This is a genomic window from Paenibacillus sp. AD87, from assembly GCF_001659845.1.
GTDB classification, from domain to species: domain Bacteria; phylum Bacillota; class Bacilli; order Paenibacillales; family Paenibacillaceae; genus Paenibacillus; species Paenibacillus marchantiae.
Genome location: NZ_LXQN01000007.1, coordinates 2,725,348 through 2,956,033 on the forward strand (window position 1 = coordinate 2,725,348; position 230,686 = coordinate 2,956,033).

177 protein-coding genes, 1 pseudogene and 2 riboswitches (2 of these 180 running past the window's edge) are annotated in these 230,686 nt (G+C 45.1%); of the genes and pseudogenes, 32 read left to right on the forward strand and 146 right to left on the reverse strand.

Annotation, left to right across the window (positions count from 1 at the left end; translation table 11 throughout):
• From gpAD87_RS11910 to gpAD87_RS11935, 6 genes are all read right to left on the reverse strand, one after another.
• Window positions 1–781 carry the 5' portion of a DEAD/DEAH box helicase gene (locus gpAD87_RS11910; protein WP_064638567.1) on the reverse strand. Its footprint begins 599 nt before the window's first position, so the window shows 781 of its 1,380 coding nt (coding positions 1–781); its start codon is at window positions 779–781; the stop codon falls past the left edge of the window.
• 177 nt (window positions 782–958) lie between these two features.
• Window positions 959–1,273 (reverse strand): DMT family transporter, encoded by a 315-nt coding sequence (locus gpAD87_RS11915; RefSeq protein ID WP_064638568.1) that lies wholly within the window; start codon window positions 1,271–1,273, stop codon window positions 959–961.
• On the reverse strand, window positions 1,270–1,611 hold the full coding sequence (locus gpAD87_RS11920; protein WP_063565132.1) for a DMT family transporter: 342 nt from the start codon (window positions 1,609–1,611) through the stop codon (window positions 1,270–1,272). The genes gpAD87_RS11915 and gpAD87_RS11920 overlap by 4 nt, the downstream gene beginning before the upstream one ends.
• 95 nt (window positions 1,612–1,706) lie before the next feature.
• A riboswitch (guanidine-I (ykkC/yxkD leader) is annotated at window positions 1,707–1,807 on the reverse strand.
• Window positions 1,808–1,883: 76 nt separating this feature from the next.
• Window positions 1,884–2,861, reverse strand: a complete 978-nt coding sequence (locus tag gpAD87_RS11925; protein ID WP_064638570.1) for an aldo/keto reductase — start codon at window positions 2,859–2,861, stop codon at window positions 1,884–1,886.
• A gap of 178 nt (window positions 2,862–3,039) precedes the next feature.
• Window positions 3,040–4,026: an aldo/keto reductase gene (locus gpAD87_RS11930; RefSeq protein ID WP_064638572.1), complete on the reverse strand. Its 987-nt coding sequence runs from the start codon at window positions 4,024–4,026 to the stop codon at window positions 3,040–3,042.
• A gap of 85 nt (window positions 4,027–4,111) precedes the next feature.
• Window positions 4,112–4,699: an NAD(P)H-binding protein gene (locus gpAD87_RS11935; protein WP_064638573.1), complete on the reverse strand. Its 588-nt coding sequence runs from the start codon at window positions 4,697–4,699 to the stop codon at window positions 4,112–4,114.
• A gap of 244 nt (window positions 4,700–4,943) precedes the next feature.
• Between gpAD87_RS11935 and gpAD87_RS11940 the strand changes: the two genes are divergently transcribed.
• Both gpAD87_RS11940 and gpAD87_RS11945 read left to right on the forward strand, forming a co-directional pair.
• Window positions 4,944–5,861 (forward strand): AraC family transcriptional regulator, encoded by a 918-nt coding sequence (locus gpAD87_RS11940; protein ID WP_064638575.1) that lies wholly within the window; start codon window positions 4,944–4,946, stop codon window positions 5,859–5,861.
• A 182-nt stretch (window positions 5,862–6,043) separates the two neighbouring features.
• A complete protein-coding gene (locus tag gpAD87_RS11945; RefSeq protein ID WP_063565136.1) occupies window positions 6,044–6,502 on the forward strand; it encodes an OsmC family protein in 459 nt (152 codons plus the stop codon).
• A gap of 120 nt (window positions 6,503–6,622) precedes the next feature.
• On the opposite strand, the gene gpAD87_RS11950 is transcribed toward gpAD87_RS11945, so the two are convergent.
• On the reverse strand, window positions 6,623–10,690 hold the full coding sequence (locus tag gpAD87_RS11950; protein ID WP_064638577.1) for an S-layer homology domain-containing protein: 4,068 nt from the start codon (window positions 10,688–10,690) through the stop codon (window positions 6,623–6,625).
• A 229-nt stretch (window positions 10,691–10,919) separates the two neighbouring features.
• Complete coding sequence (locus gpAD87_RS11955) at window positions 10,920–12,431, reverse strand: glycoside hydrolase family 30 protein (RefSeq protein ID WP_064638578.1); 1,512 nt, start codon at window positions 12,429–12,431, stop codon at window positions 10,920–10,922.
• Window positions 12,432–12,785: 354 nt separating this feature from the next.
• Here gpAD87_RS11955 and shc point away from each other — a divergent pair, with 354 nt between their 5' ends.
• Window positions 12,786–14,681: a squalene--hopene cyclase gene (shc, locus tag gpAD87_RS11960; RefSeq protein ID WP_064638580.1), complete on the forward strand. Its 1,896-nt coding sequence runs from the start codon at window positions 12,786–12,788 to the stop codon at window positions 14,679–14,681.
• Window positions 14,682–14,806: 125 nt separating this feature from the next.
• Here shc and gpAD87_RS11965 read toward each other — a convergent pair whose 3' ends face one another.
• Both gpAD87_RS11965 and gpAD87_RS11970 read right to left on the reverse strand, forming a co-directional pair.
• On the reverse strand, window positions 14,807–18,151 hold the full coding sequence (locus gpAD87_RS11965) for a discoidin domain-containing protein (protein WP_442950735.1): 3,345 nt from the start codon (window positions 18,149–18,151) through the stop codon (window positions 14,807–14,809).
• A gap of 616 nt (window positions 18,152–18,767) precedes the next feature.
• The gene (locus tag gpAD87_RS11970) at window positions 18,768–19,823 is read right to left on the reverse strand and encodes a YeiH family protein (protein WP_064638584.1); all 1,056 of its coding nucleotides are present in this window, start codon (window positions 19,821–19,823) and stop codon (window positions 18,768–18,770) included.
• Window positions 19,824–20,005: 182 nt separating this feature from the next.
• Here gpAD87_RS11970 and gpAD87_RS11975 point away from each other — a divergent pair, with 182 nt between their 5' ends.
• Window positions 20,006–20,899 carry a LysR substrate-binding domain-containing protein gene (locus gpAD87_RS11975; protein WP_064638585.1) on the forward strand — a complete coding sequence of 298 codons (894 nt, stop codon included), beginning with the start codon at window positions 20,006–20,008 and terminating at the stop codon, window positions 20,897–20,899.
• 30 nt (window positions 20,900–20,929) lie between these two features.
• On the opposite strand, the gene gpAD87_RS11980 is transcribed toward gpAD87_RS11975, so the two are convergent.
• The 13 genes from gpAD87_RS11980 to gpAD87_RS12035 all read right to left on the reverse strand — a co-directional run bounded on the left by gpAD87_RS11980 (window position 20,930) and on the right by gpAD87_RS12035 (window position 37,502).
• Entirely contained in the window at window positions 20,930–22,552 is a 1,623-nt protein-coding gene (locus gpAD87_RS11980; protein ID WP_064638587.1) for a glycoside hydrolase family 13 protein, read from the reverse strand.
• A gap of 59 nt (window positions 22,553–22,611) precedes the next feature.
• The gene (locus gpAD87_RS11985; protein WP_082935096.1) at window positions 22,612–23,505 is read right to left on the reverse strand and encodes a carbohydrate ABC transporter permease; all 894 of its coding nucleotides are present in this window, start codon (window positions 23,503–23,505) and stop codon (window positions 22,612–22,614) included.
• Window positions 23,506–23,518: 13 nt separating this feature from the next.
• On the reverse strand, window positions 23,519–24,433 hold the full coding sequence (locus tag gpAD87_RS11990; protein ID WP_063565144.1) for an ABC transporter permease: 915 nt from the start codon (window positions 24,431–24,433) through the stop codon (window positions 23,519–23,521).
• A 61-nt stretch (window positions 24,434–24,494) separates the two neighbouring features.
• The gene (locus tag gpAD87_RS11995) at window positions 24,495–26,231 is read right to left on the reverse strand and encodes an extracellular solute-binding protein (RefSeq protein WP_064638589.1); all 1,737 of its coding nucleotides are present in this window, start codon (window positions 26,229–26,231) and stop codon (window positions 24,495–24,497) included.
• Window positions 26,232–26,568: 337 nt separating this feature from the next.
• On the reverse strand, window positions 26,569–28,227 hold the full coding sequence (locus gpAD87_RS12000; RefSeq protein ID WP_231952522.1) for an extracellular solute-binding protein: 1,659 nt from the start codon (window positions 28,225–28,227) through the stop codon (window positions 26,569–26,571).
• 49 nt (window positions 28,228–28,276) lie between these two features.
• A complete protein-coding gene (locus tag gpAD87_RS12005; protein WP_064638590.1) occupies window positions 28,277–29,683 on the reverse strand; it encodes a response regulator transcription factor in 1,407 nt (468 codons plus the stop codon).
• A complete protein-coding gene (locus gpAD87_RS12010) occupies window positions 29,680–31,392 on the reverse strand; it encodes a sensor histidine kinase (RefSeq protein ID WP_063565147.1) in 1,713 nt (570 codons plus the stop codon). The genes gpAD87_RS12005 and gpAD87_RS12010 overlap by 4 nt, the downstream gene beginning before the upstream one ends.
• 158 nt (window positions 31,393–31,550) lie before the next feature.
• Complete coding sequence (locus tag gpAD87_RS31490) at window positions 31,551–31,673, reverse strand: sporulation protein YjcZ (protein ID WP_079697598.1); 123 nt, start codon at window positions 31,671–31,673, stop codon at window positions 31,551–31,553.
• Between the two features lie 170 nt (window positions 31,674–31,843).
• Window positions 31,844–33,232 carry an MGH1-like glycoside hydrolase domain-containing protein gene (locus gpAD87_RS12015; protein WP_064638592.1) on the reverse strand — a complete coding sequence of 463 codons (1,389 nt, stop codon included), beginning with the start codon at window positions 33,230–33,232 and terminating at the stop codon, window positions 31,844–31,846.
• A gap of 28 nt (window positions 33,233–33,260) precedes the next feature.
• Window positions 33,261–34,112, reverse strand: coding sequence for a carbohydrate ABC transporter permease (locus tag gpAD87_RS12020; RefSeq protein ID WP_064638593.1), 852 nt, complete (start codon window positions 34,110–34,112; stop codon window positions 33,261–33,263).
• Entirely contained in the window at window positions 34,090–35,148 is a 1,059-nt protein-coding gene (locus gpAD87_RS12025; protein ID WP_082935097.1) for a carbohydrate ABC transporter permease, read from the reverse strand. The genes gpAD87_RS12020 and gpAD87_RS12025 overlap by 23 nt, the downstream gene beginning before the upstream one ends.
• A gap of 12 nt (window positions 35,149–35,160) precedes the next feature.
• Window positions 35,161–36,408: a sugar ABC transporter substrate-binding protein gene (locus gpAD87_RS12030; protein ID WP_064638595.1), complete on the reverse strand. Its 1,248-nt coding sequence runs from the start codon at window positions 36,406–36,408 to the stop codon at window positions 35,161–35,163.
• A gap of 38 nt (window positions 36,409–36,446) precedes the next feature.
• Window positions 36,447–37,502: a LacI family DNA-binding transcriptional regulator gene (locus gpAD87_RS12035; RefSeq protein ID WP_064638597.1), complete on the reverse strand. Its 1,056-nt coding sequence runs from the start codon at window positions 37,500–37,502 to the stop codon at window positions 36,447–36,449.
• A 317-nt stretch (window positions 37,503–37,819) separates the two neighbouring features.
• On the opposite strand from gpAD87_RS12035, the gene gpAD87_RS12040 reads away from it, so the two are divergent.
• The 3 genes from gpAD87_RS12040 (at window position 37,820) to gpAD87_RS12050 (ending at window position 41,733) form a co-directional block, all read left to right on the forward strand.
• A complete protein-coding gene (locus gpAD87_RS12040; RefSeq protein ID WP_082935099.1) occupies window positions 37,820–39,607 on the forward strand; it encodes a glycoside hydrolase family 36 protein in 1,788 nt (595 codons plus the stop codon).
• A 234-nt stretch (window positions 39,608–39,841) separates the two neighbouring features.
• Window positions 39,842–40,327 carry a CcdC protein domain-containing protein gene (locus tag gpAD87_RS12045; RefSeq protein WP_063565158.1) on the forward strand — a complete coding sequence of 162 codons (486 nt, stop codon included), beginning with the start codon at window positions 39,842–39,844 and terminating at the stop codon, window positions 40,325–40,327.
• Between the two features lie 224 nt (window positions 40,328–40,551).
• Window positions 40,552–41,733 carry a multidrug effflux MFS transporter gene (locus gpAD87_RS12050; RefSeq protein ID WP_064638598.1) on the forward strand — a complete coding sequence of 394 codons (1,182 nt, stop codon included), beginning with the start codon at window positions 40,552–40,554 and terminating at the stop codon, window positions 41,731–41,733.
• Window positions 41,734–41,896: 163 nt separating this feature from the next.
• Here the strand turns inward: gpAD87_RS12050 and gpAD87_RS12055 are convergent, their stop codons facing one another.
• Both gpAD87_RS12055 and gpAD87_RS12060 read right to left on the reverse strand, forming a co-directional pair.
• Entirely contained in the window at window positions 41,897–43,066 is a 1,170-nt protein-coding gene (locus tag gpAD87_RS12055) for an MFS transporter (protein WP_064638600.1), read from the reverse strand.
• 91 nt (window positions 43,067–43,157) lie between these two features.
• On the reverse strand, window positions 43,158–43,748 hold the full coding sequence (locus gpAD87_RS12060) for a TetR/AcrR family transcriptional regulator (protein ID WP_064638602.1): 591 nt from the start codon (window positions 43,746–43,748) through the stop codon (window positions 43,158–43,160).
• A gap of 145 nt (window positions 43,749–43,893) precedes the next feature.
• Between gpAD87_RS12060 and gpAD87_RS12065 the strand changes: the two genes are divergently transcribed.
• Window positions 43,894–44,550, forward strand: coding sequence for an NADPH-dependent F420 reductase (locus gpAD87_RS12065; RefSeq protein ID WP_064638603.1), 657 nt, complete (start codon window positions 43,894–43,896; stop codon window positions 44,548–44,550).
• Between the two features lie 73 nt (window positions 44,551–44,623).
• Here the strand turns inward: gpAD87_RS12065 and gpAD87_RS12070 are convergent, their stop codons facing one another.
• Complete coding sequence (locus gpAD87_RS12070; protein WP_064638605.1) at window positions 44,624–45,502, reverse strand: helix-turn-helix transcriptional regulator; 879 nt, start codon at window positions 45,500–45,502, stop codon at window positions 44,624–44,626.
• A gap of 135 nt (window positions 45,503–45,637) precedes the next feature.
• Here gpAD87_RS12070 and gpAD87_RS12075 point away from each other — a divergent pair, with 135 nt between their 5' ends.
• Window positions 45,638–47,614, forward strand: a complete 1,977-nt coding sequence (locus tag gpAD87_RS12075; protein ID WP_064638607.1) for an alpha-amylase family protein — start codon at window positions 45,638–45,640, stop codon at window positions 47,612–47,614.
• A 113-nt stretch (window positions 47,615–47,727) separates the two neighbouring features.
• Here gpAD87_RS12075 and gpAD87_RS12080 read toward each other — a convergent pair whose 3' ends face one another.
• The 4 genes from gpAD87_RS12080 to gpAD87_RS12095 all read right to left on the reverse strand — a co-directional run bounded on the left by gpAD87_RS12080 (window position 47,728) and on the right by gpAD87_RS12095 (window position 51,507).
• On the reverse strand, window positions 47,728–48,786 hold the full coding sequence (locus tag gpAD87_RS12080) for a threonine aldolase family protein (RefSeq protein ID WP_064638608.1): 1,059 nt from the start codon (window positions 48,784–48,786) through the stop codon (window positions 47,728–47,730).
• Entirely contained in the window at window positions 48,783–49,217 is a 435-nt protein-coding gene (locus gpAD87_RS12085; protein ID WP_231952523.1) for a MarR family winged helix-turn-helix transcriptional regulator, read from the reverse strand. The genes gpAD87_RS12080 and gpAD87_RS12085 overlap by 4 nt, the downstream gene beginning before the upstream one ends.
• A 200-nt stretch (window positions 49,218–49,417) precedes the next feature.
• Window positions 49,418–51,136: an ABC transporter ATP-binding protein gene (locus gpAD87_RS12090; RefSeq protein ID WP_064638610.1), complete on the reverse strand. Its 1,719-nt coding sequence runs from the start codon at window positions 51,134–51,136 to the stop codon at window positions 49,418–49,420.
• A gap of 2 nt (window positions 51,137–51,138) precedes the next feature.
• On the reverse strand, window positions 51,139–51,507 hold the full coding sequence (locus gpAD87_RS12095; protein ID WP_090806120.1) for a hypothetical protein: 369 nt from the start codon (window positions 51,505–51,507) through the stop codon (window positions 51,139–51,141).
• A gap of 197 nt (window positions 51,508–51,704) precedes the next feature.
• Between gpAD87_RS12095 and gpAD87_RS12100 the strand changes: the two genes are divergently transcribed.
• A complete protein-coding gene (locus gpAD87_RS12100; protein ID WP_064638612.1) occupies window positions 51,705–53,801 on the forward strand; it encodes a serine hydrolase domain-containing protein in 2,097 nt (698 codons plus the stop codon).
• A 105-nt stretch (window positions 53,802–53,906) separates the two neighbouring features.
• Here gpAD87_RS12100 and gpAD87_RS12105 read toward each other — a convergent pair whose 3' ends face one another.
• From gpAD87_RS12105 to gpAD87_RS12190, 19 genes and pseudogenes are all read right to left on the reverse strand, one after another.
• Window positions 53,907–54,848 carry an alpha/beta hydrolase gene (locus tag gpAD87_RS12105; RefSeq protein ID WP_064638614.1) on the reverse strand — a complete coding sequence of 314 codons (942 nt, stop codon included), beginning with the start codon at window positions 54,846–54,848 and terminating at the stop codon, window positions 53,907–53,909.
• A gap of 56 nt (window positions 54,849–54,904) precedes the next feature.
• Window positions 54,905–57,025 (reverse strand): serine hydrolase domain-containing protein, encoded by a 2,121-nt coding sequence (locus tag gpAD87_RS12110; protein WP_064638615.1) that lies wholly within the window; start codon window positions 57,023–57,025, stop codon window positions 54,905–54,907.
• A gap of 221 nt (window positions 57,026–57,246) precedes the next feature.
• Window positions 57,247–59,337: a serine hydrolase domain-containing protein gene (locus gpAD87_RS12115; protein ID WP_064638617.1), complete on the reverse strand. Its 2,091-nt coding sequence runs from the start codon at window positions 59,335–59,337 to the stop codon at window positions 57,247–57,249.
• A gap of 34 nt (window positions 59,338–59,371) precedes the next feature.
• A complete protein-coding gene (locus gpAD87_RS12120; protein WP_064638619.1) occupies window positions 59,372–60,826 on the reverse strand; it encodes an alpha/beta hydrolase family protein in 1,455 nt (484 codons plus the stop codon).
• A 130-nt stretch (window positions 60,827–60,956) separates the two neighbouring features.
• Window positions 60,957–61,937 carry an alpha/beta hydrolase gene (locus gpAD87_RS12125; RefSeq protein WP_064638620.1) on the reverse strand — a complete coding sequence of 327 codons (981 nt, stop codon included), beginning with the start codon at window positions 61,935–61,937 and terminating at the stop codon, window positions 60,957–60,959.
• A 130-nt stretch (window positions 61,938–62,067) separates the two neighbouring features.
• Entirely contained in the window at window positions 62,068–63,054 is a 987-nt protein-coding gene (locus gpAD87_RS12130; RefSeq protein ID WP_064638622.1) for an alpha/beta hydrolase, read from the reverse strand.
• 215 nt (window positions 63,055–63,269) lie between these two features.
• Window positions 63,270–64,637: a sensor histidine kinase gene (locus gpAD87_RS12135; protein ID WP_064638624.1), complete on the reverse strand. Its 1,368-nt coding sequence runs from the start codon at window positions 64,635–64,637 to the stop codon at window positions 63,270–63,272.
• On the reverse strand, window positions 64,634–65,308 hold the full coding sequence (locus gpAD87_RS12140) for a response regulator transcription factor (protein WP_064638626.1): 675 nt from the start codon (window positions 65,306–65,308) through the stop codon (window positions 64,634–64,636). The genes gpAD87_RS12135 and gpAD87_RS12140 overlap by 4 nt, the downstream gene beginning before the upstream one ends.
• 82 nt (window positions 65,309–65,390) lie before the next feature.
• Entirely contained in the window at window positions 65,391–66,143 is a 753-nt protein-coding gene (locus gpAD87_RS12145; protein WP_231952524.1) for a hypothetical protein, read from the reverse strand.
• A gap of 134 nt (window positions 66,144–66,277) precedes the next feature.
• A complete protein-coding gene (locus gpAD87_RS12150; RefSeq protein WP_064638627.1) occupies window positions 66,278–67,351 on the reverse strand; it encodes a sensor histidine kinase in 1,074 nt (357 codons plus the stop codon).
• The gene (locus gpAD87_RS12155; protein ID WP_099854353.1) at window positions 67,348–68,022 is read right to left on the reverse strand and encodes a response regulator transcription factor; all 675 of its coding nucleotides are present in this window, start codon (window positions 68,020–68,022) and stop codon (window positions 67,348–67,350) included. The genes gpAD87_RS12150 and gpAD87_RS12155 overlap by 4 nt, the downstream gene beginning before the upstream one ends.
• Before the next feature lie 132 nt (window positions 68,023–68,154).
• Window positions 68,155–68,970, reverse strand: coding sequence for an ABC transporter permease (locus tag gpAD87_RS12160; RefSeq protein ID WP_064638631.1), 816 nt, complete (start codon window positions 68,968–68,970; stop codon window positions 68,155–68,157).
• Window positions 68,967–69,998 (reverse strand): ATP-binding cassette domain-containing protein, encoded by a 1,032-nt coding sequence (locus tag gpAD87_RS12165; RefSeq protein WP_064638632.1) that lies wholly within the window; start codon window positions 69,996–69,998, stop codon window positions 68,967–68,969. Before gpAD87_RS12165 ends, gpAD87_RS12160 begins: the two co-directional genes overlap by 4 nt.
• Before the next feature lie 151 nt (window positions 69,999–70,149).
• A complete protein-coding gene (locus tag gpAD87_RS12170) occupies window positions 70,150–71,550 on the reverse strand; it encodes a family 43 glycosylhydrolase (RefSeq protein WP_064638634.1) in 1,401 nt (466 codons plus the stop codon).
• A gap of 56 nt (window positions 71,551–71,606) precedes the next feature.
• Window positions 71,607–73,361, reverse strand: coding sequence for a glycoside hydrolase family 2 protein (locus tag gpAD87_RS12175; protein ID WP_064638636.1), 1,755 nt, complete (start codon window positions 73,359–73,361; stop codon window positions 71,607–71,609).
• A gap of 16 nt (window positions 73,362–73,377) precedes the next feature.
• A pseudogene (locus tag gpAD87_RS32560) lies at window positions 73,378–73,482 on the reverse strand (carbohydrate ABC transporter permease); the annotation flags it as partial.
• Between the two features lie 317 nt (window positions 73,483–73,799).
• Window positions 73,800–74,000 carry a hypothetical protein gene (locus gpAD87_RS32565; RefSeq protein WP_064638638.1) on the reverse strand — a complete coding sequence of 67 codons (201 nt, stop codon included), beginning with the start codon at window positions 73,998–74,000 and terminating at the stop codon, window positions 73,800–73,802.
• Between the two features lie 163 nt (window positions 74,001–74,163).
• Complete coding sequence (locus tag gpAD87_RS12185; protein WP_064638639.1) at window positions 74,164–74,655, reverse strand: helix-turn-helix transcriptional regulator; 492 nt, start codon at window positions 74,653–74,655, stop codon at window positions 74,164–74,166.
• A complete protein-coding gene (locus gpAD87_RS12190; protein WP_064638641.1) occupies window positions 74,645–75,604 on the reverse strand; it encodes an ArsR/SmtB family transcription factor in 960 nt (319 codons plus the stop codon). Before gpAD87_RS12190 ends, gpAD87_RS12185 begins: the two co-directional genes overlap by 11 nt.
• Before the next feature lie 188 nt (window positions 75,605–75,792).
• Between gpAD87_RS12190 and gpAD87_RS12195 the strand changes: the two genes are divergently transcribed.
• Entirely contained in the window at window positions 75,793–76,068 is a 276-nt protein-coding gene (locus gpAD87_RS12195) for a hypothetical protein (protein WP_063565183.1), read from the forward strand.
• A 226-nt stretch (window positions 76,069–76,294) separates the two neighbouring features.
• Here the strand turns inward: gpAD87_RS12195 and gpAD87_RS12200 are convergent, their stop codons facing one another.
• A complete protein-coding gene (locus tag gpAD87_RS12200) occupies window positions 76,295–77,527 on the reverse strand; it encodes a cytochrome P450 (RefSeq protein WP_064638642.1) in 1,233 nt (410 codons plus the stop codon).
• Between the two features lie 450 nt (window positions 77,528–77,977).
• On the opposite strand from gpAD87_RS12200, the gene gpAD87_RS12205 reads away from it, so the two are divergent.
• Window positions 77,978–78,637: a hypothetical protein gene (locus tag gpAD87_RS12205; protein ID WP_063565185.1), complete on the forward strand. Its 660-nt coding sequence runs from the start codon at window positions 77,978–77,980 to the stop codon at window positions 78,635–78,637.
• Window positions 78,638–78,706: 69 nt separating this feature from the next.
• On the opposite strand, the gene gpAD87_RS12210 is transcribed toward gpAD87_RS12205, so the two are convergent.
• Window positions 78,707–79,312, reverse strand: coding sequence for a TetR/AcrR family transcriptional regulator (locus gpAD87_RS12210; protein WP_064638644.1), 606 nt, complete (start codon window positions 79,310–79,312; stop codon window positions 78,707–78,709).
• Between the two features lie 281 nt (window positions 79,313–79,593).
• Between gpAD87_RS12210 and gpAD87_RS12215 the strand changes: the two genes are divergently transcribed.
• A complete protein-coding gene (locus tag gpAD87_RS12215) occupies window positions 79,594–81,033 on the forward strand; it encodes a DHA2 family efflux MFS transporter permease subunit (RefSeq protein WP_064640880.1) in 1,440 nt (479 codons plus the stop codon).
• A 163-nt stretch (window positions 81,034–81,196) separates the two neighbouring features.
• Here gpAD87_RS12215 and gpAD87_RS12220 read toward each other — a convergent pair whose 3' ends face one another.
• From gpAD87_RS12220 to gpAD87_RS12240, 5 genes are all read right to left on the reverse strand, one after another.
• Window positions 81,197–82,096, reverse strand: coding sequence for a TetR/AcrR family transcriptional regulator (locus tag gpAD87_RS12220; protein ID WP_064638646.1), 900 nt, complete (start codon window positions 82,094–82,096; stop codon window positions 81,197–81,199).
• Window positions 82,097–82,145: 49 nt separating this feature from the next.
• A complete protein-coding gene (locus gpAD87_RS12225; RefSeq protein WP_064638647.1) occupies window positions 82,146–82,679 on the reverse strand; it encodes a GNAT family N-acetyltransferase in 534 nt (177 codons plus the stop codon).
• A 43-nt stretch (window positions 82,680–82,722) separates the two neighbouring features.
• Window positions 82,723–83,394 carry a thiaminase II gene (tenA, locus tag gpAD87_RS12230; protein ID WP_064638649.1) on the reverse strand — a complete coding sequence of 224 codons (672 nt, stop codon included), beginning with the start codon at window positions 83,392–83,394 and terminating at the stop codon, window positions 82,723–82,725.
• 120 nt (window positions 83,395–83,514) lie between these two features.
• Window positions 83,515–83,613, reverse strand: a riboswitch (TPP riboswitch).
• A 46-nt stretch (window positions 83,614–83,659) separates the two neighbouring features.
• Complete coding sequence (locus gpAD87_RS12235) at window positions 83,660–83,950, reverse strand: hypothetical protein (protein ID WP_064638650.1); 291 nt, start codon at window positions 83,948–83,950, stop codon at window positions 83,660–83,662.
• An 8-nt stretch (window positions 83,951–83,958) separates the two neighbouring features.
• The gene (locus tag gpAD87_RS12240) at window positions 83,959–85,089 is read right to left on the reverse strand and encodes an NAD(P)/FAD-dependent oxidoreductase (protein WP_064638651.1); all 1,131 of its coding nucleotides are present in this window, start codon (window positions 85,087–85,089) and stop codon (window positions 83,959–83,961) included.
• 242 nt (window positions 85,090–85,331) lie between these two features.
• Between gpAD87_RS12240 and gpAD87_RS12245 the strand changes: the two genes are divergently transcribed.
• Entirely contained in the window at window positions 85,332–86,147 is an 816-nt protein-coding gene (locus gpAD87_RS12245) for an AraC family transcriptional regulator (RefSeq protein WP_064638652.1), read from the forward strand.
• On the opposite strand, the gene gpAD87_RS12250 is transcribed toward gpAD87_RS12245, so the two are convergent.
• From gpAD87_RS12250 to gpAD87_RS12340, 19 genes are all read right to left on the reverse strand, one after another.
• Entirely contained in the window at window positions 86,144–86,785 is a 642-nt protein-coding gene (locus gpAD87_RS12250) for an HAD family hydrolase (protein ID WP_063565193.1), read from the reverse strand. The genes gpAD87_RS12245 and gpAD87_RS12250 overlap by 4 nt on opposite strands.
• A gap of 47 nt (window positions 86,786–86,832) precedes the next feature.
• A complete protein-coding gene (locus tag gpAD87_RS12255) occupies window positions 86,833–87,426 on the reverse strand; it encodes a DUF1349 domain-containing protein (RefSeq protein WP_064638653.1) in 594 nt (197 codons plus the stop codon).
• A gap of 65 nt (window positions 87,427–87,491) precedes the next feature.
• The gene (locus gpAD87_RS12260) at window positions 87,492–88,736 is read right to left on the reverse strand and encodes an MFS transporter (protein WP_082935103.1); all 1,245 of its coding nucleotides are present in this window, start codon (window positions 88,734–88,736) and stop codon (window positions 87,492–87,494) included.
• A gap of 83 nt (window positions 88,737–88,819) precedes the next feature.
• Window positions 88,820–89,851: a zinc-dependent alcohol dehydrogenase gene (locus tag gpAD87_RS12265; RefSeq protein ID WP_063565196.1), complete on the reverse strand. Its 1,032-nt coding sequence runs from the start codon at window positions 89,849–89,851 to the stop codon at window positions 88,820–88,822.
• A gap of 60 nt (window positions 89,852–89,911) precedes the next feature.
• Window positions 89,912–91,192, reverse strand: a complete 1,281-nt coding sequence (locus gpAD87_RS12270) for an aminotransferase class III-fold pyridoxal phosphate-dependent enzyme (protein WP_064638654.1) — start codon at window positions 91,190–91,192, stop codon at window positions 89,912–89,914.
• Between the two features lie 33 nt (window positions 91,193–91,225).
• Entirely contained in the window at window positions 91,226–92,380 is a 1,155-nt protein-coding gene (locus tag gpAD87_RS12275; RefSeq protein WP_064638655.1) for a glycosyltransferase family 2 protein, read from the reverse strand.
• Between the two features lie 353 nt (window positions 92,381–92,733).
• A complete protein-coding gene (locus gpAD87_RS12280) occupies window positions 92,734–93,300 on the reverse strand; it encodes a TetR/AcrR family transcriptional regulator (RefSeq protein WP_063565199.1) in 567 nt (188 codons plus the stop codon).
• Window positions 93,301–93,524: 224 nt separating this feature from the next.
• Window positions 93,525–95,003, reverse strand: a complete 1,479-nt coding sequence (locus gpAD87_RS12285; RefSeq protein ID WP_064638656.1) for an Lsa family ABC-F type ribosomal protection protein — start codon at window positions 95,001–95,003, stop codon at window positions 93,525–93,527.
• Between the two features lie 542 nt (window positions 95,004–95,545).
• The gene (locus tag gpAD87_RS12290) at window positions 95,546–97,246 is read right to left on the reverse strand and encodes an NAD-dependent malic enzyme (protein ID WP_064638657.1); all 1,701 of its coding nucleotides are present in this window, start codon (window positions 97,244–97,246) and stop codon (window positions 95,546–95,548) included.
• Between the two features lie 283 nt (window positions 97,247–97,529).
• The gene (locus tag gpAD87_RS12295; protein WP_063565201.1) at window positions 97,530–97,925 is read right to left on the reverse strand and encodes a VOC family protein; all 396 of its coding nucleotides are present in this window, start codon (window positions 97,923–97,925) and stop codon (window positions 97,530–97,532) included.
• A gap of 156 nt (window positions 97,926–98,081) precedes the next feature.
• On the reverse strand, window positions 98,082–98,465 hold the full coding sequence (locus gpAD87_RS12300) for a hypothetical protein (RefSeq protein ID WP_064638658.1): 384 nt from the start codon (window positions 98,463–98,465) through the stop codon (window positions 98,082–98,084).
• A 186-nt stretch (window positions 98,466–98,651) separates the two neighbouring features.
• Window positions 98,652–99,257: a pentapeptide repeat-containing protein gene (locus gpAD87_RS12305; RefSeq protein WP_064638659.1), complete on the reverse strand. Its 606-nt coding sequence runs from the start codon at window positions 99,255–99,257 to the stop codon at window positions 98,652–98,654.
• A 212-nt stretch (window positions 99,258–99,469) separates the two neighbouring features.
• Entirely contained in the window at window positions 99,470–100,183 is a 714-nt protein-coding gene (locus gpAD87_RS12310; protein ID WP_064638660.1) for a glycosyltransferase, read from the reverse strand.
• A gap of 140 nt (window positions 100,184–100,323) precedes the next feature.
• Window positions 100,324–101,421 carry a Gfo/Idh/MocA family protein gene (locus gpAD87_RS12315; RefSeq protein WP_064638661.1) on the reverse strand — a complete coding sequence of 366 codons (1,098 nt, stop codon included), beginning with the start codon at window positions 101,419–101,421 and terminating at the stop codon, window positions 100,324–100,326.
• Between the two features lie 12 nt (window positions 101,422–101,433).
• Window positions 101,434–102,357, reverse strand: coding sequence for an AraC family transcriptional regulator (locus gpAD87_RS12320; RefSeq protein ID WP_024634223.1), 924 nt, complete (start codon window positions 102,355–102,357; stop codon window positions 101,434–101,436).
• 18 nt (window positions 102,358–102,375) lie between these two features.
• The gene (locus gpAD87_RS12325; protein ID WP_231952525.1) at window positions 102,376–103,380 is read right to left on the reverse strand and encodes a Gfo/Idh/MocA family protein; all 1,005 of its coding nucleotides are present in this window, start codon (window positions 103,378–103,380) and stop codon (window positions 102,376–102,378) included.
• Window positions 103,381–103,618: 238 nt separating this feature from the next.
• Window positions 103,619–104,377: a YheC/YheD family protein gene (locus tag gpAD87_RS12330; protein ID WP_231952526.1), complete on the reverse strand. Its 759-nt coding sequence runs from the start codon at window positions 104,375–104,377 to the stop codon at window positions 103,619–103,621.
• A gap of 227 nt (window positions 104,378–104,604) precedes the next feature.
• A complete protein-coding gene (locus tag gpAD87_RS12335) occupies window positions 104,605–109,803 on the reverse strand; it encodes a S8 family serine peptidase (RefSeq protein ID WP_082935104.1) in 5,199 nt (1,732 codons plus the stop codon).
• 653 nt (window positions 109,804–110,456) lie between these two features.
• Window positions 110,457–111,116: a DUF1232 domain-containing protein gene (locus gpAD87_RS12340; RefSeq protein ID WP_064638664.1), complete on the reverse strand. Its 660-nt coding sequence runs from the start codon at window positions 111,114–111,116 to the stop codon at window positions 110,457–110,459.
• 165 nt (window positions 111,117–111,281) lie between these two features.
• On the opposite strand from gpAD87_RS12340, the gene ytaF reads away from it, so the two are divergent.
• On the forward strand, window positions 111,282–111,905 hold the full coding sequence (ytaF, locus tag gpAD87_RS12345; RefSeq protein ID WP_064638665.1) for a sporulation membrane protein YtaF: 624 nt from the start codon (window positions 111,282–111,284) through the stop codon (window positions 111,903–111,905).
• 120 nt (window positions 111,906–112,025) lie between these two features.
• On the opposite strand, the gene gpAD87_RS12350 is transcribed toward ytaF, so the two are convergent.
• From gpAD87_RS12350 to gpAD87_RS12370, 5 genes are all read right to left on the reverse strand, one after another.
• Complete coding sequence (locus gpAD87_RS12350) at window positions 112,026–112,619, reverse strand: hydrolase (RefSeq protein ID WP_064638666.1); 594 nt, start codon at window positions 112,617–112,619, stop codon at window positions 112,026–112,028.
• Complete coding sequence (locus tag gpAD87_RS12355) at window positions 112,591–113,820, reverse strand: multidrug efflux MFS transporter (protein WP_064638667.1); 1,230 nt, start codon at window positions 113,818–113,820, stop codon at window positions 112,591–112,593. Before gpAD87_RS12355 ends, gpAD87_RS12350 begins: the two co-directional genes overlap by 29 nt.
• Window positions 113,821–113,896: 76 nt before the next feature.
• Window positions 113,897–114,643: a helix-turn-helix transcriptional regulator gene (locus gpAD87_RS12360; protein WP_231952528.1), complete on the reverse strand. Its 747-nt coding sequence runs from the start codon at window positions 114,641–114,643 to the stop codon at window positions 113,897–113,899.
• Window positions 114,644–114,972: 329 nt separating this feature from the next.
• Window positions 114,973–116,688 carry an exosporium glycoprotein BclB-related protein gene (locus gpAD87_RS31495; RefSeq protein ID WP_082935106.1) on the reverse strand — a complete coding sequence of 572 codons (1,716 nt, stop codon included), beginning with the start codon at window positions 116,686–116,688 and terminating at the stop codon, window positions 114,973–114,975.
• 130 nt (window positions 116,689–116,818) lie between these two features.
• On the reverse strand, window positions 116,819–118,057 hold the full coding sequence (locus gpAD87_RS12370) for an RICIN domain-containing protein (RefSeq protein WP_063563599.1): 1,239 nt from the start codon (window positions 118,055–118,057) through the stop codon (window positions 116,819–116,821).
• A 258-nt stretch (window positions 118,058–118,315) separates the two neighbouring features.
• Here gpAD87_RS12370 and gpAD87_RS12375 point away from each other — a divergent pair, with 258 nt between their 5' ends.
• Entirely contained in the window at window positions 118,316–119,248 is a 933-nt protein-coding gene (locus gpAD87_RS12375) for a carbohydrate deacetylase (RefSeq protein ID WP_064638669.1), read from the forward strand.
• Between the two features lie 78 nt (window positions 119,249–119,326).
• On the opposite strand, the gene gpAD87_RS12380 is transcribed toward gpAD87_RS12375, so the two are convergent.
• Window positions 119,327–120,784 (reverse strand): alpha-L-fucosidase, encoded by a 1,458-nt coding sequence (locus gpAD87_RS12380; protein WP_064640883.1) that lies wholly within the window; start codon window positions 120,782–120,784, stop codon window positions 119,327–119,329.
• Between the two features lie 122 nt (window positions 120,785–120,906).
• Here gpAD87_RS12380 and gpAD87_RS12385 point away from each other — a divergent pair, with 122 nt between their 5' ends.
• A complete protein-coding gene (locus tag gpAD87_RS12385; protein WP_064638670.1) occupies window positions 120,907–121,731 on the forward strand; it encodes an AraC family transcriptional regulator in 825 nt (274 codons plus the stop codon).
• A 163-nt stretch (window positions 121,732–121,894) separates the two neighbouring features.
• Here the strand turns inward: gpAD87_RS12385 and gpAD87_RS12390 are convergent, their stop codons facing one another.
• From gpAD87_RS12390 to gpAD87_RS12410, 5 genes are all read right to left on the reverse strand, one after another.
• A complete protein-coding gene (locus gpAD87_RS12390) occupies window positions 121,895–123,244 on the reverse strand; it encodes a glycoside hydrolase family 30 protein (RefSeq protein ID WP_064638671.1) in 1,350 nt (449 codons plus the stop codon).
• 22 nt (window positions 123,245–123,266) lie between these two features.
• Window positions 123,267–124,910 (reverse strand): hypothetical protein, encoded by a 1,644-nt coding sequence (locus gpAD87_RS12395; RefSeq protein ID WP_064638672.1) that lies wholly within the window; start codon window positions 124,908–124,910, stop codon window positions 123,267–123,269.
• A 69-nt stretch (window positions 124,911–124,979) separates the two neighbouring features.
• A complete protein-coding gene (locus gpAD87_RS12400) occupies window positions 124,980–125,867 on the reverse strand; it encodes a carbohydrate ABC transporter permease (RefSeq protein WP_064638673.1) in 888 nt (295 codons plus the stop codon).
• Window positions 125,868–125,882: 15 nt separating this feature from the next.
• A complete protein-coding gene (locus gpAD87_RS12405; RefSeq protein ID WP_197521411.1) occupies window positions 125,883–126,875 on the reverse strand; it encodes an ABC transporter permease in 993 nt (330 codons plus the stop codon).
• A gap of 118 nt (window positions 126,876–126,993) precedes the next feature.
• Window positions 126,994–128,016, reverse strand: coding sequence for a LacI family DNA-binding transcriptional regulator (locus gpAD87_RS12410; protein ID WP_063563590.1), 1,023 nt, complete (start codon window positions 128,014–128,016; stop codon window positions 126,994–126,996).
• A 181-nt stretch (window positions 128,017–128,197) separates the two neighbouring features.
• Between gpAD87_RS12410 and gpAD87_RS12415 the strand changes: the two genes are divergently transcribed.
• Window positions 128,198–133,300: a DUF7507 domain-containing protein gene (locus gpAD87_RS12415; protein ID WP_064638674.1), complete on the forward strand. Its 5,103-nt coding sequence runs from the start codon at window positions 128,198–128,200 to the stop codon at window positions 133,298–133,300.
• Between the two features lie 3 nt (window positions 133,301–133,303).
• Here gpAD87_RS12415 and gpAD87_RS12420 read toward each other — a convergent pair whose 3' ends face one another.
• Complete coding sequence (locus tag gpAD87_RS12420) at window positions 133,304–134,149, reverse strand: methyltransferase domain-containing protein (RefSeq protein WP_269453507.1); 846 nt, start codon at window positions 134,147–134,149, stop codon at window positions 133,304–133,306.
• A 120-nt stretch (window positions 134,150–134,269) separates the two neighbouring features.
• Entirely contained in the window at window positions 134,270–134,623 is a 354-nt protein-coding gene (locus gpAD87_RS12425) for a thioredoxin family protein (RefSeq protein WP_064638676.1), read from the reverse strand.
• Between the two features lie 166 nt (window positions 134,624–134,789).
• Between gpAD87_RS12425 and gpAD87_RS31800 the strand changes: the two genes are divergently transcribed.
• On the forward strand, window positions 134,790–134,927 hold the full coding sequence (locus gpAD87_RS31800; RefSeq protein ID WP_157258455.1) for a hypothetical protein: 138 nt from the start codon (window positions 134,790–134,792) through the stop codon (window positions 134,925–134,927).
• 113 nt (window positions 134,928–135,040) lie between these two features.
• Here the strand turns inward: gpAD87_RS31800 and gpAD87_RS12430 are convergent, their stop codons facing one another.
• The 3 genes from gpAD87_RS12430 to gpAD87_RS12440 form a co-directional block, all read right to left on the reverse strand.
• Window positions 135,041–135,334, reverse strand: coding sequence for a DUF3817 domain-containing protein (locus gpAD87_RS12430; RefSeq protein WP_064638677.1), 294 nt, complete (start codon window positions 135,332–135,334; stop codon window positions 135,041–135,043).
• 176 nt (window positions 135,335–135,510) lie between these two features.
• Entirely contained in the window at window positions 135,511–136,719 is a 1,209-nt protein-coding gene (locus gpAD87_RS12435; RefSeq protein WP_064638678.1) for a macrolide family glycosyltransferase, read from the reverse strand.
• A gap of 81 nt (window positions 136,720–136,800) precedes the next feature.
• The gene (locus gpAD87_RS12440; RefSeq protein ID WP_064638679.1) at window positions 136,801–137,769 is read right to left on the reverse strand and encodes a LacI family DNA-binding transcriptional regulator; all 969 of its coding nucleotides are present in this window, start codon (window positions 137,767–137,769) and stop codon (window positions 136,801–136,803) included.
• 165 nt (window positions 137,770–137,934) lie between these two features.
• Between gpAD87_RS12440 and gpAD87_RS12445 the strand changes: the two genes are divergently transcribed.
• On the forward strand, window positions 137,935–139,368 hold the full coding sequence (locus tag gpAD87_RS12445; RefSeq protein WP_064638680.1) for a glycoside hydrolase family 1 protein: 1,434 nt from the start codon (window positions 137,935–137,937) through the stop codon (window positions 139,366–139,368).
• A gap of 128 nt (window positions 139,369–139,496) precedes the next feature.
• On the opposite strand, the gene gpAD87_RS12450 is transcribed toward gpAD87_RS12445, so the two are convergent.
• The 5 genes from gpAD87_RS12450 to gpAD87_RS12470 form a co-directional block, all read right to left on the reverse strand.
• Window positions 139,497–140,501, reverse strand: coding sequence for an ROK family protein (locus tag gpAD87_RS12450; protein ID WP_064638681.1), 1,005 nt, complete (start codon window positions 140,499–140,501; stop codon window positions 139,497–139,499).
• Window positions 140,502–140,618: 117 nt separating this feature from the next.
• A complete protein-coding gene (locus gpAD87_RS12455; RefSeq protein ID WP_064638682.1) occupies window positions 140,619–141,206 on the reverse strand; it encodes a sugar O-acetyltransferase in 588 nt (195 codons plus the stop codon).
• Window positions 141,207–141,247: 41 nt separating this feature from the next.
• A complete protein-coding gene (locus gpAD87_RS12460) occupies window positions 141,248–141,823 on the reverse strand; it encodes a sugar O-acetyltransferase (RefSeq protein WP_180287047.1) in 576 nt (191 codons plus the stop codon).
• 241 nt (window positions 141,824–142,064) lie between these two features.
• Window positions 142,065–143,228 (reverse strand): MFS transporter, encoded by a 1,164-nt coding sequence (locus gpAD87_RS12465; RefSeq protein ID WP_064638683.1) that lies wholly within the window; start codon window positions 143,226–143,228, stop codon window positions 142,065–142,067.
• 105 nt (window positions 143,229–143,333) lie between these two features.
• Window positions 143,334–144,092 (reverse strand): TrmB family transcriptional regulator, encoded by a 759-nt coding sequence (locus tag gpAD87_RS12470; RefSeq protein ID WP_064638684.1) that lies wholly within the window; start codon window positions 144,090–144,092, stop codon window positions 143,334–143,336.
• 213 nt (window positions 144,093–144,305) lie between these two features.
• Between gpAD87_RS12470 and gpAD87_RS31500 the strand changes: the two genes are divergently transcribed.
• The gene (locus gpAD87_RS31500; RefSeq protein WP_082935108.1) at window positions 144,306–144,434 is read left to right on the forward strand and encodes a DUF4023 family protein; all 129 of its coding nucleotides are present in this window, start codon (window positions 144,306–144,308) and stop codon (window positions 144,432–144,434) included.
• 133 nt (window positions 144,435–144,567) lie between these two features.
• Here the strand turns inward: gpAD87_RS31500 and gpAD87_RS12475 are convergent, their stop codons facing one another.
• Entirely contained in the window at window positions 144,568–146,604 is a 2,037-nt protein-coding gene (locus gpAD87_RS12475; RefSeq protein WP_442950720.1) for a catalase, read from the reverse strand.
• A 233-nt stretch (window positions 146,605–146,837) separates the two neighbouring features.
• On the opposite strand from gpAD87_RS12475, the gene gpAD87_RS12480 reads away from it, so the two are divergent.
• Window positions 146,838–147,101 carry a hypothetical protein gene (locus gpAD87_RS12480; protein ID WP_063563578.1) on the forward strand — a complete coding sequence of 88 codons (264 nt, stop codon included), beginning with the start codon at window positions 146,838–146,840 and terminating at the stop codon, window positions 147,099–147,101.
• 78 nt (window positions 147,102–147,179) lie between these two features.
• Here the strand turns inward: gpAD87_RS12480 and gpAD87_RS12485 are convergent, their stop codons facing one another.
• The 3 genes from gpAD87_RS12485 to gpAD87_RS12495 are packed head-to-tail and all read right to left on the reverse strand — an operon-like array spanning window position 147,180 to window position 150,692.
• Entirely contained in the window at window positions 147,180–148,793 is a 1,614-nt protein-coding gene (locus gpAD87_RS12485; RefSeq protein ID WP_064638685.1) for an extracellular solute-binding protein, read from the reverse strand.
• A 38-nt stretch (window positions 148,794–148,831) separates the two neighbouring features.
• On the reverse strand, window positions 148,832–149,728 hold the full coding sequence (locus tag gpAD87_RS12490) for a carbohydrate ABC transporter permease (protein ID WP_231952759.1): 897 nt from the start codon (window positions 149,726–149,728) through the stop codon (window positions 148,832–148,834).
• Window positions 149,729–149,768: 40 nt separating this feature from the next.
• Window positions 149,769–150,692, reverse strand: a complete 924-nt coding sequence (locus gpAD87_RS12495; protein ID WP_064638687.1) for an ABC transporter permease — start codon at window positions 150,690–150,692, stop codon at window positions 149,769–149,771.
• 335 nt (window positions 150,693–151,027) lie between these two features.
• Here gpAD87_RS12495 and gpAD87_RS12500 point away from each other — a divergent pair, with 335 nt between their 5' ends.
• Both gpAD87_RS12500 and gpAD87_RS12505 read left to right on the forward strand, forming a co-directional pair.
• Window positions 151,028–152,779, forward strand: coding sequence for a sensor histidine kinase (locus gpAD87_RS12500; protein WP_064638688.1), 1,752 nt, complete (start codon window positions 151,028–151,030; stop codon window positions 152,777–152,779).
• On the forward strand, window positions 152,760–154,370 hold the full coding sequence (locus tag gpAD87_RS12505; protein ID WP_064638689.1) for a response regulator: 1,611 nt from the start codon (window positions 152,760–152,762) through the stop codon (window positions 154,368–154,370). The genes gpAD87_RS12500 and gpAD87_RS12505 overlap by 20 nt, the downstream gene beginning before the upstream one ends.
• Before the next feature lie 134 nt (window positions 154,371–154,504).
• Here the strand turns inward: gpAD87_RS12505 and gpAD87_RS12510 are convergent, their stop codons facing one another.
• The 6 genes from gpAD87_RS12510 to gpAD87_RS12535 all read right to left on the reverse strand — a co-directional run bounded on the left by gpAD87_RS12510 (window position 154,505) and on the right by gpAD87_RS12535 (window position 165,588).
• Window positions 154,505–156,148 carry an extracellular solute-binding protein gene (locus gpAD87_RS12510; RefSeq protein WP_064638690.1) on the reverse strand — a complete coding sequence of 548 codons (1,644 nt, stop codon included), beginning with the start codon at window positions 156,146–156,148 and terminating at the stop codon, window positions 154,505–154,507.
• A gap of 119 nt (window positions 156,149–156,267) precedes the next feature.
• Complete coding sequence (locus tag gpAD87_RS12515; protein WP_064638691.1) at window positions 156,268–157,926, reverse strand: response regulator transcription factor; 1,659 nt, start codon at window positions 157,924–157,926, stop codon at window positions 156,268–156,270.
• 4 nt (window positions 157,927–157,930) lie between these two features.
• Complete coding sequence (locus gpAD87_RS12520; protein ID WP_064638692.1) at window positions 157,931–159,682, reverse strand: sensor histidine kinase; 1,752 nt, start codon at window positions 159,680–159,682, stop codon at window positions 157,931–157,933.
• Between the two features lie 75 nt (window positions 159,683–159,757).
• Entirely contained in the window at window positions 159,758–160,648 is an 891-nt protein-coding gene (locus gpAD87_RS12525) for a carbohydrate ABC transporter permease (protein WP_064638693.1), read from the reverse strand.
• Between the two features lie 15 nt (window positions 160,649–160,663).
• Window positions 160,664–161,569 (reverse strand): ABC transporter permease, encoded by a 906-nt coding sequence (locus tag gpAD87_RS12530; protein ID WP_064638694.1) that lies wholly within the window; start codon window positions 161,567–161,569, stop codon window positions 160,664–160,666.
• Between the two features lie 167 nt (window positions 161,570–161,736).
• Window positions 161,737–165,588 carry an alpha-L-arabinofuranosidase C-terminal domain-containing protein gene (locus gpAD87_RS12535; RefSeq protein ID WP_064638695.1) on the reverse strand — a complete coding sequence of 1,284 codons (3,852 nt, stop codon included), beginning with the start codon at window positions 165,586–165,588 and terminating at the stop codon, window positions 161,737–161,739.
• Between the two features lie 388 nt (window positions 165,589–165,976).
• Here gpAD87_RS12535 and gpAD87_RS12540 point away from each other — a divergent pair, with 388 nt between their 5' ends.
• Window positions 165,977–168,391, forward strand: coding sequence for a family 43 glycosylhydrolase (locus gpAD87_RS12540; protein ID WP_064638696.1), 2,415 nt, complete (start codon window positions 165,977–165,979; stop codon window positions 168,389–168,391).
• 100 nt (window positions 168,392–168,491) lie between these two features.
• Here gpAD87_RS12540 and gpAD87_RS12545 read toward each other — a convergent pair whose 3' ends face one another.
• The 5 genes from gpAD87_RS12545 to gpAD87_RS12565 all read right to left on the reverse strand — a co-directional run bounded on the left by gpAD87_RS12545 (window position 168,492) and on the right by gpAD87_RS12565 (window position 173,016).
• Window positions 168,492–169,202 carry an MBL fold metallo-hydrolase gene (locus gpAD87_RS12545; protein WP_064638697.1) on the reverse strand — a complete coding sequence of 237 codons (711 nt, stop codon included), beginning with the start codon at window positions 169,200–169,202 and terminating at the stop codon, window positions 168,492–168,494.
• Between the two features lie 15 nt (window positions 169,203–169,217).
• Complete coding sequence (locus tag gpAD87_RS12550) at window positions 169,218–170,375, reverse strand: FAD-dependent oxidoreductase (protein WP_064638698.1); 1,158 nt, start codon at window positions 170,373–170,375, stop codon at window positions 169,218–169,220.
• Between the two features lie 230 nt (window positions 170,376–170,605).
• Window positions 170,606–171,697, reverse strand: coding sequence for a sensor histidine kinase (locus gpAD87_RS12555; RefSeq protein WP_197521412.1), 1,092 nt, complete (start codon window positions 171,695–171,697; stop codon window positions 170,606–170,608).
• Window positions 171,694–172,371 (reverse strand): response regulator transcription factor, encoded by a 678-nt coding sequence (locus gpAD87_RS12560; protein ID WP_064638699.1) that lies wholly within the window; start codon window positions 172,369–172,371, stop codon window positions 171,694–171,696. The genes gpAD87_RS12555 and gpAD87_RS12560 overlap by 4 nt, the downstream gene beginning before the upstream one ends.
• A 90-nt stretch (window positions 172,372–172,461) precedes the next feature.
• Window positions 172,462–173,016: a helix-turn-helix domain-containing protein gene (locus gpAD87_RS12565; protein ID WP_064638700.1), complete on the reverse strand. Its 555-nt coding sequence runs from the start codon at window positions 173,014–173,016 to the stop codon at window positions 172,462–172,464.
• Window positions 173,017–173,150: 134 nt separating this feature from the next.
• On the opposite strand from gpAD87_RS12565, the gene gpAD87_RS12570 reads away from it, so the two are divergent.
• A complete protein-coding gene (locus tag gpAD87_RS12570; protein WP_063563562.1) occupies window positions 173,151–173,732 on the forward strand; it encodes a LysE family transporter in 582 nt (193 codons plus the stop codon).
• 64 nt (window positions 173,733–173,796) lie between these two features.
• Here gpAD87_RS12570 and gpAD87_RS12575 read toward each other — a convergent pair whose 3' ends face one another.
• The gene (locus tag gpAD87_RS12575; protein WP_064638701.1) at window positions 173,797–174,768 is read right to left on the reverse strand and encodes an MBL fold metallo-hydrolase; all 972 of its coding nucleotides are present in this window, start codon (window positions 174,766–174,768) and stop codon (window positions 173,797–173,799) included.
• 167 nt (window positions 174,769–174,935) lie between these two features.
• Here gpAD87_RS12575 and gpAD87_RS12580 point away from each other — a divergent pair, with 167 nt between their 5' ends.
• Window positions 174,936–175,148 carry a hypothetical protein gene (locus tag gpAD87_RS12580; RefSeq protein WP_064638702.1) on the forward strand — a complete coding sequence of 71 codons (213 nt, stop codon included), beginning with the start codon at window positions 174,936–174,938 and terminating at the stop codon, window positions 175,146–175,148.
• A gap of 260 nt (window positions 175,149–175,408) precedes the next feature.
• On the opposite strand, the gene gpAD87_RS12585 is transcribed toward gpAD87_RS12580, so the two are convergent.
• The 8 genes from gpAD87_RS12585 to gpAD87_RS12620 form a co-directional block, all read right to left on the reverse strand.
• A complete protein-coding gene (locus tag gpAD87_RS12585) occupies window positions 175,409–176,575 on the reverse strand; it encodes a discoidin domain-containing protein (protein ID WP_064638703.1) in 1,167 nt (388 codons plus the stop codon).
• A complete protein-coding gene (locus gpAD87_RS12590; RefSeq protein WP_064638704.1) occupies window positions 176,544–179,717 on the reverse strand; it encodes a putative Ig domain-containing protein in 3,174 nt (1,057 codons plus the stop codon). Before gpAD87_RS12590 ends, gpAD87_RS12585 begins: the two co-directional genes overlap by 32 nt.
• Before the next feature lie 121 nt (window positions 179,718–179,838).
• Entirely contained in the window at window positions 179,839–181,254 is a 1,416-nt protein-coding gene (locus gpAD87_RS12595) for a glycosyl hydrolase family 28 protein (protein WP_064638705.1), read from the reverse strand.
• Between the two features lie 115 nt (window positions 181,255–181,369).
• Window positions 181,370–182,926 (reverse strand): ABC transporter substrate-binding protein, encoded by a 1,557-nt coding sequence (locus tag gpAD87_RS12600; RefSeq protein WP_064638706.1) that lies wholly within the window; start codon window positions 182,924–182,926, stop codon window positions 181,370–181,372.
• A 91-nt stretch (window positions 182,927–183,017) separates the two neighbouring features.
• A complete protein-coding gene (locus gpAD87_RS12605; RefSeq protein WP_064638707.1) occupies window positions 183,018–183,932 on the reverse strand; it encodes a carbohydrate ABC transporter permease in 915 nt (304 codons plus the stop codon).
• A 26-nt stretch (window positions 183,933–183,958) separates the two neighbouring features.
• Entirely contained in the window at window positions 183,959–184,900 is a 942-nt protein-coding gene (locus gpAD87_RS12610) for an ABC transporter permease (RefSeq protein ID WP_064640888.1), read from the reverse strand.
• Between the two features lie 240 nt (window positions 184,901–185,140).
• Complete coding sequence (locus gpAD87_RS12615) at window positions 185,141–186,907, reverse strand: sensor histidine kinase (RefSeq protein WP_064638708.1); 1,767 nt, start codon at window positions 186,905–186,907, stop codon at window positions 185,141–185,143.
• Complete coding sequence (locus tag gpAD87_RS12620; RefSeq protein WP_064638709.1) at window positions 186,904–188,412, reverse strand: response regulator; 1,509 nt, start codon at window positions 188,410–188,412, stop codon at window positions 186,904–186,906. Before gpAD87_RS12620 ends, gpAD87_RS12615 begins: the two co-directional genes overlap by 4 nt.
• Before the next feature lie 271 nt (window positions 188,413–188,683).
• Between gpAD87_RS12620 and gpAD87_RS12625 the strand changes: the two genes are divergently transcribed.
• The gene (locus gpAD87_RS12625) at window positions 188,684–189,664 is read left to right on the forward strand and encodes an alpha/beta fold hydrolase (protein ID WP_231952533.1); all 981 of its coding nucleotides are present in this window, start codon (window positions 188,684–188,686) and stop codon (window positions 189,662–189,664) included.
• A 97-nt stretch (window positions 189,665–189,761) separates the two neighbouring features.
• On the opposite strand, the gene gpAD87_RS12630 is transcribed toward gpAD87_RS12625, so the two are convergent.
• The 3 genes from gpAD87_RS12630 to gpAD87_RS12640 all read right to left on the reverse strand — a co-directional run bounded on the left by gpAD87_RS12630 (window position 189,762) and on the right by gpAD87_RS12640 (window position 192,825).
• The gene (locus gpAD87_RS12630; protein WP_064638710.1) at window positions 189,762–190,415 is read right to left on the reverse strand and encodes a hypothetical protein; all 654 of its coding nucleotides are present in this window, start codon (window positions 190,413–190,415) and stop codon (window positions 189,762–189,764) included.
• Between the two features lie 277 nt (window positions 190,416–190,692).
• On the reverse strand, window positions 190,693–192,174 hold the full coding sequence (locus gpAD87_RS12635) for a DHA2 family efflux MFS transporter permease subunit (RefSeq protein WP_064640890.1): 1,482 nt from the start codon (window positions 192,172–192,174) through the stop codon (window positions 190,693–190,695).
• Window positions 192,175–192,237: 63 nt separating this feature from the next.
• Complete coding sequence (locus tag gpAD87_RS12640; protein WP_063563558.1) at window positions 192,238–192,825, reverse strand: TetR/AcrR family transcriptional regulator; 588 nt, start codon at window positions 192,823–192,825, stop codon at window positions 192,238–192,240.
• Between the two features lie 219 nt (window positions 192,826–193,044).
• On the opposite strand from gpAD87_RS12640, the gene gpAD87_RS12645 reads away from it, so the two are divergent.
• Entirely contained in the window at window positions 193,045–193,995 is a 951-nt protein-coding gene (locus gpAD87_RS12645; protein WP_082935111.1) for a LysR family transcriptional regulator, read from the forward strand.
• Between the two features lie 49 nt (window positions 193,996–194,044).
• Here gpAD87_RS12645 and gpAD87_RS12650 read toward each other — a convergent pair whose 3' ends face one another.
• From gpAD87_RS12650 to gpAD87_RS12685, 8 genes are all read right to left on the reverse strand, one after another.
• The gene (locus gpAD87_RS12650) at window positions 194,045–194,809 is read right to left on the reverse strand and encodes an SDR family NAD(P)-dependent oxidoreductase (protein ID WP_064638712.1); all 765 of its coding nucleotides are present in this window, start codon (window positions 194,807–194,809) and stop codon (window positions 194,045–194,047) included.
• A gap of 58 nt (window positions 194,810–194,867) precedes the next feature.
• Window positions 194,868–196,634 carry a M28 family peptidase gene (locus tag gpAD87_RS12655; RefSeq protein ID WP_231952535.1) on the reverse strand — a complete coding sequence of 589 codons (1,767 nt, stop codon included), beginning with the start codon at window positions 196,632–196,634 and terminating at the stop codon, window positions 194,868–194,870.
• Window positions 196,567–197,820: a M20 metallopeptidase family protein gene (locus gpAD87_RS12660; RefSeq protein WP_064638714.1), complete on the reverse strand. Its 1,254-nt coding sequence runs from the start codon at window positions 197,818–197,820 to the stop codon at window positions 196,567–196,569. The genes gpAD87_RS12655 and gpAD87_RS12660 overlap by 68 nt, the downstream gene beginning before the upstream one ends.
• A 35-nt stretch (window positions 197,821–197,855) precedes the next feature.
• Complete coding sequence (locus gpAD87_RS12665) at window positions 197,856–198,845, reverse strand: ABC transporter ATP-binding protein (protein ID WP_064638715.1); 990 nt, start codon at window positions 198,843–198,845, stop codon at window positions 197,856–197,858.
• Window positions 198,823–199,839, reverse strand: coding sequence for an ABC transporter ATP-binding protein (locus gpAD87_RS12670; protein WP_064638716.1), 1,017 nt, complete (start codon window positions 199,837–199,839; stop codon window positions 198,823–198,825). The genes gpAD87_RS12665 and gpAD87_RS12670 overlap by 23 nt, the downstream gene beginning before the upstream one ends.
• Window positions 199,817–200,740: an ABC transporter permease gene (locus tag gpAD87_RS12675; RefSeq protein ID WP_442950721.1), complete on the reverse strand. Its 924-nt coding sequence runs from the start codon at window positions 200,738–200,740 to the stop codon at window positions 199,817–199,819. The genes gpAD87_RS12670 and gpAD87_RS12675 overlap by 23 nt, the downstream gene beginning before the upstream one ends.
• A 16-nt stretch (window positions 200,741–200,756) precedes the next feature.
• Complete coding sequence (locus gpAD87_RS12680) at window positions 200,757–201,707, reverse strand: ABC transporter permease (RefSeq protein WP_064638717.1); 951 nt, start codon at window positions 201,705–201,707, stop codon at window positions 200,757–200,759.
• Between the two features lie 91 nt (window positions 201,708–201,798).
• Window positions 201,799–203,406: an ABC transporter substrate-binding protein gene (locus gpAD87_RS12685; RefSeq protein ID WP_064638718.1), complete on the reverse strand. Its 1,608-nt coding sequence runs from the start codon at window positions 203,404–203,406 to the stop codon at window positions 201,799–201,801.
• A 255-nt stretch (window positions 203,407–203,661) separates the two neighbouring features.
• Here gpAD87_RS12685 and gpAD87_RS12690 point away from each other — a divergent pair, with 255 nt between their 5' ends.
• Entirely contained in the window at window positions 203,662–205,164 is a 1,503-nt protein-coding gene (locus tag gpAD87_RS12690) for a carboxypeptidase M32 (protein ID WP_064638719.1), read from the forward strand.
• 106 nt (window positions 205,165–205,270) lie between these two features.
• Here gpAD87_RS12690 and gpAD87_RS12695 read toward each other — a convergent pair whose 3' ends face one another.
• The 4 genes from gpAD87_RS12695 to gpAD87_RS12710 all read right to left on the reverse strand — a co-directional run bounded on the left by gpAD87_RS12695 (window position 205,271) and on the right by gpAD87_RS12710 (window position 211,702).
• A complete protein-coding gene (locus gpAD87_RS12695) occupies window positions 205,271–206,488 on the reverse strand; it encodes an MFS transporter (protein WP_064638720.1) in 1,218 nt (405 codons plus the stop codon).
• A 227-nt stretch (window positions 206,489–206,715) separates the two neighbouring features.
• A complete protein-coding gene (locus tag gpAD87_RS12700; RefSeq protein ID WP_064638721.1) occupies window positions 206,716–207,030 on the reverse strand; it encodes a hypothetical protein in 315 nt (104 codons plus the stop codon).
• 230 nt (window positions 207,031–207,260) lie between these two features.
• The gene (locus tag gpAD87_RS12705) at window positions 207,261–210,509 is read right to left on the reverse strand and encodes a bifunctional cytochrome P450/NADPH--P450 reductase (RefSeq protein WP_064638722.1); all 3,249 of its coding nucleotides are present in this window, start codon (window positions 210,507–210,509) and stop codon (window positions 207,261–207,263) included.
• A 263-nt stretch (window positions 210,510–210,772) separates the two neighbouring features.
• The gene (locus tag gpAD87_RS12710; RefSeq protein WP_064638723.1) at window positions 210,773–211,702 is read right to left on the reverse strand and encodes an NAD(P)/FAD-dependent oxidoreductase; all 930 of its coding nucleotides are present in this window, start codon (window positions 211,700–211,702) and stop codon (window positions 210,773–210,775) included.
• A 398-nt stretch (window positions 211,703–212,100) separates the two neighbouring features.
• On the opposite strand from gpAD87_RS12710, the gene cyoE reads away from it, so the two are divergent.
• The gene (gene cyoE, locus gpAD87_RS12715; RefSeq protein WP_442950736.1) at window positions 212,101–213,024 is read left to right on the forward strand and encodes a heme o synthase; all 924 of its coding nucleotides are present in this window, start codon (window positions 212,101–212,103) and stop codon (window positions 213,022–213,024) included.
• A 106-nt stretch (window positions 213,025–213,130) separates the two neighbouring features.
• Here the strand turns inward: cyoE and gpAD87_RS12720 are convergent, their stop codons facing one another.
• From gpAD87_RS12720 to gpAD87_RS12735, 4 genes are all read right to left on the reverse strand, one after another.
• Complete coding sequence (locus gpAD87_RS12720; RefSeq protein WP_064638725.1) at window positions 213,131–214,900, reverse strand: ABC transporter ATP-binding protein; 1,770 nt, start codon at window positions 214,898–214,900, stop codon at window positions 213,131–213,133.
• Window positions 214,897–216,642 (reverse strand): ABC transporter ATP-binding protein, encoded by a 1,746-nt coding sequence (locus gpAD87_RS12725; RefSeq protein WP_064638726.1) that lies wholly within the window; start codon window positions 216,640–216,642, stop codon window positions 214,897–214,899. The genes gpAD87_RS12720 and gpAD87_RS12725 overlap by 4 nt, the downstream gene beginning before the upstream one ends.
• A gap of 136 nt (window positions 216,643–216,778) precedes the next feature.
• Window positions 216,779–217,510, reverse strand: coding sequence for a Stf0 family sulfotransferase (locus tag gpAD87_RS12730; RefSeq protein ID WP_064638727.1), 732 nt, complete (start codon window positions 217,508–217,510; stop codon window positions 216,779–216,781).
• Between the two features lie 484 nt (window positions 217,511–217,994).
• Entirely contained in the window at window positions 217,995–219,215 is a 1,221-nt protein-coding gene (locus gpAD87_RS12735; protein WP_064638728.1) for an MDR family MFS transporter, read from the reverse strand.
• A gap of 147 nt (window positions 219,216–219,362) precedes the next feature.
• Here gpAD87_RS12735 and gpAD87_RS12740 point away from each other — a divergent pair, with 147 nt between their 5' ends.
• Window positions 219,363–221,129: an ABC transporter substrate-binding protein gene (locus gpAD87_RS12740; protein ID WP_064638729.1), complete on the forward strand. Its 1,767-nt coding sequence runs from the start codon at window positions 219,363–219,365 to the stop codon at window positions 221,127–221,129.
• Between the two features lie 72 nt (window positions 221,130–221,201).
• Here the strand turns inward: gpAD87_RS12740 and gpAD87_RS12745 are convergent, their stop codons facing one another.
• From gpAD87_RS12745 to gpAD87_RS12775, 7 genes are all read right to left on the reverse strand, one after another.
• Window positions 221,202–222,077 carry an SDR family oxidoreductase gene (locus gpAD87_RS12745; RefSeq protein WP_064638730.1) on the reverse strand — a complete coding sequence of 292 codons (876 nt, stop codon included), beginning with the start codon at window positions 222,075–222,077 and terminating at the stop codon, window positions 221,202–221,204.
• A 31-nt stretch (window positions 222,078–222,108) separates the two neighbouring features.
• Complete coding sequence (locus gpAD87_RS12750) at window positions 222,109–222,588, reverse strand: hypothetical protein (protein WP_064638731.1); 480 nt, start codon at window positions 222,586–222,588, stop codon at window positions 222,109–222,111.
• A 120-nt stretch (window positions 222,589–222,708) separates the two neighbouring features.
• Window positions 222,709–223,266, reverse strand: a complete 558-nt coding sequence (locus gpAD87_RS12755) for a MarR family winged helix-turn-helix transcriptional regulator (RefSeq protein ID WP_064638732.1) — start codon at window positions 223,264–223,266, stop codon at window positions 222,709–222,711.
• A 229-nt stretch (window positions 223,267–223,495) separates the two neighbouring features.
• Entirely contained in the window at window positions 223,496–226,129 is a 2,634-nt protein-coding gene (locus tag gpAD87_RS12760; protein ID WP_064638733.1) for a PAS domain S-box protein, read from the reverse strand.
• 200 nt (window positions 226,130–226,329) lie between these two features.
• On the reverse strand, window positions 226,330–228,714 hold the full coding sequence (locus tag gpAD87_RS12765; RefSeq protein ID WP_064638734.1) for a polyprenyl synthetase family protein: 2,385 nt from the start codon (window positions 228,712–228,714) through the stop codon (window positions 226,330–226,332).
• A 189-nt stretch (window positions 228,715–228,903) separates the two neighbouring features.
• Window positions 228,904–229,701 carry a sulfite exporter TauE/SafE family protein gene (locus tag gpAD87_RS12770; RefSeq protein ID WP_064638735.1) on the reverse strand — a complete coding sequence of 266 codons (798 nt, stop codon included), beginning with the start codon at window positions 229,699–229,701 and terminating at the stop codon, window positions 228,904–228,906.
• A gap of 475 nt (window positions 229,702–230,176) precedes the next feature.
• On the reverse strand, window positions 230,177–230,686 hold the 3' portion of the coding sequence (locus gpAD87_RS12775) for an SDR family NAD(P)-dependent oxidoreductase (RefSeq protein ID WP_063563536.1). It continues 246 nt past the right edge of the window; 510 of the gene's 756 nt are visible here — the last part of the coding sequence; the start codon falls outside the window, past its right edge; its stop codon occupies window positions 230,177–230,179.

Sequence of the window (230,686 nt, forward strand, 5' to 3'; positions counted from 1 at the left end):
CACGGTCAGCTCCACGCTTTGTACGAGTGAACACCAGTGCCGAGACAATAGATTTATCCTGCAAAATATGATTCAACAGACTCTGTTTCTTGCCATTTTCCAATAAATACACAGACTGTTCAATTCGATCCACTGTGGAGGAGACGGGTGTAATTTCTACTTTTACGGGATCAACGAGCAGTGTTTTTACCATTTTTGTGATTTCAGGAGGCATTGTAGCTGAGAAGAACAATGTCTGTTTCTTGCTCGGCATCTTCGCGATGATTCGTTTCACATCATGAATGAAGCCCATATCCAACATTCGGTCTGCTTCATCAAGAACCAGTATTTGCACATGTTTCAGATCAATACGCTTTTGATTGACCAAGTCAATCAGTCTACCGGGCGTTGCAATAATAATATCTGCACCTTGATTGAGCGCACGCTCCTGGACTTTCTGTGAAACGCCACCAACGATTGCGGCACAACGAATATCGGTAAAACGGCTATATGCCTTAATATTATCTGAAATCTGAATCGCAAGTTCTCTTGTTGGTGTTAAAATCAATGAGCGAATATGGCGTGCGGCTTTGGGGCCGTTCGACTTTTCGCTTAATAACTGAATGATAGGCACAGAAAATGCTGCCGTCTTGCCTGTACCTGTTTGCGCACAGCCAAGCAAATCTCTGCCTGCCAATACGGCCGGAATCGCCTGTTCCTGTATAGGTGTAGGGGCAGTATAGTTTGCTTTGTTCAAGCCTTCCAAAATTGCGGGTATAATATTCAGGTCTTTAAATGTCATTAGGTCTCCTTAATTTACGCAACAAATATTCATTTGACGTATATCTCATTTCAAAACGTAACACATAAGGATAACATTAAAAAGCACTTCTGTATATCATATTTTGAAAATTCAGCCCTGGATGCCATTTTGGTTGAACATAAATTAGCTCTGAACAAACGATGAAACATCAATAAATTAACTTACCAGTTTCAACCCTACTGCTGATCCAAGCACCATGGCAATAAACAGAATTCTTAACGCATTTCGGGGTTCCCCATAAAATATCATGCCGAGAATAGCTCCCCCGGAAGCTCCGATTCCCGTCCATACGGCGTATGCCGTTCCCATCGGAAGAGTCTTCATCGCAAGCGATAGGAAGAGAAAACTTAGTCCAAAACCCGCAACCAACAGTATGATTGACATCAGGTTACGATCTTTGTGCAATTTATTAATCATCAAAACCCCAATCATTTCAAAGACACCTGCCAAAATAAGAAATACCCAATTCATGATTCATGTACCTCCTTTGTTTTTCCTTTGCTAAGCATTTTAAGACCGATTACGCCCAGTAAAAGAACCCCAATGAGCAGCATTTTCCCGGATTGAATCGCCGCATCAAACAATATAATCTCTGCCAGTACTGTCCCTGCTGTACCCAATCCAACGAATACCGCATATACAGTCCCTACATCAAGTGAGCGGGATGCTGCAATCATCAAGGTGAAGCTGACAATAATCGCGATCAGTGTAGCACCCCACTCCAGAAAACCACTGGCATGTTTCAATCCAATGACCCAACCGACTTCAAATAAAGCTGCAATAACGACGGACAACCAGGTTTTGTTCATTTCTACACACTCCTTATCAAATTTTGCTACGTGTATTATTAGTTACATGAAGCCAAAATAAAAAAGCCCGGGAAACAAACTGCATTAAGCAGTTCATCTCCCAGGCTTTTGTCCCTCCGTGACACAACCAATAGGCTGTGAGTTTTCTCTCGGACCAGACCGACATAACTGTCGCGGAACCCTAGAAAACATTTGAGTATTTTGATGTGACTCCAATTATACACAATTCTTTTTGATTGGCAACCCTTTTTCGCTACTAGGCTAGAGGGAACTTACATGCCGTATATTTTGTGTGGTACGTAGTATTCCTCCAAGCTTGCAATCTCCTGCGCATCTAGCTTCACGGACAAGGCTGTTACGGCATCCTCCAGATGATGTTCTTTTGTTGCACCAACAATTGGTGCGGTGACACCTTCTTTTTGCAATACCCATGCCAGTGCAACGGTTGCTCTGGAAACACCTCGTTTGTTCGCAATATCAGCGACAGTCTCCACTATTTTACGATCGGCATCAACCATTCCCGCAGCAAGTCGGTCTCCTGCCTCGTCGTTCGATGAACGGGCTGTTTTTTCATCCCAATCCCGGGTAAGACGCCCTTTGGCAAGAGGACTCCACGGAATGATACCAACCCCCTCTTCACGACAGAGAGGCAGCATTTCCCGCTCTTCTTCCCGATACATCAGATTCAACAGATTCTGCATGGAGACAAATGGGGTCCATCCATTGCGTTCCGCCGTATGCTGAGCCTTCATAAATTGCCAGGCGTACATTGAAGAAGCTCCAATATATCGGGCTTTCCCCGCCTTAACGACATCATGAAGGGCCTCCATCGTTTCTTCAATTGGAGTACTGTTGTCCCATCGATGGATCTGATACAGATCCACATAATCGGTCCCTAGGCGCTTCAAGCTGTTATCAATCTCATTCATAATGGCTTTTCTCGACAAACCTGCACCGTTTGGCCCCGGCTTCATGCGGAAGTAAACCTTTGTTGCAATAACAACCTCATCACGACGAGCAAAATCCTTCAACGCACGACCCACGATTTCTTCGCTTGTACCATCCGAATAGACGTTGGCTGTATCAAAGAAGTTAATACCCATGTCCAGCGCTTTTTGGATAAAAGGACGACTCTCTTCCTCATTCAACGACCATGGAGCGATTCCGCGTTCAGGGACTCCATAGCTCATGCAACCAAGACATAATCTCGAAACGTCCAGTCCGGTGCGACCCAGTTTTACATATTCCATAATCAAACACTCCTTTATGAAGTTAATTTTATCCAATAACTGAGATACAATTCTTTGAAAATCGGATTTTCTTCCCATTTGATCTGGGACTCCAATCTCTCGATTACAATTTGCTTCACTTGGTTCGATAAGCGTTTACTCAACCTTTCCACCCATCTTTCTGGCATACTAAAATGGATCAAAGACCCGTTCTTCTCTCCAATTCTTCCGTATATCTAGAACCCATCAGGGTAATTTTTGAAGCTGCTTCATTAATGCTCTGTACATCTTCGGGTGTAAGTTTAATGTCCGCCGCACCCATATTTTCTTTGAGACGACTTGACTTGCGCGTTCCCGGGATCGGTACAATCCATGGTTTTTGGGCCAGCAACCAAGCAAGTGCGATTTGCGCAGGGGTAGCTTGCATCTTCTCCGCCTTCTCTTTCAACAGATCAACCAGCACTTGATTGGCCTCGAGCGCCTCGGGCGTGAAGCGTGGCAGAATATTACGCAAATCCCCCTGATCAAACGTTGTTTTCGCATTAAAACTTCCCGTGAGATATCCTTTACCCAAAGGACTAAAAGGGACAAACCCAATACCGAGCTCCTCAAGCGCTGGAATCAGTTCTTCTTCCGGACGTCTCCACCATAAGGAATATTCGCTCTGAACAGCAGCGACTGGCTGAACGGTATGCGCACGTCGAATCGTGTTCACGCCAGCTTCCGATAACCCCCAATGCTTCACTTTACCTTCTCGAATCAGATCCTGCACGGCTCCGGCAACCTCTTCAATCGGCACATCCGGATCAACACGGTGCTGGTAAAACAAATCAATTGCCTCGATCTTAAGTCGTTTAAGAGACTCTTCAGCAACTTTCCTGATCTGCTCAGGACGGCTATTCATCCCGCTCTGTTTGCCACCTTGAATGTCAAATCCGAACTTCGTCGCTATGACAACCTGATCGCGTACAGGGGAAAGTGCTTCGCCAACGAGTTCTTCATTGATATATGGACCATAGACTTCGGCGGTATCAAAGAAAGTTACACCGTGTTCAACAGCTTCCCGTATGACCGCAATCATTTCCGTTTTGTCCGAAGCCGGACCATACCCGTAGCTCATTCCCATACAACCAAGCCCAATTGCCGAAACTTCCAATCCGCTATTTCCCAGTGTTCGTTTTTGCATCATAAAACTTCCTTTCTTCATTCAAATGATGTGAATGTGAACTAACGTACATGAATTTATTATCTCCATTTAGGAGTACACTGAATTAATGGGGTTTACTCACACCAAGACTGCGTCGTATTTCCAGTTCTGGTGACTCTGCCAACTTAACAACCAAAGCAGCCACGCTTTTACAGGATACTTCGCTTCCTTTGAAAGGCTCGCCTTTCTGGGTTATTTCATAATCAATCTCGTTTGATCTGGTAAACCACGCTGGCCGTAAGATTGTATAATCTAGATCTGAAGCTTCAACAATGGAAGCTGCTTTACGATAAGGGTCCAATATGCTGCTGTACTTCTGTCCAGGCACTTCATCGTAGATCCCCATAGAACTGATAAAAATCAGACGTTTCACTCCTGCAGATTTCATCGTTTCCACGATGATTCTGGCGTACTGTTCCAGATCACCTGCAAGATTGACATAGACAACATCCACGCCATTCATGGCGTCTTTCAATTTGACTTGATCCATCACGTCACCGTCGATCACACGTGCACGATTCGAATCGATATTTCCAAGCCTGCTGGATTTCCGCAAATAGAGTGTTAGCCTGACATCGGTTTCCTTGAGAAACAAGTCTATCGCTTCACGGGCGATTTGACCGTTGGCACCCAAAACTAATACATGACTCATTCCCATATCTCCTTTTGTTCAGGATAAAGTTGCTATATTCGTAGAAGTAATACAGGTTTGCTGGCTGATTGCCTTTTAGCATCCCCTTGCTTGATTCTGCGAGCCTAATATTATTATGCCGAACTGAAGGAGCGAAGCGGTATATCATTTGTCTTAATTGATTGCCTGATCCTCTCAGGCCCACTTTTGTCTAAGGTCGTTAAGTCTTATAATGAAGCAAGAACAACTTGCAAGGAGGATATGTATGTCAGATAACGCAGTGCAGCTGAAACAGGAACTCACCGAACTAATCAAGCGCCATTCCATTCATAACAGCTCTAAGGAAACCGTAATCCCTTCCCTGTATGTCTATCAGCATTCCAGCATAAGTGAGCCTGCTTACAGGGTTTACAAGCCTTCCTTTTGTGTGATCGTTCAAGGCTTGAAAGAAATCTTGCTGGCACAGGAAAGATTCGAATACGGACCTTCCAATTATCTGATTGCTTCAATGAACCTTCCAGTGATTGGTCAGATTATAAAAGCATCCACTGATATGCCTTACCTGAGTCTGAAGCTTGAGTTTACACAGAACCAGATTCTTGAAGTACTGAATGAATGTAATATTAAGGTCACCTCTAAAGAAAACGCCAGACGCGCCCTATTTGTTGGACAGATGGAGCCCTCCATTCAAGATGCTGTACTTCGACTGGTTCGGCTGCTGGATACGCCGGGAGAAATCCCGTTCCTTGCCCCACTCTATACGCGGGAGATCCTGTACCGGCTTTTGCAGGGACCTTATGGAGCTGAACTGGCCCAGATTGCAGTGGAAGGCAGCAGTAGCTACCGGATTCGGGAAGCCATTGAGCATATTGTTCGACATTGGGAGCAGCCTTTTCGAATCGAAGATCTTGCGGAGACAGCCAATATGAGTGTGTCCTCGTTCCATCGACATTTCAAAGAAATTACCGCCATGAGCCCACTTCAGTTTCAGAAGCAGCTGAGGCTTCAGGAAGCACGTCGACTCCTTATGGCTGAGTCAGCTGATGCTGCGGATGTAGCATTCCGGGTTGGTTACGAGAGTGCGTCCCAATTCAGCCGGGAGTACTCCCGCATGTTCGGCGCGCCGCCGAGAGCAGATATCAAACGTTTGAAGGAAAAATATGATCATGTTATGAGTGAATAAGTACACCGACTGAGAAGTTGAAATGTTAGAGAAATGGATAGCCAATACGCTATCCATTTTTTAATTTAAAGAGTGACTATCTAATTCTATTCCCATCCTTATATTGACAACTTGTGATTCATGGAACTATAATCCATACTAAACCAAGTTACATACAATGTTTTATAAAGGAGAGGTATCGGATGGCTAATGTTCAGACTTTCAAAGCTACTGCACACCTACAAGATGGGGTTAAAGTAATCACCAAAGCAAGACAATTCGAACTGATCATCGATGAGCCAACAAACCTCGGTGGTACGGATACAGGAATGAATCCTGTAGAAGCTTTACTTGCCTCCCTTGGCGCATGTCAATCCATTGTGGCCCGGGTCTATGCATCCAAATTCGATGTTGTACTTGATGATTTCAGAGTTGAAGTTGAAGGTGAACTGGATCTTGACGGATTTTTTAACCGATCTGATGTACGCCCCGGTTATTCCGATATTCGATACACGTTTTATATCAAAACCAGTTCATCTGAAGAAAAAGTTGAATCATTTGTACAATTTCTAGAAAGTAAATGTCCTGTGGGTGATACGATTTCCAATCCGGTAAATACTAAGCTCAATCGCGTCATTATCGAAAATGGGATATCATTGTAACAAAACGAATGAACCAGGTACAAAAAGATATAAGCAATACAAAAACATACAAACAATACAGAAAGGCTGCTTCCCAGCAAGTTAAACTTGCTGGAGAGCAGCCTTTTTAAAATCTTGGATTTATTTTGTGAATTGTTTTGTCAATTGAATAGTTCTTTCGATGAGTGCAGCGGCTTCTGCGCGAGTTGTATTCCCTTTTGGTTTCAATGTTCCGTCTGGATAACCGTTAACAAGCCCATTAGTAATGGCGGCAGCAAGTGCTGAACGTGCCCAACCGGATATTTCAGCGCCGTCGGAGAAGCTGATATTACTGTCTGAATCAGCGATCTGCGCTGCACGAACGACCATTGTCGCCATTTGCTCACGGGTCACCAATTCATCTGGACCAAAGGTGTCATCACTATATCCATTCACAATGCCCAGACCTGCCGCAGTGGAAATTGCGTCTTGCGCCCAATGCGTCGTAGTATCGGCAAATCCTTTGTCAGCAAAGCCTTGCAGATGTAAAGCCTTAATGATAAGAGTAACAAATTCGGCTCTGGTAATTTTTTGATCCGGTCTGAAACTGTTATCCGGATAACCCTGGATCACACCGAGTTCAACCAAATCCATAATACTGCCGGAAGCCCAATGTCCTACGAGATCCGTGAAATTCTTGGTTCCTTCCGGAGCTTGCGTTACGGTCTTATCGGATACCAGAACAGCAAACTTGGTAAAATGATTAATGGTTCCCGATACCGTTCCATTCATTTGATCCACTTTCATATTATCGAGTGAAACCCACTTTTGGGCCTGCTCGTTGAACCAATACAATCCCACTATTGATTTGTCAAAGTCCACCTTGTTCTTGTCGAATGGCAAGGTGACAGTTACCGGTTTGCTGAAATTCCCGCTCTTGCTTGCAGTAATCTCATAGACATCTCCGAGCAGTTTCAATGTGGAATCGGTAAACAGATTCAACGTTTGGCTTACTTTATTTACGGAAATGACGATGCTGCTCTCCATCGCTCCGGCTGGCACATTGATTTTGACCCCGCCCAAGCTCAACGATCCACCATTCACACTAATCGTTCCACTGTTGGCATTGGTACCCGTTTGATCACCATTCGTTCCTCCAGTTGGAGTTGAAGGAGTCGAAGACGTTGGTGGAACCGAGGTGGAATCTCCGGCTCTGACGACAGTTATACTGTAAGTCTTGCTTGATCCATTACGTGCTTGCACCGTAATTGGAATTACATTTTTTCCAACGGACAGCCCGAACGATTGGTTTATTCCGTTTAGATAAGGTTCACCTTTGGCAGACAAGGCAGCCTGGCTATCCGTAGCCTTCGCCGTAATGTTGATGGAGTCTGTTGCTTGTTCAACATTCAGAGTATACGCCGTAATTGCAGGATTGAATGCTGGAGTCAAAGAACCTTGATCAACGGATAAATCATCCAATGTGGAAACGTCAATCAGCTTCCCGTTTCGCATATCTTCCTTTACAAGCGCAAAATCCGCTGCGACCTGGTGGGAGTAATCCTCCGCTGCATTAAGAATAAAGTTCTGCAAATCATCCCAGATGGGTACGATATTCGTTACAAAACGTTCCTCAAAACGATAGTCCAACTCATCGGATACCTTGTCCAAGCGTGAACTTGCATAAGCATAAGCCTTGGCCGCATCGACCAAATACTGCTCCAGCTCTTGTTTGTTCTTAAATGGCTTATCTGTGTAATCACCTTTAAAAGGTGAGACTTCCTTGATCAGATATGAGCGATTCATTGCTTCAAGTACACCCAGATAAGAATCGGGATCAACTGAAGTTTTAAGATAAGCATCTTTCGATACATTGGCGTCCCGAGTCTGCTCTTTCACATCAAGCAGAATATCATCCGTATTGGCCTCACTTGCTCCTTCGATTAACACATTGTACCGTTCAACTCCAATGCTGCCAATTCCCTGATGAATACGGCGTACAATATCCTTGATCTTAAAATAGGCATCGAACTCATCGTCACTCAGGTTCGGGAAATTGCTTCTGACTTGTAATTTGTATGCTTCCCAAGCGGCTTGCAGGGAAGATTTCTCTGCATCTGTAGCGGATTCAAACTTATCGGAGTTGCCAGCAATGTTCAATTTCCCATCAAGTGCCCGCTTGCCGAGCAATTTTTGCAAAGCTTCCTCATAAGACACTTTGGAGACTTTGTCCATGACCTCTTTCGTATAAGCCGTTACATTGCTTTTGGTCAACTTGGTGTTCTTGGGGTTTTTCTCGCTATTAATCTCTATCAGCGTATCTTTATAGGTATTTAGAAAGGTTCGAGATACATCCCGGAAATCGGCGTCCTGCAGATTGGTAATCGCAGAGCTGTCTTTTTCGTATTTGACTACATAAACACTTGTAACAAAGCGAATCAGATCGTCATAAAAGCTGCCGATTCCGGAAGAATCCACATCGTTTAAGCTGAACACCATTTGGTTGGTACTATCGTTAAAAGTCCCCACATTCTGAATATGCGCGTCGCCTTGCGTGTACGTAAGAATGTCCTTCTCATTCCAGCCTGGAATTATCGAATTTGGAGAAGGAATAAGACCGGCTTCCAGATCCGCTTTGAATAAGGAATGTGTACCGCGCAGGAAGGTGTATTCGTTCGCTCCCATGGCATCACTTCCATATTTAAATTCTTTGGTGGCAGGGTCATTAAAACCTGTATTGTCCGCTATGATGCTGTCTTCAACGGCATGTTTGCGATTCTCATCAGCCAGAAGTGGTTGACTGTACCGAAGCAGGGGGACGCCGATCATTTCCGAAGCCAGCCAGTCCGTATCCTGTACTGCCTCAGCCATTAACGTCACATTCAGCATGACGGAGTTCATGACAGCAGAAGTGGATGTACCCGAAATGGAGAGTGTAATTGTACGATCACTGCTTCGGCCCTCAGCCTTGATACTCCAGTCTCCCTCAGGAAGGCCCGTCACACTGTAAGCATTCGAGTCCAGTACTCCATCCACGGGAAGGCCGGCGCTAAGATTGAGTTGAATCGTGGTATTCAAGTTCTTCGCACCGTTCATTCGAATGTTGGACGATGAGGAGTCCAATGTGGCTACAATCTTATTGGAAGGTGTGAACTGTGCCAATGTTACAGTATTGCTTCCTTGATACACCGTTAAGGATGAGACTGGTCTGTGTACTTGATCCCACGCACCAGGATGAATCTCAAATGTCAGAAGGCTGTCTGAAACCACATTTCCGGTACCGTCTCCAGTTATGGTCACTTCGATCTGATCTTCGTTCGCACTGGCTTCAGCAGTGAATCCTGCCGGGAGGCCCAGCACACTGAAATCATCGGATGTCCATGGTCCCTGCTTAACCAAACCTCCAAATGCATTCAACGTAATCTTGTTATGTACAGGATCTACGCTCGAAGCCGATTGCATCTCTAACCTTTGATTACTTTCCAGAATGACATAAGCGGAAGTTGTGCTTGAATTGCGAGCCTTCGCCCCTTTGACCTTCTCAAAGTCATTTCCGTTATTCCGAGTGTCCCAGTTGTTTCCGCGATTCGGAAACGCAGCTGCAGTCGTGCTATTCTCTGGATTCAGCGGATCATACACCAAACGCTGCATGGTGCTCTGCTTGCCCGCTTCCGGCGCCGAACTTCCCCAATAAGCGTCAGCACTATATCCAACAAAATCAATTACATTTTCATGTAAAACATCTGCCGTTGGATCGTTAGCTGTCAACAGTTGTGTCGTATTTAACAAAACCAGCTTCCCGCTGTTGTTGCCTAATTTGAATGAAGCTTCAGTGGCATCCGGCTGTGGAAGCTGCTCCCCGACATTACCATTGCTGCCAAGCGCAATCAGATAATAACCAAATGCCGGAATCTGGGCAGTCATTGTCCCTAGCTGAGCTGCCTTCCAGTTATTCTTTTGGTTATCAGCAAATTGTATAGACCAGTCGTTCAGCGAAACAGGCTCTGCTGTCGGATTATATAGTTCTACAAAGTCGTTGCCGTACACGTCGAGTACGTCGTCTTTTTTGCCTCCATAAAAATGGCTGATCACCACGTTTTTCGCTAAATTGTTGGTATTAAGGTTTTCTGATGCTGCAGCATGTCCGATTCCTGCAAATGTCCAGAATGATTGGATAACCATTACTGCCACAAGGATCGTCGCTACCCAGCGTTGATTGATGTCTTTCAAGTTGTCTAACCCCTCTCCCATATAAAAGCTCAGGCTAGTATATCAACCCAATGTAAGAGGACAGTTAAACTAAAAATTCATAATATTAAAATTGTAAAATCCTTGAATATGTAAAAACCACAACAAATGTATACGATGGATGATTTTTAAATAAAAGCCCATGAAAAGAGCCGCGACTGCTCGCGGCCCTTAGCTTGTTGGATGCGGAAATCTGAATTCCTGCTATTCCTTAAGAAACATTTCCATTCCATTTATACGTCATAGCGGACTTGCCTGGAATAGTGACAACGAAGCTTTGGCTGCCCCATTGGACCTTCACATTTTTCGACGAACTGGAAGAGTTGTAGGCAACTACCACTTTGGAACCGTCCGGATTGCGGAAAGCCACATTTTTGACTTCAGATCCGGTGTTGCTGTCAATGCGGTATGCATTTGGAACTACAAATTTACTAAAGTGACCCAGCAAATAATATTGTTTGTGATATGTGACATTATTCTCAGGTGCGTCATTACGGTTGTCCGAGTTGCGGATTGTAATCATGCCTTTGTTCGTGTTGTTCGGTGAAAGCAATGCTGGACCGTCTTTTTGATCTAGGGCAGCATTCCAGAGAATGATCGATTTGGACCAGTTTCTCGTAATATTAATGAACTCGTTCATCATATTATCGAAACCTGATGAGGTACCATTCTGTGGATCATTCCAGTTGCCGAAACCACCCTCCGTGAACCAAACTTCCTTGTCCGGGTGACTGTTATGCATGGAGGTCATTGTTGATCCGTCCCCACTGTCATAATGGTGGAATGCGCTCCCGGATACGTAGCTGCCCTTACCTGCGTTCTTCAGATTCGTAATGACCTGGTTCGGGAAGGTCCAGTTCAGAAAGTTATGGTCGAATGCAATAATCTTGGTGTTGATTCCGGCATTGCGGAGTGTTGGTCCAAGATAATCGCCGATAAAGCCCGTCTGATCCTCTACATTCATACCCATGGAAGGATAATGGGATGGCTCGTACATTGGCTCGTTTTGCAACGTAACAGCATAGATGGGTACCCCTTCGGCCTGGTAGGCTTCAATGTACTTTTTGAAATAATTCGCATATGTTCCGTAGTGTTCTGCTTTCAGTTTGCCGCCGTTCAGATTGTTGGAATATTTCATCCAGGCAGGCGCACTCCATGGGGAACCCATTACTTTGATATTGGGATTCTTGGCGATTGCCGCTTTGACCATGGGCAGTATGTAAGCCTTGTCCCGGTCGATCGTGAATTGACTGAGTGAAGTATCATTTGCCGTATCGGCATAGGTATAGGCGGCCCAAGCAAAATCGGAGCTTCCGATCGGCTGTCTCAATAAGCTAAGTCCAATGCCTGTGTTGCCAAACAGCCTCTCCATGACTTCCGCGCGCTTATTGTTATCCAGCTTGTAGTTCATGAGCCATGCGGACGCATCCGTTAATGACACTCCAAAACCATCCATCTGCTGATACGTTTGGTTTTCGTTAACCGTAATGGTAACATCGGCATTGCCTGAGTTACTACTGAAGTTTTTTGATGCAATCTTAGTGAGTCTGGCATCTGTTCTAAGCCCCACTGCCGGTTCGGAATTGGGGTCTGAAGTTGAAATCCATACCTCCACCTGTTCACCCGCTGCATGCGCAGTCTTGGGCATATATGAACCATATGAACCCGCCGTTACCAGAAAAGTGGACAGCAACACTAACGCACTCTTTTTCCATATCTTCATAAACATATCTCCTTTGATTTATTATAATTTGGACTGCCGAATATCAAATACTACAAAATGAAATCGATTTCATTTTAAAAATCATAAAGTCCTTTTTTCAGTTATTGCATGTTGTAGTACTTTCACCTCCTTTTTGAAGGGTATCGGAGAAAGATGGAAATCAAAATCTTGTAAGCGTTAACAAAGATATTTATACACTTTATTGGAAAAAATTTCAACAGTAAATTTTATTTTTTTATATAAAATTGTAGAAAACCCTGAAATGGACTGGATTCCACGCTCATTCTGCTCCTCATTTCCCCCAGTCTGCCATCATATAATACAAAAATGACGTCTTCTGGAGGTATCCCTGGAATGAGCCATGTACTGAGCGCAATTGATGAGGAAATAAATCGGATCATGACTTCCTTGCTTCAACAGCAGCAACAAGATGGTTCCTGGCATTTTTGTTTTGAGAACGGTACGGTAATTGATGCTTATGTCATCATTCTCTTTCGGATATTGGAAGTCCCGAATGAAGCGCTGATCCGGGAGTTGCATGATCGTATCCTTAACGAACAGCAACAGGATGGATGCTGGAAATTGTACGCCGATGAAGAGGATGGAAATTTATCCGCATCGGTTGAAGCGTACTACGCCCTGCTATACTCCGGGTACAGCCAGAGTACGGACGAGCCAATCCAGCGGGCCAAACAGTATATTCAGTCCAAAGGAGGTATTGGAAAAGTTAGCAGCATTTTGACCAAATCCATACTTGCCGCTACCGGACAAATGAAATGGCCTTTATCCATCTCTATGATCCCCCTGGAGATACTGATGTTCCCTTCCTATTTTCCCATCAACTATTTTGAATTTTCCGGTTATTCCAGAGTTCACCTCACTCCCATGCTCATTATGGCCGACTTGCGCTTCGCCCTTACACCACCCCATGCGCCCGATCTATCTGATCTGACCGACTCACGAAATGTTGGAGATGAGCTAACGACTCCGGGATATCAGGAAATGCAGGACGACATTCTAAGCGGAAGCAGCCGACTGATCGGTAACCCTCGCCACATCCACGACACTGCACGAACGAAGGCGGAACAGTTCATAATAGAGCGGATTGAGTCTGATGGCACATTATACAGCTACGCCAGCAGTACAATTCTCATGATCTTTGCCCTATTGGCCCTAAAATACGATAAGCAGCATCCCCTGATTACAAAAGCCATAACCGGACTCACGGCAATGCAGTGCCGTTCTTCTGGAAGTCAAACAACGATTCAAAACTCCCCCTCTACCGTATGGGATACGGCCTTAATCACCTACGCATTGCAGGAGGCTTCTCTTACCGATGACCATAAGGCTATTCAACTCGCGGCCTCCTATTTGCTCTCCCGTCAGCAAGATAAAAGAGCCGACTGGAGCATCCATAATCCGAATACAGTCCCCGGAGGATGGGGATTTTCGCAGTCGAATACAATCAATCCAGACGTGGATGATACAACAGCAGCTTTACGGGCTATTCGAAGCTTGTCCACTACTCTTCCCAAGGTTCAGGAATCCTGGAATCGTGGACTGAATTGGATTCTGTCCATGCAAAATAAAGATGGCGGCTGGCCGGCATTCGAAAAAAACACGAACAAGGAGATGCTCACCTGGCTCGCCATCGATGGTGCCAAATCTGCGGCAACAGACCCTTCAGAGGCTGACTTGACAGGACGTACCCTCGAGTATCTCGGGAACTTTGCCGGGCTTGATACCAGGCATGAATGGATCAATCGTGGAACGAAATGGCTCATTCGAAACCAGGAAAAGGATGGCTCATGGTACGGAAGATGGGGCGTATGTTATATCTATGGTACCTGGGCAGCATTAACCGGTCTTAAGGCAGTTGGGCTACCTGCAAGCCATGATACAGTGCAAAAAGGAGCGCAGTGGCTCTTAAGCATCCAGAACTCCGACGGTGGCTGGGGAGAATCCTGTCAAAGTGACCGACTCTTGCACTATGTGCCATTAGGGGAAAGTACTCCTTCCCAGACCGCTTGGGCACTTGACGCGCTCATTGCAGTCCAACCCAAGCCTACACCTGAGATGAATCAAGGCGTTCTACGGCTTATTGCATCAATGCACGAGAACGATTGGAGAACCTCATATCCCACAGGCGCAGGTCTTCCCGGGAACTTTTATTCCCATTATCACAGCTATACATATATTTGGCCTCTTCTCACATTAAGTCACTACAGAAGCAAATATGGGGCATCTTAAAAACTTACTTTACGGGCTATTTTTTCAATATTTCAAATCCGGATCAATCAATGTTCACCTTACTTCATCAAAGTAACCTAAAAAACAGGGAACTCATAGAGCTCCCTGTTTTTGTTTGAAATAATTTATTGAATGATCAAATTAAAGCCATTTTGAATCTGATTCACATTAGGGTTGGCAATGTTGCTTGTTGTCAGATTATTGAATGTGGCAGAACCATTACCGGTATAGGTGTATATTGCTGCACCTTTATGTGGGGTTGTGAACCTAGATGTCTCAATTCCGTCCAGACCGGTACCATTAATGTTGATGTTATTAAACACAATATTCTGGAAACCGCCGCCGTATCCGAATTGAACAGCACTGCGCTGCGTATTGAGGATATCAATATTGGTAAACGTAACGTTCTTGATGGAATCGTTGGAAGCTTCAAGATCAATAGCTCCGCGTTCACCATTGTACAGATCTTTACTCGTGCCGCTGTTAATAATCGTTGTATCGGAGAACAGAATACCTGTGTTATCTTGGAAATGGTATCCAGGGAAAACAGTGTTCATCCGGATCGCCGAACCGCCAACCGTGTCAACAATCAGGTTGTTGGTTGCCTTATGTCCACTGCCACCAAAAAATGCAATGCCTGCTGCGCGCCAGTTATTCTCAATCGTGTTGAACGAGAATGTGTTGTTCACACCGGCAGGAGCACCATTCACGTTGCTAGTCCATACGGCAAGACCATCATCACCATTGTTGCGGACACTGCTGTTGCGTACAGTCGAATTGCTCGTGCCTTGGGCAAAGTTGACACCGTCAGCAAGGTTATTCCGAATACGACTGTTCTCGATCACTAGGCCATCGGCAATGATTGCAGGTGTGTGGGCGTAATCCCCTACCCAGAAACCACATTCAAAGTGCTCAACCCATACGTTGCTAACCTTTGAATTTTTACCGAAATTGTCCATAAAACCTTTGTAAACTGCATTCTCGTTATAGCGCGAACGCAGCATGGAATTCATATAAATATTGCTGAAATCCAGCTTACCCTGCACACGGAAAGAAATTCCGCCTGAGGCTGCATTAGGGTTAGTAAACTGAATGTTCGTATGCCAGATGCCTGCACCTACAATGGTGAGGTTGTTAATCATATTCGTCGGCGTACCAATTTTCCACATATTGCCTAGATGGAACGTGCCCTCAGGGATATATAGAGTCTTGCCTGTAGATACCGCGGATTGGACTGCCGCTTCGAATGCGGCAAGGTCATCTTTTCCATCATTTGCAATCGCACCAAAATCGGTTACAGAGACAGAGTTAGCCGGGCGCGGGATCACCGCTTGAACGGGTTCGATTTCGAGGAAATCCACACCGTATTCCAGGTTATCTCCATTGTTTTTCTGAATACGAATGGTATCTCCAGCTTTTAGAGGTGTATCCAGTTTCCAGTGCACTTCATCAAAACGGAACAACGGACGTCCTGCACTTGGCGTATCCCCCGGATGATCACTGGAGAAGTACTGCCAATTGTAGTAGGAGGTCAAAGGAACCGTTTTGGCCTTGGTCCCGTTAACATAAACGTCAAGTGCGCCGTTAAGACCCATGCCATCTGTGGAATCCGGCATCGTGAATCGCATGGTTACACCTGCGCCTCCCTCCCCTTGTCTAACCGTCCATTGAGCATAAGAACCGTTGGAAGGAAGTGCGATATATCGCTGGCCAGAGGCTTCCGAAGCCGTAAGAGCCTGATCAAAGGTTGGTGCGGATTTCAGTGTGGCACTGCCACCACGCGTAGCATCATCCGTATCATACCGGGTATAAGGCATGCTTGCACCACGAGCTGAATATACGTTCAAACCTGTTGTAACGACGTTATTCGTTTGTTTGACCGGAGCTTCATTGTTGTCCACTGCTACGGTAGTTGTCACATTGTAGTTACCAGTTACAGCAGTCCAGGTACCTACATTGACATTGACCGAAGCTCCAGGTGCCAATGTACCGGTATAGGAACCACTATACGTCTGAAGTGTTGCTCCGGCAGCGTTCTTGAGAACCACTGTAACTCCGTGTGCACCACCTGCGGAGGCCATGTTGCCTTGATTTTTCAGATTAACTGTAAATGTTACTGTGCTGTTTGCTGAAGGGGTTCCTGGACTCCAAGAGACCGTGCCTACCAGATCAGAACTTGTAATCGGTGCAACCACCAAAGAAGAAGCGTGTGTGTAATTATTGTTTCCCTCATTCTCTTCAATGATCTGGTTATTCTCATCCACTTTGGCACTGAGCGTATATGATGCAGCTGCTTTATTGCCAGCATTAAGCGAGACCGTAGTCGAAGCCCCTGCTTGCAAAGCAGCTACTGATGAGGAACCTGCTAGCTCGTTGTTCAGATAGAAGTTGACGTTAGAAGCTGGAGAAGCAGCGGAACCAATGTTTTTGACGATGGCATTAAGGGTGATGGCATTGTTCTCCACTGGAGACGATGGAGACCAGGACATGCCTGTAATCGTCAGATCAGGATTGGGTGCAGGTGTGCCGAATACCTGAAATTCAGCAATTTGCCCGGCAGGAGCGCCCGAGTTCGTGGTAATGTTCAGTTGCAGACGTTTAACCGTTGCTGTAACGGGAATGGTCACTGTGTTACCGGAAGCCGGGTTGAATGTATATGATTGGGCGGAAACCAGATTGCTGAAGGTGGTTGTATCCTGGTTATGTCCAAGCACTTGAATGGTCTGTGTTCGGGTGCTCCAGACCGGATCCGGGTTTAGTTTAAGTACAATGGACGTAATCTTATGATTGGAGCCGAGATCCAACGTCAGTGAGCTTGGATTGCTGCCCCCTTCCCAGTACGAATTGATATTGTTATCGTTTGCATTCGCAGCTACGAAGGATAAGGTACTGGACGATGCAGTAATCGACTTACCGATGGCGATGTTGCTTCCCTCTGTAGGGATGATTGGGGGATCCACAGGATCGGGGCCAGGTAGCGTTGGTCCCTCACTGGCTGGACCGTAAATTTCAAATGTCGACAGTTGAGCTGCCGGCCACTCGGAATTGCCCGTTACGCTTAAGCGAACGTACCTTGTCTCGACAGCAGAAAAATCGATAGTAACCGAGTTCTCCCCAACCGATGGATTAAATACATAATCCGCAGAACCTACGATATCTGTGAACGATGAACCGTTCGTGCTGCCTTGCACGGTTATCGTTTGGGTTCTCTTTTCCCACACTGTCGGAATCTTCAATACGATTTGGTCAATGTTGGTGTTGGTGCCAAGATCCACTTGAATCCATTGGGGGAACGCGCTATTCGTACTTTCCCAATAGGTTGCTTGGTTACTGTCAATCACATTGGTCGGGCTGTATGTTTGGTTGTACCCGCTCGCGGTAACCTGTTTGCCCTTTGCCAGGTCCGGTCTTTCGGCTGCTGATACAGGAGATGGAAATCCGACAGTCAGGAATACGTTCGAGATCAGCATCGTTAATACGAGTGACCACATAATGTACTTGTTGCGCAAATTCAATTCCTCCTCAGGTTATTAGCAAAATGGTTTTTCAATGAAAATGGACGGTTGATCTTCCTTATTTTTTCGCTGCGCCGATCATCACCCCCTTATCAAAGTACATGACAAAAAAATAGCAAAGGCATTCAAAAAGGATTGTGAAACCATAATATTGGGTCGCTACTTACCTTGAGGAGTTTCTTGGATAAACTGATTTGCTTTTCTGCTTGGATTTGTCATCTCTGGAATAGATTAAGTATAAACCGCTTCCAATTCTCCTTATCGGACCCCTAGAGACGGTATTCGGACTTCTGATGTTCCTTTTTGGATGTTAACGAGCAGCCTTAAGGCTTGCGAGCAGAAAATACATCGTTATCCAGACTTTCCTGTGTGTATTTCGGACTTTTGAACCAAAAGAGGGAAATATTTATATTTTTTCAAGCGATGGATTTATACTATTCCTTTCGTGTTCATTCTGGATCTAATGACCAGCATCTTTCAAACAACAAAAAGCACGCATTGATCCACTTAGGGTCAATGCGTGCTTTTTGTTAACGTCATTTAGGGGAATACCTAAGTTTGAACACACGCCTTAGTTCAGGCCAAAGCCACAAACGAGCATGAAGCCGAGAATGGACAACACCATAGAGCCCAGTAATCCTGCCAAAAAAGGTTTCTTGCCTAGACGACGGAAGGTTGCAATATCCACACCCAACCCCAATCCAGCCATCGCCATCGCCAGTAGCATATAGGACAGAACCAGAAGTCCCGAGATCATCTCTTGTGGAATAATACCCAGCGTGTTTAATCCACTCATAGCCAGAAAACCGAAAATGAACCAGGGCACTGGCAATTCTCGCCAGCGGATACCTTTAGATGATTTTTGCTCTCCACCACGCGCCTGTCGTGCACTCCACAAACCGATGATCAGCGCAATCGGCACGAGCATGGCGACTCGGGTTAACTTCACGATGACTGCCATATCCAGTGCCGCTTGCCCTCCAGGTGCAGCCCCAGCGATGACGTGTGCCACTTCATGCAGTGTAGCTCCTGTGAATAAGCCATATCCTTTCGCACTTAAACCCAATACCGGGTATAACAATGTATATGCAAGGGTGAAGATTGTTCCCAATATAGCTACCGTGGCCGCACCTACTGCCGTTTCTTCATCTTTGGCCTTGATCTGTGGCGCAATCGCGACTACTGCCGCTGCACCGCAGATTGCTGTTCCACAAGCAGTCAGCAGCCCTATTCGTTTGTCGATCTTTAACCATTTGCTCAGTCCGTAGACAACAAAAATCGTAACAACAACATTGATTGCCGCTAGCGCAACGACTTTGTAGCCTGCATGGACAATATCCAGAAGGTTCAGCTTCAAACCAAGCAGGATGATGCCAAACCGCAGTAATCGTTTTGCCGAAAAGGAGATCCCTGATTGAGCGGTCAGCGGAACGCCACGCACTGCCCGGTACAGGATACCAAGCAGAATTGCAATAACCAATTGACCCATAATATTTAAGAACGGTAGATAACCCAGCAACTTGGCAATAAACGAGAGCAGTAAAGTCAGACCGATCCCTTGCAGAAATCCCCTGTTCCTAACACCTTTTATGTTTTTAACGAATCTCAATTGTGTCTGTAAAATCATAGCTCCACACTTCCTTGTTGGATAAAGTATATCCTTACTATAGAAGTAGACAGGAAGGAAGTGAAATATGAATCTGCGATCCTAATCATTATAAAAACTTATGATTGGTTAGATTTCTTATGCTAAAATGAGCTCAATAGGCTTATAACCAAGAAAATACACTGTTCAAATGAGGAATTCTAATGATAACTGATGCGTTAAAAGTCTTCGTTACCGTTGCGGAGCAAAGCCATTTCTCCAAGGCCGCAGAACTGCTGAATCTGTCCCAACCTGGGGTGAGCCTGCATATCAAAAATCTGGAGAATGAGCTGGGAGCCAAGCTGCTGCATCGTTCTCCAAAACAAGTGTCCCTGACTGAAGCGGGGGCAATCCTCTACAGACATGCCAAAGTCATTCAGGCCCGCTACGATGAAGCTCGGCAGGAGATTCAGATGCTGCGGAATGAGGTGACCGGAAGCATTCAGATCGGAGCTAGCTTCACCATCGGTGAATACATTTTGCCTAAGAAATTGGCAGAATTCGCAGCGCAGTATCCGCAGGTCAACATTCAGGTGACGATTGGCAATACCCAAGAGATTCTGTCTGCGGTTAGGGGAAATCAACTGGATATCGGATTTGTGGAGGGTGAAGCTCAAGCCTCGATTGACCTTGACGTTATCCCTTACATAAAAGATGAGATGATCGTTGTAGCTCCTTCCGGTCATCCCCTCACCGGTTCCGTTGTGGTAGAGCAGAATATGCTTCAGGATCAGGTCTGGGTTCTTCGTGAGTTGGGTTCGGGAACACGCGCGTTTAGCGATCATTTTATGAAACAGACTGCAATCCGTCCCAAGCGGTCCTATGTTTTCACCAGCAGTCAGGGTGTAAAGGAAGCTGTTGCTGCGGGACTTGGAATTGCTATGGTATCCAGGTGGATTGTTCATAAGGAGCTGGCAACCGGGGAAGTCGAAGAACTGCGAATTAGACAGCTGCATCTGGAACGCAGCTTCTCCATCATTCGCCACAAGGAACATTCACATTCCATGGCGCTTGATGTTTTCTTGCAAAAGCTTCTTTTTGTCAAAAAAGAGGGTTGAAGGCTATTCGCCCTCAACCCTCTTTTGAAATTACACAAGCAGATACATCCTTGCTTCATAAGGACGAAGTGCGTTTTCTGAAACAACGTCCGAATAGTTACTAATTAATAATCTTTTATCCCCTGCAAATTCGCTTGGAAGCTGGAATGGAACAACTTTGCCATAGAAGTTGCACAGGACTAGCAATTTGGCATCACCAAGTGTTCGTGTGTAAGCAAAAAGGTTGGTGTCTTCCGGATACAACAGTTCATAATCCCCATAGATGATCACTTCATGCTCTTTTCGCAGCTGAATCAGTGTTTTATAGTAATGGTAAATGGAATCTGGATCATGTATAGATTCTTCCACATTAATCTCCGTGTAATTCGGATTTACCAAGATCCATGGTTTGCCTTCCGTAAAACCCGCATTTTCGGAAGCATCCCACTGCATCGGCGTACGTGCGTTATCACGGCCTTTTGCATAAATGGATTCCATCACTTCTTCCTCTGGATACCCATTCTCGACCCGTTCCTTATACAGATTCAGCAACTCAATATCACGGTATTCTTCAATGGAGTAACGTACGTTTGTCATGCCTAACTCTTCACCCTGGTACACATATGGCGTACCTTGCATGCCATGAAGAAGAGTCGCCAGCATTTTGGCAGACTGCACACGATATTCCCCGTCATTTCCCCAACGGGACACGATCCGCGGAAGGTCATGGTTGTTCCAGAATAAGCTGTTCCAGGCTTCTCCTTTCAGCTCGGTCTGCCATTTGGATAACACTTTCTTTAATTGAAGCAGATCCAGCGGCTGAAGATCCCACTTTCCTTTCCCCTCCTGCTCGTCCAGACTAATATGTTCGAATTGGAAGACCATGGATAGTTCACTGCCGTCCGGGTTGCTATAAAGCTTGGCACTCTCGGGCGTTGCTCCCCAGGTTTCTCCGACGGTTAGCAGATCACCTTTCTGGAATGTCTCTTTACTGAGTTCACGCATATATTGGTGCAGATTTGGCCCATTGCCTGTAATTTTGAGGTCAGGCTGCTTGCCAATCAGATCGATAACATCAAGACGGAAACCACCTACGCCTTTATCCATCCACCATTGAATCATATCGTATATCTCCTGCCGTACCTTGGGGTTCTCCCAGTTGAGATCCGGTTGTTTAACAGAGAAAAGATGCAGATAATACTGTCCCAGCTCGGGAACCCATTCCCAAGCCGATCCACCAAACGTTGAACCTAAATCGTTCGGCGGTGTTCCTTCCACACCATCTCTCCACACATAATAATCGTGGTACGGATTATCCTTGCTTTTCCGGGCTTCCTTAAACCAGGGGTGTTCGTCGGATGAGTGGTTAAGCACCAGATCCATGATAATTCGGATGTCCCGCTTGCCCGCCTCCTGAATCAGCAATTCCATATCTTCAAGTGAACCAAACATCGGATCGATATCCTGATAATCGGAAATGTCATACCCGTTGTCATCTTGCGGGGACTTGCACACTGGTGACAGCCAGATCGCACCGATGCCAAGATCCTTCAGATAATCGAGTCGGGATAAAATACCTTTCAGATCCCCGATTCCGTCACCATTGCTATCTTGAAAGCTGCGGGGATAAATTTGATATACGACAATTTCTTTCCACCAATTTTTATTTCCCATAACGCACCACCTTTCTCTTGAACCAGATTCTACTTATCCAATATCCGTTTCATTCACTATTATTCTTTTACCGACCCCACAACAATTCCGGTTACAAAGTATTTTTGCAGAAGCGGATAAATCAGCAGCAGCGGAATGACAGCCACTACGATTTTGGCTGCATTTAGATTTTTGTTCGAAATCTCAGTCAGATTGCTGAGCTGAGCTGAGTTTGTGCCGGATTGCAGAAGTTCAGCAATATTTACGTTAAGAGACTGTATGTAGGTCATTAACGGATAATTGCTGACTTTGGTCATATAGATCAATCCACTAAAGAAGTCATTCCACGTGCCCACGATACTGAACAGGGATACGGTCGCCAGCGCCGGAATAGACACGGGCACATACACTTTGAACAGGACCTGCAAGGCGTTTGCTCCATCGATAAAAGCCGCTTCTTCAAGCGCTTTAGGTACTGCGGCGAAGAAGTTCATCACAAGGATGACACTGAATATCGGGACAGCACCTGGCAGTACAAGCGACCAAATCGTATTGAGCATATCCAGGTTTTTGATCAACAGATAACTAGGGATCATGCCCCCACTGAACAGCATGGCAAAAATCATGACATTCATATATATATTTCTGCCCTTAAACTCCCTTTTCGATTTGGAGAGCGGGTAAGCCATCAAAACAATAAGAATCATGTTGAGGACAAGGGATAGAGCCACACGTAGAACGGATATGCCAAAGGATCGCCAGAACTGCGCATCCTCAATAATTTTCGAATAAGCGGCTGTTGTAAACTTGACGGGTAACAGACCTACGGCATTGGCCGAGACGGCCTCACTGCTGCTGAATGAAATCGCAACGATATTCCATAATGGAAGGAGGCAGATCAAAGCCAGCAATATAACGATGGCGTAGATGACAAACCGGCCCATTCGGTCTTTCAGGCTTGCGGAATAAGACACAAGTTTCGCCTCCTTAGAATATTTTTCTGTCGGTGTATTTTTTGGCCAATTCGTTGGCGGACAATAATAGAACAATACCGATCACTGACTTGAACAACCCAACAGCCGTACCAAAACTATACTGTCTGCCAACGAGACCAATCCGGTATACATAGGTATCCAGAATATCGCCCGACTCATAGACAACCGGGTTATACAGATTGTAGATTTGATCGAAGCCTGCGCTCAAAATATTGGTCAGACTCATGACCCCCATGAGCAGGATAATAGGCAGCATACCCGGCAATGTAATATGCCATACTTTTCTCCACCAGCTCGCTCCATCTATGCCTGACGCTTCATATAGGCCGGGATCAATCGAGGTAATTGCAGCCAAATAAACGATGGAACTATAACCGAATTCCTTCCATACGTCCGTCCCGATAATTAGCGGTTGGAACCAGGTATTGCTTCCGAGAAAATTAATATTTTCCAAGCCGAAAAAGGCTAAAATCTGATTTACACTTCCATCCAGGCTGAACATGTTAACGACCACGGAGGCCAGAACGACCCAAGACAAAAAGTGAGGCAGATATACAATGGTCTGCACGGATTTTTTAACGAATTTAAAACGGATTTCATTTAATAAAATGGAAAAAATGATGGCCATCAGTGTCCCGAGTAGAATCTTGGCGATGGCAATCACCAACGTATTGCTGATCACTTGGCCGATGTCCGGCAGTTTGAACATATAAATAAAATGCTTGAGTCCAACAAACTCGGAGCCAAACATACCTTTGGCTGGTACATAATCCTGAAACGCCGTAATGACACCAACCATTGGAATGTAGCTGAATACCAGCAAAAATAAAATGCCTGGCAGCATCATCATATGATACATGGCACCCGTGCCCAAGCGGTTTCTTGCTTTATATTTTTCCTGCTTCATGGATGAACCCCTTTCCTGAAGAAAGGCTGCTTAGCGCAGCCTATCAGCAGTGTTAGCTTAATTATTTTTGGGATGTGGTCTCGGCTTCGATCTCCTGGATCACTTGATCGCCGCCTTGTTTCTTCCAATTGGTGACGAATGTTTCGAAGTAATCCAGCGGTTCTGCACCCGTTATGATTTTGATGAAAGATTCCTGTTCCATTTTGGTCAGGTTAGCCCACGTCTGTTTCATGCTTGGTGTAGTTCCAGAGAACGCTGGCGTCATCCAGTTAAATTTGCCTTCTTGGGTCAACTTATCAATTAGCCCCACTCCGTTCATACGTGAGTGATATTTCGACCAAGCTGTTACATCATCCGTATCCTGGTCTTTCAAGTACGTTTGGATACTGCCAATATTGTTCTTCGATTCTGTTGTACGAACTTGATCCAAACCGATCTCGCCTTTAATTCCACGAACGACGTCGGAGTAATCATCCAGCAGTGAGGTTGCCGAGTTGACTTCGATATTAAAAGGTCTGGTTGAACCGTCTACGCCGCTTTCCAAATACTTGGCTGCCTCTGGCATGGTAGTTGCGACATCTTTGTCATTTGCCAGTTTATCGTAGAACAGATTTATAATTTTAATCGCGAGTTCCGGGTGTTCATATCCTTTTCTCACTACGATAAACTGACCGGATGGATTGGCGTGTGCCACGTTTACCTTGCCGTCTGCATCTTCCAGCGTGTAAGCCGTGAATTTCGCATGTTTATCCATCTGTTTAACACTGCTCAATCCCCAGTCTGGAATGTGCCACGGTCCAAAAGCAATTCCGCTCTGACCGTTTGTGTATAGTGCATTGATATCGTCAAATGTACGGGTTCCAAATTGCGGGTCAATGATACCTCTCTTGAACCAGTCGGCCATAATGCCCAGCATCTGCTTGGTTTCCTCTGTAGTTGAACCATAAACGATGCTGCCGTCTTCACCCTTCATCCAATATTGAGGATACGCCCCTTCGGTTGAAGCAACACCCAGCATGGTGTAGGCAGAACCATTATAGTCCGTCGTATTCAGGGTGTTCACAAAAGGAATGCCCACCGGTTTCCCGGTTTGCCCAGGATCTTTTTTCAGGAACTCTTCTGCTGTTTTCTCTACATCTTCGAGCTTGATGGCACCGTCTCCGTCAGCATCTAGTTTGATTCCCAGCACATCCAGCCAATCTTGACGAACCCAAACCATAGTTGGTGCGGAGTCCAGAGAGGTTGCTGGAAGGCCCATCAGTCGGCCATCAATCGTGGCATTGTCCAGTGCACGGCCATCGTAGGAGTCGTAAACCTGTTTGATGTTATCGGTGGCATATTGTTTGTATACTTCCGTCAGATCTTCAATCAGATCATTATCAACCAGTTCTTTAAGTTCATCCTTGGAATCGACACGCATCATATCGGGCAGTTCCCCGGAAGCGATTGCAAGAGAAACTTGACGACTGTAATCTTCACCGTTAGCCTCAAATTGGTCCTTAATTTGTGCGTTAAACGATTCTTTAACCAGACGGGTATACGCATTGTTCTCATATGTATCTCCAGCCGGTAATTTCGGGTTCGCCGTCGTAACACGCCCCATCGTTACAGTCACTTCGTCTTTATAGGCACTGAACGGATCTCCAGGTGTTACCTCATATTGGCCTGCATCCTCAGCAGTCGGTGGATTGGAGGATCCCCCACAGGCTGCAAGGACGGAAACCATCAATGCGGACATGGACAGCACAGCCAGTCGTTTCGTCAACAGTTTGCTTTTTATTGACCAATTTTTTCTCATCAAATTCAACTCCCCTTCGTTCTGATTATTTCTCTATCATGTTGTTTGCGCTTTCATTATAAAACTTGGAGAAGCTTAATCGAGATAGGGATTAAACGCTAGTTTGGATAGAGAAATGTATACAGTTTTCACTCGGATCAACGAGCAACATGGAGGTTGTGAACATTTATCTTACCTACTGACTTACATTTGTCTATCCTCATTAATAAGGGAAGGTAGCAAAGCAAGTGTGGTACAAAGAAAAACCGGCAAACTCCTCAAACAGGAGTCTACCGGCTATGAATGATTGAATTGAGTACAAAAACGTGTGGAATTCAGCGTTGTATAGGTTAGCTCTTCAGCGTTGATTCTGGGATGCAGTCACTTCAGCAGTTACTTGATCGCCGCCCTGTTCCTTCCACTCCTGTACAAATTGATCGAATGAATCGATCGGTGCAGCGCCTAAAATAATTTTCAAAAACGTATCATGTTCCAATTTGGACAGTTTAACCCACGAGCTCTCCATGGCTGGCGTGCGTTTGTAGGTAAGGCTTCGAACTTTATGAATATTCGGATCAAAGAAGTTTCTTCCACCCACGAGTAATGAATAACCACGCATAAAGTTCTCACTGTGCTGATCCCAATACGAAATGCCAAGTTGATCATAAGGCTTTAGCTTGGTTTGTTTTATCGTCGAAACTGTATTTTCCAGCAGCTTATATTCGGACTTGTCCTTGAAATCAGCTGGGGATTTGGTTCCGGCCAGAATCTCCTGCACGGCTTTGGATTCAAATCGGGCTTCATCTGCTGGAGCAAAGAAATTGCGGCTGAGCATAAAACTCGTACCATACTTGAACTCATCCCGGAGGTACAGATTGTTTATTTTAATGATCGCTTCCGGATGAGCATACCCTTTGCGAACCACCAGGAAAGAACTTGAGGGGTTATCCACCTTCACACGAAATGCTCCATTTGCATCCAGTGGGAGCGCGTAAGCCTGCCAGTTCGCCTTGGGATCATTCAGCCAAGCGCTTGGGAGCGGCCAGTAGCCTGCAAAGAAACCTTGAAAGAACATCCCCGCCTGTCCGCTAATAACAGTTTCCTCTGGCTCTTTGCGAATGCCCAGATCTGGATCAAGGAGACCTTTGGCATACATATTACGAAGCCTGACCAAAGCGTTCTTTGTCTCTGGTAGAATCGAACCGTATACAGGTTTTCCATCTTTTTCGAGCCAATATCCGGGGAAAGCTCCATAAGCCGAGAAGATCGGTGTTAGATCAAAAGCAAAAGCACTGTTGTTGAAATCGTTAAACAGACTTGTGCTTGAGGCAAGCCCGATCGTATCCCGTTTTCCGTTCCCATCCGGGTCCTGCTCCACAAAGGCCTTCGCGATCGCTTCCAATTCGTCCACCGTTTTCGGTGGTTTCAACCCAAGACGATCCAGCCAGTCCTGCCTGATCCAGAGCATGCTGAAGTCTTCCGCCGTCACAGACGGAACAGCCATCATTTTCCCTTCAAAGGTCACTTGTTCCCGTGCCAATCCATTAGTGCTGTCGATAATTTTCTTCATCTCGGGTGAAGCGCTGCTTGCGTATGCCTTGGTTAGATCTTCAATTTCTCCCGCTTTGACCATCTCATTCAACTGAACCTGATTAACGATCATCGCATCAGGCAAATCATTGCTAGCAATAGCCAGATCAATTTTCTGACCGAAATTCTCTTTGGATACCTGCCACATGACTTCGACATCAATGTTAAGGTTTTGTTTAATCGCCGTTTTCCACATGTTCTTTTCTAATGTCTCTCCTTCAGAGAGATCCGTACCAGTTGGGTCAACCACATATCCCAACCGGATGGAAACGGGATGTTCATATCTGCCAAATGGATCGGTGGAGGCTGTGTCAGGTATAGATGTTGCTGGTCCAATAGGCGATTCCCGAAAGTAAGAAATACTGAAAAATACGATACCTGCAATCAAGCTGACGACAACAACACACGCAGCCATCTTCTTGATCATTGCTTTCCCTTCTTTCACCGGATTGTCAGTCGGTTATGTGGAGCGTACACTATTTGTCCGCTCTGCCTAATTGTCGATATTCACTAGGCAGCACGCCTGTCAGTTCGCGAAAGATTCGGCTGAAATATTTCTCATCCGTATAACCCACCCGCTCTGCAATCCAGAAAATCGTGTTGTTTGTGTTCAATAAATACTCTTTCGACTTCTCCATTCGGATATATCGGGAATAATCATTAAAGGTTTTTCCCATGATGTCCTTGAAGCATTGGCTGAAATAACTTCGACTAATGTTGAGTTGCTGGGACAGCCCTGAAGCTGTAAAAGCCTGATCCAAATCATTTTGCATAATCATCACGGCTTTTTTCACACCATCTATCATTTCCTGAGAATACGAAGTCTGTTCATCCGCCTTTCGAATACTCTCAGAGGTCTGCTTGATCCACTGTTCCACTTCGTACCAGGATTGAAAAGAATGGATCATTGAGATTCTGCCCAGCGTAGTCTGGGCAAAAAGATGGTTCCACTCCATGACCAGGGAATACAGTAATCCCATCAATTGCCCTTTTTGCAGCCTTAGGGATTTAAACTCTTCAACAAGATGGTTATAAAAATTGTCGTTATGCGTCCACGGAGATAGAAACCAACTTCGCTTAATTCGATCCATGTCCTCATCCTGAGGTTCTGTTGGAGAAGTGTCTTGTTCATTCAAGGAAACGGCAATAACCGGATCTTGGGGTTCATACGCATAAAATAAGGACGTTTCTGTATAGTTTATAATCCAGTTTTGAATTTGCGACCATGTCCGTTCTTGAACATCAGACAACACCAGTAGGGCTCCTTGGGGAATTTGATCCAAGTATCCCTTCAATCTATCGAATAGCTGATCCTCTCCATCCAGGGATGCCGCCCACATCCAGCTGTTCCGTTCCACTTCAAATAGGACCTCGTCTACATTGGATTCGAGTCCAATGGGCCAATTCTGGCCGGACTTTCGGTCCAGTGAAACCAGAGCATACACTTTACGGTAATGGATATTAGTTTCACCAAGCTGCGGCAGCTTTCGTCTTGTATTCGTGAGCTCACCAATCCGGGTATGTATTCGATTCAACACATGTTCGAACTGCTCCTTCTCGAGCTGAACTTTGGCTATATAATCGATCGCTCCCAGCCTAAGTGCTTCCTGGATATAATCAAAATCCTGATGAAGAGTAAGCACGACAATATGAAGTTCCGGGTAGAGCTGCCTTGCAGCGCGCATAAGTTCAATGCCAGACATCACCGGCATCGCCAGATCCGTTAACATCAGATCTACCGAGTTGGATTCCAGAAAATCCAATGCCTTAGCCCCGTTACTTGCTTCTCCAACTACCTCCATGCCGAACTCGTTCCACGGCATCGCGGAGCTTATTCCTTTTCGTACCAATTTATCGTCATCCACAATCAATACCTTAATCATGCCGAGATATCTTCTCCTTTGATCGGAAGTATAAGCAATATGCTTGTCCCTGTTCCCAATTCACTCTCAATCACCAGTTGAGCTTGATCACCGTATTGTGCTTTTAACATGCGGTGAACGTAATTGAGCCCAATGCCCATCCCTACTTTTTGATGTTCAGCTACACGGTTGTTCAGAAGTCTTTCAATCGCTTCCTCCGTCATGCCTGCTCCGTTATCCTGAATCATAATGTTTAGCGTTTCTTTGCGTGTGACTTCAATTTGAATAAAACCTTCGTCGCTCAGTCCGTGATAAAGTGAATTTTCAACCAACGGCTGTAGTATAAAACGAGGTACAGGTATTTGAAGCACTTGCTCATCAGCGGAAATACGCACATCAAATTCAAAATCATAGCGGATTTGCTGCAGGGTCAAGTACTGTCTAAGCGCATCAATCTCTTCTTCCATTGTGGAAACCTGTCCCAATTTACCTAAATTGTAATACAACAGCTTATTCAGGGACTGCACCAGCTTGTCGATCTCCCCTTGTCCATTCATTACCGCCAGCCAGTGGACCGTATCCAGCGTATTCATCAAAAAATGAGGATTGATCTGGTACAGCAGCTTTTCCACTTCAAGATCTGCACGAATTTTCTCTTTCTGCTGCACCTCTTTAAAGAGGTCACCGATTTGATGCTGCATATTCGAGAATTCGCCTAACAGAAAATCAAATTCGGGAATTTGCGTACGGGTCTGACTGCCTGCCGTTTGTGGATTTTGAGACATGCCGTTGATTTGCGAATGGAACAGACCAAGGGGTTTATAAACCATTTTCCACAGCAACCAAGCCAGAAATACCGTAAAGCCAAGGAAAAATAAAGCGACCAGTAATATTTGAAGCAACCATTGGTTTTTCTCCTGTTGATACTTGGCCTGCGAGATCACCGACACAACGCTCCAGTTCTGAGTGGAGTCCTGTCTGAACCAATGATGACCGCGAGCTATTCCGTCCGATGCTGTACCATTCGATAAGCTGGAAAAATTCTCACCGACTTTCATCGCTTCGGGAATCTCACTATACACAATGTTTCCCTCTCCATCGAGGATCAGATGGGATAAATCCCCCTTGTACTGATTGTAACCCAATATATCCTGCGCAAGGTGAAAACCGGATTCAACGTAAATATAAGCATCGTCCCTCTGGGGTAATTTTACCTTCCGCATGGCGGATAAGACGAGTTGATCATCAAACCGGTTCATACTGACATGAGGACCATAGTAGGTGATTCCATATGCTTTGGAGAGCACAGGCAAAGATTCGGGTGAAAAACGGTCCTTTATGGGAAAGTTTCCGAACTGTGTGGAGCCATCCTTCTGAAAATAATACAATGTCAAACCTATATTCGGGTTGGTAAACGTTACGACATTTAATTCGCTCTTTAATTCATCCCGCGTTTCAATCAATTCAAATATATTGGAGGATGGTTTCAACACCTCATCCAACTTTTTACCTAATGTACCACTGTAAGACAATTGCTGAGTAACATGATTCAGGTTGGTGATCGAATTCTCCAGTGAGGAAGTCACCTGCTGTAAATTGCTCCGAATGCCATCATCGATCTTGTTCGCAAAAATGGAATCAATGGTGTAGTAGGAAATTGCAAATATACTAATGAAGGGAATAAACGCACTGAGAAAAAACAGCAAAAAGATCCTTTTTTTAAGTGTCATTCCAACCTATTCTCCTTAACTTCATCCATTCTATGTTGAATGCATAACTCCATAATTATAGATTGATAATTCTATATGTCAAACGCTTTCAAATTGTAATCATGACAAAAAGACTCTGCCAGCGGAATGCCAGCAGAGTTGTTCATAAGGTAAAGGAATTAAACCAGGAACGCTTTAGAGATGATGACCAACAAGATGAACAGAACAAGGATTGCACCGATGGATGTGAAACCACCGTATCCACCAAGACCTCCAACATTTCCATATCCTACTTCACTCATGTAATCTCCTCCTCTTTTGTGTTATGTCATAAGGTATTCAGATCGTTGTGTATTGACAAGGCTTTTGAGCCAATCATCAAAAAAAGGGCGCTATCCGCTTATGCAGCAGACAGAAACCCCATCATCATACTGACCATTGTCTTCCATCGGAAGACTAGAGATCTTGAATTTTAACCTTCCTGCGCAATGGAAACACGGTGTATCTCATCTTCAGCCACTTTTACAGAAATAAAGCTGATCTGTTCTCCACCTTCAGTTGTTTCCTGTTGGGAAGCAACAGCTAAGCCGTTGTGGTATAACGTCTCGGTATTTACAGGGAAAGTAGCCTTCCAGACAAAGGGTTTTCCAGATTGCAGCGTCACTTCACTCTCTGTATTCCCCATATGTTTAACCATAATGTTCCGGTTAAGGATAGGGATATTACCCATTTCCGCCCATGCCAGTGAATGAGTAAGTCTCGGTAAGGTGCTGATTACGGATGCTCCATTTCCCGTAATTCCCATCAATCCGGCGGCCACGGAACCTATCACGCAATAAGATACCTCCGGGTAATCCCGTCGCTCCAATGATGGATTTACCAGCTCTTTCAATTCACTAAAGGCTTCTTCATTTTGGCCATACCGGTAAAAGATATCCGGTAAGTAAGTCTTTCCTTCAACGTTAGCAACACGATGGATCTTGACATCCTCAAGTGCCTTATACAGTTTCTCCGGGTCACTGACCGACCCGTAATAGAGAGGGAGAAATGTTCCTTCTGCATTATAGCCTGTTAGGAAAGAATGATCTTGCAGCTTCGCGCCGAAGAAGCGCCCCTCCTCCTCGTTCCACCATTCCTGCTCATAACGCTGTTTCAGGTCTTGCGCCTTGGTGGCGTACACTTCCGCTATCTCCGTTTGGCCCCTGAGACGGGCAAGATAGACAAATGCACGGTAACCGGCAATTTGAGCAGCAATCATATCACCACCTATCAAAGGCTGATGTCCAGCCTCGTTGAAGGTAGCCAGGCCCCTGCGTCCGTATTCAGGATAATATTCCAATACTCCGTCTCCGTCTTTGTCCCAGGTGTTCGTATATTCATTTAAAGTTAAACTAAAGAAATCCAGTAATTTACTGTTATTCAAATAATAATTATCGCCTGTCCATAAGTACTGACGTAAGCTGGCGTCAATAATGTCGAAATTCGCGGGGAGATTATACCAAAAATCCTCATCACTTTCATAATCGACTGGGGCAGGAACTTTGTCTTTATTGATCTCCCAGTACGTGCACCAGTCACGTGACTCGGCAATATTTTCGGCAAAATGCATGATCATGTTCTTGGTATGAAGACGAAGCCCAAGGACAGCAGCTCCGGTGCTATGGTGCATGACATCACGGATGCAAAATGCTTCTCTGGCTGGAAGAGCGGCTTCGTACCATAGCCCGACGGGATCTTCACCAAAGTGGGCATATTCCAGCGCCTGCCTTTTGGCCCAAACAAAACCTTCATTCAACTCCTTATCAGAAGATTGAAAAGTTACTGCACCAGCTTGGGATTCTACTTCTCTCTCATAAGGCATGTCAAAGTCACTCCTATCCCTTTTCGGTTTAACTTTCCTTGGAACCTGAGAAGGTCAGACCTTCCATAAACGCTTTTTGCGCGGTGAAGAATAATAGGATACACGGTAAAGTGATTACAACAGCCGCTGCCATTAACAAGTTGGTATCTGTGGCATAGGTACCCTGAAACCCCGCTAAACCAAGCGTAAGTGTCTTCCATTTGTCGCTATTGATATAAATAAGCGGTCCCATGAAGTTGTTCCAGGAGCCCATAAAGACCATGACGCCAACCGCCATCAGAGCCGGTTTGGACAGCGGCAGGAAAATCTTCCACCAAATTTTAAAGTAACCGCAGCCGTCGATGATCGCTGCTTCCTCCAATGCGACGGGTAGCCGGGAATAGAACTGACGTAGCAAAAAGATATAGAACGCCGATCCAAAGAAGGCTGGAACGATCAGCGGGTACAGCGTATCGAGCATGCCCAGATTCTTGAACAGAATGAATTGCGGAATCATCGTAACCTCGCTCGGTAGCAGCATGGTTGACAGCACCAGTACGAACAAAATCCCGCTTCCCCTCACCTTCAAGCGGGCAAAGGCATAACCCACAATAGATGAAGAAAGAACCGTACCCATGATAGGGAACACCGTTGTGATCACAGTATTGACCAGATAACGACCAAACGGGAATGCGGTGAGCGCCTTCGCATAATTATCCCAGCGCCAGTGATCAGGCCATATGCTCATTCCTGAAACTGCAACCTCTTCCAGACTCCTTAGAGAGGCAGAAACCATCCACAGAAAGGGATACAGGAACATAACGGCTCCGATCAGCAGCAATATATAGGCCAGCCAATGCACCTTTTTGTGAGCAGATTTACGCTCTTTTTTTACGGACACGACGCTTCCTCCTTCCGGTTTGCTCTGTTTCGTAATAAACCCATAATGCACTGCTGCGGAATACGAGCGCAGTGAACAGAAGGATAATCACAAAGAGTACCCAGGCCAGGGCCGAACCGTAACCCATTTTGAACCACATAAAGGCATTTTGATATAGATAGTAGGCATAAAATAACAACGAATTATCAGGTCCGCCGTTAACCATGAAACCTTGGGTAAAGGTCTGGAATGCCCCAATCATGCTTGTAACGGTGTTGAAAAATAAAATCGGTGAAATCTGTGGTAGCGTCACATGCCAGGCTTTTCTTGCTGCCGTTGCTCCATCAATCTCAGCCGCCTCATACAAGCTTTGTGGAATATCCGAAAGACCGGCCAGATAGATAATCATATTGCCTCCGACCGTCCAAAGACTCATGATAATGACTGCTGGCATTGACCATTCTGGACTGGAGAACCAGCCAGGGCCTTCGATACCAATCAAACGCAGTAATGAATTGACCAGACCGACATTCGGGTTAAAGATCCAGATAAACAGCACCATTTGTGCAACACCCTGCACGAGCGTTGGCAAATAATAGATGGTACGGAAAAAATAGATCCCGCGCAGCTTCAAATTCATCAGCAAGGCAATCGCTAAAGAGAGAATGACCTGCAAGGGTACACTTACGAGTGTGTAATAGAAGGTCACGGACAGCGATTTATAAAACATAGTATCCTTGAACAGCATGCGGTAGTTGTCCAAACCGATCCATTTTGGATCGCTGACGACCTCCCATTTGTTGAAACTGATATAGAATGAGAAAATCATCGGACCTACCGTAAATAACAGAAAGCCAATAATCCAGACTGAGACGAACAAATAAAAACTTGCCGTTTGGGTATGGATAATTCTCTTTTTCACAAGAACTCTGGTAATGGTATAAATAATAGCGAATACTAGCACGATAACGGTCAGAAAAGGGAGAAGAGGCAACAATGCTGCCGGTGCCCCTATTCCTTCATAGAAATTGTAGATCCCTTCTATTATTCCATTCATAGTTTGCTCCCGTTAGTTTTGTTGTAAAATCTTGTTTATCTTCTCTGCCACCTGCGGGAATACTTCCTTAACGTCCTTGTTTCCAATTCCGATTGGTGTTGTATCATCGATAGCTTTCATCTCGTTGTTGATTTCATTCGTACCCTTCTGGGCTTCCTGTGTATGCTGCTTCTCGGCGGCAAGTACGAAGGCTTTCAGGTTCTTGTCGGGGGAAACCGTTTCAAACGCACTTGTTGCACTGAAAATAACCGGAACCCCATAGGCATTCTTGTTCCCTCCGATGATTTTTTGCACCTCTTCGTTTTGTGTAAGGTGATTAATGAACGTTTCTGCGGCTTCAGCATTCTTGCTGTCCTTGCTTAGAGCCAGTCCATTAACTTCTTTGGAACCGCCGTTCCCTGGGAAAGGGACAATATCCCATTTGAACTTCTGCACATCAGCCATTTGCGGTAAATACCAAGGACCAAAGTCGGTGAACATGCCAATTCTTCCACCCAGGTACCAGTTCATCATGCTTTGTCCCTGCTTCTCACTATCGTTCGGCACGATGCCGGCTTGTTTGCTAGAGACAATATACTCGGCAGCGGCTATGACTTCTGGTGAATCTAGTGCTGACCTACTCAGATCATCGCTGTAAAATTGACCACCAAACGCATATATCCAGTTACCGAGCCACAGCGGTTCTGAACCAAAAATCTTTGTTGCCCCTTCTCCAGACGTGAGATTCTTTGCGATGTCATTGAATTGTTCAACCGTCATCGGTTCAGTCTTGCTTGGAAGCGGAATGTTATTTTTCTCAAAAAGATCGACGTTAATCGCCATAACTTTAGGCTTGATAATAAATGGTGCTGCATATGCTTTGCCATCCACACTCATGGAATCGACGAGGGAAGGTGAACTGAAGAGCGATTCATCCAACTTCAATTCTTGGAAAGCGTTTGCAAAACCGGGCAAATCCCCTCCTGAGATCAGCATGACATCAGGAGTCGTACCTCCAGCAATCATCGTTTGTAGCTTGGTGAGATAATCCTTCTGAATCCACTGGCTCTCAACCTGAATGTCGGGGTAATTTGTCTCGAAGTTATCAATGGCTTGCTTGATCGCATCAGCTTCTGACTGAGCTCCCCAGAAGGCAAATGTTATTTTACCCTTGTCTTTCATCCCGCCCTGACTTTCCGACGAGTTCCCTCCATTTCCGGAACACGCCGACAATGCAATTACAACAAGTAGAGATAAAATAATCAAAGACCATTTTTTCATCATTTTTCCCCCTATTGAATTGAATATTTAAATAAAAATCAATCTTCCACGTCTCCTATGGATCTGATTTTCGCGCCGCAGCTGCTTCTAATAATCAGCTTCGACGGAATCACGATCTTTAACGGTACTTCTCTGCCGCCGATCCGTTCTAGCAGCATTTTCACCGCACTCTGGCCCATTTGTTCAGTGTAGATTTTCACCGTGGTTAACGGCGGATTGGCGTAAGAAGCCATTTCAATATCATCGATGCCGACCATTGCGATATCTTTCGGAACCTTTAAACCGGCTTCTTTTAAGGCCCTCCCAGCAGCTATCGCCATGGGGTCGGAACCAATCAGGAAAGCTTCCGGTAAATCCTGCTTATCAATCACTTCCTTCATGAGCTGATACCCGGTAGACATGGAGAAATTATTACCGATATGGACATGCTCAGGCAGGTACAGATTTTTCTGCTTCATATAAGATTCAAAACTGCTTTGCCGTTGATCCACTGAATCGATACCAGAGTTGGAACCAAAACGATTGATGAAATCACGTGAGCTGATCAGGCCAATTTTTGTATAGCCAAGTCCAGTAAGATGATCCAAAGCCATCCGAGTTACCTTGTCAAAATCGACGACGACGGAATCAAAGCGGTCCTCATCCGGCGAATAGTCGACAAAAACAATGTTATGTATTCGGCTGAAGTACAAATTGTATGGATCAAATTCAAACTTGCCAATCACTATAAGGCCATCAAGCCCCGAAAGGCTTTCATACGAATCATGGTTCATCCAGCGAATCGTCCGAGTAATGTGAAGCCCCAGCTGATTGAATTCTTTCTCGATTTGCAGCCTTATAGTCAGGTAATACGGGTCCTCCGACTCAAATTGCTCCGAACAGAAGGTCACCAATCCAATTTTATAATCTTTCAACTGCGCCGCTTGATTGGTATGACGACGCTGGGTTACTTTATATTGCAGCTGTTCTGCAGCAGAAAGAATTTTTCTTCTTGTTTCCTCCAATACCGATAAAGAAGGATCCCCGTTCAGTACACGGGAAACTGTAGATGGAGAAACACCGGCCAGACTTGCAATATCACGAATTGTTGGCACTACTGATCACCTTTTCACTTCATATTTGGGAAACACCCCTCACAATCATTTTATAGTTTTGCTAACCACTTGCCAATCACATTGTGTTTTGTTTACTAAACATTAGCGAACTAATGTGTGTTTTCAATATATCAGAGATCAATTTGTTTGACAATACCTTATTGTCATCGCTTACATCTATTTTTATTAGTATAAAACGCTAATTATATCCCGTATTACGTATATTTATTTTATTTGTTTACTAAACTTTTTGTAAACATTATACTCTAAACTAGGTATCGTTACTCCCATTATCTATTTTACAAGCAGGAGGTATTATGAAAACTTTAATCAACTACGATTGTCCCACTGTAATTATTAACAGTAACAGCCCCTTATTTGAGAGCTTTATCAACATCGAAACCATTACGGAGAACCTTTTTCTGATCCATATCCGACTAACAGCTGCAAAAAAAGAACAGCCGCCAGTGTGCCGGATCGAGTGGTCTACTCCCGCCGTAGACATCCACTCTTTATGGCATCCGGGAACCGACCGTAATAAAGCCCTTCAAGTAGATTGGGGTGATGGTTTCCAATCCAAAAGCACTTCTCTCGCACCTGTGGCCTCTCTATATAATCTAGAGGGACGAAATCGAATGACCTTCGCTTTTACTGATGCATTGAACAACGTGTCGATAAAAGCCGGTATTCATGAAGAGGATTCCACCTTCCTATGCTCTGTTACCCTGTTTGAAGAAGCGATGCCGAAACTCGATCATTACGAAGCAACGCTTCGAATCGACCGTAGGGATATCCCCTTCTATAAGGCGCTTGAAGATGTAACCAAGTGGTGGGAAGGCCTTCCGGGCTATGAACCCGCCGCAGTTCCTGATGTGGCCCTCCGTCCTATGTACTCCACATGGTATTCCTATCATCAGAAACTGACCGCTGCCGAATTGGAGGAACAATGCAGACTTGCTAAGGAACTTGGCTGTGACACTATTATCGTTGATGATGGCTGGCAGACGGACGACAACAACCGGGGTTATGCGTATACCGGGGACTGGGAAGTCTATGCGGGTAAGATTCCGGACATGAGAGCTCATGTGGATACCGTACATCGACTGGGTATGAAATATATGTTATGGTACTCCGTGCCATTTGTAGGGAAGCGCAGCAAGGTATGGAGCAAGTTCGAGAATAAACTATTGCGGGTAGATGAGAAGCTGAATGCGGGAGTGCTGGACCCCCGGTACCCGGATGTGCGGGAATACTTGATCAACACCTATGAACAGGCCGTATCCGGGTGGGATATTGACGGTCTGAAGCTGGATTTCGTGGATAGTTTCAGACTGAGCCCGGATCAGAAGGAGGGAACGGCGGAAGGTCGGGATTATGAATCAGTGCCTGAAGCGGTGGACCGCCTGCTCTCCAATGTTATGGAGCGACTGAGAGCCATCAAGCCGGATATTCTCATCGAATTCCGTCAAACGTACATCGGCCCATTAATGCGAAAATACGGCAACATGTTCCGGGCCAATGATTGCCCGAACGACTCTATCCAAAATCGCATCCGTACGCTTGACCTGCGACTATTGTCAGGGAATACAGCCGTCCATTCCGACATGATAATGTTCAACCCTAAAGAATCGGTCGAAAGCGCAGCCATGCAGCTGATCAACGTTCTCTTCTCCGTGCCTCAAATCTCTGTTCGTCTCGATGAGATTGGAGAAGCATACGCTGGAATGCTCCGCTTCTGGCTCTCCTTCTGTAAGGAGAATAGTGACATTCTGCTAAAAGGTAAGTTAGTTCCGGAACAACCCGAGCTACTTTACCCACTTGTCAGTGCTCAAAAAGGAGATGCGAAAATTGTCGCTGTTTACGCTAATATCGTTGTCCCAATGGATGCTTCCTATGACCGATTTATTGTAGCCAACGGAACTTATAACGAACAAGTCGTTGTCCGTTGCCACCATCCGGGTCGTTACAATCTAACTGTAAAAAATTGCTGCGGTCAAGTTGTTCTACTTCGTCAAATCGAGCTTCAGGACGGTTTGCACGAGCTGCCCATCGCAAGAGCTGGTCTAGTAATTTTACAACGTATAGATGATTCAGGAGAGATATGAGCAGATCATTCAATAGTAGACTGGTGCCTTCCGAGGTCATAGCCCTGTCACATAGACAATAAAAAAAGATTTTTAAAGCGGCGACTTTTTCCCGGAATTCAATTGGGGAGAGGTCGCCCTATTTGTTTTGGGAAGATGACAAAAGTCACCTTAAACGAGTTACTTTGTACACTTATATACAATTTAAATATACTCGATACTTAGGTTACACAAAAAACAGACGAGGTGCTTACCATGAATCCAATATCTTTAACAATCTCATTATTAATTGTCGTACTTATTTTGAGGGGCGTTATCCAGGGCAGCAAGAAGCCATTGCACGAATCAGGCCGGAAATTATTAATTCCGATCCTTTATATCTCTTCATCTTTGTTTGAATTGTTCGACCCTACATTGGTGCTTACATCAGGCAGAATGATCAGTTCGATCGCTATAGGTGCAATTCTGTCGATCCCATTAATTCTGGTGACGCAATTCGAGCGGAAATCGGATGGCAAGATGTATTATAAAAGAAACGTATCTCTTTATGTTTTAATTATTGTTATCTTCTCGATCCGATTCTTTGACTTCTTGTTCATCTCAGGCATTGATCCCAAGACTCTTGGATTCCTGAATAATGTAGTTGCCCTGTCCTATATTGCCATTTGGCGAATAGCTAGCTTCATTAAATTTCATAATTCCAAGTCTAGTACGTTCAGAGCTTGGGACAAAACTGCTTAATCGTACGATTAGCTAGAGCTGGTTGACTTGGCATATCAAGCATGTTAACCTAGGCCGAGTATTAACAATGATTGTCAAACCCTCCTACTCTTATAATGATGAAAGGTAATTCAACAAATGATGATTTATAGTCGTCTCGCCATCATGATGCCCCCCTTTCCCTAGCTAGGCTCATATTCTTGTTGTCATAACAGAGTATAAGCTTGTAGGAGGGCTAATATATAATGAAGAAATATGCTGTACCATCTTTGCTTTTAATGATTGTTCTTATCGCTTTTCCACAAATCAGCGAAACTATCTACACTCCATCGCTGCCAGATATCGCAGCAGCACTTGGTGTATCTAATAGTTCCGTACAATTCACGTTAAGCATCTATTTTATAGGATTTGCCTTAGGCGTTTTCTGCTGGGGCTGGCTGTCCGACTTGATTGGTCGCAGACCTGCAATGCTGGGCGGTCTCATCGTATATGGGATCGGAAGCTTGATGTGCTTTTATTCGGAATCGATTCAGTTGCTTCTCATCGGCCGTTTCGTACAGGCTTTCGGTGCCGCAACTGGCTCGATTATCACCCAAACCATGCTTCGAGAAAGTGTATCGGGAGATCGAAGACATGCGATGTTTGCCCAAATCTCTGCTGTCATTGCATTTACACCGGCAGTTGGACCACTGATTGGTGGTTGGATTGATCAGGCCCTTGGCTTCAGATGGGTATTCTTTGCGTTAGTACTGATGAGCGTTTTGTTGTTCATATATGCTTTTCTTAAACTGCCGGAGACAACGAACGTTTCTTTACGATCCAAGGTGGCTATACTTCCGGTTGTTAAAAAGATGCTCGCCATGCCGCGCGTAATGGTGTTTGGCGTATTGATCGGTGGTATTAACGGAGTTTTATTCAGTTATTATGCCGAAGCTCCCTTCATCTTCATTGAACACTTTGATCTGTCGCCTGGCGTTTATGGTTTTCTGGGCATTATTGTGGCCTTGGCATCGGTGTTCGGTGCAATGATCTCCAAAAGATTATTGACCGTTTACGCACCGGAAAAGATTATTCGTTTGGGTTGTCTGGTCATGACCAGCGGGGCTCTGCTCCTAACCCTTGGAAGCAGCTTGTCTATGCTGCCCAATCTTTTGCAAATCATCTGCATGTTAACTGCCATGTTTGTTCTGTTGATTGGCGCAGGTATTGCTTTGCCCAATTGTCTAAGTCTTGCGCTTGTTCATTTTCAAGATGTAATTGGCACAGCAGGTGCCATATTCAGCTTGGGCTACTATTTGCTGGTAAGCCTTACGACATGGGGAATGGGTACTCTGCATAACGGTTCATTGCTGATAATGCCCTTATATTTTCTAATCATTAGCGTCGGAATGTTGTGGCTTGGCAAAAGATTTATCTCAGAAGAATAATCTATTAGGGTAATTCATTTGTATTATAAATAATACGAAGAAATGTCCCGGGGCACATTTCAAAAAAAATAGAAGCAGTCCAGTACTTTTATCGTATCTGGGCTGCTTTTATTCATATTGTTGAACATAAAGTCTGAAAGCCAAATCGGCTTATCAAACGTTTTTAATGTTTTATATCCATATCTGCAACCTTAACTTTGAAGATTCCACGCATATACGGAAGCAGCGAAATTACACCTACCAAAGCCAACACAACCCCGACCCAGATCGGCGCAACCAGGCCGTAACCGGCACTAATGGCCAAGCCACCAACAGAAGATCCTACCACTACACCAAAGGTGACGATCGCGGTATGAACGGTGTTCACCATCAGACCACTTCCTCCCGAGCGTATCACTCGCGCGACCATAGGCGGATTCATTGGAACCCCGACCAACCCGATGATGACTACAGCAGGAATAACCACGGCAGCTGTATGTACGCCAATGGCGAATGTCAGAAGACCAAACGTCAAGAGAACAAGCCCTATCGTTAGAATCAGCATGGTGTATCGGTCCGCCAGTCGACCAGTAATCAGATTACCAACAACCGTAGCAGCTCCATACACAACAAACAATAGTGGCACCGCGGACGTTGAAAAGCCCGTCAGCTCTGTAAAAATTGGAGCAAAGTAGCTGAATGCTGCAAAGGTAGCTCCTATAATAAGAAAACTTGTCAGGTAAGCCGCCCATAGCTTGCGATTGCGAAAAGATTTCATTTCATGACGCAAACTTGTGGGCTCCGGTCTAGATAATACAGGGATCAACCTCAATGCAGTTACTCCTGACAGTAGAACAAGAATGGCGACCGCCCAAAAACTGAAACGCCAGCCATAAGCATCGGCCACCCACGTTGCAGCAGGTGTACCCAGAACCGTGGCGATCATAAGACCACCGAAGATTATCGACACCGCCCGTCCCCGCTGGTTTTCTTCCACCAGCGAAGCAGAGATCGAGATTGATACGCCAAAAGCAGCCGAGGAAGCAACACCTGCTATGATGCGTGAGGCCATCATAACCTCATAGCTACCTGCGATCGCGCCAAGCAACTGTCCAGCGAGAAACACACCGGTTAGCATAATAAATGCTTTTTTCCTAGGCATATTCAGCAGAGCAGCGGTTAGTAAGGGACCTCCTACGACCATCCCCGCTGAAAAGGCTGTAATCAAATATCCTACTTGCGAGACAGATATTCCAAATTCCCCCGCAAGTGTATTCATCATTCCAGCTACCATAAATTCTGAGGTAGTCATGCAAAAAATAGCCGAGCTAAGCACATAGATTGCCAATGGCATCTTCAATTCCCCTTTTCATATGAGTTATAAAACTACACTATTGTAATGATCGGTACAAAACTAATGCAAAAAAAAGCGCCGGATTACCCGGCTAGTAAATAGCTGCCAATGTACCTTCTACAATACTTTTTGCCAGATCACGGTTCTGTGAAGAACTGTTAAGCACGCGAAGTCCGTAATAGCTGCTTAGAAACAGGCTTGCCAGTTCTTTGGCTGGTCTCCCTGAAGTAATCTCTCCTGTCTGGACACCCTGCTCCATCAGATCACAAAGTGCATCCTCCAACAATCCGATATGCCGTGTCACCACTTCTTCAACCATAGGATCAACCCGTGCCCGTTCCATTGCTGCATTAATTAGGAGACAGCCTCTTCGCCCTGATTCCGAGAAATCTTCCTGTACACCCCACTCCAGCAGGCCGCGTAATCTTTCTTTCAACGGTAAGGGGCTCTGTAAAATCTCGCTTTGCTCCCGTATTCCTTCCTCATGGTAACGCTGGAGTACCTTTTCATATAAATCATGTTTGCTACCAAACGCATTATATAAACTGCCCTTCCCGAGACCGGTCTGTTTACATAGATCCTCAGTAGAGCACCCTTCGTATCCGTTCAACCAAAAGGCATCCATGGCTGCGTCAATCACAGCCGTATCCTTAAATTCTCGTGGTCTTCCACCTCTGGTCACTTCATTTCCTCCCTTCTCAACGAAATAATAAATCTTAGTATAGGTAATTTGTAACGTTCAGTCAAGAAGTTGTTTACAGCTCTATTGTTCTCTGTTACAGTGAAGATGTCATACCATATTAAATCGGGAAAGGAAGTCGGAATAAATGAAAATCGCAATTATTGGAGCGGGAAACATCGGTGGTAATCTCACCCGTCGTCTCACCAAACTTGGTCATGATGTCTCAATTGCTAACTCACGTGGTCCTCATACCTTGACGGATCTAGCTGAAGAGACAGGCGCAAAACCGCTTGAAGTAACGGAAGTCGCCCATGGAGCCGAGCTGGTCATTGTAACGATTCCACAAAAGAATATTCCGGATCTCCCTGATGGTATCTTAGACCAAACTGCACCTGGTGCTGCCATTATTGACACCGGGAACTATTACCCCCGTCAGCGTGACGGCTTGATTGCCGAGATCGAGGGTGGCTTACCTGAAAGCCGCTGGGTCGAGCAATTCTTGAAACATCCTGTCAACAAAGCCTTTAATGGGATTTCCGCTGTTAATCTGCTTGAACGTGGACTGCCTGCCGGCTCACCTGATCGACTTGCTCTCCCGGTAGCTGGTGATGATCCGGATACAAAGAAAATTGTACTTCAACTTGTCGAAGAGTTGGGATTTGACGCCATAGACGCCGGCGGTTTGGACGAATCGTGGCGCCAACAACCGGGGACTCCTAGTTACCAGGAGCATGGAGCGGATAGTCTTCGGCAGGCCTTATCGAATGCTAGTCCTGTACGAAGCGAGGACTTTAAAGCTTGATCATTTGAAATTCCAGGACATTGAATAAGTCATCATCCACCGCCCTTTCGGGCGGTTTTTCGTCTGATCATATTTATTCTATGAAATACAACTGATGCTTCTTGCGGTACTCTCCAGGCGTAAGGGAAGTTTGACGTTTGAACAACCGAGTAAAATAGTTATGGTCCTGCAGTCCACACAACTCGCCGATACGCTTCAGTGGAAGCTCCGAATGTGCCAATAACCGCTTGGCCTTCTCCATTTGCAGGTGATGCTTGTATTGGAGCGGGCTCATCCCCGTATACTGCTTCAGGCAGCGGGCCAGGTAATCAAAATGATAAAGTAGATCACGCTCCATCTGTCCGGAATCAAACGGCTGCTCCAGGCGTTGACCAAGATAAGTTGCCACCTTCTCGCTTAGAAAATAGGAACGAGCCTGCGGGCTGTTCTGTCTCATTCCCTTCTGTAATTGCAGCAGGAATTGGCCCAACAGAACATGAAGCTCGAAGGAACGCTGACGGGTGAGTACATGGTGCAGCTCAAGCATTTCTTTCAGAATCGGCTCCAGGTTACGTAGATCCACCGCGGCGAATTTGGGAATTTCAATGACTCCTGGGGGAGCCTCAATATCCTGATCTGTTTGTTGCAGCAAAGGCTGCTCCCAAGTCGTCTTTTCTTTCAAAATCATCTTTTGCACAGAGGGAAGCTGGAAATGAATCCAGTATACTTCCGTCTGCACATCCGTTGGTCTATAGCCACGGTGGTCTTTGCCAGGTTCAAGAACCAGCATCATACCTTCCGCAATCTCGTAACGGAGGCCATCTTCCTCCATGTACAGCGCTCCTTTGGCGCAAATAATAAGATCAAACACATCAAAGCTACGCTGGGCATGCTGCATGCCCGGCTGCCATTCGGTGTGCCCAATGGCTGCTAATAGCGGAAACGGCGGAACTTGAAGTTCAAGTACAAGCATGAGATCCCTCCTTTGTTTAAAATGTAGATAATGTGCTATATATAGTCGTGATTGTCAGCTGTATCGGAGCTGATGATCGATTAGAGTGGTAGATATAATATGATTCTATCATTTAATGACCAGGGGGAAGCAAGCATGAAATTTCGTCAAGTTCATCTCGATTTTCATACGTCAGAAGCCATTGAAGGCATTGGCCGTGATTTTTCGAAGCAGCAATTTCAGGAGATGCTTAAGACTGGATACGTCGATTCCATCACCATTTTCTCCAAGTGCCATCATGGCTGGGCCTATCACCCGACAACCGCCAATCAAATGCATCCACATCTGAATTTCGATCTTCTGGGTGCCCAGATTGAGGCTGCTCATGAGATAGGTGTGAAGACACCGGTCTATCTCTCTGCTGGCCTGGATGAGCGACTCGCTCGCAAACATCCACAATGGCTCATCCGCAATCAGCAGGAGCAAATCAGTTGGACAGCCGACTTTATGACACCGGGATATCATCAATTTTGCATGAATACCCCTTATCTTGACGTGCTTACCCTACAGGTCGAGGAAGTCGTAAAGAATTATGATGCGGACGGCATCTTCCTCGATATCGTTGGTGTTCGGGAATGTTATTGTCAATATTGTGTTGCCGAGATTCGCTCACAGGGCTCCGATCCACGAAACATTCAAGATATGAAAAAACTGTGGGAACAGACGTATGCTCGTTATGCTAATCGAATGAACGAGACTGTGCATGCAGTGAAACCCGGATTACCAGTGTTCCACAACAGCAGTCACGTCGACCGAGGGCGGCGGGATCTCGCCCATGTGAATACCCATCTGGAGTTGGAATCGCTACCAACGGGCGGCTGGGGGTACGAACACTTCCCCCTCTCTGCACGTTATGCGCAAACACTGGGCATGGATTTCCTCGGCATGACCGGAAAATTCCATACTTCCTGGGGCGAATTCGGTGGATACAAGCACCCCAACGCGCTGCGTTATGAAACTGCGCTGAGCCTTGCGAACGGAGCTCGCTGCTCCATTGGAGATCAGCTGCATCCAGGTGGTCAGATGGACATTGCCACGTATTCGTTGATCGGGGAAGCTTACCGCGAGGTAGAAGCAAAGGAAGAATGGTGCCGAGATGCTACCGCTATGGCCGATATCGCGTTGCTGTCAGTGGAAGCAGCCTTATGGGAATCCGGAGGCGATCCTCATAACCAGCACAAACACCACGATACCGGTGCTGTAAGAGTTTTGCTGGAAGGCCACTATCTCTTCGATGTAGTAGATCTGCAGGCTGATCTGTCCAAATATAAAGTTGTTATTTTGCCGGATGCCATTAGCATTACAGAGTCAATCAAAACCAAACTGACAGCCTTTCTTGCCGGGGGCGGCAAAATTCTCGCCACTGGCCGTTCCGGACTCTCACCGGATGGAACGGGCTTTGAATTCGATTGGGGTGTAGAATATCAGGAGGTTTCCCCATTCCGTCCCTCCTATTTCCGTCCGAGTTTCGAGCTTCCTTCCCTGCGTACAGCCTCTTTTGTCATGTATACCGAAGGACAGAATACAGTGCCCACGACAGACGGCATTGTACTTGGTAGTAAGGAGAATTCATATTTTAACCGTGACTTGTTCACGTTCTGCTCTCACCAGCATACCCCTTCTGATCTACAGGAATCGGGAACTGGCATGGCTGAAGGGCAGGATGGAATCTATATCGCGTGGAATGTTTTTGAAGATTATGCGACGAAGGGGAGCTTGGCTGTCAAGGAAATCATCTGTTACGCGCTGGACCGTTTACTGAGTAACAACAAGTCGCTGATAACCAACCTGCCTGCCCAAGGGGTTACGACGCTGCAGGTGCAGAAGAACTCGAACCGTTGGGTGAATCATCTGCTGTATGCCTCTCCAGTACGTAGAGGACAAGGTGTGGAAGTTATCGAGGATATCCCTTCACTTATCAATACAGAGGTGACGGTTGCGGCGGCTGAAAAAGTACAGGACGTGTATCTCGCTCCACAGAACCATAGTCTCCCATTCAGTCAGGTGAACGGCCTTGTGACCTACACGATACCGGAGTGGTCCTGTCATCAAATGGTCGTGATTCAATTTTAGAAGTACATTCATGGAACATATAACAGCAAACAAAAAAAGAAGTCGCATCAACATGGCGACTTCTTCATTGGCGGATTACTCCGCCATATATACTAACCTTTAGTGATTAATGATTACACACAAGCTTTCAATTTGTTCAGAGCCTGGGAAATATCACGAATCAGTGAGTCCACATTTTCCCGCTGGGTTGCCCAACTGGTACAAAAACGAACGACGCTGTGTGTATCGGACACCTTTTCCCAGAATGTGAACGAGTAACGGCTGCGTAAATCCTGAAGCAGATCATCTGGCAGAATCGGAAATTGCTGATTGGTTGGTGAATCATATAGGAAAGTAATACCTTGCTCCGCAAGCGAATCATGAATTAACATGGCCATGTCCACCGCATGCTGGGAAATTTCAAGATACAGACCATCTTCAAACAGCGTTTCAAATTGAATCCCCAACAATCTGCCTTTGGCAAGCAGGCCGCCTTTTTGTTTGATCATATAACGAAAATCTGGCTTAAGCTTGTCGTTCAGGATGACTACCGCTTCTCCCATCAATGCTCCGATCTTGGTTCCGCCAATATAGAATACATCACATAGGCGTGCGAGATCAGCGAGAGTCGTATCACAATTCCGGGAAGCAAGAGCATACCCAAGACGCGCCCCATCAATAAAGAACGGGAGACCACACTGTTGGCTCACATTAAATAATGCTTGCAGCTCTGCCTTGCTGTACATCGTACCGTTCTCAGTAGGCTGGGATATGTAAACCATTCCGGGCTGGACACAATGTTCAGGTGCTGCATCATTCCAATGGGCATCATAGACCGCTTTGACCTGATCTGACGTGATCTTCCCATCCTCGCTTGGTACCGTGATCACTTTGTGACCTGTGGCTTCGATCGCTCCCGTCTCATGGACCGCGATGTGGCCCGAAGTCGCTGCAATCACGCCTTGGTATGGACGCAAAATGGAGGCAATAACCGTTGTATTGGTCTGTGTACCACCAACCAAAAAATGCACATCCGCCTGTTCATTTTCACAAGCTTGTCGAATAAGGCTTCTCGCCCGATCACAATGGGCATCTTTACCGTAACCGCTCGTTTGTTCCATGTTCGTTGAAATTAGTCTTTGCAAAATGCGCTCATGCGCGCCTTCGTTATAATCACATTCGAATCGTATCATCGTCTTGTCTCTCCTGCTCTTTTGTTCAACTTATCCTGAATATTCATCATTGAAGCGTAAACTTCTCTGATCTCTTCCTCATCCAAACCTTGCATTAACTTCACAATCTGCTGATCTGAACGTTCATTCAACTCACCGTAAAGCTCCTGCCCTTTTTCAGTCAGGCGAATCAAACTAACGCGGCTGTCAGCAGCTGAATCCACTTTCATCAGCAGCCCTTCTCGGGTCAGTTTACTTACAATTCGGCTCATGTAGCTGCGATCAATGGTCAGTGTATCCACCAGATTGTTCGCAATGCTCTCCCCTTGAATGCCAATTTCAATAATGACCCTTGCTTCAGCGAAGGAGTATCCCGTTCCCAGGATATGCTTATCGAGTACACCGAGTATATTGGTATAAAAACGGTTAAAACGCCGCATTTCAGTCAACATATCTGCATTTATTTGCTGAGAGTCGATGTGAAACCCTCCCTTTTAGTGGACATTGTCAACATTATAATAATCAGTTTAGTGGACGTTGTCAACAATATATAATATTGATGAACTTTATAGTTCAAATGAATGTCACTTTATTGAAAAACAAAAAAAACAAAAAAACAAACCGCGCAAATGCACGGTTTGTTTTTTGGCTATTAAGAATGGCTGTATTGCACCTGGTGAAGTCTGCTGTATATGCCTCCGGCAGCGACCAGTTCCTCATGGTTACCCTGCTCTGCGATGCCATCCGCATTGACTACCAGGATGCGATCTGCATTCTTGATCGTTGTCAGTCGGTGTGCAATAACAAGGGTTGTTCTGCCCACTGACAGTTCCGCCAAGGACTTCTGGATTAATGCTTCGGTTTCGGTATCCAGAGCAGACGTTGCTTCGTCCAGAATGAGAATCGGTGGATTTTTCAGGAACATCCGAGCAATGGACAGGCGCTGTTTCTGACCTCCGGAAAGTTTGACACCACGCTCACCAATGATCGTATTGATCCCTTCTGGCAAAGTAAGAAGCAACTCTTCCAAAGATGCACGACGGGCTGCATCCCAGATTTGCTCGTCTGTTGCCGTTAAATCGCCATAAGCGATATTTTCCTTAATTGTGCCTGAGAAGAGAAATACATCCTGTTGAACAATACCGATATGTTTGCGCAAAGATTCCAGCTGAACCTCACGAATATCAACTCCATCAACGGTAATCCGACCTTCCTCTACTTCATAGAACCGTGGAAGCAGACTGCAAATGGTCGTTTTACCTGCACCGGAAGGACCCACAAATGCAACGGTTTCCCCTGGATTGATGGACAAACTGATATTATTCAGAATACGTCGATTTTCCTCATAACCGAATGAGACATTTTCGAAGCGAATATCTCCACGGACGCTTTTTAGCTCCACGGCATTTTTCGCATCGGCGATTTCCGGCTCGGTATCAATGATTTCCAGATAACGCTTGAATCCTGCAATGCCCTTAGGATAACTTTCGATTACAGCATTTATTTTCTCAATCGGACGGAAGAAGATGTTGGATAACAGCAGGAATGCCATGAAATCACCCATATCAATTCTGCCATCGATAAAGAACCAAGCACCGCTGATCATAACGAACACAGTAACCAAACGCATCATCATGTAGCTGACCGATATACTCTTCGCCATCGTTTTGTAAGCAAGCAGCTTTGTTTTACGGAAGTTCTCGTTATCTACGGAAAATAGTTTTTTCTCATGCTCTTCGTTAGCGAACGATTGAACGACACGAATTCCGCCTACGTTGTCTTCGATACGGGAATTGAAATTCCCCACATCTCCGAAGAGGCGCCGATAGGTCTTCGTCATGCGCCCACCAAACACAATAATGACCCAGGCCATGATAGGAATAATGACAAAGGTGATCAGTGCAAGCTCTAAATTAATGTTCGCCATAAGCCAGAAAGATCCAATTAGAGTCATAATCGCGATGAATACATCCTCAGGTCCATGGTGAGCAACCTCTCCAATATCGTTGAGATCATTGGTAAGGTGACCGATCAGATGACCCGTCTTGCGATTATCGAAAAACCGGAAGGATAACTTTTGTAAATGAGCAAACATCTTCGAACGCATGTTGGTTTCAATGTTAATGCCAAGCATATGTCCCCAGTAGGTCACGACATAATTCAAGACGGTATTCAGCGCATAGATCGACAGCAAGACAATACATGCGAGGATAATGAGTGGCCAATCTTGACCTGGCAGCAACTCATTAATGAACTTGCTTACAGCAAGTGGAAATGCCAGCTCTAGTAAACCAGCTAGTACTGCACAACCAAAATCAATTAAAAATAGTTTTTTGTAAGGACGATAATACGAGAAAAAACGACGAACCATTCTTATTCACTCTCCAGATCCTGATTAGGGCTTTCTTCTTCATTTTGTAATTCAAAAAGTTGGATGTATTCATCAATGACCTGATCAATGGCTTTCAGTTCACCACTTATCATCTGATGAATATTCCGGAACTCCTCCTGACCAAGCTGTCTGGCCAACGTAGCTCTTCGATTCTGCATTTGTTCCAAAAAGACTAAAATTCTTCCACGGCGAAACGTTTGTGCCCCATTACCCCGTTTTCCGTGATGCTCTCCATGCCCTCTCCCACGTCTTGAACCTTCACCTTGTCGCTCTTCTTCCCCACGACCCCGTCTGGACCGCTCTCCATGGCGATCAGGTTGTTCGTTCACATTTATATGTCTTTCTCTCATTTTTGAAGCACCTCCATCTTCGTATACATTTGTATACAAATTGTTTATGTATACGATTGTATACGTAAGGGATTTTTCTGTCAACCCGTATTTTTCCATTTTATTCTGGCCCAATTCATATTCAGTTCACCGTCCTAGAGTACACTAACTTACGTACCACCACAGAGATACCTAATCTACAGATAAGACAGGAGAAGATGAGATTGACACTGAAAAAACGAACTTCATTCGCCGCTGTAACCCTGGTGTTAACCATGTTAGCCCCAATGAATGCTCTCGCCGCACCGGCAAACAGTAACACCCGTAACCTCACGTATAATATGACCCAAAAAGCGGTGATGGAGAAGGCCAAGCTCCTTACCGAAACATACGGTACAACAAGTGTGCAGTACGCACTCATGGATGAGGGAGAGATCGTGATCTCCGGACAAGTAGGCAAAAACGACCCGGAGGGCCGTATCCCCCTTTCTTCTAATACAATGTATGGCATCGGTTCAACCAGTAAAATGGTGCTCACAGCCGCTGTGATGAAGCTGGTTGACGAAGACAAGATCGATCTGGATGTGCCGGTTGTGAACTATATCCCGGATTTTAAGATGAAGGACAACCGTTACACACAAATTACACCTCGTATGCTATTGAATCATTCATCCGGGATTCTCGGAACCTCAAGCGGTAGTGCCATACTGTATGGGGACAATGATACCTATGCACATGATACATTTTTGGATCAATTGGCCGAACAAAATTTGAAGGCAGATCCGGGAGCCTACTCGGTGTATAGTAACGATAGCTTTACTTTAGCTGAAATTCTGGTCGAAAAGGTAAGCGGCACGAGCTTTAGCCATTTCATCCAACAGAATTTCACCGAACCCTTGGGCATGAGCCACACCAAAACGCCGCAGGATCTGGTTGACCCTGACCAAATGGCAGTAACTTATTCGCAGCTGAATAAGGAAGAACTTCCACTAGAGAACACGAACATGATTGGCTCTGGAGGCATTTACTCTACTGCCGAAGACCTCGTCAAATTTTCGCAAATCTTTACGGGAGAGGTCAAAGGTATTCTTTCCAGTGAGTCGGCAAAAGCAATGACGCAAGAAGAGTACAAAAAAGGTGTGTGGCCAGAGGATAGCGATTCATCGATTTCGTACGGGTTAGGTTGGGATAGTGTAGACTTGTTCCCATTTAGCGAATACGGCATCAAGGCAGTTACCAAAGGTGGCAATACGATTGCTTATCATTCGTCATTAATTGTGCTTCCGGAATACAACATGGCTGCAGCCGTTACCTCTTCAGGTGGATCAAGCACAACCGACCAATTGATTGCGAGCGAGCTGTTGCTTAGCGCACTTGAGGAAAAGGATATTATTGAAGGACGGAAGCCGGAAAAATCATTTGGCGCCCCTGTAAAAACAACCATGCCGAAAGAGCTAACGCAGTATGCTGGCATTTATGGGGCGGTTGGCAGCTCGTTATTGAAGTTGGAAGTGAATGATGAAGGACAGTTGACGATGTCCCAGCTATTGTCGCCGAACAGTACCGAACAAAAGTATACGTATACTGAAGATGGCTCTTTCGTGAATGAGCAAGGTACAGAAAAGTTGAAATTCACTCAAGAGGATAACGGGAATACATACTTGTGGTCCCGTTCGTACCAGTCGGTGCCAGGGCTTGGACAGATCGCCTCCTCGGAATACAAGGCAGAAAAGCTCGAAACCAATTCATTATCCGAAGATGTAACAGCCGCTTGGCAGAAGCGTGAAGGCAACATTTATTACCTGGTGAATGAAAAATACACCTCAACGGTATATGACAGTGCAACGCCGATCATCCCCATTCATATGTTCGATGAAGCACCAGGTTATGTGTATACTAATAAAATTATTGATGCAAATTCGGCCGTGAATCAACTGCAAATTCCAGGCTTGGCTGGCCGGGATACGATGGAGTATAAGTTCTTCAAGAGAAACGGCGTAGAATACGTCTCAGCAGGAGGAAAGGTCTACGTCAGTCAAGAACTTGTGAGACCACTCTATTCAGGGAAACAATCGAAGACAACGATTCAAACGAATGGTTATGCGACGTGGTATTCGGTACCGGCAGCAGCCGCAGGTAAAGTGATGACAGTGAAGATGCCTTCGAAAGGTGCTTTCACTGTATATGACCAGACGGGTATCAGTACGAATCATACCGTGGTTAGTGGTGAAAATGAAGTTACATTGCCTGAAAACGGTACGATTGTATTTGCTGGTGAAGCTGGTTCAAGGTTCGAAATTTCGTTAACAAATTAATAATAATGAGCAAGGAAATACGCCCGTTCCCCTGTGTTCTACTGGGGAACGGGCGTTTCATTCTTTCTGAAATCCATTCTGAAAGATACTACGTTTGTTCTAAGTTTATTTTACTTCATTCATAAACTTCTTGAAGTTTTCGGCTATTTCTTTGGATCGGGTATGGTGTAAATAATGTCCACCTTCGAATGTCATCACTTTACCATGTACTGAATTTTTAACTTGCTCTTCATGCATAGGTATCCATCCTTCCGTTTCGGTATCATTCGCTTGTAAAAAGAAAATGACAGGCAGATCTTTGGGGAAAGTCAAGCCTTCAGCAGCTTTGAAATTGGGACCAAAATTTTCGCCTTCACTTAAGTTGTTCGGATTAAACGTATTTTTGAGTGAAAGCATTCTAATTTGTTCTCTGGTTTCATCATCAACAGCTGGTGCAATCAGTTGATCAGGGGCCAGTTTCATTAACAATCGGTAGAACCCTGATTTTTTGAGCAGTTTGTACACATCTGTTGGGAATGGATCATCGTTGCCTCCCTGCGTTGGAACGCTGCTATCAATCCCAACAAAAGCATTTACTTCGTTTGGATATTTGTTTACATAATCTAGTCCGTAGATTCCTGAAATGGAATGACCCATCAGCGTGTAATGAGTAATATTAAGCTGCTGTAGAGCTTCATGAATTTCACTGACCATATTTTCCGTGGTACGCTCTTTTTCAGTTATGTCACTTAATCCATAACCGAAAGGTTCAATGACGACGACTTTGTAAAACGGAGATAGCTCATCAATTAACGGTTTAAAATCGAGGGCTGGGGCAGGTGTTCCGTATCCCGGAAGCAATACCACGGTTTCTTCACCTTTTCCTTGGATCAACACATTCATGTTTTTCCCGTCAACCGCTACGGACTGACCATAGGGTTTTATTTTCCCTGCCTCCGACTTGTTGCTAAATACATTTACAAAATAGACAGTGGCAATAAATAATGCAAAAGCGATAACTATGGCTCCGAATATTTTGAGTAAAATGATTAATATTTTTTTCATCATGATGGTTTTCTCCTGTTGAGTTTGTTTGTCGTACAGTCGTTTGGAAATCCGTTAATTTACTTTTTTATTGAAATTTCAAATTTGGATCCAGCCTCACCTACAAATACAATGCGGCCATTCTCTGGTAAGACAACTTTATTCTTACCGCTGACCACGGTGTGATTAATACAAATTCCAGTCTGGTCATATACAGCAAAGGCTCCATTTGCAGGCAACTTGACTGTCATGACTTTTCCTTTCGCAGTCGCTGGTACCGAAAACCATTTGGCATATCCATCTGCTTGAATGGTTGTTAAGGGTTGTTTACCCGAATAGATTGGTTTCACCAGTTCCTCACTGGCGTATACATACCCTAAGGCTGTAAGATACTCTCCTTCGTTCTTTTTAGAGAAATGAATGTCCATCGTATCACGTCCGGCTGTACCAGGAATTTGCAATAGATTGGCTGCTTCGTTTGCTCCAATAATCTTATGATTAGACATATAACCTGGGTTCTCTTTACTCAAATGAATAGGCAGGATCGATGAAGCATTCAGATAGACCATTGATGTGTATTTCTCATTCACTAGATAATATTTTTTACCATCGCGCTTTGCCCATGCGGCGTTAATCTCTTTGGATAATTTATTGGCTTCAAGCTTCTCCGCATTATATTCTGAGAAAGCCAGCTGTCCGAGTCCTGGAACAGATATATAAGATCGTGACCACAAGTAGGTTTTCCCATTTTTCTCCACAACGAATTTCAACTTATCTGTACCTTCGTTGTTAACAAAAGTACCATCTGCTGTATATGTGTATTCTTGAACCGGATTACTCGGAGCTGTAAGTGAAGATACAGTCATTTGTCCAGTCTTATTGATGTTGATCTTCGTAACTGAATTATTGCCACCATATATACCTGCAAACTTGGATATTCCCTTAGGCATATTGGCCTTCACGGGTACGCCAAATGATTTTTCCGGCTTCCGTTCTGTAATAACGCCCTTTTCCTCAAGTGCGCTGAGTAATAATTCATTCGCAATGAATTGATTGGTCAAGCTCGCCCCGCCTGAAGAGATAACGGCTGCAGCCATGTTGTGTTCTGGGAGTACCGTTAATGAAGATTGATAAGATAACGTATCCCCTCCTTTCATAACGGCCTTAATGCCGTATTCATTGAATGGGAACAAGTTCACACTATCCCACCCTAACCCGTAAGACATCAGCGTATCGCTATCCTCTGGCCACATTCCTTTTTTATATTCTTCTTGCCCCATTTCTTCTACAGACTTGCTGGAAAGAATTCCATTGACTTCTCCCGTGAAGATTCTAGAAAATTTGACCAAATCTTCAGCGGTGGAATACAGACCTCCAGTACCGATGATATTATAATTCTCTTTTGGAAGTTGTCCCTCATAAAAAGGGGAATAGATTCCCGCCATTTCTGCCGGATTAACTACATCCTGTGGTGTCTTGGTATGGTTCATGTCCAAAGGCTCTGTGAAATACTTGTGTATAAATGCGGTATAACCGATGCCGCTAACTCTTTCGACCAGAATCTCGGCTAACGTAAAGCCATCGTTGCTGTAGACTGAGTATGCGCCGGGATCTGCTTTAAGGTTTTGATTCGCCAATTGCTTCAAAAACGTATCATGTGAATACGTGTCATTATCTCCGTACAATGTGGCATTGCTGGTTGAGGTGCCCAGAAGACCGGCTGAGTGATTCAACAGCATACGGGGTGTGATCTGTTTGTATCGGTTATCTTTCATGTTAAAGTCAGGCATATAGTTCATAACAGGCACATCCAAATCGATCTTGCCTTCGTCAACCAGCTTCATTACAGCGGCGGTAAGCATCATTTTACTGGTTGAACCAATGCCATAGATCGTGTTCGAAGTAAGAGGTACCTTGTCGTTTATATCGTTCTTACCCGTTTGACCGGAGACCACAATCTCTCCATCATCGATGAGCGCATATTGCAGACTCGTCGTACCATACGTCTCAGTCAGTAATTTGGCTTTTTCCATCACGGTTTTCTTCGTTGCCCCATACGTAAGGTTGCTGTTGTTCATGGCAGCCGGTGTGGCCATTGCAGATAATGGGGCTAACATGGTTAACGCTAGCGTTAAAGCTGCAATTGAAGTTCGTTTTTTGACTGTTCTCTTGAGCACTTTCATTTTCTCTTGTTGTATCATTTGCATCTTCTCCTGTCAGTATCTCTTTATTAGAGTATCCTAGCTTTGGTACTAAAATAAGCTTAACCAATAGAAATGTACTCTTCGTGACGTCTATATGAACCGAGTATGAATAGGCAAAATAATTTGAGTACATGATGATTCACGATCCTTGATCCTTCCTTTTTACGTCATAAAAATATCCCCTTTAAGTAGACACTTAAAGGGGATAAAGACTTTGTCTATTTCAATGAAATTTCAAATGTGGAACCGACCTCACCTGCAAATACAATACGGCCGTTTTTGGGTAAGACAACCTCATTCTTACCGCTGACCACGGTGTGATTAATACAAATACCCGTCTGGTCATATACGGCAAAGGCTCCATTTGCAGGCATCTTAACCGTCATAACTTTTCCTTTCACAGATGCGGGTACCGAAAACCATTTTGCATATCCATCTGCTTGAATGGTTGTAGCGGATTGTTTACCGGAATAGAGTGGTTGTACAATTTCCTCACTTGCGAATACGCTACCTACAGCTGTAATGTACTCCACTCCGTTCTTTTTGGAGAAATAAATTTCCTTTGTATCACGTCCAGCCATGCCAGGGATTTGCAGCTCAGTGACTGCTTCGTTTGCTCCAATAATCTTATTATTAGACATATACCCTGGTGTCTCTTTATTCGAATGAATAGGAATGATTGGTGATGAATGGAGATAAACCGTTGATGTATATTTCTGATTCACCACGTAATATCTTTTACCTTCACGCTTTTCCCACGAGGCGGTAACATCCTGGGATAATTCATTGGCTTCCAGCTTCTCCGCTGTATATTCTGAGAAAGCCAACTGCCCAAGTCCTGGCAAGGATATATAAGATCGAGACCACAGATAAGTACTTCCATTCTTCTCCGTAACGAATTTCAACTTTTCTGTACCTTTATCGTTAACAAAAGTACCATCAGCTGTATATGTGTATTTTTGAGCCGAATCACTCGGAGCTGCGAGTGTGGATACAGTCATTTGTCCAGCATGATTCATTTCGATCTTCTTAACCGAATTATTGGCGCCATACATACCTGCATACGCGGATATTTCTTTAGGTATATCTGCTTTTACTGGCACCCCAAATGACTTTTCTGGCTTCCGTTCTGTAATAATACCCTTTTCCTCAAGTGCGCTGAGTAATAATTCACTTGCAATAAACTGATCTTTGGCACTCGTCCCACCGGATGAGGTAACGGCTGCAGCTAAATTGTATTCCGGCAGTACGATTAATGATGAGTGATACGATATGGTATCTCCACCTTTCGTAACGGCCTTGATGCCGTATTCACTGAATGGGTATAAGTTCACACTATCCCAACCTAACCCGTACGAAATAGATGAATCGCTGTCCTCTGGCCACATGCCTCTTTTGTATTCTTCTTGCGCCATGGCTTCTACCGACTTACTGGAAAGAATACCTTCGACCTCTCCCGTGAAGATTTGTGAAAATTTCACAAGATCTTCAGCGGTAGAATAAATACCTCCAGTAGCGATGATATTATAATTCTCTTGTGGAAGCTGGCCTTCATATAAAGGAGAATAGATTCCCGCCATTTCTGCTGGCCCAACCACATCCTGTGGTGTTTTGGTATGATTCATGTCCAGAGGCTCTGTAATATACTTGTGTATAAAAGCAGTAAAGCCCATGCCACTAACTCTTTCGACTAGAATCTCCGCTAATGTAAAACCATCGTTACAATATACGGAGTATTCTCCTGGATCGGCTTTCAGGTTTTGATTCGCCAATTGATCTAGAAACGTATCATGTGAATTCGTATCATTATCTCCGTACAATGTAGCATTGCTGCCCGTGCTGCCCAGCAGACCGGAGGAATGATTCAACAGCATGCGTGGTGTGATTTGTTTGTAGCGCTTATCTTTCATTTTAAAGTCAGGGATATAGTTCACAACAGGCTTATCCAAATCAATCTTACCTTCGTCAACCAGCTTCATTACAGCCGCTGTAAGCACCATTTTACTGGTTGAACCAATGCCATAGATCGTGTTCGAAGTAAGAGGCACCTTGTTATTGATATCGTTCTTGCCCGTTTGACCGGACACCACAATCTCTCCACCATCGATTAATGCATATTGCACACTGGTCGTACCGTACGTCTCCGTTAGGATCTTGGCTTTCTCCGCTACTGTTTTCTTGGTTGGTTCATACGAAAGATTGCTTCTGTTATCGGCAGTTGGTGCGGCCATTACTGACATCGGAGCTAACATCGTTAACACCAGGGTTAACGCAGCGATTGAAGTTCGTTTTCCCTTTTGTCGTCCCATTCACATCATCTCCTGATTTTAATATTTTGGTTGATTAGAGTTCTTTTGGATCTATAAACTTCACTTCTGGATACAAGTCGCTCGGTCCCTGAATCAGATTTCCACCCGTTTTTTTCAGCTGCTTGTTAAAGAAATCGAGTACATATTGATTTATGATATTTGATCCTCTTTTACCATTGATGTCTCCTGTGATCCCGGACATTTTAATAAGCTCCGAATAGAATTGAAGGTCCGTGAAATTGAAGTGTTGGGTTCCTTCTATATAAATCACATTTCCCCCCTGATTGATAACATTTTTCATAATGTGCAGCTCATCTGAAAGAGATTTAGTTACTTCGTCATCCGAATTTCTATCATTATCAAAATTGGCTAACCAGTCTTCAAAAGCTCCCGATCTGATGAACATAAATGGCTTGTTTATATCATCTCTATTTTCGACTTCATATAACGACCCATCCATATTAACCCCGGCCTTGATTCTCTGATCTAAATACGTTGCATTAAAAGCGGTTGCACCCCCAAAAGAATGACCCATCGCGCCGATGTTATCTAGATCGATTTTTCCTTTAAACTGACTTTCGATTGCACCTGAATTCAGCTTTTCGATTTGATCGATTACAAACTCCACGTCTTTCGTCCATATATTCCCTGTTTTTGTACGTTCATCTAGTGTAGTCGTACTTTTTTTATAATCCGTTACACGGCCGTCTGGAAAAAGGGTAGCAAAGGTGCTATACGTATGATCGATGGTGACCACGATAAAACCATTACTGGCCAGATTCTCGGCCTGTGATGCATGTAGAACTCTACTGGTTCCCATACCATGAGATAGTAGTACCACAGGATAAGGACTTGTTGAAGGTAATATTTCTACATTTTCATAAGAGTTGGTTTTACTATACTTCAAGTAGTCGAGCACAAATTCGGGCAGTTTTAAAGAAGTTGAGAAGCTCTGAATATACTTTTTGAACATTTCTTTATTATTTGGAAACAGCGTGTCACGCTTGTGGTTATTGCTGTTTTCAGTAGGGTACCAAACTTGAACCATAAGTTCCCTCTTATCGCCTTGATCTTCAGTTAATACTTCTTCTCTGTTCTGATCCGTAAAATGAAAGGTTTGAGTACCTACTTTCTCTGGACCATCCGGCTTCGGCAAATTAAAAACAGGTAGGTATACAGACAAGGCAGTAGAAACAACCAGCAGAATGACGATTAGGGAAGATAAACTATATTTCAATAACTTCCCCATTTTTAGATTCACCATCTTTTCGGAATGTCTGAATAAAACGATGAGTATGAATAGAGCCGTCATGATATATACCAAAAGCAACTGCCATCTGTATCCCTCAACAAACAATTGAACTAATAGTATAACGCTACTTCCTATACCCAGACCCAAGCCTATTTTCTTTGCACTTCTTTTAATAAACAATAGATCTACCAGTAAAGCGAGACAGGATAAAACTAAAAGTATTTCAAATAATCTCATTTGAATTCCTCTCTTTCATCACGGACATCGGCCGAATTGGACTTACTATGGAAAAACCGTCCCACAGGACGGCTTTTCATATTTCATTTATACACATCTGTGAAATCACGAGTAGACTATTACAGGATATTTACTTCACTTCGTTCATGAATGCTCTAAAGTCTTCAGCTATTTCTTTAAATAACGTATGGTGTAAATAATGTCCTCCATCCATTGTGATTACTTTTCCATGTACCGAATCTTTGATCTGCCCTTCATGCAAAGGTATCCAACCTTTTACACCTTCATTATTCGCTTGAACAAAGAGAAGAAGTGGAAGGTCTTTAGGGAAGGTTAAACCTTGGGCCCCTTTGAAATTGGAAGAAATATGGTCCATCTCATTTAACATCGTGGAACTGTTCGAGTTTTTATTCGACAGCATTTCCATCTGCTCTACGGTGTGTTCATCAAATGGGAGTCCAGCATAAGGGCCTTCACCAAATTTGACCACTAATCTTTGGAGACCTGATTTTTTAAGAAATCCGAACATTTTTGTAGGCATTTTGGCATCCATACCCGGTTGTGTTGAAACACTGCTATCGATTCCGACAAATGCCGTCACCTCGTTTGGATATTTGTTCACATAATCAATGCCGTAAATGCCTGCAATGGAGTGGCCCATGAGGATATACTGGTTAATGTTAAGCTGTTGTAAAGCTTCATGAACCTCACTTACGATATTTTCAGCGGTTCGTTCTTTTTCAGTTCCATCACTTAATCCATAACCGAAAGGTTCAACCGCCACAACCTTGTAGTTTGGAGATAGTTCATCAATAAGCAACTTGAAATCGAGCGCTGGTGTTGCTGTTCCATAACCGGGCAGAAGCACAATCGTTTCCTTGCCTTCACCTTGAATGAGCACATTCATATTTTTCCCGTCTACAGATACGTGCTGGCCGTATGTCTCTATCTTTTTCGCCTCTGAATTGGTACTGATCACATTCGTGATATAAACAATACCTAGGAACAGAACAATGACGATTACGATTGCTCCTAGTACTTTAAGTATATTGTTTCTTACCTTTTTGGCCCTCGAGCCATTCTTCGCTTTCTTTTCCTCTGGTTGTGTCACTCTCATCTTCTCCTGTCTTGAACTGTTTGTTCGGCTTTCTTCTTTGCTGCTAATGAAATCTTAACGTATGAAAATGTACTCCCCGTGACGTCAATATGAACTGAATATGAACAAGCAAATAAATTAATACTTACTGGGACGTCACAAATCCCCTGAATTTTTCAGCAATTTCTTTGGCATGGGAACGATACAAATAATGATTCGCTTCCAGCAGCACCACTTCACTATGCACAGTGTTCTCTATTAGCTTCTCATGCTCGGGAATCCAATTCTCCGCTGCCGGATGATTCTTTTGAACAAAGAAAAGAACCGGCAGATTAACAGGGAACCTTAGCTGTTCAGCTGCTTTAAAGTTGGAATACATACTCTCTGCCTCATTTAATTGAGTGGTATTATACATATTTTTTCGGATTAGAATGTTCAACTGTTCTTTGGTCTGCTCATCATAAGGTAGCCCATCATAAGGGTCAGCACTCAGTTTCAATTGTAATCGCGCGAATCCTAAGTTACGGAACCATTTAATCGGTTGTGTATCTGACGCATCAATCTTCTGTTCACTTATCGCAGGAACACTGCTATCCAGTCCGACAAATGCACTTACTTCGTTTGGATATTTGTTCACATAATCCAGGCTATAGATCCCGGAAATGGAATGACCCATGAGAATATACCGATCAATATGAAGACTTTGCAGCGCTTCGTGGATTTCACTTACGATATTTGCTGTACTGCGCTCCCTTTCGGTCTGATCGCTCAATCCGTAACCAAAAGGTTCAATCACGACCACTTTATAATATGGAGTCAGCTCTGAGATAAGCGGCTTAAAATCAAGTGCAGGTGACGCTGTTCCAAACCCTGGTAAAAGGACGATCGTTTCTTCTCCTTTTCCTTGAATGCTGACATTCATCTGTTTCCCATCTACAGATACATGCTGTCCATACGTTTCCATTCTTTTTTGCTCCGAATGACTACTGAATTTGTTAACGCTATACACGATGGCCACAAAAAGTAGGATGGCTATAACGATTGCACCTAATACTTTAAGCAAAATGTTTAACACTTTTCTTGTTCTGGTGCCACCCCACTGTTTCTTCTCTGTTTCTTGTGTCACACTCATCTGCTCCTGTTCTCATCTGTTTAATGGCAGCAACAAGCCGTTAATACAAGCCTAACCAACCAAGATGTCCTCATCATGACGACAATATGAACGAAGTATGAACTAACAAAAAAAGGCCACGTTTCACATGCGCCGCAGCTTGCATGTGAAACGTGGCCTGAACATATGGTTTAGACAATCGGGTGGATATTCTACACCTTATCCTGTAAGCCTAACTATTCTACTGGTGGAGTGATTGGCAACGTGACAATAAAGGTTGTTCCCTGACCAGGTTCACTTTCTACTCGAATGTCCCCTTGATGAAGCGATACAATCTGTTTAACGATAGCAAGCCCCATACCACTGCCGTCATACTTGCGACTGTGAGATCGATCCGACTTGAAAAACCGTTCGAATATACGCTTCTGGTCTTCATGAGGGATACCGATACCTGTGTCGGAGATTCGAATAGTCACGTTCTTGATATCCTGCTTGGTGCTGACGTGAATCACGCCGCCATCCTCGGAAAATTTGATACCGTTGCTGAGAATATTCGTCCATACCTGATTCAGCTGGTCGTGATCAGCCAAGACTTTAACGGCTTGGAGATCAAGCTCAAAGTGAATGTTGCGAGCAGACCATTGCGGCTGGAGAGTTACAATAACCCGCCTGATCTGTTCATCCAGGCTGAGTGTGCTAAGTCGAGGTTGCTGTGACTGTGATTCAAGCATGCTCAACTTGAGCAGATTATCACTCATTTTGGACATCCGCTTCGCCTCGGCGATAATAATCTCAAGATATCGGCTTCGTTCTTGCTCTGAGAGGTTTACTTGTTTCAGTGCTTGAGCATAACCGGATATCGAAGTCAGCGGAGATTGAACCTCGTGCGACACATTCGTTACAAATTCCCTGCGCATCTGCTCCAACTGCTGCAAATCATGCATCATCTCTTCGAAACTGCGCGCCAGTGTGCCCAGTTCTCCGGTTTGCTTGATATTCAGCTTGACGTTGAAATCTCCAGCAGCGATCCGCTTCGTTGCTTTTGTCAGTTTTTTGATCGGTCTAACCAAAAATATGGAAGCAATCAGAATGATAATACTTCCTGCAATCAATGAACAGGTTGCAAAGATCGAAGCCCATTGGACGACAAACAAGGAAGAAGGTGGAGCGAGCGTCTCAAAAAACATTGCTTTCGCTCCCATTTCCGTTTTCACCGGCAAACCTAAAAGAACTGTTGCAATACCGTTCGGATTGTCCTGGACTACGCCTCCATCTAACACTTTCTTTAGTTGCTCTTTCGTCACCGTGGCCGATTTATGTCCGTTAAGCTTTCCATACGACTGGAACTGACCCGTTGCATCGTAAATTCGAATATGATATGAATTCAGTAGCTTCATTCCACTAACGAACGATTCTGCTTCACTCAATGGAAGGGTCTTGTAAATCTGCACGACATCCTGGCCGAAGTTACGTATGTTAATTTGAGCATTTTCATTCAATTGATCTTCGAATATCATCGTGGACATAAAAAAAGAAATGATCGTGCCGGCGATGACGGAGACCAGAAATGTCAGGACCACACGGATATATAACGATCTAATCATTCGTAAACCTCAAGCCGGTACCCCAGACCTCGCACTGTTTCAATCCGAAAATCGGGTGTTGTTGCGAACCGTTCACGCAGGCGTTTAATATGTACGTCTATCGTTCGATCATCACCGGCGTAATCAATACCCCAGATTTGATCGATCAATTGCTCACGTGTATAGACTTGTCCGGGTGTTCCAGCGAGTTTATAGAGCAATTCGAACTCCTTCAGCGGCAACGTAAGCGACTCTGTTCCGCTCGTCACCTTGTAGGTTTGTCGATCCAGGATAACGTTGCCGAAATGGATCGTCTGTGTGGAGCCGATTTTGTATCGTTTGAGTAATGCTCGGACACGAGCCGTGAGCTCCAACGGATCAAACGGTTTTGTTAGATAATCATCGGTCCCCAGTTCGAATCCCTTCACCTTTTCCCAGGTCTCACCTCTCGCCGTCAGCATGAGCAGCGGAAGATCAGGATTGGCTCTTCGCAGCTCCTTACATAACGTCCAGCCATCCATGACAGGCATCATGATATCAAGCACAACAAGATCGACATGTGTTGAGCCGTAAACGGTCAGTGCCTCCTTGCCATCCGCAGCTTCAGCCGTTTCAAATCCGTCATTTCTCAAAAATAAACAGACGAGTTCACGAATATTCGGATCATCGTCAGCAACCAGTATTGTAGGCATTTGTTTCCTCTTTTCCTGTTTCCATGTCATGTAGTCGTAATCATTATACTATTATTGAATTTGTAAAAAGCAAGTAAGAAGTTTAATCTCGCCATTCCCTCAGAATGTTCTGCATCCCCGACTTGGTATGAAGAAACTGTTTCACACGAGAGCCATTGGCACCAGATGGATGAGGAAATCCCCATAAAATCTTCTCTTCATCTACCCGATGTTCATCAAGCAATTGATGTAGTACAGCCTCCACCGACTTTCCTAATGGAATAATAAGAGGATGCTTTAACTGTTCCAATTCAGGCAGAAATGACTCAAGTACAGCTTGATACAAAAATTCACTTTGAGGAATGGAAGGCTGATGTCCATTGTAATTTTGCTTATTCACCAAGACTGGATATCGAATCAGAGAAGTTGTATGTAACAATGTACAGTCTGCTTCAAATAACCTTTGTACATGGGGCACTCTTATATATTCATGCAAGCCTATTTCCTGGAGCATTAGAATCAAATTGCTACGCATAGAGCCGGCCATTCTTGCCGCTATTTTGGCTTCTTTACAGGCTTGCTCATATGATTTGTGTGCTTTCAAAGCTTGGATAGCCGTTCTATAAGCAATCTCCATTTGCTGCCAACCTGGTGTGATGCCCACAAGCATGACTTTTGCGGTTGCATTGATATATTCATTATGTGGGGAATAGAACATCTCCACCTCTCCTGAAGAGCTTAATTTCAGCTCATTAATCAGCAGCTGTGCTTTGGAGTACTTGGGTTGTATCGGGAATGATTTCATCACGTCAATCAGACTCTGTTGTTGAGTGGGAGATATCAGCAGATTGCTCACTCCTTACGGGCCTTTATGTATTGGCTACCCTGCAGATTATCGCTTATATACCTTATTTTGTACAATAACAGCCGAATTAATTGAAATAAAAAGGGTAATTGACGGACAACGTCCATCGATTACCCTTTTTATTATTATGAATGGACCGGTAGCTGTACAGTGAATGTCGCACCTTCTCCTGGTTCACTGAACACGGAGACAGTACCCTCATGCATCTCCACAATTTTATGCACGATGGATAGGCCCAGCCCACTGCCACCCAAGGCACGTGTCCGGGATTGATCTGCTTTGTAGAACCGTTCGAATATGCGAAGCTGATCCTGCTTGGTGATGCCGGGTCCACTGTCAGAAATACGTACACTGACCTTGCCATCACTTTGTGTAAGGAAAACATCAATTTTTCCGCCTTCTGGCGTGAACTTGATTGCATTATGAATAAGGTTGATCCACAACTGAATCATCAAGTCCTCATCAGCAAAGATTTCAACTTCTTCCAGCTCTACGTTCATATCAATTTTTTTGTCATCCCATTGGGGTTCGCAGGCCAGAACCAGAGTCACCAGCTGCCGATCCAAGCGGTAAGATGTTTTATGTGATGCATGCTCGGATGAATCCAGAACGGCGAGCTTCATTAAATTATCACTCAGTCTGGACAAACGAACACATTCCGTCTCAATGATCGTCAGATACTTTTCCCGTTTTTCCTGATCCATATCTTTATTTTTCAGCGCCCTGGCGAAACCGCTGATTGACGTGAGCGGCGATCCGATCTCATGTGATACATTGGAGATGAATTCCTGACGCAAATCTTCCATCGCTTTGAGATTTGCCGCCATGTCATTGATGCTTTCAACCAACTGCACAAACGGATGGGGATTTCTCTGTCTCCCGTTTCTATTGGCAAATTCCGCATCCAGATTCACGCGAAAATCCCCCCGGGAAATGCTTTTCAAAGCCTGAATCATCTCATTAAAAAATTCATATTGCCTGCCTTTAACCAGCGGACCGATCATTGTAATGCATAATCCAAAAAAAATGAACCCCAGCATGGCATTTATCAGAAAAGCAAGCAATTCATGCGGTTCCCATGGGACAAAGGAATACACATATCTCGTAAGGTAGAAAGCTGCTGTCCAGCAGGCAAACAGGGCCAGAGATACCAGAATGACGTTTCTGGAAACATGAAGAAATCCACCCTCCTGCTTCATTGCCTTACCTCCAGGCGATAGCCCAAACCTCGCATAGTACGAATGACGAAAGCATGCTCTTCCTCCGGAAACCGTTCACGAAGTCGCTTGATATGCACATCAATCGTTCTCTCGTCCCCTTCGTAATCATACCCCCAGATCTTTTCGATTAACTGATCACGGGTAAAGGTTTTGCCAGGATAACTCGCAAGGGTGAACAGCAGTTCAAATTCCTTACGTGGCAATACAATATCCTGATCACCTTTCTTGCACTCAAACGTATCACCCCGCAGGACCAGTTCACCAAGCAGGATCACTTGTGAAGTCATAATCCGATATCGTTTCAATAAAGCCTTCACCCGTGCAACCAGCACCAGCGGATCAAAAGGCTTCACCAGATAATCATCCGTCCCCAGGGTAAATCCTTTGATGATCTGCGAGGTTTCCCCTTTGGCCGTTAACATCAGGAGCGGCAGATCCGTCTGCTGCCGCAACTGGCGGCATAGTTCCCATCCGTCCATGCCTGGCATCATAATATCGAGAACAACCAGATCTACCTTATGGTCAGCGAGTAATCGCAATGCATCCAAACCGTCAACAGCCTCAATTACGTGCAAACCCTCCTGCTGTAAAAAATGTCCTACCAGCTCTCGGATATGCGGGTCGTCATCAACGACCAATATGCTTGTCAAAGTGACCACCTCCATTTTTTCAACCTTGCCTTATACTCCACATTCTGTCAAGAAAAAGACCTTATACCATGAAGGCATAACATCTCTTTCCTGACATGCTACACTTGTTTAGCAAAATTCGATGATTTCCAATTACGTTCTGCTCATATATGCCCGCACTGTCAATGGTGCAAAAATGGCTACAATAACCGCTGCTCCGGCAAGGCTGGTCACCAGATCTGTGCCCATTGTCCCTTGATTCGCCAATTCCCGTACAGCTGAAACCAAATGGGATATCGGATTGACATTAACTACCCACTGAAGCCAATTCGGCATCGTATCTACCGGAACGAAAGCGTTCGAAGCAAAGGTGAGCGGAAACAGTACGAGCATGGAAATCCCTTGTACACTGGACGCTGTACGTGCAATAACACCGAGAAAAGCAAAAATCCAACTGATGGCCCAAGCGCACACAATAACCAGCAATCCTGCCAAGGCAACATGACCCAATCCACCTGCAGGGCTATATCCCAATAAATATCCAATCGTAAAGGTAAGGAACGTTGCAATGGTATAGCGTATCGTGTCTGCCAGCAATGCTCCGGCCAGTGGCGCAATACGTGCTATAGGCAATGATTTGAATCGGTCGAATACCCCTTTATCCATATCCTCACGCAATTGCACACCAGTAACGACGGAGCTTGTAATTACCGTCTGCACAAGTATACCCGGAATAATGACCAACAAATAAGCTTGAATATTTCCCGAGATCGCACCACCAAAAATGTACGTAAACATCAATGTGAAAATGATCGGCTGTAGTGTAACATCGAATAATTGCTCTGGTGTTCGTCTAACCTTCAAGATCCCGCGATAAGCCATCGTTAAGGAATTCCGGACGGTTTGCCCAAAGCTTGTGTATTTTCTGAGCTTACGGCTTGGGTTTTGTTTCGCTATTGTACTGTTCATACTTGCAACTCCTCCACTGCTTTTGATTCTTGAGACGTATGAGACGCATTGCCACTCGCATCTTGGCCCGTAATGGTGAGAAATACTTCATCAAGTGTAGGTTTCTGGACACTCATCTCTGCCAGATCAATGCCTGCGGAACGAAAGGCAATCAGTAGATCTGCTGCAATATTCGCATTCGCCATCGGTGCAGTAATCTTCCCTGCTTCCGCTGATACGCTGGATTCTGTTCGAAGGATCTGCTCCACAATCTGACGGGCGTGTTCAATCCGTGTCGGTTCCTGGATGCGCAGTTGAAGTGATGCAGTGCCAACGGAGGCTTTCAAATCATCCACCGTACCTTCGGCCACAACATGACCCTGATCAATTACGGCAACACGGTCGGCCAGTTGATCAGCTTCATCAAGATATTGTGTTGTAAGAAGCACGGTTGAACCAGTCTTGACCAACTGGCGAATCGTATTCCACATCTGTGCACGTGTCCGTGGGTCAAGTCCAGTTGTCGGTTCGTCCAAAAAGATCAGCGGCGGCTGAGCAATAAGGCTTGCTGCGAGATCGAGACGGCGGCGCATGCCTCCGGAGAACCCTTTGATTGGACGTTTCGCCGCCTCCGTCAAGCCGAACTCTTCGAGCAAATCGGCTGTTTTGCGTTTCGCTTCTGCGCGGCCAAGACCCAGCAGCCGTGAAAATATCATCAAATTTTCGTTGGCACTAAGTGACTCGTCAACCGATGCGTATTGTCCTGTAAGTCCAATCAGCTGGCGTACGATATGTGACTCCTTCACCACATCATGCCCAAATATTTTGGCTGATCCTCCATCGGGCCGAAGCAGCGTGCCCAACATCCGAATGGTTGTTGTTTTCCCTGCTCCATTCGGTCCCAGTACGCCGTAGATCGTGCCTGCCTTCACGTTCAGATTCACACCATCCACTGCACGCTTATCTCCAAAGATTTTTACAAGCCCCTCTGCTTCAATGGCCCAATCTCCAAGTTCATTACCTGTTGTTCTTTGCTGTGTATTATTCAATTGTGGTTCCTCCCCTATCGTTTATAGGGGAAGAATATCGTACTTTTATGAACTGAATATGAATGGAATCGGAAAGTTTTCAATTTCAAATCACAAAACCCCGCCAAGGTCCAAATGGACACCGGCAGGGTTCGGATCGTATTATAATACTCTAATTTGCAGGTTTGATATCAAAGAAGTCCAGTTCTCCATATCCTTCACCTTTGGAGAAACGAATTTTGTTCACACCAGCCTTTAGCTGAACTCTCGCTGTAGACAGTCCCCAGTTCTCCCATCCCTTGTTCGTAATGTAGAAAGGACTGCCTGTGCCTCCATTCACACTCAGCAGCAGGTTGGACCAGTTGCTGCCTGCTGTGCCATTCGCTGTCCTCGCCAGGAGAATATATGTGCCGGCAGTTGCTGCATTGACGTTAAATTCTACATAGCTATCCGCCGTATCGATATGACCAGCTTTCATGCCACCTGAACCAGAAGGACTCTGGGAAGCATAAGCGATCCCACCAAAGGTTCCCTCTTCTCCTTCATATCGAACGATTGACTTTTCTCCCGAAGGTAGAGCAATAGGTGCGTTGGGATTCACCGGTGTACCCAAGTCCGGGGTATTGTCGGCATTCCAGGTAAACTTCTGTAAGCGAATCTCACGATTCCATCCGGAATTATTGGATTTCGCTGTGTGGTACATGATCCAGTCCTCAGTCCCGTCAGGCGATTTCGTAAAAGAATGATGACCCGGACCATACAAGCCGTTCCCCGATTTGAAGATAGGCTGACTGCGCTTGCTCCAGGATGCCGGATTCAGCAAGTTGCTTGAGGCGTTAGCGGTAATAAGCCCCAGACAATAGTCGTTGGTCCAACTACCACTTGCCGAGTAGACTAGACTGATAACTCCGTTTCGAACGATCACCTGCGGTCCCTCATTTACATTCGGGGAATGATTGGTTTCCCAGGCGTAGGTTGGTCGTGCAATTTCCACGCGATTTGAATCGATCGTCCAGGGATTACTCATATGGGCAATGTACAGATTCTGCCTTACATTCGTATCTGCTTCCCAGCCCGACCAGATAAAGTAGAGCTGTCCGTTTACCTGTAATACCGTCCCGTCGATAGCCCACTTGTTGGTGGGATCCGTAATCTGCCCTTTGTATTGCCAGGTTCCCTGTGTGGGGTCAGCTGACGTATTTTCCATGACATACATACGGTGATTGACGTTGTCTCCATCATCCTTCGCATAATAGATGTACCACGCACCGTTGATGTAATGAAGCTCTGGAGCCCAGATGCCGCAGCAGCCGGTATTCACCACAGTGGTTGGAGCCGCATCAATGGTTGTTAATTGAGCTGACTTCCAGATGGTAACGTTACCACCTGTTGTTTTGGTGAAATAATAGAATCCGTCAGTGTGCTTGTAGACCCATGGATCAGCTCCATCCTGCATTACGACATTATAGAAATTATTCTGAACGGTCGCTGCATGCGTCGTCTGTCCCATCGGGAAAATAAGAAATGCACATAAGGCCAGCAACAATTTGTTCCTGTAATTCATTATTTTCATCTACAGTCACGCTCCCTATAGGATTATGAATCATGCGCGTACCTGACCTGCAACGTTCAATCTTCGATGGTAGCCTTGCGGGAATTAATGCGACGAATCGTTTCCGGGTCGAATTTCGGACGGCGGTCATACGTGTACAGTCCATTCACTTCCTGTTCCACATCATATAGCTGGGTATAACAAAACCCGAACATCTTCGGATGGTCCAGCAGGACATTGGTTAGTCCCTCATAACGTGCAATGAAAGCTTCTTCGGATTGTGGTCTGTCCCCGTAACCCCAAGCTTTCTCATCTTGCTGATCCGGATTCCACCAGATACCGCCATACTCACTGATAAAATATGGCTGCCCTTCATACGTCTGCCGCTCTGGAAAGGTATTAAATACTTCCCCACCGCTTTTCATCGGTTCATATCTGGCCCGGAACGTATCCGGGTTCTGATCATAGTCATGCAAATCGAAGATATCCGTCACCACATGAAAGTTACCGCTGGTATCAATGACAGGACGTGTCGGGTCCATACGTTTAGTCATCTCATAGACAATGCGCAGCACGTCGTTATCCTGCCGGGTTCCATCACGATCCCACGTTTCGTTGAACGGACACCAGCCGATAAGCGAGGGATGATTAAAGTCACGTTCCATACCTTCCATCCATTCCGGTAGGAACCGGGCAAGGCTTTCGGTCGTTGTAATATCCTGTCCCCAGTTGGCATGTTCTCCCCATACCAGGTAACCAAGCTGGTCAGCCCAATATAGGAAACGTGGCTCAAACATCTTTTCGTGCAATCTCGCTCCATTAAAGCCAAGCCCCATGGAGATCTCGATGTCCTTGCGCAGATCTTCGTCGCTAGGTGCCGTGTAGATGCCATCCGGGTAAAAGCCCTGATCTAGTACAAGCCGCTGAAAAACGGACTTCTCATTGATACGAAATGCCATGCCATCCAGCCTTACCGTCCGCAGTCCGAAATACGAGTCTACCGTATCGATGGTCTGATCCTGCCCATGCAGCTTCAACTCCAGATCATACAATTTGGCATTCCCCGGCTCCCATAAATGGATTTCGGATAATGGGACGGTAAGCTTCACAGCAGGTCCATGAACAACCGCCGTTGTCGATCCAACATTCTTGCCGTCAAAGTGGGCAGTTGCAGCCAGCTCTCCTCCAGCAGCGTTACCGCATATTTTCACTTCAAGGTGCACACATGCATTATCCGGATCAGCCGCGACTTTCATGTCGGAGAGATACACCTCTGGCACTTGCTCCAGCCACACCGTTTGCCAAATGCCGGTCGTCCGCGTGTAATCGCAGCCATGTGAGTGGAATCGTTCGCTCTGCTTGCCTCGCGGCTGAAGTCCAGAACGCACATCGTCTTCCGCATAAACCGTGACTACATTCGTTCCCGACGAAACATGGGATGTGATATCAAAATGGAATGGCGAATAGCCTCCCCGATGTTTGCCAACCGCTTTTCCATTGACCCAGATCTCGGCTTCGTAATCAACAGCGCCAAAATGAAGCAAAATGCGCCCATTCATCCAGGCATCCGGGATAGAGAATTCCCGTTTGTACCATACTGCTGCCATAAAATCGGTATAGGCCACCCCGGACAGTTTACTCTCTGGACAGAACGGAACAGTGATTGTCCCAGAGAGATGATGTTCGGACTGTTCATAACCTCGTTCTTTTCCACTTTTGCCATGATCCATTTCGAACTGCCAAGTTCCGTTCAGATTGATCCAATGGTTACGCACCCACTGAGGGCGAGGGTATTCCGGGCGTGGTGTTAATGTCATCTTGTCTTTATTCATACGAAAATCACTCCTATTAGCCTTTGATTGAACCGGTATATACTCCTTTTACAAAGTTCTTTTGCAGGAAAGGGTATACCATCAGTATTGGAACGGTGGACACAACAATGGGGCAATATTTGTTCTGTATTTAAATCAAAGTATAATTACACAATAATTAGATGTCAACGTTTTCAATCTGTTTTCTTGTAATGAAATTCGTCTGGTATTATTGCTTAGATTTCCTTCAAACAGCATGGGAAAGTTAATTATTCACCGAATCACACCATTAAAACATTGTTCCAATGCGGAAAAACCCAGTTCAAAGCCGAAATGATTATTACTTTCTTCGTCTAATGAAAGCATTCGTTTTCACCAAATCATTTATCTACTTCGCCATTAATTACAAAATAGTTGTAACTATACGCATACCCAGCCTCTATTCTCGAGTCTTCTGTTTTACTCTCCCGATGGAACTTGAAGCGCATGATCATCGCTGAAAGGCACACCAAAATCAGGTGTTCCATCCCTTTTCCATCCAAATTTTTGAATGCGCGTTGCCCGTAAACGCATAAAATAATAATGACCATCGGAGTGCCTGTAGACCCAAGGGTCTGCGGATTGCAATGCCACCGGATTACAAAATGTACTGGTTGTCATCTCTATTCTCTCCCTTCATCTCGTGCTATTTTCTATTATCTGGCAGGATTGGTTTGCGGACAATTGTGAAAACGCTTTAATTTGGTTGTAAAAAAAGACAACCTTCAAGCGATTTCGTCGGTCGAAAAAAAACGTCCTGGAGACGGTTTTTCCTGTTGAAGCTTTACTGAATGCTTTGCATCCGCCATTCCAGTGGGGTAACCCCGACAGATCTGACAAAATAATCATAAAATCGGCTGGACGAAGTAAACCCTACTTCCGAAGATATCATTTCGACTGCCTTGTTGGTTTGTTGTAACATCCGTTTGGCTTCCATTAGACGAATATTGATAATGTATTGCTTCGGAGAAAACCCCACCGATTCCGTGAATTTCTTTCGCAGATTGCTTTCTGACAGGAAATGTCGAGAGGCCAATTCACTAACCGTAATCGGCGTGTAGTAAGACGAATGGATCTCTTTCAGGATTTCCTGAATGATGCCTTGAACCGTTGGATCGTTCACAGCATGAGGAGCTTCGAATGAGCAATTCCGCTGGAACAGTAGCAGTGCAGCATGTGAATGGGATTTGAATAAACCTTCACCCTGCTCCAGATGAAACAAGTTCGGTTTAAAACGCTCGATACTCACGATACATGAGGTACCGTTATTTGGCATATCTCGCATCCTGATCACCCGCATTCATCGTATACCTTACCTGCATAATAATGTTCTGTTCATGATCTCCGAACTCATTGCCAAACAGGTTCATGCCTCCCTGATGCCTAGCATCCGGATGAATTCCAATGCGTAATCTTAACTTGTGTTTATCCTCAAGATGAAGATCTGACAGGGACACATCCGAAATTTTCTCCTTGTCCAGCATGGTCATGTTGTCGTCCACACGCCATTTTTTGAGAATGCCGTATTGTGTGGAACCATCAGACCACCATGCCGGATTCAGTTTACCTCGGCGGTCGCCCAAATCTCCGGGACTAGTCCACATCCCGATCTCAGTGCCATTCACCCAAATGGAAATATCCGAGGGCCAATCATTGTTATAAGTTGCTACTTCAGAACAGATTTCCATGGACAATTCCAAAGATTCAATCGTTGCACCTTGCGGAATATCCATTGGAAGCAAATATTCCAGATAACCTTTTGCCAGCCAAATAATCTGAGCATCAATATGCTTAGGATGATAGAAGCTTGCCGGGTCGTCTTCCTTCAGAATCATCTCCTCCGTGCTCGCCATGCCGCATGTTGGCTCAACTTCACAGTCGCTGTAATGCCCTATCGGCATCTGTACTTCATAAACATTCGTATCCCGTGTGGGAAAGGAAGTCACTCGACCCAGGGCGATATGAATATCATCATAATTGCGGCTGCAAACCTTCATGGCCCCACGAGAGGCTGGGAGCATCTCCGTATGTATTAAATGGGCTGCCTCCAGCACTTTAATATGGTTGGCAACCGTTGACACGGGCAGGTTAAGTGCTTCGGCAATTTCAATAATGTTTAATTTGTTGGCATTAAGAAGCTGGAGAATGTCAATCCGGGAACGAGTCGACAAGGCGTGGGTTACAGTTACCAGTTTTTCCGGGTCGTTAAAGCTGAGTTCCAGCACGTATTTGCTCTCCTTTGGAAAATATTAATTAAAATAATTCTACTGAATAACAGGAATAAACACAATGTTGCTATGCTCCATCCTGCTTTAGGGAGAATTCATCTGAGAACATTTTCCACGTAATCTTTCCTATAACGAAGGCAATGAATAGAAGTAATCTGCATTTCTTGTGAAAGGAAGAGTTATACGTGATAAGTGAACTCAATAGCTGGATCAGGCATATTGCTTCTAACTATATATTGATTATTACGGCAGCTGTTATTTTCTTCGCGATTAAGGCTGTAATCGGATTCTACACCTACAAACATTACAACAAACAATTGGACCATTTGCACCATAAAGTCGATCTGCTCATCAAGGAACAGCAGCTTCTAGCTCAGCAGTTCTCCGTTCCCAACGGAAACAGAGACATGATGCACAAAGAAGACCACTTCGAGTCTTCATCGCAACCTCCTCTAATGTGATCTTCTCATTTGTCTTATGTGTGAGATGACCCTTCCCCTCTTTTAAATCAAAGGCTTACTCACTCACCGTAAGAGTCGACTACATCGTTCTGATCAGTCTTGTTTTATTTTTCCATTCTTTCCTGACAGAAAAAGGCCTTGAACGTTATAAAAGCCGTTGATCAGATGTTGTTAAACATCCAATCTACGGCTTTTGTTATTTTGACTGTATGATTTTATCTATATCCTAATGCACAACCTTCATAGGCAAGTACGTCAGCGACTGACCTGGAGCCGAGACGGTAAGGTTGTTTTCCAAATCAAATGATTCAACCGATTCGATGAAAGGTACCCTTTCTACGAATGCTGTCAAAGCAACAATCAACTCCATTCTCGCCAGCGGAGCACCCAGACAGAAATGTGGACCATTTCCAAAGGTAAGGTGTTTTTTGTTATTGGGACGGTGAATGTTCAAGTCGAACGGATTTTCAAATATAGTTTCATCCATATTCGCCGCACTCATCCAGGAAATGACGACATCCCCTTTTTTCAATTCTACACCCAACAGATTATTATCCTTCTTAACGGTCCGGTGTCGCTTGGCGTTATGGAAGCGATAACGAAGCATCTCTTCCACAGCAAGTGGGATCAGCTCAGGGTTCTCTCGTAATTGCACATACAGGTTGGGGTCATCATAGAGAAAAGAATAAAATGTATTAGATACCATGTGACTGGTTGTTTCGATACCGGCCCCGAGCAAAAGCATTGTGGTTCGAACAATCTCATCATCGGAAAACTTCTCGCCGTCTACATCCACTTTCAACAGATCTGTAATGATATCATCGCCAGGCTGAGTCCGTTTCTGAACGACAATAGGGTACAGGAATTGGTAATACTCCTGCGCTGCGACCTGCTTTTTCTTTTCCATTGCCTCTGCATTTTCTCTATTGGCGGGTTGAAACAGAATATCTACCCAACTTTTGAAGCGGTGGCTGTCCGTCAGCGGTATGCCCAACAAATCAGACATAACCATGGAAGGCAATGGTGCTGCCAGTGCTTGCACAATGTCGATTGTTGTATTCAGCTCGATATCCTCCACCAGTTGCTTCGCAATGTTCCGAATCCGTGGCTCCCAGTTTTTCAGACTGCGGGGTGTAAAAGCAGCTGAGAGCAACGAACGGCTTTTTTGATGACGTGGAGGATCTATGCTCGAAATATTCATTTTGTCCGGCGGTGTGCCTTCCTTGTTTTTAGCTCCGACTGAAATGGTAGTTCTTGAGCCTTCGGATGAAAAATATTCATGATTACTTAGTACCTGCTTGACATCGTCATATCTGAACACATTCCATGTGTCTGTATCCTCATGATAGTAGACAGGTTTTTCTGACAACATTTTCCGAAACCAGTGAAGAGGAAAAAACTCTTCCGATCTGGACTGGAAATTGGTAATATCGTGAACACGAATCACTTCTTTGTACATCCAGTACACCGCCTCTCGAACTATTTTATCCAAAGGAAAGAGGGATTTCTTCCATGCCTCTGATAATCATCCCCAGCGCCACTTCAGTTCTTCGGCTCCCTTTGATTCCTCCTTTGTTGCACATGAATTGACAGTTCAGCGCACAACCAATTTTATACTAATCGTATATTATTTGGAATGAAACTTTCGAACTATATTCATTTTATGGAAAATTCAAGGCATATTTTTATACCGTTCGTATATTTAATGACGAGAATTAAGTTCTTAAGGGTTATGTACTTTTGGGCAAAATAAACAAGCTCAAGAAATGAAAACATCATTAATCTGGGATTACAGATAGGTAGGGATGAACATGTCTAAACCTCATACGTGGACCATATGGTTTACTATGGTATGCTTGAACACTAGACTCATTTTTTGCACATCGAGGTTTCGTTCGGGAGGGATACAGTGAATTGGATACGTCCAGTGAATAGAGGAGAATCTGTCTTTAAAGTTAAAAATAATCGCATTATCTACTTTGCAAAATTATCTATTCCACTTAATGCCCTTATCGCAGTTGGGAAAATACTTTTAGGAATCTTTACGCTCTCCTTCTTTTTATGCATTAACGCCTTTTATAATATTGGCATCGCTGTTGCCAAGTATTACGCAGCAAAAGCACATGAGGACTCGAATCTTGATGATTCCAGCCCGGAGGAAATCCTAAAAAAACAATACGCGGCATACCGATTTATAGGCAATATTGTGCTCGCTTCAAGTGCGGTGTACATCATTTATTGCAGTAAGTTATTATTTGTTACAGGCAGCAGAACGCATTATCCTCACTATGCCGCCTTCATCATTGCTGCCGTTACTTTTACCGAAATCGCAGTATCTCTTGGGGGCGCCATTATGGCGAGACGGAATAATGAACCGGTCATTGAAGCCATCAAACTGACGAACTTCTCTTCATCATTGATCTCACTTTCATTAACACAAACTGCGATCATGTCATTTTCATACAAAGGAGATCCTACCTTTTACAATGGACTGTCCGGCATCATTTTTGGTGCTCTGGCAGCACTCATCGGGCTGTATATGATTTTACGAACTCCGACAGGAGATTAGCCCATTTATAATCTGTTGAAAAGACATCTGCGTATAGTTGAGTCTAACTATAGCTGGATGTTTTTTTTGTTATATCAAGTCATTGTAAGAATAAGCACGAATTAAAGAGAACTGTTTGGCAAGGAAATGTGGTGCATAGGGCATGTCATTACGAAGCCAGGATACAATGGTACCAATCAGAGCTGAGGAACTGTACCAGATTGCGATCTCCTTATGAATACCCGCTTGTGAAAGAGAGCTTCCCAGCTCCAAGCTTTCGATCTTGGCCGAAACGAGTGTCGTTAGTAATTTCATGAGCCTCTCCGTAAAAATGGGGGTTCGTCTGGAAGCGAGAACGACGCGATAGAATTTGGAATGATCAGCAAAGTGTTCAAGCAATTTCACAAGCACTGGCCAACCATCGTCTTTGGCAGCATCTTCAAATTGAGGAGCATATTCGTCCACAATTCGTTCAATGTGCTCGATCATCTCGTCCGCCATTTTCTCCATCATGTCTGTGATGTCACGATAATGCAGATAGAAAGTCACGCGGTTGATCGTCGCACGTTCTGCAATTCGATTGACGGATAGTTTCTCGATGTCCATTTCCTGCAACAGATCTACAAAAGCATCACGAATCAACTGTCTTGTACGAAGTATACGAGGATCTGTAGCAGACTTCTTTTCATTTTTCATGCAATATCACTCCTCAAATTTTAAAAATTACAATTTTAAATGATCAGTCGTTTATTTCCGAATTAGACGACATATTTTATTATTTCGTAAAATAAGCAACGAAAATACCCAAAATCGTAAATTGTAATCTACGGGAATATGTATATAATTCAATAAATACAATGTAAACTATACAACACGTTGTAAATTTAGTCACGTGTGGATTGAAAGGATGGAATGGATTGAGTCAGGCTAGATTAAAAGAAAGAGATGACGTAAAAAAGGGCCCCATACTGTTTGTTATGATTTTGGGTGCATTTCTTGCCACATTGAACCAAACCGTTATGAGCGTGGCAACTCCGGAGCTGATGGGGGATTTTAATATCTCAGCAGCAACAGCCCAATGGTTTACGACAGGCTACATGCTGGTGAATGGTGTACTCATTCCCATCACGGCCTATTTCATGCAACGCTTTTCGACACGGCAATTATTTCAAGCTTCGATGTTTATTTTCCTCATCGGTACGATTATATCTGCCCTTGCGAGTAATTTTGGTACACTGTTGACAGGACGTATGGTTCAAGCAGCCGGTGCTGGTATTATCATGCCATTGTTAATGCATGTCATTCTTACCTTGTTCACTCCTGAGAAAAGGGGCGCCGCGATGGGGATGGTCGGCTTTGCCATCATTTTCGCTCCAGCGATTGGGCCAACCCTTGCTGGATATATTCTTGAGAACTACACATGGCAAACGATGTTTTACGGGATGATCCCACTAACCGTTATTGTTATTGGTTTTGCGTTTGTATATCTCAAAAATGTATCGGAACGAGTCAATCTCAAGTTCGACACACTCAGCGTGTTGCTGTCCACGATTGGATTCGGCGCATTGCTGTATGGCTTCAGCCGGGCAGGAACTCTGGGATGGTCAAGCGCAGAAGTAATCATATGCATTGCAGCAGGAGTCATTGCTCTTGGACTGTTCACATGGAGACAACTCGCGTCTGCAAATCCGCTGCTCGATCTGCGGGCTTTCAAGTATAATATGTTCTCACTGACCACAATCATTAATATCGCGATCACGATGATCATGTATGCTGATATGATGTTGCTTCCTTTATACCTCCAAAATGCACGGGGTTACACTGCATTGGAGTCCGGATTATTATTGCTTCCAGGGGCGCTTGTCATGGGCTTCCTGATGCCGATAACGGGTAGATTGTTTGACCGGTTTGGCGCAAAATGGCTGGCGATTATCGGGATGGTCATTACGATTGTAACCACCATCGGGTTCATCGATCTAACGGATTCTACTAGCTATACTTACCTAGTATTGATGTCAACAGGTCGCCGAATTGGTATGGCCTTGCTTATGATGCCTATCCAAACAGCAGGTTTGAATCAACTGCCACCAAGACTAGGACCACACGGTACAGCAATATCCAACACCGTCAGACAGGTAGCTGGCGCTGTGGGTACTTCATTGCTCGTAAGTGTAATGACCAGTCGCACAACGGCACATGTACAGGATATGGTGGCAACGGGTGCAGCCAAAGGCTTAACCCAGCAGCAGTTGGGAATGGAATCCATGATCCAGGGAATTAATGATGCTTATGTTGTCATTATCGGCATTGCCGTTCTCGGATTGCTCCTTTCCTTCTTCATCAAACGTACCAAACAAGCGACGGAGGAAGACTCCAAGCAGCCTGTAAGACAAAAAGTCTCGATGAATACAAATTAAGAACAATATTTACATGAATTACATCATGTAGAGCCTATTGTATCTTATATAAAAAGCGGCAGATCAGGACAATAAGCTTTACGTCCAATCTGCCGCTTTTTTGTGTAGTATTACATAATATAAATGAACAATTTGCCTGCACACGTAAGTAAGAACAGCTGCGTCAACTCGTTCCCTCCATGAGGATCTGCCTGAATTGTTCGAGATACGATCTGCATTCTTTGACAATTCTGTTTGCCTCACTCTGAAGAGAAGACGATTCAAATTCCGTTTGAAACGCCTGCAGCGTTACTTCCAACATGGAGATATTGATCTCTTTCTGCTCAACTAAAACAAGCAACCCTTTGGTCAGTTCTTTCGCTTTAATAGGCACTTCCGATTGGAGAATGGAATGACTGAATTTCTGAAGACCTGCAATCAGGTTATTTTTATCCAACACAATTTCTTTGGAATCAGGAGCGATCATCAAAAGACTTGGAAAATCAATAATATGCTCTTGTCTTTCCAGCATGGAACGAAGCAAGATTTCAATGTAGTTCAGGATTTTGGGCACAAGATGGTTCCAATCCGGTTGGTCAAGATGGAAGTTTCTCCACATGTTCGAGATTTGATGGATCATGCCAAAACCAAAAATAGCCCCTTCATAAGCAAAAGGTTTTAATTCTTTACCAAATACCTGTACTAGTCGTTCAGATAACCAATTTAACTGCATACGAGTCAAGTTCTCTAGATCGCATTCTCCAGAGTAGAAGCCTGTCCAGAATAGCTCCACAACAAGCTTTTTTTCTGGCAAAATCATCGGCACCATAATCTGATCGACCAGTAAATCAAAATCGGAAGCATAGCTTTGGCTCTCCAAATCTTTGCGAATCATCATATCTTCCTGTACACGTTGCTCCAGAATGGCAAGAATACAATCATCCTTCGAGCCAAAGAATTTATAAAATGTTCCTTTGGAAACACCTGACTCGTCTAGGATCATTTGTATGGAGGTGTTGGTCACTCCATGTTTCCCAAAGAGTACAAGCGCTGAGTCCAATAACATTTGTTTCCGCTTATTCATAAGTTCCCCCTGGATGATTTAGGTGGTTCACGTTACGATATCTAATAACCTATTGCAAATCCACTGCAAACATCACATGTTCCTTCCAAATCCCCTTGATTTTAATATTCTGCCGGTCCGTCTCCTGAAAGCCCGCCTTGCGAAGCACTCGAATCGATCCGGCATTGTCGGGCAGCGCACCTGCCTCCACCCGTTTTATGCCCGCTTCATTCATAGCAAAATCCAGTGCTAGCTGAAGGGCTTCACTCATATATCCCTTGCCATTCTGCACCTGATCGAGCACATAACCAACAATCCATTTGGTGGTGGAATCCAGTTCAAGCTCGAACAGAGAGATCTCCCCAATAAGCTCATGCGTATGGTTCAGAAAGATCCCGAAAGAGTACCGTTTCCCCTCTTCCCTCGCCTTGTTCCAACCTTCGAGAAGGGCTACTTGGCCCTCCAATGTATAGAATGTATCCGATCGTTCGCTTGCCGATATTTCTTCGAAAACAGCCCGGTTACGGAACTGCAAATCCAGTAGTCCAGCAGCGTCTTCCACGTTCAAAAATCGTAAATAGATGCGTTCTCCACGATTGTCCATCTGTATGTTCATCCTTATCTCTGGTTGTAGTAGATTGCATTCATCAGAAGTATGAGAGTTGCCGTTTATAAGCCATATCCCAGAACAGATATTCAAATTCAACACTTCTTCTGAATATGTCTTCAATGGCCTCCAGTTCCTGCTCGGTTTTATGTTCACATAATGCATCCAGTGTATCATAGAACCATTCGAATGAGTCGCGGAATTCATCACTTGCATAATTTTCGATCCAAGTCTGATACAAATTGCCCTCTAATGAATCTCGATATTGTTCTTTTAATCTTGTGGCATAGTCGTAATACGTCCACGCACAGGGGAAAATGACGGCGATGATTTCGGCAACACCACCTGTTTGTGCAACACTCATCATATTCGACGTATACGCCTTGTTATACAGAGATGGTTTGACAGCATGATTTTCATCCAGCGTAATTCCAAACTCATTCATATAATTTCGATGCAAATCCATTTCTTCGTACAGAATAGCGTGTTGAATCACCGTAAAGTTCGTCATCAGTTTTTCATCTGTCGCCTTCACCGCACCCATGGCAAAAATCTTCGCATATTCAATCAGATATGTATAGTCCTGAAGAAGATAAAACTTAAACGCTTCCTGATCCAGTGTTCCTTTCCCCATTTCGTGTAAAAAAGGATGGTTGTATCCATCTTCCCATACGGTTATGGACTTATCTTTTAACGTTCTCGAAAATGACATGATCATTTCTCCTTGTATTAAAATTATAATGTCCCAGCTTCACATCCAGCTATCGCGTTTGTCAGCCAAAATGCAGACCAAAAAGCCCTTGTCCTATTTTCGGCAAGGGCAAAATAACATGAGTACATGTCATTTGCTCCCTACGTCAGTATTAACTAACAGGTTCAAAGGGTCAGGTTTTAACCTTCTCAACTGCGAACAGTCCCCCTGCAAATAGCTCAGGCTTATTACAACATGTGTTTTTCCAAATGTCAATCCATTCCTATTAATCTTCAAGTTCCCCTAAATCTTCTTGCAACTTCTTAAGTCGGGTGCGGATATCCTTAATCATATTTTGCAATTTGTTTAACTCATCTACCCATTTTTGCTCATTAGAGACGTTCGTCGCTGAAGTTGAATGATACGCCAGAGACGTCCTTAACTTGTTTAAATCCGATTCGTAACCCCTCCGCTCTTCCTCGGCTTTTGCTAATTCCTCCTCGGCGATGCCAATCTGGTGCTCCAGATAAATAATGTCTGATGCGTTACCGTGAGTTAAGCGCTGTGAATACGTCATCGTTCACCTCATTTCTGATCATCCATTGCTTTTCCAAGGTCATATGGCTGAATATCGATATCCAATTTCATACCCAGAGCCAATTTGGCAAGTTGACTTCCAATAAAAGGCCCCATCGTTAGCCCAGACGCTCCAAGCCCGTTGGCTGTGATTAAGCCATTCCAACCAGGAACAGCACCCATTACCGGAAGAAAACCTGGTGTAAACGGACGGAAACCTACTCTTACTTCCTGAAACGTGCTATCGGCTAAACCGGGAGCCAGTTCCAATCCTTTATTCAAAATTTCCTGCATTCCGCCTGCGGTTACTCTTATATCATAGCCTTCAATATCATTTTCGTGAGTCGCCCCGATCACAATCTTCTGTTGATCAAAGGCTAACAAATATTGATCCGAAGGAGGCATGACCACTGGCCAGTTCCCAGTCTCTTCTCGATCGTGAACCTGCAAATGCATAATTTGCGCCTTCTGATAATCAACCTTAAAGTCAATGCCCAAGGGCTTCAACAGTTCATTAGCCCAAGCGCCGGCACACACAATAACCTCATCAGCCGATATGACTTTACCGTCAACAACCACTCCAGTTACTCGGTCCGATTCATATTGAAGTGTCGCGTCCCCATTAATCAGGACCGCTCCATTTCGCTGTGCCGATCGGATTAAGGCATCACGCAGTGCACGTCCATCGATACGTGCAGCACCACTGATGTAGACGGACTGAAAGTTCTCCTCCAGGAGAGGAAAACGCTCATGGGTTTCTTTTGCATCCAGACGGGTAATATCGGCAATCTCCGGTGCAACTTCTTTACGAAGGTGTGCTCGCTCCTGCATCTTGTTGATTTTCTCTACTTCCGTATGAATACTAAGAGCACCCACTTGAGCGTAACCCGTTTCCGTTTCCCCTTCACTCTTGAGTTCTTCAATCAAACCGGGATAAAAACGTGCACCAGCCTTGGCAAGCTGATACCAATCCTGATTACGGCGCTGAGATAACCAGGGACAGATGATCCCGGCAGCAGCATCCGTAGCCTGCCCTCGATCTTTCCGGTCTATAATAAGAACTTCCGCACCCCGTTTTGCCAATTGATATGCTGTGGAAGCCCCAAGAATTCCTGATCCTACGACGATGACTTTCTTCATGACTGCATCCCTTTCCTAAATCACTGTATCCATTATAGCGTATACTGGTTGGTCTGATAATGGCAAGGCATCGACATTATGATACATATTCCTAAAAGGTTTTCGATAAGTCGTTCATCGAAGTAAATAGTTCGTTTAAATTAATGTTATTTATGTAATATAATTCAAATCAGGTTTCTTTTAACTCTGTATCCACGCCATTTACGCACACGACCTTTAACGAAATGAGGAATAACACAACGATGCCGAAACCTAGTACGGGGAATTCACTGGATACCGATATGCCGCTTATGATTACAGGTCAAAACCAGCTGACCGTAGATGAATTAATGAATTGGAACGGCCATTCACGGGATTACAGTATTGTGCAGTGTATCGGGGGAACAGGGAAAATTGCAGCCCAAAATCATGAGTTTTCGATTCGGAAAGGAACAGCTCTTATTATGTTCCCGGAGGTCACATACCGTTACGACAATCTGAGTGATTCATTGTTGTTCGATTGTTTGTCCTTTAATGGCTATTTATTGCCCCGGTTTCTGCATACCTTGCAGATCGGGGAGCTGCGCGCCTTCAAGCCGGATGGGATGCTCCATATCCTGTTGCGTGAAATAACGTTGGCGCTACAGTCCCCGCACAAGGATCAGATCTGGCACGTATCCGCATTGCTATACATGCTACTGGTCAGGTTAACCATTGATGGCGATCGTTATGGTGCTTATGAACGCTCGGATGCCCGATTAAAGCTGACCGGACTGGTTACTTTTATCAAGCAAAATTATGATCAGGATATCTCGCTCTCCATGCTGGCTCAACAAATGAACGTCACCGAACAGCATTTGAATCGGATATTCAAAAAGGAGTTCCAAATGACTCCGCTTGATTATCTGACACGGTATCGGTTATTGAAAGCCAAAGAAATGCTCGTCCATGACGCCGGAATAACGGCCCACGAGATCGCCCGGGCTGTTGGTTTCAACAGCGCCAGTTATTTTGGATCCGTATTCAAAAAATATGAAGGAATCTCCCCTATCGAGTTACGCAAGCAATACCAGAGTTAAAGGATTTCCATCGTGATCTCTGCCAGCGAGGTTAACCGCAGATCATACTTCGAGAATTCCAGATTACGCGTTACCTCGTTAGGCACAATGACACAGCGAATCCCCGCGGCTTTGGCTGCCTTCAGTCCATTCGGCGAGTCTTCAAACACAACCGCTTCGGATGCCCCGATCCCGAGACTCTCCAGGGCGAGCAGATACAATTCCGGGTCCGGTTTGACCCGCTTGACGTCCTCGGCTGTATGAATGACATCGAATAATTCGAAAATGCCGAGTGTGCGCAAATAACCATGAACCCAATCCCGGGTAGAGCTGGAAGCAACGGCAAGTTGAATTCCCTTTTTACGGGCAGACCGGAGCAACTCATGCACGCCTGGAAGAATTGCTGCCTGTCCCAGGTATGCTTCGTATTTCTGTTCAGAGAGCAACTTGATATGATCGTGATCGATCGGTTTTTGCAGCGCTTGCTCCAGGTATAGAAAAGGATGAAATTCTTCAAACGATGTTCCTACGTTTTTCGACCAAAGCTCCAGCCCAAGTTCAAGTCCATGCTCTTTATAAATATCGCGAAAAGCATAGAACCAGGGTGTTTCCGTGTCCACAATAAGTCCATCAAAATCCAAAATAAAAGCTTTTACCATTTCGCTTTTCTCCCTCCAATGATCAGCCGATTGGCGGGAAAATGGGCTTAGAAGCGTGCAGTCACGTCCGGACGGGTAACATTCATCGATAAAAAGTGACAGGTGCATCCCGTTCCGGCTGGTGACTGTCCAACAATTCCAGCCCGGATCTCCCCCTCTATCGGCATGCCGAAATATCTAATTAATTTCCACTCCACCCCATCGGGTGAATAAAAGAATGAAATGCAGTCCTCCACTTTGCGTATGCGCAGATAAGGGTTGGTTACGGGAACTTCAACCGAATTGCAATCGTCGGATGAACCTTCCTTCGTTACTACCGACACAATGGTAGCCGCTTTTCCATCATACTCAAAACAAAGTTTGCACCAGTTTCGCTCATCCGCCATCACCATCAAACATCCGGAATCATACTGATGTTGCATGTCCACGGTTAGCTGGGTCGTCATCTCAAATTCGTTAGGCACCGGCATCGACAGAAATGGCGCGGTTGCACGGATGTGTTTCCCCGCTGGGTCCTGGAAAAAGTCTGTATCAGCCTGAGCTTCTACAATTAGAACGCCTTGATCGGTATAAGACCAGGTCTTCGGCTCATTAATCCAGTTCATTTGGTTTCTTGTTTCTGTTGCAAATACGTTTGTCATTTCTATGCCTCCCAGGTTCATTTTCTGTATTATATATTCGTTCGTTATACAGAAAACCCCTTCTCCTACATATTTTTGTAAGAACTGATCACTTGGGAGTGTTTCTGGGGATCAGGGAGGAATAACATAATGACCATGAGTACGATGTAAAGTACAAGAATGACACTGAATAACAGCACAGGATTATAGTGATACAGTAGCCCTGTCAGGTAACCTGATGGAATCGCGGTTAACGTCATGACGGTCTGCACTGCCGAGAACATATCCGCTTTTTCATGTGTACCCAATCGGTTCATAAGCAGTGAGTCCCGGTACGTTTGCAAGATGAAATTGCCTGCCGCCAGTACAATTAGAGTCAGAAATAACATGGCTATATTTCCCGCAGGGATCAAAAGAAAAAGTATTGCCCCCACTGTACTCAAAATGATCGAGAAACTGACATACTTCTCTTCTGAACGCCGTTTCAGACGCGGGATAATGACCAAATACAAGAGCATGACGGTTACAGCGGTGACGACCGGGATAAATGAAATAATCTGATCATTGAATTTTAATTGTTCCTTGAAAAAAATCACCTGAAAAAAGTTCAGCTGCAGGATCAGATTGGAAAGCACCGTGATGAGAATAATCGGTAAAAGTCTCCGTTTGTAGAACGATTTGCCGAAAAGTCGCAGACTGGAGGCCAGACTCTGGATCACCCTGGTCTGGCTATGCATTCCCATAAGTTCCTTCCCTACTGCGGTCTCATCCGTATATCGGTTGCGTATGAAGAACATTACGGTCATGAGGATGCCACCGACAAAATAAATACTGGCTAGTGTTGGCACAATGCCAACATCAGCAATCACTACCCCGGCGATCGGTGTCAGTACTCCAGCACCAGTAATGATCATGTTGAGAATGGCGAATACCTTGGATCGTTTATGTTCCTCAACATCCTCAATAATTAGACAGTTGAAGGAAACAGTCACAAATTTGGAGGTTGCATTCAGCAGGTAAGCAATCAGAAACAACCAAAAATTCTGGGAGAACGCCCAGATGAACATGGGAACACTCCAGGCAATCAAATCAAAAATCAGTGTTGTTCGCTTGCGGCCAAGCTTATTCGTGATTGAACCCGCAAATAACTGAAATATAAAGGCAAAATAAAGATTCACCGAATTGATCAAACCAATTTCAATATCCGAAAGTCCGGCTTCCTTCATATATAAGGGAGCATAAAAAAGAACAATCGTGCCCGGAATGGCCCATACCGGTTCAAGTAAGATTGAGTACCGCGAATTTCTCGGCAAATCCTGTAGCAGCTTCAATCGATATCTCCCCCTTTTCTGCGGTGTTTCACCGCTGCGAACTCCTTCTTTTCGCAGCGGCAAACCCGACAATGTCTACATACTTACAAGATCAGAGCTGTTTTAACCGAATTCATGGGCAATTTCTCTCCGCTACGCAGATGATACCCAATTGTCCCATTGAATGCCTGTTCATAATCACTCAGCAGTTCCTTGGAGGTAACCATTTGCTCCAGTTCCGGAATACTTTGTGCAAATTTCAATGCTGTACTGATCATCGAGTGATTAGCTACCGCACCAATGATACTAATACCATCATTAATTACGGCAGTTGATTTGAACGTCACCTCATAGCTGTCGTCATAACCCATAGGAATGATCTTGCCGCCTTTGGCAATCATCTCAAATCCCACATGAAGCTGGTTACCAACCGCGTCCACTACAATATCAAACTTCTTGTTATTATTGATCTCGTATACTTTATCCAGTGTCAGATCCTGAGGATAGAACACATGATCCGCGATCTCTGAAGCGAACTCTTTGCGGAATGGATCAACTTCCGTGCCTACAGTAAGCCTTGCCAATCGTTTGCTCACAAGCTGACACAGAGAACCGATTGCACCAGAACCGAGGACCAGTACAGAGTCACTTGGCTTAGTCCCTGCTTTCATGAACGTCTGAAGTACACATCCCAGTGGTTCGATCATCATAGCGGTTTCCCAGCTCATGGAATCCGGGATGGCATAGATATACTTCTCATCCCCTACGTAATATTCTGCAAATGTACCGTGCGTCGTCATCCCTACTTGATAGTCATCAAAATTCTCGCAATAGATGAAAAGACCTTCACGGCAATAGGAGCAGGTACCGCAAGATTGCGTGGGATCAACCAATACCCGATCACCTATCTTGAAGCCACGAACTTCGTCGCCCACCTCAACCACTGTACCTACACCTTCATGACCAATAATCGTTCCTTTATTCGCCGGCACTTTGCCTTTGACAATATTCAGGTCTGTACCGCAGATGCCTGAACCATAGATTTTAATTTTCACCTGGTTTGGCTTTTGTATGGTTGGCTCATCAATATCCTGGTAAGTCACCTGTTTAAGATCCTGATATACGAGTGCTTTCATTGAATATTCCTCCTAGTCGATGTTCTTATTTGGATGAAATTTTAAACGTTTTCGTAAATCTCAATTCGAAAGGTGTTCCTGTTTCAGCATTTCTTTCCAGTCGGAAAGTGTCTGCAAGAGAGCTTCCTCCACCCACAATAATTCATCCCGGGTATGAGCATCTGAGAAAATAAAGTACCCTTTGGTAAAAATTCCGAAGTGGGCCATTCTTTTGACCATAAACTCACGGAACGGATCGGTGTGAAAGTTTTCCTCTGAAATAGAGCTAATGGAGAAGCTCGCATAGGTACCCTTCAACACCAATTGATCGGTTAATCCAAGAAGTACGAGTTCAGCTTCAATCAGATCCATAATCCGAATAGTAGCCTCGCGCCAGCTAGGCCATACTTTAGCGCTTTTCATCAATCGCTCACATGCAATCGCTGCCGCAAGCGCAGTGGTCTCGCTGGAATGCGCATTGCTGAATCTGACCTGTCCTGATAATGACATCAGATGTTCCGGTCCCATTACGGCTGCAAGTGGCAGTCCATTCGCCATGCCTTTGGAAATACAGAGCAGATCCGGCCAGATGTCATACTCCCCAGCTGTAGCTTGCTTGCCCATTCGAATGCCGGAGGTGACTTCATCAAATATGACAATGATATCCAATGACCTACAAAGGGTTACAACTTGCGCCAACGGCTCACGTTTCCATTCATTTGGACAAAGGACAATGCAGGCGATATCCTCGGGAGAGGATTGGATTTGGGCCTCGATACGCTCTGGTGAGGGCTTATCTATCCAGATTGTTGTGCGTTCGATATCCACGGGGATGCCTCGTTCTTTCGTTTCACGGCCATAGTATCCATAGGCAGACCAGTCATGCCAGCCATGATAGGCCGTCGCGATGACCCTGCTTTTTCCACTTCCCGCACGAGCCAGACGTACGGCTCCACTGACGGCATCGGCGCCACTTTTGGTGAATCGCAATGAGGGGTAGCGACCTTCAAACCGTTCCAAAATCAATTCAGCGCATTCAAGCTCAATGTCAGCAGGAATAGAATAACTTGTCCCTTTTTTCAGCTGATGGATGACAGTCAGTTGAACTTCATGCCGTGCATGCCCCCATGGAGCCGTACCCATAGCCATCTCACAATCCAACCATTCATTTCCATCGATATCTATAAAACGGGAATTGCGTGCCTCTGCGCAGCATACGGGTGTATATCCCGGAAATAATCGTTCTGGTGCTTTGGCTAACGTACTGCATCCGCTCGGAATAACCTTTTCGACATGTTCCAACCACTCCAGATTCCGTGTAAACCTTACGGCACGATCCAGCGTGCTCTCTTTTGATTTCACCTTTGGTTCCTCCCTGTTTACTTGGTTTGTGAGTTAGCGAACTTTGGAGCCTGGCCAGCAGCCATCATATATGCGATCCATGGTGATGACATTGCCATACAGATCAATAATCAGATCTTTAGCCCGATGAGCATGTCTCATCTCGATCCAGTAACGGTTTTCCAGCAACCGGGCGAAATTGTCCACCAGAAACAATAATCGGTTCTCGCTATGAATCAGCTCCTTGCCCAGAACCTGCGGCAGCCAGATAGCTCCATTAGAGTTAAAACGGTTGGAATAGTCACGTACCTCAGCAACAGGTGCAATGTCAGCTTCCTCCAGCTTGGTCCAGAACGTATCCGCGTCACTGCGAACTTCTGCAAGATCAATGCCAACGATCGGCAGATGATGATATTCACTCTGGCTATCCAGCTGTTCTTTCAGATGACCGAATACGAATGGCCAAACATCGGCCTCAATTTCCCCACCCCACTTTTTCCAGAAACGTGCCAGATTGTTTTTCCGGTTAAAGTTGCGATGAATGCCACTGCTCCGTTCCCAGTGATAGGCGCGAATATTCGGATTAATGACAGTATCATATCCGGCTGCCCGTGCTCGCATCTGATAATCAAAATCCTCATATCCGTTAAAGAACTTCTCATCCAGCTCGCCTACCGTTTCATACACTTCTCTCTTCATGCCGAACATGGCGAATACAACAAGCTGAACTGAAAATGTTTCCTTCGGAATGTCTTCAGGCGAAGCGTTCAGAAATAAGTGGCGACCAATTGTATCGGCAAATGCAATACCACAATGCTGCACACCTCCCGTTTGCGGATAGAGCAGAACACCGCCAATCATACCGATCGTAATGTCGCTGTCCATCGTCTCTTTCATCATTGATTGCCAGTTCGGTTGAAGAATCGTATCGGAATCCAGGAAGAAAATATAATCTCCCTCTGCTCGCCGAAGTGCGCTATTGATTGATACAGCACAACCGAGTGGAAAATCATGCTGAAGAATTTCAATTGTTACACCTTCTCTAACCTCTTGTTTCATTTTCTCCAAATGCTGTAAGACAGCAGAACCGGAACCATCGTTGATAAAAATGATTTGAGTGGACGGGCTTACTGTCCGTAGCAATGAGTCCGTGAAAAGGTTCAAAATGTTATAGTCCTGGTTAACTGGCACAATAATGGTGTAAAGCATGGAATCCCTCCTGTTGGATATGATGGAATGCGTACAAAAGCGAGTTGAAACGTTATCGAGTTCAGCGCAGATTATCGACCTCCTTATCGCAAATTCACTGTCTTAATTTGGTAATGATTTGAATCTACTAGAAATTTATATCATTTTTTGTAAGTTTTAAATCTTAAATTCTGAACTCTGTTAAAATATGAATATGTACTGAAAAGAAAATATGCACCTTTCAATTAGCGCCCATAGCTATCTCTCCACGCAAAAAAACACCTCCACAGTGAGTCTCGTATCCAATGACACGACTGACTCCACAATGGGGTGTTATATTGCATTATTGTATGTTGTTATAAGGTAGAGCCTACTTATCTGGCCCTAAAGCCATGATAGAACGTATCCACAACCAGAGAAGCTGCTGATTTACGCGCAATATCACCACTTACAACCTGCTGCCACGTCAGAAACAGGATAGAATACAGCACATCTACAATCCAGTTTTTATTGACATCCTGGCGAAAATAATTCTTTTGCTGCAACAAGCTGACCGCATGCAGTATAGGCTCTCTCAGCTTCAAATCTGCTCCCTCAATCTCAGGGTTATAGTGTATAGCTGCATCATGGGTAAGGAAAAATATTTTATCTCCTAACGGAATAAGCACTTCAATTAATTGAGGAATATATGTTTCACAGTTTTCCTCATCCAGCTGAATGTTTTGCATGGCCTCACTGACCACCTCGATCGCACGCAAGCCCAGATAAACCATTAATTGTTCACGACTCTCCACGTAACGATGAAGGGTCGCAATGCCGATTTTTGCAGAGTCTGCGATATCATTCATGGATGCATTGGGCTTTTCAATCAGCAGTTTGGTTGCTTCGTCCAGGATGGAATTAAGTCTCGTTTGCTTCATCGATGTCATTTCTTTTTTCAACGGGTTTACACCTCTTGGGGAGTTTATTCTATAAATTGATTCAATGATCCATCATTTGATTAGCTGTGACTATAAAATTATAGCATAGTTGCTCATAATTCCGATGTCTGAACACGTAACAAGCATCACCTATGATTGGTGATGTATTGCAAAGATAGATGTGATGATTAAAAGCCGCCAAGCGGCGGCTCTTAGAATTTATATCTTTTTTCTTTCCCTGTTGCTTATAGCTCGATAATTCTTGTTGCAATATTTGCGCAAAAATCACTGTCATGCTCTACAAACAGAAGGGTTGGGGAGTACTCCAGCAGCAAGTCTTCAATTTGCATACGAGAGATGACATCAACAAAGTTAAGGGGTTCATCCCAAATGTGCAAATGAGCTTGCTCACTGAGACTTTTAGCAATCAGCACTTTCTTTTTTTGGCCAGCGCTATACGTTGAGATATTCTTCTCCAATTGCAACCTAGAAAAATCCAGCTTTCTTAGGATGGATTTAAACAGGCTTTCATCGATTCCCTGCGTGACAGCATAGTCAGATAAATGGCCTCCGAGATTCGACGTGTCCTGCGACACATACGAGATTTTAAGCTGGTGATCCTTTCGAAAACAACCTGTATAAGGGATATTCTCATCACAAATCAGTTTAAGGATGCTTGATTTCCCCGATCCGTTTTTACCATAAAGCGCAATACGATCCCCTTGTTCAACTGTGAAATTCACGTCCTTACATACCATATTGGAGCCGTATGCAATCGACACATGTTCCAATTCGACAAGTTCTTTTTTGTGAAAATCCAGTTGATGAATCTGTAGACGTTCTGCACTCTCAATATTTTTCAGAAGTTTGGACTTCTCATGAATGGCGGATTGCTGTCTCTGCTCGATATTTTTGGAACGTTTCATCATTTTGGCAGCCTTGTGTCCAATATAGCCTTTATCCACCTTAGAACCGGAATTTCTCGTACCATTTTTGGTTCTTTCCACTTCATGCGACCATCCACCCGTCCGTTTGGCAGAATCGGATAAACGCTTGATGTCCTTTATTAATTTTTCATTATTTGCAAGTTCAAACTGATCTTGCCTTTGTTTATTTTCCCACCAAGCGGAGAAGTTCCCTTTCTGAATCTCGATGTTATTTTTATTAATGGACAGGATGTGGTCTACGCTGTTATCCAAAAAGGATCGATCATGTGACACCAGAATAAATCCACTTTTGCTGCGAAGATAATTACTAACGAGTTTTCTGGCATGAATATCGAGATGATTGGTAGGTTCATCAATGAGCAAAAATCGATTATCCTTCAGAAACAAGGCAGCCAGCATCACCTTCGTTTGTTCTCCGTTAGACAAGGAATCGAAAGGCCGATACAGGATATCTTCCGAAACTTTTAACAGGTTAAGCTCACGCACAAGCTGCCATTGTAAATATTCAGGATAGACATCTTCAATGATATCGAGGGTCATAACTCCTTTATTCTCAACCTGAAAAGGAAAGTACTCAAAGCTGACATTCGCAGAAATAGTTCCGCTGTATTCATATTTACCAAGCAGCAGTTGGAGGAATGTCGTTTTACCTCTGCCGTTCCTTCCGGTAAAGCCCAATTTCCAATCGGAGTCCAGCTGAAAACTCACATTTTCAAATATATTATCGTAACTGCCATCATAGGCAAAGGTTAGGTTGGTAACGTTGATTAAAGACATAAAGATCATCCTTTTTATGTGAAATATAAAAGTTAACCGACGGGGTATTTACCACGACATGGTCCCTCACTTTATATTTGAACATAATCAGAATTTCAGTCCGCCCTTGAATGAATGACACATTCCTTCTGTCATAGTGATTAGAATATCCTCAAATGAAAAAACGCAAAAAAGCCCCCATTCACCGGTGCTTTTTTGCGTTACATCAACCTGACTATACGATAAAGAAACCTGGCGTCCAAAAATTTAACGCCAAGATGATCTATGCATAGGAGGATAAAGTGCCGGATTCTGATTAGTCATGTTGTGAACCATGTCAGTGTTCATGTTCGTTGACAGGTTCACATAAACATCTACAACCTCTAATTCAGTCATCGCTCTATCCCCCTTTAAAAGCTCAATAATTTAATACCAGAAACTTAACATGGAATACAACCATGGGTCAAGGCGAGAAATCATGTCGATCCCTTTTAAACTCCACCTTACACCCGACCCTCATGGATTTATAGTCACCATGCGCTGTATTCAATTTATTTCAATTATTAAACGGCCGCATACAGCGGTTTGTACACCGGATGCCACATGGCAGCTTTTACCGCCTCTTCAACGTCTTTCAGCTCTACACGCGCAACGCCATCTTCCACTGCCGCCTTAGCGACCGCCACTGCAACTTTGTACGAAACAGCATGTAGTTCTTTCACTCTTGGCAGAAGTGGAGCACCTGGTGCAGAGGAATCTACCGAATTAGCTACGGCCACTGCAGCTGCGGTGAACATGTTTTTGGTGAACTTCGATGCTTTTGCAACAATCGCTCCCAGGCCCAAACCAGGGAACACAAAAGCATTATTGGATTGACCAATTTCATATAAAGTGTCATTAAACATGACAGATTCAAATGGACTGCCTGTTGCAATCAATGCTTTGCCATCCGTCCATTCAATCAGACTTCTTGGTGCTGCTTCGGCAAGCGAAGTCGGGTTGGACATTGGCATAATGATTGGACGTTCCACATGCTTCGCCATTTCTTTGATAACTTGTTCATTAAAAGCACCTGTCACACCGGAAGTGCCGATCAGAATCGTTGGTTTGATCTGTTTCACAGCTTCCAGCAAGCTGACCTGCCCTAACTCATTCAATGCCCAATCTTTCACTTCCGCAGCTTTACGCACATATGGTTTCTGGAATTCAAATAGACCTTCCGTCTCATCGGTAAGGATTCCGCGGTAATCGAAAGCCCAGAACCGGTTCTCAGCTTCCTCCCTCTCAAGTCCTTCTTCCATCATGGCGTCAAGAATCTGATCCGCGTTACCAATACCAGCGGCCCCTGGTCCAAATACAAGGATACGATGCTCACGAAGTGGCACACCCGTCACTTGAACTCCGGACATAATCGCCGCAAGTGTGACCGCACCCGTTCCCTGAATATCATCATTAAACGTAAGCAGTTCTTCCCCATATTTTTGTATAATATTTCTGGCATTCACGCTGCCCAGGTCTTCCCAGTGAAGCAGGATATCCGGGAACCACTTTGTTGTTTCTTTCACAAAGGCTTCGATAAATTGATCATATTTTTCCCCGCGAATCCGTTCATGACGGTTACCCACATACAATGGATCATTCAGCAATTTGGGATTATTGGTTCCGACGTCCAGCACAACAGGTAATACGCGGCTTGGATCAACGCCTACGGCTGCTGTGTATACCGCGAGTTTACCAATGGCAATTTTAATGCCGCCAACGCCCCAGTCTCCGATGCCCAGAATACTTTCCGAGTCGGTCACCACAATCAAATCCACATCTCCAGCATGTAATCCACTGTTGCGGAAAGCTTCTTCCAGTCCATCCATATCATTAATGGATAAATATAAACCACCCGGTCTGTGGTACTGATGGCTATATTCCTGGATAGCTTGTCCGACCGTAGGTGTATACACAATCGGCAGCATTTCACTAAGGTGATCCTTCATTAGACGGTAGAATAGTACAATATTTCGGTTGAACAAATCACTAAGCATGATGCTTTTTCGCAAATTATTCGATTCATTCTGCAATTGCTGATATACTCGACTCACTTGTTCTTCAATATTTAAAACCATCGGTGGCAAGATGCCATTCAGGTTGAGCTCTCTTCTTTCTTCTTCGTTAAAGGCAGTACCCTTGTTCAACATGGGATTGGACAGAACATCCTTACCTTTCAAAGAGGTTTTTAAGTTTCCATTGGAATCCACAAAAAATGAGTTCATTTACTAATTGCCTTCTTTCATGATGTCTCTTGACGTTACGTCTTTTTAATGTATTTTTAACACTTAATAACTTTTGGTTAGTTATGGTTCTTCCGATGACAATTATAAAATATTTTCTATGGTATGTAAACGAACTCATGAAACTTTCATGAATGAAATTCAATTTCATTTCGATAAATAAAATTTATCACTTTGTCATTTTTCAACAAATTCATTTTATAATCAGATTATCGTAGAATACAAAAAAAGCCACGAAATTTCGTGGCTTCAGTGGAATTCATTTTTATAGTTTTCCAAATGATGGACGAGGTCCTTTGGTTGGATCTTCCCCTTCGATGAGACAGTATGCTTCAAGTGTGATTCCACCTGGCGCCTGAAGATAAAAGGTGTAGGAACCATGAACAATAGCCGGGCTTTCTACCTGAATTCCATCGTTCTTGAGACGTTGGTTCAAGTTATCCACCTCTTCCTTACTGTCTTGTGGGAACCCTACATGGAAAGTTTCTGGATATTTGATATCCTTGCCATACATTAAGTTTAATAAAAATCCATCGTCGTCGGTCATAGCCGCAAATGCTTTACCTGCATTGACGTAACAGGTTAATCCAAAATATGTTTCGAGAAAATGTTGAACCTCAATAACGTCAGTTACCGTTAAGTTTAAGTGATTAATTTTCATATGAACTGCCTCGATTCTTCTATCAATTTATCTCGAAAATAAAGTATCTAGATTATCAAGATAAATTAATTCTAAATCAATTCATATCTCTAGTCAATGTAGTACCTGAACCATTTTATGTAATATGTCCCCCCTTGCTGCGTTCAACAGTCAAATTCACGGAACATAGGCATCCTCTACCTCAACCTTTCGTTCATTTCCGTTTACAATGTATCTTACGTGAATGACATTTCCTTTCTGAAATTGGGGAATATGTGTAACCGGGATATATGTCTCTACAATCGTGGGAAAGGTACGGCCGTCAACTTGGGTTACGGTCAAATCCAGTCGCACTCCAGGCCTTCCATCCATACTGGATGAAGTTTGTGTAATATCATGAATAACCGCCTCTGCGGGAATTCCCTCCGTTAAAATGCTTTTTCGAAAATGCTGTTTCTGTTTATTGTTACGGAGCAGTTTAAATACCATAATCATAGTGATTGTGCCTGTTATAATCCCAAAGCCAATAACAGCAACAATAGTAATTAATGCAGTCGTCATAATGGCCTCCTTTTATTTGAAACTTATGTTTACTATTTCTTGTTTATATCTCTTATTCCTGCAAAATTTGTTTGAAATGGAAATTATCCATATCAAAAAAAGCCACCGTGTTGGTGGCTTCATGCAGTTTATGAAGTTTTGAATTTTCTATATTACTGGCAGGAACTGTAGCAGTATATGTTCAACTTAATCTACTTTCGCACCATAAGAGCGTACAAACAAAACGGCTTGTTCGCGATCCAAACGTACGCCTTTAATATCCAATGATTTCAGATCGATTCCTTCCAGGTTAGCGCCTCTAAGATCGGCCCCTTGCAGCTTGGCTCTGCTTAAAATTGATCTTGTGAGATCACAGTCTCTCAGATCCGCTTTGGTAAAATCCGTGTCCGTAAAGTCGGCTTCAAAGAAACGAATTCCTCGCAAATCCTGTTTGCCTAATCGGGTATGTCTCAGATTCGTATAAGACCAATCACCCTGACTTAGTGTAATACCATCCATTTGTGCACCGGAAAAGTCCGATCCCGTCATCTTGCAGGAGGTGAATTTGGAAGCGAAAAGATTAGCACCACCAAATAAGCAGTTTTCAAACGCCGACTCTCTATGGATGGAGCCATTCATGGAAGCACCTTTAAAGTCACACTCGATAAAACGGCAGTTGCTTGTCTCGATTTCTTCCATCGAAGCGTTCATAAAGGTACACTGTTTGAAAACACAGCTGATTAGTTCTCCATAACGCAAATCACGTCCCTCAAAATGTACAGCTTCATATTCCTGATCCTTATATTGATACATCTCGTACACCCCATCTTGTATGATTATCATGTGTTCACCATTAAAAGAGCTTTTTATAATATACCATACGGATGTCAAGTACCTGCTTAAACACCTACTAAAGTCAAGGATCTTTTTTTCAAAAAACGTAGCTACTTCAAATAAAAAAACCGCGAAAATCGCGGCTTTTGGCTCCATAAATGTGTTTAGCTAGTACTTCAATCAGGTTCCCTCTATAATTCCTTATCTGCATATGATCTAAAATTTTCCGTGACTGCTAACCGTTTGCTTCCTTCCAGATAAAAGCTATCATCTGCTCTCCAGGTATGACTTTTTTTATTTTGTCTCCGGTGATACACATAGTTATATGGTGACGTAGCATAGGTTTTGAATCCTCTTTTTCTGCATTGTCTTAGAAAGGTTACATCTTCTCCAATGGAACGATCCGTGAATCGGACCTTCTTCAATATCTCCCTTTTGAACAGAAGTGTGCCACCTTGTATAAATTCCACATATTTATTCTTCTCTTTGGGTGATCTGACCAGCAGTGTTTTTGAAGCCCCCAAGTAAACGAGGCACGAATGTTTGCCTACGATATCGCTTTTCGTTCTTCTTAGTCCATTTACTTGTTCTTTCAAATAAAATGGCGAGTAGTAGTCATCATCATCAAATTTGGCGATCAACGGGAATTGGGCTCGGGTAATCCCGGCATTCAGGCTTTGTCCAAGCGATATGCTTTCTGGTACTTGATAGACGCTAACATTCGCATGTTTTCGAACACGATTTTGATATAATTGCAGATTCATACTGTCATGATTCAAAATGATGATAAGCTCTTTTCCCTTATAACGCTGTCGATTGTAATTTTGCAGGATGTTGTCAAAGAATTGTGGACGATTGGTACATACAATAATGGAGACACCGTATCCCGATTTATTTGCAGTCATGACATACCCTCTTCTCTGCACATATATGTTTTTTCATCATACGTTCAGAAGTAGAGAATGGTATAGACAAATGGATAGCGTATAAAAGACCAAAAAACCTTTATCCTCCTGAGGAGGATAAAGGTTTTTTGGAATGTATTCTAGGCTTGACTGGATTCGTTCATGTAAACGGCTTTACCTGTACGAGCGGACTCATAGAGTGCCTCCAGGATCTGTGAAACCACCAAAGCCTGTTTAGGAGTTACAACCGGCTCCAGATCTTTATCGATCGCTTCAATCCATTTTCTCATCTCTACATCCGGTGCACTTTCACTCTTTCCATCGTAGAAAGCGACTCCGCCTGCACTCAGTTCAATTTCGTTAGTGTACAAACGGCTGAATTTCTCTCCATTGATGCGTAGGCCATTCTTCATATCCGCACCCGCTTCGCTTCCGCTCAAGCTGCATTTCGCTTCATCCACGTCCAGTGAATTGAGCGCCCAGCTGGATTCCAGCATAATTGTCGCACCATTCTCCATTACGATCATACCAAAAGCGGAATCTTCAACCGAGAATTTTTCCGGGTCCCACGGGCCCCATGCATTCGCTGCATTTTCTCTTTGTGAAAGCTCGTGATACGTTGTGCCCAGAACAACCTTCGGTTGATAGTTATCCATCATCCACAGCGTCAGATCGAGTGCGTGTGTACCGATGTCAATCAACGGTCCGCCGCCTTGTTTCTCCTCATCAAGGAAAACACCCCAAGTAGGTACTGCTCTTCTTCTGATCGCATGTGCTTTGGCAAAGTAAATCGAACCCAGTTCGCCAGCTTCACACAGCTGCTTCAGGTACAAGCTGTCTTCTCTGAAACGGTTATTGTATCCGATGGTCAGTTTTTTACCAGTACGTTCGGCTGCTTCAAGCATTTTTTGCGCTTCAGCAGATGTCTTGGCCATTGGTTTTTCACACATGACGTGTTTTCCGGATTCCAGTGCAGCAATCGAAATCTCTGCGTGAGAGATATTTGGCGTAAGAACATGAACAATATCAATCGTTTCATCCTGAAGTAATTCTTGATAATCCGTGTATACCTGCGCTTCGGAACTACCATACTTTTCTTTGGCTTCTTCTGCACGTTCCTGAACGATATCACAGAAAGCAACCAGTTCTACACTATCAAGCTTGCTCAGACTTGGCAGATGTTTGCCGTTTGCAATCCCGCCACAGCCAATAATCCCTACACGATACGTTTTACTCATATCTAATCACCCTCACTTTTGGTTTGGTTGTTTCATTTTACGGAAAGCCGATGGGGTCATCCCCAGACGCTTGCGAAATACAGCATGTAAATAATTAGCATTGGTAAACCCTGAAGCCAGGGCAATTTGTTCGATGGAAACATGACTTTCTTCCAGATTGCGGCACACCGCTCGCAGGCGGATATCCTCCAACACACGGCTGAAAGGCATTTCCGGCTGTACCTGATAAAAGATTCGTTGCAGTTGTCTGCTGCTAATATGTAGCTTCTCCGCTACATTCTCCAGCGTTACTGCTGAGGGATGATTTGCCTCCATATACTGAATGGCATAATCGTACCTGTACACAGACATGTCTCGCACAGGAGCCTCCGCCCGATTCCCCCCGATATCGTAGGCTCGGACGGTCTTCAGCAGAATACTGATCACCTGCTGCTTAATGGACGTGTAATATCCAATTAGTTTACGGTCACAAGCCTCATAAGCTTCCAGGAAACAGTTCATGGCGCGATGATAATCATGTACCGGAGCAAGAGGAAGTGTTCTAAGCTTTTCGATCGTTTCCTCTGACTCTGCTGCCTCCCACGGATCTACACCCTCTCTGGGATGTTCAATGATATCCACATGCAGGCATAATTCATCCATGGCCTCTTGGGAATCCGCCTCCTGATAATGAACAAGACCCGGACCCGTTAAATACAGCATGCCTTCAGAGAGCGGATGCATCTCATCCCCCAGAATGACTTTTCCTTTCCCTCTCGGGATGAAATGTAACTCGAATTCCGCATGGTTATGAAAATCAACGATTCTGCCTGCTGGAAAAGAAGTCAGATGAAATCGCAGAACTCGTATCTCGTAGTGTCCCCACAGGATCGAGACATCCAATCTTTCCAGGATATCCTGTCGTTCAAGCATCTTCTCAAAAGGATATCGGCTCAATGCGGCACCTCCCAAACCCTATCCCTGTAACTCCTTCAAGGAGATTTTGCGCCCTTCCTTCGCAGAAAGGTTGGCAGCCTCCATCAGGCGAGTCAATTGAGTAGCCGTCTGCAAATTCTCGGTAGCAATCGTATCATTCTGAATATGGGATACCCACTGGCTGAATGCGCTTTCTCTTCTGTCCAGCAAAGGAATCTCTGTCCATTCCTTCTGTTGATCTGAACCAACATTCGTGCGGATTAGCAGCTTATCCTCTGGTGTTCCGTATAAAAGTGTGCCTTCCGTACCATGAACCTCTATCGCAAACGGCGAATGACTGTTCACAAACCCAGCCTCGACTACACCGATTGCTCCGGAATCCGTAAATAACGTAGCAACCGCGTTATCTTCCACTTCTTTTCCAGTAACATATCCGAAATTAGCATTAACCCCAGTCACTTCTTGACCCAGGAACAGATTCGTCAGATACATCGGATGACAACCGAGGTCAATTAATGCCCCGCCCTGACAATCTTCCAGATGATAAAAATGCTCAGGCAGCCAATTGCCAATCGCACCGTTATGCGATAAACGCACACGAACATAAGTCACCTTACCAAGTAGTCCTTGGTTCAGAACATCTTGAATCGTTAATGTATATCCATCGTTCAAACGCGGTAAAGATACCGTCATTTTCACTCCGTTATCCTGTACATCCGAAATGATCGTATTTACTTCTTTAATCGTTGAAGCGATAACTTTTTCTGTGAAAATGTGTTTGCCCGCTTTCGCAGCAGCAGTGATCACATCTTCGTGAAGACGTGTCGGTGCATCCACAATGACGGCATCGATGTTGTCCTGTGCCAGCATATCTTCCAGAGAAGCATAGAATGGCACGTTCAGACGTTCAGCAGCTTCCTGTCCGCGCTCGGCATCTTCATCCCATACAGCAGCCATCACCGTATCTTCGTGCTCCTGAGCCTGTTTAATATAATCCCAGGCGTGTACGTGCCATAAGCTTATTTTACCTATTCGAATGGTCACTATGATTAACCTCCATACTATATGATATTCTGACATCTAACTATAAATTAACACAGACCTGATCTAATTTTAATAGGAACTTACGACAATAACTATATAAAATTACGACATCAATTAGAATGACCTTCTTAAGAAAACAAGCAAAAAAAGCTTCCTGCTCACCAAGTCGTGATAATAGGAAGCTTTCTCTGCATGTAACAATTCGGAATCAAGGATGTCCAAAGTTAGGTTGAAGATTTTATGGCTTATGATCTGTGTAACGGAAGTACCGGATTACCTTGCGATACATCGTCTTGTCTTTTAATTGATTAAATATATAAGGGTCCGGCTTGGCATTCACTTCAATGACCCAAGGTTTCAGACTTTGATCCAGTCCAATATCCACGCCAATTCCCTTCAATCGAGTGTATTTCTTATTCATATGACGAGCGATCACAACACCAAGCTCATTCATTTCCTGAATCAGTTCTTTGCTGCGCTTTGCGGATACGTGAGATTCCAGTAGTTTGTGAATATCCACTGGCTGACCGCCGTTATGATAATTGGTTACTATTTTTTGGGGATGTGCAAGTCGACCAATGACCCCCGTTGCTTCCCACAGCTGTTTTGGGCTTAACTGCACCATGACGCGGATATCAAAGCGCCTTTTATTGTGTTTTAGCAGATGAATCCCTCTCTGAATGAGATAGCTTCGCTGCTTCACAACGTGTGCAAGACTTTTATAGAACGAATCAAAGCTATTAAACGTCAGACGTTTTTGATTCATCTGATACGCAAAATTCTGTTGATTTTCCATCTCAGCCTTAATGACGCCCACTCCATGAGTTCCTATTTCAGGCTTGATATATAACATTCCATATCTGGCTATCATAGATTTTAGATTCACCTTGTTAAACTTTTGTGTATCAGGTATGAACGGTTTTATTGAATCATTATTGATAAGCTGCTTTGTTTTTAGCCATTTGCTTCTTAACGGTTGTGATTTCTCAATACCCACAGATCGTTCCTCCAGTCTTCATATTGAACACATATCGCTGTTTCATTAAGTTGATGCATCATATGCAATATCATTGAACGAATCTTAGGCAATACTTCTTGAATTTACATACAAAAAGCCGACAAGCCCCTCTTCTTTGGGCTTGTCGGCTTTTCACTTTATATTTTCAAATCATCGTTTCTGTTTCAATTTGAAGCTGGAATATAAGCATCTCCGTGATGCTTCGATTAAGGTAACAGATTTTCGTCAACTGGCACATTCGTGTCGGGAGCTTCTGCTGCAGATACGAATAACCGTCCTGGCGCTTCCACTTCGACTTTGTTTCCTGCTGCATCCTGAGCACGGATCACGATCACTCCACCCTCAAGCACCAGCGAAGAAGCGGTGGTATAGGTACCTGTATAATGACCAGGTTCCGTTTCCACCAATGGAATCTCTGCGCCAGCCTGTGGGCTCAAATTGGATGGCAGTTCAATCCGGAAAGAAGACTGTAATTTGGGGATACTGTCAAACGAAACCGTTACGGTTTCTCCTGCCACAATCCGTACATCCTCAGCCGGAGAGATATTGGTCAGTTCAGGCAAAGACGTTTCCACATAAACAGTCCGTGTCACGGTTGTTTTATTGCCTGCAATATCTGTCGCAATGATTGTAATCGTGTTCTTGCCCTCATTCACAAGTACGCGGTGATTAAAACTTCTGTCTTGCTCCAATTTCACCTTCTGTCCGTTAATGGTCACTTTGTCGAGGAATTGGTCCTGTACATCGCCCGTCACATGAACCACTTCTGTGTTAGTTCGACTTGCTTCTTCAGGTGTAAGGACCGTTAACACAGGTGCTGTCTGATCCAAGATGATCACAACTGGAAGGGAGCGATCGGTCGTTTTTCCGTTAACTACCGCCTCGGCAGTAATCGCATTAACCCCTGAACGAAGTTTAACATTCAGCTTAAATTTTCCATTCTCCACTGTCGTTGTTCCCGCTACTTCTTTTCCATTATATACCTTGATCTGGGCTCCTGAAGCTGGAGAAGTTCCAGACACAACAAATGTCGACTGATTGGTATAGGTGCTCGTCGGTTGTGTGAGTACAGGTGCATTCACTGGATATTTCACCACTGCACGAATCATATAGTTACCCTCTTCTGCTGGTGCAGTACTCCATACGCCACCTACACGCTGCCAGCTCCGCCCTGCATTCACACCGTTTTCATCGGTTGCGAGTCCAGGTGCGCTCGTTCCAACAGCAGTCTGCACATACACGATATAGAAATCGCCTTGTACCACTACTGGCTCAGGGAATTCAACGGTTGTCCACTGATCATTGCGCAATGCCGTACCGTCGAAAGGTCCTGCCAGCAATCGGCCTGGCGCTCCACCCGATCCGGAGGCATCATAGACGGCATATTTGAATGCTGTTCCACCTGGTACAGGCCATTGTGTATTCCAGAATCGAAGTGATGCACCTGTAAGCTGTGCTGTCTCTAGTTCTGGCGTCATACGTACAGCCCATGCGTTATCTGCGGCAACAAAGGCTCTTGCATTTTCAGCCGTTCCATCGTCATAAGCGATTTCACCAGGAAATCCGATAAACGGTTTTAAGGCAACTTTCGCTTCAACTGTACCGTCTCCAGGTACTGTTACATTTACCGTTTTGCTATAGTAGTCCGTCGCGATGATCGATAACGTATAGCTTCCTTCCAGAACATCCAGAGCAAATTTACCGTCTGCTCCTGTGCGTACAGCACCTACTTGAGCATCTTCCAACACAAGAACGGATGCTCCAGCTATAGGTTTTCCTGTCCGCTCATCGCTTACAGTACCTTCAATCTTTCCTTGGGGAATGCTTTCCAGATTGAAGTTGGCTGTTGCTCCACTACCGTCCGTGATAGTTACCGTCTTCGTCTGAGGATAATACCCATAGGCCTCAGCCTTTAACGTGTAATCACCCGCCACGTGAGTGAAACTGTATTTGCCTGTTGTCGGGTCCGTCTTCACTGAACGTCCTGTTTCCAGAACAGTGACCGTTGCACTTGCAGGCAAACTTTGCGGCGTTACAGAACCTGTTCCAGGTTTCTGCACTTCAGGCTGTTCCTGTTTGGTTTTATTAAATTCGGCCTTGTCCGTACTTGAAACTTTGTACCAAGAAGTATCATATTCCGGCTTAGGCTTGTCACTGTTCAGAACAACTGCCGTATCTTTCGTAACCGTCTCAGCGGCGATACCCAGAATGCGGAAGTCATCGATGTACCAGCCTTGCTTGACGACACTGCTGTCCGAAGTCAATCTGAACCGGAATTGAACTTCATTCCCCTTCAATGCAGCCAGATCGTAAAATACCGGAGTCCATTGTTTTCCATTTGAAGAATGAGAGAATTTACCGAGCTCCGACCATGTGTTGCCACCGTCTTTCGTGGCTTCAACATAACCGTAATCGTATCCACTTTCGATTTCATACCAATGATTGAACGTCAGCGTAGCTTGATCCACCTGAGTTAGATCCACGACTGGCGATACCAGAGAATAGTTAGAACCGTTCTCATAGGTACTGTCCAGATCGGTTGCCCAAACATTCGGCGGAGAAACCGCACTGGCAGGTCCAACAACAGGTACTCCGCGTTCCCACTCGTCCTTGGTGCCGGAATGAGTCCACCCATTGTCACTGTTGCCATCAAAGTGATCGATGAAGATATCTTCAGGGACCTCCACGGTCACGGATACCTCATTCGACTGATCACTCTCATTGCCACTATAATCAAGAGCGGCTACCGTATAAAAATAAGTCGAATCTGTTACTGTAGCCGTATCCGTAAATGTCGTTGCAGATGTATTTCCGAGCAATTCATAACCTGTGCCTGAATTCGTTGAACGATATACGTTGTAGGATTTCAGATCCTCATCGTCCGATCCCGTCCAGGACAAGTTTACATTCCCCAGTATGTCGGCAGAAGCGGACAATCCGCTTGGTGCTCCCGGAGCAATATCATCTGGAGTTTGTACTGAAAAGTCATCGATATACCAACCAGCCTTTTGGACGGAATTGTCACTGGTCAGATTAAACTTGATAAATACCTGTTGACCGGCGTATTCACGCAAGTCAATATATTGCGTTTTCCAGCCTCCACCGGCACCTGTAAAGCTCAATGCCTCTTCAAATACGAAGCCACTATCCTCTGTTGCAATGTACACTTTACCAAAATCGATATTGCTCTCCAAATCATACCAGTGCTTGAAGGATAACAATGCTCCCTCAGGGCTCTGGGTAAGATCAATTGGTGGTGCGAGTAAGTAAGCATTACTGTTGGCAGCATAAGTCCCAGTCAGATTAGTTGCAATCACTTTGTCACCAGAGTAGGCACTTCCAGGTCCACTCGTTGGTGCTCCCCATGCCCAAGTGTTGCCAACTCCACCCGAGGTAAAGCCCAGATTGTCTTCCTCGAAATCTTGCAGATACCCAGGCTGGACTCCATTGGAGACAGCAACCTTGTAAACTTCACTCTCGAATCCGTTGTTGCCATAATCATTGACCCGAATATAATACTCCAAGCCTTGTGACTCGATCAGAAATGCCGGAATTGTCGCTGTGTAGGTTCCATCTTTGGCATCCCCAGCTACTCGATTCATCGGCAGATATACGTATTGGCTCGTGCCCGTTGTTTTGGCAAATGCCTCCACTGTGGTTACACCGACATTATCGGTAACACGCGCAGTCAGTGGAATATCAAGCCCCGTAAAGGCAGAATTGACAGGCGTATGTTCCAGGACCGGCGCTTCCAGATCGTCACCTGCTGTGACAACCCTGCCAGATACCGTGCCTATGCCTTCGAGGACAGAGCCCACAGCATCCAGTGCATTGATAATGCCGTGACCGTAACCGTTATTTGGCGAATTTGGATACCGGCTGTCTGTTCTCGGTGTCGCTGTATCCATAATGATCTGCTCTAACTGATCAACCGTAAGGGAATGATTAGCTTGAAGCAGGAGTGCGGCCAGTGCAGTGGTATGCGGGCCTGCCATGGACGTGCCGTTCCAGCCACCCTCATATACTCCGCCCGGAACAGAGGAACGGATGTTAACACCTGGAGCCGAAACTTCCGGCTTAATTTCCTCATAAGGGGAAGGACCAAGAAGGGAAAAAGAAGCCAGATTCCCGTTGATATCCGTTGCTCCCGTAGCGAAGCTCTCTGGATAGTTCGCAGGGTTCGCCACCGAACCTGGACCTCCCGGATTCGTCAGTGTCACATTCCCGGCTGAGAATTCCGGAAAGATCTGTGCATCACGCCAAGCCTGAACCATTGGACGGAACCACTCGTCCAATCCTGCACCACCACCCCAAGAATTGTTAACCACATCCGGGGCAAGCTCAGGGTGCAAGTTTCCTTCAGCATCCACTGGAGCAATCAGCCATTGCCCACCATCCAGTATAATGGCATCCGTGGTACTCGGATTGAAAATCCGAACGGCAATCCATTTTGCTCCGGGTGCAACCCCGATCTTGTTGGTCCCGTTCGCTTCGGAGCCTACCATCGTACCCATGGTATGTGTACCATGACCGTCTCCATCCGCAGGAAGCGAAGCATTGCTATGGGGATCGTACCAGCTTAGTTCGGGATCAACGATATTTCCCGAAGCATCAAGCCCTCTCCATTTGCTGCGAAGGGCTTGATGCGTGTAATCGACCCCGCTGTCCAGGTTGGCAACAACGATTCCTGTACCGTCGATTCCTTTATCCCAGACTGCTGGCGCGTTGATAGAATCGATATTCCATTCTACGTTCTCTGTCTGCAGGCTCTTATCGTTAGCCGCTGCGCTTTCTTTCGCTGGCGACTCTTTTGCCGGGGTCGTTGTAGTGTCTGCCGCAGGAGCTGCGGTTGCTTTTTCATTGCTAATCTCGGTTTTCTGCAGAAAACGCTCCTCATTTGGCAATATTTTATCTACCTCAGGCAGAAGTGCAATCTGTTCCATGACTTCTTTGGTGCTCGTTACTGCCAGTGCATTAACGATGAAATAGCTTTTATATTCTTTGACCTTGCCAAGGTCAAGTTCCTTTTCAAGAAAACTTTCAAGTGTGTACTGAGATCGCGAGGCCGTTTCCCGCAGAGAGCTGACAACGGTGCTTCGTACCGACAGTTTCGTTGCCGAAGCCGTTTGCTTTTCGATTGTTTCCTTTTGCATGGCTTGTTTGGAGACAGAGGCAGTATCTACCTGTTCTTTCATTTTCACCAGATAAGTTACATAATCATTACTCTCAAATTCCTTGCTTAATTTGGCGTTGACTTTGGAAGTAGTGATTTTATCCGAACTGGATTTCATGTCAATCTTCTGCGATGCGGCGTTTTCAGCTGAAACCGGTTGTATGATAGATAATGCAAGGAGAAGCGACAGACCCATGGACAGCGGCTTGCGTAAACGATTCATCTTTATCAAACTTTTCCACTCCTTTTACCCGGTTTTTGTAATACAGTGATTTACTGTATCCATTTCTAAAAATGAAAACGATGAAACGGCCTCAACATGGGCAGACGTGTTGCGTTCATTTATATCAAGCCTCACCTCCTTTACAGGACAGGTTATTAAATTACATCGCATGTGAAAGATTATAGATAGCCAAATTTAGCGTATATGGAAGAGGTGAATTTCAGATCAATTAATCTTGTGGGTGGAAGTTTATTCGCATTCATTAAGGAGGGTAATCACCGGCGTTAGCAAGAACGCTTACTTTACATGGGAGTATGATTGATCTGGATAGATCAGGAGATTTCTTGAATATGTACAAACACTCTTAAAATTACATATAATATAAAATTTAGAATCTAATTGTATATTTATGGTATATTATAGAGTCATAAAAAGAGATATACAAGCACTTTTATAGAAAATAATAGAAAATAAGTCTTTTTAATGCTTTCATAAGTCTAATGACTCTCCGTTAAACATATGTTTTTCGCAAATGTGAATGCCACGGCTTTTTAATTGATCCAAACAGTTCTTTATAACTAAGTCTGATTCATTCAGATAGTAAAAAGAACGACGCGAGAAACTTCGCGCCGTTCTTTTGGGGCTCTCCCAAACCAATCGTGTCATGTTCGTTGTTTCAGACGATCCAACACCAGATACACAACGATGGCATCATCCAGATAACCAATCGGAAAGAGATAGTCCGGGATCAGATCCGCAGACGAAATAAAGTATAACAATGCACTTCCAATCAGAGAACGATCGTTCTCGGGTGTAATCTCATCACAGTATTGAATGTGCATTTCCTTCAAATGTTCAATGAACGGTCCTGCACCGTTTATCTGATTGATTTTTAGATCAAACTCCTTACATATTATTCGATGCCCTTCATCTGTACGTGCATATTGTTCGTACTTAACCATTTCCTGTTCTATCCGCTCTGTTGTCACATCGAGGTCAAATAATTTCGTATGTTGCAGGACCGTCTTGATCGATTCAAGCGAATCCAGAATACCCCGCTCTGCCCCTCTTTTTGCGTTATCGATTTTGTAGCCTGCAGCCTCAATGAGATGGTCCAGAGATAAATCCAAATGTTCGGAAAAGATCTGTAAATGCGTGAGCTTAGGTTGCTGCTTTCCGTTCAGAATCCGAGAAATGGTGGCCGTGTCCATTCTGCACAACGTACTGAATTTGCGCATCGAGAGAGAGCGTCTGGCAAGCAGAGGCTTGATCAAATCTCCGATATGGCAATCCTTTGTTTGATCATTTGCTCTCACCAGCATCCCTCCAGAGATATGATCGATAGTCTAGTATATGGGACAATGTGGTGAAAGTTTACTTTATTCTTTCTTCATCTGCAGCGTTTTGTTGCATTTTTCTCAAGGACGGGCACATGAATCTCAACACGACATACATTAAGAGCAGAATACAGATCATGAGGTGATTTTATGGCGTGGATGCTCATTCTTGCTTTGGCCGTCTCTTCGAGTCTTGACAATCTGGGTGTCGGACTATCGTACGGGATCAGAAAAATCAGAATCAGCCTATTTTCGAATTTTTTGATTGCCGTTGTTTGTTTATTGTTCAGCTATTCAGGCATTTTGTTTGGAAAATGGATTTCGATCGTGCTACCTGGCGTTTTCCCTATACTACTGGGGACATTTATCCTACTCGTTATCGGTTTTCGTATCATCTTGTTATCCGTTCCCCGCAAGAAGAAAGATCACGAAGAGAACGAATCCCAAACCCTCGGGATCGGGTCTATTTTGCAAAACCCGGAACGGGTAGATTTGGACAAATCGAATCATATTGGAGTTCTGGAAGCGTTGATTCTGGGCGTTGCCCTTTCGACAAACGCACTGACGAATGGCTTAAGCGCAGGGCTAATGGGCTTATCTCCCTTGTATATTTCCCTTACCGCAGCTATCGGCAGTTTTGTTACCGTATGGTTTGGCGTGTGGATGGGGTCCAAAGCGGCAAACGTTCGTATTGGTTCATTCACATTGGGACAGTTCGGAACGCTTGTCAGCGGAATTCTCTTATTGCTGATTGCAGCCAATAATTTGTTCTGATCATGTATGCAAATTCCAAAAAGGAGACATCTGATTAGATGTCTCCTTTTTGAGCATGTTAAACCTTTTGTTAATGGATTATTGTCTTGTCAGAATCCTGGGTTATATACCCGGCTTATCTTACTTCAGTGCCGTAAGCACTTCTTCACTGGAGCGAATCCGACCCAATCTAGGGAAAATGGTTTTACAAACGTAGTCATGTTCTTCCTTGGTAGCAGCTGTCATTGCATCTTCTACAAAAATCTGTTGATAACCGTGCTGATAAGCTTCTCTGGCTGTAGTATCTACACCGATTGAAGTAGAAACGCCACATAATACAATGGTATCTATTCCCCGACGTCGCAACTGGAGGTCGAGATCCGTACCGAAGAAAGCACCCCATTGACGTTTGGCAACCGTATGATAAGGAGTATGGGCAGTCATTTCAGGCACAAATTGATCCCAGTCTGCGCTAAACTGAATCGCTCCCCGTTCCATATCCGTCTTTGGTTTCAACATGTCTTTTCCATCGACTGAAGAGACTTTTACAAGCACCACAAAAGCTCCCTTTTCCGTGAAAGCCTGTGCTAACTTGGCCGCATTCTGCACCACCTGCTCACCTGTATGTGGAGACTGTAGCGGGCTATTTACAATCCCCTTTTGCAAATCAATCACGACCAGCGCTGTTTTTTCAGCTGTAAGCTGTTCAGCTTCTGCTTTTTTCAAGTTTTCCATGATCTTCTCTCCCAATCGTTTCAAGTTTTTTGTATACCTTAAAATACACCCAGCCAGCATTAATCAATATCAATGCACTGGTAATCAAGAACACATATCGTATTCCCATCCAGGCAGCCACTTGTCCGCCTAAAACGGCACCACCGAATACACCCAGATACCCTGCTGACATGTTAAAACCGAACATTCTACCAGTCAGGGAAGCTGGTGTAATTTTTTTGATCAGAGTATTCACCGAAGGAATTAGCCCAGCTGCCGCCAATCCCAATAAGAAACGCAGGCCCATCAACTGCCACGGACTCGTTACAAACGCCTGTGCTATGAAGAGAATTCCGGCAGCTAAAAGAGCAACCAATATGACCTTCTGTGCGCCTATTTGGTCCGAAAGCTTACCCAGTCTTGGCGCAGCAATGAGATTGGCCAATCCTGATGCCGAGAACACGATTCCAGCCAACAGAGCAACATGCGAAGTGTTACCGGAAAGCTGCGTAATATATACGGTAATGATAGGCTCCACCGAATATAAGGCCACAGTGAGTACAAAAAAAGTAACAAACAAGTTAATCGTCAGACTTTTCTCGGGCACTTTTCGCCATATTTCCCTAAGACCAAGCACCACCTTGTCCTCTCGCGTGAACGATTCCTTCACAAATAAAGCGGTCGTAATAAAGGCAATCATCATCAGCCCACCCGTTATAAAAAACGAATTCTGGAGCCCCCAATTTACCCCTATGAATCCACCAATTGTCGGACCGATCAAGGAACCTGCGATGTTGGCGGTTGAAAGTGTTCCCAAAGCATAGCCCGCATGTTTGGAATCGGTTTGGGTCGCTATCAGCGTTGTACAGGCGGTGCTATATCCTGTGATGACACCCTGTAGCAGCCGAAGTCCAATGAGCATGTACACATTTGTTGAGAACCCCATACAACCTACCACTACAGCCATCCCCAAACTGGCTCGAAGCAGCATCGGTTTTCTCCCCCATCGGTCGGCAGCCGCTCCCCATATGGGGGAGAAAATGGCGGAAAGTATAAACGTGATGCCAAAGGCAATTCCGGAGAATTGGGCAATCGCTGCTGAGTCATTCACACCAAGCTGCTTGATGTACAGCGGCAAAATCGGTGCGATCTGACTCATGCCTACTCCGGTCACAAACATTCCGAACCAGCATACAATCAAATTTCTTTTCCACAGCGGCATATCAACAAGCCTTCCTCCCGCTTCAGAATCATATCCTCATCTTAGCGATCAGAACGGCTATACACCATGCATTATGTTAAACTCCATGGACATTTTTGCTGTAAAATTCCGTAGGACTCATGCCTTCCAATTGTTTAAATAGCCTACTAAAATAGAATTCATCCGTGTAACCGAGTACCTGCGCCACCTCTTTAACTTTGTTGTTTCCTTCCAAAATGATCTCTTTTGCCTTATCCATCTTCAGTTTGTTGAAAAATTCTATGATGGAGTATCCTGTAATCTCTTTGAAGGCTCTTGATAAATACGGGGCTGATAACTGCACAAGCTCAGATAGTTCAGTCAAGGTGACTTTACGATGCAAATGTTGATTCATATAGTTGATGATCTTTTCCACTTTCAAGGATGTCGCATAATTACGATGCCGCTTTTTTATATTTTGGCCGATCGCGATAATTAATTGCTGTAGCAAGGACTTGGTGCTAAACTCATAACCCGGTAGTTTCGTATGCCAGGTGTCTACCATATGTTTAAATACTTCTTCCAATTGATAATAATCCTGTAACTGCTGGACAGCGGGCAAGGGAAACATCTCTACGTCCTCGTTTACAGTCCATGTATTGTCATTCTGCTCGATCCGAACATAACTGAAGTGAACCGAAAAAAAACTTATGGGATTCTTAAAGTCAATCTCTATCAAGTGAGGCACATCCGGTTGAAGGTAGATCAGGACGCCTTCCTGAATGGTATGTCTTTTACTCTCAATGGTAATCTCCGCTTTGCCGCCTGTAATAAAAATGAGTTCGTGATGCTGAAGCGTTCGCAACCCTTTATTGGAAAATGTCCGAAGTTCATTCGGCTTCCTTGAGTTGCAGTATAAAATATGAAAAAAAAGCTGTTCTATATTCATGGTTCCCTCCACGCACATATCCTTCTTGCTGTCTCATTCGCTCTTCCGGTTCACCTGTTCAGGATTTCCAAAGAGTGGCATGTTTAGTATACAGGGATTTCAGCTGAGGATGGTTTTTCAGTTGATTCATTCAATCCTGTTTGTGAGGAAGATAGACCTAAAAGAACAAAAAAACAAGCTGTCTCCAATACAAATGGAGCTCAGCTTGTTTCCTGACTTATTTATTCTCATTGCGTGTTAGTAAATCAAGTAATATTCAATCCACCACTTGCATAGCCGACAACGGTATTCACAAGTGTGAGTCCGGTAGCTGTCGCCGAGAACACCAGCAACAGACGTGTCTGTGCAGTCACCGGGATAGCCAATCCGGTTGTTATACCATTGGAGATGGTGCCCAATGCGATAATACCTGTAAGTGGAGGTGCCAGTGTCACGACAGCTCCAGGAACAGCCGTAAATGCATTGTCTGGCGTAGGCGAGCTGAACAGTTGTGCCGTGATGGTTACCGTTGAACCGACTAATGACAAGGCTGCGGTTGTGCTAAAATACGCAGCAATGGAAGTTATAACGCCATCCCTTGGAGCCGAAAATGCAAAGTTAATGAGTGGGCCAACTACTGACCCTGTTAAATCAATGGTGCCTCCGACCAAGCTTATTCCCGTTGCCGAACTACCGAAACCAATCAGGCTTGTAGTACCAACCAATCCACCAACGAGTGTTGTCAAAATGGCTGGACCACCAGAAGCAAACGGAATGATGGCTCCCGAACCTGTAGCTCCCGTTACGCCAGTAACACCAGTTACTCCGGCCAATCCCGTAGCTCCTGTTATACCAGTGAGACCTGTTACTCCGGTCAGCCCAGTGGTGCCCGTTACTCCAGTCACCCCAGTTAGACCAGCTACTCCTGTCGCTCCAGTGACCCCGGCTGCTCCTGTTGCTCCAGTCACACCGGTGGATCCAGCAGTTCCTGTCGCCCCCGTTACGCCTGCCGCTCCAGCAGTTCCGGTCGCACCCGTTACGCCTGCCGCTCCAGCAATTCCGGTCGCACCCGTTACGCCTGCCGCTCCAGCAATTCCGGTCGCACCCGTTACGCCTGCCGCTCCAGCAGTTCCAGTCGCACCCGTTACGCCCGCTGCCCCAGCAGTTCCGGTCGCACCCGTTACGCCTGCCGCTCCAGCAGTTCCAGTCGCACCCGTTACGCCTGCCGCTCCAGCAGTTCCGGTCGCACCCGTTACGCCTGCCGTTCCAGTCACTCCGGTGGATCCGGTTGCACCACCTGCTGGACCTGCTGCACCTGTGGCTCCGGTTGCACCTGTAGCTCCGTTCAGACCAGCTGTACCTGCTGGGCCTTGGCTACCCGCCGGACCGATCGGACCAATGGGTCCCGCAGGGCCAGGGTTACCCTGTGATCCCGCTGGACCTACCGTTCCTTGAGGACCCGCAACACCTTGAGGTCCGGCCGGTCCTGCAGGCCCTGCTGGTCCAGCCGGGCCCGCAGGACCCTGAATTCCTGAGTTTCTAAGTGCGTTGGCAAGAGCTACCTCTACTGCTCTGATGGCAATGACCAATTGGTCTTTGTCCACAGAATGGATGCATTCTTGTAAAACAACAGACAACAGCGTATCAAGCAATTGCTGCAAGTTGGTGCCTACGCTTATTGGAGAGAATGGGATGACCTCCGCTGAAGCAATGGAAAGTTCCAAGGCAGCTTCCAAGTTGGCCTTGTTTCCTTTCTTTAATTTCAAATGATGAACCAAAGCCAGCAACTTGCGCAGAATTTCAATCAAAACAGAAACATTAACCTGAGTTGGATTAGCAAATACCTGTACTATGGCAGCTTTCAATTCGCCAATCAATTTGAGGAGTAAATGGGCTTCTTCCCCAATACCTGTGAGATGTGATTCTCCTCCACCTTTTCTAAAGCCGCTTCCGCCGTGCACACTGCGTTTCTTGTACTTCATCTTCCATAATCTCCTCCTTGGGAGCCCTGTTAATGTCCGCAGGTCGGGCGAACATCACTTGCTTGATGTCAACAATATATTACCAACATCAAATTATGTGATGAATTCACCTAAAATTATTGCAATTTAATTAATTCAATTTGTTAAACGACCATCTTTGTGCATCCGTACCGTTATCATTCCATTGCTGGATTGCAGCCCCATCCGCCGTTGAAGAGCTCGAAACATCTACCGCCAATCCATTCACCTTGGAAATGATTTTATAGAAACCGTTACCCGCATCCTGGATGCTCCACCTTTGGGCGTTAGAGCCATTATCATCCCATTGCTGGAGCTGTACGCCGGGTGATGCTGTTGAGTTAGGCACATCCAGAACTTTTCCGCTGTGAACCGCCGTGAGTTTATAGAAACCATCCCCTGTGCTGTCGACCCTGAACGTTTGGTTGCTCGCACTGTAGTTGGTCCATTGTTGTACTTTGGCTCCGCTTGCTGTGGATACATCCACAATATCCAACACTTTACCGCTTGCTTTGGAACCGATCGTATAGAGACCCCCGCTGACAATGTTCGGTGTACTCGCTGCTTGATATACCCGCACATAATCCACCAGCATTTGTGATGGGAAAGGTGTCGCATTATTAGGGCTGCCAGGCCAATTCCCACCCACAGCCATATTCAACAGGAGGAAAAACGGACGTTGGAACTCCTCCGTGTTGCCTGTTCCATTTTCGATGTAAAACTCATTGAACTGTTTGCCATCCACAAACCATCTTATATATTTGGAATCCCATTCGATGCTGTAGACATGAAATTGGGAAAAATCAAGATTCTCCGATATCTTTCCATAATCGGCATGCCCGTTAGCATCCCAGTGTACGGTACCGTTTACAAAAGCATTGTTGTTGACCCGCTCCATAATGTCGATCTCTCCGCTCTTAGGCCAGCCAACGGAATTAATGTTGCTTCCCAACATCCAAAAAGCAGGCCACAGCCCCTGACCGGACGGCAGCTTGATGCGTGCTTCAACTTTCCCGTAAGTAAAATCCTTCAAGCCTTGGGTTTTGATTCGTGCCGAGGTATAGCTGCTGCCATTGTAATTTTCTTTGCGTGCAGTGATGACCAGATTGCCACCTGTAACTTGCAGGTTCTCGGTGCGATTCGTATAATACTGCAATTCATTATTTCCCCATCCGCCGCTGCCGGTACCAATCTCTGCAGACCAATTCGACGTATTCAGAGAACTTCCATTGAATTCGTCACTCCACACCAGATTCCAATTGGTCGCTGCGTTTGTCGTTGTGCCAGGCAGTAAAGCGATTAGGAAACTGAACAGCACCAGCGTACTTACGATTTTTCTTTTTCTCAACAATCTTTTCCCTCCCCATATTAACGGACTGATTCTGAACGGGGATACCCCATTTTTCTCAATCCGTAACAACGTTTACATTAAATGTATTCTGTCTGCAACTGGATTATTTCTAACAGCGAACAGGATATTCCATGGACAAGACGGCATTTGAAGTATTTTATCAGGCCTGTGCGAATGAACGGTTCATACCTTGTGACCTTTAATATATTAGGGACATGGCAAATGGTTTGTTCTCAACGTGAGGAAGGAGTAAGCGGTATGAGCAGGCAAGTAATCATTAATGCGGATGATTTCGGGCTGTCGCCCGGCGTTAATCAGGGGATTATTCAAGCATATCAGGCTGGTGGAATTACGAGTACTTCGATGATGGTGAATATGCCGGGCTTTGATCATGCACTGAGTTTAGCCCGATCGCTGCCGTACCTCGGAATCGGATTGCATTTTAACCTGACTTACGGGAGACCCGTATCCGATCCGGCCATCGTGCCTTCTTTGGTGAATCCTGACGGTGCTTTTCATCAAGGCCAGTGTGGATTAATACGAGATTTCACTGATATTGCCAAAGAACTCGATGCTCAATGGAACGTTTTGGCTCAAGCGTCACTTTCCCCTACACATCTCGATTCCCATCAGCTGCTTCATCAAAACGATCCCATCATATTCCAAATCATGGCGGAGAAAGCTGTCCGGGAAAACATCCCGCTTCGGCGATCTCAGGTCCGGCATGCAAGCCCTATGCCAGCCCCCCGGATGACGGATACGATTCTGCTGGATACTTACGGTGATCATGAGGGTTTGCAGCGATTGCTACAACATTTATCTAAGCTCCCAGATGGCATTACCGAGATTGTATGTCATCCCGGATATGTCGATGGTGCTCTGCGTGAAATTTCCAACTGGCTGGACATCCGCGAGCATGAGCTTGCAGTATTTGTCAATCAGGATGTTCCCCGAACGATACAGGCTCTGGGCATTATGCCAATAAACTACAAAGCGGTGATGGATACCACGGAAGAACCATGCGAACTGCCACCAATACAAATGACATCACTTCTCAAACCAGTAGAAAAAAGACGGCCTCGTCATGTGCGGCAGCGCTTGTTGAAGCGGCAGCGTTTGGCGAAAGTACATCGCTTGTCCAAAAAACGAAGAACACTCCGTCGATCTTCTTCAACCCGTAAACGAGTGTAATCCATTACAGAATCGCACAAAGAATAGGACTATAACCAGTACATATTACTGTTGGTTATAGCCCTTCGATCTCATCTCTTAATCCAGTTCTAATTTAAATACGACGGGTGAGAAGCTATGCACGTTCCTTGTCGTTATCGTCAAGGACTCTTCCGTCCTGCTCCATTCCGGTTCTTCGTCGAAGCCCAATACCTGAATGTCCCTGATCAGTCCATGGAAATGATGAGAATTTTCCTTCAGCGAACGAATATGAACGATCCCGTTCTCTGGGTAGGCCATAACCGTGGCATAAAGGCAGCTTTCTTTTACGGTGAACCGAATGTCCTCACTTGTGAAGATCTTGGTCTCTCCATCTGTAAATTGTCCTTCCTTCACCTCGGTCGGCCCTTCCCCATACGTCCGCCAGAATGTCGTGTCATAAATCGCCTCCCCATTCACGTCCAGCCATTGACCTATGGCAAGCAAAATATCCCTGTCTTCATTCGGGATACTTCCATCTGCCTTTGGTCCAACATTCAGCAGCAGGCTGCCATTTTTACTCACAATATCGACGAGGTCCCTGATGATCTCATCCGCTGTTTTATAGTTGTTATTTTCTGTATAACACCAGGAATTTTTGGCGACAGCCGTATCCGTTTGCCAGAAATACGGTTTCAAATCGGCGAATTGCCCACGCTCCACATCCGGAACGGCACAACCGAGCATAAAGGCATCGTGTTTGTAGTTAATCGCTACCGGAATGCCCCACTCTTGACCTTTGTTATAGTAGTAAGCGCTGAACTTTTTCAAGTAAGGTTTGAACGCTGCCGTCTGGATCCACCAGTCAAAATAAAAAACGCTCGGCTGGTATTGATCCACCAGTTCACAGCAACGAAGCAGCCAATCTTCCAGATATTCATCCGTTGGAGGTGAGCCGTATAAATCCTGATGATCTGGTTCTGGCATGGCAGGCCAGTAGAAATCACCGCGTCTGAGCGGCTCCTTGACATCTGAATCAAAGTTTTTTCCATGGGACATGAAAAACCAATGCTCAGCACGGTGTGACGAGACACACAAGGTAAGTCCCTGCTTCTCATACGCGACCTTCATCTCACCCAACAGATCCCGTTTGGGTCCCATTTCAACTGTGTTATAGTGAGAGATGGAGCTTTTGTACATTTGAAAGCCATCATGGTGCTCAGCTACAGGCATCACATAACGGGCTCCTGCCTTTTTAAAAAGCACGGCCCACTCATCTGCGTCGAACTTCTCTGCAAGAAACATCGGAATAAAATCTTTATAGCCAAAATCCTTCGGATGACCATAAACGCTAAGGTGATGTTCATAAGCTTTGGAGCCCTCAATATACATATTTCGTGAATACCATTCACTGTCATAAGCCGGGATCGAGTAAAGACCCCAATGAATGAAAATACCGAACTTGGCGTTCTTGTACCACTCAGGAACCTCGAATGCGCTAAGTGAATTCCAGCTGTCCTTATACTTTCCTTCGGCAATGGTCTTTTCGATCTGTTGCAAATATTCCTTTTTATCCATAATCATTCTCATTCCTTCCGTTATCATATCCACTTGTATTGTAGTGGCATGATCCGCAGATAGACATGCAGAACGTTAACTTTAGGATGGACAATAATAACCTTTGTAGGGAGTTGAGGATAATGAACCATAAGACGTTGCTCACAAACCACTTATCCAATCTGCAGGTTGATTTGTTCATGGTCAACTTCAATCGCTGCGATACGGATTGGCGAGACCTCGATTACACACCCGATTACAGCAAATTTTATTTGATCTGTGAAGGCGAGGGCTGGCTCAAGATCGGCGATCAGGAGTATTATCCTACACCGGGACAGCTTTTTTTGATGCCGGAGGGGGTCACGCAGTCTTATTCTGCCATCAGTGATCGTCCTTTTCTCAAATACTGGTGTCATTTCAGCGCAAAGGTTGGAGGAATCAACCTATTTCAAATTCTGAATTTCCCCCACTTCTGTTCATCGGAACGGCCCGAGCTGATACAGGAAATATTCAACAGCATTCTTGATTACGCCCGATCAGGTGAAGTCTATGCGCATATGATGGCAAAAAATAAATTAATAGAGTTGTTGTCCCACTACATTATGCATCTGGATCTGGAACAGATCTGTTATACAAATATACCTGTTATGGAGAAAATATCTGCAATACTGGCCTATATTGATTCCAACATTGAAGAAAATATTTCTGTCCGGGATCTGGCTCAGATTGCCTACATGCATCCCAATTATTTCATTCGTTTCTTCAAACAGCACATCGGCGTTCCCCCCATCCACTACATTGCCAGCAAAAAAATGGATAAGGCAAAAGAACTTCTGACCTGTACGCCAAAAACAGTCACTGCAATTGCCGAGCACCTTGGATTTAGTGACTTATATTACTTCTCAAGGCAATTTAAAAAGCATACAGGTCTGAATCCAACGGAATACCGCAAACAAATCATGGTATGAGGAACACCAAATCTAGCGATCCAAAGAGTATAGGTTCACTGGATGCAATATAAAAAGGCGATACTCAGAGTTAATTCTCTGAGTATCGCCTTTTCTTTCACTACAATTTACTATCTAAGCAGCCTGTTAGGATTACTTCCCATGAGCATGAGAGAAAACGGCATTACACTTGGTTGATCAAAATGGACAAAGCACTTTTGGATTCGAGTTGGAAACTTAACAGTTCTTCTTCTCTTAGCTGAACCTGCACATTTCCTGTTTCTTCTCCGTCATTGAAAAGCACGACGGCAATCGAACCATCCGTATTTTTGAAGGCTACGGAACGAATGGATGCCTCATTGGAGGACGAGTCAATGCGTACTGCTTTGGGACGAATCAATGCACTGAAATGAGCCAGAGCATAATAGTCCAGTGTATAAGTAAGCTCTTTCGTTTGCTGGTTAACCTTTACAATGCCGCGGCATGTACTTTTCCCAAAGCCAGGAACGGTAGGACCGTTGTTCTCATCCAGTGCCATATTCCAGAGCACAAAAGATTTGCTGTAATTGCGAAGAATCTCAATACCCGTTCTGATCACATTGGAGAAAGCTTGTTCGAATGGAGGGATCCATTCTCCTCCTGATCCTTCGGTGAAGTGTACCTCTTTACCGGCAAAGGCTTCATATACCTTTGTTTGTGCCGAGGCTTCGCCCCCATACCAGTGCCAAGCGACTCCATCTACCTCTTCTGCCGCCTCATCAAGTACTGTCAGCGGGTAATCCGGACGATCCCAGTTGTGATCATAACAGAGGATTTTGGACTGAATGTCATTTCTGACCAAAGCCGGCTTGAGATGATTTTTGATAAAGTCTGCTTGCGCTTCAGCTGGCATCAACATGCCGGGATAATGACCTGGTTCATAAAGTGCTTCATTCTGTGGTGTTACTGCATGGATAGGCAATCCATGTGATGTGTAGGCTTGGATATATTTCACAAAGTATTCCGCATACGCCGGATACCACTCATTTTTCAGTTGACCTGTAATCATCGAGCCGCTTGTTTTCATCCAGCCCGGAGCGCTCCAAGGTGAAGCGAACAGCTTCAGCTCAGGATTGAGCTCCAAAGCCTTTTGAGTCAAAGGAATAACATCCGCTTCATCATGTGCAATGCTGAACCCGGATAATTCCGGGTCCGTTTGATTTTCTGGCAGATCATTATAGCTGTATACCGTTCTGGCATAGTCTGAAGCTCCCATCGGATTGCGGATGACCGACAATCCAATGCCTTCCTCGGGATGGAACAACCGAGTCATGACTTCAGCTCTCTGCTCATCGCTTAATATCTGGTTAATCAGATAGGCAGATGAGTCGGTAAAAGAAGCCCCAAAACCATCCATTTCCTGATACGTTTGCTGATCATCCAGAAGGATAGTCGTTGTCTCCATGCTGGAGTCCTGCGATTTCAATTGATCCTGGGACACGGATACAAACAATGCATCTTCTCCCGTGGATTTGTACATTTTGAATTTCGTCATATGCTTTCCCTCCACATTCCTCTTATTGGATACCCAATTTCTCTTTATTCTGTTTCATTTTCTCACTACGAACCTTCAGGATGTCATCCCAACGGTTTTCACCTAAAAATGACTTGTAAGCGGCGAGCGCATTGTCAAAAGAGGCATCATCTTTGGCACGTACCATGCTTACCAGGGTTGAATTCCACTTGGCGTTGATCGCCGACAATGCACGTGCTTCAGGTGTTCCTTGATTCGGACTAATATTCTCCAGAATGAAGTGTGGTTTCAGTTTGCCTTTGCCCCACTCTTGCATTTGTTTAATAGCTTCCGGGAAAGCATCTGCACTCAGTGCTTTGTAACGGTCATGGCCAAAGAACATGAATTCACCCATCCGGTATTCCTTCTTGAATTTGTCCGCATTATGCAGTTGCAGGTCTTTCACAGCTGGCATCAACTCAACCGTACCATCTGCATTCTTTTTATACGTCTCGCCTTCAATACCATAGTTCATCAGAAGCTGACCTTCTTCACTGAGCAGGTACGTAAAGATTTGAATCGCTTTGGCTGGATCTTTGGCGTCCTTGGAGATGAAGTTGATCATCCAGCCTGTAATACCAGATTGATTAAGTGTCGGTGCATTACCCTTGGTGCTTTGTGGTCCATCAACGGCAACATACTCTTTGCCTTCATTGGCACTCAGATAAATTTGCAGATTTCCTCCCTGTTGAGGTGTACCATCCAGCAGCATCGTTGCATATTTTCCAGATTTCACTTTTTCCTCAAAGGCCGTACCATCATCAGCAAAGCTGTCGTCACTGATATTTCCATCTCTGTATACCTTATTTAAAGTCTTCAGCCATGTAAGATAATCTTCATCCTGATTGCGGTCATAGAATTCTCCATTTGCAGTTTCAAGCGGCACGCCAATGAAATCTTGCAACGTGTCTCCGAGTGAACCTGTTCCTTCACCGATAGAGTTAAAACCAAATGGAATTAGCGTTGGGAACTTTTCTTTGATCTGTTTCATCACACTTTCGAATTCCTCTGGCGTTCCCATGACAGGACTTCCCAAAGCTTCGTACACATCTTTACGGATGATAAATGCTGTTTTGGCCGGGATGTTGCCACTATCATAATCGGCTTGCGTATTGGAGTAGTTTGGATAGCCATACGTCTTGCCATCAGCCTGCTGGAACCAGTTCAGGGTATCGGCAGCTGCGACTTTGTTGAAGTATGGATCATATTTCTCCGCAAGATCATTCAGCGGCATAGCCCAGGTTGCGGCTTTTTGCACCACAGGAGAGTTAGAGTCAAATACTGTCAGCAGGTCAGGCATATCTCCACCGGCAAAGAACGTATTTAACTTCGTATCATCACCTGTAATGAATTTGATATTGATGTTCAGATCTTCCTTGATCTTTTTGGTTACAATGTCTTTGCCGAAATCCGTGTTCCACCAGTCGGCATTAACGTACCAAGTTAGGTCTGTAGCTTCTTCCTTTTTATCCAGCTGCCAAGCTGGTTTTTCCGGATCGACTGTATAGCGATCTTCAATGGAAACCCAGTTTCCTTCGCTCGAACCCCCTGATCCACTACTGCAGCCTGTAATCATGATCACCGCTGTCAGCAATGCCGCGCACAGTTTAACTCCTTTTTTGCCTGCTGCCTTATTCATCTTGAACATATTGTTTCCTCCTTAAAGTTAGGTGAGAAATATTGATAGAGCGAACTTTCGAACAAGCTTAGATTCCTCTTACTCCTTGACTGCTCCCAGCATCATACCCGAGATAAAGTATCTTTGAAGGATAGGATAGATCAGTATGATCGGCAGTGTAGTAATAACAATCGTAGCCAGTTGCACCCCTTTAGTCGTTGTTTCGATGACTGCCGAGCCGCCCACATTTTGCATGGATTGCGTTTGGGACTGAACAATAATCTCGTACAGCATCATCTGCAGCGGATACAGCGACTGATCGGTAATGTACAACTTGGTTGTCATAAAGTCATTCCATTGCCCTACCCCATTGAACAATGCAATAGTTGCCATCGCTGGCATGGACAGCGGGATGAAGATTTTGAGGAAAATATGCCAGTCTCCTGCACCATCGATTTTGGCTGACTCCTCCAGGGAATCCGGTACATTCCGGAAGAAATTCATCAGAATGACGACATCATAGAAGCTGAACAATGCCGGAATAATGTACACCCAGAAGCTGTTGAGCAGGCCAAGTGATTTGATCAATAAGTACGTTGGGATCATTCCGCCAGAGAAGAACATCGTGATAACCCCCATGGCTACGTACAGTTTACGGCCACGTATATGCTTTTTGCTCAGACCGTAACCGACCATGGCACAGAAGAACACGTGTGTAATGACTCCGATTGTTGTTTTGGAAACGGAGATGAAGAACGCTTGCCAGATGCTCGAATCGTTGAATACGGCTCTATAATTCTCCAGCGAGAACTCCGGTGACCAGAAGATGAACCCGCCTTCCGCCAAAGCCTTGCCCGAGCTAAAAGAAGAGATAATGACATTCCAGAGCGGAACCACAATAACGACAGTACAAATAGCGAGTAAAATAATATTTAAGGTATCAAAGATCCGACTATCGAGATCTTCTTTAGCCACCTTTCCATTCACACGGGATGCCTCCTTCTACAGCACAGATTGATTATCGTTTAATTTGCTTGTAATTTTGTTCGCGGTGACCAACAGAATAACGGACACAATCGAGACGCCCAGACCAACCGCGGTAGCATACGAAAAGTCACCCTGTGACATCCCCATACGATATACATACGAATTGATAACTTCTGCCTTGTCACGGTTTTGCGAGTTCATCAGAACGAGCGTCTGGTCCAGATTGGAACCAAGTAAACCGCTTACAGTAAGAATCAGATTAAGGCTAATGATTGACTTCATGTTAGGCAATGTGATATTCCAAATTTGTCTGAGACGGCTTGCACCATCAATTTTGGCTGCCTCGTAATACGTAGGATCAATCTTGGACATAATCGCCAAATACAGAATCGTTCCCCAGCCGGCCTCTTTCCAAATATCTGATAAAACTGCAATCCACCAATACTTACCTGCATCCAGCAAAATGTTCTGCGGTTGCGAGATCACTCCCAAGCTGAGTAGCAGCTGATTAAACAATCCCGTTGTTGAAAACCAGGTGATCAGCATGCCGCCCAGTACAATCCAGGACAGAAAGTGAGGTAGATATGAAATCGTTTGCACGAACTTTTTGAAACGTCCGCTGTTTAATTCATAGATCATGATCGCCAGGATAATGGGAATGACAAACCCGATACCCAATTTCAAAAAGCTGATCCCCAGCGTATTCACTACGGCATCCCAGAAGTATTTGTCTGACATAATGATTCTGAAATTTTCCAAACCGACCCATGGTGCGCTAGACAGCGTATCAATAACGGTGTAATTTTTGAATGCAATCGTCAATCCGTATATCGGAATGTAACAAAAAATAATCATAAAAATGATGCCGGGTATAATCATCGATTGAATTTCCCATTGTCTTCGATAATCGATGACGAACTCTTTCACTCTTTGTCCGATTGGCTTCCTTCCCCCCGGTCTTACAGGCTTTTTACCGGTTGACGACGTCTCTACGGCTAATTTACTCACGCTCTTTTTCTCCCCTCCAACTTAAGCATTTCCTCATAAAAACGTTTTTATTTTATGACAAAAAAACCCCCTAATCTCAAATCTAAAATTTAAAAAAGACCGGAAATGATTGAATCAGTTATGTTAAAAAATCACTCCGGTCCATCTTCACATGACTGGAGCCCCGTATGATAAGTTCACCCGCCAGTTTTTGTGATACCCCATGTTCCTTCTTCTTGATCATGCGAACCAGGTGATTGATCGCCAAGATACCCTGCCTTGCAATCTGGTTTCGTACGGTACTTAATGGCGGGGAAAAATATTGGGCAATATCAATATCATCGAAGCCTACTACACTTACATCTTGAGGAACCTCGAAGCCATGAGACTTCAACGCATGGATGCAGCCGATTGCACTCACATCATTTCCTGCAAGAAAAGCATCAGGCAGCTTGGCAGGATGCAGATGAAGAAAAGATTTTACAGCACTGTAGGTGCCCTCTTCCTCAAAATATCCCTGTAAGATGTAATCATCATCCAACGGAAGCTGGTACTCACGCAAAGCGGCCAAATATCCATCTCTACGCTGATTACTGTCAAACATGGTGTCCACGCCGGATATGTAAGCAATTTTCTTGTGCCCCAGTCCAATTAAATACTTGGTTGCTTCGTAACCCGCTACATAAGAGTCGAATATGACGCTTCCCATAGTATCGCTCTGATAGACCCGATCCAGAAATACAGCCTTAATCTTGTCTTTCTCCATAGCGACAATATCCTGCTCATCAATCCGCAGTTCTTCGTAGATGATAACGCCATCCACACGCCGTCCCAGAATATTACTCATAATGACCTGCTTATCCTTGGTCACAAACACATTCAGCCCGTAGCCCAGACGATCGCATTCACGAGACATGGATTCAACCAGCTTATAAAAGTACGGACCCGACACACTTGTGGTGAAAAAGCCCAGCATTTTGGTTTGCCCGGATTTTAGCAGCTTGCCGTTCAAGTTGGGAACGTAGTTTAAACGCTCTGCCACCTTCAGGACATGTGATTTGGTCTCTGGGTTTAAGACATCCACGCCGTTCAAGGCGTTGGAAACCGTAGAAATGGATACCCCGGCTTCCCTTGCAACATCTTTAATTGTAATCTTTCCCATAATTTTTTGGTCCTTTGCTATAAAAACGTTTTTATATATTTTAAATTAGCATAAAACCGTTTTCAATACAACACTTATTCAATGTTTTTTTTTGCTACTCATTTATTCACGATTTTTGGCATGGTACAAGATACGGCGAAAATATATGTGTAGAGACTAACTATGCGGAAGGAAGATGATAATGGCCTTTATTGAAAGGTATGCGATAAATGAAAATGGTGCAGTTACTTTCACAGGCAATACGCTTGGACTTAGCCGCTCTGAAACTGTTGGTGTTCCCGGGACGGTTGACAGTATCGGGGCTTATATTACGACAGATACCACACAGCAGTTTGGAACATATCCACCAGGAACAACGAATCTTTTTCAGAACAACAGCTCCTCTGCTGTACTACAAATCCCCGCTGGCAGCAGCATCCTCTATGCCGAATTAATCTGGGGGGGTACATACATTGATAATACGGAGAACAATTCCGCCTTTATCAATGATGCTGTACAGTTTACAACTCCAGTAAGTCAGACCAGCGTTTTTCCGGACCCGGCAACCAGTTTTGAAGTCATCTTGTCCACTGCTGCCGGATTCCCTACAACTTATGCCTACGTTCGTTCTGCAAATGTTACTAATCTAATCACTGCTGGAGGAGCAGGAACCTATACGACAAGTGGTGTGGTTGGAACACTGTCCATACCCGATCCGACCTCCAACCATGCGGGCTGGACACTTGCAGTAGTGTACCAGAATGCTGCCCTGCCTTTGAGAAACATGTCCATTCGAGTAAATGCCGATGTCATTCTTTCCACTTCGGGTCCTGTCAACATGATTATTGATGGATTTGCCACACCATTCATGGGTCCCCTCGCAGGTCGGGCACAATTCAGTACACAGGAGGGTGATGCGAACAAGACCGGGGATCAGGCACGTTTTGGACCGACCATTGCCACTGTGACGAATCTGTCAGGACCGAACAACTTCCCCAACAACTTCTTCGCTTCACAGATCAATGATGATTCCGGAAACCTCGATACCTCTGGAACGTTCGGGACAAGGAATCAAATCAATGGAACCCCTGGTACGAACATCGTGGGCGGTCGTCAAGGCTGGGATATTACGAATGTGGATGTCGGATTTACATTGCTCAATACACAGACTCAAGCAGCCTTCCAGCTCACAACGAATGGCGACGGCTATCTTGTTGACGGCAACGGATTACAGATTGATATCAACCTTCCTGCTCTCAATGCTGTCAAAAGTGCCAACGTACCTGATGCCGTCGTCGGAGATACAGTAACATATACCATTATCATCTCTAATACTTCATTGGTTAATGCAACGAACGTTATGTTCTTTGACAACATTCCTGCAGGAAGCTCCTTCGTAACGAATAGCATCACACTCAATGGGGTTTCACTGCCGGGTACAGATCCGGTAACTGGATTTCCCATTGGAGATCTCAACTCGGGAACCTCCGCTACCGTGACCTTCCAGGTATTGGTCACATCCGTACCTGTACCGGCTCAGTTGTTTAACCAAGCCAGAATCGGTTATACTGCCCCTACCGTACCCGATGGTCCGATTATTAATACTGCGGTTACCTCCAATGCAGTGGTGGTTCCCATCTATGAACCCAATGTGGCTATTGTCAAAAGCGCAGACACAACCAATGCTCTTGTCGGAGATACAGTGACCTACACGTTGGTCGTAACCAATACGGGAAATATTGATGCCACAACAACCGTCCTAGACAATATACCAGACGGTTCCGTCTTTGTACCGGGCAGCGTAACCGTCAATGGTGTTTCTCAACCAGCCGCTGACCCTGTTGCAGGAATACCTATTGGTCCGGTTGCACCCAACGCAACCTCTACAGTCACTTTCCAGGTAAGTGTTGTTAGTCAGCCAGCTGGATTGCAATTGGTCAATCAGGGAACAGCCTCCTATACCTTTCAGCCACCAGATGGCCGTGTAATTCCCGGATCTGTTACATCTAACACGGTTGTCATCCCTGTCTCGCTACCTATGTTGAGTGTTGTGAAATCAACTGCTGCTACAGATGCAGTGGTTGGTGATACCGTTACCTATTCCTTTACAGTTACCAATCAGGATGCCAGCAGCATTACCAACGCTGTACTGACCGATAACATTCCAACGGGTTCCTCGTTTCTAACTGGAAGTGTCACGTTAAATGGTGTACCCCAGCCTACAGCAGATCCTGTTTCTGGTATCTCTGTCGGTACTCTCTTGCCTGGTGCATCAGCCACAGTCACTTTCAGTGTTCAGGTAACTACCCTGCCCTCACCACCTCAACTAACAGATCAGGCCCAGGTGAGCTTCGACAGCGGTACCTTTAGCGGAGTTTCCTTCTCCAATATGGTCATCATTCCTGTGTTCCAGGCCATTATAGCCGTTGTTAAGGCTGCTACACCTACGTTTGCCGTAGTCGGGGAAGCCGTGACCTTTCAGTTTACCGTGACCAATTCAGGAAATATTGGGGCAACAACCACATTAACGGACATCATTCCGCCAGATGCCACCTTTGTTGCCGGAAGTGTACTCGTAAATAGCCTTCCGGTCCCTCTTGCCGATCCGAATGCCGGCATTTCTCTAGGCCTCGTACCGACAGGTGGCTCGACCCTGGTCAGTTTTCAAGTCGTAATTACATCATTACCGGCTTCGTTTCAGATTGTTAACCAAGGTAATGCCAGCTTCACCTTCACTCCACCGGACGGCCGCATTATTCCTGGCAGCAGCAGTTCCAATCTAGTGGTTATTCCCATTTCGGCAGACAATCTGACCGTAGTCAAAACAGCAAGTGAGCTCCAAGCCGTTATCGGGGATATTGTCACATACACGCTAGTTGTTCAGAATAATGATCCGGTTGACGCAACCAATGTCAGTCTCACAGACCCTATTCCTGTTGCTTCTGTTCTGGTTCCGGACAGTGTAACGGTGAACGGTGCATCTCTCCCAGGAGTCGATCCTAGCGTAGGGGTCCCTATCGGAACAATTCCAGCCAACGGCTCTGCAACCGTCACGTTCCAGGTCAGTGTGGTCGGAACAGCTCCGCCGGTTCCTTTTCCCCTGTTCCTGGTTGATCAGGCCACCGTTACGTTTACAACCGGAGAATTCACTGGAACGGCCTTATCCAATATCGTCAATGTCCGGGTGTTTGAACCCGTCATTGCGCTGGTAAAATCAGCTGTCCCATCGACTGCTGTTGTGGGCGATATTATTGCGTATACCGTTTTGGTGTCCAATGACGGTAACTATAACGCTGACGTTATCCTGGTTGACCCATTACCGGCAGGCGAGGCTTTTGTACCGAATAGTGTGCTGATCAGTGGTAACCGTTGGAGCAGTGCCAACCCAATAACCGGAATTAACTTGGGAACGATCCAGCCCAATTTTCCGGTGACGGTTACTTTTCTAGCTACAGTGACATCTGTGCCAACTCCGCCTGAGCTCGTCAATCAGGCTACTGGAGATTACACCTATACGCTTCCTGACGGGCGGATCATTCCGGGTTCATCCTTGTCCAATACGGTGACGATTCCCGTGTCCGAACCGGGGGTTCTGTCGCTTGCCAAATCAGCTGACGTTTCCGCCGCGGCCCCAGGAGATATTATTACGTATACGCTGCTCGTTCAGAATCCTACAGAATTGCAGGCAACATCCGTCTTTCTTACGGACCCCATTCCGGATGGGTCAAGTTTTGTGCCTGACAGCCTCACCCTGAATGGTGTAGCTCAACCTGGGATTGATCCCTCCACAGGCGTAAGTATCGGCACTATAGGTGCAGGTAGCTCCACGACAGTGACGTTCCAGGTCAACGTCAATGCACTTACACCGCAGCCTGTGACCGAGACGTTAACCAATCAGGGCACCGTTACCTTTGCCATAAACGGAGTAAGTGGAAGTTCGCTGTCCAATGTCGTTTCCATTCCTGTCTATAATCCTGTCATTACCATTCTTAAATCTGGTACCCCCGCCGCCGTAGATCTTGGAAATACCGTGTTCTATCAGCTTGTCGTTCAAAACACAGGGAATATTGCAGCAGATGTAATCGTTATTGATCCAATTCCACCTGAATCGGTCTTTATCCCTGGCACTTTAACAGTAAATGGAGTCTATAGAAGTGATAATCCTGTTAACGGTATTCCATTAGGCGTTGTGGCACCGGGTGAAATATTCACAATTAACTTTCAGGTAAATATTCTGTCATTCCCATCGAATAATCAGGTGGTGAATACAGCAATAGTGAATTATAGTTTCACTCTTCCAGGTGGTAGAGTCATTTCCAATTCTGTGGAGTCCGATTTAGTCACAACTTTTATCAGCGATCCCCTTCTGGAGATTGTTAAATCAGCTTTGCCGACCCAAGCCGTTCCGGGAGAAACAATCACTTTCTCCTTCTTGTTGACGAATGGTAATAATGTCCCGTTTAGTGCCATTATATTTACGGACCAGATTCCTGAAGGAACTACTTTTGTTAACAATAGTGTTACGATCAGAGATGTGAGCGTACCCGGATTTAATCCAAATAATGGATTCGAGGTAGAGAATATCGCGGCCCTATCCGCGATTCCAATCACCTTCCAAGTCATTGTGAATCAAGGAATTACATTAGCCCAGGTTATCAATCAGGCAAGTGTTTCCTATACCTTAGGAGAGGTTTCATTTAACGTTTTGTCCAATGTCGTTCTCATGCAGGTGATTTTCCCAGTTCCACCAGTTCCGCCAGCACCACCTGGGCCTCCTGAGCCTCCAACTCCGCCAGTACCACCACCTGTTAATCCGGTTATAGCTGAAACTCCGACAACACCAAGTTCTTCAGGTTCCCAGTCGTCTACCCCAACTGTTCCTTCCATACCAATCTCGGCACCTGTTATTCCTGTCCAGAAAACGGCAAGCAGCAGTGTAGTAGAGGTTGGAGAAACGGTTGAATATGTGATCCTGATTCAGAATACGAGTTCGTTTGCAGCCAGGAACCTGGTTCTGACTGATCAATTGCAACATGGCGCTATTTTGGTTCCTGGTAGTGTTACTGTGAAAGGTCTTAACCAACATGATTGCAATTTAGCAGGAGGAATCTCCTTGGAAGACTTGCAAGCTGGAGAATCCGTAGAGGTAAGATACACTGCCCAAATTAAGCACCAGCCGTCCAATGGAAAGCTCATTAACCAAGCTACAGTCTCTCTTGCCTTCGTCCTTCCAGACGGCAGCTTGGTTCCAATTACGCTGGCTTCGAACAAGGTTTCCGTGACAGTGGTTGAGGCCGAAGAATAGAATTCAAAGCCGTTTCTTTTTCTTCTTTGCCGTTCGAATAGAATTTGTGCGCTTGGATTTTACCCGATTACTCGTTCTAGATGTACTCCTCTTACTTTGTTTGCGTAAGGGGAGTTTTTTTTCTATTTCTTCGCTTTCCTTTTCACCAGATGTGGGAGACAAGTGTTCCAGATAAAAGGGCTTCTCCAGTCCTTCCTGATCCTGATATTGAATTCTCTGCTCTTTGATGTAATCCGGCTCCTCCAGCAGTTCGCTTGATTGGTATCCAGCAACTTCGGCATCTGAAATCGGCTGCTTTACAACAAGGAGATGATACATAATCTGATAAGCTACATTCAGTTGGGAGTGTCGTAACAGTTCCAGTTCCGTTTCATTGTATAAACCGTGATAGGAAGGGAAATAGAAAAACTCCATGTTGAGCAACCTGAAATCGATAGGGGATTCTACTGTCTCCTCCTGAAGCTGCAGGCGATCTGAACTATACAAAGGTGACTTGTCATCATGTATTTCATTGACCTGAGAGGTCCAGAATTGGGGCATGTATTCATTAAACAACTGCTTGAAATGGGGATTAACCATATGTGAGGTTACATGTGCATAGGGGGCCACGATACAGACAATCGCTTTGTGTGTACTAATCCTGTATATTTCCTCCATCACCTGCTGCAAATGATCAACATATTGCAAGCTGTGTGAACACATCACAAATGTGGCACAATTATCATCAATCGGGAGGGGCGAATTGATATCGTGAACAATGTTGGTCGTGGGATATGCTATTCGATCAATTCCCGTACAATTTTGGTGTTTATTTTTTCCGCTACCCAAATCGATTCTCAATCCGCTCACTTCTTCCTCATACAATTTATTACTGTATTTTATTCCAAAGTGGGACTACGTGTATAAGCGTTCACCCTATGTTCATGGCATATTATGCAAAAAAGCAGCTCATATATGAGCTGCCGATAATCATGCTTCTAATTTCCCGTTCTGGGTGTAAATATGATAAATTTGTTGCACCTGCTCTTCCAATCGATCAAAGCGAACAAAACGATCGGCTCGAATATACTCCTTCTGCTCCACCAACATAATCATCGAGGGAACTGTGAAAATAAGAAACCTGGATGCCACCTCTTCCACTTGGTTAGCGTTGATGTGGGCCAAGCGCACCATTGGATACGGTTCAAGTAACTCCCTAATCTTAGGGAGTAAGGCGAGACATACACTGCACTCTGGCCGTGATACGTACAAAAAAACCAATTCATGTTGTTGAATCATTCCTTCGATCATTTCTATGGATGTTAACGTATGGAGCTCTTTCATATGGGTCATCCCTTTCGGTCAGTTGGCAACTATAGTTAAACTATAGTTTATCACGAATGATTGACTGTACAAATCTCGCGCTCACCTAAACATTTTCTTTTCAAACACAGCCTATCTGCATTAAAATATAGATGGAAGATCATCCCATATGAAAAGAGGTTATAGTATGAAAAAATCATTTCTTTTTCTGCTTACTGCCCTGGTTGCTGTAATTTCCTTCTCCGCGTATGCACCTGTATCTGATGCCTCTGGCGATATTGGAGTTAGCCTGCTATCAGATCGTCAGCAAGGCACCGTAAAATAAGCATTCGGACTCTTTCCAAAAAAGAAATTGCACAGAAAACCAGCAGGCGACCAGTTCGGATAACATCCGGGTTTGTCGCCTGCTGTCATTGTCATTGTTCTTTTCAGCAATCTTTACTTCCAATCTCTCTTGCGAAGATAGGATTCGAATACAAATGTTCCGAAAGGCAATAAGCCTGCTACCAATCCCATGAACCAGCGTGAAGCTTTCCACTTCTTCACAACTGCCAAATGCACAAGTGTAATCAGATATAGCGGAAAAAGAATACCGTGAATCATACCCATAATCATTACTGGGGAAGACATATCGGCTAAATATTTTAGCGGCATGGCTATAAAAATCAACAGCAGCAATGATACACCTTCCCATATGCCTGCAATTCTGAATCGACCTGTCACTGTCTTCATCCTGTTCAATCTCACCTTTCCAGCGGCTAGTTTGTGAAATATGTAACTTGTTACAAGATGTTTCAACTTGAAGCCACATCATCTGTAATAATGCAGCTTCTCTTGAAACGTCTTGTTCAGTATACCGCATGGTTCTGGTCCGGAAATGCTTCAATTTTGAATAATTAATGACTGAACTATCCATGAATGAAATGTTGAGTCTTAAATTCAAAAATCGCATCAACAGCATAATGATACCCGCCTGATTTTCGAAAGGATTCCCTCAAATTCGCAGCAGCTTTCTCGAAAGAGGGAGTGTCTAACACATGATCCACAGCTTCACGCAGCTGACTGACAGTCAAGGTTTGCATTTGTAAGCTGAGGCCTGCTCCTCTACTAACAACCCGCTCTGCGATGATCGGCTGATCCGCACTTTGAGGGAGTATAATGAGGGGGACCCCGTAATATAAACCTTCATTGGTACTGTTCATCCCGCCATGTGTGATAAATAATTTAGCGGACTGCAATACATCCATTTGTGGAACATAACGTTTAACAATGAAATTCCCCGGAATTTCTCCCAGATCCGAAATTTGTGTTCTATCCCCTACAGACATGACAATTGTATGATCGGTATTCCCCAATGCATCCAAGCAAAGCTTATAGAAATCAAGAGCTTGGTTAAAAATTGTACCCAGTGAAATGTAAATAGGTCTTTTCCCTTTTATTGCTGTCAGGTCGAAGTCTTCATGCGTTAATCGCGAAAATATGGACGGACCTACAAAATGATACGTGTGGTCGAATGCATCTCCATAAGGCTGGAATTCCCTTGTTGTATATACGATGGTAAGCGGCGCAGGATTGCAAAACACTTCGTAGGGAGAAGCAATCTCCACATCATATTTTTCCTGTAACCTGATCGTCAGGCTATGGAATGTATCGTTTATAGGTTGGGCGATTTCGGCAGGAACACTCAAGAAAAAGTGCTGCATCAAATGATCGAAAGATTCTTCAGTCTGCGCAAAAGAAGTGCATGAATTAACTGAAGGCAGCTTCAGAATTTGCGCAAGCAAACGTCCGCAGCCAAACATGGAATCATGGATGATGTAGTCAAAATGTTCATCCTTGATCTGTTCAAGCACGCTCGGAATGACGATATCCGCCGTAAGCAAAAGACCGTTGACTCGCTCGAGCACATAATCTCTGCCACCTGAGACAAAGGCTTTAATGAATTTTGGACCGTCAAAGGTTCGGACTATGGCACCCGTTTTCTCCATACGTTCCCGATACGCTTCTATAGTGAGGTACACTACCTCTTCCCCGCGTGAAATAAGCTCTTGTACGACGCCAATCGTTGGATTGACATGCCCCTCTGATCCACCGTTAATAAATAAAACACGTGCCATAACGATCCCTCCTTTGCTATGCTACGTTCTCTAAATGGTGTAAGAATTCGTATGCAATGATGTGCTTTTCCCCCAAAAAATTTAGGTGGTTGCACGTTCTATCAGTTGAAATTCCAATTGCTGAGGCTGTAGCTCCTGCTTGCCAAGGACGGCCCATAATTGATGAAAGGCCTGCGTAGCTTGTTCTGCAATTGGATTATGTATGGTTGTTATTCCAAGAACACGGGACAGCTCTATATCATCGAAGCCAACAATGGCAAGTTGTTCGGGAACTTGTATATTCTGTTTGCGTGCTTCGGACCAAATTCCAATTGCTGCATAATCATTCGAACATAACACCGCTTGAGGAAGTTCTGGCCCACTTGCCATTCTTCGCATCGCCTCTTCTCCGTCAGATGAACTGAACACGGAATATTGATAAGCTTCACGTAATACAGGCAGACCCTTATCTGCCATAAATGATTCATAGGCTTCACGCCGACTCTGGGTATTCAGACTTTCTGCTCTGCCAAAGGCATTGGCAATGCGGGTATATCCTTTGGACACCAGATGTTCAAGAGCCAGCTTGTAGCCTTGCGCCTGATCCATAGCAACTGACGGAATTTCGTCATCTTCCATCCGTTGCCAAGATACAATCGGACCATACTCGCAATAGGCTTTCAGTTTGTCTGGATGATTGACACAGGTCATAATCACCAGTCCATCTACTCGTTTACTCCGCAGATCCTCGAACGCCTGCAATTCAATCTCTTTATCTCCACGCGAAGTATAGATCAGGGTCTGGAATCCATAATCCATCGCTGTATCAATGAATTGATTCATGAACGTAATAATAATTTCGTTGGTTGCGGATGTGACAATTCCAATTTGCTTGGTCTGTCCGGTAGATAACGAAACGGCATTTCGGTTCGGGATATAGTTGAGCTGTTTCATGATTTGCGTTATTTTCTGCCGGGCCTCGTCACTCACATGTGGTGAATGATTAATTACTCTGGACACCGTGGCCTTCGAGTAGCCGGACAGCTTCATAATTTCATCGAACTTGGACACATGAAGTCTCCTTTCTTGCTGACTTTCTATGATGATTTACAGTTTGCCTCAAAATAAATAAAAAGTAAAACTTGACGTGTAACCCGTTCCAACGATTAAGCTTTTTTATGCAGTGCTGCTGTATGTAATATTCACAACGAATTCATAACGATTGGAGCGATACACATGACTCATTCTCAACATCCATCATTTCATTTCCCTGAAAACTTTATGTGGGGTGGTGCGATTGCCGCCAACCAGGCTGAAGGTGCATATAATTTAGGTGGCAAAGGTTTGTCCACTCAGGATGTCGCCCCCAAAGGTATCATGGGTCCCATTACTGAAGAACCGACTGAAGATAACATGAAACTGATCGGGATTGACCTCTATCACCGTTATAAAGAAGACGTGAAGCTGTTCGCTGAGATGGGATTCAAGGTATTCCGTACTTCCATCGCCTGGTCCCGTATTTTCCCTAAAGGCGATGAGCTGGAACCCAATGAAGAAGGCCTTCAATTCTATGATGATCTCTTTGACGAGTGTCTTAAATACGGAATCGTACCACTGGTCACCCTTTCCCACTACGAGACACCTCTCCATCTCTCCAAGGAATATGATGGCTGGGTTAATCGGAAGATGGTCGGCTTCTACGAGCGTTATGTGACTGCTGTATTTAAACGTTATCAAAATAAAGTGAAATACTGGCTCACGTTCAACGAAATCAATTCGATTCTGGAAGCACCATTCATGAGCGGTGGGATCTACACACCAAAAGAGAAATTGAGCAAGCAGGATCTTTATCAGGCAATACACCATGAGTTTGTAGCCAGCGCTTCTGCTGTGAAACTCTGTCATGAGATCATTCCAACTGCACAGATTGGTTGTATGATGCTCAGTATGCCGACCTATCCACTAACACCGAATCCCGATGACATGATTAAAGTGATGGAATTCGAACACAGCAATTATTTCTTCGGAGATGTACATGTGAGAGGCCGCTATCCTGGATACATGAAACGTTACTTCCGTGAAAATGGGATCCAGATTCAGATGGAAGATGGTGACGAAGACATGTTGCTCCATACCGTCGACTTCATTTCTTTCAGCTATTACATGAGTATCTGCCAAACGGCTGATCCGGATAAACAAGTTGCAGGTGAAGGTAACCTGCTTGGAGGTATACCTAACCCTTACTTGCCTGCAAGTGAATGGGGATGGCAGATCGATCCGCAAGGACTGCGTTATGTTTTGAATATGTTCTATGACCGTTATCAGAAACCACTCTTTATTGTGGAAAATGGGTTGGGCGCTGTGGACGAGCTTATTACCGGATCTGATGGTGAAAAGACAGTTGAAGATGACTATCGCATTCAGTACTTGAATGATCATCTTGTTCAGGTCGGGGAAGCCATTGAAGACGGCGTTGAAGTTATGGGTTATACGTCCTGGGGATGTATTGATGTGGTCAGTGCTTCGTCAGCACAATTGAAAAAGCGTTATGGTTATATCTATGTTGATCGCCATGACGATGGTTCAGGAACACTCGAACGGTATCGCAAAAAGTCGTTCCACTGGTACAAAGATGTCATTGGCAGTAATGGCAAAAGCCTGAAACGTTAAGGATGGATACCCCTGAAGCAGGTGCATTCTTGCTCTCCCCCAGCAGAAAACAAGGACATGCATTGGTATACAATGTGATGATGTTTTGTTTTCTGCTGAGGGATTTTTATTATTATGGGAGTCCGTCTTCAGTTGAATTGGACCAGGTCCGGTTCCAATGCTTTCAATGTTAACCATCGCATCCCTGCTTCAAAGTCTTCCTGGAAGGAATCGATTAGAATGATGTCAGGATAAGATGGCATCGACAGATAGCCTTGATACATTTGCCACGCTTGAACCACTGCATCTTCTTCAACCATCTTCTGGTAAATCACAACCTGGTCTGGAGCAAGAATCGCATTTACCATTTGAATCATTTTGCATACCGTTGCAATAAACGCTTCCTTTTCCACTGTATCATACCAATCAATTCCCATAGGAAGGTATTTGACTTCCCCGGCCATGCCACGTTTTCCTTTGATCACTTTACCGTCCACATAAATGCCCATACCTGGAGGGTATTTGGTTGGAAAATAAATTCCGATGACACACTGATCCTCGTCTAACTCTCTTTTTGCGCAATATCCGCTAATTGCAGCGTTCACATCATTTTCCACCATGACTGGTAATCCGAATTGTGCTTCAAGATCTTCAATCATGCGGACACCTTCTAACTGCCGGTGACTGCTCACCGTAATTTCTCCATTCACGGTTTGCCCCGGAATACCGATACCGATGACTTTAATGGAAGCATGTTGAGCCAGCACGTTCCCAATGATTTCATAGAAGTGTCTCTGGTCAAAGGCGGGCATCGTATATTCTTCTCTGAACACCATGTTATCCTCTAAGTTAATGACAGTGGCTGTGATCAGATCCTGCCCCTGCTTTTCGTTGATATACATGACCAAAGCCAAGCTAAAATCGTAATTATATCTGTAGGTTAATGCAGGTCTCCCCCCGTTGGAAGGTACTGTCTCGTCCTCAAACAGTTCACCCAGTTCACACAACTCTTTGACCAGTGAATTGACGGTTACTACACTGAGCTTGGTCAAGGAAGCCAGTTGTGGCTTGGTTGCTGTTTCTACCCGTTTCATGACCTGGCGTACATGGTTTATATTAATTTCTTTCATCAAATACGCGTTCGCTATTTTCATAAGCACCCCTACTCAGTAGTTTCTTCTCCAATGTAGTAACTATACAATATCTCCAAAGGGTTTAAAAACACCCGATGAAAAAACATCGGGCATTCTGAGGGTTCGTATACATTTGTGTTAGCTTCTTCTATACTTCGTTTTGTCTGCTTCCGTTATTTTGCGAATCACTCTGCATGGATTACCCGCAGCAATTACATCCGAAGGAATGTCTCTGGTAACTACACTTCCTGCCCCGATGATTGTGTTATCTCCAATGGTCACACCCGCAAGCACAGTCACGCCGCCACCAATCCATACATTATTGCCCACTGTGATGGGACCTACAATTTCAAGCCCTTCGTTACGTTGTTCCACATCATAAGGATGACCAGCAGTATAGAATCCACAATTTGGTGCAACAAAAACGTTGTCACCAAACTGGATTTTAGCTCCATCCAGCATAACGATATTATGATTGCTATAGAAGTTCTCACCAATTTCAATGTTATAGCCGTAGTCACATACAAATGGCTGCTCGATGAGGAAACGATCCGTCGTTTTTCCAAGCAACTTTTTGAGCAGCGCCTCTCTCTCAGAGATCTTGCCTGGATGAAGCTGATTGTACTCGTAACAAAGTCCCTTCGCGTACAACCGCTCATCAATTAATTCTTTGTCGTAATTCGCATTATACAGTAGTCCCAGTTGTGATTTCTCTTTTTCTGTCATGAATTCTTATGCCTCCAACTCTTCTGTCCAAAATGAATAGATTAAAGCTCTATCTCTCTAATGATTCTAGCAGGATTTCCACCAACAATCATATTGTCCGGAACATCTTTTGTAACTACGGCACCGGAAGCAATAACGACATTGTTCCCAATGGTGACTCCTGGATTAATAACTGCCCTACCTCCGATCCATACATTATTGCCTATGGTTACTGGCTTTCCATACTCTGCACCTGTTATCCGTTCGAATGGATTCAAGGGATGGGTAGCGGTATATATGTGAACGTCAGGTCCCATTAAACAGTTATCCCCAATGCGCACTTCACAGACGTCAAGTATCGTACAGTTAAAGTTGGTATAGAAATGCTCTCCAACATGAATGTTGTATCCATAGTCAAAATGAATATTCGGTTCCATGCTCAAGTGTTCACCCGTTGAACCCAATAGCTCTTTCAATACTTTTGTACGGAGCTCACCCTCTGTTTCTGTGGTCTGATTGTACATGCGTGTCATTTTCCTTGCATATTCCCTGTCTTGAGACAATTGGGGATCGGAAGCCAAGTACAGCTCACCATCGATCATTTTTTGTTTTTCCGATTTTGTTGTAATATTGCTCATGATTGTTTCCCCTTTACGCCTATATTAATATTTGGATCGATAAATTAAGATACTTTATAAAGCTATAATAATTATATGGGATAAGTTAAATAAATCAAGTTCCTTTGCAAATTGAATATAGAGGTATTGTGCCTAATGTTATTAAAAAAACCTCTGGAATCCAATAATTATTGGATCGCAGAGGTTTTTTGAAGTAAAACAATATCAAACAGTTTACATAGACAACTTTTAAATGAATGCATTAACCAACTGCCTGAACCGTTTGCTCTTTGCGACTGATTGCATAAACGGCTGACACCAGACCCATCAGGATTAAAACTGATCCCACCCATCCTGTATACATAATGGATGAATGATCGATAACCACCCCGCCAATATAGGTTCCGAGAGCTATACCAGCATGTGCAATTCCTGAATTGGTGCTAATTAACGTTTCAGCCGTTGGCGGTGAGGTTTTGATAATCAGACTATTCTGTACCGGGGTAACGGTCCAGCTTAATGCACTCCAGATACTTAGCAGAATCAAGAAGGCAATTAAAGGCAACCCGGTACTAAATGGAATAACCGCCATGCTTATGATAAAGGGTATCAGCACGATAATAATGGCTTTGGCTGGGTGCAAGCGATCTGATAATATGCCGCCGATTCCTCCCCCTGCCACAGCAGCGATACCAAACATCATATAGATAAAGGTGACCATTGTTGAGCTGGCTCCCAGCGCTTCCTGGAGAAATGGTGTGAAATAAGCATATAACGTTAAGTGTCCTGCGAGCACAAGCAATGTTGTAACATGGATTGCCAGCATTTTCGGATTCCATAGAGCAGTAAGCTGCTTCTTCAGGGATACTGCCGGAATCGGCTGCACACGATCCATGGCAATGCCAATGGCAACCATGACTACTGCAGTCAAAATCGCGATCAACATAAACACTTCACGCCATCCTGCGATATTACCCACAAAGATTCCGAGAGGTACCCCCAGAATCAGTGATGCACTTCCTCCCATCGTGATTATTCCCACAGCACGCCCTTTATATTGGGGCTCCACAATACGAGCTGCGAGCGTCAAAGACAGGACAAAAATAAGCGAGCCCGTTGCAGCCCCCAATGCTCTGCCTGCCAAAAGAATATAGAAATTAGCACTGAACGCAGAGATGAGATTGCTGATTAGAAAAACGAATAAAGTGCACATATATACTTTTTTACGTTCGAATCTGGCCGTCATATTTAACAAAATTGGCGCAGATAACGCATAGACAAGTGAGAAGATGGAAATTAAATACCCGGCTTTGGCCAAGGTCAGATGAAGATCTGTTGCAATCAAGTCCAGAATCCCGCCTAAAATGAGTTCAACGGTACCAACCACAAATGCCGCGATTGCCAGGACATATACTTTTTTATTCATTTTTGAAGCCTCCTCGAAAGTTACAACTACGATAGTAACTTAATCAAGAGAAGATTTCAATACAAAAAAGCTATTCTCCGAAAGAATAGCTTTGGAACCATCGTTTTAATAAATTAATCGCGCCAGCAGACGTGCGATTTCTTCGTCCTGAAGCAGCTGGTCACCATATTTTTTGGTAATTTGAGTAAGAGCGACGTCATGATAGAAATAATCCGTCATTGCTTTAACAATCGGTTTGGACGTTGTCTTGATGGCCTTCCATGAATCATGTTCGATTCCTGCAAACAAGAGATAGCCATGGTCAACAATGATTAGCTGCGAGGGCTCAAGATTACTGTCCTCAAGCATCGGAATTAACGAATATTTATGGGTTAGAGACGTTTGCAGTCCTCCTACAGCCAAGACCTCTACATGTACCCCTTCGGCCTCTTTTCTCTCCAGAAGTTCCCGGTATTTCTCCATTTGCTCGTTCCAGGCCAGAAAAAGGATATACGAATCCGCTTCCTCAATGAGCTGTTCAATGTTCGATGCAATGGATGATGCATCCTTCAATGTCCAGATATGTTCATCTGTGAATGTACGTTTGATTTTATATGTCTTTAATTCCTCAATATCCTTCTCAAAGTCAGCCCTAATTTTGAGGATAATGGACTGAAGATCAACCGCCATGTACAATTTTTTCTTCCCATGCATAGTTGTTAGGACGATTCCCTTATCAATAAGCCGATTAAGCACTTCGTATATCTTAGCCTTGGGTACATTGGAGTAATTAACAATGGATGTGGCATCGAGCGGTGCATCCTGCGCAAATATGGCCTCATATACCTGACTTTCATATTGTGTAAAACCGAATTTCTGCAACATGGTTTGGATCGGAGCATCCCTTCTTGGTTGTATCGTTCTATACAGTTTAGACGCCTGAACTTCCCATGTCCAGTTTATCCCACCGACGTTTCATACTAGTCGTAATGATATTACTGTAAGAGTGGAGCATCCAAATATAATGATCTTCCAATGGTTATATTAAGATTGATTCAGGCTACACATTTTGATTTTCTGAAGGAGGTTTGCTTAAACATGGAGAACACCCATGATTTTGTAAAGAAAGTGAATGAGAACGCCGAAAAAGCACGTCATAACAAAAACAATGGTAAAGGTACACCAACAGATAAACTGCCGGCGAAGCAGCATAGCACCAATAAGTAAGGCTAAAATCAATTGCAGCAAATTAGGGAAATAGCGCTCTTATTTTTTTCAAGCACAAGAAACAAGAAAAAGGATCTCTAGTGAGGTCCTTTTCTTGTTATTTGAGATCTACTCGTTGAAGACATTCAATCTGCTACGTTCGATTCCAGAAGCGTTGTTGGGTCATGGCTTGAATGAATTGTTCTGCAAAAGCTGCGGGTTGCTGTTCCACAATGACACCAGGTTTGCCGATAATGCCGACTGGCTGAATCAGGGCCGCCCCCGTCGGTGTAGCTCCTATCGGTTTAAAATGATTGTACGTTTCAATGGCATAGGATCGGGTGTATTTCTGAAAATAATCATCTTCCTTCTGTCCTCCAACAATGAATAACCCATCATATACCAAAGGTGATCCGGTCAAAAAGCTGTCGTCCACTTTCAACTCCACACCGCTCGTTCCATGGACCACACCTTGTCTTTCATGAACAATGACTGGACGAAGTCCCGCGCCCTTAAGCTCATCCAAAATGTATTGTGTGCTGGGACCATCAAATCCTTCACCGACAATCACCCCGACGCGCAGCGTTTTGGGAGAAAACACAGTATTGGACATACTTAACGCAGGGGAGGATTTTGTCACTGAAGATTCGGGAACGTTCGGTACAGCAACTCCAAGTTCGCGGGCCAGAATGGTCGCCAGCTCTGTGCTGATATTTCCTAACATATCAACGACCTGTTGACGAATCGAAACGTCCTTTACCTTCCCGAGCTCAAACGTGAGTGCCTGAATGATATGACCCTTCTCCACACCTGTCATGCTGTTCCAGAATAAACGTGCCTGTGAGAAATGATCCAGGAAACTAGCTGCCGTTTTTCGTTCCTTGAGACCTTGCACCGTGGAAGGATACGTTACAAACCCACCTTTTGTACCGGGCATAGTATAGGGAGAATTATTGGCAATAGAGTTTTCGTGATAGGCGACTCTTCCTCGATCAATGGTGTAACGGGAAGCTCCGTCTCTCTGGTTGTTATGTACAGGGCATACGGGACGATTGATCGGCAATTCCTGATAATTCGTGCCCACCCTTGCCAATTGTGTATCCGTATACGAGAATAGCCGGCCTTGAAGCAGTGGATCATTGCTGAAATCAATGCCACGTACAATGTTGCCAGGATGGAAAGCCGACTGTTCCGTTTCCGCAAATACATTCTCGACATTTTGGTTAATCGTCATTTTGCCAATGATTCGTACCGGAATGTCTTCTTCAGGCCATAATTTCGTTGCATCCAAAATATCAAAATCAAACTTGAATTCATCTGCTTCCTCCAGCACCTGTATCCCAAGTTCGAACTCAGCGAAGTTGCCTGCATTGATATTCTCCCACAGGTCCCTGCGATGAAAGTCCGGGTCCGCCCCGCCCAGCTTCTGCGCCTCATCCCACACAAAAGAATGCATGCCAAGTACCGGCCGCCAATGAAATTTTACGAATCTGGATTTACCTTCTTTGTTCACCAGCCGGAAGGTATGAACTCCAAATCCCTGCATCATTCGAAAGCTTCGCGGTATCGTACGATCCGACATAATCCACATGACCATAGCTGCCGACTCCTGATTATTCGCGATGAAATCCCAGAAGGTATCGTGCGCAGTGGAGCCTTGTGGAATTTCATTATTGGGTTCCGGCTTCAGCGCATGTATCAGATCCGGAAACTTGATCCCATCCTGAATGAAGAAGATCGGAATATTGTTCCCGACCAGATCAAAGTTGCCCTCTTCGGTATAAAACTTTACTGAAAACCCACGCACATCCCGATTCGTTTCGTTCACTCCTTTGGAGCCTGCAACCTCGGAAAAACGAACGAATAGCGGTGTTTTCACACCGGGATCCTGAAGAAAATGCGCCATCGTTAACTCTTCAAGTGACTCATATAACTCAAATTCACCGTAAGCTCCATATCCCCGGGCATGCACAACTCTCTCCGGAATGCGTTCCCGGTCAAAGTGAGACAGTTTCTCACGCATCAGAAAATCTTCAAGCAGCGTGGGTCCGCGATCCCCCGCTTTTAGCGAGTTGCTATCATCCGATATTTTAACCCCTTCGTTGGAAGACATCTCTTTTCCGTTATTATCCCGAAGAAAGGCATTTCGCTGTTCTATCTTTTTGTTCTCATCCATGGGTTCCTTGCTCATTCCAATCACCTCCAGCATTATATGTATGGGACTGGAAGTACACTTATGATTGACTGATACACCATACTTTGGTCCGAATCATGTGTGTGAATTACAAATACGGATAACATGAGCTTTGCCATGAGGCATAGCTGGCGATTGTCCATTTATGAAATATCGCGTCCTTTGTCTTGCACCTTCCTCATTCCCTTTTCATTTACTATAAAGAATCTAATAGAAAAGAGATGATGAGGATGGCTAGTGTAAAAGCTGTTCCACAACCGGATTTGGTATTGATCTACTGGTCCAGAAATCCGCTCGTTCCCGGTTCTGCACGCCGAATCAGAAGTGTGCGTGTGATTGGGAACACATCCCCTTGTACCTTCACACTGGTGCGTGGTGCATTGCTGATTAATGCCTTAAACTGTTTGCTGGACAATGATATTGGTTTTAAAGTGGTGTATAGCAAAAAAACATCGAGCATCAGTGGCGTTTTATTGTTGAAACGCAGATCTTAAACGAACAAACAGGTGCCCTCCTTCAATAAGGAAGTGCACCTGTTTGTTATTCAATGAATGATGTGACTGAACTCCACTCTATTTGACGTTCATATAACGTTCGAAGGCATCATTACGGATGGTCAGTAACTGTTCAAGTCCCATATCATTCAACTTTTTGATATAAGCATCCCAGCCGTCTTCGATGCCGCCTTTGGTTACCCACTGAGCTCGCATCGTAGCTACATAACCGTCAATATCCGTTGTCAGCGTTGGCAGCTCCTGGAACTCTTCAGCATTGTACATAACCTTCGGATAAGGTGTCGTTACATCAGCACTGCCCAACTGATCAATTTGCAGCTTGAGTCCGTCACCAGCCTTCGGATTAAGCTTAATTTTTTCTTCAAAGGAAGGGCTTACATATTTGGGTCCGAAATCACGCAAGGATTGATCCCAGTACCAAGCATCGGCGCTGGTGCCTGCCGGCGGGTCCATCAACGTGTATGTGCCATCATCATTTTTCTCAATTACAGTTCCGATCGCACCCCAGAAATTCTGAATGCTGGCTTCGTTGGAATAGAACTGATCTGCCCAGCGTGCGGCTACTTCAGGAACAGTACATGAACTTGTAATGAGCAGTTCATTACGAGCCAGATTCATGCCCCCAGGATCCCCTGGCTGATAACGTTTGCCATCAGGTCCGGCAATAGGCGCAATCGCTTCATATTGGTCGCTCCACTTTCCAAACACAGCATCAGGCGTCCATTGGTTGCTGAAGCCGACGATTGGAATATCTGCATTTTGCCATTTGGCTGATGTCATTGTATTGTCTTGTGTGAACAGTTCCTGATCAATCAACCCTTCTGAATACAGCTTATGTGTATAAATAAGAGCTTCTTTATAGGCGTCAGTCGTTGGGAAGAAGACCGGTTTACCGTCCTGCACAATCATACTGCTGGCATTAATGTCAGTGATTCCGAATGGATTCAGGAAATCCACATTCAGCCCCGTTTCCGTGTACGGAATTTCGTCCTGTTTTCCATTTCCGTTCGGATCTTTTTCCTTAAACGCTTTCAATACCTGATACAGTTCTTCTGTTGTCGTTGGTGCTTTCAGCCCCAGCTTATCAAGCCAAGCCTTATTGATTACAGGCTGATTCCGGCTCTTCGGACGGGCAGGTAGTCTTGTTGGCATAGAATAGATTTTGCCATCAGGAAACGTGCTGATTTTCTTCATATCTGGCGTCTCTTGCATAGCCGCCTTCAAGTTGGGCATATACGAGTCAATGTACTCATCCAGTGGACGGAAATAGCTCAGGTTGTTTACAATGTCCGAATCGCTAAACACCTGGTCACCCAAGATAATGTCCGGGACTGTACCACTGGCAAGCATAATAGATTTCTGCTCACCCCAGTCATTAGAGGACATGACCTGCCACTCAATTTTCACATTAGAATCCTTCTCCAAATCCTTGAGCCATTGGTTCTGTGTAAAGGTGTCGCCCATATTCCCCCAACGAACCGTCAGTACCTTGAGTGTGACCGGTTTATTGACAATTGGCATACCTTCCTGATTAAAATCGCTTGATACCGTAGTCTCCGCAGGTTCACTACCATTTCCGCTACTACAGCCAACCACGCTGACCAACATGGCCGACGCGAGAATCAGGCTGCTCATTTTAGTGAATAACTTCTTCCCTATCTTTTTCCGCATTTGGGAACCCCCTTGATTCGTAATGAATTTCAACCTGCCTATTCCTTCACTGCGCCGATCATCACCCCCTGATTGAAATATTTTTGGATGAATGGATACACACACATGATTGGAATTGTAGCGATAATAATAACGGAATACCTCATCAAATTGGCAAGACGCAAGGCAACTTGTGCTGCTTCTCCTGTACCCATGCCAGACTGCATCTGATTTGTGATGAGAATATTACGTAAAATTAGTTGCAGCGGATATAGATTCGGATCTTTCAGATAAATCAGGGCATTAAAATATGAATTCCAATACCCTACAGCAATCCATAGTCCAAGGACTGCGATGATTGCTTTGGACAGCGGCAATACGATCAGTACAAAGTACCGCAGGTTACCACAGCCATCGATCTGGGCAGCTTCCCATAAATCTCCCGGAATACTGGTCTGGAAAAATGTCCGGGCGACAATCATGTCGAAAACAACTACAGAAAACGGAAGCACCATCACGAGGAACGTGTTATAGAGATGGAAGTCGCGGATCGTCAGGAAGGTTGGAATCAAGCCGCCGCTGAAGAACATCGTAAAGATAAAGAACAGCGAGAAAAATTTGCGCCCGACCAGATCTTTTCTCGATAATGCATAAGCCGCCGAAATATTAACGACAAGCCCGAAGAGTGTTCCCACCACCGTATACAGAATGGTATTTCGATATCCGATCCAGATATTCTCGTGTCGCAGCAGTTCCCTATACCCTTCAAGCGTGAAGCCTTTAGGGAAAACCCACACCTGTCCGTTAGCCACAGATGAAGGATCACTGAACGAGGCGATGACAATAAAATAGATCGGATAAATGATAGCAATCAGAAAAAGAACAGCAAAGGCATACAGTACAACTTCTGCAACCGTAACACGTGATCGACGTTTTGTACGGGGAGTTCTGGTCATTGCTGCTGGTTCCATAACGCTCATCTTGTTTGTCTCCCCCCTACCATAGACTGTTTTCACTGTATTTCTTGGACAACTGGTTGACCAGAATAAGCAAAATGAAATTAATGACGGTATTAAACAGGTTTATCGCTGAGGAGAAGCTGTATTGGCTGCTCAGTAACCCGATTTTGTATACATAAGTAGACAGAATCTCACTTGAGAGAATATTCAGGTCATTCTGCATCAGATACACCTTCTCAAAGCCTACGCCGAGTAATCCGCCTACCCGCAGAATTAACAGCGTGATGGCAGTCGGCAGCAGCATCGGAATATCGATATAACGAACCTTGTGCCATCGACTTGCCCCATCAACCGTCGCCGCTTCATAGAGACTTGGGTCTACGGCAGACAGCGCGGCAATATAGATAATGCTGTCCCAACCGACATGCTGCCACACGTCAGACCAGACATATACACTGCTGAACAGAGCTGATGAACCCATTAAGTCCGGTGCTTGAGCTCCAAACAGCTGATACATATTGCCAACGAGCCCTGTACTTGGCGAGAACAGGATCAGCATCAACCCAACCATAACTACCGTTGAAATAAAGTGAGGCATATACGAAACGGTCTGGAAAATCCTTTTGAACCTTCCCGACCTCATCTGGTTCACCAGTAGTGCAAGCATAATTGGAATTGGAAATGTAGCCAGACTGTACAGGCTAATCACAAGCGTATTGCGGATCGTATTCGTGAATTGATAGGAATGAAAGAATTTCTCAAAGTATTTGAATCCAGCCCAAGGGCTGTCTCCGATCCCAAGCGCCGGACTGTAGTCCTTAAAGGCGATTAATACGCCGTACATCGGCTTGTAGGCAAATAAAAGTGTCAACAGAACCGCTGGAAAAAGCAAAACGTAAAGGCCCCAGTTTCGCCTGATTCTCTCCAGCGTTCTTCCAATATAAAGTGGATTGGTCCTCATGGTTCTTCCTTCCCTCCTGTAAATATACTGATGCTGCTCTCCCGTAGGACCTGTCATCTCTGGAATAGCTTCAGTATAAACTGCTTCACATTGGGTTTATCGGACCGCTAAGGACGTTATTCGGACTTCTATGGTTCCATCCATGAACTTTACAAGTAACCAAGATGCTTACAAGCAAAAATCATATCGTTATCCAGACTTTCGTGTGTGTAATCCGGACTTCTGAATCAAAAGATGCAAATCTTTATGTTTTTTTCAAATAAAGGTTTTATACTATTCCTGAGATATTAAAGCGTATTCATAACCAAGCAATCAAGAAAGTGGTGCATTGTTCCATGGCAAACCTGAACACCATCAAACCCTACCCCATTCGGCATTATATCCGCATGATGTTCGTCATTTCCTTTGTCGTGCTCATCTTGGATCTCGTGATCAGCATTGCTTCCATATCCATGGTCAAACAGCAATCCACCCAATACTTGCAGGATGCAGCCGATCTGTATATCAATCGCATTAATCACGATTTTGCGTACATTAATCATTTCATGGGGTGGACACTGGCCAATGACGAGAATCTCGACAACATGAATACATATGGCGTGAACAGTATTCCGTTCCTAAAGGCCAACGAGAAATTACATTTGCTCTTTGCCGAACTACAGCGAAACTACGGGCAGTCGTACAATTTCTTTTATTATTTGGAGAATAGTGAATATTTCCTCAACTGCGCGCCAATAAGTATCTCCTATTCGGATTATTCAGAAGTGAAGAAGCAGATCATTACGCTAACCCGTGATAAAGGTGTGTATGAGAAGTTCTATTCCCATTGGACACCAATTCACGTGAACGGCACTTCTTATCTTATCAATATTGTGCCGTACTACAACCGTTATCTTATTGCCTTGATATCCGCAGATGAACTGATCGCCCCTCTACAGCAGATTAATCTGGGGGCCAACGGATACGCCTCTCTGGTAGACGAGAATGGAGTGCAACTTTCTGGACCTGCCGGCGGGGATCACATACCAGAAGTGAGACATTCATTTCTCGATCTGTTCCAGTCTCATAATATTGTCAGCAGCGACTTCTCCAATGCGGCATTCAGCGTGCGCATGGCCATCAAGTTTGGCGCATTCGAGAAAATCATGGTAGCTCAGCTGCTCATTATGCTGCTTTTTCTGATTGTGACCTCCACATTAAGTGCAATCATCATGTTTTTCAGGAGAAATTTGCTTGTTCCCATTCAGCGATTCTCCAAAAATCTGGCGCGTATTAACGAAGGGGACGAAGCGACAGACTTCAAGAGCAGCCGGATTATGGAACTGGAGCAGGTCAATGCACAGTTTAAAGAACTGGTAGCCCAGATTAAACGGTTCAAGATCGATCGCTACGAGCAGGAATTAGAGAAACAGAAAATACGATTGGATTATATGAAATTGCAGATTAAGCCCCACTTCTTCCTGAACTGTCTGACGAGCATGTACAGTATGGCACAGATGCAGATGTACGAGGAAATTGAGAGTATGGCCCTGGCTACGTCCCGATATTTCCGATATATCTTTCAAAGTGGGGAGAATTTCGTTCTTCTGAAGGATGAGATTGAACATGTGAGAACATTTCTGGATATCCAGAAGTCGCGTTACCGCGATGCTTTTTCCTACCGCATTGAACATCCAGATGTGATCACGGGCATCGCCGTGCCACCACTCGTCATTCAGACATTCATCGAGAATGCCGTCAAATATGGGGTCTCCCGAGATCGGGAATTATGCATTACTTTATCCGTAACGGAACAACGACAGGAAAATGGCGATCATGTGCTGATCCGGATTTCGGATACAGGTCCAGGATTCAGCCCGGATGTTCTTGACGCACTGATGCGTGGAGAAGCGCTGGAACAAACCGGCGGTAACCGGATTGGCATTATGAATACCATCCAACGTTTGGAGTTGTTATATCGGGATGAAGCGAATATTACCTTTGCAAACGATGCAAGTGGCGCCCTGATCACGCTTTCCTTGCCTAAAATGATACTGAATTCAGATACTTCGGGAGAGGTGACAAACCATGAATGCATTGCTGGTTGATGATGATTATTTTGTAGTTATGGCTTTGGAAAAGAAAATCGATTGGAAGGCCTTGGGGATTCATACGATATTCACAGCCTACAATATTGCGCAGGCCAAGGAGGTTTTGCAAAATCATCCCGTTCAAATTCTCATATGTGATATTGAGATGCCCCAGGGCAGCGGGCTGGAATTACTCGCATGGGTCCGGGACGAATCGCATAATGTACAGACGATATTTCTGACCAACTACGCCGATTTCAATTATGCCCAGAAAGCAATTGAGCTGCAAAGCTTTGATTATTTTCTGAAGCCTATTGAGTTTGACAAGTTAACGCTTATTATTCAAAAGGCGGTTGCCAAAGCCCGAGACCAGCAGTTCATTGAGAAAGCCATTCATGAGGGTGAACTCTGGCAGAAAAATCGGAGCAAACTGATTGAGGATAGCTGGCGCAGGCTGATCTCTGGTAAAGCCTTTCCTTCCGGCCCTGCCGACGTCTCTGCCTTTTTGACAGAACAAAACCTGCCTTATGAAACAACAGATCTGTTTCTGCCTATCCTGGTTAACCTGTTTCCGTATGATCATACGCTGGGCAAGACGGACAAGAACCTATTCGATTACGCTTGTTTGAATGTGATGGTTGAACGGTTTCAGGACACTCTCTTCTCCATTGAAGCCATTATCGAGATCAAGGATCATAACTGGATGATTATTCTAAAATGGAACGGAGCGCCGGATGCACAGCTGATCGAATCCATGTGTGGTTCGTTCATTCCGGAGGTTAATAATTACCTAAAGTCGGATGTCTGCTGTAGTATCGGGTTCTCTCTACCGCTGGGTCAGATTCGTCATACCATCAACGAGTTGTTGCTTATGAATGAAGAACGAATCAAACACCGCAACCAAACCTTTTTACTGGAAAACTATAATAGACCTGAATTGAATTACACACCGCCTGATCTGGGATTGCTGGAGAAATTGTTGAATGAAAATCGCTTTCAGGCGTTTCTAGATGAAACGGGGCGTTATATGCATCAACTTGTCCGTGAAGAGGTGGTAGGCACCGCTGTTCTAAGTCTGTTGCGTCTTGATCTGGTGCAACTTGTGTATGCCCAATTGAAGAGTAAGGAGATCGAAGTGCACAAGCTGTATATGGGCAAAACGAATGATCAGTTGTTCATGCAATCTCTGCATTCTATTGAAGACATGCAATCCTATATCGCTTACCTGGTGAATACGGCTGCGGAATACCTGAATGTTGCCGAGCAGCCCAAGTCGGTTGTACATGAGATTACCCATTATATACGCACTCACTATGGAGAAGATCTAACGAGGAATAACCTGGGGGAGATGGTCTATCTGAATCCAGATTATCTAGCAAGACTGTTCAAGAAAGAAATGGGCATTTCACTGGGCCATTATGTCATTCATACCCGTCTTGTGGCGGCCCGACATTTGCTGGAGACCACCGCACAATCGGTGCATACCATTGCTGGAAATGTTGGCTATACCAATTACTCTCACTTCACCAAACTGTTTAAGCAAGAGATGGGCTGCAGCCCCAATGAATATCGCAAGAAGCAGAAAGAAGGCTCACATGAGACCGGATGACCCGGGTACCCTAGCGGAGAATTAAAAGCTTATACTTTAATTGTGTGAGTGTGATTCCTCTGATTTATATGTTTTTGCTAAAAATGCCACTCTGCGTATCGCACGCAGGGTGGCATTTGCTCTTTTACTGCACTTTACTTATTCGCGTTAATGACTTCATTCACTTCCTGAGTGATCTGGTCACCACCGAGTTTTTTCCAATTTGCAACAAAGTTATCGAACTCGTCAATAGACAGGTTGCCGTAGATGATTTTCAGAAACGTCTCAGCTCGCAGTTTATCCAAGGTTGCCTGTTTGGTGTTCATGGTTCTCGTAGGGGCGTAGATAAATTCATTCATGACAATGAGATCGTTATCCCGATAATATTTAATGACGCCCTGCGAGCTTTCCGGTCCAAAAATACGTTCCATATGCCACTTATCCAGATTTCCATTGCGGTAATCCATAATATCATCGTAGAATAGCTTTGCTTCGAGCTCTAATCCGGAAGTATCTCCCGTTTTGAGCGCCTGCTCGACTTCATCTTGTGCTTTTACGTTTTTGTTGGCGGGCAGATTGGATACGGTCGCATTATGAAAACCAAGTCCGGTCAAGCCGTTCAAATACGCAGCACGCTCTTCCTTGGCTGACTCACCGAACATTTTCTCTGCCTGGAAATTCAGCAGCTTGATCAGTGCTTCCGGGTGCTCGTAGCCTTTACGTACGGCAAATATGCCACCCAAGCTTAAGTGATTCTGCGTTTTGGCAGGTTGATCGTCGATCGATTGGACCGGATAAGGCAGCCAGTCCACGTTCTTATCCTTCTTGATCATGCTGCTAACCTGAAATGGTGCCCATTGTGGGAGGAAGAATATGCCTGACTTACCCCCGTTGACATCCTCCATCATTTTTGCAAAGTCCTTCACTCCAAACTCAGGATCAATAACGCCCTTCTGGTACAGATTTTGCAGTTCTCGCAATCCTTGCTTCACCTCAGCCTGAATGGTTCCATTCACAATCTGACCTGAAGCATCCTTGATCCAGGTTTCGAGATAACCATGATAACCAAGCAGGAACGCATTAATTGGCAAATCCTTGTTGAGTGCAATACCATACGTATCATCTTTGCCATTTCCGTCCGGATCTTCAAAGGTAAAAGCTTCCGCAATCTGGATGACGTCCTGCATTGATTTTGGCGCTTCAAGCCCGACCTTCTTCAACCAATCCTGACGAATCCAGATCATATCCGAGGAATCCAGCGAGCCTGGGAAACTGACCATTGCGTATATTTTCCCTTCCTTGGTCACTGGCTTCAAACCTGCTCCATCCTCAGCAGACATAAATTCCTTGACCAGATCGGATGCATACTTATCATAGACTTCGGTCAAATCTTCCAGCATCTCCGCTTCATGCAGTTGTTCAAACTGCACAGCACTCACTTTCAATACATCCGGCAAATCGCCACTCGCCAGGGTGACGTTCATCTTATCGTTGTAATTGGCATCCGGGACAATCCAGTCGTAGGTGACATCGATTCCCAGCTCCTCCTTGTATCCTCTGGTCCAAATGTTATTCGCGTGTGTATCGCCCTCAGCAAGCGATTCTTTCCCGGTTTCATTCATGGTCGATGTTAATTTGATGGGTGGATCATATTTCGTAAGCGGACCTCCGGCATCCTGCTGTGTGTTCGATTGGGCTTCATTCTCAGCACTCCCCGTACCCGATGAACAGGCTGCAAGCGTGGTTGCCAGAACCATGGTTAACGTTAACAATGAGAATTTCTTTAATGACATGTTCATGCGAATCCCCCTTTTTAATCCTCCCGTGAGGTATAATTTCATTTTAGTAAGAAAGCGCTATCACTTCGAGTGTACCCCGTTGACATCTGGTATCTTTGATTTACCATTTCAGACTTGATCTAACTTTTTTGATCCCGATATTCCTGCGGCGTGCAGCCAGTGGCTTTTTTGAAGAAACGATAAAAATAATGCTGATCACTAAATCCGACCTTGGCGGATATTTCATGCATTTTGCAGGTGGAGCCGAGAAGTAATTCCTTGCTGCGCTCGATGCGCCGGTCATGGATATAGTCGGATATGCCTTTGCCAGTAATACGTTTGTACCAACGGGACAGATATGACGGATTAAGGGAAACCTCCTGTGCAATTCGGGTTAGCGATAGGTCATCCTCCAGATGGTGCTTGATATAATGGTGAATGGTGATGAGAATCTGCGACTGATCATGGATACGTGTAACACTTCTTTTGGAGATAATCCATTCATATGCCGATTGATAGAAAACCACCAGATCAGACCAAGGTGTATGGATGTCAAAATGAAGCATACGAGATAACGCAATTTCCTCCATTGCTGATTCGTACAAGCCCAGTTCATGAAGAAGCTCAATCAGTCCATTACCTGCGCCTGAATAGATCTTCATTCGAAAGAATGGGTCCTGAAGTCCTTCTTTTGAAGCCTCTGTCCATTTGTGAAACGACTCCATCCACTCTCTGTCACCTGCTGTAACACGCTGCCTGATCTGATCCAGATGAAGAGCTGCAACACTCTGCTGATTCAGACTATTGGGGGTGTATGGCGAATCATGCTGCACATTGACCCGAAGAAGCTTCTCCATCCCAAGTCCAGGGCCCTCATGGATCGACAGACGCAGCTGTGCAATGGCCTGACTTAGCTCCATCCACTCCACCGCCTGTTCGCTCACCATAATGGAGACGGACAGATTCAGACAATCCGCACAGGATTGCTGCACAGACTCCAGCGTTCCATAGACGAAACGCAGTGTCTGTTCCCGCTTCTCCTGCTGTCCTGTATGGAAGCTCGATGGCTCCACCTTTGGCTGAACAAAGCAGGCGATCACCTGATAATCCAGATCAATAGCCTTGACCTTGGCCTTATCCTGAAGCAGCTCCTCCGCAACGTTGGCAACCGCATAGCGAATTAAACTCCGGTCCGCCTGGGATTGATAGTTGTTCCACTCCTCAACCCGTATAATGACCGGGATTACAGGCTCGTTGGACATGAAAGGTAACTGGACCGCATCCAACTCTTCCTGAAGCGAGGCGGTATCATGTCTTTCTGTTCGTTTTAGGAGATCCAGCAGTAACTGTCTCTGTAGCTGCGGCAGCGCTCTGGGCAGCTTGCTGCGAAACCAGGCATGCTGATAACGGAAATCATTTTCCTCCGATATTTGTGTTAACGCCCGCTCTACCGCTGCGCGAATATGACTCATGCCCTCTGTCTTTAACAGGTAATCCACAACACAAGGGTTACGTATCGCTTGATGTGCATAATCAAATTCGTTATGACCTGTCAGCAATAGAACTTTGCATCGTGGCCAGCGATCCATAATCTTCTCGATCAGCTCCATACCATCCATGCCTGGCATACAGATGTCGCTGAGCACGATATCAATTTTGACAGAATTCAACCACTCGATTGCTTCAAAGGCAGAGTATGCCTTAATGATCTCCATATCCTGAAAATCCGCTTTTTGAAAGAACGCATAAAGACCATCCAAAATAACCGGTTCATCATCGACAATTAACATGCGCTGCATACGATTACTCCCGTCTCCATGGAATATTTAAAATCATACATAAACCGCCCATCTCACTACGCTGCGCACAAAGACCATAGCCCGTCCCGAACTTAATCCGTAAACGTTGATTCACATTCATTAGTCCCGTAATCTCTTCATCCCCATGTCTCGGGTTTGCAGATTCCTGAAAGGATGCTTGCAGGCTGCTCAGGATTTCATCCGTTAATTGATCACCATCATCTTCTATCCGAATGGACAACTTGTCATGTTCGACTTGATAGGATAATTTCAGATTCCCTCCCTGACTGCGTTTGGCAAGGGCATGTTCGAATACGTTCTCGACGATTGGCTGAATAATGACTCGGGGAATGGCGATGTCTCGATACTCCCTACTTAGTTCCTCCAGTTGCAGTTGGACTCTTGAGCCAAATCGGATTTTCTGAATAGAAGCATAGACCAAGGCATGGTCCACCTCTTCACCTAGCGAAACCTCGGAATGAGAATCCCTGGACATATACCTGAAATATTGACCCAAATAGTCGGTGAATTCCTGAATTAATTCAACATTCTCGACCTCAGCCATTTGCTTGATGCTGAACAGACTGTTATATAGAAAGTGAGGCTGAATCTGGGACTGCAAATGTTTGAGTTCTGCCTCGCTGGTTCGAATCCGGGCAACATAATTTTCATCAATTAAAATATGTAAGCGCTCTATCATGTGGTTGAAGCGAGAGTATAAATAACCGAATTCATCGCGTCTGGATTGCGGAATATGAATATTTGTCTGGCCCTGCTCCGCCATTCTGAACCCGCGAATGAGCACAGATAACGGCTTGTGAATTGACCTGTAGATCGAAAAGGAGAAGATCATAATGATAACAATTGAAATAAGCGTCAACGTCCACAGCCATAAGTTGTATTGTTCCAGCGGAGCTTGGAGCACATCATTAGGGATACTGGCCGTCAGCGTGAACGAGTGATCAGGATCATAAAGCGAATAATACAGATATGGATCGGATTGAAATCTCGTCACTTGCATGGATACAGGGGATACCGGTGATACCCGTTGCAATAATGCAGCCGACGTAGGTTCGTCTGAAGAGGAAATGGCGACATTGTGCTTCTCTCCGAAGCTCAGCGTAATATCACTGCCCCCTGTTTCCGCGAGTTGCTGCAATCTGTGCTTCAGTTCTTCTGCAGACAAGCGAATGCCTAATATAAAATTGGGCGGTTCTTCATGATTCATGTTATACGGATTGCTTTTGAGAAAATAAAGATTGTTATCCAAATAAGACAACTCACCATTCAGATTTCCCATGGTTGCCAGCAGATCCTTCCATTCTGTATCCTCCACATTGCGAATTCCGTCCACCGCGCTAACCCGTTTATGCAGAGCCGGAACGTAATACACAACATCGCTGATATAGGGACTCGTCACCATGATCTGCCCCAGCTTGTTGTGGATATTATTGAGACTGGAAGTCACCTCATATCTGCTCATAATCGCAGCTCGTGTACTTAGGGTGGACATCGTTTCATCGAACGAAAATTCGGTAACAAGCCCACTCATTCGCTCCAGTTCGAATTGCAGATGATTGTGGTAAAAATAAAGCTTTGATTCATGCGCCTTCTCCACTTCCGTCTGCATTTGTTTGGAGCTGGTATGCGTGATCATAATGCTGATCCCATATAGGGGCAGGATGACGAGCACAAAAGCAATCATCAGTTTGACAACGATGGATGCATTTTTCCAGGTGCCCACCGCGAATCTCATTTCACTTCACTCCTCTCCTCAACGGCAAAAAGGAGCCAGAAATCGGCTCCTCCCATTGGTTTTCCTCCATCGATCTTATCCCTTTACACTACCGACAACAAGTCCATGAACGAAATACCTTTGCAGGAACGGATACACGAGCAGAATGGGTATAACAGACAAAAAGATTTGAGATGCCTGGGTCGTTCTATCCGACACCTGACTTAATAGTGTTGCATCTTCAAGGGTCATCATCTCACTTTGAATCATCGTCACTTGCTGGAGCATCGATTGCAAATACGTGGCTAGCGGATAACCTTCCGGACTTTTCATATAAATCATGCCATCAAACCAGGCGTTCCAGTGCCCCACCATAGCAAACAGCGTTATGGTTGCGATACTGGGCAATGAAATGGGAAGGTAAATGCTCCATAGCGTGCGGAAATGGCCTGCGCCATCCATCCAAGCCGCCTCTTCCAGCTCCTTCGGCAAACACCGGAAGAAATTCAGCATAAGCAATACATTAAAGATCGGAACCGCTCCCGGTAATATCAGAGCCCAGATGGAATCCAAAAGGCCTGCTTCCTTGACGATCAGATAACCCGGGATTAATCCTCCACTGAATAGCATGGTAAAGACAAAAACCCACGCATAGAACGTTCTGGAACGAAACTTTGCTGCCTCTTTGGAGAGCGGATAAGCTACAAGAATCGTGAAAATCAGGTTGGTCGTAACTCCGAGTACCACACGGAGAAGACTTGTACCGAATGAATTTAGAAACTGCCGATTTTCGAGAATATATTTATACGAAGAAAAGGTGAAGTCCACCGGCCAGAATGTGACACTCCCCGCCTTGACTGCATCACTCGAACTAAACGAAATTGCCAGAATATTCACAATGGGAAACAGGCACAGCAAGGCAAGAAGGGTCAGGATGACATAATTCAGTCCCAGAAACCAACGATAGGCTCTCGAAGCGTGATGCATGTTCTTGCCTCCTTTCTAGAAAATCCGATAATTGGCTAATCGATAGGCGAGGAAATAACCAAGCCCGATAAAGATAAACGAAACGACTGACTTAATGAGACCCAATGCGGTTGATACCGAATATTGCGCATCCTGGAGACCGATCCGATAGATCATCGTATCCAGAATGTCTCCGGATTCATAGACCAGCGGATTGTAAAGGTTGAACACTTGGTCAAATCCACCGTTAAGCACGTTACCCAGACTCAGTGTAACCATTAGAATCACGATGGGACGAATGCCAGGCAGCGTAATATGCCAGGTCTGCTTCCATCTTCCTGCTCCATCCATAACAGATGCTTCATACAGAGATTTATCAATGTTTGTCAGTGCGGCCAAATATATAATCGTGCCAAATCCGAATTCTTTCCATTGGTCCGTAATGACGAGTATGTAAGGAAACCATTCGTTACTGGCCAGGAATTGAACAGGTTCAACCCCTATCGCCTTAAGCAGCATATTTACAATTCCTGTGCTAGGGGACAATACGTCTACAATGATACCGGCCAATATGACCCAGGAAAAGAAATGCGGCATATAGATGACCGTCTGAATCGTTCGTTTAAAACCTGTTTTGCGTACCTCATTCAGCAGCAGGGCCACAAGTACCGGAATGACCAAACCGGACACAATTTTCATCGCGGAAATAAATACTGTATTCCATACGACCTGACCGAACCCAGGCAGATCGAACAGATACCTGAAATTGTCCAGGCCGACCCAGTTCATATTTTTGAATCCGGCAATGGGAGAGAAATTCTGAAAGGCAATGGAGAGTCCCGCCATCGGAATGTAACCGAATACAATAATGATGATCAGTCCAGGCAATATCATGAGATGAAGCGGAACGTTTCGTATAAATTGTCTGTAGTTGGAACGCATAAGCTGTCTCCTCCTTCAAATTCATTATAGAATCCGTCAGGAATCGGCAATAGTGTAGGCTATTTACTTTAGGTATCTTTTGTTGACCCTCTTCGCGGAACGCCAAAAAACCGCGAGTATCGCGGTTCTAAGGCTGCATCAGGTTATTATTGAAATATTAAAACTTATTATTTCTGGACATCCATAACCAATACATTGACCGAATGAGCAGGAAGCTGCAAAACAACCGAATCCTCCTGCAGATGAATCACTTGTTCTTGTGGAACAATTCTCTCATCATTCTTCTGGTTCACATTAGGAACATGTAGCAATTCTTCATCTCCGCCAAGTGTTATCCATTTCGCAACAGAGGTAACGTTCAGATTTTGAAGGTGAATTTGGGTTGCTTTGTCCACCCCATCTGCGTTCACCAGCTTCACATACACATGCTGCGCATCTCTCGTAACGGAATGGAATACATCTCGGTTGTACGCTTCCAGCTTGTAATCCAGAATTCTGCTGGTCGTGTAACCATCGGTATAAGAGCAGATCAGATTCTTCCCTGTATCGCCACCATAATTGACAGTAATCGTATAATTCGTATCGTTCGCCAGCGGTTCATAGTTGGCTGCCCGGAGATTTCCCGCCGCTGAACTGGAAGAATAATCACCCAGAGTGTAGCCTTCTACACCTTGTTTATATACTTTGACTCCCGTTGCATTGCCGCCATATCCGATTGCGTATTCGATGACATCCTTTTTCTCAGGTGATATATCCGTCAATCCAACACCGATGGTGAAGCCATCCTCACCCGCTATACGCTGAGCCTCGACTTCCACTTTATAATTCGACCATTCATCGTTCAGAAGGAATAATCCATTCAGTCCGCTTGACTGGGCTTTCAAAATCAGTCCTTTTCCCTTCTCCAGCGTGTATCCTGCCGATCCCGGAATCGAATTCCATGCCTCATTCAGAGCTGTCCGCTCCCTGAAATCTTCTGTAAACAGCACGCTGCCATCCTGGTTCGATGTAACCGTAATCCGTTTCACCACAATATCGGCATTGCCTGTCGCAATCTCGATACCGCCTCGTGGAATGAGTTCCATCGGTTGACCCTTGATGTACGTTGTAAATGAAGTGCCCAGCACCTGCTCACCCACATACTTGGCAAAAAGCTGCTGCACATAGTAATTCGGTGTGTACCACACCGTTTCATCATCAAACCAGATGCAGTCCGGCGTCCAACGGTAGGTGCCATCCGTCAGTACTTTGTTGAACAGCGGCGCATAGGCAGCCAGGCGAACAACATCCGCATTATTTTCAAAACCGGTCATGACTGCAGCTTCTGCGATCGCACCTGCCAGTGTATTTTTGTCCGTGGATGCATATTCTCCCACAAATACCTTGGATGTCTCTTTCCAATCCATACTGCCGTCTTCATGATAAGCCCGTTCATAATAGTTGTACCGATCCACGTTGTTCAGCAAATAGTCATTGGAGCGATAGTAGTGCTCATCCGCAATGGTATCCATATAGTTGTCCTGGTTCTCATACCAAGTGACCGTCTCTTCGATTACCTCTTTGCCATCTGCAAAAGCAACCTGAGCTGATCCGGTCAGATTGCCGCTCAGGAATTTCCAACCCTGTTGGTACGCATCATCGTCCGCCTGGGCGCCGACTGTCGAAATGATATGAAGCTCATGATCAGGATAATTACGTTTCATATACTCATCAATTGACGTCTTGAATACTTCAAAGTTGGCAAAAAATTCGGTTCCCCAGTTCTCATTACCTACGCCAAGATAACGTAGATCGAATGGTTCAGGATGTCCCATGCTGCTTCGAATGGCAGCCCATTCGTTATGTTCAATATCCGTGCTGAGCGCGAAATCGATCAGATCTGTAAAGTTTCGGATATAATAATCCCTCAAAGCGCCACCTGCCGGGTGTGCGTAATCTGAACGAGCCTGGCACAGAACGCCACAGGCCATGACCGGAACCGGAGCAGCATTCAAATCTTCTGCCAGTTGGAAGTACTCCATATAGCCGAGACCCATCGTCATCATGTAACCCCAGACGTTATAGTTCTCTTTGCGAAGCTCCACCGCTCCCACCGAATCCTTCCAGTCATACACATTGTCCCAAATAAACGAACCTTCGGAAATGCACCCCCCCGGAAAACGCAGAAACTTCGGATGCAGATCAACAAGGGCTTGAACCAGATCTTTCCTAAGCCGATAGTTCGGATTCCCGGTGTAGTTGGCATGTGCTGAAGCGGATACTCCCTGCTCTTTCGGATCGGCTCCCCATACATCCTGCGGAGTCAACGACACCATGTCGATGGAAATGTCTCCTTCAAAGGTAAGTGCCAATTGCCCCAGCGCGGTCTGCGTTCCGGTCAGGGTCACGTTTGAATTGGTGATTTGGGGAGAATTGGGGTGAGTCAATACATGGCTGCCACTTGTATGACCGCTGATCTCGGCATTGGCTACAAGGACACGGGTATCGGAATAGGCGATCCCGTACTTCTTCCATGTGTTACCGCCTTCAACTTGCAGCGTAACTGAATCACTGATGGCATCACCGTTCCCGTCCTGCAATTGAACCGTAATCGTTCCTGCGGATACTGCCTTGGCCCAGACGGTAAAATCATATGCCTCTCCTTTCTTGATGGACATGGCACAATGCTGATTGGAATCCGAGAATCCGCGATTTCGAATGGTCGCACCCGTCTGAACCGTTACATAATAAGCGTTCACTTCCGGGTCTTCTACGTTATGATGATTGTTTATTCCATCGGTATGCTGTACGATCATTTTCTCGGTATCCCCTGACCAGGCAAACAAAGGATCACGGTTCCGGCCTGTCGAACAACCACATTCGCCAGAGTCATGCGAGTACGTATCGAATGCAAAGGATTCGAACGAACGGTTCTGAACTAACTCCGCATAGATTCCCCCATCTGCTGCATTGTTGATATCCTCGTAGAACAGGCCGTACATCACTTCACTAATATCCGCCACATGCTGGTCCCCATGGATTGTAACGGTATAAGGCGGAAGATGTTCTGGCACAACGGACACATCAAAACTTTTGTTCAGCGTATTTCCACCTTTGGTTAAAAGTGCGTTCAAACGAATCTCCTGTGCTGAGCTCAGGGGTTGAACTTGTCCATTCGCTGACAGAACTTCTGGCTGACTTGAGTTCCATTGAACGTTTACCTTGCCCCCCAGCAAATCTACAGGCAATGACACGTCTTTGGTAATAATCCGGGCTGGAGCAAACAAATATTTATCTCCTGCGAGCTTTACAATCTCTTCATCCGTCAGGGACTCGCACATGACTTCGATCACTTCATCCATGGACAGAGCCGCCTGATAAATCCGGAAATCAGACAGTGAGCCTGCAAAATCCACATCTGCCGCGTACTGAGAACGTCCAATATAATTGCGGCTATAATTCGCAGGATCCACGAACGAATCAAACCATCTGCGCAGCTTGGCATAGTTGCCACTAGACGTCTGGCTTATGGAACCGTCCGCTACTTTCTCTCCATTCACATATACAACCGGACCCGCGCTGCTGCGTGTGCCGCCCTGACTGCCTGCTACTGACAAAGCAACATGCATCCATTCCCCACTGGCAAACCCACGTCCCGGGTCTACAACCAGATCATCGCCTGCATATAACGTGCCTCGCATCTGACGAGTCAGAAATAAATAGGGGCCCTTTTCTCCTTTGCCGAAGTCGAAAATCCGCTCCCACACGTTCGATCCCTTGCCTAAATGGACCCATGCTGCAACAGTTACTCCAGTGTTGTCGCTTACATTTTGCAGCAAATTCGAAGGCAATTCCAAATAGGATGTTCCGTTCGATCCTCCAGTAAAAGTAACCGCCCATCTGCCATTCACTTCGGAAATGTCGGGTATTTTCTCTCCTGCGGCGCCTCCAACGTGCCCATTTCCTGAACTATCCTTGCCAATGTCGGCTGCATCTTCAAACTTGTAATGTGCAATTAGTTGATTATGAAATGTATTCATGTTCATTCCTCCTATGTAGCGTAAATTATCGTAGATAAGCTTTCTTTAATTCGTATAAATATAAATTGATTGATAAATATATAAACACATGATCTAATCGTATAGTATCTTATTCCGAGTAAAGATTTCAATCCCAAAATTACAAAAAATCCGTTATATCATAGGAATTCTTTCGAATACATCGACCTTTTGCTTATCTCCCTCTCCATCCTAAAGTAACCCTAACCCTGATATTTATGGTTTACAAATATATAAATTGATTGATAATATAACAAATGAAAGCGCTTGATAATTTATGAGAACCAAAAGGAGGGCTGTCAGAGCAAATAACGTTTGCGGCAATGAATAGGGTGATTTTTCATTTCAGGTATTGGGAAAGGGGAAACGTATGAAACGTTATTGGGTAAGCGTACTTAACATTTCTTTACTGAGCTCTGCATTACTTACGACAACAGCTTTGGCTCCTGTCTCCGTATTCGCGGATAGTCCGGGGGCAATCAGTTCCAACCCGCAAGTTTCCACATCCATTGAGAATGCGGTTCCAGCATTCAGGAATGTTTCCGTTCATGACCCTTCCGTTATTAAGGTGGGTGATACCTTTTATATTTTTGGTTCACATCTTCAAGTGGCAAAATCCAAAGATTTGATGAATTGGGATTCGGTCGCCTCCGGGGTTACGGATGACAACCCTGTTGTCCCTAATGTAACCAAGGAATTCGCTGAAGCCCTACAATGGGCGCAGACCGATACATTATGGGCAGCAGACGTCATCCAGTTGGCGGATGGCAGATTTTATATGTACTACAATGCGTGCAAAGGGGACTCTCCCCGCTCTGCGTTAGGTGTTGCTGTGGCAGATAACATTGAGGGCCCTTATAAGGATCAGGGTATTCTGCTCAAATCCGGCATGTGGGATGAGATTAGTGAGGATGGCACCATATACGATGCAACCATACATCCGAATGTGGTCGACCCTGATGTATTTTTCGATAAAAACGGCAAGCTCTGGATGGTATACGGTTCCTATTCCGGGGGGATTTTCATTCTGGAGATGGACGAAACGACGGGGAAACCTCTCCCTAATCAGGGGTATGGCAAAAAACTGACCGGAGGCAATCACAGCCGAATTGAAGCACCTTATATGCTCTATAATCCCGAAACCGACTATTATTATCTGTATCTGTCCTATGGTGGACTGGGTGCTGACGGGGGATATAACATTCGCGTAGCTCGCTCCAAAACACCGGACGGCCCTTTCCTCGATGCTGAAGGAAACGATATGATCAATGTCAAGGCGGACAAGGACAAACCCTTGTTTGATGACCGCTCGATCGAACCTTTTGGCGTCAAATTACTAGGAAACTTCCTGTTTCAAAGACAGATCGGTGACCCTGGCATAGGTCAAGGTATCGGCTATGTATCACCAGGACATAACTCCGCTTATGTTGACGCTGAAACGGGAAAACAATTTCTGATCTTCCATTCCCGCTTTCCAGGACGCGGCGAAGAGCATGAAGTCCGCGTACATGAGATGCATATGAACTCGGAAGGATGGCCTGTTGTTTCTCCATATCGCTATGCGGGGTTAGAAGAGGATACTGCCGCATTGAAAACCCAGGATATTGCTGGTCAGTACAAATGGGTGAATCACGGGAAGGAAATCACGGCCGAGATCAAATCTTCACAGACCGTTCAGTTTACAGCAGATGGGCAGATTAGTGGTGCGGTGACGGGAACATGGAGTCTTAAAGAAGACAATCAGGTGCAAATCACATCGAATAATGTTCTGTATAAAGGAGTCTTCACTCATGAATGGGAGCCAGATTCCCAAAAGACGGTTCTGACCTTTAGCGCTCTCTCCTCGTCTGGCGTGGCAATCTGGGGAAGTCAGATGGCTGCAATGAAGGATCAGGATATTGTTAATGCGGTGAAAAAGGATCTGAGTATCGGCGACACAGGGAACATATTCTTCAACCTGTCCCTCCCGACCAAGGGAACTCGTGATGCAGAGATTACGTGGAAATCTTCCAACACCTCTGCGCTGTCCGCTACCGGAGTAGTGAATCGTCCTCGCACTGGTAAGGGAGATGCCAAGGTGGCATTAACGGCAACGATTCGCAAAGGTAGTGCGGTAAGCTCCAAAACGTTTAACGTTATCATTCCACAGCAAGCGGTTAGTCCTTTGCTTGGAGAATATACTTTTGAACAAAAGAAACTTGCAAAAATCGCACAGGATTTCAGCAAAAATGAATACCATGGCCAAGCCTTTAATGTGGCGACTTCTGCTATTAGCAGCAAGAATCAGGCTGCTGCTTTTAATGGAACCGACAGCTACATCCAGCTGCCTGGTATCATTACCGATTCGACGGATTTCACCTTTAGTGCATGGGTCAACTGGAGCGGTGGTGGAGCTTGGCAGCGAATTTTCGACTTTGGAAATGGCCTGAACAGACATATGTTCCTTACTCCCGCCCAGCATACTGGAGCTCTGCAATTCACCATTCATGATCAGGGACGGGATCAGAGCCTGATTGCTGCTGAACCGCTGCCCTCCAATCAATGGGTGCATGTCGCTGTTACCCTTCAGGGAGATACCGCCACTCTGTATGTGAATGGAAAATCCGTAGCAAGCAGCACGGAAATCACGTTTAACCCGAAGGATCTGCAAGTAACGGAAGCTTATTTGGGAAAAAGCCGGTATACAGCCGATCCCTTCTATAAAGGCTCGATGGATAACGTAAAAGTATATGATAAAGCGTTAACCTCCACAGAAATACAGCGTCAGGCAAAAGAAAAGCCTTAATCAAGAAACTTGCCAAAGGTGTTGGATCTAAAACAAATACCAATAAAGTAGCCCATTTCTCAGGCTTCTTTATTGGTATTATCATTTAAATCGTCTGTATTTATCCCTGCGGTCCGGCTGCTGCAATTTTCGCGATTCGTTCGTTTACATTTCCCTCTTCATACCAACCACCGTGATAACAGAGAATTTTTTCGATGTCATATGCAGCTAATTTGCTTAGCGATTCGTAGGCTTGCTTCATATCCGGTGTCTGCATGGGGTTCGGTCCTTGCAGTTGTCCCCCGCGAATTAACATGGCATCACCGGCAATTAATGTTTTGGAAGCAGGATGGTACAAACTGATATGCCCAGGAGTATGTCCTGGCGTCTCGATGACAATGACTCCGCCACCGAATGCCAATTCGTCGCCACCTTCGAGAGTATCTGTAACGACAGTTCCAGACACTAATGGGAAATGGGCCGTTTTGAGCTGCATTGTTGGAGGCATCTGTTTCAGAAGAGGAAGCTCTCCATTGATATAAGGACGATCAGCAGCATGTGCATACACCTTTTTCCCCGGATAGGTCTTGATGATTTCGATTAGATTGCCAATATGATCCGGATCCTGATGCGTGAGCAAAATACCCGTTAACTGTTCTATGGAATATCCAGCTTCATTCAACTTGGAGGATACTTCTTGCACCATTCCCGCCACGCCTGTGTCCACAAGGATCAATTCATCTTCCGAATATAATAGCGAAGGCGTGAAAGTCCAAATGCCTTGCGGAAGTTCAATACCGAGTTCGAGAGAAATTACACCTGATTTTTTCATTTTTATGATCTCCTTTTACGCTTGGATTGTAAGTTCATTCATTAGTTCACATAATGCTTCCATGGCATTGTCCGAGAAAAATAATTCCATGTTGGACTGGGTAACGGTTGCCGTTTCCCCCGCGTACTCAAACATCTTGGTTTCATATTCCTGCACGGCTTTGTCAAGATCAGCATGATTTATAATGGAATTGGCAAGCTCGGCAGCATCCAGCATTGCGAGATTGGCTCCTGCTCCCGCAAATGGAGACATCAGGTGGGCGGCATCGCCTATCAGTGTAACGCCAGATTTATGTTCCCACTGGTGAGGGACAGGCAGCATATATATTCGTCTGGGTGTGATCGCCCCGTTAGCACATCGGATATAACTCTTCAGTTGTTCGTCCCAATCTTCAAATAACGGCAATATCTTTTTCTTCGCTTCTTCCAAGTTCTCAAAAGGAATATTGCTCTGTTCCAGCCAATCTCGTTCCACCTTGAAACCCAGGTAAACCCGAATCCGTTTGTCCCCATTCAGCTGTGCCATAATTCCTTTGTGATCACCCAGGGCAAACATACTTCCCATCCCATTAAATGCTGCAAGTTCGGGAAACTGGGCTGCGGCATTCAGGATGTTAAGTTCAATCATGCTCACACCCGAATATTCTGCGGTTGCATCACTGACCAATGGACGAACTTTGGAAAAAGCACCATCTGCTGCAATGACCAGATCAACGGTTTCGGTAAACCCATTGTCAAACTGTAGTTCATGTTGTCCCTGACCAAACGGTACAGCCTTCAACAATTTACACCCCCATTGAATGGAATTCGGCTGCAGCGAGTCAAGCAGCATCGTCCGCAGCACGGAACGGTCGATTTCTGGACGGTCATGTTCTGTGTGATCAAGGGCCCCCTGGGCATCAAGCAGAATGTTTCCTTTTTTATTTGAAAGTTTTAACGCCTGTCCTTCAAAGCGGCAAATGGCATGGAACTGATCGAGTAGTCCGGCGATCTGTAATGCTTTTTGGCCGCTCTCCTGATCCAGATCAAGTGTACCTCCCTGTTCGCGATACGCCGGATACGGGTCACTTTCATACACGACAGGACTGTAACCTGCCTGCTGCAAGATCCTTGCCAGCGTGAGACCACCAGGACCCGCTCCAATAATAGCGATACGTTTATGTTGATTACTCATAGCAATCACTCCTAGATTTATTGGTTAATTTCATGTTGTTTTCCTGTTCACAAACTCATCTTAGCGCTTGAAGTTAAACTGAATTTAAATGGATAAAGAAATCAGCAGACTCATATTCTCGTAAGGATGTTTCAAATCTGACGATCTTACGAAAAACCAAAAAAGCATCAGTCGTTAAACGACCGATGCTCCGGTAATCCGATTCCATATTCCACACATTCAATCTAATTTCAGGATTTTTCAGTGATCAGGGGTAAACTCACAACAAATTCCGATCCCTGTCCCAGCTCACTTTGGGCAGTAACTTGTCCGCTGTGCATATCCAGAATTTTTTGGACAAGAGACAGCCCAAGTCCATTGCCTCCCTGGGAACGGGTTCGAGCTTTATCCGCCTTGAAAAACCGTTCAAAAATGTGCAGCTGATCTTCTGGTGAGATGCCCACGCCATTGTCCGTAATCGTACATACAACCTCATCTTGATGACAATCAAGCGTTACCCCAATGGTCCCTTCTTCAGGTGTGAATTTGATTGCATTGTGCAGCAGATTGATCCACACCTGACTTAGCAAATCCTCGTTCCCTATAATCGTGGTCACAGGCAGAGATACATCCAATTGAATTTGTTTTTCAGCCCATTGGGGTTCCAGCATAAGAAGGATGTTCTCAAGTTGTCTGTCCAAACGATAAGCTTTCCTCTCCATGGAAGTGTAATCGGACTCCAATGCGGAAAGACGCAACAAATTACCACTCAGCTTGGATAATCGCTTACTCTCCGTTTCAATAATATCTGCATATAACACGATTTGCTCCGGATTCACACTTTTATTTTTCAGCAACGAGGCATACCCACTGATGGAAGCGAGCGGTGACTGGATCTCGTGAGATACATTGGATATAAAATTCTGGCGCATCTTTTCCACCGAGCCAAGTTCTCTAGCCATGGTATTTACGCTGTCCACCACCTCCTGATACGGGCCCTGTTCGACCTCCATCTTCACAGATACATTGAAATCTCCCTTGGCAATCCTGCTCATCGCTTCAAGCAATTCTGTACGTTGTTTATTGAAAATGAATCTGCGATCCTTCCGTTCTTCGCCACGGATCCATGCCCACACGTAACCTACCAACGGCATAAGAGCCAAGCCAACAATCGCCGTAAGAAGATGGGCAATCAGTTCCGGGGGATTCCCAGTCACCTTATAGATCCACTGCATTAGCACATATCCAACACATAGAGATACACAGAAGAGCACCAGGAAGAAAACCGTTCGCCTTATAAACATATCCATTTCCGTTCGATTGGAAGCCCCTTCCTTCTTCAAGATGTCTCCTCCAATCGGTAACCCAATCCTCGAATGGTCGTAATCTTGAAACCTGCCGTCTCAGATTGATAACGTTCTCTCAACCGATTGATATGTACATCCAGTGTGCGTTCATTTCCTTCAAAATCATACCCCCATAAATCCTCAATCAACTGATTACGGGAGAGTGTTTTATTGGCATTACCCGCAAGCTTAAATAACAATTCAAACTCTTTCATAGGAATCGTATGAGTATTCCCCTCCATAATGACGGCATAACTGCTTCTGTCCAGCGTGATTCGTCCAACGGTAACCGATTGAGAAGCATTTATTTTATAACGCTTCAGCAATGCCTTCGTACGGGCTATCAGTTCAGCAGGTTCAAACGGTTTGGTGAGGTAATCATCCGTACCCATTTCAAATCCTTTGACTTTTTGAGTGATATCCTCCTTCGCAGTTAGCATTAAAATCGGAATATCCTCATGATAGCGCCGAAGCTCGCGACACAATTCAAAACCGTCCATATTTGGCATCATAATATCTATAATGCAAAGGCTTGGATTCACTTCTGCTACTTTTTGCAGCGCATCATGTCCATCAACCGCTTCAATTGTAAGAAATCCCTCCTGTTTCAGGATCGTACTTACAAGTTTTCGGATATAAACATCATCATCGACAATTAGAATTTGATTCATTACCGGACCCCCTTTCACTCATTCAGGAAGATCGTACGACACGAATTTAAACAAAATATAAATAGCGTAGAATCTATTCGTATGACCATCTCATTTTGAATAATGGATGACCATGCTTAATTTATTCGCAGAGGCACCCGAATTTTTATAGCCATGGGGTTTGTCCGCGCGAAAACGGATCGACTCCCCTTGTTTTACCGTATAGTCCTCCGCCCCAACGCGAATCGTAACTTCCCCTTCAAAAACTGTAATAAATTCCTCTGCTCCTTCTATATGTGGCTCAGCATTCAAAGAAGACTCCTCTTCCATTTCCATCATGTACATTTCAAAACGGCGCCCTTCTTCAAAAGGAAAATGCGGATATATCCGAATCTTTCCCTCATCCTCCATCAATGCTTGAATATCACTGCCCGTTACAACTGTAGTGTCCGACTTTGGCTCGTGGATTAAGGCAGTGAACGAAATTTTCAGGCCATTCGCAATTTTCCATACCGTCGCGATTGTAGGGTTGGATTCACCACGTTCTATCTGACCCAGCATCGTCTTGCTAATTCCAGACATCTCAGCAACCTTGTCCAAACTAAGCTTTCTTTGTTCCCTAAGTTGCTTCAAATTCTGAGCCAGAACAACATTAATGTTTTTCAATATACAGTCACCCCTGATTTAAAAGATTATATTGTGCTATATAGCGTACATATTGTACAATTGTAAAGACCGTACGTTATATCGCACGTTTCAGTTAAATATAACATACAACAAGAATGAAATGTGGAGGACATATGAATATCATTCCGTTACTGACTTACGCAATCGTTGCTTCATTCACACCGGGTCCCAATAACATCATCGCCATGACTCACGCAAGAAACGAGGGATTCAAAAAAATTATTCCGTTTATTGCCGGCGTAGCAGCTGGCTGCCTGCTTATTATGTTCCTGTCTAGTTATTTCAACCTTATTCTGCATCAATACATCCCTAGGATCAAACCGGCCCTGAACATATTGGGGTGTGTATACATGATCTATTTGGCGATCAAAATCATGCGAAGTAAACCTGCAAATGCCAAAGATCCAAAGGTCAATCGTTTTACGTTTCTCTTTGGCTTCACCCTGCAATTCATCAACCCCAAAGTCATTCTGTATGGTCTTACGGCCATCTCGGTATTTGTTATGCCTCTCGGAGACTCTCATGTTCATATGATCGTATTTTCGTTACTTCTAACCATCATTGGCATTAGTGCCAATATGACTTGGGGGTTATGCGGTATGTTATTTCAGAGCTTTTTATTGAAATATGAACGTCCTTTTAATATTCTAATGGGTGTTTTGCTCATCTATAGCGCCCTATCGATTTTAAAATAAATGCAAGAGAAAAAGCGTCCTCCCATCTAATGGCTGGACGCTTTTATGTTTATTTCAAATTACCTCAGTTTGATCTCCACCACGGTTGGCTTGGGTAAATCCCCGTATGCAGTACAACCTTCTCACCGATTTTGGGCGTTGCAATGGAGACATTCAAGGCATGTGCAGCCTTGGTGATCCGTTCAACCGGCTCGTTCCAGGCATGATAGGCCAGCGTAAATGCGGCCCAATGAATCGGGATGAGTAGCCCTCCCCTTACATCCAAATGAGCCTGTACTGTTTCTTCTGGCATCATATGAATGTTGGACCAACGCTCATCATATTGTCCGCATTCCATCAGGGTCAGGTCAAAGGGGCCGTACTTACTGCCGATTTCCTTAAAATGAGGACCGTATCCGCTGTCGCCACTAAAGAAAACCTTCGTTTCTTGTCCAGCAATAACCCACGAACACCACAGTGTCGAATTGCGGTCCAACAACCCCCTACCCGAGAAATGCCGCGCCGGCGTGCAGGCTAATGTCAGACCTTTGAAGGATAGCTCATCCCACCAGTTATGTTCGGTAATCTGTTCTGAGGGCACACCCAGTTGAATTAGTCTTCGACGCACGCCAAGGGGGACGATAAACCGCTGTGTTTTATTTTTCAATCTGCGGATAGAGGAATAGTCCAGATGATCATAGTGGTCATGCGATATAATGATCGCATCCAAGGCTGGAAAGTCCTCGGGTTGAATCGGCAGGTTCGTGCTGTATCGTTTCGTACCCGCCCAAGATACAGGAGATGGACGGTTGCCCAGCATTGGATCAAAGAGCAATCTGTGTCCTTCGATCTCAAGCAAAAAAGCCGAATGACCGAACCATGTCACCTGCGGATGATCGGATACATTTAACGATTCCGCTGGTTCATATTTCTCTATAGGAATGTTACCCGCAGGTCTTCGCTCTATACTTTTCCGCATGGAATCTTTCAAAATGCTTACGAGGGAGCTGAAGCTCATACCTGCGGATGTCGGAACCTGATTTTCGTATTTTGTCATTATTCATACCTTCTGTTCTCTATAATCAATAATTCAAGCGGATCATTCAATCTTGAGTAAAACAGGAGCAATATTAGCCTTTATATTAAATCATTGTTCATTTATAATCAATTCGCCAGGCGCGAACAGAATCAACCGCAATATTATCTAGTCTGGAAGATGAGGATTTGTCCAGGGAAGTGACCATTCCCTATGAGTTGACCGATTGGAATCGTATGAACCGTCGTGAGGATGAGGCCAAAGATGCGCATGAACATAAATTTGTACGTTCTCTGTTGATAAAGGTCTCTTCCCATTACGGGTACCATACGGGCCAGATTGTACTGCTGTCCAAGCTTTTACAGCCCAGCGACGAACATCTCACCGGACTATATCACTAATTATTCCAGTAACCCAAAACAAAAGAGTTTTTCTATAAAAGGCTGTATGACGGTAGGTGTTATAACGACTCCTCAAAACCGTTAAATAAGAAAAGATAGTGTCCCTTCTTTGCAAGGACACTATCTTTTTTCTCTTTATCATATATTCAGTACTGAGTTAATTGCCTTATACAAATTTCCAACTGTATATCCTACATCTAACTTCTGTTCATTCTCAAAGTCGTAACATTTGAATTATAATATTGCCGGTTCTCTCCCATTCAAGTGGAAACCAGGCTACCCAACGCCGTCTTCAAACTATCCGAAGCGGAATCAACATCGTTCTGGTTTGCTTCCAGATCCGTATCAACCACGGCTGCACTCGTGATAGCAGCCTGTAACTGCACATAGCTCTCTCCGGTATAATCCTCCTCTTTCACTGCATTTGCCCGTTCCATCAGCAGTGTAAGGAGCGTTCTGTCCACAATCTTCTCATAGAACTCCAGCTCACCGATATTGCCGAAGCCATTTGGCGTATAATAGCGCAAATAACGATAAGCATTGCTGCTGCTCAAAGTCTGCTTATACCACTTGATCTCGCTTACACCACCTATGGTATAAAGCGTATCAAAGTTCACCCCATCAGTGGACCCCTGGATCAGGGCTCCATTCATACGGGCGGCATTGCCGGTACGTGGGATAAACCTGATACTGCCAACTACTTTGGCGTGATCTGCTCCCAGATCTACTCGGGTCCAGCCTGCTGCTGTTTTGGTATCTGGCGATGTGGCAGGATCGCTGTCAAATGCGCGCCATCCGTTATTAATTGCATCAACCTTTCCATCCCATGAAATGGAGGATGCAAGCACCATCGCAGTGTCTACATGAATAGGAGGAAATGAGTCAGCGAAAGAGATTAGCAGGGTCTTGGCTGCAATTAACTCTTTAAGCAATGCCATCTTGTTTGCATCCGGTTCGGTTAATGAAGCTTTGATGCGGTTGACCTCCTGCATATACAGGTAGTAGCTTCCTTGGGTGTAGCCTTCAGGCGCAACCACTTTTGAATCCACAACCTCCGCATCGTAGTCTACATCACCATAAAACTCAACTTCGGCAACGTTACCACTCCATGCCGAGTTGTTGTACAGTTTTAAATATCGATAATATCCATTATTCAGAAGCTGATCCTGTCTAATATCGGACCACGTTCCTTCTTGAGAACCTTTTAGGGGCTGTGTTAGATCCGTCCAGTTTGAATTATCGTTGGAACCCTGAATGACAAGCCCGTTCATTCTTGAGCTGTTGGAAGCTCTTGGCATCAGCACTATTTCATCCAGCTTCACAGACAGACCTTCACCGAATTCCACCGTGTAGAAGGAACCCGATGATGTATTCAGATCTCCATAGGTGGATGTATCACCATCGAAATAGCAGATAACCCACCTCATCCTGGGATAACCCGTTACCAGGCCATTGTTTATCCGAAGCCTTTACTTTCGCCATCATAGACACATCAATATACCTGCCGCCATCTACAAGGAACAGCTTCGAATTGTCAGTGGTCAGGACTGTCCGCTCCCCTGCTGTTCCGTCACTCTGTTCGTAATCCACTGTAAACTTGACCGTACCTGTAGGTACATCATCTCCCATAGCAGCCACCGCTGTCCAATGGATCTGATCCTGCGTCGTAACGGTTGCTGCAATTCCCTGAATGGTCGCTGTTACGTTTTGAATTGCTTCCTTGGCCTGAATCGTCAATTGTACCGTGTCCCCAGTTGCAATCTTGCCACTTACACTTTGATCCGAAAAGATGGAGACGGACTTCAGCTTATTGCCTGTCTCATGACGTTCACCATAGATCCGGAACTCGGTCATTTCGAACAAATTCCGTACGATGCCATACAATACATCCGGCTGTAAATGAAGCAGCTGAACCTTGATGAACCGGAACGAATCATCCTGGTATTCAGGAGCAACATCCAGGGTTTGAAAGCTCTGGGTAAATGCTGTTAACCCCGGGGTCAAGCGTACCCAGTCCTCCCCATCATTGGAGCCAAAAACAGCTGACTTCGCGAGACGATCGGCAAATATATTACTTTGGAATCCAAAGGACGTAGCCGATACTTTGAAATCTGGTCCGAAATCAATCATATGGTATAGGTTTGGCGCACGTGTATACGAAACCCCCGTCTGATTGTCCCCGTCCACCATATTGGCAATGTCTGTTCCAAAGGTCGATGACGCAACGATGTTGTGGTAATCAATACCTCCGCCCTGTTCCAGCAGCGGAGTGACCAGCTCCAGCGCTTCCGCTGCTTGGGCTAGCTCCTGCAGCTGCCCATAGAATACTTCATCTGTAGCTGTATCAAGTTGGTCCAGGGTATCCTCATACACTGCATGAAATGAGTTGAGTGTTGCTGCTACATAAATTCGATCCTCATCATAAGCAGCTATGGCCTGCCCCACAGCGGTAGCCCGATTCGCAGAGACTACAATCTTCACATCTCTTATCGTGATTGTTGTACCGTCTGAAGCGGCGACATGGAAGGAATGAGTTCCAGTCTGTGACACTCCCGGCTGCCAAAGCATCTCGCCCGTGGCTTCATTCAATGCTGCTCCTTGAGGCAGATTCGGGCTGGAATAGGTCACCACATCCGTTCCCCCAGCATCGGTTGCTTCAAACTCAACACGAATCGGCGAGCTAGGATAGGCGAATATGGAGAGATCAGAATTTCCTGTTTTGAATACTGGCGGTGTCAGCTGTTCACTTGCTTTGATATGAATGTGATCGATATCTACTGTCGTATCCGAACCTGTGACCTTCATATAAAGAATATCGTTCAGGCTCTGGAAGCTGTCCAGCGTATAAGTCACATACCGCCACTGTCCATGCGTATCCGGCAAAGTCAATGTATCATGGATTCCCGGAGTAAGCTCCAAGTAGGCAGGCCCATTGGTACGGATGCGGAAACCAATGATTTTCTCGCTGCTGGAACCGTTAAGAAATGCTATACGACTTCCCACTTGCGTCGCCTGAAACCGCACAAACGACGTATCTCCTTCCTTTATGGTGGTTGTGTTGCCGCCAAGCTTCGTATAACGATCTTCAATATCGATCAGTAAGCCACTTGTCTGCTCACGCGGCAGAAATTCAGCACCTTCAGACACTGCCTCCTCTGGCATATACAGCCAGAAGTCTCCGCCTCCGTCCACATTGTCCCAGTTTTTGTTCAGAGTACCACCATAATAAAAGTTGGAAGGCAGCCGCTTCGTAAATGCTTCATAATAATGAGGAGCCTTCTCTGCAACATTAATGCCTCTGACATATGTGTAGTAGTAATACATGTCCCAGAAATTTGCCGTATTCATTCTACCTTTGTAGGCATTGGATATATGATTATACGTATCCCGAATCGTTCCATCTGGCGAAATGGCATAGGCCACTGGCGTCCAGGGCGTATCATAACCAAGCATGAATTGCCAGAAGAAGTCTGCGGCCGCCAATATGCGATCATCCAGGAACTCATACGGTCCGACCGCATTTGCCGCTGTTGATACGGTACCATCTACGGGATCGACCTTTGTTCCCTGAGCAAGCAGCATACGTGATAGGATAGCAGCGTTAGTGAGGTCTCCACCCCCATGCGCCTGGTCCCTACCCATCTCCACATGCTGAATCACCGGCTCATCCAGCGGCTCCCCAGTCAGATCATCAGTATCCATTAAGCGGAAGAGCTGCTTGACAGACCCATTAAAGCCTTGGTCTTGTGCAGTGCTGTTGACGGTGAACCACTCAACTGCTTCGTCATATCTGCTCTGATTGTTGGTAAAAATATACCCTGCCATCGCACCAAGCAAAGGATAGTTATGCTGATTCATAAAGCGATTGTTGTCATGTTGGAAGGTCTCGATAACCGGATTAATCAGGTTGGTTGTAAAATTCGTTGTATCCTGTGCTGTCCATCCCAGCTCATCCGTCTGATAACTTGTATATCTCAGAATCTCAGCTGCCGTAACCATGCGATTCAGCGGAATCCCGGTATGAATGTGCGCATCATTAAAGTAAACATATTTGCTAGGGTCCATCTGCGACCAGATCCGAATGATACGCATCGCATTGGACCGATACGTCTCATCTCCTGAAATATAATACATCAACGCTTGTGTATACGCTTTCAATCCATCGCTTATAAAACGGGAGTTGAAGCCTTGGCTGTTAAAGGCATCGCTTGCCGGTTTTGTTGGGTCCGTTTGGCTGACATTGCTGGACGTCACTGTCTTGGAAGCCGCTGCAGAACTAGTCATCGCCACATAGTAGGAGTACCATGGTTCCTGTTGCGACAATACCTGCTCTCTCATGTTCTCTAGGACTTCCTTGGTTAGTCCCACTCCGGGATGCGTGAAGCCACCTGTGATTGCTTCATTGATCTGAACTTCATATCCTGACACAGTAACATCGTTTGAATCCGCAGCAACTGCGATGGAATGGGTACCAACCGGTAAAAGTGTTGCCAACAGACTGATTGCAGCAAGTAAAGCAATCACCCGTCTCCATCTTTTTCCCTCATGAAATCCGCTATTCATTTCCATATCAAACCTCCTCATTTTCATGGAATTCGATGTTCTTCCCTTGAAGCCCACTTGTGCCAGACATTGAAATTACACATCCCCCCTTTCCTGTTTACTCGTCGTATTTTCCAATTGAACGCCCTTAACGGAATGTGATGCCACGTACATACTCGTTCATTTCAATCGCTGGGTGATTTGGGCTATCCACACGTTGACCTGCAATCGTCAAATTATTAAACGTCACTCCTTCAATGCTGCGCTCTTCGTCATAACCATAGATCCGGGAAGGATGTAACGCCCCTCCTGCGTACTCGATATCCTTAAATACAATGTGTTCGATCCTCCGACCAGGAGCAGGATTGTAATCCTTGTTCCTAATCACACGCAGATCGAATAGCTGACCTTGCTCAAAGGTTTCCACTCTGATTCGCGCATAGACAACGTTCCGCACGGTATTATGATCACCCGCGTTAATGGCCATAGCTCCCCAGTAGTTGGGTTGTGGCTCATGATGTTCCAGGATGTCGATATCTTCGTACCGGATATCCTCAATTACATCACCGTTAGCCTCGTGGTCCCCGTGCGTGCCAATCATAAGTGGATGTGCCACGTCAGCCCACAGCACAGCATGTCTAACCCGGATACGACGCGAGTCACCACGGTAACCCCATCGGCTGCCATAGATCGCGATGCAATCATCCGAGTTGCGCATGAAAACATGTTCGATCTCAATATCCGAGCTGGACATGATATCAATACCATCCGACCAGCCCCGTGTACTGAATGACTTAATACCCTTGATAGACACGTACTGTGAGCTACCGATGTACACACTGTAGTGCGGCACGTCGATGATCATAATGCCTTCAATGGCAATCCGGCTCGCATGGATCAACCGAACTCCGCGGAATGCAGAGAAACGATGAAAGTCGGCCAGATAGACCATGCCTCGCCCCCGGATTGTAACGTTCTGAACCCGATCACAGACGAATGAACCGGCGACAGCAGCACCGCCATCAATATAGACCGTCTTGCCCGATGGAACGCGTAGGATGGTCTCTTCAATGTAATGCATGCCTGGTGCAAAATAGAGTACTTCAGCCGCTGTCTCCAGCCATTCCGTACGATGGATGCCAGGCTGTATGACGTGAACACGTGGATCGTGCATGCTTGGAGCATCCGTCTCCAGCCCGTTTCCGAACAGATGCAGATTGCGAAACCGTTCGCCATTTACCTCGATGGACAACTTAAGAGGTTCTTTCAGTTCAAATGAGATTACGTTGCCCCGTATCTGTGATTGGATTTCATAAGATAAAGGCCGAATATCAACGGTCTGAACCTCCGTGTATCTGCATTCAATTTCCAATTCAATAGGAAGACCCATATCAAAATAAGCCATGCTCGCCTGCCGCACATGGTGCATATCAACCTTTACTCCGTATACATTTACATCAGACCACGGTCCGTCACTGCCAGCCTCACGAATACGAATAATGTAATCTTGGGATTGGGGAATTTTCTGAATCAGGGGATAACAGATGATTGGCTGCACAAGCATTCCTCCAGCTATAATATAGGTGTAGACCCCGGAGTATCGTGGGGTCTACAGGCTAATCGATACTTATATAATTAATTCGTTCAAATGTCTCCACAATTCTACCAATCTGAGTCTATTACTTTTTGTTTGCCGCAAAAGCATCCAGTTGAACCTGTAATTCAGCCATAAACTTGTCGAATCCAGCGCCCTCCAGCTGTTTCTTCACATTGGCAAGATCGGCATCGATATCCTTGGTAATGCCCACTGACAGAGGAACGATATACTGCGATTTAACCGTCTCCATGCTTGCAAGCTCTGCAGCCACATTAGATGTGGCAAGTCCGAATCCGGCCAGTGGACTATGACCATTCTCTTCCGCTTTCTTGGCACCTTCATTCTGCAATTTATCGTTAATGGATTGCCATTCGTCTGGATATTTCTCCTGCAGGTTCATATATCCATCATATAGCCCCGTCCAGCCTGGCTTTTTGTTCTCCGATTTGATGCCTTCATAGCTAACGAATTCGCCATCCAGCTTGTAATTCTCTCCTTCAACTCCGTACTGCAACAGATTGTAATACGTCCGATCGGTATGAGCTTTTTCGATAAGCTTTAGAACCGTTTCGACGTGTTTGGAGTGAGCACCAATCGAGATCATGGTGATATTATCCGGTGCCATGAACGGCATGTAGGCCGGAATATTGTTGAAATAATAATCAAACCAACCATACTCAAAATCAGGATGCAGCTCTTTCAGTGCACCAACATAACTGCTGCTGACAGCGCCAAAGTGGTTGTTAAATTCAAGCGGCTTTTTGTCGGCTTTCATCAATTCCAGCGTCTCACTTGTCGCATTGCCCTGAGCAGCCAAAATATCGTGGCTCACAATGCCATCTTCATACCACTTTTTGGACCGCTCCAGAACCTGCTTATACTCAGGTGTGTCGTACATGCTGATCGCCTTGTATGGCTCATCCACGGTGGCAACAACGTACCCTTTTACCAGATCCAGATACTTGGAGCCCGCAACCAGAGTCCAGACGTTATCCGCGAACCGCTTATCATTAATCATCGGCGTGTCTGGATAAGCTTCTTTGGCCTTGTAAAGATATTGTTCTACGGTATCCAGATCTGTAATTTCCGGTAATCCCCACGCTTTGCGCAGATCTTCACGGAACAACAGGCCTTCTCCGCCGCCTCCGGGCTTATTGTATTGTGGAATGCCGTAGAGACTACCGTTAATCTTTACGGTATCCAGTGTGCCTTTATAATGCTCCACCAGATCAGGCACATCTCCCAGCAGTGGGGTCAGATTCGCAAATGCATTCTTGGTGGCGAACGATGCAAAGTCGGACCAGGCGCCGCCAACATAAACGTCGTATTCCTTCGCGGCGATAGCTCTGCTGATCTGATTCTTTTCATCTCCCCAAGGCACAAAGTCAAACCGAATTGTTGCCCCCAGATCCTTAATCGTTAGCTCATCCAGTTCCTTGTAAAAGTTATCCATGCCACTGGCGGGAGCATTTCCCATCGTGATACCCTTCAATTGCACAATCGTCTTGCCATCCGATGTCGTAGTGCCTGAACCTTCGGTAGTACCTTTGTCCGAACCCCCATTCGAACATGCAGAAAGAATAACCGTGAATACCATGAGACAAGACAGAAGTGATTTTCTAATATGTAGCGCTTTCAAAACAATCCCCTCCATTATGATGATATTTTTGTATGTGGAGCGACCAGTGGCAGCCTTTCACCCTATCCTGATCGTGTAAAACCATAACCATTTACCCCTTCACGCCTCCAACAATCAGACCGCTGACAAAATGACGCTGCATGTACGGGTACAATAGTATGATGGGGCCCGTTACCAGCATGGTCGTTGCCAACTTCATCGTCTCACTTGGCAGCTGATCCACGACAATCTGGGCATCCCTGACGGCATCCGTCACACGGGACAACATACGGTAAAGCAGATACTGCAATCCCCATTTCTCCTGATCCGAAATCAGGTACAAACTATAACCAAACCAGTTATTCCAGTAACCCAGTCCAAGGAACAGTCCGATTGTTGCGCTAACAGGCTTCGAGAGTGGAAGAACAATCTGCCAATAGATTCTGAAATCGCCTGCCCCGTCGATTCGTGCCGACTCCATTAAGGAATTGGGGATGCTTTTGACATAGTTGCGGAACAGGAACACATTAAATGGAGAGAGCATACCCGGAAGGATAATCGCCCACAACGTATGATTGAGATGCAGCACATTGGCGACCACCAGGTAGGTGGGAATCAGTCCGCCGCTAAACAGCGTAGTAAAGTAGATAAAGAAGGCAACCTTGTCCCGGTGCTTAAAATCCGGACGGGATAGAATGAATCCGCTCATGGACGTTGTCAATAATCCGAGCACTGTGCCCAGCACGGTAACATAGATAGTAACCAGATACGCCCTGCCAATTTCCCCTCCCAGGGTGGTAAAAACAATCTTGTATGCATTCAATGTGAAATCCTGTGGCAGTAGTGAGTAGCCATTAACTACAATTTTGGATTCATCACTCAGTGATCCTGACAGCATTAGGATAAATGGAGCGACGCAGATTAGTGCTACCAAGCCAACAATGACTACAGCCATAACATCGAATATTTTCGAGCTTGCATCCACTTTTAACTTGTTCTTGTCAGATGTTGCAGCAAGTTGTGCCATCAGGCTTCCTCCCATTCGGTTGACGATTAGAATAAAGAATTTTCACGATCCACTTTACGAACAATTGCGTTTACCGTCACAACAAGTACCAATCCGAATATCGATTGATATAGCCCTGCCGCCGTCCCCAGTCCGAGACTGAAATTCACGGTTAATGAACGGTACACATACGTATCGATAATATCGGTTGCATTCAGCAGCAGTCCGTTGTTGCCGATTATGTTCCAGAACAGATCGAATTGCCCCCTCATAATTCCTCCGATAGCAAACAAAACCAGGATGATAACCGTCGGCTTCAAAAGCGGCAGTGTAATGTACCGAATCCGTTGCCACTTGCTGGCGCCATCGACATAAGCTGCTTCGTATACGCTTTCATCAATACCCATAATAGATGCTAAATAGATAACCGTACCGTACCCTAGCCCCTTCCAGATTTCGATAATGACGATAATGAACGGCCAGACCTCAGGTGATTGGTAGAAGTCAAAGCGCTCGAAACCCAATGACGTAAAAACGTTGTTAAACACACCATACTTGTAGTTGAACAGATTGTATACAATGGAACCAACCACGACCATCGAGACGAAGTAAGGCATGAACATCAGCGTCTGCGACGTTTTCATGAATTTCTTGAATGTCAGTTCCCTAAGCAGAACGGCCATGGCGATCTGACAGATGTTGCCGAGTACAATGAAGGCCACATTATAGAGCAGCGTATTGCGAGTCAATTTCCAGACAATCGAATCCCAGCCTCCTTTGAACAGGAACTCAAAATTTTTCAACCCCACAAAAGGACTGAACAGACCCTTGCTAAAGTCATAGTCGGTAAATGCGTTGTAGAGTCCCGCCATGGGAAGGTAGTTGAATAAGGTGAAAAACACGACTAGGGGGATCAGCATAATGTAATAGGTTTTGTGTTCCCTGAGGTCTGCAAAGCGCCTTTTCTTCTGTTTGAGCGCTTTTGTCATTGCTATATTGGGTTCTGCCATCGTATCACCCTTTCCTTGCTTCCTATTGTAGTCCGGCACGATACCTCTCTACTATTCGAATTTCACAAGATTTCTGGTACTTTTCGATGAAAATGCAAAACAAAAGCGACAGGTAAAAAATACCTGTCGCCATGCTCACATCTTATTCGATAAAAGGCTTTCGTCGTTTGCTTCGTTTACGGCGTCCAATGTTACCGCCATTGTTCTCTCTCATCAAAGTCATGTGCTGGCTTGTTTCAATTCATGTGCATCCCGAAAAACCATGGGAACATTGATGATTACACTTGTGCCCGTCTCAGGAGCCGATTCATAATGTATTCCATCCGTTTCATTATAATAAAACTCCAGCCGTTTGCGGATGTTATGTACGCCATATCCGCTGCCTTGATGGCGGTGTAGCCGAGAGGGGGATTGCTCTAAGCCCGGACCATCGTCAGTGACCACAATCCGTACTCGCCCTTCCTTTATGCCTCCCGTAATTGTAATAATGCCACTGCTCTCGGGCTTTTCCAGAATACCGTGTACAATCGCGTTCTCAACCAGCGGCTGGAGTGTAATCTTGGGCAACATACATTCCATTACCGCTTCGTCTACGTGTACATCGAATTGGATCTTGCCTTTGAATCTCTTCTGCTGAATGCTTACATAGATCTCAGATAAGCGCAGTTCATCTCTCAAGGTTACGAAGTCTTCCCCTTTGTTCAGAATCAACTTGTAATAATCAGAGAGAGCGTACACGACCTGCTGAACGTTCTGCTTTTCTTCTTTCTGAGCCATCCAGACGATCATATCCAGCGTATTGTACAGAAAATGCGGATTAATCTGGGACTGCAATGCCCGCAGTTCTGCTCCTTTCTTATCTTGCCCAAGCCTGTACTGATTGTCCATCAGTTCCCTGACACTGTTAATCATATAATTGTAGCTGGATACCAGATGACCTACTTCGTCCTCCCTATTGGGAATATCCAGCGTGTTCAATCTGCCTTGCCGAACCTGACTCATTCTGTTCATCAGCAAGAAGATGCGACTCGTAATAGATTTCGTCACCGGGATGATGCATACCAATAGAGCTAGGCAGACAAGCAAGTATACGAGGAGCACCTTGTTTCGCACCTTATTCACGGCTGTAGCTGCCGTATCTGGAGATATGACGGAATGCAGGAACAGATTGCTCGATCCAACTCTTGAATCTCGGACGATATAAGAGGAGTCACCTACTTTGACCTCTTCAAACTGATTTCGGCTTACCTGAGATCTGAATCCATTTCGTTGTTCCAACTCCGCATGTCCATTACTGAGGACCACTTCTCCCTCATCCGTATCCAAGTAGACCAGCTGTTCCATGGCTGAGTTCATGATATAGGGCTGAAGCTGAGGCAACTCCACACGCAGCGTTACAATGCCTACCGGCTCGGAATAGTCGTTAATATTCCACAGCACTCTTCCCAGCGCTAAATAACTCACGGACGATGTGCTGCTCTCATCTTTCATCATTACCCACACCGCTTCGCCGCCCCCTGCAACGATCTTCCTGACCCAGGGCAATGACGACACCTGGGCATATGGACGATACATCGTTGCATGTGGACCCGTTATGACGAAGTCATCATTAATATAATATACGATACCGTTAATCTCAGAATTTGTCTGAAGAATACGTGTATAATCCGTGATCCGTTCAAAGGCGGACAGCTGCTCCCACACCTGCATATGCTCCGGGTCTTTGGAGAAAACCGCATTGATCTGCTCGTCAATCGTAATCATCGACGACACTTCCTCAATGTGGGAGAATTTGCTGGACAGCAGTGATAAAGTTTGGTCAAAGCTTTGGTTGGCTGCATAGTTCTGTCCGGTGATTACAGAATTACGAAGTTCTCCGTATGTCGCCGAGAACGTAATCATCAGCGGAATAATGCCTGCGAGTGCCAACAGAATGACCAGCTTTTTTTGCAGAGATAGGTTGCCCAGCCACTTCAGAACCCTCATTTGGAAAACTTCTTTCGATATTCCACAGGCGTTACGCCCGTAGCAGCCTTAAACACTTTGGCAAAATATCCTGCACTGGCATAACCGGACATTTTCGAAATATCGATCATTTTGAAGTGCTCCTCAAGAATAAGTCTCTTGGCAAGCTCCAACCGATAGTCATTCAGATACTGCTTAATCGTAGTTCCTGACTCCTGCTTGAAGAGAACACCAAGATGGGCAGTGGATAAGTGCACATGGTCAGCAATCTCCCTCACATCCAGGTCAACATCGCTGCAATGGTCAGATATATAGTTCATTACATTACGAATCAAGCCCGAATATGGGGATACCCGGGTGAACTCCTCCTGATACGCATGACACAGCTCAAGCATGTGATCCTTCACCTCAAGCATTGTACGGCATTCGTTCAACTGCTTCTCCACATCTTGAATCTGAACCATCTTCCCCCTGCGGATCAGTACACCATTTCTCTCCTTGAACAGCGCATTGACAAACGTGACACACATGGACAGCACTCTTTCTCTTGCCTGATCCCCTTCTACCAGCACTCTGTTACAGAACGTCTCCATCCAGTCAATCAATCCTTCAGGTTCCTTCTTCAGCAACCGGTAGAATTCAGGATATATGTCACTTCTGAGCCCTTGTGGTGCGTAATTCACCGGATCATATGTGAGATAACACAGATCTGACTTGAAAAAAACACGTTCCATGGCCAGTGCCGCTTCGCGGAAACTTCTGGATACTTCCTCCAGTCCGCCCACTACCTGACCAGCTGCAATACGAAGCTCGCTGTACTCCCTGCATAGCGTTTCTGCCAGTACCCTCACCATCTCCTCATCCGGTCGGGGCAGTGCCACGACAAGCAGCAAACGGTCGTAATCCAATTGCTCGGCGATGGTAGCAAGGTTATGTTGTTCCCAGTAGTTCTGGATGTTGACGGCATCAACCAGCATTTCCTTGTGGAACTGGGTTACGATCAGACATACATAGCTCGCATGTACCGGATAACCGATTTCCTGGGCTTTGCACCTAAGTTCATCAGCGGGGTGGGACTTCGTTCTCAGCGCATTAGCCAGCTTCACACGCTCCAGGTCCATCTTCTGATCCAACAGCAAATGCTGCGCCCTCCGCTCGGCGATATAATGTACTGTTTTCTGGATGGCGTTCTCCATCTCCGGCAACTTGATCGGCTTTTCCACATAATCGACGGCCGAGAGCTGAATCGCACTCTTCAGGTAAGCCACATCCATATACCCACTCATGAATAACAGCTTGCTATCTGGGCAGACTGCCACGAACTGCTCGGCAAATTCGATACCGTTAAGCTTCGGCATGCGTATATCCGTAATGACAATTTCGGGCCTTTGAGCGGTTGCAATACGTAAAGCCTTGGCTCCATCCTCGACCTGAAGCACCTCATGTACACCGAAGCTCTTCCAGTCGATAGCCTCCACTAGCCCTTCTCTTGTATAATCATCGTCATCGGCAATCAATACTTTCATCGCGATGCCCCCCTTTTTACAATGTACAGCTAAGTGTTCATTAAGATAGCGCTTACATTTATAAGTACGATCCGCTTCCTCGACCTTTCTATCCTTCATATCGGTATAATATATCAACAGGGCTGCCCTTGGCTATCAATCAATTCTGAGAAATATCATTTTATCCATTTAAATCGGTCAAAAAATAATTAAGGTGGAATTAAGACTCTGTTTTCTCTCCAATAAGATTGGGCATATATGATAGAGAAAATACAGAGAGAGTATGTGAGAGATGATGAGAAAATTTCGCAGAAGATTATTTAAGACGTTTATATTCGGAGCAGTGGCTTTACTTCTCCTTCTGGTTACGGGCTTGATCTATCAACAAGTGAGTACCCGTCAGGATCAGAAAACATTTATCCCGCCTGGCAAGCTCTACAGCATACATGGTGACAATATGCATTTATATACGGGTGGTCAAGGAGATGCAACAGTTGTCCTTGCATCCGGGTGGGGCACAGCTGATCCTTATGTGGATTATTATCCGCTCTATGAAAAGCTTGCACCGTACACGAAATTCGCGGTTTATGATCGCTTTGGTTATGGCTATAGCGATATGACCGATAAGAAACGTGATGTCGATACCGTGGCAGATGAATTGCACGAGTTATTAGAGGTATCTGGGCAAAAGCCACCATACGTTCTGGTGGGGCACTCCCTCGGTTCGCTGGAAACACTCCGATTTGCGCAAAAATATCCGGATGAAGTTCAAGGTATTGTCATGTTGGATGGGGGAAGTCCGGAATATTACGCCAATGACACTGACGATATAGCAAGTGTGATTGGTGGCTTCATGAACCAATTCCGGATCAAAACCGGTTTATTTCGGTTGACTTTACAGTCTGACGCTGTTGTGGAAGCTTCCAATGCCAATCGCAACGGCCTGAAGTTTGTACCAGATGATCTGAAGAAAATAGATACAACGGCTCTATTGCTTAACTATGGGAATGCCAACACCGTGGATGAGTTGCGTGAAATGACAGCCAATGCCAAGGTTGTCGTCGACAACAAAAAGCCCTTCCCGTTTCCACTTACCATACTGACAGCAGATTACTTCGGAGCCAGTGAGCCGATATGGGATAAAACCCAAGCTGAATTTACGTCCTGGTCGGAACATTCCAAACATGTAACTGTTAAGGATACCGAGCATTATATTCATCAATATCACCCGGATCTTGTTGCCAATGAAATATTGGAACTGGTCAAGAAGTAGATTCCCTAAATAAATGCTAAACAAGCAATACAATTCGTTTCAAAATAAAACCCTAACGATTCTGGTAATCGTCAGGGTTTTTATTTCGTTAGTGCCGTTACTGTGCTAGTGCCATCCTCGGTGTTAGCGATCTGAAATGTACTAATGCCTCTTGGATTTCCGTAGTCGTGAGACCGTGTCGATCAAAATAATGCACGATCTCCTGCATGTCAGCTCCATCACCGCTGTATATCCGCTCAATCTTTCGAATAATCTCTTGTTGTAATCGCTCTCGTATCCGCAGGCAACTAACAGGTTCACACAGCCAAAAATCAGTTCGCTTGACCTCCCCTGTTGCAGTCCATAACAAATTCTCATATCGTATGACGTCCCAATCGTGGTAACTCGCCTGAATCTGCTGAAGTTCTGTTGAAAACATATCATATATTAGATTGTGCGGTATGTGTCCATACGTTGCCCGATACTGTCTCAGATTGAATCCTTCGATCCATTCTGTTAGCACAAAATTCCCAGGAGCGTACGCATACAGTTCGGGAACATGAAGGTTGTTTTGCAATGACAAGAGCGCGTCACATTCCAATTCTCCATCCACTTTTCCACGAGGCGTATATACCTTAAGGCAGTACTCTTGTAAACGATAAACAACCGACTGCTTTCCCATTAGTGAAGCTTGCATGGTCAGATGACCATTTTTCTCATAACGATCTAGCAATTGTTCAATATTCGCAGGAATTGATTTAACGATTCTCATAAAGACGTCTCCTCGATTATAAAATACACTCTAAAACGTTTTCCTCTATCCGTTATCATTCATTAATCCACTCTCTATATTATCTTTAAAATTCCATATGAACATATACAATTTCACCAGAACATGAACTATTTGCTTCCAACATCGAGATTTATTCTTTTCGACTGTCAGGTTTATTTTCACTCTAATGGATGGAACCCGTTTCATGTCAAGGTACAAAAAAACGATGCCCTCTATTGAAGAGAGAGCATCGTTTCATTTCTTATATGACTTTCAATTAATGCATAGGACCTTGTTGGCCCTGCTGAGCACCGACCTTAACTCGTTTTACGAAGAGTGAAGTGATCAGTCCAATCACAGCAAGAACCAGTGCGAAAATAAATGCATTTTGTACACCGGATGTGAAACCTGCCAACTGATTCTCTGGGCTCTCAGGATCCGTCACACCGCTCAAGAAGCGGGTCTGACCTGCGCTCAGTATACTTACCGCAACAGCTGTACCAATAGCTCCGGATACCTGCTGCAATGTATTCATAATCGCCGTTCCGTGAGGATAGAAATCAGGTGGCAATTGATTCAAGCCGTTGGTTTGTGCAGGCATCATGATCATTGAAATCCCGATCATCATGAAGATATGCAGCGTAATAATCTTGCCCAGAGTCGTTGTCGGAGTGATTCCTGTGTACAAGAAGAGTACAACAGTCACGATCGCAAGACCGATAATCACAAGCCACTTCGGACCGAATTTGTCAAACAGACGCCCCATAACCGGGGACAAGAATCCATTCAGCAAGCTACCCGGCAGCAGAACCAGACCGGCAGTCAAAGCCGTAACCGCCATACCTTGTTGCAGGTACATCGGCAGGATCAGCATGGATGACAACATCATCATCATACAAAGGAAGATCAGAATCAAGCCGACTGTAAACATTGGATATTTAAATGCCCGCAGATCCATCATCGGCTGTTTCATTCTCAATTGACGGATGCTGAACAGCAGCAAAGATAATACTCCAATAACCAGTGTGGCTACAACGATAGGACTGGTCCAACCACCGCCACTTTCCCCATGTCCTCCTGCACTACTGAATCCGTACACGATACCACCAAAACCAAGTGTGGAAAGCACAATGGAAAGAACATCAATTTTGGGCTTGGTCAGCTTCGAGATATTCGGTAAGAACAGCAAGCCGCATACCAATGAAATAATGAAGAACGGCAAGGAGATCCAGAAAATCCAGTGCCAGCTCAGATTGGCCAGAATCAGACCCGAGATACTCGGTCCACTTGCTGGTGCAAACATGATAACCAAACCGATCAATCCCATGGCAGCGCCACGCTTTTCAATCGGGAAGATAACCAATATAGTGTTGAACATTAGTGGCAGTAACAGAGCTGTACCTATAGCTTGCAATACCCGCGCCACCAACAGAATTTCAAAGCTCGGTGCAATAGCAGCAACTATCGTTCCTGCAATCGAAAAAATCAGAGAAGTCGTGAACAACTGTCTCGTCGAAAACCATTGTAACAGCATACCGGAAACCGGCACCAAAATACCCAAAACGAGCAAATAACCTGTCGTTAACCACTGAATGGTAGTAGGTCCAACTTCGAGCAAGCCCATAAGCGGTGTCAATGCCACATTTAGTGCCGTTTCACCGAACAGACCAATAAAGCCGCTAAGTAACATGGCGAATAAAATCGGAAATACTTTATATTGTTTTGTTTCTTGTTGATCCTGTACAGAACCAGCCTTCATGGAAGCCTCCACGATCCCATCCTCCTCAAACAATCTGACGATTTCTATTTCTCTTTACGAAGCTTATTGCTTCTCTTTTGCATTCTTCGCCACAACGGACAAATAATCAGCAGCCGTCAGCAAAGGCTGTTTGTCCTGGTTGGTCAGGCTGATAATTAATGCGCCCTCCATTAAGGAAATGACGAGTAGTCCCATCTCTTGTGCTTTCTTTTCACCTATGCCATCCAAAATCAGATGTTTCGTAATGATTTGCTGCCATCCTGCAAACACGTCCTGACAGGCAATTCGCAATTGTTGACTGATGCACGAGGTCTCCACGGCTGCCCAGAAACTAAATGGAAGAAAACCCGTAAAACCTGCCGCCTCCGTTTCAATGGCTAAGTCATGAATAAATTGCTGAATGGCATCCCCCGTATTGTCATGAGCGGCAAACACTTCTTCAAACTTCTGCAGAATGTTTTCATTGGCCTTTTGAATGCACTCATGAGCGAGCTCTTCTTTGCCATGTGGGAAATAATGATATAACGAGCCTTTTGGCGTACTGCTCTCCTTAATAATCTGATTTAGACCGGTCGCATGATATCCTTGTGAAAAAAACAGTCTGGCTGCTGTGCTGACGATTAGTTCTCTAGCATTAGACTTTTCACTCAATAAAGCCACATCCTTAAATGAATTATAACAATCGGTCTATATAATTAAAACCGTTTCAAAAAACACTGTCAACCCTTATATTTCGGCCAATTTTCGTGATAGCGCTATCAATTCAGTTCACGGAAAGAACAGGAGCAAATTATCCTTGATAACATTTTAAAAACATAATATCCTATTGGGATAGTATGCATTAACCATGATATACTGATCATTACAATAATGAATAGAAAGGTGTTTGCCATGGAAATGCGAATGATCAAGACCTTTCAAACGATTGTAAAGCTCGGGAGCTTTCAACAGGCAGCAGAAGCTTTGCAGTATTCACAACCCGCCATTACGCTGCATATGCAGAAACTTGAGGCTGATCTGGGTATGAAATTACTGGATAGAGGCAAAAAGATTAAATTGACGGAAGCGGGGAAAATATTTTACGCCAGAGCCGATCAACTTCTGAAGGAATACGAGTATTTGACAAATACGATCACCGACATTCAACAGGGACAAGCGGGGTTTGTACGAATCGGAGTATCTGAGCCAACAGCCAGCCATCGGCTTCCTGCTATTCTATCTTCTTTTGTTAAACAGAATCCCAAGATTAAGCTCAGTGTGCGCATCGGGGACAGTAAGCTGCTTAATGAACTGCTAATTGATGAGCAGCTTGACTTTGCCGTCTGCCCTTCTCCTGAGACGAGTATGGAAACCGAGTTTCAACCGCTGCTTTTTGAACCGATGGCATTGCTGTTGTATGATTCACATCCATTTGCTCAGGGTGATGAAATCCATTTGGCAGATCTGAAAGGACAACAATTTCTGTTCACACCCCCCAATTGCCCGATTCGCATCCGTATTGAGCAGCTATTGGCCGAGAAAATCGACAGCGATTATCAGGGAATCGAAATAAGTAATATCCGATCTCACAAATATTATGTACAAGCCAAATTAGGCATAACCATCGCTCCGATTGCAACAATCTGCCCAGCAATTCCCGGTACAGTTATCCAAAAAATTGCCGATCTCAAGGTTGGGCCCATTGCAGGCATTTTGCGTAAGCGAAATATACCGCTTGGTTCCGCTAGCGAAAAGCTGATGCTAGACATTCGAGCTGCGCTGCTTCAGAGCAATTTATATGTTCCCGAATTTGAACTCCCTTCCCAGCTGACTATGCCATAAAATTGACTCACCAGCTGCCATTCTATTTTCTTTTTCAGGGCGCAAACTATTACTTGAGTCTGCCTGCCGTGCGTCCACCATCTACCGTTAGTATGCTGCCTGTAATAAATGAAGCCTGGTCAGAAGTCAGATACAATATCGCTTGGGGAGCGTCATCTGGACCTGATGTTCGGCCTAGCGGTGTAATTTTAATCATATGTTCCGTATGCTCCTTCGTCATCACACTAACCTCGCTGCCGGGTGCATAACCCGGCACAACCGCATTTACCCGAATGCGATAGGGGGACAACTCCAGGGCAAAGGTTTTGGTCAGCATCTCGATCCCTACTTTCGAAACCGAATAATTCCCCATGCCGACACCTGCGGTGGAAGCTGCCCCAGAGCTTATATTAATGAAGGAACCTTCGACCTCGCTCGCAATCATCTGTTTGGCAAAATGCTGAGTGAGCAAGAATGGTGCTGACAGATTTAGATCCATCGTCTCATTCCAATGTTGAAGCGTCATGTTCATGAGTGTGCGGTATGGATATATTCCCGCGTTATTGATGACGATATCCGGCGCTTTCCATTGCTGTTCGACCACTTGAACCAATTCATTAATGGAATGTTCATCCACAAGATTCGTTACATGCCAGTGAACATCCACTCCCTCCTGCTTCAGCTTATCTACTGTATTCCTTAGTGCATCCTCCCGGATATCGGACAGATAAAGGCTCGCGCCTTCGGCGGCGTATGCTTGTGCAATCCATTGGCCAAATACACCTACCGCTCCGGTAATAACTACCTTTTTCCCTGCAAATGTTCGTTCCGGCATGACAGTCGCTCCTCTATACCATGATGTTCTTGCTGTAAACAGGCTGCTTCACCTTGGATTAATTCCAATCGAGATTCTTTTCGGTCTCCACGACAAGTCGCTCTGCCTGCTTTATCTCATAACCAATTCGATTCACCTGACGTATCAGTGATGTTTGGAGTCTGAAAAAGACTTCACTGCCTACTTCGGCTACCGCCAGAAGTTCGATGTCTGACAGCGCAGGCACAAGTGTATGACTGCCTGCGGCATCATGATCATACCGGCTGCCTCGAACATAATTGATGGGAACCAGCCATCTGCTAAGTGACAATATCGTTCGGTTCGCTTCTGTAACAGAAGCATCCGACAGAGACGTAGAGCCTATCCGGTCATAGAAATGGTCCGTGGCATTCTGTAGCTGCTGGACCCTGCTTGTTAAGCGCGAAAGATCAAACTTGTCTCCGATAAGCTCTCTATAATAGCCAATTCGTTCGGAAAGGGTTCGGATCGCCTGTCTCTGATCAATTGGAATAATGGGAGCAGAGGCAGCATTATGGACGGCTGCTACGTACACTTTGCAATCACGTGCCAGATAATCTCCGTCAATTTTGTCCAGCGTGTCCTCAGTCGTATGCCACCACCAGCCAAACCAGCCCTCAGGCTGATAGGACAGCCCCATAAAAGCGGACGGAAGTCCAGCACCCCAGAAGGACTGATCTCCCGACCTTCCAAACGGGGAACCGTGAAAAGTTTCATCCGTGACGATACGTATGGCATCTGCACATAGTGTCCGTGTCTCTGCCATTGTATTGGCTGCACCGAGTTGACTCGCTCCCTTGGCGCCCACGGAATCAATATTGATATGCAGCACCCCGTTTTCGTGCAAATCTTCCCAATGAAGATCGCTGTATAATGCAGAGCCGGCATATCTGCCGTGGGAATGGCCTGACCAAAATGCGAACCGAACGGAGCGCCGCAGCGTGTCACGATGCAATGATAATACCCGTGCCGTCTCCACCATGACGGCATTGGCGGAGCCGTTATCCATCGCCCCATAATGCCATGAATCCACATGTCCGCTAAACAACACAAAGGATTCTGGTTCTTCCGTCCCCTTTATCTCAGCAATCAAGGTCGGAATGTTCACCCAGTCTGTGCGCACTTCCGCGGTCAACGTAATCTCTACATTCTCTCTTTCTTCCGCGGCGATTAAAGACTTGATCTGCTCTCCATCCGAATGGTTGACCGACAGAACCGGAATAGACGGATAGCCATCATCCTCCGGTGTCGGATTTCCCCACACGGAGGAAACGATCATTTCATGCGTATACGCACCACTATTGATAAATATGACCGCTACTGCACCCAACTGTTGCAAACGATAAATCGTGGGCCCATTCGCAAGTCCTTGAACAATCACTGCATGACCTGTCACTTGATTGGCGCAGTCGGTCTGGTCTGAATCTATTAGCTCAATGAATCTCAAAGACGTGCTCAACTGTTTCGCCTGGGCTGACATGGAATGCGTAATAGCTGCAAAAGAAATGCCGCCGACCTTAAGTTCTGCTCTGACAGGGATACTGATGTAGGCTTTGTTAAACGTAAGCTCGGTGGTCAACCCAAAGTCCTCAAGCTGTTCCTTAATATAATGGAAAGCCCGCAGTTCCTCTTCGGAACCCGACAAACGAATTTCCTTGGCAATCTGTCTGTTGTATTCAAGCAGCAGATCACGATCGATTTCGTGCACTATGGAGTCCACCGCCGACTGTTGCTGCAACTCAGTCATGTCGATCACCGCTTTCCTCATTACCTGCTGCAACGCCCAGTGCAATCCTTGATTCATCATCACTGCTATGATTCAAGTAACGGATTGCTGCTTCTCCAAGAACTGATATGCCTGTAACAATCGCTTGCTCATCAAAAATAATAGAATCACTATGAAGGGGCAGCACTGATCGGGCATCTTCTTCTGTAATCGTGCCGAGCCGGAATATGGCACCCGGCACATATTCGAGATACGCACCAAAATCTTCGGCGCCCATGGATGGCTCCTTCAGATACACCACGGCTTCCTGACCGACGGTGTCGGCCGCTGCCTGTTCAATCACATCGACGATATGATCATCGTTTATTACAGGAGAACCGCCGCGGTAGTAATCAAATTCCGCTTTACCACCGAACCCTTCGGCAATGGTCTCAATGAGTCGCTTCATATATACGGGCACAGCTTCACGTGTCTCAGGATTGTGCGTACGAATGGTACCTCTGAGTTGGACCTCCCCAGCGATAACGTTATACGCATTGCTATTGCTTTGCAGTTTCGTAATCGAGATGACGGAAGAATCAAGTGGAGACAGGTTTCGGGATACTACCGTTTGCAACGCAGTTATAATCTGGGCAGCAATGATGACCGGATCGATGGTTCGATGTGGATAGGCAGCATGTCCACCTTTTCCCGTCACTCGAATATCAAAAGCATCTGCCGCTGCCAGCATGGCCCCTTTTCTCAAACCAATCTTGCCAGCAGGCAAATCCGGCCACACGTGGAGCGCAATGATCGCATTCACTTCCGGATTATGCAAAACACCTGCAGCAATCAGATCCGTTGCGCCTCCCTGTACTTCCTCAGCAGGCTGGAATATAAACTTCACTGTTCCCAGAAGCTCATCCCGGTGCTCACTTAATGCCGCTGCTGTTCCAAGAAGAATGGCGGTATGCACATCGTGCCCACAAGCATGCATCACCCCTTCGCGAACGCTGGCAAACGGCAATCCAGTCTTCTCTACGATAGGCAGTGCATCCATATCGGCGCGAATTCCAATGGTTCTTCCCTCATGTCCACCTTTCAAAAGCCCAACAACCCCCGTGCCGCCTACACCCGTCTGTACTTCGAGACCAACGTCCTCCAAAAATTGAGCAACCAGCTTGGCTGTTTCAAACTCCTGGTGACCAAGCTCAGGATTCTGGTGAATATGGCGGCGAATCCGTATAGCCTCGTCCTTCCACTTTTCGGCTGAACTACGAAAACTCATTGTTTCATTCCTCCTCTTCCATGTTGAGTTGACCACTATTCGTTATATAAATGACACTGCACTTCACGGTCAGGAGCAACGAATCTTTTCTGTGGAACGACCTGTCGGCATGTCTCCATAACGTATGGGCATCGGGTATGAAAAACACAACCGGCAGGCGGATGAAGTGGCGATGGAATCTCACCGCTTAATACAACTCTTTCCCTTTTGGCACGAGGATTCGGGATCGGTACCGCGGACAATAATGATTTTGTATAGGGATGCAAAGGATCGGCGAACAAAGCTTCCGCTGGCCCCTGCTCCACCATCTCTCCCAAATACATCACACCAATGCGGTCGGCAATATGGCGTACAACGCTAAGGTCATGTGCAATGAATAAATAAGAAATGCCGAGCTCCTCCTGAACCTCTTCCAGCAAATTAATGACCTGAGATTGAATCGATACGTCCAGCGCTGATACGGGTTCATCACATATAATGAGCTTCGGTCCAAGGGCCAACGCTTTGGCGATGCCCAGCCTTTGACGCTGACCACCTGAGAATTCATGGGGAAACCGCTCGTAATGTTCTTCACTGAATCCAACTTTGCGCAGCAACGACATGGCTGTTTCCATTCTGTCCCGTTTGTTGCCCTTCTTGTGGATTAATAGCGGTTCTTCAATGGAATATCCGATGCGTTTACGAGGGTCCAGCGAGGTGTATGGATCCTGAAATACCATCTGCATATGCTGCCTGTAGCTTCGCAGTTCTTTTTTGCTTAACCCCAGAATATCCGTGCCCTCATAAAATGCTTCCCCTGATGTTGGCTCAACAAGTCTGAGAATCGACCGACCGAGTGTGCTTTTACCGCAGCCGGATTCGCCCACCAGGCCAAAGGTTTGTCCTGTGTGGATGTCAAAGGATACCCCGTTGACGGCCTTGACTTGCCCCTTAGTTCTGCCAAAAGAAGATCGAACAGGGAAATGTTTGTTCAGATTGCTAACCTGCAGCAGCGGTTTCGACTCAACCAATGATTTCGAGTTCATGTGTCTCCTCCTGAATCGTTGCTATTCCGGGATACCAGCAGCGTACCGAATGGTTCTCGTCCACCTGTTTTAAAGAAGGCGCTGCCCGTAAGCATTGTTCATCCGCATAAGCGCATCTTGGAGCGAATCGGCAGCCTGTTGGAACCTGATGCAGCGCGGGTACCGTTCCCTCAATGACGTGAAGCTTGCTGTGCTGTTCGCCATCAATACGAGGAATGGATTTCATTAAACCTGACGTATACGGATGCTGGGGATTGAAAAATAAATCGTCCACGCTTGCCTCCTCCACGACCTGTCCAAGATACATGACAGCCACTCTTGTACACGTCTCTGCGACTACACCCAGGTCATGTGTAATCAGGATGACACCAAGTCCCGTCTTCGCTTGCAGACTTTCGATTAGCTCCAGTATTTGCGCCTGAATCGTCACATCCAGCGCCGTCGTTGGTTCATCCGCGATAAGCAGTTTCGGATTACAGGCAAGTGCCATGGCAATCATGACCCGCTGTCGCATCCCTCCCGAGATTTCATGCGGATGTTCATCTACCCTCTTTTCCGGTGAGGAGATACCAGTCATACGCAGCAGATCCACGGTAGCAAGACGCGCCTGTCTGCCATTCATGCCTTGATGCAGCCTCAAGCTCTCGGCAATTTGTTTGCCAATCGTCTGAACCGGATTCAGGGAAGACATGGGGTCTTGAAAGATCATGGAGAGTTCATTGCCACGTATTCGTTCCATTTGTCTTTTGGACAAGCTTAAGAGATCGGTACCTTCGTAGAGGACTTCACCCGAGTAATCCACGTAATCTTCGTCAAACAGTCTGAGAATGGATTCGGCGGTTACACTTTTCCCGCAGCCGGACTCACCTACGATGCCCAACGTCTCCCCGGCAAGGACGTGGAAGGAAACGCCTTCCACCGGGTGAATGGTTCCTTTTTCGGTTGAAATGGACACTTTCAGGTCCTTCACCTCAAGCAGCGGTTGTTTTCCCACGACGTCTCCCCCTTTTCACCTTATTCGCATGTGGGTCGAGCAGATCTCTAAGGCCATCGCCGAACAGGTTCAGACCCAGTACAACGAGCACCAGGAAAATACCCGGGAAAACAGTCATCCACCAAGCGTTGTAAATCACCGTTTTCCCGTCAAAAAGCATATTCCCGAGACTTGGGGACGGGGAAGGAATACCTGCTCCAAGAAAACTTAGAGAAGCTTCCGTCAGGATCGATACGGCAAAAATAAAGCTGGATTGGATAATGAGCGGAGACAGCGTATTGGGCGCCATATGAATCCAGATGATGCGCCAGCTGCTTGCTCCCTGCGCATGCAACGCTTCAATATAAGTTAACTCCCGAATGACCAGCGCCTTGGAACGAATAATCCGGGCCATCGATGGAATGAAGATAATACTTAGGGCGATAATGACATTGCCCGGATTCGGGCCAAGAGCCGCCATGATGGAGATGGCAAGCAAAATGGACGGAAAAGCAAACAAACCATCACAGATGCGCATAAAGATGTGATCCAGCACCGAATAACTTGCAGATAAAAGCCCAACAATCATACCGATCAAAGAAGACACAACCGTAACAGCGAAACCAACCGCAACTGAAATACGCAAACCGTAAACGGCGCGAGTGAATACATCACGTCCAAAGTTATCTGTGCCAAATATGTGCTGCCCGTTGGGGCCTTTGAGTCGATTTACCGGATCAATCTGTAACGGCCCGTATGGTGTAAGCATCGGCCCCATGATTACCAGAAGCACAACTACAAGCAGAATTCCCGCCCCTGTGGTTAACAACTGATTATGCATAAAGCGTCTGAATACGATGCGCCTGTTCTTCCTTTTGTGAAGTCCTGACGTAGCGATGGTGGTATCCGGATTGGTTATCAAGTTGTCTCCACCCCCTTCATTTTTTGCTTAATCGAACTCGTGGATCGACCAAACCATACAACAAATCAACGATTAGATTTACAAACACATAAGCTACCGTGACTAGCAGCACAGAGCCCTGAATAACCGAGTAATCTCTTCGACTAATCGAATTGACGATGAGCTGCCCCACTCCCGGAATATTGAATAGCGTTTCTATAACCGCTGCACCAGTAACGAGCCCACCGAACGATTCACCAATAACTGTGAGAATAGGGATGAATGCAACGCGTAACGCATGTGTATATACGATCGTTTTTTCTCTGACACCCTTGGCTTTGGCGGTTTTGATAAAATTGCCGTACATCACATCCAGGATGGAGGATCTTGTCATTCGGGTAATGAGCGCTGCCTGAATGATGCCGAGCACGATGCCAGGGAGCAACAGATACTTGATATGCTGCCATAGCCCCTCACTTAACGGTTGATACCCTGCAACGGGAAGCCAGCGCAGCTTCACGCTAAAGAACATGACCAGCAATGATCCCAACAGAAAACTCGGAATGGAGATGCCCAGCATGGAGAAACCCATCACCGATTGGTCCACGATGGTCCCTCTTCGCTTGACTGCTGTAATGCCAAGGAACAAGGCGAGAAACACACCAATCACCTGTGCAATGATCGCAAGGGACAACGTAGGCGCCAGTCGTTCAAAAAAAGCCTCTGTCACAGGCTTGTCCAGAAAGATGGACTCCCCCAAATTGCCGGATAACAGCCCCAGCAACCAAATGCCGAATTGCTCATAGATTGGTCTGTCCAACCCCAGCTTGCTTCTTAGTTCATCGATATCCGCTTTGCTCGCCTCTTCACCCAGTAGAATCGCAGCGGGATCACCAGGTGTGACATGAATGATGGAGAACACCACAATTGCTACTACAAACAGGACAGGTATCAAGGACAATAACCGACGAACAATATATCCACCCATATGAGTGCCACCTCACTTTCCAATGGCAAACAGAAAGGCGTATTCCTGTGGAAGCGATGCTACGCCTTTTCATCCGCTGCCTTCCTTTTAACTAGTTGTTATTGGTTATATTCCAGAAGATCGGGCCCAAAATGTTCTGGAAACCACTGATATTTTTCGATAGCGCTGTAACCTGTTTGGTATGCCCGATCTGAGAGAATGGAACTTCGGTCCATACAAATTGCTGCAATTCATCAATGAGCGGTCTTGCGGCCTCTACTGAATCGGACGTCCGGATTCCTTGAAGTAACTCGCTCAGTTTCTCGCTTTTCAGCAGCCCTGCTCCGCCTCCCCAGAACGCATACTGGTAGAACGTCGGACGGAACGCATAACTCATGGGGTAGATATCCCACCCTGTGCCTGTCCCGAGTTTTTCTTGCAACGTAGGCCAATCATAGACATCCAGCTTAACTTTGACGCCAATCGACTCTAGCTCCTGCTGCAAAACAACCGCTACGTTATATTGATCCACATAATCTCTCGTCGTGAAAATTTTAATTTCTTCGCCGTTATAGCCTGCTTCCTGAAGTAATTGCTTTGCTTTATCCGCGTTAGCTTGGCTGTACGATTCTTTGCCTGCTTCCGAATACCAGTTCGGATATTCAGGTAGAACCAGAGAGGATGTCTTCACATAAAATTGTGGATCACGGAATGCCGATGTCAGTATGTCATCCACATTCTGAACGGCATTGACAGCCTGCCGAAGTTTGACGTTCTTGAACAAGCCGTCATTACTGTTATAGAAATATCCAATCATGCCTCCCGGACTGAGAAAGGTTTGCAAGTCGGGATTGTCCGCAATCTGCTGTTCATTATCCACAGAGATATTCAGCGCAATGTCGTATTCCCCGGAAGTAATCCCGGCAAGGCGGGTTGACTCGTCTGTTACGAAGCGGAAGTACAGGTCATCGACCAGCGCTTCCTTTTTGCCGCCTGCTCCATCACTCGGCTCGGTCCGGGCGGAGTAATCGTCATATTTTTTCAAATGAATATATTGATCCTGCTTCCACTCCTCCAATTGAAACGGACCTGTACCGATGAATGATTTGATACCTTTATCATCTGCTTCATCAACCACTTCTTTCGGATAGATCGCCGCTGCGGGAATTGGATCAGCTAGAAGTTGCAGTGTTAGCAGAAAAGGTGTTCTCAATTGAAGTACGACAGTATACGGGTCCGTTTCTTTGGCCTCGGCACCCACAAAGTTCGCTTTACCATGACTCGACAGTTTGATCCAGCGATTCAGGGAAGCGACAACGTCCTCCGCTTGCAGTTCCTTGCCATTATGAAACTTCACACCTTGGCGCAGATGGAATGTATAGGATAACTTGTCGTCGCTGATCTCATAGGATTCTGCCAGCAGCGGAATGACTTGTGCATCTTTATCCAACGTTACCAGCTGCTCATAGATCTCGCGTGAAATATCCTTAACCGCTGTATTGGAAGACACATGTGCATCCAGTGTGACCGGTTGTGTTGGGTAGCCAATGTTCAGCGTGCCGCCTGTCTTTCCTTCAGCCGATGTCTGCTGTACCGGAGTTTCACCGGTTGTTGAAGAGGCCTGTGTATTCTGCTGGCCTTCACCACCTGAAGCGCAACCTGCCAGAAGCAGGAATGCCAGAATCATCATTAAAGCAGGCTTGGTATGTTTTCTCATCATGTAACCCCTCTCGCTCTCATGCATAATGTTAAATCCAATTTCACTGTCCTGAATGATATACAAGTGTTCATGTCGGATTAGTGTAAATTGGTATTTTCAGGCTAAGGGAACAGAGGTCTTTTGTAAAATAAGCAATCGTAATGTGTTGATTCATTTTTTGTAATCTACGAAAAAGCGTGATTCTCTGTACTTCCAACTATTCCGATGGTAATATACAACTTAAATTTCATCCTTTATCTGGAAGGAGTCACGAACATGACAACGATACAACGCTTGGATGCTGCACTTGCGGCACATATCGAGAAGGTTGAACATTATAAACAGGTACAAACCCTGCTTGCCTGGGATGCTCGCACAGGGGCACCTCGAAAGGGCGCATCCTACGCCGCACGAGCCAAAGCAACATTGGCTGGAGAACTATTCAAGTTACAGACCGATGCTGATTTCGGTTTGCGACTAGAGGAAGCAGCACAACAAGAGGACCTTGATGAGCTATCCAAGCGAATTATTGCAGAGCATTGGAAAACGTATAAACGCTGGAGTGCCATTCCGATAGAGGAATATCAGGCATTTGTACAGCAGCAAGGTCTTGCAAACGCCGCTTGGCTGGAAGCCAGAGCTGCCAATGATTTTTCCATTTTCGCTCCGCATTTGAAACAGATCTTCAATGCAAGCTTGAAGTTTGCCGGATACTGGGGATACGATCAGCATGCATATGACCCACTCGTGCAGCAGTTTGATCCTGACCTGGATAAGGTAACGTTGGATCGCATTTTCAGTGAGCTCAAATCCGCTCTTATACCGCTGATCCGTCGTGTCACCTCTTCCGCTAAACAACCGGACACATCCATATTCACTCATCCCTTCCCACTTGAACAGCAGCGGCAGCTTGGGATCGAGCTGTTACAAGCCATTCGCTACGACTTTGATGCCGGGCAATTCGGTGCAACCGTGCACCCATTCAGTTCTGCCATCAATCCTTACGATGCACGTCTCGCAGCCAAATTTGTTGAAAATGACGTTCGCGTTTCCTTGTGGAGTGCTTTACATGAAGGAGGCCACTCGCTCTATACACAGAATATTGACCCCAACCTGATACATACTGGACTTGGGATCTTCACTTCGTACGGCATTCATGAATCCCAATCGATCTTTTTCGAGAAATTCATTGGCAGACATAAAGGCTTCTGGGAAAACAACTATTTTATTTTGCAAAAAATCAAACCTGAAACGTTTGGCCATGTGAGTTTGGATGACTTTTATTTTGCTTTAAATGCAGTAAAACCAACGTTTAACCGTTTTGAGGCCGATGAACTTACCTACAACCTGCATCTCATTATTCGGTATGAGTTGGAGCAGGCCATTATTGCTGGAGAAGTGGATTACGAAGGATTGCCTGAAGCATGGAATGATAAATATGAGGAATATCTGGGGATTCGTCCCCCGACTCATCTGGAAGGCATTTTACAGGATGGACACTGGAGCGCAGGATTTGGATTATTCCCTTCCTATACACTCGGGTTTGTCTATGCAGCACAAATACACAAAGTCATCCGCCGTGAACTTCCCGATTATGATCATTTGATTGAATCAGATCATATTGAGACAATTACCGGATGGCTAACAACTCATATTCATCAATATGGTAAATCAAGATCGGCGGACGAGCTAATCAAGTCCATCACCGGTAAAAGAATTGATACCGCTCCATTGATTCATTACTTAACGGATAAATACGAGCAGCTCTATGAACTGTAATGATTGTGTGATTCTGCACAAGAAAAAAAGCGAGAGTAGCTCCTCGCTTTTTTTGTGTATCATTTTTTAAATGGAATGTTGTATGGATTGTTACACCCTACCAGCTCTACCCATTCAAAATCCTTTTCTTCAAAATACGATTCACTTGCTCCGAGCTGGCCAGCATCAGGAAAAGGAAAACAAGTACAACCAGCGGGAAAAATCCGATATTGGTTTTCGCAGCGAGAACGCCAAAAAGCGGAGGAAGCAAAGTGGTTCCTGTGTACGCCAGTGCCATTTGGTATCCCATCAATCGGGCAGAATTCGCTTTGCCGAATCGAGTTGGAGTTTCATGCAGAAGTCCGGGATAGATGGGTGCAAGCCCCAATCCAATTAGCATAAATCCAGCCAGTGCAAACGAAATGGATAATGGAAGCAGCAAGATGATTCCACCCACAATGGCGGTCACTTGACCCGCCAGAATTAACACTCGATTTTTTATTTTTAACGTGATAAAGCCTGTTATCAACCTGCCTATCGTAATACCACCGTAGTATAAGGAGATCCATCCCGCAGCCGTTTCTGCCGAGATGTTTCTTGCTCCTACCAGATAGCTGGCTCCCCATAAACCGACCGTCGTCTCCACGCCACAATAAAACAGAAATGCGATCAGTGAGTTTTTGACTCCCTTAATCTTCAATACATTCCGTTCGGGTCTGTTCTCACTCTGTACTAACGTGTTGTCCGCTTGCACAAGATCTGATTCGTTATTCAGACTCGCACTCTCCCGACTTGCAGCAACACGCTTCCACAACGGCAACGTGGCAAACAAAATCAGGACAAGACAGCACTGGACGACGGCTACAGCTGTATACCCGCTTCTCCAGGAATGATGTTCCGCAATGTAATACGACATAATGATAGGCCCTGTCGTCGCGCCCACACCCCAGAAACAGTGCAGCCAGTTCATATGGTGTGCCTTGTAGTGCTCTGCTACATAATTATTCAGCGCAGCATCAACGGCTCCAGCTCCAAGACCCAGAGGAATGGCAAGAATGACGAGCCATACCAATGAAGGTGCGAAGGAAAATCCAAGGAGTGCTCCGGCAGTCAGACAACAGCTAATTAACGTAACCTTGCCTGTTCCCCATTTTTGAATAACCGTGCCACTTGCCAAGCTTGAAACGATGGTTCCCGCTGCAACAACCATTGACAGAATTCCTGCTGACCCAAACGAAGCGCCAAGTTCAGGCCACATGACGGGCCAGGCTGAACCTAGTAGGGAGTCCGGAATCCCCAGACTGATAAACGCAAGGTAGATAATGATAAGAAACCAAGTTGCCATAAATAGATCCCTTCCCTGCATATAAATTAAAAGTAAATAAAACACAATAATGCTGATTAAACTTCTTTATTTATATACTTTATAAAGTTTATTTATTATATTGCGTCAAAAATTTTTCTTTGTCAATAGATCGTATCAGCCAAATTCAAACAGCCGCCGATCTGGATGAGAAACTCCAGATCAGCGGCTGTTTTTCGGATAGGTAGCATTATTCAATGATTAATTGATTAATAGGTGACAAAGCCCTCATAGGTAACAGTCCACGTATAGCCTGTCTGACCATCGACTGATTTTAATGTAAGTATTCCCCTGTACGGATCAACATTATAACTTGCTGTCATAGGGATATCACCAAGCGTTGGGAATTGAGATTTGGGTAGAATGGTCTGCCAGGTTATATACTTTTGTGCGTAAGGAACTACTTGTGTACTTTCTGGTAAACTACTTGTTGAAGTTGAAGGTACACTAGCTGCAAAAGATGTAGAGCCTAGCGTGAAACATGCAACGACAGTTAAAAGACCGACCATAAGTTTCTTTATCATCTTCATCTTCCTTTCGTTTTGGAGTACAGTTCTATCATATAAGATAGATTTCTATTAAAATGTAATATTTGTCATATAGTGAAAATATTTGATGTAAAATGTGTGAACTATTATTTGATTTTGAAGTATATAACTTAGTTGATGTGAACACATACTGATCTTTTCTCTTCTCACATCATCCTACAACATAAGAAAAAGGCGGCTTATCGCCGCCTCCTTCTTAACGTGTCTCAACATACAGGAGCCTTAGCCGATTCAGCAGTTCGTTTACCTGCCCACACGTCCTGAACGTAACGGCCCTCCGCCTGGAGCTGATTGAGCCAATCTTTTGCCTCCTGAAGGGTTGCACCTTTCGCCTTCTGGTATGCTTGCCTCAAAGTCTCTTCGACGGCGGGAGCCATTTGGCTTCCGTCACCACATACGTAGATTCTCCCTTTTTCATCAAGCAAATGAAGCAAATGTTCGGCTTCCTGCAACATCAGATGCTGCACATACGTTTTGGGCGTACCCTCCACACGTGAAAAAGCCGTATGCAGCTTGACGATGCCTGCCTGTTCGTATTGTTCAAGTTCTTGACGATATATGAAATCCGAATCATTCCTGCAACCAAAGAACAAATGTGCTTCACTCAGTGGCAATCCCCTCTCTTTTAGCACAGATCTGGCCTGGAGGAAACCTCTGAACGGTGCAACACCCGTCCCTGGACCCAACATAATAATTGGAACATCCGGCTCTTCTGACAGCACAAATCCGGATTCTGGCGTACGTACAAACATCGAAATACTCTCTCCCGTCTGGCAGTCTGCCAGATAGGATGAAGCCACACCACGGAATTCACCGTTGCCGCTCCAAGCAGGCTCTTTCACAACGGACACTGTGATGCTCGCCTGCTTGGCATTAAAGTGTGGAGAGCTGGATATGGAGTAATACCTGGGTTTGAGTGGAGACAGCAGTTCAAGGAATCTTTCGAACGGCAGCTCACAGGCCTCATACTTTTCCAGCAGTTCAAGCATGGTAGTTCTGTTTTCAAGTAAATGTTCCCTGTAGTTGTTTTCTTCCAGCATCGCCTCGAGTTCACGCTTATGAGGAGGGCATACCGTATGGTTCGCCAGCTCCTGCAACTGCGTTCTTGTAACAGGTGCTTGCAGCTCAACACAGGAACGGAGCAATTCATTCACTTTGACAGGACGGTTCAGAGGAAGATGTGTCAACTGTGTTTCGTTCGAAGTTAATTGGATCTGAACGTCCCCTTTTAATCCGAAACGATGCAGGATGCGATTCACGATTTCATCTGCATTTAGGGGCAATACGCCAAGATGATCGCCTTCTTTATAGGTCATGCCTTCAGGAAGCAGTATCTCAATGTGACGTGTACTCCGCCCACTATCCATGGCCTGAAGCTCTTCATTTACCACTATAGTGGCATAGCTGGCATTGTAGGTTCGTGCAAGTGGCAGATCGGCTTTCTCGCGAACAAATTCCATTTGAATTGTACTTCGTGAGGAGTGCTCCATAGATTCCTCGCTAATCCCCAATGTGTTTAACATCTGAGGCCACAACATCCGCTGCCACTCTTCCACTTGTTTCTCCATATCCCCGCCTGCATCGACTTCTCCCCGAGGTAACAGCCTGTTGCCTCCCAAGCCCGCAAGCTTTTCATCGACCATTCGAGGAATGCTTTGGTATGTACCGGACCAGCTCCGATCCCCGCAGCCCAGAACTGCATAGGTCACACCTTGCACCTTCTCTGACTCGGCTTCCTTTAACCACTCGATAAATGCCGCTGCATTTTGCGGAGGTTTACCATTATACGAAGCTGTCACGATGAGAACGATCCCCTCTTTTGGCAAGCGGCCAACCCATTCATGCAATGTTGCGGCTTCGCTTGGAATTCCATAGGAACGGGCTTTCTCTGCAAAAGCTCTGGCAATGCCTTCTGCCGTCCCCAGGTTGGAGCCGTATAGAACCAGTATTGTTGGATTGGCATTTACGGAAGTCGTCATCGATTCCTTCATAGCACTATGACCAGCTACATTTGTATGCATACCCTGATCCTGATTCGGCTTTTCATCCGAGTGAGCAACAGATGTACTCAGTTTCTGTGAAACGGTCCGTGCTCTCACCTGTATTCGAAAATCACCTGGTTTTAACGTTAACGTTAACGTTTGTTTCACATCCAACTGATAATTGCTATAGTCTACCAGTTCAAAATGTTTAAGTACCATACCGAGTACAAGGGTTGCTTCATATAAAGCAAACTGCATGCCGATACACGCTCTCTCCCCATTGCCAAACGGTTTATACGCATGGTGAGGAACTTGAGTCGTATCTTCAAAACGTTCCGGGCGGAATAGCTCTGCATCCTCTCCCCAGGCGCCTTTGTCACGGTGAAGCTGAGGCAGAAGAATACTGCAACTCTCCCCTTTTTTCAGTGGATATTTGCCACCTATGACGGTGTCTTCTTTGGCATAGACGTCAAATCCCGGAGCGGTTGGCCATAGACGTAGCGATTCGCTAAGAATCATGCGGATATAAGGAAGCTGAAGAATTTCTTCGTACTGTGGTGAGTCACTCACCAATACCCGGTCCACCTCATCATAGGCCTTTTGAAGTGCTTCTGGATTGTTCAGCAAAAAATAAAGGGCAAATGATAACAAACCACTCGTCGTTTCATGTCCGGCAATGAGGAACGTAATAATCTGATACCGAATATTCTCATCGTCCAGCGTTTCTCCGGTTGCCGGATCTTTGCCATTCAGCATACGAGCGAGCAAGTCAACCTCTTCAGGAGCAGCACTTGCTTTACGTTCCTCAATAATCTGATCAACTAATGAGAACATCGTTTGGATGTCTTCCTCGAACTGTCGTTTGGTTTTCACCATCAGCAGATTTTGGATTTTCAAGCGCGAGCTTTTCTGCATAGCTTCATTTAATGCACGGACCATACTTTCGATAAAAGGACTGTGGTCCTGTCTGTAAAAGCTGTTAAATCGATAATTGAAACCGCATAGTCCAATAGTATCCAACGTAAGTCGTGTCATGTCGTCTGCTACATCAATGGTGTCGTTGGAATTCAAACGTGCCCATTTGTTTATCAATTGTTCGGCTATATCGACCATCATTGGATGATAACCCTTCATCGCCTGTTTACTAAAGGTGGGAAGCAAAATATTATGTGCCTTTTTCCAGTTCGGTTCGGATGTTCTGCTTGTAAATAAACCATCACCTCCAAAGGCACGTACATTTTCGAGTTCATTGTATACAAATTTATCAAAACGAGACACGTCACATAACTCAGCCACCAAATCTGGGCCAGATACGATCAATCCGGAATAACCAGGAACGGTCAGTCGATATATCGGTCCATACTCCTCAGCTAGCTGCCCAAGGGACAATGTTGGTTTCTCTTTATCAATCAAGGGCAGATTCCCGAGTGGTCCATACATTTTGGGCTGTGGAACGTTAGTTGCAATGCTCATTTTAAACACCCTCTCCCAGAGTATAATGTGATAGTATTATCTATCATTTGATACAACTATAAACCGTTAACAAATTAAAATCAAATATTTGGCTTATGCCAATAACGGACGGAACTAGTCCAACTTAGTGACAGAGAAGACCTAGTAAAAGATCTACTAAACACAAAAAAGGAATCGCGTTTGCAATCCCCTTTTTGATCTGATCTATTTTGTTGACTTATCGTTTGTGCAAAGTACTGGACAAGAAACCGTACATCGTTATTCTACGGGTTTAAATGTTTACCGCGCTCATCCCAAGCTTCCATATTAAGCTCACTGTTAATCGTTACAGCGGTTAATGCACCAAGGGATGCCGCAGTAATGGCCTGGTACAACTCCGATGCTGCATCTCCAGCGCTGAACACACCCGTTACGGTCGTTTTGCCGAAATCATCTACAACGACCGTACCCGCATCCGTAACCTCACAGCCTATCGTCTGCGGAAGTTCTGATCCAGCCGTTAGTTTCGGTCCAAAGAAAATCCCTGTGCACGAGATTTCGGTACCATCCTCTAACACCACTTGCTGCACCATGCCATCGCTTGATTCAATGGATTGAATTGGAGAGTCCCATACCGGAACTCCATGCTGCTTCAATTCCTCCCGCTGCTCATCCGTTAATTCATCCGGTCCATTCGTACAAATGGTAAACTGGCTTGTCCAGCCGGAAATGGTCTTGGCCATATGAAATGCCTTCGCTCCATTCACAATGATGACAAGCCGTTGATCTCTTAATTCCCAACCATCGCAGTAAGGGCAGACAAAAGCACTCTTGCCATATACCTCTTTCAACCCGTTAATATCCAGTGGAAGATCTTTTTTCCCGACTGCAAACAAAATTTTCTTCGTGCGATAGACGACTCCTTGGGCCGTTGTAACTTGAAAATCACCATCTGTTCCTGTCACTGAAGTCGCTGTGTCCCCTACAAAATGAACAGACGGGTAAGCGCTAATCTGTTCTTTCGCAACCTTCCGAAATTCACGTGGACTTGCGCCATCTCTCGTCAGAAAACCGTGTGTTTCACGCGTAACCCAATTGCGCGGGCGTTCATCATCTATGACCACAACATGTTTGCGAGCTCGTCCTAGTACAAGTGCAGCATTAAGACCCGCTGGTCCTCCGCCAATAATTAATACATCCATCTTTTGATCCATATTTAACACCCTTTCCAGATATTCAATGTCCTTTATTGTTACAAAAAAAAGCCTATACTGATTATACCTTTCCGCTTGCAGCTATTCTCTAATAGCAAAAAACGTAAGAGGAGATCACTCAATACCTTTAAAGATCTCTTATATCTACAATAAACAAATACAACTCAATATGCAAGAAAAATATTCATTTCTTGTTATTGCTACTATTTGGTTTCAATGACCTGTATCACAGAAAATCATTTTTAACAATTAAAAAAAACCGTGTTTTTAAATTGTTCACAATCAAATGACATTATTTTAAAACCTAAATCGTTAATTAATTCACATAGTGTATTGGATGCTATAATAAGACCACGAGATATATAAGAATAGATATAGGAAGTGAGTTCTTGAAAACATTGAATAAAGGGTCACGGCCCGAAATCAGCCTGGAGTATACTAGCTCGATTCCGAAAGTATTCTTTGATACGATCAAGATCGGAATTATCAAATCCAATCTGATCGCCATGTTTGCAGGTTTAAGTTTGGCTTTGTATGTATTTGATGCATCCATTTTAGCTAATATTGTACCCATTATCCTCTCTGTCATCGGGTCTTCCCTGATTATCGGAGCGGCCGGGGTGTTTAACAATTTGTATGATCGGGATATTGATGCGATCATGGAACGCACCAAAACACGTCCGACGGTAACTGGTCGTGTAGATACCAAAACAGGTTTGATCCTCGGTATTGCCATTACGATTATCGGGGGCATCATGTTGTATATCGCTTCCCCTTCGGCTGCCGTATTCGGCATATTGGGACTGTTGCTGTACGTGTTCCCTTATACGATGTGGACCAAGCGGACAACGGTATACAATACGGAAGTAGGAAGTCTTTCAGGCGCTGTTCCTCCACTCATTGGTTGGGCAGCCATTTCGCCAGAACTGGGTCATTATGAAATTTGGGCTTTGGTTGTAACCATGCTGTTGTGGCAGATGCCTCACTTCTATGGCATTGCCATCCGGAGATTTGATGAATATAAAGCGGCTGGCGTTCCCATGCTTCCTGTTGTAAAAGGAATCAGACGGACATACATCCAGACGAATGTTTATCTGGTATTGTTGTTATTCTCCAGCTTCTTGTTCTGGCCGCTGAGTCCGTTCATTGCCATTGTTGCGTTTCTGGTAACCTTGGCGTGGCTTATTCTTAGTGTGGCGACTTTCGATAAGAAAGAAACCAAGAAATGGTCACATAAAATGTTTATTTTCTCCATTAACCACATCACGATTATCTTCCTGGTCATCATTGCGTATTCATTGATTGCACAGCTGATCAAATAAAGATTGACCAAATGAGCAATAATATAAGCCGTACAGATCTTAACTCTTTCGAAAAGAGTTGTCTGTACGGCTTTTTTTTCATTTGTTATATATCGTATATCTTATCTTATCCCACTTTAACCGGTGTTTGCTCACCTTGCCAAAGTAGTTGCATCTCTTCATTTGTAGCAAGCAAATCTGATAAGCTGCCCTCGGCCTCAATTTGTCCATCCTTCATGACGATGATATGATCTGCCTTCGCAAGTGCTGCTCTGCGGTGAGACACCGCAATACACGTGACATCCGGCTCCTGGAACAAACCTTCCCAGACCTGTTGCTCGGTTTCCACATCCAGTGCACTGGACAGATCATCGAAGATGAACAAGTCAGCTTCCGTCATCAGCATGCGTCCGGTTGCCGCGCGCTGAATCTGGCCACCCGACAGCATAACACCTCTTGGACCTACGGATGTATCGAGTCCTTGATCCAGGTTTTGAATATCCTTATCCATAACAGCCAAGCGAATGGCTTTTGCAAGTGTGATTTCTGTACGGCCCTGTTTGCCCTGAACGATATTTTCTTTCAGCGTATCACTGAACAGTCGGGGTACTTGCGGCGTATATGCTGCTCTGGGCGGCATCAAGAAGGTAGCGGGATCTACATCTTTACCATTCCAGCGAATCGTGCCCTCCTGTTTAGGCAGCAGTCCCAGAAGTGTGCGGACTAGAGTCGACTTGCCAGAACCGATCCGTCCAGTAATGACCAGAAATTGTCCCCGCTTCACACGGAAGCTGATATCCTGTATTCCATTTGCAGAATGAGGATATTGGTACGCCAGATTGCTGATTTCCAGCTCTCTTAGCTTCTCTGAGGGATCTCTCTGCTCATTAGGGAGCTCAGGTGGATCTTCATTCAGATACGTCTCTCTGAAATCCATGATCCGGTCTTCCTCACCAGGACGAAACAGGGTTCTCATCCGGTCAAATGATACTTTGAGCCGTTTATGCTGAAATACCATATAGCCAAACAATGAAATACTAAAGCCAATATTGGCAAGATAACTGGTAAACAAGGCAAAATTACCTACGGTGAAATTGCCGGATTTCATCTCGGCTGCACACATCAGAAGAATGAGACCTGTACAAATACTCATAACATGCTGATTAAGTGATCTCATCCACTGTTTGAACAGATTATCCCGGAGTGCTGCCTGACGACGTTCTTCATTGAGTTTGTTAAAACGAGTAGAGACATGCTCTTCTGCCTGCCCCAGTTTCAGTGCCTGCACAGCCCCAAAGGTTTCAGCAATGAAACTGGTGATTCGTCCTGTCGATTCACGATTGACCTGTGCATATCGACGAGCCCGATTACCAGACAAGTTATTTAGCAACGTTACGACTACCAGTGGCAATACAGCTACCAAAGTAATTTTCCAGTTAATGTTCGCCATGATGACGATGGATACGATGGCGAACACAAGCCTTCCCCAAAAATCCACCCAGGATTCCACATACTCAACCACTTCATCCACATCATCCCGAAAGCGACTCATCGCTTCCCCCGGTGAAGCTGGTAGATTACGTCCTGGCCAGCGCATAATCCCAGCGAGCATATTGGTACGCAGAATGGCCTGAATATGGTAGATATACGTGATCCATGCATAGAATGCGGCAAAAAACGTCCCTACTCTTACCGCTCTGATCAAAGCAATGAAGATCAGCGGAGCTGCCAGCCACATATAATCACTGGAACCCGCTGTTGTTCGATCAAAGAACCACTGCATCCCGATCCCTATTGCCAGCGGCAAAGAATGGAATATACACCATAACAATCCGTTGATCAAAAATAGAAAAGGCCTGAATCGAAATAAACGGCCTATAAATCCTGTTACATTCACGCCAATTCCTCCTCTCGCCCTGTAATCAGCAATCTGGCATAATGTGACGCCGGATCACTGGCGAGTTCTTCTCTGGCTCCGAATTCCAGTACCTTGCCATCACCCAGTACCATAATCTGATCTACCTTCTCCAAAGTAGCCAGGCGATGTGCAATGATAATTCCCGTACATTGCTTCATCAACTGGTCGATGGCAGACTGAAGCATGCTCTCTGTAGCGGCGTCCAGCCTTGAGGAAGGCTCATCGAGAATAACCAGGCTAGGTTCAGTCAGAAATACTCGCGTCAAGGCAAACAATTGAGCTTCCCCAGCGGACAATGAAGAACCACCTGCCTTCAGATGTGTATCCAACCCTGCGGGCTGTGAGTCAATCCAGTGACTTAATCCAAGTCGATCCGTTGTCTCCTTAATGATCTGATCCGAGACGTCCTGGTTGAACAGCGTTAAATTGTCTCGCAACGTACCATCGAACAGCTGTACATCCTGCGTAACCATACCAACCCTTCGGTAGAGCGCAGGCAAGGTAAGCTCTGTAATATCTTTGCCACCCACACGAATTGTTCCGCTATCCAGATTGTACAGGCGCAGAAGTACACGACTGAGACTTGACTTGCCGCTACCTGTACGACCGATGATGCCCAGCCGTTCGCCAGGTTTAATGGCAAAGTTAATATTCTGCAATACAGGTTTATCCTCGTTATAACTGAAGTTCACCTGCTTGAATTCCAGACCAAGCGGCCCTTCTGGCAGCTGATCCTCTCTTCCGTTTTCGATCTCACTGCGCAAAGACAACAATTCTCTCGAACGAAGCATGCCTGATTTTGCCTTCTGAAACTCTTGAACCTGATCGCCCAACATCTCAATCGGATCATTAAGCATCTGTGTGTATTGATATATCAGAAACAGGGTTCCGATGCTGATGATGCCTTGCATGTAGTAATGAACACCGAGCAGAAGTACCGCCGTGACTGCAAGTGCGAACAGAATGACTGTCGTATTCCATGGAATAACCCGAAGCAGCCAGGCTTTCCTTCCCTTTTGAAATACAACACGCATCGTACGATAAAAGCGATTCATCACATACGGGACATGCCCGTTCGCTTGAACATCTTCAATTCCCGCAATACGCTCTTCAATTAATCCGAACAAGGATGCACTCGCTTCCCGCTCATTTTTGGAAGAGTTTACTCCCAGATTCCGAATGAACACCATAAACAGAATCGATAACAATGTAAACACCGTCATGACGATCGCAATCGGTACGTTTACACTGAACATAAATCCGAGGATTCCGGCAAGTAAAACAAAGCTCCCAACCACTTGCACAATGAACATGGCGAAGAAGTTGGAGATACTCGTCACATCACCATCCACCCGTTCAATCATCTCTCCCGGTGTTTTCACATTATGAAACCGCATATCCAGACGCAGACAATGCTTCAGGAGATCTCCCCGTAATCGGTTCGTTGCCCGCCAGGCCACATCGTTACCCAGATAACTTACGGCTACTGTAATCAGTTGATTTACAACGGCAACAACCAGAAACAATCCGGCAAGCTGGAACAGGTTAGAAAGGACTCCCCCACTTGCGGCCGTATCAATGAATCGTTTGATAATTTGTGGATTCAGGAGCTGCAGTCCCGTTGACGTTAGCAACATCACCATAAGTAAGGCCAATCGTCCTTTGACGGGTTTTAGATATTGCAGCAGCCAGGACATGGAGCGTTTCTCTGTTTTGGGCATAGCCCCTCACCCCTTCAAATAACATTTCTATTTCATTTTGTGATTCAAAGCATTTTGGTTCCTCACTAAGATGAATCATACATAATAACAATAAATGCAACATTTCCAACCCGTGGATGAATCTTACCAAGTGTGTTTACCATTTAACATTCTCCCAATCCCTCTGGCATTCTTCCCGAAATCTTTGCACCCATTGTTCAGAAATCTCGTCTGCGATCGGGTCAAAGAAAGGGGGCGATACGGCAACACCGTCAGATTGAACATCCAAAAACTCTAGCACTTTCATGACGGTCCCCTCGTAATCTGCTATAAAATCCTCATAAACAATCGTCAGCGGCACAATGCCTGACTCGGACAAGAAATCTTCAATTGCTGCTTCGCACATGTTACTCTCCACAAGTAGATGTTTAATCGCATCAAAGTTATATTGATCTGCAATATCTTGTAACTGAGGGCTGTCTCCATACTTTCTGTGCCATTCACCCGAGACGATGGCTCTCCACCAAGACACAGCCAATCTGACTTTGTTGCGACGTGTCATGTAAATATGCTTGGTGCAATTAGGGAAACCCGTACTCCATACCTCAGCCCTTGACAACGCTGTTGGCAGACTATAGAGACTGCGGAATGCGTCAATCCATCGTTGTTCAAAATTAATTTTGATTCCGAATAATCCGTTTGACGTTGTTCCCTGATCCCAGATCTGCTCCAGATCTTCACGCTTTAATGTGTCTGGGCTCTTATGCTGATAATGCAGCCACTCGCTCGGATATCCTGCGACACCCGTAGAACTTAATGCTTCACCCAGCAGAGTACTGCCGGTTCGTTGGGAAAACCAAATGGTATAACTTTGAGTAGGTTGTTTCATATCGCTGCCTCTCTTTCTGCCCTTAGGGGTAGTTTCATACCAAAAAGCACTGCAAAATCTCCCTTCCATGTGCAACAAATTGAGTGGAAATGCATGCAAAAAAGCCATAGATGAACTAATGTTCATCTACAGCTTGTAACAATAAGAGAACCATATGAAATAAAAAGCGTTTCCGGATTTCTCCTCTGCACGCAATAATGATGAGCGTCCACGACAGGGGTGCACAAACATGACTGTCCAAACGCCAACACCAAAAACATTGGTTAAGTCACTTGCTCATGCGTATTCAGTTATCGATTTAGAATTCGCCCTGTCTGGAACATATTCATCTTAACCACCCGTCACACATATTTGTTGTTTATTGTATTCGCTCCACCGTAATCCGTCAAGATAATATTAACTCAGTTGTTATTTTCTTCATATCTCTGAACATCATATGCTGTGATTTCAACGATCATAACCCAGATAGGGAATTTCTCTGAGATTAAACATTAACCTCCCTCTCCCTGGCGACAAGGCGTTTGTTCGCTACCATTAGAAAAGGCAGGCCGAGTGCTGTCGTCAGTGCCAGCGGTACAAAGATGAACAGACCATTGCCCACTCCAAATTGGGTTAATAACAGCCCTCCCAGAATCGGTGCCATGACGTTGCCCAAGTTATTGAATCCAATCGTGCCAAAGTAGGTTCCTTTCCATTCCGGTTTGGCAATACGGTCAATCAGCACATCCATCATGGTGAACATGAGTACTTCCCCAATTGTGAACATAATGACGCTGATCAACAGCAGCATAATGCCTTCAGCTATGCCAAACAGGAACAGACTTGTAGCGACTAGCAGGTTTCCAAGGATGAGGGGCACAACCGGTGGGAATTTGCTGGCCACCCGCACGATCGGGTATTGTACCACAAGTACAGTCAATGCATTAAGTGAAAGCATATAGGAATACACTTGACTTCCATGTTCAAAAAGTGGATTCTGGGCCACATACTGTGCCAGGGTCGAGCCAAAATGTCCGTAACCGAGTACGCAAAAAGTAGTCCCGATAAGTACCGGCAAAAATACGCGGTCGCGACCGGTGGTAGCCAAGGCATCTCGTAAACGAGGCGCAGTGACCTGAACGTGTTCCGGTAGGGTTGCACGCTGTGATTGAAATTGAAGGAACAAGACCAGGCCGTAAACAATATATACCATCCCGGAGATCATAAATGGAAACGTCGATTGGGCTGATCCAAGCTGAAGTCCGATAATGGGTCCGAACACAACCCCCAGATTAATGGCGGCATATCTGAGGTTGAAGACAAGCAGTTTATTTTGCGGTGGAGTAATATCCGATAGAAGTGCACGTGACGTGGGCTCAAACACTGCACGGCATAATCCGTTTAACGTATTGGCTACAAAAAATACCCACAGATGCTCAGCTGCTGAAAAGATAAAAAAAACGCATGCCCAGCCAAATACGGAGACCAGCATGACGATTTTGCGGCCGATTCGGTCTGAAATATAACCTCCGTAAAAGCTGACCATAACACCTGCTAGGGAACTGACCGCAACGGTAACTCCAGTTTGTGTAGGTGTGGCTCCTAGCACCTGAGTCAGATAAATAGATAAAAATGGGATGCTCATGGACGTAACGAGACGTCCAAACATGGTTCCAATAATGATTGTCCATGCTAAAGGGTGAATTTGCCGTAAATGTTGCTTCATGGGTATGGTTCTCCTGTTCTAGTTGTTTCTGTCTCAAAGGGGCTGTCTTTCCCTGTCTCTTTATGTATAATTGTATCGATCAAAGGGAGAAATAAAAGTGTAAGAAAATGATGGCACATTTCACCTTTTATGAAGGAGCACTTAAACATGGATACCACAACGACCCATTATGTACATCTTGCAACAGCAAAAGAACTTTCACTTAAACTTCATGAATCGGTTCCGGTAACCATTGACAGCCTTTCCGCTGCCCTATGCTGCACCCCACGCAACGTGAAGTTTATTCTGCGCAAGCTGGAGGAACAAGGCTTTATTCACTGGCAGCCCGGGCGAGGCCGGGGACATCATTCTGAAATGACGTTGCTGCGCAGTGTGAATGAGGCGCTTGAAGAGAGCTTTTTGGAGCTCATAGGCAGAGGCAAAATGAAGGAAGCGATCGAGTTGATCGGCACCACAGAGAAGAACGAGTCTCTCCGGGAGCGGCTGCTGATTTCGTTAAATAAACAGATGGGATTCCACAGTCATGCTGAAACGGCCTCCGGTAAGGATGTGCTGCGCATGATGAGATCACGCAGACTTACAGGGCTGGACCCCGCTTATGTTTACACCGCTTTTGAAACCTATCTGCTGGGTCAGGTTTGCAGTACTCTGATCACCTATGATGTCAAAACCGAAACCTTCCTTCCAGAATTGGCACATATGTGGGAGTCCAGTGAGGATCATAAGATGTGGACTTTCTATCTGCGTAAAGGAGTGCGGTTCCACCATGGGCGGGCGATGACCTCCCGGGACGTCAAAGCAACCTTGCAGCGAATTCAGGATCTGGACAGCCCAATGAGCTGGCACTATCGGGATGTCGAGCGTGTCGAAGCTGATGGAGATTACTGCATCCGCTTTTATTTAAGTCGTCCCAATCGCTTCTACCTGCACTTGTTCAGCTGTATTCCCATGACGATTCTTCCTTATGATGCAGATGTATCCAAAAAACTGATCGGTACCGGACCCTTTCAGATCATTGAAATGAATGAAGATGTTTTGGTGCTTAGTGCCTTCGATGGGTATTATGGCATCCGTCCGCATCTTGACCAGGTGGATATTTGGTTTGTACCAGAGCTGGGCCCTAATGAACATCATTATGAATTACCAAGAACTGACCGAATGAAGCTGAATACAAGCAACAATGAAACGACCCTTGTCAATTATCCAGCACTGGGTTGCCGATATATTTTATTTAATTTCCACAAAGCAGGGATCCATCACCAATTGGAATTTCGACAAGCACTTAGACTTGTTTATGATCCAGTTCGTTTAGTAAAAGAGCTTGGCGGAAACCGAATTACACCAGCGAACAGCTTTCTTCCCTGGAAAAGCGCGGTAACAACATGGCATGAAACTTCGCTTGTGGATGCCAAGAAGCTGCTGATGCGAAGTGGTTACGAGGGAGAGCCTATCATTCTGTCATACCCGGTGAATAAAGGTTTAAAAGAAGCCAATTGGTTACAACAGCGCGGAAAAGAGATTGGTTTGAACATTGAGCTTCATCTCTCTGCTCACTATCCCCATCCTGATAAATACAAGGATGCTACATTGATGATGGCTGAGGAAATTTTGGAGGATGACTGGCAATTTGGTATGATTAATTACTTCAAAAACAAATCCAATCATTTGCACGCTTACCTAACGCCTGCAGTACAGTTCATCCTGGACCAGAAATTAGACCATTTCGCCCAGCTGGATAACGAGAAACGATCGGTACTGCTGGATGAAGCAGAGGGATTGCTGCGAGATAACTGTTGGATTTTACACGGTTGTCACATGAACAAAAAAGCCCAGCTGGACCAAAGTATCTTCGGCATGCAAACGGCTGAGTTTGGGTTCATGGATATCTCCAAACTATGGATCAAAAATCAGTAGTGAGGTTTGTTTCACACCCAAAAAATCCCCCTAAAGAATTTTTAGGGAGATTCTCCTTAGTTCACTGCATGGTTATGGCCTCGGTTTAAATGCATCCCGATACTCTTCCAGGAATGCATCGAGCGAGCGAGGCTCTCTGCCGAGCAAGCGTTGAACGGTATCTGTCGGCTTCTCAGACACAACGGTAGACATCGTCTGGATTTCCACAACGTGGTCTGCGAGCCAAGAAGGCATCTGTCCATGTTCGATCAGATCAGTTCGCAACGCCTCAGGTTTGAGGTTAACGAACTCGATCGGTCGATTGAGCACGATGGACAATTTATCTGCAATCTGTGGATAGGTGAACGTTTCGGAACCCGTCAACGTATATATGCTGTTAACCGACTTGAACCGTGTCATTACTTTTGCGGCAGTATCTGCGATATCCCGGCTATCGATGAAGTTGCACGGTGAATCTCCAATACAGCCGAAGAACATATTCTGGGTTGTTATGGTTGATGCGAGACGCAGCAAATTTTGCATGAATGCATAAGGTCGCAATATTGTATACGTAATTCCGGATGTCACGAGTGCTTGCTCGATATCGGCATGCCATTTTGCTATAGCTACAGGTGAACGTTCCTCATAAGCTGGACTGGATATTTTGACGATATGCTTCACTCCCTCTTGCGCAGCTATGTGAATAATGGATGTCTCTAATTCCACTTGTCTTGGATTGTTGGATAACGCAAGGAATAGTTGGCTGGCACCGGCCAAAGCTCTGCGCATCGATTCAGGATCATTCGCATCGGCAGTACAAAGTTCAACACCGGACAATGCCAAGTCCACGATTTGTTGACGAAGCTGATCCGGCTCTCTGCTTATTGCCCGAACGGGAGCGCCGTCCTCTATCAAACGTCTCAAAAGTGCATTTCCAATCATACCTGTTGCTCCAATAATAGTAATCATGTTCCCATATCTCCTTCTCAAATGTATCCATTTATTTTGTAAAGGAAGCTCTCCAACGCCATGTCATGATTGTGCAGGCTAATGCACCGGACAGGGGAAAATCGAACCCGACATGATCCAGCCAAATCCATGAAAGACTCGGGTTTACAATATGCAGCATGTTGGAAATCCCCCACGAGGCCATAAGGCCAAGCATTGCGCCTGCAAGTGAAAAGCAACCCACGACGATCACACGGGGCGCTTTCGTCACCCAGCGTCTACAGCTTCCACGATTACGCAGCCAGAGTCCAATAACTAAAGCCATCAGCAGGGACGCCCCTCCAATCGTTGTTAGGGCTCGTAACTGAAGCACTTTATCGGCGGTAACGATTCCCCCGATGCTTGCCATAATGGCAGGCGATAAGTAAGCTGGAATTAATTCCCGCCATAACACAAACGGTTTTTGGCGAGGCTTTGCTGATCGAACAGCATAACTTTCCTCTGATCGAATGGGGTCTTTTTGGTTCAACATATCACTACTCCTTTCATTTGAAATTAAACTCTATGTTACACTATGTAATTAGGTGCCTAACTATATCGTGATGAAAATGGGCTAGCTGATCTAGCCCGTTTCACCTTTCTTGTTATGCTCCTAGGATTTGGGTTCAGAGAGGTCGATTGACTCATCTGTAAGTGCCGAGATTCCTTGGGTTACACGCCCCAGCAGATCGAGAAACACACTCCGTTCCTCAATTGTAAGCAAGCCGACCATCGCTTCCAATCTGGCAAAATGCTCCGAAGCCATATCCGTCAGCTTTTTGGCGCCTTTGGCTGTCAAGATGACTGACTTCTGACGGCCATCGACTGAACTCGTCCGACGAGCGACCAGTCCATCGCGTTCGAGAATCTCAATTAGACCAGTTACGGTTGCACGAGTAACGCCCAGATTTTCCGCGAGTTGAGAGGGCAGCTCTTCACCATCGTTATCCTCTAGATCTGCTAACAGACGATAACGACCTGTCGATAAACCAAATCTGGCGAAGTGAATTTCCGCAGCATGCCCAAGCTTGGCTCCCGCTACCATCAGCCTGGATGCAACAAGCACGGCTTGTGCATCCACATCTAATTGATAGCGATCGACCTGTCGCTTCGTTTGTACTAACGAGGGGATGAGATACATGTCATTTGTTTCTTTATTATGGTTGCTCATAGATATAATATGGCGCCTAACTATATATTTGTCAACTTTTATTCACCACTTTCTATCCACTCCGATTTCCGTCTAACGTTAAAGAGCCGTTGACTTATCACAAGGATAAGTCAACGGCTCTTTTGTCCAACAAAAGAGAATCCGTTCATACACATAAAGAAATCTTAAACCATGGGCATGTCTGCAATGGTACATACTATATATTCTCCATTGTCATGTTCATTGCAAATCATAAATCTGTATGTTTCTTGATTTTGTAAAACTCCTCCATCACTTGCATAATGGATTCACTTTTTATCGGTTTGCTTACATATGCATCCATTCCAGCCCTCAGACATTTGTCCATATCCCCTCTAACAGCGTTCGCAGTAACTGCCACAATATATGGACAAGCGTCTGGTGTCAGGGCTTCCTTAATCGCTTGGGTTGCTTCAAATCCATTCAGTCGAGGCATGTGTACATCCATAAAAACAATATCGTACCTATTTCGTTTAACAGCGTCCACCGCTTCAATACCGTTCTCCACGTAGTCCACGAGGTGTCCTTTTTTCTCAATCATTCGGCGCAAGACAAGCTGGTTCACTTCATTGTCTTCTGCGATCAGAATTCGCAACAGATCCGTCTTATGCTTTTTATGTTGAAGATCGTATTTGTTGATTTCCTCTATGTTACTGGTTTTAAACGAAACTGTAAAAACAAATGTAGTCCCCGGATCGTCGGACTCTTCAATCCAAATATCACCGTGCATAAGCTCTACAAGCTTCTTGCTGATGGCCAGTCCAAGTCCAGTACCTTGAGGCTTGCGCGTCATGAAATTCTCCAATTGGTAGAAGGCTTCGAATAAATGCTTTCTTTTCTCCACTGGAATTCCAATCCCTGTATCCTTCACCTTGAACTGAAATTGAACGTCATTGTATTCTTGTCCGGTAACCTTCACCTCGATCTCAATACTGCCTTCCGGGGTGAACTTTACTGCATTACCAATAATGTTGGTTAGGACCTGTTTTAGACGGTAAGCATCTCCGAACAAAGGAACAGGAATGGCGTCATCCAGGCTTAAACGAAGATCCAACTGTTTCTCCCTAATCATTGGCGTTACGATATTAACCGTCTCTGTCACAATTTCCTTAAGATCAAAGGGCTCATCCACCAGATCGGTTTTACCCGACTCTATTTTGGAAAAGTCCAGAATATCATTGATAATCGCAAGCAACGAATCCCCACTTTTTTGGATGATTTCAATGTATTCCTTTTGTTCTCCACTAAGACCAGGCGTATCCAGAAGCAAATCCGTCATCCCAATCACGCCGTTCATGGGTGTACGGATCTCATGGCTCATCATCGCCAAAAACTCACTTTTGGCCTTATTCATTCGTTCGGCAGTCTCTTTGGCTACAAGAAGCTTTTTCTGTTCTGTTATATCTTTGGCAATCAGGTAGAACCCTACGTTTTTCTCATTAATAATGATTGGCGCAAGCGTTGCCAAAACTTCTGTCTCTGAACCATTTACGTGCTGAACGGCATTGATTTCTTTTTCAGCCATCTCATACTGGCTATTGAGAATCAACCCTAGATGGTAAGGTCCGATAAACCGACAGATACTGGTTCCAATCATTTCCACAACCGGGCATCCGGTCATTTTCATAGCTACCGGGTTGGCATTTATGATATTACCGTCCATATCAAAAGATATGATGGCATCATGATTATATTTTTTGAGTGAAGTATAACGTTCCACCGATTCCTGAAGTTTGAATTCGACGAGTTTACGCTCCGTAATATCCTGCAAAGTTCCGTTCAGCTGAATCGGTTGTTGATGCTCATCAAAAGTAACTAACCCTCGCAGATGAATATACTTTTCTTTACCAGCTGAGCCCAAATGCCGATATTCAAAATCAAGCGGTTGGCCTGTTTTCACCCATTCAATACAGTCCTTCAACCGCTGCTCCTCCGCCTGTTCCATGAATGCAAAGATATCGCTAGCCATATACTGCTTGTTGTTATCAATTTCAAACATCTCGTATATCTGATCGGACATGGAAACATGGCCACTCAGCATGTTCCACTCCCAACTGCCGATCATGGCTATCCGTTCAGCTTCTGCACTAATTTCCTCATGTTTCTTTCTCTCCGATATATCGCGACCAATGGCAAGGATTTGTTGTTCTTGCCCAGGCTCCCCGATAACCTTATAGGTGGTTTCAAACCAAAGGCTATGCCCATCTTTATGGCGAACCTCCATATTCAACATATGACCTGTGCTCAAATCAATCTGTGAGACACGTTCCAGGTCCTGCGGGTGGAACACGGCGGTATTGTTATTGCCCACCACTTCTTCTGGCGAATAACCAAGCAGATTATAAATGGAAGGAGAACAATAACGACAAATACCATCAAAAGTTGCAATATAGATAATTTCCTGAGCATTATCGGAAATAAGTTTGAACATTTCTTCCGTTTGAAGCAGTTTTAGTTCGGTTGTTTTATGATCCGTAATATCTACAACGTGGCAAATAAAATACAACGGTTCACCGCTGACCTCGTTTCGAGCCAATGATATATGCAGTGATATCCATAAAATATCTCCATTTTTCTGAATATAACGTTTTTCGTATCTGTACTCTTGCGATTTACTTTCACACAGCTCGCGCTCGTACATCAGATCCTGTGCAAAATCATCGGGATGGGTGATCTCCTGGTAATGAAGATCGATTAATTCTTGAGCTGTATAACCCAGCATACTGCAAAAAGCAGGATTCATTTTCATCCACTGTCCTGTTGGAGCAACAAGTGCAATCCCAATAGGTGCTTGATTATAAATCTGCTCAAACAATTCGTGATGATCGACCTTTTGAACCTGCATCTTAAGCTCTCCTTTTGGTGTATAAACACAATATTTGCTTAATACCCGAATTTTTAATTGTTGAAACATCTTATTTTCTAAACGTTTGTGTCATTAAAGCAGAATAGACCTGGATTCTATTCGCATGGAATCCAGGCAACTTTGTTTTATTTCATATAAACCATGCTGAACATGGGAATGGGTTTTAGTCAGAAACGATTTTACCGCTCCCGTCCAATGATGTAATCCAACAGATGTCTTAGAAAAGAAATCGGCTTTGGCATTTCGTTCAGCGCATCGGTTGCGAGACAATAGTGCTCCCACATCTCTTTCTTCGCGCCATCTTCACCCAGAATGGATACAAAGGTTGAGCTGTTGTTCCGTACATCCTGACCTGCCGGTTTACCGAGTACCCGATGATCTCCTTCCAGATCCAGCAGGTCATCCTTAATTTGAAAGGCGATACCCGCATGATACGCAAACTTCTTTAAGGAGGCAATCTCTACTTCCTTCACCTGAGCCAGAATGGCTGGCATCACAAGTGCAGCCTCGAAAGCAATACCTGTTTTGTAGAAACAGATCATGTTCAATTGTTCCAGGGTCAATGCTTTGCCTTTGGCATTCAGATCCATCGCCTGTCCCATACACATATCTTCTGCTTTTTCAGCGGAATATTGAATCAGGGTAAGCACGGTTGCGGCATCAAACTGATTGAGGGAAGATTGCTCGCCAATGGCTTTTTGAATGAGAAATAAACCTGTCAATTCTGCTGTTGCGCTGTTATGCACCTGATGTAAGGTGGAACGACCTCGCCGGGTCGAAGCATTATCCTGGGTCGGCAGATCATCAAAGATCAGTGAAGCCGTATGCATGTATTCCAGTGATCTTAGAAGAGGAATGATAGATGATTCATGCAGACCATATTCACGCACACCCATCACCCAGGTCAGGATCGGCCTTAGCCGTTTCCCATCTCCTTGTAAACTGTAATTCGCTGCATCAATAAGTGTGCCTTTCATCTCCGGAAGTCCAAACGGCTTGGATATCTGTAATTCGATATTGATCTGTTCACGAACCGTGCGAATCGTATCCTGAAAATCCTGTTTTTCACGCTTGTCATTCTGCAATTGGAGGATGACCTGATCCCGCAGCAATTTATCCAGGAAATCCACATCATCGGCTTTTCGCACCATTTGCTGAATGAGGCGATTGAATTCAGGTTGTCCGGAGGCAAAGATGTTCATCACTTCGTTGTATTGTTCTTGACCCAAACGCTCTCTACAACGCTTAAGTCCATTAATAGCCCGATCCAGTATGACCTCCCGGGTCTTCGCATCCGAATGGTATACCTCATGAATCAGATAAGAGATAACCGCCCAGTATAGTTCAAACGGATTGATCAGATCGGGCCGCAGGTCACGATACTTCAGATAATAAGTATACGGAGTCACTGCTCCCTCCTCCATATCGTCAAACATATCAGCGAAATCGTCCGCGAGCTGATTATAAATGCCATAGTAGAATGTCCGCAGATCAAAACCTTCATCCGCAGATGCACTGAGCACGGAACGAACAATGAGTCTGGAGGATGAGGATTTAATAATAATTGGAATATAAAGTTCTTCATTGGAATAATTCGCGTTCGACAGTTTCTTGGCACGATCTATTTCCTGAGATTGAAAGAATACATAGGATTGCTCGAAGAATGTGCGCTGCGTCTCAGGGCGCTGATAGTTCTTGATATACTCGAACGCATCACGCAGTTCGACATGAACATATTGAATGACTTTGAGATTGTCTCCCTTCCATTCGCCGATATCCGGCACAATTCCGGTGAGTAGCGCATTTCGAATCAAGAGAGAATACTGTTCCTTCTCTTGCGCAGTCAACGCCTGCGAATCCAGCAGGTCATCAATAAATGGATAGGTCAATCCGTAAGAATAACCGAGCCTAATCGCAGCGTCCAGCCTCTCGGAACGTTCTGCCTGGGGAGTCTCATCATTCATATCATCGTTCACATGCAGAACAACACCAAGAATGATCTTGAGCAGCTTGCGCTGTGCCTGTTCTGCATCCAGTTCTTTGGGAATATTGGAAGCAACATTTTTCAATTTGCTGATGACCCAGATAACAGCTGTTTCCACGTTCTCCTTCTGGGCCCAGCGATACAAAGCGGCCAGACTGATATAATCCGGGCTTCCCTTGAGGTGGGTTGTATTTGAACGCATAAAATATGCTTTGGTATCCTGAGCGACACGCTGAATGCGTGCTTGGGTATCCGAGGAGTCCAGGGCTTTGCCCAGATCTCGCATATAAATGTAAGAAATACTGCGATCCAAGTAATCATCCAGTTTGCCTGTAACATTAAGCCAATGGATATATCTATGAGCATCCCGGGAATCCGGTTTTCTTTGACTTGGTGATAAAAAAGATAACCAGGAAAAAGGTTGAATATGTTTTTTTTGCCACAAGTGAATATCTTGCGTAAGTGCAGTTGTATACGTTTTATCCATTAGTTGTTCATGAAGAGAAGTAAAATACTGAGTTGCCTTCTGCTCAGCCAGCCGATATCCTGCATCAGTCTGATCTGTGAGTACGTTATTCATAGGATGGATACCTCAACTTCTCATAATGTTAAACATGTATCCATGAAAGGAGTTTGAGGGTGCTCCATGGACGAAAACTGATGTGAATTCATGCAACAAAAAATTCGCCAGCTCATGTTCATAACCTTAATACGGCATTCCATCCGTTTGGTTACGAAATCGTCATGGACGCTTCAATCCTATGTGGTTTTACAAAATCGAAGACCATACCTTCACTGCTGTAATGGCGATAAGAACCATCAGTCCGTACCGAAGCAATCTCACATTAATCATTGAACTCACTTTGGAACCAAGTGAAGCACCAAGCAGACTCCCGATAACCGTATAAATGATGGGCTCCAGCGGAATGTCTCCACCCAGAATTTTTCCCACCACCCCACCAATGGCTGAGATGAACACAATCGCAAGTGAAGAAGCAATGGTCGTCCGGGTAGGGATCTTAAGCACGGTGAGCATGATAGGAATCAATATAAAAGCACCACCCGCACCGACAATTCCCGACACGATCCCTACGGAAAAAGCCGATCCCGCCGCAACATATGTGTTAAATGTCACCTGACCAGCCGAGCCTTCTGTTCCCTTACCGGGAATCAGCATAAGTACAATCGCGATAATGGCCAGAATGCCATAGATCAGATTGATGACTTCTCCATTCAGGTGACCGGATATGAAGCCGCCAATCAGACTGCCGACCAGAATACTGGAGCCCATGTAAGCCACCAGACCTTTATGAATGAGAACTTCGCTCTTTTTCCCGTTCCCTGCTCTTCTAAGGTAGGCAATCACACCAGCGAGCGAGGCAAAAAACACCTGAAACATGCTGATCGACGACACCTCATGTGCCGAGAACGGTTCCAGCCCCATGAGAGAAGGTACATACAACAACAGCGGGTAATTAATTATGGCTCCACCTATACCCAACAAACCGGAGAAGAAGGAACCGACCAGACCCAGTATAAACATGATGACAAAAAGCAGAGTATCCATCGGTTTTTCTTCCTTTCTTGCGGTGTAAAAAATGATGCAAAAAACAGTATACGCAGTTAAAATAATCGGCTATAATAAAAACCAAGTAAATTAATCCGAAATGAGTGATTAAGCATGTTTAACGTGTTGAAGACTCTTTTTGAAAATAAATGCCCGCAGTGCAACGAAAAATTACAAGTTCACAGTGATGCGTTATGCGCTACAAAAACATGCTCCCAATGTCACTATAAAGAAGAGAGCTATGGCTCTCTCGGTGTGCGTATTGTCTATGACACCACAAAATGATAAAAGACGCATGCCTGCTTATTGTATCATGATCTCTGAACTCCCGGGATGACTATATAGAATTATTTTCATAATAAATACTCTTCTTATATTGATTGCAAAAAAAAACGGTGCAGAACGATTTATTCGTTCTGCACCGTTTTTTCTTTTATTTCTCAGAGACGGACTAGACCACCTTACTGTCCAAATCTTATTTTGTTTTGAAGCTGAGGAATCCATCATCTACTGCAACCGTTGTACCATTCACTGCACTGGCAGCGTCACTGAACAGGAAGGCTACAACACTCGCAACTTTCTCCGGTTGAATGAGCTCTCCGCGCATATGTTGGGTGGCAAGCGCATCCTTCATCGCTCTGTCATCACCCAAAATCGGTGTCTCAATAAAGCCTGGCGCTACACCAACCACACGAATGCCATGCTCGGCAAGTTCCAAAGCACCGGATTTGGACATCATCACAACAGCTGCCTTGGCTGCATTGTAGTTAAAGCTTCCCACCGCAGCAATACTTCCATAGATCGAAGCTGTATTTACAATGGTGCCTTGTACATTCAGTTCAACCATTTTCTTGGCGCCATAATACATGCCGTAATACACACTGTGTTGGTCAACATCGATTACTCTGTGATAGGATTCCGGGTCCATCTCCAGAAATGGCTTCACGAGTCCAATGCCCGCGTTGTTGAAAATACCGCTCAATGT

Coding starts and splice junctions, on each gene's coding strand:
- gpAD87_RS12620 (WP_064638709.1), bottom strand. CDS start 188,412: ATGAAAGTATTGATTGCCGATGACGATGATTATACAAGAGAAGGGCTA.
- gpAD87_RS12730 (WP_064638727.1), bottom strand. CDS start 217,510: ATGAAACAACCTACTCAAAGTTATACCATTTGGTTTTCCCAACGAACC.
- gpAD87_RS12090 (WP_064638610.1), bottom strand. CDS start 51,136: ATGGTTCGTCGTTTTTTCTCGTATTATCGTCCTTACAAAAAACTATTT.
- gpAD87_RS12015 (WP_064638592.1), bottom strand. CDS start 33,232: ATGCCTTATGAGAGAGAAGTAGAATCCCAAGCTGGTGCAGTAACTTTT.
- gpAD87_RS12630 (WP_064638710.1), bottom strand. CDS start 190,415: ATGAGAATCGTTAAATCAATTCCTGCGAATATTGAACAATTGCTAGAT.
- gpAD87_RS12665 (WP_064638715.1), bottom strand. CDS start 198,845: ATGAACTCGAAATCATTGGTTGAGTCGAAACCGCTGCTGCAGGTTAGC.
- gpAD87_RS12095 (WP_090806120.1), bottom strand. CDS start 51,507: ATGAGAGAAAGACATATAAATGTGAACGAACAACCTGATCGCCATGGA.
- gpAD87_RS12685 (WP_064638718.1), bottom strand. CDS start 203,406: ATGATGAGAAAACATACCAAGCCTGCTTTAATGATGATTCTGGCATTC.
- gpAD87_RS12465 (WP_064638683.1), bottom strand. CDS start 143,228: ATGAATAAAAAAGTATATGTCCTGGCAATCGCGGCATTTGTGGTTGGT.
- gpAD87_RS12200 (WP_064638642.1), bottom strand. CDS start 77,527: ATGTACAAAGAAGTGATTCGTGTTCACGATATTACCAATTTCCAGTCC.
- gpAD87_RS12045 (WP_063565158.1), top strand. CDS start 39,842: ATGAATCCAATATCTTTAACAATCTCATTATTAATTGTCGTACTTATT.
- gpAD87_RS11955 (WP_064638578.1), bottom strand. CDS start 12,431: ATGAAGATATGGAAAAAGAGTGCGTTAGTGTTGCTGTCCACTTTTCTG.
- gpAD87_RS12660 (WP_064638714.1), bottom strand. CDS start 197,820: ATGAGTTTTCGTAGTTCAGCCGAAAAGTGGAAGGACGAGGCTATACGG.
- gpAD87_RS12745 (WP_064638730.1), bottom strand. CDS start 222,077: ATGATTACTATTATTGGAGCAACAGGTATGATTGGAAATGCACTTTTG.
- gpAD87_RS11945 (WP_063565136.1), top strand. CDS start 6,044: ATGGCTAATGTTCAGACTTTCAAAGCTACTGCACACCTACAAGATGGG.
- tenA (WP_064638649.1), bottom strand. CDS start 83,394: ATGTCATTTTCGAGAACGTTAAAAGATAAGTCCATAACCGTATGGGAA.
- gpAD87_RS12645 (WP_082935111.1), top strand. CDS start 193,045: ATGAATAGAAAGGTGTTTGCCATGGAAATGCGAATGATCAAGACCTTT.
- gpAD87_RS12765 (WP_064638734.1), bottom strand. CDS start 228,714: ATGAATAACGTACTCACAGATCAGACTGATGCAGGATATCGGCTGGCT.
- gpAD87_RS12625 (WP_231952533.1), top strand. CDS start 188,684: ATGATGAGAAAATTTCGCAGAAGATTATTTAAGACGTTTATATTCGGA.
- gpAD87_RS12265 (WP_063565196.1), bottom strand. CDS start 89,851: ATGAAAGCACTCGTATATCAGGATCTTAAACAGGTGACTTACCAGGAT.
- gpAD87_RS31500 (WP_082935108.1), top strand. CDS start 144,306: ATGGAGAACACCCATGATTTTGTAAAGAAAGTGAATGAGAACGCCGAA.
- gpAD87_RS12520 (WP_064638692.1), bottom strand. CDS start 159,682: ATGAGATTCGCGGTGGGCACCTGGAAAAATGCATCCATCGTTGTCAAA.
- gpAD87_RS31495 (WP_082935106.1), bottom strand. CDS start 116,688: ATGAAGTACAAGAAACGCAGTGTGCACGGCGGAAGCGGCTTTAGAAAA.
- gpAD87_RS12415 (WP_064638674.1), top strand. CDS start 128,198: ATGGCCTTTATTGAAAGGTATGCGATAAATGAAAATGGTGCAGTTACT.
- gpAD87_RS12115 (WP_064638617.1), bottom strand. CDS start 59,337: ATGGGACGACAAAAGGGAAAACGAACTTCAATCGCTGCGTTAACCCTG.
- gpAD87_RS12540 (WP_064638696.1), top strand. CDS start 165,977: ATGAAACGTTATTGGGTAAGCGTACTTAACATTTCTTTACTGAGCTCT.
- gpAD87_RS11925 (WP_064638570.1), bottom strand. CDS start 2,861: ATGGAATATGTAAAACTGGGTCGCACCGGACTGGACGTTTCGAGATTA.
- gpAD87_RS12120 (WP_064638619.1), bottom strand. CDS start 60,826: ATGAGATTATTTGAAATACTTTTAGTTTTATCCTGTCTCGCTTTACTG.
- gpAD87_RS12300 (WP_064638658.1), bottom strand. CDS start 98,465: ATGACGACTGCATTAATTACTATTGTTGCTGTTATTGGCTTTGGGATT.
- gpAD87_RS12570 (WP_063563562.1), top strand. CDS start 173,151: ATGAATATCATTCCGTTACTGACTTACGCAATCGTTGCTTCATTCACA.
- gpAD87_RS12160 (WP_064638631.1), bottom strand. CDS start 68,970: ATGAACAGTACAATAGCGAAACAAAACCCAAGCCGTAAGCTCAGAAAA.
- gpAD87_RS11930 (WP_064638572.1), bottom strand. CDS start 4,026: ATGCAAAAACGAACACTGGGAAATAGCGGATTGGAAGTTTCGGCAATT.
- gpAD87_RS12705 (WP_064638722.1), bottom strand. CDS start 210,509: ATGAGCATTGCAACTAACGTTCCACAGCCCAAAATGTATGGACCACTC.
- gpAD87_RS11965 (WP_442950735.1), bottom strand. CDS start 18,151: ATGCTGATCTCGAACGTATTCCTGACTGTCGGATTTCCATCTCCTGTA.
- gpAD87_RS12130 (WP_064638622.1), bottom strand. CDS start 63,054: ATGAGTGTGACACAAGAAACAGAGAAGAAACAGTGGGGTGGCACCAGA.
- gpAD87_RS12030 (WP_064638595.1), bottom strand. CDS start 36,408: ATGAAAAAATGGTCTTTGATTATTTTATCTCTACTTGTTGTAATTGCA.
- gpAD87_RS12275 (WP_064638655.1), bottom strand. CDS start 92,380: ATGCTTTACACCATTATTGTGCCAGTTAACCAGGACTATAACATTTTG.
- gpAD87_RS12735 (WP_064638728.1), bottom strand. CDS start 219,215: ATGAAGCAACATTTACGGCAAATTCACCCTTTAGCATGGACAATCATT.
- gpAD87_RS12005 (WP_064638590.1), bottom strand. CDS start 29,683: ATGATTAAGGTATTGATTGTGGATGACGATAAATTGGTACGAAAAGGA.
- gpAD87_RS12700 (WP_064638721.1), bottom strand. CDS start 207,030: ATGATAAAGAAACTTATGGTCGGTCTTTTAACTGTCGTTGCATGTTTC.
- gpAD87_RS12050 (WP_064638598.1), top strand. CDS start 40,552: ATGAAGAAATATGCTGTACCATCTTTGCTTTTAATGATTGTTCTTATC.
- gpAD87_RS12340 (WP_064638664.1), bottom strand. CDS start 111,116: ATGCTGGTGAGAGCAAATGATCAAACAAAGGATTGCCATATCGGAGAT.
- gpAD87_RS12515 (WP_064638691.1), bottom strand. CDS start 157,926: ATGCAGCGCATGTTAATTGTCGATGATGAACCGGTTATTTTGGATGGT.
- gpAD87_RS12460 (WP_180287047.1), bottom strand. CDS start 141,823: ATGAGCAATATTACAACAAAATCGGAAAAACAAAAAATGATCGATGGT.
- gpAD87_RS12170 (WP_064638634.1), bottom strand. CDS start 71,550: ATGAAAATAATGAATTACAGGAACAAATTGTTGCTGGCCTTATGTGCA.
- gpAD87_RS12435 (WP_064638678.1), bottom strand. CDS start 136,719: ATGGCACGTGTTTTATTTATTAACGGTGGATCAGAGGGGCATGTCAAT.
- gpAD87_RS12135 (WP_064638624.1), bottom strand. CDS start 64,637: ATGATTAGATCGTTATATATCCGTGTGGTCCTGACATTTCTGGTCTCC.
- gpAD87_RS12290 (WP_064638657.1), bottom strand. CDS start 97,246: ATGAACTCATTTTTTGTGGATTCCAATGGAAACTTAAAAACCTCTTTG.
- gpAD87_RS12530 (WP_064638694.1), bottom strand. CDS start 161,569: ATGCGTTCCAACTACAGACAATTTATACGAAACGTTCCGCTTCATCTC.
- gpAD87_RS12150 (WP_064638627.1), bottom strand. CDS start 67,351: ATGAAGCAGGAGGGTGGATTTCTTCATGTTTCCAGAAACGTCATTCTG.
- gpAD87_RS12430 (WP_064638677.1), bottom strand. CDS start 135,334: ATGAAGACAGTGACAGGTCGATTCAGAATTGCAGGCATATGGGAAGGT.
- gpAD87_RS12760 (WP_064638733.1), bottom strand. CDS start 226,129: ATGCAGGTTCAAAAGGTCGATCATCACGAATTGTTTGAGCAGATTTAT.
- gpAD87_RS12525 (WP_064638693.1), bottom strand. CDS start 160,648: ATGCATCACGCTTCGAGAGCCTATCGTTGGTTTCTGGGACTGAATTAT.
- gpAD87_RS12505 (WP_064638689.1), top strand. CDS start 152,760: ATGAATGCATTGCTGGTTGATGATGATTATTTTGTAGTTATGGCTTTG.
- gpAD87_RS11920 (WP_063565132.1), bottom strand. CDS start 1,611: ATGAACAAAACCTGGTTGTCCGTCGTTATTGCAGCTTTATTTGAAGTC.
- gpAD87_RS32565 (WP_064638638.1), bottom strand. CDS start 74,000: ATGACAACCAGTACATTTTGTAATCCGGTGGCATTGCAATCCGCAGAC.
- gpAD87_RS12585 (WP_064638703.1), bottom strand. CDS start 176,575: ATGAGGTGGGTTATCTGCTATTTCGATGGTGATACATCCACCTATGGA.
- gpAD87_RS12690 (WP_064638719.1), top strand. CDS start 203,662: ATGACAACGATACAACGCTTGGATGCTGCACTTGCGGCACATATCGAG.
- gpAD87_RS12695 (WP_064638720.1), bottom strand. CDS start 206,488: ATGGCAACTTGGTTTCTTATCATTATCTACCTTGCGTTTATCAGTCTG.
- gpAD87_RS12040 (WP_082935099.1), top strand. CDS start 37,820: ATGAAAACTTTAATCAACTACGATTGTCCCACTGTAATTATTAACAGT.
- gpAD87_RS12655 (WP_231952535.1), bottom strand. CDS start 196,634: ATGATGAATCAAGGATTGCACTGGGCGTTGCAGCAGGTAATGAGGAAA.
- gpAD87_RS31490 (WP_079697598.1), bottom strand. CDS start 31,673: ATGAGTGAAGTAGGATATGGAAATGTTGGAGGTCTTGGTGGATACGGT.
- gpAD87_RS12210 (WP_064638644.1), bottom strand. CDS start 79,312: ATGAAAAATGAAAAGAAGTCTGCTACAGATCCTCGTATACTTCGTACA.
- gpAD87_RS12105 (WP_064638614.1), bottom strand. CDS start 54,848: ATGATGAAAAAAATATTAATCATTTTACTCAAAATATTCGGAGCCATA.
- gpAD87_RS12475 (WP_442950720.1), bottom strand. CDS start 146,604: ATGAGCAAGGAACCCATGGATGAGAACAAAAAGATAGAACAGCGAAAT.
- gpAD87_RS12605 (WP_064638707.1), bottom strand. CDS start 183,932: ATGGCACAACTTGCTGCAACATCTGACAAGAACAAGTTAAAAGTGGAT.
- gpAD87_RS12255 (WP_064638653.1), bottom strand. CDS start 87,426: ATGACAAACGTATTTGCAACAGAAACAAGAAACCAAATGAACTGGATT.
- gpAD87_RS11915 (WP_064638568.1), bottom strand. CDS start 1,273: ATGAATTGGGTATTTCTTATTTTGGCAGGTGTCTTTGAAATGATTGGG.
- gpAD87_RS12080 (WP_064638608.1), bottom strand. CDS start 48,786: ATGATACGATTCGAATGTGATTATAACGAAGGCGCGCATGAGCGCATT.
- gpAD87_RS12455 (WP_064638682.1), bottom strand. CDS start 141,206: ATGACAGAAAAAGAGAAATCACAACTGGGACTACTGTATAATGCGAAT.
- gpAD87_RS12680 (WP_064638717.1), bottom strand. CDS start 201,707: ATGGGTGGATATATTGTTCGTCGGTTATTGTCCTTGATACCTGTCCTG.
- gpAD87_RS12510 (WP_064638690.1), bottom strand. CDS start 156,148: ATGAACATGTCATTAAAGAAATTCTCATTGTTAACGTTAACCATGGTT.
- gpAD87_RS12535 (WP_064638695.1), bottom strand. CDS start 165,588: ATGAATACATTTCATAATCAACTAATTGCACATTACAAGTTTGAAGAT.
- gpAD87_RS12740 (WP_064638729.1), top strand. CDS start 219,363: ATGGATACCACAACGACCCATTATGTACATCTTGCAACAGCAAAAGAA.
- gpAD87_RS12295 (WP_063565201.1), bottom strand. CDS start 97,925: ATGAAAATTAATCACTTAAACTTAACGGTAACTGACGTTATTGAGGTT.
- gpAD87_RS12495 (WP_064638687.1), bottom strand. CDS start 150,692: ATGAGGACCAATCCACTTTATATTGGAAGAACGCTGGAGAGAATCAGG.
- gpAD87_RS12445 (WP_064638680.1), top strand. CDS start 137,935: ATGACTCATTCTCAACATCCATCATTTCATTTCCCTGAAAACTTTATG.
- gpAD87_RS12355 (WP_064638667.1), bottom strand. CDS start 113,820: ATGCCGCTGTGGAAAAGAAATTTGATTGTATGCTGGTTCGGAATGTTT.
- gpAD87_RS12185 (WP_064638639.1), bottom strand. CDS start 74,655: ATGCCAAATAACGGTACCTCATGTATCGTGAGTATCGAGCGTTTTAAA.
- gpAD87_RS11980 (WP_064638587.1), bottom strand. CDS start 22,552: ATGGGAAATAAAAATTGGTGGAAAGAAATTGTCGTATATCAAATTTAT.
- gpAD87_RS12235 (WP_064638650.1), bottom strand. CDS start 83,950: ATGACGTATTCACAGCGCTTAACTCACGGTAACGCATCAGACATTATT.
- gpAD87_RS12315 (WP_064638661.1), bottom strand. CDS start 101,421: ATGAGTAAAACGTATCGTGTAGGGATTATTGGCTGTGGCGGGATTGCA.
- gpAD87_RS12070 (WP_064638605.1), bottom strand. CDS start 45,502: ATGCTTGTACTTGAACTTCAAGTTCCGCCGTTTCCGCTATTAGCAGCC.
- gpAD87_RS12285 (WP_064638656.1), bottom strand. CDS start 95,003: ATGTCTTTAATCAACGTTACCAACCTAACCTTTGCCTATGATGGCAGT.
- gpAD87_RS31800 (WP_157258455.1), top strand. CDS start 134,790: ATGAAAAAATCATTTCTTTTTCTGCTTACTGCCCTGGTTGCTGTAATT.
- gpAD87_RS12710 (WP_064638723.1), bottom strand. CDS start 211,702: ATGGATCAAAAGATGGATGTATTAATTATTGGCGGAGGACCAGCGGGT.
- gpAD87_RS12480 (WP_063563578.1), top strand. CDS start 146,838: ATGGCTAGTGTAAAAGCTGTTCCACAACCGGATTTGGTATTGATCTAC.
- gpAD87_RS12100 (WP_064638612.1), top strand. CDS start 51,705: ATGAGATTGACACTGAAAAAACGAACTTCATTCGCCGCTGTAACCCTG.
- gpAD87_RS12410 (WP_063563590.1), bottom strand. CDS start 128,016: ATGGGAAAGATTACAATTAAAGATGTTGCAAGGGAAGCCGGGGTATCC.
- gpAD87_RS12575 (WP_064638701.1), bottom strand. CDS start 174,768: ATGACAAAATACGAAAATCAGGTTCCGACATCCGCAGGTATGAGCTTC.
- gpAD87_RS12055 (WP_064638600.1), bottom strand. CDS start 43,066: ATGCCATTGGCAATCTATGTGCTTAGCTCGGCTATTTTTTGCATGACT.
- gpAD87_RS12615 (WP_064638708.1), bottom strand. CDS start 186,907: ATGAGGGTTCTGAAGTGGCTGGGCAACCTATCTCTGCAAAAAAAGCTG.
- gpAD87_RS12375 (WP_064638669.1), top strand. CDS start 118,316: ATGAGCAGGCAAGTAATCATTAATGCGGATGATTTCGGGCTGTCGCCC.
- gpAD87_RS12650 (WP_064638712.1), bottom strand. CDS start 194,809: ATGCCGGAACGAACATTTGCAGGGAAAAAGGTAGTTATTACCGGAGCG.
- gpAD87_RS12000 (WP_231952522.1), bottom strand. CDS start 28,227: ATGATCAAGAAGATGGCTGCGTGTGTTGTTGTCGTCAGCTTGATTGCA.
- gpAD87_RS12550 (WP_064638698.1), bottom strand. CDS start 170,375: ATGAGTAATCAACATAAACGTATCGCTATTATTGGAGCGGGTCCTGGT.
- gpAD87_RS12590 (WP_064638704.1), bottom strand. CDS start 179,717: ATGGAAATGAATAGCGGATTTCATGAGGGAAAAAGATGGAGACGGGTG.
- gpAD87_RS12395 (WP_064638672.1), bottom strand. CDS start 124,910: ATGTTCAAGATGAATAAGGCAGCAGGCAAAAAAGGAGTTAAACTGTGC.
- gpAD87_RS12110 (WP_064638615.1), bottom strand. CDS start 57,025: ATGATACAACAAGAGAAAATGAAAGTGCTCAAGAGAACAGTCAAAAAA.
- gpAD87_RS12500 (WP_064638688.1), top strand. CDS start 151,028: ATGGCAAACCTGAACACCATCAAACCCTACCCCATTCGGCATTATATC.
- gpAD87_RS12490 (WP_231952759.1), bottom strand. CDS start 149,728: ATGACCAGAACTCCCCGTACAAAACGTCGATCACGTGTTACGGTTGCA.
- gpAD87_RS12545 (WP_064638697.1), bottom strand. CDS start 169,202: ATGAAAAAATCAGGTGTAATTTCTCTCGAACTCGGTATTGAACTTCCG.
- gpAD87_RS12385 (WP_064638670.1), top strand. CDS start 120,907: ATGAACCATAAGACGTTGCTCACAAACCACTTATCCAATCTGCAGGTT.
- gpAD87_RS12085 (WP_231952523.1), bottom strand. CDS start 49,217: ATGTTGACTGAAATGCGGCGTTTTAACCGTTTTTATACCAATATACTC.
- gpAD87_RS12770 (WP_064638735.1), bottom strand. CDS start 229,701: ATGGATACTCTGCTTTTTGTCATCATGTTTATACTGGGTCTGGTCGGT.
- gpAD87_RS11990 (WP_063565144.1), bottom strand. CDS start 24,433: ATGAAGCAGGAAAAATATAAAGCAAGAAACCGCTTGGGCACGGGTGCC.
- gpAD87_RS12560 (WP_064638699.1), bottom strand. CDS start 172,371: ATGAATCAAATTCTAATTGTCGATGATGATGTTTATATCCGAAAACTT.
- gpAD87_RS12310 (WP_064638660.1), bottom strand. CDS start 100,183: ATGACTGCAAATAAATCGGGATACGGTGTCTCCATTATTGTATGTACC.
- gpAD87_RS12075 (WP_064638607.1), top strand. CDS start 45,638: ATGAAATTTCGTCAAGTTCATCTCGATTTTCATACGTCAGAAGCCATT.
- gpAD87_RS11940 (WP_064638575.1), top strand. CDS start 4,944: ATGTCAGATAACGCAGTGCAGCTGAAACAGGAACTCACCGAACTAATC.
- gpAD87_RS12140 (WP_064638626.1), bottom strand. CDS start 65,308: ATGCCTACAATACTGGTTGCTGACGATGATCCGAATATTCGTGAACTC.
- gpAD87_RS12485 (WP_064638685.1), bottom strand. CDS start 148,793: ATGCGGAAAAAGATAGGGAAGAAGTTATTCACTAAAATGAGCAGCCTG.
- gpAD87_RS12220 (WP_064638646.1), bottom strand. CDS start 82,096: ATGAATAAGCGGAAACAAATGTTATTGGACTCAGCGCTTGTACTCTTT.
- gpAD87_RS12250 (WP_063565193.1), bottom strand. CDS start 86,785: ATGGTAAAAGCTTTTATTTTGGATTTTGATGGACTTATTGTGGACACG.
- gpAD87_RS12450 (WP_064638681.1), bottom strand. CDS start 140,501: ATGAAAATAGCGAACGCGTATTTGATGAAAGAAATTAATATAAACCAT.
- gpAD87_RS11935 (WP_064638573.1), bottom strand. CDS start 4,699: ATGAGTCATGTATTAGTTTTGGGTGCCAACGGTCAAATCGCCCGTGAA.
- gpAD87_RS12725 (WP_064638726.1), bottom strand. CDS start 216,642: ATGCCCAAAACAGAGAAACGCTCCATGTCCTGGCTGCTGCAATATCTA.
- gpAD87_RS12350 (WP_064638666.1), bottom strand. CDS start 112,619: ATGGAAAACTTGAAAAAAGCAGAAGCTGAACAGCTTACAGCTGAAAAA.
- shc (WP_064638580.1), top strand. CDS start 12,786: ATGAGCCATGTACTGAGCGCAATTGATGAGGAAATAAATCGGATCATG.
- gpAD87_RS12380 (WP_064640883.1), bottom strand. CDS start 120,784: ATGGATAAAAAGGAATATTTGCAACAGATCGAAAAGACCATTGCCGAA.
- gpAD87_RS12635 (WP_064640890.1), bottom strand. CDS start 192,174: ATGAAGGCTGGTTCTGTACAGGATCAACAAGAAACAAAACAATATAAA.
- gpAD87_RS12215 (WP_064640880.1), top strand. CDS start 79,594: ATGATTTTGGGTGCATTTCTTGCCACATTGAACCAAACCGTTATGAGC.
- gpAD87_RS12025 (WP_082935097.1), bottom strand. CDS start 35,148: ATGAATGGAATAATAGAAGGGATCTACAATTTCTATGAAGGAATAGGG.
- gpAD87_RS12010 (WP_063565147.1), bottom strand. CDS start 31,392: ATGACACTTAAAAAAAGGATCTTTTTGCTGTTTTTTCTCAGTGCGTTT.
- gpAD87_RS12390 (WP_064638671.1), bottom strand. CDS start 123,244: ATGACGAAATTCAAAATGTACAAATCCACGGGAGAAGATGCATTGTTT.
- gpAD87_RS11975 (WP_064638585.1), top strand. CDS start 20,006: ATGATAACTGATGCGTTAAAAGTCTTCGTTACCGTTGCGGAGCAAAGC.
- gpAD87_RS11995 (WP_064638589.1), bottom strand. CDS start 26,231: ATGAGAAAAAATTGGTCAATAAAAAGCAAACTGTTGACGAAACGACTG.
- gpAD87_RS12240 (WP_064638651.1), bottom strand. CDS start 85,089: ATGAAGAAAGTCATCGTCGTAGGATCAGGAATTCTTGGGGCTTCCACA.
- gpAD87_RS12470 (WP_064638684.1), bottom strand. CDS start 144,092: ATGTTGCAGAAATTCGGTTTTACACAATATGAAAGTCAGGTATATGAG.
- gpAD87_RS12065 (WP_064638603.1), top strand. CDS start 43,894: ATGAAAATCGCAATTATTGGAGCGGGAAACATCGGTGGTAATCTCACC.
- gpAD87_RS12595 (WP_064638705.1), bottom strand. CDS start 181,254: ATGCTTGTGCAGCCAATCATCTGTTATCCCCTGATTCAGAAAATTCCC.
- gpAD87_RS11970 (WP_064638584.1), bottom strand. CDS start 19,823: ATGATTTTACAGACACAATTGAGATTCGTTAAAAACATAAAAGGTGTT.
- gpAD87_RS12610 (WP_064640888.1), bottom strand. CDS start 184,900: ATGACAAAAGCGCTCAAACAGAAGAAAAGGCGCTTTGCAGACCTCAGG.
- gpAD87_RS12750 (WP_064638731.1), bottom strand. CDS start 222,588: ATGTTGAACCAAAAAGACCCCATTCGATCAGAGGAAAGTTATGCTGTT.
- gpAD87_RS12225 (WP_064638647.1), bottom strand. CDS start 82,679: ATGGACAATCGTGGAGAACGCATCTATTTACGATTTTTGAACGTGGAA.
- gpAD87_RS12755 (WP_064638732.1), bottom strand. CDS start 223,266: ATGAGCAACCATAATAAAGAAACAAATGACATGTATCTCATCCCCTCG.
- gpAD87_RS12305 (WP_064638659.1), bottom strand. CDS start 99,257: ATGTATCAATATAAGGATCAGGAATATGAAGCTGTACATTTTGAGGGA.
- gpAD87_RS12245 (WP_064638652.1), top strand. CDS start 85,332: ATGCCGAAACCTAGTACGGGGAATTCACTGGATACCGATATGCCGCTT.
- ytaF (WP_064638665.1), top strand. CDS start 111,282: ATGGCGTGGATGCTCATTCTTGCTTTGGCCGTCTCTTCGAGTCTTGAC.
- gpAD87_RS12175 (WP_064638636.1), bottom strand. CDS start 73,361: ATGAATAAAGACAAGATGACATTAACACCACGCCCGGAATACCCTCGC.
- gpAD87_RS12425 (WP_064638676.1), bottom strand. CDS start 134,623: ATGAAAGAGCTCCATACGTTAACATCCATAGAAATGATCGAAGGAATG.